Origin of the sequence: Pseudomonas poae, from assembly GCF_001439785.1 — a bacterium.
Lineage (GTDB): Bacteria > Pseudomonadota > Gammaproteobacteria > Pseudomonadales > Pseudomonadaceae > Aquipseudomonas > Aquipseudomonas poae.
Window position 1 is genome coordinate 1 of sequence record NZ_JYLI01000010.1, and the last position, 225749, is coordinate 225749.

At 61.3% G+C, this 225749-nt stretch carries 216 protein-coding genes, 8 tRNA genes and 3 pseudogenes; 93 read left to right on the forward strand and 134 right to left on the reverse strand.

Annotated elements, in window-relative coordinates; all coding sequences use genetic code 11:
- The 3 genes from TU75_RS27875 to TU75_RS13335 form a co-directional block, all read left to right on the forward strand.
- Nucleotides 1–256 (forward strand): hypothetical protein (locus TU75_RS27875; RefSeq protein WP_211267970.1); only part of this gene is annotated, 256 nt, incomplete at its 5' end.
- A complete protein-coding gene (gene rhtA / locus TU75_RS13330; protein ID WP_060549198.1) occupies nt 256–1143 on the forward strand; it encodes a threonine/homoserine exporter RhtA in 888 nt (295 codons plus the stop codon). The genes TU75_RS27875 and rhtA, both read left to right, overlap by 1 nt.
- Before the next feature lie 164 nt (nt 1144–1307).
- Nucleotides 1308–1589: a hypothetical protein gene (locus TU75_RS13335; RefSeq protein WP_003231845.1), complete on the forward strand. Its 282-nt coding sequence runs from the start codon at nt 1308–1310 to the stop codon at nt 1587–1589.
- A gap of 97 nt (nt 1590–1686) precedes the next feature.
- Here the strand turns inward: TU75_RS13335 and TU75_RS13340 are convergent, their stop codons facing one another.
- The 3 genes from TU75_RS13340 to TU75_RS13350 form a co-directional block, all read right to left on the reverse strand.
- On the reverse strand, nt 1687–3495 hold the full coding sequence (locus tag TU75_RS13340) for an aminopeptidase P family protein (protein WP_060549199.1): 1809 nt from the start codon (nt 3493–3495) through the stop codon (nt 1687–1689).
- A 48-nt stretch (nt 3496–3543) separates the two neighbouring features.
- A complete protein-coding gene (locus TU75_RS13345; protein WP_060549200.1) occupies nt 3544–4704 on the reverse strand; it encodes a cysteine desulfurase family protein in 1161 nt (386 codons plus the stop codon).
- 232 nt (nt 4705–4936) lie between these two features.
- Entirely contained in the window at nt 4937–5206 is a 270-nt protein-coding gene (locus tag TU75_RS13350; protein WP_060549201.1) for a hypothetical protein, read from the reverse strand.
- Nucleotides 5207–5486: 280 nt separating this feature from the next.
- On the opposite strand from TU75_RS13350, the gene TU75_RS13355 reads away from it, so the two are divergent.
- Nucleotides 5487–6587 carry a sigma-54 interaction domain-containing protein gene (locus TU75_RS13355; protein ID WP_003231852.1) on the forward strand — a complete coding sequence of 367 codons (1101 nt, stop codon included), beginning with the start codon at nt 5487–5489 and terminating at the stop codon, nt 6585–6587.
- On the opposite strand, the pseudogene TU75_RS13360 reads toward TU75_RS13355, so the two are convergent.
- Nucleotides 6576–6941, reverse strand: a pseudogene (locus TU75_RS13360) (antibiotic biosynthesis monooxygenase). The gene TU75_RS13355 and the pseudogene TU75_RS13360 overlap by 12 nt on opposite strands.
- 102 nt (nt 6942–7043) lie before the next feature.
- Between TU75_RS13360 and soxR the strand changes: the two are divergent.
- The 9 genes from soxR (at nt 7044) to TU75_RS13405 (ending at nt 13865) form a co-directional block, all read left to right on the forward strand.
- Complete coding sequence (gene soxR, locus TU75_RS13365) at nt 7044–7493, forward strand: redox-sensitive transcriptional activator SoxR (RefSeq protein WP_060549202.1); 450 nt, start codon at nt 7044–7046, stop codon at nt 7491–7493.
- Nucleotides 7494–7711: 218 nt separating this feature from the next.
- Nucleotides 7712–8905, forward strand: coding sequence for a PepSY-associated TM helix domain-containing protein (locus tag TU75_RS13370; RefSeq protein WP_003231859.1), 1194 nt, complete (start codon nt 7712–7714; stop codon nt 8903–8905).
- Nucleotides 8902–9438, forward strand: a complete 537-nt coding sequence (locus tag TU75_RS13375; protein ID WP_015371713.1) for a hypothetical protein — start codon at nt 8902–8904, stop codon at nt 9436–9438. Before TU75_RS13370 ends, TU75_RS13375 begins: the two co-directional genes overlap by 4 nt.
- Nucleotides 9435–9764 carry a hypothetical protein gene (locus TU75_RS13380; protein ID WP_003231864.1) on the forward strand — a complete coding sequence of 110 codons (330 nt, stop codon included), beginning with the start codon at nt 9435–9437 and terminating at the stop codon, nt 9762–9764. Before TU75_RS13375 ends, TU75_RS13380 begins: the two co-directional genes overlap by 4 nt.
- Nucleotides 9761–10321 carry a DUF6162 family protein gene (locus TU75_RS13385; protein WP_060549203.1) on the forward strand — a complete coding sequence of 187 codons (561 nt, stop codon included), beginning with the start codon at nt 9761–9763 and terminating at the stop codon, nt 10319–10321. Before TU75_RS13380 ends, TU75_RS13385 begins: the two co-directional genes overlap by 4 nt.
- A 19-nt stretch (nt 10322–10340) precedes the next feature.
- Nucleotides 10341–11261: a metal ABC transporter substrate-binding protein gene (locus TU75_RS13390; RefSeq protein WP_060549204.1), complete on the forward strand. Its 921-nt coding sequence runs from the start codon at nt 10341–10343 to the stop codon at nt 11259–11261.
- Nucleotides 11258–12004, forward strand: a complete 747-nt coding sequence (locus TU75_RS13395; protein WP_003231870.1) for a metal ABC transporter ATP-binding protein — start codon at nt 11258–11260, stop codon at nt 12002–12004. Before TU75_RS13390 ends, TU75_RS13395 begins: the two co-directional genes overlap by 4 nt.
- Complete coding sequence (locus tag TU75_RS13400) at nt 12001–12900, forward strand: metal ABC transporter permease (RefSeq protein WP_003231872.1); 900 nt, start codon at nt 12001–12003, stop codon at nt 12898–12900. The genes TU75_RS13395 and TU75_RS13400 overlap by 4 nt, the downstream gene beginning before the upstream one ends.
- Nucleotides 12900–13865 carry a metal ABC transporter solute-binding protein, Zn/Mn family gene (locus TU75_RS13405; protein ID WP_060549205.1) on the forward strand — a complete coding sequence of 322 codons (966 nt, stop codon included), beginning with the start codon at nt 12900–12902 and terminating at the stop codon, nt 13863–13865. The genes TU75_RS13400 and TU75_RS13405 overlap by 1 nt, the downstream gene beginning before the upstream one ends.
- Before the next feature lie 42 nt (nt 13866–13907).
- On the opposite strand, the gene TU75_RS13410 is transcribed toward TU75_RS13405, so the two are convergent.
- The gene (locus TU75_RS13410) at nt 13908–14621 is read right to left on the reverse strand and encodes a UTRA domain-containing protein (protein WP_003231876.1); all 714 of its coding nucleotides are present in this window, start codon (nt 14619–14621) and stop codon (nt 13908–13910) included.
- A gap of 346 nt (nt 14622–14967) precedes the next feature.
- Here TU75_RS13410 and TU75_RS13415 point away from each other — a divergent pair, with 346 nt between their 5' ends.
- From TU75_RS13415 to TU75_RS13450, 8 genes are all read left to right on the forward strand, one after another.
- A complete protein-coding gene (locus TU75_RS13415) occupies nt 14968–16044 on the forward strand; it encodes an ABC transporter substrate-binding protein (RefSeq protein ID WP_003231877.1) in 1077 nt (358 codons plus the stop codon).
- 115 nt (nt 16045–16159) lie between these two features.
- Nucleotides 16160–16966: an alkaline phosphatase family protein gene (locus tag TU75_RS13420; protein WP_015371708.1), complete on the forward strand. Its 807-nt coding sequence runs from the start codon at nt 16160–16162 to the stop codon at nt 16964–16966.
- Between the two features lie 5 nt (nt 16967–16971).
- Nucleotides 16972–17808 carry an ABC transporter permease gene (locus tag TU75_RS13425; RefSeq protein WP_003231881.1) on the forward strand — a complete coding sequence of 279 codons (837 nt, stop codon included), beginning with the start codon at nt 16972–16974 and terminating at the stop codon, nt 17806–17808.
- Complete coding sequence (locus tag TU75_RS13430; RefSeq protein ID WP_003231883.1) at nt 17795–18595, forward strand: ABC transporter permease; 801 nt, start codon at nt 17795–17797, stop codon at nt 18593–18595. Before TU75_RS13425 ends, TU75_RS13430 begins: the two co-directional genes overlap by 14 nt.
- The gene (locus TU75_RS13435) at nt 18592–19581 is read left to right on the forward strand and encodes an ABC transporter ATP-binding protein (RefSeq protein WP_015371707.1); all 990 of its coding nucleotides are present in this window, start codon (nt 18592–18594) and stop codon (nt 19579–19581) included. The genes TU75_RS13430 and TU75_RS13435 overlap by 4 nt, the downstream gene beginning before the upstream one ends.
- Before the next feature lie 34 nt (nt 19582–19615).
- Nucleotides 19616–20269: an HAD family hydrolase gene (locus TU75_RS13440; protein ID WP_060549206.1), complete on the forward strand. Its 654-nt coding sequence runs from the start codon at nt 19616–19618 to the stop codon at nt 20267–20269.
- 293 nt (nt 20270–20562) lie between these two features.
- Entirely contained in the window at nt 20563–22644 is a 2082-nt protein-coding gene (locus tag TU75_RS13445) for a carboxy terminal-processing peptidase (RefSeq protein WP_169895965.1), read from the forward strand.
- Between the two features lie 118 nt (nt 22645–22762).
- A complete protein-coding gene (locus tag TU75_RS13450) occupies nt 22763–24556 on the forward strand; it encodes a bifunctional diguanylate cyclase/phosphodiesterase (RefSeq protein WP_060549295.1) in 1794 nt (597 codons plus the stop codon).
- Here the strand turns inward: TU75_RS13450 and TU75_RS13455 are convergent.
- From TU75_RS13455 to bamJ, 4 genes are all read right to left on the reverse strand, one after another.
- Nucleotides 24529–24900 (reverse strand): hypothetical protein, encoded by a 372-nt coding sequence (locus tag TU75_RS13455; RefSeq protein ID WP_003231891.1) that lies wholly within the window; start codon nt 24898–24900, stop codon nt 24529–24531. The genes TU75_RS13450 and TU75_RS13455 overlap by 28 nt on opposite strands.
- Nucleotides 24897–25238: a helix-turn-helix domain-containing protein gene (locus tag TU75_RS13460; RefSeq protein WP_060549207.1), complete on the reverse strand. Its 342-nt coding sequence runs from the start codon at nt 25236–25238 to the stop codon at nt 24897–24899. Before TU75_RS13460 ends, TU75_RS13455 begins: the two co-directional genes overlap by 4 nt.
- A gap of 106 nt (nt 25239–25344) precedes the next feature.
- On the reverse strand, nt 25345–25803 hold the full coding sequence (locus TU75_RS13465) for a YkvA family protein (protein WP_003231895.1): 459 nt from the start codon (nt 25801–25803) through the stop codon (nt 25345–25347).
- A 310-nt stretch (nt 25804–26113) separates the two neighbouring features.
- Nucleotides 26114–26854, reverse strand: coding sequence for a BamJ family beta-barrel-assembly machinery protein (gene bamJ / locus TU75_RS13470; RefSeq protein ID WP_003231896.1), 741 nt, complete (start codon nt 26852–26854; stop codon nt 26114–26116).
- Between the two features lie 257 nt (nt 26855–27111).
- Between bamJ and TU75_RS13475 the strand changes: the two genes are divergently transcribed.
- Together TU75_RS13475 and TU75_RS13480 are read left to right on the forward strand one after the other, a co-directional pair.
- Nucleotides 27112–28920 (forward strand): di-heme-cytochrome C peroxidase, encoded by a 1809-nt coding sequence (locus tag TU75_RS13475; protein WP_060549208.1) that lies wholly within the window; start codon nt 27112–27114, stop codon nt 28918–28920.
- Entirely contained in the window at nt 28917–30086 is a 1170-nt protein-coding gene (locus tag TU75_RS13480; protein ID WP_003231900.1) for a catalase family protein, read from the forward strand. Before TU75_RS13475 ends, TU75_RS13480 begins: the two co-directional genes overlap by 4 nt.
- On the opposite strand, the gene TU75_RS13485 is transcribed toward TU75_RS13480, so the two are convergent.
- From TU75_RS13485 to TU75_RS13515, 7 genes are all read right to left on the reverse strand, one after another.
- Complete coding sequence (locus tag TU75_RS13485) at nt 30078–31010, reverse strand: LysR substrate-binding domain-containing protein (RefSeq protein WP_060549209.1); 933 nt, start codon at nt 31008–31010, stop codon at nt 30078–30080. The genes TU75_RS13480 and TU75_RS13485 overlap by 9 nt on opposite strands.
- A 96-nt stretch (nt 31011–31106) precedes the next feature.
- Entirely contained in the window at nt 31107–33119 is a 2013-nt protein-coding gene (locus TU75_RS13490) for a CocE/NonD family hydrolase (protein WP_060549210.1), read from the reverse strand.
- 27 nt (nt 33120–33146) lie between these two features.
- Nucleotides 33147–34730, reverse strand: a complete 1584-nt coding sequence (locus tag TU75_RS13495) for a BCCT family transporter (RefSeq protein ID WP_060549211.1) — start codon at nt 34728–34730, stop codon at nt 33147–33149.
- Between the two features lie 222 nt (nt 34731–34952).
- A complete protein-coding gene (locus tag TU75_RS13500; RefSeq protein ID WP_060549212.1) occupies nt 34953–36425 on the reverse strand; it encodes an amidase in 1473 nt (490 codons plus the stop codon).
- Nucleotides 36426–36469: 44 nt separating this feature from the next.
- Entirely contained in the window at nt 36470–37687 is a 1218-nt protein-coding gene (locus tag TU75_RS13505) for an MFS transporter (protein WP_015371699.1), read from the reverse strand.
- A 10-nt stretch (nt 37688–37697) separates the two neighbouring features.
- Complete coding sequence (locus TU75_RS13510; protein WP_060549213.1) at nt 37698–38627, reverse strand: SphA family protein; 930 nt, start codon at nt 38625–38627, stop codon at nt 37698–37700.
- A 78-nt stretch (nt 38628–38705) separates the two neighbouring features.
- Complete coding sequence (locus TU75_RS13515; RefSeq protein WP_060549214.1) at nt 38706–39689, reverse strand: helix-turn-helix domain-containing protein; 984 nt, start codon at nt 39687–39689, stop codon at nt 38706–38708.
- Between the two features lie 197 nt (nt 39690–39886).
- On the opposite strand from TU75_RS13515, the gene TU75_RS13520 reads away from it, so the two are divergent.
- Entirely contained in the window at nt 39887–40498 is a 612-nt protein-coding gene (locus TU75_RS13520; RefSeq protein ID WP_003231917.1) for a TetR/AcrR family transcriptional regulator, read from the forward strand.
- 37 nt (nt 40499–40535) lie between these two features.
- Here TU75_RS13520 and TU75_RS13525 read toward each other — a convergent pair whose 3' ends face one another.
- The 3 genes from TU75_RS13525 to TU75_RS13535 all read right to left on the reverse strand — a co-directional run bounded on the left by TU75_RS13525 (nt 40536) and on the right by TU75_RS13535 (nt 44397).
- A complete protein-coding gene (locus TU75_RS13525) occupies nt 40536–41639 on the reverse strand; it encodes a polyamine ABC transporter substrate-binding protein (protein ID WP_060549215.1) in 1104 nt (367 codons plus the stop codon).
- Nucleotides 41640–41678: 39 nt separating this feature from the next.
- A complete protein-coding gene (locus tag TU75_RS13530; RefSeq protein ID WP_003231921.1) occupies nt 41679–43016 on the reverse strand; it encodes an alginate export family protein in 1338 nt (445 codons plus the stop codon).
- Nucleotides 43017–43134: 118 nt separating this feature from the next.
- Entirely contained in the window at nt 43135–44397 is a 1263-nt protein-coding gene (locus tag TU75_RS13535) for a serine hydrolase domain-containing protein (RefSeq protein WP_060549216.1), read from the reverse strand.
- A 257-nt stretch (nt 44398–44654) separates the two neighbouring features.
- Between TU75_RS13535 and TU75_RS13540 the strand changes: the two genes are divergently transcribed.
- Nucleotides 44655–45695, forward strand: coding sequence for an aromatic ring-hydroxylating dioxygenase subunit alpha (locus tag TU75_RS13540; protein WP_060549217.1), 1041 nt, complete (start codon nt 44655–44657; stop codon nt 45693–45695).
- A complete protein-coding gene (locus TU75_RS13545; protein WP_060549218.1) occupies nt 45692–46642 on the forward strand; it encodes a PDR/VanB family oxidoreductase in 951 nt (316 codons plus the stop codon). Before TU75_RS13540 ends, TU75_RS13545 begins: the two co-directional genes overlap by 4 nt.
- A gap of 6 nt (nt 46643–46648) precedes the next feature.
- On the opposite strand, the gene TU75_RS13550 is transcribed toward TU75_RS13545, so the two are convergent.
- The 3 genes from TU75_RS13550 to TU75_RS13560 all read right to left on the reverse strand — a co-directional run bounded on the left by TU75_RS13550 (nt 46649) and on the right by TU75_RS13560 (nt 50347).
- Nucleotides 46649–47362: a GntR family transcriptional regulator gene (locus TU75_RS13550; RefSeq protein WP_015371693.1), complete on the reverse strand. Its 714-nt coding sequence runs from the start codon at nt 47360–47362 to the stop codon at nt 46649–46651.
- Between the two features lie 63 nt (nt 47363–47425).
- The gene (locus TU75_RS13555) at nt 47426–49288 is read right to left on the reverse strand and encodes a feruloyl-CoA synthase (protein WP_060549219.1); all 1863 of its coding nucleotides are present in this window, start codon (nt 49286–49288) and stop codon (nt 47426–47428) included.
- A 228-nt stretch (nt 49289–49516) separates the two neighbouring features.
- Nucleotides 49517–50347 carry a p-hydroxycinnamoyl CoA hydratase/lyase gene (locus tag TU75_RS13560; protein WP_003231934.1) on the reverse strand — a complete coding sequence of 277 codons (831 nt, stop codon included), beginning with the start codon at nt 50345–50347 and terminating at the stop codon, nt 49517–49519.
- 188 nt (nt 50348–50535) lie between these two features.
- Between TU75_RS13560 and TU75_RS13565 the strand changes: the two genes are divergently transcribed.
- Complete coding sequence (locus TU75_RS13565) at nt 50536–50994, forward strand: MarR family winged helix-turn-helix transcriptional regulator (RefSeq protein WP_003231936.1); 459 nt, start codon at nt 50536–50538, stop codon at nt 50992–50994.
- Between the two features lie 6 nt (nt 50995–51000).
- Here the strand turns inward: TU75_RS13565 and TU75_RS13570 are convergent, their stop codons facing one another.
- The 3 genes from TU75_RS13570 to TU75_RS13580 form a co-directional block, all read right to left on the reverse strand.
- Nucleotides 51001–51948 carry a SphA family protein gene (locus tag TU75_RS13570; RefSeq protein WP_060549220.1) on the reverse strand — a complete coding sequence of 316 codons (948 nt, stop codon included), beginning with the start codon at nt 51946–51948 and terminating at the stop codon, nt 51001–51003.
- 71 nt (nt 51949–52019) lie between these two features.
- On the reverse strand, nt 52020–52787 hold the full coding sequence (locus tag TU75_RS13575) for a coniferyl-alcohol dehydrogenase (protein WP_060549221.1): 768 nt from the start codon (nt 52785–52787) through the stop codon (nt 52020–52022).
- 55 nt (nt 52788–52842) lie between these two features.
- A complete protein-coding gene (locus TU75_RS13580; protein ID WP_060549222.1) occupies nt 52843–54318 on the reverse strand; it encodes a benzaldehyde dehydrogenase in 1476 nt (491 codons plus the stop codon).
- Between the two features lie 479 nt (nt 54319–54797).
- Between TU75_RS13580 and TU75_RS13585 the strand changes: the two genes are divergently transcribed.
- Both TU75_RS13585 and TU75_RS13590 read left to right on the forward strand, forming a co-directional pair.
- A complete protein-coding gene (locus TU75_RS13585; RefSeq protein ID WP_060549223.1) occupies nt 54798–56543 on the forward strand; it encodes a sigma-54-dependent Fis family transcriptional regulator in 1746 nt (581 codons plus the stop codon).
- Nucleotides 56544–56640: 97 nt separating this feature from the next.
- Entirely contained in the window at nt 56641–57504 is an 864-nt protein-coding gene (locus TU75_RS13590; protein WP_060549224.1) for an EthD domain-containing protein, read from the forward strand.
- A gap of 10 nt (nt 57505–57514) precedes the next feature.
- Here the strand turns inward: TU75_RS13590 and gspD are convergent, their stop codons facing one another.
- The 12 genes from gspD to TU75_RS13650 form a co-directional block, all read right to left on the reverse strand.
- Nucleotides 57515–59758 carry a type II secretion system secretin GspD gene (gene gspD / locus TU75_RS13595; RefSeq protein ID WP_060549225.1) on the reverse strand — a complete coding sequence of 748 codons (2244 nt, stop codon included), beginning with the start codon at nt 59756–59758 and terminating at the stop codon, nt 57515–57517.
- Nucleotides 59755–60279, reverse strand: coding sequence for a general secretion pathway protein GspN (locus tag TU75_RS13600; protein ID WP_015371686.1), 525 nt, complete (start codon nt 60277–60279; stop codon nt 59755–59757). The genes gspD and TU75_RS13600 overlap by 4 nt, the downstream gene beginning before the upstream one ends.
- Entirely contained in the window at nt 60276–60887 is a 612-nt protein-coding gene (gene gspM, locus TU75_RS13605) for a type II secretion system protein GspM (RefSeq protein WP_003231953.1), read from the reverse strand. Before gspM ends, TU75_RS13600 begins: the two co-directional genes overlap by 4 nt.
- Entirely contained in the window at nt 60862–61905 is a 1044-nt protein-coding gene (locus TU75_RS13610; RefSeq protein ID WP_060549226.1) for a PilN domain-containing protein, read from the reverse strand. The genes gspM and TU75_RS13610 overlap by 26 nt, the downstream gene beginning before the upstream one ends.
- Nucleotides 61902–62627, reverse strand: coding sequence for a general secretion pathway protein GspK (locus TU75_RS13615; protein WP_060549227.1), 726 nt, complete (start codon nt 62625–62627; stop codon nt 61902–61904). Before TU75_RS13615 ends, TU75_RS13610 begins: the two co-directional genes overlap by 4 nt.
- The gene (locus TU75_RS13620) at nt 62624–63253 is read right to left on the reverse strand and encodes a prepilin-type N-terminal cleavage/methylation domain-containing protein (RefSeq protein ID WP_015371682.1); all 630 of its coding nucleotides are present in this window, start codon (nt 63251–63253) and stop codon (nt 62624–62626) included. Before TU75_RS13620 ends, TU75_RS13615 begins: the two co-directional genes overlap by 4 nt.
- Nucleotides 63250–63612: a prepilin-type N-terminal cleavage/methylation domain-containing protein gene (locus TU75_RS13625; protein ID WP_003231961.1), complete on the reverse strand. Its 363-nt coding sequence runs from the start codon at nt 63610–63612 to the stop codon at nt 63250–63252. The genes TU75_RS13620 and TU75_RS13625 overlap by 4 nt, the downstream gene beginning before the upstream one ends.
- Complete coding sequence (locus tag TU75_RS13630) at nt 63609–64040, reverse strand: prepilin-type N-terminal cleavage/methylation domain-containing protein (RefSeq protein WP_015371680.1); 432 nt, start codon at nt 64038–64040, stop codon at nt 63609–63611. The genes TU75_RS13625 and TU75_RS13630 overlap by 4 nt, the downstream gene beginning before the upstream one ends.
- Nucleotides 64041–64050: 10 nt before the next feature.
- Nucleotides 64051–64476, reverse strand: a complete 426-nt coding sequence (gene gspG, locus TU75_RS13635) for a type II secretion system major pseudopilin GspG (protein ID WP_060549228.1) — start codon at nt 64474–64476, stop codon at nt 64051–64053.
- Nucleotides 64477–64495: 19 nt separating this feature from the next.
- Nucleotides 64496–65698, reverse strand: coding sequence for a type II secretion system inner membrane protein GspF (gspF, locus tag TU75_RS13640; protein WP_003231967.1), 1203 nt, complete (start codon nt 65696–65698; stop codon nt 64496–64498).
- Nucleotides 65695–67425: a type II secretion system ATPase GspE gene (gspE, locus tag TU75_RS13645; protein ID WP_060549229.1), complete on the reverse strand. Its 1731-nt coding sequence runs from the start codon at nt 67423–67425 to the stop codon at nt 65695–65697. Before gspE ends, gspF begins: the two co-directional genes overlap by 4 nt.
- Before the next feature lie 63 nt (nt 67426–67488).
- Nucleotides 67489–67710, reverse strand: coding sequence for a hypothetical protein (locus tag TU75_RS13650; RefSeq protein ID WP_003231971.1), 222 nt, complete (start codon nt 67708–67710; stop codon nt 67489–67491).
- A gap of 521 nt (nt 67711–68231) precedes the next feature.
- Here TU75_RS13650 and TU75_RS13655 point away from each other — a divergent pair.
- A complete protein-coding gene (locus tag TU75_RS13655) occupies nt 68232–70988 on the forward strand; it encodes a beta-glucosidase (protein WP_060549230.1) in 2757 nt (918 codons plus the stop codon).
- Between the two features lie 27 nt (nt 70989–71015).
- Here TU75_RS13655 and TU75_RS13660 read toward each other — a convergent pair whose 3' ends face one another.
- A complete protein-coding gene (locus TU75_RS13660) occupies nt 71016–71636 on the reverse strand; it encodes a TetR/AcrR family transcriptional regulator (protein ID WP_015371677.1) in 621 nt (206 codons plus the stop codon).
- 224 nt (nt 71637–71860) lie between these two features.
- On the opposite strand from TU75_RS13660, the pseudogene TU75_RS26575 reads away from it, so the two are divergent.
- Together TU75_RS26575 and TU75_RS13665 are read left to right on the forward strand one after the other, a co-directional pair.
- A pseudogene (locus TU75_RS26575) lies at nt 71861–72063 on the forward strand (ectoine synthase).
- Nucleotides 72064–72111: 48 nt separating this feature from the next.
- Nucleotides 72112–73317 carry an MFS transporter gene (locus TU75_RS13665; protein ID WP_060549231.1) on the forward strand — a complete coding sequence of 402 codons (1206 nt, stop codon included), beginning with the start codon at nt 72112–72114 and terminating at the stop codon, nt 73315–73317.
- 538 nt (nt 73318–73855) lie between these two features.
- Here TU75_RS13665 and TU75_RS13670 read toward each other — a convergent pair.
- The 4 genes from TU75_RS13670 to TU75_RS13685 form a co-directional block, all read right to left on the reverse strand.
- Nucleotides 73856–73932, reverse strand: a tRNA-Asp gene (locus TU75_RS13670).
- 19 nt (nt 73933–73951) lie between these two features.
- A tRNA-Val gene (locus tag TU75_RS13675) sits at nt 73952–74027 on the reverse strand.
- 176 nt (nt 74028–74203) lie between these two features.
- Nucleotides 74204–74280: transfer RNA gene (locus TU75_RS13680), tRNA-Asp, on the reverse strand.
- 19 nt (nt 74281–74299) lie between these two features.
- Nucleotides 74300–74375: transfer RNA gene (locus TU75_RS13685), tRNA-Val, on the reverse strand.
- A 159-nt stretch (nt 74376–74534) separates the two neighbouring features.
- On the opposite strand from TU75_RS13685, the gene rdgC reads away from it, so the two are divergent.
- The 3 genes from rdgC to sugE all read left to right on the forward strand — a co-directional run bounded on the left by rdgC (nt 74535) and on the right by sugE (nt 76937).
- On the forward strand, nt 74535–75455 hold the full coding sequence (gene rdgC / locus TU75_RS13690; RefSeq protein WP_060549232.1) for a recombination-associated protein RdgC: 921 nt from the start codon (nt 74535–74537) through the stop codon (nt 75453–75455).
- A gap of 94 nt (nt 75456–75549) precedes the next feature.
- The gene (locus tag TU75_RS13695; RefSeq protein WP_015371674.1) at nt 75550–76515 is read left to right on the forward strand and encodes a bile acid:sodium symporter family protein; all 966 of its coding nucleotides are present in this window, start codon (nt 75550–75552) and stop codon (nt 76513–76515) included.
- Nucleotides 76516–76622: 107 nt separating this feature from the next.
- Nucleotides 76623–76937, forward strand: coding sequence for a quaternary ammonium compound efflux SMR transporter SugE (gene sugE / locus TU75_RS13700; protein ID WP_015371673.1), 315 nt, complete (start codon nt 76623–76625; stop codon nt 76935–76937).
- A 102-nt stretch (nt 76938–77039) separates the two neighbouring features.
- On the opposite strand, the gene TU75_RS13705 is transcribed toward sugE, so the two are convergent.
- The 3 genes from TU75_RS13705 to TU75_RS13715 form a co-directional block, all read right to left on the reverse strand.
- A complete protein-coding gene (locus tag TU75_RS13705) occupies nt 77040–78914 on the reverse strand; it encodes an MFS transporter (RefSeq protein ID WP_015371672.1) in 1875 nt (624 codons plus the stop codon).
- A 58-nt stretch (nt 78915–78972) separates the two neighbouring features.
- On the reverse strand, nt 78973–80121 hold the full coding sequence (locus tag TU75_RS13710) for a TDT family transporter (protein ID WP_060549233.1): 1149 nt from the start codon (nt 80119–80121) through the stop codon (nt 78973–78975).
- Between the two features lie 77 nt (nt 80122–80198).
- Nucleotides 80199–81398: an MFS transporter gene (locus tag TU75_RS13715; RefSeq protein ID WP_060549234.1), complete on the reverse strand. Its 1200-nt coding sequence runs from the start codon at nt 81396–81398 to the stop codon at nt 80199–80201.
- 91 nt (nt 81399–81489) lie between these two features.
- Here TU75_RS13715 and TU75_RS13720 point away from each other — a divergent pair, with 91 nt between their 5' ends.
- Complete coding sequence (locus TU75_RS13720; protein ID WP_082630404.1) at nt 81490–82029, forward strand: TetR/AcrR family transcriptional regulator; 540 nt, start codon at nt 81490–81492, stop codon at nt 82027–82029.
- A 59-nt stretch (nt 82030–82088) separates the two neighbouring features.
- Here TU75_RS13720 and TU75_RS13725 read toward each other — a convergent pair whose 3' ends face one another.
- From TU75_RS13725 to TU75_RS13735, 3 genes are all read right to left on the reverse strand, one after another.
- On the reverse strand, nt 82089–82868 hold the full coding sequence (locus TU75_RS13725; RefSeq protein ID WP_003237123.1) for an ABC transporter permease: 780 nt from the start codon (nt 82866–82868) through the stop codon (nt 82089–82091).
- Nucleotides 82865–83797 carry an ABC transporter ATP-binding protein gene (locus TU75_RS13730; protein WP_003237125.1) on the reverse strand — a complete coding sequence of 311 codons (933 nt, stop codon included), beginning with the start codon at nt 83795–83797 and terminating at the stop codon, nt 82865–82867. The genes TU75_RS13725 and TU75_RS13730 overlap by 4 nt, the downstream gene beginning before the upstream one ends.
- A gap of 135 nt (nt 83798–83932) precedes the next feature.
- A complete protein-coding gene (locus TU75_RS13735) occupies nt 83933–84550 on the reverse strand; it encodes a glutathione S-transferase family protein (RefSeq protein WP_015371668.1) in 618 nt (205 codons plus the stop codon).
- Nucleotides 84551–84827: 277 nt separating this feature from the next.
- On the opposite strand from TU75_RS13735, the gene TU75_RS13740 reads away from it, so the two are divergent.
- Together TU75_RS13740 and TU75_RS13745 are read left to right on the forward strand one after the other, a co-directional pair.
- Nucleotides 84828–87275 (forward strand): acyl-CoA dehydrogenase, encoded by a 2448-nt coding sequence (locus tag TU75_RS13740; protein ID WP_060549236.1) that lies wholly within the window; start codon nt 84828–84830, stop codon nt 87273–87275.
- 75 nt (nt 87276–87350) lie between these two features.
- Nucleotides 87351–87758 carry a PA2817 family protein gene (locus tag TU75_RS13745; RefSeq protein WP_060549237.1) on the forward strand — a complete coding sequence of 136 codons (408 nt, stop codon included), beginning with the start codon at nt 87351–87353 and terminating at the stop codon, nt 87756–87758.
- Between the two features lie 222 nt (nt 87759–87980).
- Here TU75_RS13745 and TU75_RS13750 read toward each other — a convergent pair whose 3' ends face one another.
- The 3 genes from TU75_RS13750 to TU75_RS13760 are packed head-to-tail and all read right to left on the reverse strand — an operon-like array spanning nt 87981 to nt 90862.
- A complete protein-coding gene (locus tag TU75_RS13750; protein WP_060549238.1) occupies nt 87981–88727 on the reverse strand; it encodes a sulfite exporter TauE/SafE family protein in 747 nt (248 codons plus the stop codon).
- A gap of 33 nt (nt 88728–88760) precedes the next feature.
- Nucleotides 88761–89690: a LeuA family protein gene (locus tag TU75_RS13755; protein ID WP_060549239.1), complete on the reverse strand. Its 930-nt coding sequence runs from the start codon at nt 89688–89690 to the stop codon at nt 88761–88763.
- A 26-nt stretch (nt 89691–89716) separates the two neighbouring features.
- A complete protein-coding gene (locus TU75_RS13760; RefSeq protein ID WP_060549240.1) occupies nt 89717–90862 on the reverse strand; it encodes a mandelate racemase/muconate lactonizing enzyme family protein in 1146 nt (381 codons plus the stop codon).
- 1095 nt (nt 90863–91957) lie between these two features.
- Here TU75_RS13760 and TU75_RS13765 point away from each other — a divergent pair.
- Nucleotides 91958–93697: a dipeptidase gene (locus tag TU75_RS13765; RefSeq protein WP_060549241.1), complete on the forward strand. Its 1740-nt coding sequence runs from the start codon at nt 91958–91960 to the stop codon at nt 93695–93697.
- Nucleotides 93698–93760: 63 nt separating this feature from the next.
- Here TU75_RS13765 and gltS read toward each other — a convergent pair whose 3' ends face one another.
- The 5 genes from gltS to TU75_RS13790 form a co-directional block, all read right to left on the reverse strand.
- A complete protein-coding gene (gltS, locus tag TU75_RS13770) occupies nt 93761–94972 on the reverse strand; it encodes a sodium/glutamate symporter (RefSeq protein WP_003237150.1) in 1212 nt (403 codons plus the stop codon).
- Nucleotides 94973–95199: 227 nt separating this feature from the next.
- Nucleotides 95200–95275 (reverse strand) — tRNA-Gly (locus tag TU75_RS13775).
- Between the two features lie 3 nt (nt 95276–95278).
- Nucleotides 95279–95354, reverse strand: a tRNA-Glu gene (locus TU75_RS13780).
- A gap of 105 nt (nt 95355–95459) precedes the next feature.
- Nucleotides 95460–95535 (reverse strand) — tRNA-Gly (locus tag TU75_RS13785).
- Nucleotides 95536–95538: 3 nt separating this feature from the next.
- Nucleotides 95539–95614 (reverse strand) — tRNA-Glu (locus tag TU75_RS13790).
- A gap of 359 nt (nt 95615–95973) precedes the next feature.
- Between TU75_RS13790 and TU75_RS13795 the strand changes: the two genes are divergently transcribed.
- Entirely contained in the window at nt 95974–96744 is a 771-nt protein-coding gene (locus tag TU75_RS13795; RefSeq protein WP_003237152.1) for a hypothetical protein, read from the forward strand.
- A 291-nt stretch (nt 96745–97035) separates the two neighbouring features.
- On the forward strand, nt 97036–97848 hold the full coding sequence (locus TU75_RS13805) for an alpha/beta fold hydrolase (protein ID WP_060549243.1): 813 nt from the start codon (nt 97036–97038) through the stop codon (nt 97846–97848).
- 36 nt (nt 97849–97884) lie between these two features.
- Here TU75_RS13805 and TU75_RS28565 read toward each other — a convergent pair whose 3' ends face one another.
- The 4 genes and pseudogenes from TU75_RS28565 to TU75_RS13820 form a co-directional block, all read right to left on the reverse strand.
- Nucleotides 97885–98766: a methyl-accepting chemotaxis protein gene (locus TU75_RS28565; protein WP_414860463.1), complete on the reverse strand. Its 882-nt coding sequence runs from the start codon at nt 98764–98766 to the stop codon at nt 97885–97887.
- Nucleotides 98743–99852: pseudogene (locus tag TU75_RS28570) on the reverse strand (HAMP domain-containing protein); the annotation flags it as partial. The gene TU75_RS28565 and the pseudogene TU75_RS28570, both read right to left, overlap by 24 nt.
- A 114-nt stretch (nt 99853–99966) precedes the next feature.
- Nucleotides 99967–101379 carry an aminotransferase-like domain-containing protein gene (locus TU75_RS13815; protein ID WP_060549245.1) on the reverse strand — a complete coding sequence of 471 codons (1413 nt, stop codon included), beginning with the start codon at nt 101377–101379 and terminating at the stop codon, nt 99967–99969.
- Nucleotides 101380–101580: 201 nt separating this feature from the next.
- Nucleotides 101581–102342 (reverse strand): SDR family oxidoreductase, encoded by a 762-nt coding sequence (locus tag TU75_RS13820; protein ID WP_003237158.1) that lies wholly within the window; start codon nt 102340–102342, stop codon nt 101581–101583.
- 228 nt (nt 102343–102570) lie between these two features.
- On the opposite strand from TU75_RS13820, the gene TU75_RS13825 reads away from it, so the two are divergent.
- Nucleotides 102571–103578 carry an NADP-dependent oxidoreductase gene (locus TU75_RS13825; RefSeq protein ID WP_015371655.1) on the forward strand — a complete coding sequence of 336 codons (1008 nt, stop codon included), beginning with the start codon at nt 102571–102573 and terminating at the stop codon, nt 103576–103578.
- Between the two features lie 138 nt (nt 103579–103716).
- On the opposite strand, the gene pyrF is transcribed toward TU75_RS13825, so the two are convergent.
- Nucleotides 103717–104415 (reverse strand): orotidine-5'-phosphate decarboxylase, encoded by a 699-nt coding sequence (gene pyrF / locus TU75_RS13830; protein ID WP_003237161.1) that lies wholly within the window; start codon nt 104413–104415, stop codon nt 103717–103719.
- Nucleotides 104416–104663: 248 nt separating this feature from the next.
- On the opposite strand from pyrF, the gene TU75_RS13835 reads away from it, so the two are divergent.
- Nucleotides 104664–105425, forward strand: a complete 762-nt coding sequence (locus tag TU75_RS13835; protein ID WP_060549296.1) for a response regulator — start codon at nt 104664–104666, stop codon at nt 105423–105425.
- Nucleotides 105425–106462: a sensor histidine kinase gene (locus TU75_RS13840; protein WP_060549246.1), complete on the forward strand. Its 1038-nt coding sequence runs from the start codon at nt 105425–105427 to the stop codon at nt 106460–106462. Before TU75_RS13835 ends, TU75_RS13840 begins: the two co-directional genes overlap by 1 nt.
- A gap of 271 nt (nt 106463–106733) precedes the next feature.
- Here the strand turns inward: TU75_RS13840 and TU75_RS13845 are convergent, their stop codons facing one another.
- The 8 genes from TU75_RS13845 to TU75_RS13880 all read right to left on the reverse strand — a co-directional run bounded on the left by TU75_RS13845 (nt 106734) and on the right by TU75_RS13880 (nt 112837).
- The gene (locus TU75_RS13845) at nt 106734–107786 is read right to left on the reverse strand and encodes an AI-2E family transporter (protein ID WP_003233193.1); all 1053 of its coding nucleotides are present in this window, start codon (nt 107784–107786) and stop codon (nt 106734–106736) included.
- A 72-nt stretch (nt 107787–107858) separates the two neighbouring features.
- The gene (locus TU75_RS13850) at nt 107859–108677 is read right to left on the reverse strand and encodes a DUF4892 domain-containing protein (RefSeq protein ID WP_060549247.1); all 819 of its coding nucleotides are present in this window, start codon (nt 108675–108677) and stop codon (nt 107859–107861) included.
- Nucleotides 108678–108779: 102 nt separating this feature from the next.
- The gene (locus tag TU75_RS13855; protein ID WP_060549248.1) at nt 108780–109634 is read right to left on the reverse strand and encodes an alpha/beta hydrolase; all 855 of its coding nucleotides are present in this window, start codon (nt 109632–109634) and stop codon (nt 108780–108782) included.
- Complete coding sequence (locus TU75_RS13860; protein ID WP_015371652.1) at nt 109631–110434, reverse strand: alpha/beta fold hydrolase; 804 nt, start codon at nt 110432–110434, stop codon at nt 109631–109633. The genes TU75_RS13855 and TU75_RS13860 overlap by 4 nt, the downstream gene beginning before the upstream one ends.
- A 97-nt stretch (nt 110435–110531) precedes the next feature.
- Nucleotides 110532–110975, reverse strand: coding sequence for a hotdog fold thioesterase (locus tag TU75_RS13865; protein WP_003233201.1), 444 nt, complete (start codon nt 110973–110975; stop codon nt 110532–110534).
- 32 nt (nt 110976–111007) lie between these two features.
- Nucleotides 111008–111457, reverse strand: a complete 450-nt coding sequence (gene sixA, locus TU75_RS13870; protein WP_060549249.1) for a phosphohistidine phosphatase SixA — start codon at nt 111455–111457, stop codon at nt 111008–111010.
- A complete protein-coding gene (locus tag TU75_RS13875) occupies nt 111454–111801 on the reverse strand; it encodes a DUF4389 domain-containing protein (protein ID WP_060549250.1) in 348 nt (115 codons plus the stop codon). The genes sixA and TU75_RS13875 overlap by 4 nt, the downstream gene beginning before the upstream one ends.
- 10 nt (nt 111802–111811) lie before the next feature.
- Nucleotides 111812–112837, reverse strand: a complete 1026-nt coding sequence (locus TU75_RS13880; RefSeq protein ID WP_060549251.1) for an NAD(P)H-dependent glycerol-3-phosphate dehydrogenase — start codon at nt 112835–112837, stop codon at nt 111812–111814.
- 195 nt (nt 112838–113032) lie between these two features.
- Between TU75_RS13880 and TU75_RS13885 the strand changes: the two genes are divergently transcribed.
- The 5 genes from TU75_RS13885 (at nt 113033) to fabB (ending at nt 119979) form a co-directional block, all read left to right on the forward strand.
- The gene (locus TU75_RS13885) at nt 113033–115153 is read left to right on the forward strand and encodes a TonB-dependent receptor plug domain-containing protein (RefSeq protein WP_331716365.1); all 2121 of its coding nucleotides are present in this window, start codon (nt 113033–113035) and stop codon (nt 115151–115153) included.
- 1 nt (nt 115154) lies between these two features.
- Nucleotides 115155–116084 (forward strand): ABC transporter substrate-binding protein, encoded by a 930-nt coding sequence (locus TU75_RS13890; RefSeq protein WP_060549253.1) that lies wholly within the window; start codon nt 115155–115157, stop codon nt 116082–116084.
- Nucleotides 116081–117982, forward strand: a complete 1902-nt coding sequence (locus TU75_RS13895; RefSeq protein ID WP_060549254.1) for an ATP-binding protein — start codon at nt 116081–116083, stop codon at nt 117980–117982. Before TU75_RS13890 ends, TU75_RS13895 begins: the two co-directional genes overlap by 4 nt.
- A 249-nt stretch (nt 117983–118231) precedes the next feature.
- Nucleotides 118232–118747: a 3-hydroxyacyl-[acyl-carrier-protein] dehydratase FabA gene (fabA, locus tag TU75_RS13900; protein ID WP_003210552.1), complete on the forward strand. Its 516-nt coding sequence runs from the start codon at nt 118232–118234 to the stop codon at nt 118745–118747.
- An 11-nt stretch (nt 118748–118758) separates the two neighbouring features.
- Complete coding sequence (gene fabB, locus TU75_RS13905; protein ID WP_057008326.1) at nt 118759–119979, forward strand: beta-ketoacyl-ACP synthase I; 1221 nt, start codon at nt 118759–118761, stop codon at nt 119977–119979.
- A gap of 123 nt (nt 119980–120102) precedes the next feature.
- Here fabB and TU75_RS13910 read toward each other — a convergent pair whose 3' ends face one another.
- The 5 genes from TU75_RS13910 to TU75_RS13930 all read right to left on the reverse strand — a co-directional run bounded on the left by TU75_RS13910 (nt 120103) and on the right by TU75_RS13930 (nt 124977).
- Nucleotides 120103–121110 carry an amidohydrolase family protein gene (locus TU75_RS13910; RefSeq protein ID WP_060549255.1) on the reverse strand — a complete coding sequence of 336 codons (1008 nt, stop codon included), beginning with the start codon at nt 121108–121110 and terminating at the stop codon, nt 120103–120105.
- Between the two features lie 151 nt (nt 121111–121261).
- Nucleotides 121262–121990, reverse strand: coding sequence for a dienelactone hydrolase family protein (locus TU75_RS13915; protein ID WP_003233221.1), 729 nt, complete (start codon nt 121988–121990; stop codon nt 121262–121264).
- A gap of 67 nt (nt 121991–122057) precedes the next feature.
- A complete protein-coding gene (gene htpG / locus TU75_RS13920) occupies nt 122058–123962 on the reverse strand; it encodes a molecular chaperone HtpG (protein WP_060549297.1) in 1905 nt (634 codons plus the stop codon).
- A gap of 89 nt (nt 123963–124051) precedes the next feature.
- Nucleotides 124052–124504 (reverse strand): PaaI family thioesterase, encoded by a 453-nt coding sequence (locus TU75_RS13925; RefSeq protein WP_060549256.1) that lies wholly within the window; start codon nt 124502–124504, stop codon nt 124052–124054.
- Nucleotides 124501–124977 carry a PaaI family thioesterase gene (locus tag TU75_RS13930; RefSeq protein ID WP_015371646.1) on the reverse strand — a complete coding sequence of 159 codons (477 nt, stop codon included), beginning with the start codon at nt 124975–124977 and terminating at the stop codon, nt 124501–124503. The genes TU75_RS13925 and TU75_RS13930 overlap by 4 nt, the downstream gene beginning before the upstream one ends.
- A 158-nt stretch (nt 124978–125135) precedes the next feature.
- Here TU75_RS13930 and TU75_RS13935 point away from each other — a divergent pair, with 158 nt between their 5' ends.
- Nucleotides 125136–125378, forward strand: a complete 243-nt coding sequence (locus tag TU75_RS13935) for a hypothetical protein (protein ID WP_003233227.1) — start codon at nt 125136–125138, stop codon at nt 125376–125378.
- Nucleotides 125379–125470: 92 nt separating this feature from the next.
- Here the strand turns inward: TU75_RS13935 and TU75_RS13940 are convergent, their stop codons facing one another.
- The 11 genes from TU75_RS13940 to sdhC form a co-directional block, all read right to left on the reverse strand.
- The gene (locus TU75_RS13940; protein WP_060549257.1) at nt 125471–126208 is read right to left on the reverse strand and encodes a DUF599 domain-containing protein; all 738 of its coding nucleotides are present in this window, start codon (nt 126206–126208) and stop codon (nt 125471–125473) included.
- 169 nt (nt 126209–126377) lie between these two features.
- The gene (gene brnQ, locus TU75_RS13945; RefSeq protein WP_060549258.1) at nt 126378–127691 is read right to left on the reverse strand and encodes a branched-chain amino acid transport system II carrier protein; all 1314 of its coding nucleotides are present in this window, start codon (nt 127689–127691) and stop codon (nt 126378–126380) included.
- Nucleotides 127692–128121: 430 nt separating this feature from the next.
- Complete coding sequence (gene sucD, locus TU75_RS13950) at nt 128122–129003, reverse strand: succinate--CoA ligase subunit alpha (protein WP_003233233.1); 882 nt, start codon at nt 129001–129003, stop codon at nt 128122–128124.
- Complete coding sequence (gene sucC / locus TU75_RS13955) at nt 129003–130169, reverse strand: ADP-forming succinate--CoA ligase subunit beta (RefSeq protein WP_003233235.1); 1167 nt, start codon at nt 130167–130169, stop codon at nt 129003–129005. The genes sucD and sucC overlap by 1 nt, the downstream gene beginning before the upstream one ends.
- A 204-nt stretch (nt 130170–130373) precedes the next feature.
- Entirely contained in the window at nt 130374–131810 is a 1437-nt protein-coding gene (gene lpdA / locus TU75_RS13960; protein ID WP_003233237.1) for a dihydrolipoyl dehydrogenase, read from the reverse strand.
- A gap of 100 nt (nt 131811–131910) precedes the next feature.
- Entirely contained in the window at nt 131911–133134 is a 1224-nt protein-coding gene (odhB, locus tag TU75_RS13965; RefSeq protein ID WP_003233239.1) for a 2-oxoglutarate dehydrogenase complex dihydrolipoyllysine-residue succinyltransferase, read from the reverse strand.
- Nucleotides 133135–133178: 44 nt separating this feature from the next.
- Nucleotides 133179–136010: a 2-oxoglutarate dehydrogenase E1 component gene (locus TU75_RS13970; protein WP_003233241.1), complete on the reverse strand. Its 2832-nt coding sequence runs from the start codon at nt 136008–136010 to the stop codon at nt 133179–133181.
- A gap of 261 nt (nt 136011–136271) precedes the next feature.
- Nucleotides 136272–136976, reverse strand: coding sequence for a succinate dehydrogenase iron-sulfur subunit (locus tag TU75_RS13975; RefSeq protein WP_003172807.1), 705 nt, complete (start codon nt 136974–136976; stop codon nt 136272–136274).
- 11 nt (nt 136977–136987) lie between these two features.
- Complete coding sequence (sdhA, locus tag TU75_RS13980; RefSeq protein WP_003233243.1) at nt 136988–138760, reverse strand: succinate dehydrogenase flavoprotein subunit; 1773 nt, start codon at nt 138758–138760, stop codon at nt 136988–136990.
- A 3-nt stretch (nt 138761–138763) separates the two neighbouring features.
- Nucleotides 138764–139132 (reverse strand): succinate dehydrogenase, hydrophobic membrane anchor protein, encoded by a 369-nt coding sequence (gene sdhD / locus TU75_RS13985; protein WP_003233245.1) that lies wholly within the window; start codon nt 139130–139132, stop codon nt 138764–138766.
- Nucleotides 139126–139500 (reverse strand): succinate dehydrogenase, cytochrome b556 subunit, encoded by a 375-nt coding sequence (gene sdhC, locus TU75_RS13990; protein ID WP_003233247.1) that lies wholly within the window; start codon nt 139498–139500, stop codon nt 139126–139128. Before sdhC ends, sdhD begins: the two co-directional genes overlap by 7 nt.
- 364 nt (nt 139501–139864) lie before the next feature.
- On the opposite strand from sdhC, the gene gltA reads away from it, so the two are divergent.
- Nucleotides 139865–141154: a citrate synthase gene (gene gltA, locus TU75_RS13995; protein ID WP_003233249.1), complete on the forward strand. Its 1290-nt coding sequence runs from the start codon at nt 139865–139867 to the stop codon at nt 141152–141154.
- 242 nt (nt 141155–141396) lie between these two features.
- On the opposite strand, the gene TU75_RS14000 is transcribed toward gltA, so the two are convergent.
- From TU75_RS14000 to TU75_RS14010, 3 genes are all read right to left on the reverse strand, one after another.
- Nucleotides 141397–143055 carry a cation acetate symporter gene (locus tag TU75_RS14000; RefSeq protein ID WP_003233251.1) on the reverse strand — a complete coding sequence of 553 codons (1659 nt, stop codon included), beginning with the start codon at nt 143053–143055 and terminating at the stop codon, nt 141397–141399.
- Nucleotides 143052–143363, reverse strand: coding sequence for a DUF485 domain-containing protein (locus TU75_RS14005; RefSeq protein ID WP_003233253.1), 312 nt, complete (start codon nt 143361–143363; stop codon nt 143052–143054). The genes TU75_RS14000 and TU75_RS14005 overlap by 4 nt, the downstream gene beginning before the upstream one ends.
- A gap of 259 nt (nt 143364–143622) precedes the next feature.
- Nucleotides 143623–144474: a glycine betaine ABC transporter substrate-binding protein gene (locus TU75_RS14010; protein ID WP_003233255.1), complete on the reverse strand. Its 852-nt coding sequence runs from the start codon at nt 144472–144474 to the stop codon at nt 143623–143625.
- Between the two features lie 332 nt (nt 144475–144806).
- On the opposite strand from TU75_RS14010, the gene TU75_RS14015 reads away from it, so the two are divergent.
- Nucleotides 144807–146360 (forward strand): glycoside hydrolase family 17 protein, encoded by a 1554-nt coding sequence (locus TU75_RS14015; RefSeq protein WP_060549259.1) that lies wholly within the window; start codon nt 144807–144809, stop codon nt 146358–146360.
- 106 nt (nt 146361–146466) lie between these two features.
- Here the strand turns inward: TU75_RS14015 and TU75_RS14020 are convergent, their stop codons facing one another.
- Nucleotides 146467–146835 (reverse strand): hypothetical protein, encoded by a 369-nt coding sequence (locus tag TU75_RS14020; protein WP_003233259.1) that lies wholly within the window; start codon nt 146833–146835, stop codon nt 146467–146469.
- Nucleotides 146836–147072: 237 nt separating this feature from the next.
- Here TU75_RS14020 and TU75_RS14025 point away from each other — a divergent pair, with 237 nt between their 5' ends.
- From TU75_RS14025 to TU75_RS14040, 4 genes are all read left to right on the forward strand, one after another.
- Entirely contained in the window at nt 147073–148371 is a 1299-nt protein-coding gene (locus TU75_RS14025; protein WP_003233261.1) for a hypothetical protein, read from the forward strand.
- A complete protein-coding gene (locus TU75_RS14030) occupies nt 148364–149152 on the forward strand; it encodes an MlaA family lipoprotein (protein ID WP_003233263.1) in 789 nt (262 codons plus the stop codon). Before TU75_RS14025 ends, TU75_RS14030 begins: the two co-directional genes overlap by 8 nt.
- Nucleotides 149153–149337: 185 nt before the next feature.
- Entirely contained in the window at nt 149338–149943 is a 606-nt protein-coding gene (locus tag TU75_RS14035; RefSeq protein ID WP_003233265.1) for a TetR/AcrR family transcriptional regulator, read from the forward strand.
- A 205-nt stretch (nt 149944–150148) separates the two neighbouring features.
- Nucleotides 150149–150607 carry an REP-associated tyrosine transposase gene (locus TU75_RS14040; RefSeq protein WP_060549260.1) on the forward strand — a complete coding sequence of 153 codons (459 nt, stop codon included), beginning with the start codon at nt 150149–150151 and terminating at the stop codon, nt 150605–150607.
- Nucleotides 150608–150712: 105 nt separating this feature from the next.
- On the opposite strand, the gene TU75_RS14045 is transcribed toward TU75_RS14040, so the two are convergent.
- Nucleotides 150713–151153: a GlcG/HbpS family heme-binding protein gene (locus TU75_RS14045; RefSeq protein ID WP_060549261.1), complete on the reverse strand. Its 441-nt coding sequence runs from the start codon at nt 151151–151153 to the stop codon at nt 150713–150715.
- A gap of 240 nt (nt 151154–151393) precedes the next feature.
- On the opposite strand from TU75_RS14045, the gene gcl reads away from it, so the two are divergent.
- From gcl to TU75_RS14070, 5 genes are all read left to right on the forward strand, one after another.
- A complete protein-coding gene (gene gcl / locus TU75_RS14050; RefSeq protein WP_060549262.1) occupies nt 151394–153169 on the forward strand; it encodes a glyoxylate carboligase in 1776 nt (591 codons plus the stop codon).
- Nucleotides 153170–153179: 10 nt separating this feature from the next.
- Nucleotides 153180–153962 carry a hydroxypyruvate isomerase gene (gene hyi, locus TU75_RS14055; RefSeq protein WP_060549263.1) on the forward strand — a complete coding sequence of 261 codons (783 nt, stop codon included), beginning with the start codon at nt 153180–153182 and terminating at the stop codon, nt 153960–153962.
- An 18-nt stretch (nt 153963–153980) separates the two neighbouring features.
- The gene (locus tag TU75_RS14060) at nt 153981–154871 is read left to right on the forward strand and encodes a 2-hydroxy-3-oxopropionate reductase (protein ID WP_060549264.1); all 891 of its coding nucleotides are present in this window, start codon (nt 153981–153983) and stop codon (nt 154869–154871) included.
- 136 nt (nt 154872–155007) lie between these two features.
- Entirely contained in the window at nt 155008–155832 is an 825-nt protein-coding gene (locus TU75_RS14065) for an ion transporter (RefSeq protein WP_003233276.1), read from the forward strand.
- Nucleotides 155833–155926: 94 nt separating this feature from the next.
- Nucleotides 155927–156931, forward strand: coding sequence for a sulfate ABC transporter substrate-binding protein (locus TU75_RS14070; protein WP_015371633.1), 1005 nt, complete (start codon nt 155927–155929; stop codon nt 156929–156931).
- A 65-nt stretch (nt 156932–156996) separates the two neighbouring features.
- On the opposite strand, the gene TU75_RS14075 is transcribed toward TU75_RS14070, so the two are convergent.
- Nucleotides 156997–157611, reverse strand: coding sequence for a DUF5666 domain-containing protein (locus TU75_RS14075; protein WP_060549265.1), 615 nt, complete (start codon nt 157609–157611; stop codon nt 156997–156999).
- Between the two features lie 140 nt (nt 157612–157751).
- Between TU75_RS14075 and TU75_RS14080 the strand changes: the two genes are divergently transcribed.
- A complete protein-coding gene (locus TU75_RS14080) occupies nt 157752–158948 on the forward strand; it encodes an MFS transporter (protein WP_041931443.1) in 1197 nt (398 codons plus the stop codon).
- On the opposite strand, the gene TU75_RS14085 is transcribed toward TU75_RS14080, so the two are convergent.
- From TU75_RS14085 to ccmA, 13 genes are all read right to left on the reverse strand, one after another.
- The gene (locus tag TU75_RS14085) at nt 158945–159349 is read right to left on the reverse strand and encodes a type II toxin-antitoxin system HicB family antitoxin (RefSeq protein WP_003233282.1); all 405 of its coding nucleotides are present in this window, start codon (nt 159347–159349) and stop codon (nt 158945–158947) included. The two genes, TU75_RS14080 and TU75_RS14085, sit on opposite strands and share 4 nt — an antisense overlap.
- An 11-nt stretch (nt 159350–159360) precedes the next feature.
- Nucleotides 159361–159549 (reverse strand): type II toxin-antitoxin system HicA family toxin, encoded by a 189-nt coding sequence (locus tag TU75_RS14090; protein WP_060549266.1) that lies wholly within the window; start codon nt 159547–159549, stop codon nt 159361–159363.
- Nucleotides 159550–159664: 115 nt separating this feature from the next.
- The gene (gene phnN / locus TU75_RS14095) at nt 159665–160225 is read right to left on the reverse strand and encodes a phosphonate metabolism protein/1,5-bisphosphokinase (PRPP-forming) PhnN (protein ID WP_060549267.1); all 561 of its coding nucleotides are present in this window, start codon (nt 160223–160225) and stop codon (nt 159665–159667) included.
- A 170-nt stretch (nt 160226–160395) separates the two neighbouring features.
- Entirely contained in the window at nt 160396–160791 is a 396-nt protein-coding gene (locus TU75_RS14100; protein WP_015371629.1) for a lipoprotein, read from the reverse strand.
- Nucleotides 160792–160806: 15 nt separating this feature from the next.
- Nucleotides 160807–161991 (reverse strand): c-type cytochrome biogenesis protein CcmI, encoded by a 1185-nt coding sequence (ccmI, locus tag TU75_RS14105; protein WP_060549268.1) that lies wholly within the window; start codon nt 161989–161991, stop codon nt 160807–160809.
- On the reverse strand, nt 161984–162457 hold the full coding sequence (locus tag TU75_RS14110) for a cytochrome c-type biogenesis protein (protein ID WP_060549269.1): 474 nt from the start codon (nt 162455–162457) through the stop codon (nt 161984–161986). The genes ccmI and TU75_RS14110 overlap by 8 nt, the downstream gene beginning before the upstream one ends.
- Nucleotides 162454–162990, reverse strand: coding sequence for a DsbE family thiol:disulfide interchange protein (locus TU75_RS14115; protein WP_060549270.1), 537 nt, complete (start codon nt 162988–162990; stop codon nt 162454–162456). Before TU75_RS14115 ends, TU75_RS14110 begins: the two co-directional genes overlap by 4 nt.
- Nucleotides 162987–164975, reverse strand: coding sequence for a heme lyase CcmF/NrfE family subunit (locus TU75_RS14120; protein ID WP_060549271.1), 1989 nt, complete (start codon nt 164973–164975; stop codon nt 162987–162989). The genes TU75_RS14115 and TU75_RS14120 overlap by 4 nt, the downstream gene beginning before the upstream one ends.
- Nucleotides 164972–165433 carry a cytochrome c maturation protein CcmE gene (gene ccmE, locus TU75_RS14125; RefSeq protein WP_015371625.1) on the reverse strand — a complete coding sequence of 154 codons (462 nt, stop codon included), beginning with the start codon at nt 165431–165433 and terminating at the stop codon, nt 164972–164974. The genes TU75_RS14120 and ccmE overlap by 4 nt, the downstream gene beginning before the upstream one ends.
- Nucleotides 165430–165606: a heme exporter protein CcmD gene (gene ccmD / locus TU75_RS14130; RefSeq protein ID WP_003233298.1), complete on the reverse strand. Its 177-nt coding sequence runs from the start codon at nt 165604–165606 to the stop codon at nt 165430–165432. The genes ccmE and ccmD overlap by 4 nt, the downstream gene beginning before the upstream one ends.
- Complete coding sequence (locus TU75_RS14135; RefSeq protein ID WP_060549272.1) at nt 165603–166358, reverse strand: heme ABC transporter permease; 756 nt, start codon at nt 166356–166358, stop codon at nt 165603–165605. Before TU75_RS14135 ends, ccmD begins: the two co-directional genes overlap by 4 nt.
- A 70-nt stretch (nt 166359–166428) precedes the next feature.
- A complete protein-coding gene (ccmB, locus tag TU75_RS14140) occupies nt 166429–167097 on the reverse strand; it encodes a heme exporter protein CcmB (protein WP_032870359.1) in 669 nt (222 codons plus the stop codon).
- Nucleotides 167094–167729, reverse strand: coding sequence for a cytochrome c biogenesis heme-transporting ATPase CcmA (gene ccmA / locus TU75_RS14145; protein WP_003233303.1), 636 nt, complete (start codon nt 167727–167729; stop codon nt 167094–167096). Before ccmA ends, ccmB begins: the two co-directional genes overlap by 4 nt.
- A 199-nt stretch (nt 167730–167928) precedes the next feature.
- Between ccmA and fliK the strand changes: the two genes are divergently transcribed.
- The gene (gene fliK, locus TU75_RS14150; RefSeq protein ID WP_060549298.1) at nt 167929–169506 is read left to right on the forward strand and encodes a flagellar hook-length control protein FliK; all 1578 of its coding nucleotides are present in this window, start codon (nt 167929–167931) and stop codon (nt 169504–169506) included.
- The gene (locus TU75_RS14155) at nt 169503–169832 is read left to right on the forward strand and encodes an EscU/YscU/HrcU family type III secretion system export apparatus switch protein (RefSeq protein ID WP_003233306.1); all 330 of its coding nucleotides are present in this window, start codon (nt 169503–169505) and stop codon (nt 169830–169832) included. Before fliK ends, TU75_RS14155 begins: the two co-directional genes overlap by 4 nt.
- Before the next feature lie 275 nt (nt 169833–170107).
- On the opposite strand, the gene TU75_RS14160 is transcribed toward TU75_RS14155, so the two are convergent.
- Nucleotides 170108–171334: a molybdopterin molybdotransferase MoeA gene (locus TU75_RS14160; protein ID WP_082630406.1), complete on the reverse strand. Its 1227-nt coding sequence runs from the start codon at nt 171332–171334 to the stop codon at nt 170108–170110.
- A complete protein-coding gene (gene moaB / locus TU75_RS14165) occupies nt 171318–171857 on the reverse strand; it encodes a molybdenum cofactor biosynthesis protein B (RefSeq protein ID WP_060549274.1) in 540 nt (179 codons plus the stop codon). Before moaB ends, TU75_RS14160 begins: the two co-directional genes overlap by 17 nt.
- Before the next feature lie 76 nt (nt 171858–171933).
- Here moaB and mobA point away from each other — a divergent pair, with 76 nt between their 5' ends.
- Nucleotides 171934–172536: a molybdenum cofactor guanylyltransferase MobA gene (mobA, locus tag TU75_RS14170; RefSeq protein ID WP_060549275.1), complete on the forward strand. Its 603-nt coding sequence runs from the start codon at nt 171934–171936 to the stop codon at nt 172534–172536.
- 81 nt (nt 172537–172617) lie between these two features.
- Nucleotides 172618–172839: a YgdI/YgdR family lipoprotein gene (locus TU75_RS14175; RefSeq protein WP_015371619.1), complete on the forward strand. Its 222-nt coding sequence runs from the start codon at nt 172618–172620 to the stop codon at nt 172837–172839.
- A gap of 53 nt (nt 172840–172892) precedes the next feature.
- Here TU75_RS14175 and TU75_RS14180 read toward each other — a convergent pair whose 3' ends face one another.
- The 3 genes from TU75_RS14180 to TU75_RS14190 form a co-directional block, all read right to left on the reverse strand.
- A complete protein-coding gene (locus tag TU75_RS14180) occupies nt 172893–173783 on the reverse strand; it encodes a pseudouridine synthase (RefSeq protein WP_060549276.1) in 891 nt (296 codons plus the stop codon).
- 67 nt (nt 173784–173850) lie between these two features.
- On the reverse strand, nt 173851–174186 hold the full coding sequence (locus TU75_RS14185; RefSeq protein WP_032870336.1) for a hypothetical protein: 336 nt from the start codon (nt 174184–174186) through the stop codon (nt 173851–173853).
- A 74-nt stretch (nt 174187–174260) separates the two neighbouring features.
- Entirely contained in the window at nt 174261–174497 is a 237-nt protein-coding gene (locus TU75_RS14190) for a glutaredoxin family protein (protein WP_003233319.1), read from the reverse strand.
- Between the two features lie 220 nt (nt 174498–174717).
- Between TU75_RS14190 and TU75_RS14195 the strand changes: the two genes are divergently transcribed.
- The 8 genes from TU75_RS14195 to TU75_RS14230 all read left to right on the forward strand — a co-directional run bounded on the left by TU75_RS14195 (nt 174718) and on the right by TU75_RS14230 (nt 183527).
- Nucleotides 174718–175032, forward strand: a complete 315-nt coding sequence (locus TU75_RS14195) for an ElaB/YgaM/YqjD family protein (protein WP_003233321.1) — start codon at nt 174718–174720, stop codon at nt 175030–175032.
- A gap of 3 nt (nt 175033–175035) precedes the next feature.
- Complete coding sequence (locus tag TU75_RS14200) at nt 175036–175425, forward strand: phage holin family protein (protein ID WP_057008373.1); 390 nt, start codon at nt 175036–175038, stop codon at nt 175423–175425.
- Complete coding sequence (locus tag TU75_RS14205) at nt 175422–175763, forward strand: hypothetical protein (RefSeq protein ID WP_003233325.1); 342 nt, start codon at nt 175422–175424, stop codon at nt 175761–175763. The genes TU75_RS14200 and TU75_RS14205 overlap by 4 nt, the downstream gene beginning before the upstream one ends.
- 102 nt (nt 175764–175865) lie before the next feature.
- Nucleotides 175866–177029 carry an EAL domain-containing protein gene (locus TU75_RS14210; RefSeq protein ID WP_060549277.1) on the forward strand — a complete coding sequence of 388 codons (1164 nt, stop codon included), beginning with the start codon at nt 175866–175868 and terminating at the stop codon, nt 177027–177029.
- A 71-nt stretch (nt 177030–177100) separates the two neighbouring features.
- On the forward strand, nt 177101–178432 hold the full coding sequence (locus tag TU75_RS14215; protein ID WP_003233327.1) for a deoxyguanosinetriphosphate triphosphohydrolase: 1332 nt from the start codon (nt 177101–177103) through the stop codon (nt 178430–178432).
- Nucleotides 178433–178601: 169 nt separating this feature from the next.
- Nucleotides 178602–178997 (forward strand): response regulator, encoded by a 396-nt coding sequence (locus tag TU75_RS14220; protein ID WP_060549278.1) that lies wholly within the window; start codon nt 178602–178604, stop codon nt 178995–178997.
- 256 nt (nt 178998–179253) lie between these two features.
- Nucleotides 179254–179880: a response regulator transcription factor gene (locus tag TU75_RS14225; RefSeq protein WP_003233331.1), complete on the forward strand. Its 627-nt coding sequence runs from the start codon at nt 179254–179256 to the stop codon at nt 179878–179880.
- Nucleotides 179881–179888: 8 nt separating this feature from the next.
- Entirely contained in the window at nt 179889–183527 is a 3639-nt protein-coding gene (locus TU75_RS14230) for a transporter substrate-binding domain-containing protein (protein WP_060549279.1), read from the forward strand.
- Here the strand turns inward: TU75_RS14230 and TU75_RS14235 are convergent, their stop codons facing one another.
- Together TU75_RS14235 and TU75_RS14240 are read right to left on the reverse strand one after the other, a co-directional pair.
- The gene (locus tag TU75_RS14235; RefSeq protein WP_003233334.1) at nt 183528–184010 is read right to left on the reverse strand and encodes a GAF domain-containing protein; all 483 of its coding nucleotides are present in this window, start codon (nt 184008–184010) and stop codon (nt 183528–183530) included.
- Nucleotides 184007–184897: an ATP-binding protein gene (locus TU75_RS14240; protein WP_003233336.1), complete on the reverse strand. Its 891-nt coding sequence runs from the start codon at nt 184895–184897 to the stop codon at nt 184007–184009. Before TU75_RS14240 ends, TU75_RS14235 begins: the two co-directional genes overlap by 4 nt.
- A gap of 170 nt (nt 184898–185067) precedes the next feature.
- On the opposite strand from TU75_RS14240, the gene TU75_RS14245 reads away from it, so the two are divergent.
- Nucleotides 185068–187377, forward strand: a complete 2310-nt coding sequence (locus tag TU75_RS14245; RefSeq protein WP_060549280.1) for a hybrid sensor histidine kinase/response regulator — start codon at nt 185068–185070, stop codon at nt 187375–187377.
- 30 nt (nt 187378–187407) lie between these two features.
- Here TU75_RS14245 and TU75_RS14250 read toward each other — a convergent pair whose 3' ends face one another.
- On the reverse strand, nt 187408–187893 hold the full coding sequence (locus tag TU75_RS14250; RefSeq protein WP_015371615.1) for a glutathione peroxidase: 486 nt from the start codon (nt 187891–187893) through the stop codon (nt 187408–187410).
- A gap of 121 nt (nt 187894–188014) precedes the next feature.
- The gene (gene msrB / locus TU75_RS14255; RefSeq protein ID WP_003233342.1) at nt 188015–188407 is read right to left on the reverse strand and encodes a peptide-methionine (R)-S-oxide reductase MsrB; all 393 of its coding nucleotides are present in this window, start codon (nt 188405–188407) and stop codon (nt 188015–188017) included.
- Between the two features lie 202 nt (nt 188408–188609).
- Between msrB and TU75_RS14260 the strand changes: the two genes are divergently transcribed.
- Together TU75_RS14260 and htpX are read left to right on the forward strand one after the other, a co-directional pair.
- Nucleotides 188610–189821, forward strand: coding sequence for a pyridoxal phosphate-dependent aminotransferase (locus TU75_RS14260; RefSeq protein ID WP_003233343.1), 1212 nt, complete (start codon nt 188610–188612; stop codon nt 189819–189821).
- Between the two features lie 304 nt (nt 189822–190125).
- Nucleotides 190126–191013 (forward strand): protease HtpX, encoded by an 888-nt coding sequence (gene htpX, locus TU75_RS14265; protein ID WP_043050458.1) that lies wholly within the window; start codon nt 190126–190128, stop codon nt 191011–191013.
- A 185-nt stretch (nt 191014–191198) separates the two neighbouring features.
- Here htpX and TU75_RS14270 read toward each other — a convergent pair whose 3' ends face one another.
- Nucleotides 191199–191855: a thiopurine S-methyltransferase gene (locus TU75_RS14270; RefSeq protein WP_060549281.1), complete on the reverse strand. Its 657-nt coding sequence runs from the start codon at nt 191853–191855 to the stop codon at nt 191199–191201.
- Nucleotides 191856–191958: 103 nt separating this feature from the next.
- Here TU75_RS14270 and TU75_RS14275 point away from each other — a divergent pair, with 103 nt between their 5' ends.
- Entirely contained in the window at nt 191959–192726 is a 768-nt protein-coding gene (locus TU75_RS14275) for a DODA-type extradiol aromatic ring-opening family dioxygenase (protein WP_060549282.1), read from the forward strand.
- Nucleotides 192727–192893: 167 nt separating this feature from the next.
- On the opposite strand, the gene TU75_RS14280 is transcribed toward TU75_RS14275, so the two are convergent.
- Nucleotides 192894–194567, reverse strand: coding sequence for a DEAD/DEAH box helicase (locus TU75_RS14280; RefSeq protein ID WP_003233351.1), 1674 nt, complete (start codon nt 194565–194567; stop codon nt 192894–192896).
- Between the two features lie 422 nt (nt 194568–194989).
- On the opposite strand from TU75_RS14280, the gene TU75_RS14285 reads away from it, so the two are divergent.
- Nucleotides 194990–195781 (forward strand): crotonase/enoyl-CoA hydratase family protein, encoded by a 792-nt coding sequence (locus TU75_RS14285; protein ID WP_060549283.1) that lies wholly within the window; start codon nt 194990–194992, stop codon nt 195779–195781.
- Between the two features lie 106 nt (nt 195782–195887).
- Here TU75_RS14285 and TU75_RS14290 read toward each other — a convergent pair whose 3' ends face one another.
- Nucleotides 195888–196643 carry a spermidine synthase gene (locus tag TU75_RS14290; protein WP_060549284.1) on the reverse strand — a complete coding sequence of 252 codons (756 nt, stop codon included), beginning with the start codon at nt 196641–196643 and terminating at the stop codon, nt 195888–195890.
- Between the two features lie 124 nt (nt 196644–196767).
- Here TU75_RS14290 and TU75_RS14295 point away from each other — a divergent pair, with 124 nt between their 5' ends.
- Nucleotides 196768–198114 (forward strand): class II 3-deoxy-7-phosphoheptulonate synthase, encoded by a 1347-nt coding sequence (locus TU75_RS14295; RefSeq protein WP_057008388.1) that lies wholly within the window; start codon nt 196768–196770, stop codon nt 198112–198114.
- 205 nt (nt 198115–198319) lie between these two features.
- Here the strand turns inward: TU75_RS14295 and TU75_RS14300 are convergent, their stop codons facing one another.
- Entirely contained in the window at nt 198320–198526 is a 207-nt protein-coding gene (locus TU75_RS14300) for a DUF1127 domain-containing protein (protein ID WP_003233358.1), read from the reverse strand.
- 70 nt (nt 198527–198596) lie between these two features.
- Between TU75_RS14300 and TU75_RS14305 the strand changes: the two genes are divergently transcribed.
- The gene (locus TU75_RS14305; RefSeq protein ID WP_032870343.1) at nt 198597–199478 is read left to right on the forward strand and encodes a LysR family transcriptional regulator; all 882 of its coding nucleotides are present in this window, start codon (nt 198597–198599) and stop codon (nt 199476–199478) included.
- Here the strand turns inward: TU75_RS14305 and TU75_RS14310 are convergent.
- The 3 genes from TU75_RS14310 to earP form a co-directional block, all read right to left on the reverse strand.
- Nucleotides 199468–200217 (reverse strand): sulfite exporter TauE/SafE family protein, encoded by a 750-nt coding sequence (locus tag TU75_RS14310; RefSeq protein ID WP_003233365.1) that lies wholly within the window; start codon nt 200215–200217, stop codon nt 199468–199470. The two genes, TU75_RS14305 and TU75_RS14310, sit on opposite strands and share 11 nt — an antisense overlap.
- Nucleotides 200218–200383: 166 nt before the next feature.
- The gene (locus tag TU75_RS14315; RefSeq protein ID WP_003233368.1) at nt 200384–200956 is read right to left on the reverse strand and encodes an elongation factor P; all 573 of its coding nucleotides are present in this window, start codon (nt 200954–200956) and stop codon (nt 200384–200386) included.
- A gap of 49 nt (nt 200957–201005) precedes the next feature.
- Complete coding sequence (gene earP, locus TU75_RS14320; protein WP_060549285.1) at nt 201006–202139, reverse strand: elongation factor P maturation arginine rhamnosyltransferase EarP; 1134 nt, start codon at nt 202137–202139, stop codon at nt 201006–201008.
- A 132-nt stretch (nt 202140–202271) separates the two neighbouring features.
- Here earP and TU75_RS14325 point away from each other — a divergent pair, with 132 nt between their 5' ends.
- Both TU75_RS14325 and TU75_RS14330 read left to right on the forward strand, forming a co-directional pair.
- Nucleotides 202272–202637, forward strand: a complete 366-nt coding sequence (locus tag TU75_RS14325; protein ID WP_060549286.1) for a hypothetical protein — start codon at nt 202272–202274, stop codon at nt 202635–202637.
- Between the two features lie 5 nt (nt 202638–202642).
- Entirely contained in the window at nt 202643–203125 is a 483-nt protein-coding gene (locus tag TU75_RS14330; RefSeq protein WP_003233374.1) for a GreA/GreB family elongation factor, read from the forward strand.
- 5 nt (nt 203126–203130) lie between these two features.
- Here the strand turns inward: TU75_RS14330 and cysB are convergent, their stop codons facing one another.
- From cysB to TU75_RS14355, 5 genes are all read right to left on the reverse strand, one after another.
- Nucleotides 203131–204105 carry an HTH-type transcriptional regulator CysB gene (gene cysB / locus TU75_RS14335; RefSeq protein WP_003233376.1) on the reverse strand — a complete coding sequence of 325 codons (975 nt, stop codon included), beginning with the start codon at nt 204103–204105 and terminating at the stop codon, nt 203131–203133.
- Nucleotides 204106–204209: 104 nt separating this feature from the next.
- Nucleotides 204210–204710 carry a universal stress protein gene (locus tag TU75_RS14340; protein WP_003233378.1) on the reverse strand — a complete coding sequence of 167 codons (501 nt, stop codon included), beginning with the start codon at nt 204708–204710 and terminating at the stop codon, nt 204210–204212.
- A gap of 68 nt (nt 204711–204778) precedes the next feature.
- Complete coding sequence (locus TU75_RS14345; protein ID WP_003233380.1) at nt 204779–205684, reverse strand: 5'-nucleotidase; 906 nt, start codon at nt 205682–205684, stop codon at nt 204779–204781.
- A gap of 16 nt (nt 205685–205700) precedes the next feature.
- Nucleotides 205701–206654 carry a putative 2-dehydropantoate 2-reductase gene (locus TU75_RS14350; RefSeq protein ID WP_060549287.1) on the reverse strand — a complete coding sequence of 318 codons (954 nt, stop codon included), beginning with the start codon at nt 206652–206654 and terminating at the stop codon, nt 205701–205703.
- Complete coding sequence (locus TU75_RS14355; RefSeq protein ID WP_003233385.1) at nt 206651–206986, reverse strand: YbbN family protein; 336 nt, start codon at nt 206984–206986, stop codon at nt 206651–206653. The genes TU75_RS14350 and TU75_RS14355 overlap by 4 nt, the downstream gene beginning before the upstream one ends.
- Nucleotides 206987–207175: 189 nt before the next feature.
- On the opposite strand from TU75_RS14355, the gene TU75_RS14360 reads away from it, so the two are divergent.
- A complete protein-coding gene (locus TU75_RS14360) occupies nt 207176–208252 on the forward strand; it encodes a 3-deoxy-7-phosphoheptulonate synthase (protein ID WP_015371605.1) in 1077 nt (358 codons plus the stop codon).
- A gap of 58 nt (nt 208253–208310) precedes the next feature.
- On the opposite strand, the gene TU75_RS14365 is transcribed toward TU75_RS14360, so the two are convergent.
- Nucleotides 208311–208592, reverse strand: coding sequence for a GNAT family N-acetyltransferase (locus tag TU75_RS14365; RefSeq protein ID WP_003233387.1), 282 nt, complete (start codon nt 208590–208592; stop codon nt 208311–208313).
- Between the two features lie 607 nt (nt 208593–209199).
- Here TU75_RS14365 and oprI point away from each other — a divergent pair.
- Complete coding sequence (gene oprI, locus TU75_RS14370) at nt 209200–209451, forward strand: outer membrane lipoprotei OprI (RefSeq protein WP_003172710.1); 252 nt, start codon at nt 209200–209202, stop codon at nt 209449–209451.
- Between the two features lie 194 nt (nt 209452–209645).
- On the opposite strand, the gene TU75_RS14375 is transcribed toward oprI, so the two are convergent.
- The 3 genes from TU75_RS14375 to TU75_RS14385 all read right to left on the reverse strand — a co-directional run bounded on the left by TU75_RS14375 (nt 209646) and on the right by TU75_RS14385 (nt 211684).
- Nucleotides 209646–210614 carry a L,D-transpeptidase family protein gene (locus TU75_RS14375; protein WP_003233391.1) on the reverse strand — a complete coding sequence of 323 codons (969 nt, stop codon included), beginning with the start codon at nt 210612–210614 and terminating at the stop codon, nt 209646–209648.
- Between the two features lie 112 nt (nt 210615–210726).
- The gene (locus tag TU75_RS14380; protein ID WP_003233393.1) at nt 210727–211020 is read right to left on the reverse strand and encodes a hypothetical protein; all 294 of its coding nucleotides are present in this window, start codon (nt 211018–211020) and stop codon (nt 210727–210729) included.
- Nucleotides 211021–211078: 58 nt separating this feature from the next.
- A complete protein-coding gene (locus tag TU75_RS14385; RefSeq protein WP_003233395.1) occupies nt 211079–211684 on the reverse strand; it encodes an arylesterase in 606 nt (201 codons plus the stop codon).
- Nucleotides 211685–211694: 10 nt separating this feature from the next.
- On the opposite strand from TU75_RS14385, the gene TU75_RS14390 reads away from it, so the two are divergent.
- Complete coding sequence (locus TU75_RS14390; RefSeq protein WP_060549288.1) at nt 211695–212378, forward strand: ABC transporter ATP-binding protein; 684 nt, start codon at nt 211695–211697, stop codon at nt 212376–212378.
- A complete protein-coding gene (locus TU75_RS14395; protein WP_060549289.1) occupies nt 212378–214888 on the forward strand; it encodes an ABC transporter permease in 2511 nt (836 codons plus the stop codon). Before TU75_RS14390 ends, TU75_RS14395 begins: the two co-directional genes overlap by 1 nt.
- 45 nt (nt 214889–214933) lie before the next feature.
- Here TU75_RS14395 and greB read toward each other — a convergent pair whose 3' ends face one another.
- Together greB and TU75_RS14405 are read right to left on the reverse strand one after the other, a co-directional pair.
- Nucleotides 214934–215407 carry a transcription elongation factor GreB gene (gene greB, locus TU75_RS14400; RefSeq protein ID WP_003233400.1) on the reverse strand — a complete coding sequence of 158 codons (474 nt, stop codon included), beginning with the start codon at nt 215405–215407 and terminating at the stop codon, nt 214934–214936.
- Nucleotides 215408–215534: 127 nt separating this feature from the next.
- Nucleotides 215535–216527: a hypothetical protein gene (locus tag TU75_RS14405; RefSeq protein WP_003233402.1), complete on the reverse strand. Its 993-nt coding sequence runs from the start codon at nt 216525–216527 to the stop codon at nt 215535–215537.
- 246 nt (nt 216528–216773) lie between these two features.
- Between TU75_RS14405 and TU75_RS14410 the strand changes: the two genes are divergently transcribed.
- The 3 genes from TU75_RS14410 to TU75_RS14420 are packed head-to-tail and all read left to right on the forward strand — an operon-like array spanning nt 216774 to nt 220168.
- On the forward strand, nt 216774–217700 hold the full coding sequence (locus TU75_RS14410) for an ABC transporter ATP-binding protein (protein ID WP_060549290.1): 927 nt from the start codon (nt 216774–216776) through the stop codon (nt 217698–217700).
- Entirely contained in the window at nt 217697–218422 is a 726-nt protein-coding gene (locus tag TU75_RS14415; RefSeq protein WP_060549291.1) for an ABC transporter permease, read from the forward strand. The genes TU75_RS14410 and TU75_RS14415 overlap by 4 nt, the downstream gene beginning before the upstream one ends.
- 15 nt (nt 218423–218437) lie before the next feature.
- Entirely contained in the window at nt 218438–220168 is a 1731-nt protein-coding gene (locus TU75_RS14420) for a GldG family protein (RefSeq protein ID WP_060549292.1), read from the forward strand.
- Between the two features lie 4 nt (nt 220169–220172).
- Here the strand turns inward: TU75_RS14420 and TU75_RS26585 are convergent, their stop codons facing one another.
- The 3 genes from TU75_RS26585 to TU75_RS14430 form a co-directional block, all read right to left on the reverse strand.
- Complete coding sequence (locus TU75_RS26585; protein ID WP_081602876.1) at nt 220173–220481, reverse strand: hypothetical protein; 309 nt, start codon at nt 220479–220481, stop codon at nt 220173–220175.
- Nucleotides 220482–220740: 259 nt separating this feature from the next.
- Nucleotides 220741–221175: a DoxX family protein gene (locus tag TU75_RS14425; RefSeq protein ID WP_003233408.1), complete on the reverse strand. Its 435-nt coding sequence runs from the start codon at nt 221173–221175 to the stop codon at nt 220741–220743.
- Nucleotides 221176–221275: 100 nt separating this feature from the next.
- On the reverse strand, nt 221276–222697 hold the full coding sequence (locus TU75_RS14430) for an MltF family protein (protein WP_060549293.1): 1422 nt from the start codon (nt 222695–222697) through the stop codon (nt 221276–221278).
- Nucleotides 222698–222932: 235 nt separating this feature from the next.
- On the opposite strand from TU75_RS14430, the gene TU75_RS14435 reads away from it, so the two are divergent.
- The 3 genes from TU75_RS14435 to TU75_RS14445 form a co-directional block, all read left to right on the forward strand.
- Complete coding sequence (locus TU75_RS14435; protein ID WP_060549294.1) at nt 222933–223739, forward strand: TatD family hydrolase; 807 nt, start codon at nt 222933–222935, stop codon at nt 223737–223739.
- Between the two features lie 97 nt (nt 223740–223836).
- On the forward strand, nt 223837–225306 hold the full coding sequence (locus TU75_RS14440; protein ID WP_003233415.1) for a methyl-accepting chemotaxis protein: 1470 nt from the start codon (nt 223837–223839) through the stop codon (nt 225304–225306).
- 198 nt (nt 225307–225504) lie between these two features.
- A partial coding sequence (locus TU75_RS14445; RefSeq protein ID WP_156422782.1) for a hypothetical protein occupies nt 225505–225749 on the forward strand: 245 nt, incomplete at its 3' end.

Genomic DNA, 225749 nt, shown 5'->3' on the forward strand with positions numbered 1-225749 from the left:
TGAAGCAACCCGCTGTCGAATTCCGCGTAACTACTTGTTTACCAAGGAGTTTTCCGTTTCGACTGCGCCGGAAGTGGGGCGAATTATAGACGTCCAGAATCTGCCGTCAACCCTTAATTTTGTATTCCCTGCCAATTCATCTCAAATTCTGCAGACCAGCCCTACGGCCCCAGCAATGAGCAATATATTGCTCATTACGCCACCTTTAAGCATCATAGCGGCCTCTGCCTTTATAACTTCGGACAAACATCCTTAATGAGCACCCCACCCCGCAGCCTGGCATCGGCCCTCTTTCCGGTAGTCCTGCTTTTAATAGCCATGGCCTCTATCCAAACCGGTGCATCGCTCGCCAAGAGCATGTTCCCGATCGTTGGCGCACAAGGCACCACCACTTTGCGCCTGATTTTCGCCAGTATCATCATGTTGCTTATATTACGACCGTGGCGCGCCACGTTTACCGCAAGATCCCTGCGCACCGTGTTCATCTACGGGATAGCACTGGGCGGCATGAACTTCCTCTTCTATATGTCGCTGCGCACCGTACCACTGGGTATTGCGGTCGCCCTTGAGTTCACCGGTCCTCTCGCTGTCGCAATCTACGCCTCGCGCAGGGCAATAGACTTTCTGTGGATCGCACTGGCGATCATCGGCCTGCTCCTGCTTATACCGACCGGCGAAACCCGCAGTGGCATTGACCTGACAGGTGCTGCCTACGCGCTGAGCGCAGGCGCGTGCTGGGCGCTCTACATACTGTTCGGGCAAAAGGCTGGTAACGACAATGGCGTACAGACCGCCGCCCTGGGCGTCATGATAGCCGCGGTGTTCATAGCGCCGATCGGCATCGTGCACGCCGGCACCGCATTGTTGACGCCAGCCCTGATCCCGGTCGCCATTGGCGTCGCTATTCTCTCAACGGCCCTGCCCTACACCCTGGAGATGGTCGCGCTCACCCGGCTTCCTGCCCGCACATTCGGCACGCTGATGAGCATCGAACCTGCATTCGGCGCGCTTTCGGGTATGTTTTTTCTGCACGAGCATCTTTCCCTTGCGCAATGGATGGCAATCACCTGCATCATCCTGGCCTCCGTAGGCGCCACCCTGACAATGCGCAACCAATCCAAACCGCTGGTGCCCGTAGACTGATCATCTTTCAAAACCAGGTATGGTATTTGCCGCTTTTTTAGGCCATGTTTAGGCCGTAAACAGATGTCACTCATGGAGAATTCGACAAGGACAGCGCGAACGCAATCGAGAGCGAACACGGCCTGCTTCAAGCATTTTCGCCAGGCGGCTATTTAAGGATAGGAATGAAGCGAATTTTGATACTGTTAATGATCGTGGCCGTTTCAGGCTGTGCCGCGACCACCAAGACAGAAGTTAAGCGGGGCAAAAAAGGACTGCATATCAACTGTTCCGGCCTGTCCTCATCCTGGGACCAGTGCTACACCAGTGCAGTCAATGCATGCGGCGCCAAGGGCTATCGGATTATCGCAAAGTCCGGTGAAAACTCCGAAGAGCCGGGGGATTATCCGTTCGGCCTCAACCCTGCCGGTTACACCAGCCGCAGCATGATCGTTATCTGCAAGTAATTGCCCGAGCAGTCCGCCCATGACTGCTCTTGCATATCCCGCCTGCTCGACCATCGCAGCAGCAGCGCCCTGCCCCGGACGCCCCCACTGCAACTCATCAGATAGCTACAGTACGCACCTGTAACCACTCCAACGCGGCGCCATTGAGCAATGGACTCAAGCGTTCACGCACCTCGGCATGGTAAGCATTGAGCCACACTCGCTCATTGACCGTCAGCAACGACGGCTCCAGGCAACGCGTATCAATAGGACACAGGGTCAGGGTTTCAAACCTCAGGAATTCACCAAACTCGGTTTTACCCGCCTCGCGGTTCAACACCAGGTTCTCGATACGCACCCCCCAACGACCCGGACGATACGTGCCTGGCTCAATCGACGTAATCATCCCCGCCTGCATCGCGGTCTGTGGCGCGGCAGCCGCCTGATAGGCAATCACCTGCGGGCCTTCGTGCACATTGAGGAAATAGCCCACACCGTGACCGGTGCCATGGCCATAATCCACGCCTTCAGCCCAGATCGGCGCACGTGCTATTGCATCCAGCAGCGGCGACAGAATGCCCTTGGGGAAATGCGCCTGTGACAAGGCAATCACGCCCTTGAGCACCCGCGTGCAGTCGCGCTTCTGCTCTTCGCTCGGGGTACCGATGGGCACCATCCGCGTGATATCCGTGGTGCCCCCCAGGTATTGGCCACCTGAGTCAATCAGCAGCAGGCCATCACCCTCGATCAACGCGTGTTCTTCTTCAGTCGCGTGATAGTGCGGCATCGCGCCATTGGCGTTGAACGCAGCAATGGTGTTGAAACTCAGCGACACATAACCCGGTCGACGTGTTCGAGCAGCTGTCAGGTGTTCATCAATCGTCAGCTCGGTAATACGCTCGCGCCCCAGAGCGCTGTCCAGCCAGGCGAAAAATTCGCACAAGGCCGCACCATCCTGCTCCATCGCCTGACGGATATGTTCCGCATCGGCCAGACTCTTGCGGGACTTGGCAAGCGTGGTCGGGTTGAGGCCTTCGACCAGTTTGACGCCAGCATCGAGATTTTCCAGCAAACCCGCCGTTACCCGCGCCGGATCAATCTGCAAGCTGGCGCCCGACGGCACCGCACGCAGCGCATCGGCCACTTCGCTGTAATCGCGCAAGGTCACGCCATCCTGCTCGAGCACGGCACGCAGCTCGGCGTCGACTTTGCTCAGGGCCACAAACAGGGTGGCATGCTGCTGGCTGATCAAGGCAAAGGACACAAACACCGGGTTGAACGACACATCAGCGCCGCGCAGGTTGAACAACCAGGCAATGTCATCCAGGGTCGCGATGAAATGCCAGGCGGCTCCCTTTTCTGCCAGGCTGGCGCGCAGGGCCGCGAGCTTCTCGCCACGGCTGACGGTCGCCTGCGGCGGCAAATGCTGATAAATCGGCTGGTTCGGCAGCGTCGGTCGGTCCTGCCAGACACTACCGAGCACATCGATATCGGTGCGTAAACGCGCGCCCCGCTCGGCCAGCTTGCCGCCCAGGGTTCGCGCCGAGGCCACGGCCATTACCGCACCATCCACCGCCACCACAGCGCCTTCGGGAGTCTGTTCGGCCAGCCATTCGAGCGGGCCGGGTTGACCCGGTTGCAGCTTGACCAACTCGATGCCGCTGCCCTTCAGCTCCTTGGTCGCTTGTTCCCAGTAGCGGCTGTCTGCCCACACACCGGCAAAATCGGCGGTAACAACCAACGTCCCAACCGAGCCATGGAACCCCGATAACCACTGACGGCCCTGCCAGTAACCCGGCAGGTATTCGGACAAATGCGGGTCGGCCGACGGCACCAGCAAGGCATGAATGCCCTCGCGGCTCATCAATTCACGGGTGAGTGCCAGGCGACGGGGAACCGTGCCGTGGGTCAAAGGCTGCGTACTCATTGTGTCTCCTGCTAATCACTCATCATTATTATGTGTGCGAATCAAAACTCAGACGGCCCAGAACGCCGGTGCACTGGCGACTGCGGCCTTGATCAGTTGCACGGCCTCGTCGATATCCTGCTCGGTGGTAAACCGACCGAGGCTCAAGCGAATGGTACGACCGGCAGCACGCGCATCATGTCCCAGCGCCAAAAGGACGTGCGATGGCGCGTTGCTTGCCGAGTTGCACGCCGACGTCGCTGAAAACGCAATGCCTGCACTCAGTGCGGCGGCATTGAATTCGCCTTCACTGAACGTGAGGCTCAACGTGTGGGGAACACGCTGCGTGGGGCTGCCGTTGAGGCGCATGCCGGCAATCGACTGCAATTGATCCAGCAAGCGCTGACGCAAGGCTGCAATCTGCGCCTTCTCCTCGGCAAAGGACTGCGCCGCCAGGGCGAATGCCGTGCCCATGCCGGCAATCTGGTGCGTGGCCAAGGTGCCGGAACGCAGTCCGCCCTCGTGACCACCGCCGTGAATCTGCGCTAGCACCTTCTGCTGCGCACGAGGCCCGACATACAACGCACCAATCCCCTTGGGACCGTAAAGCTTGTGAGCGGAAAACGACATCAGATCCACTGGCCATTGCGCCAGGTCGATCACCACCTTGCCCGCCCCCTGCGCCGCGTCCACATGAAACAACGCGCCATGGGCTAGCACGCGCGCGCCGATGGCCGGGATATCGGTGAGGGTGCCGAGTTCGTTGTTCACCAACATCAGCGAGACCAGAAAAGTGTCATCACGCAATGCTTCGCTGACCGCATCGGCACTGATCAGGCCATCGGCGTCCGGCACCAGGTAGGTCACCGCCACACCGGCTTCCTGCAACTGCCGTGCGGTGTCCAGCGTGGCCTTGTGCTCAATCTGGCTGGTAATGACATGCCCGCCCGCCACACCGCGTGCCTGGGCCACGCCCTTGATCGCGAGGTTGCTGGACTCGGTAGCGCCGGAAGTCCAGACGATCTGCTCAGGCAGGGCCCCCACCAACTCGGCTACCTGCCCACGTGCCTGTTCAACCGTGTGCCGGGCCGCCTGCCCAAACGCATGGGAGCTGGACGCGGGGTTACCGAAATTGGCATTGATGCCCAGGCACTCGACCATCACCTGGATCACTCGCTCATCCACCGGAGTGGTGGCGGCGTAGTCGAAATACAACGGACGTTTATTCATGACGTTAAAAACTCGCAGAGCGTATTACCGAGAGCAACATCCCGGGGCATTGACCAGAACAGAGGTCGTCAGGTTTAACCGATCAAATGCCATTGAAAAAGGGCCACTGTATGTAAATGTGCGTAGGAACGCTCCTGAAATTCAGCTTAACAGGCTGAAGTGATCCCATGGCAAACAAAAAGCCCGAGGTTCCTCCTGGAAAACCTCGGGCTTTTTGCCGCCTGCTGCAAGCTCAACTGGGACGGCCCAGCAACTTGATGCTGCGCTCTGCATTCATCTCGCCCTGGCGATCAAAACCAATCGGCTTGGACGACTGCCGGGTCAATGCGGCGCGCTGCTGTTGGTACTCATCAAACGATAAGCCGCGACGGCTCAGCGCTTCCAATTCCAATTGGCGGGTTTCTTCAGCGGTATACGGACGCAATTGCGGCGCCGGATGCGTCGCACATCCGGCCAATACAGAGGTAACGAGCAGTAGCAAAACAGCGAGTGAACGGTTCATGGCGATGGCCCTGGGAAGTCGGTTGCGAGTCAATGAACACAGGCTACTCCTGGCCTCGCAAGGTGAAAAATCACCGCCCGTGATAGTCGCTATCAACCGTTTCACCCGACTCGACAGCAAGACCTTAATATTCAATTATGATCTATAAATAGAGAAATACGTTCATTTACGGAATAAACCTAACCTCCTATAAAGGGTAAGGAAACCCGCCCCTGGAAGACGCAACGATGCCCTGCCCACCAACGCCTGAGATCCTCGCCAAACAAAGAGTGAGCAAACCATGCAGCTTTTGACCCTACCGCCCTCACCCGCCCTGGCCACCTCGATACGCGCCACGGCCCAAGTGTTTGAAGACCCCAAATCCCAGGCGCTGCTCGACCACATTCAGCAAGTGGCGCCCAGCGAAGCCAGCGTGCTGATCATCGGCGAGACCGGCACCGGTAAAGAGCTGGTGGCGCGTCATATCCACAACCTCAGCGCGCGGCGAAACCGGCCATTTGTGGCGGTCAACTGCGGCGCGTTTTCCGAATCACTGGTGGAAGCCGAACTGTTCGGCCATGAAAAAGGCGCGTTCACCGGCGCCCTTGGCGCCAAGGCCGGCTGGTTCGAGGAGGCGGATGGCGGCACGCTGTTTCTGGATGAGATCGGCGATTTGCCAATGGCCATCCAGGTCAAGTTATTACGCGTATTGCAAGAGCGCGAAGTGGTGCGGCTGGGGTCGCGCAAGAGCATCCCTATCGATGTGCGCGTGCTCGCGGCCACCAATGTACAACTGGAAAAAGCCATCAACGCCGGACATTTTCGCGAGGACCTTTATTACCGACTGGACGTGGTCAGCCTGGAACTCAGCCCGTTGCGCGAGCGCCCCGGCGACATCATGCCGCTGGTGCGACACTTTATCGAAGCCTACAGCCGGCGCCTGGGCTACGGCTCGATCAGCATCAGCCGCGAGGCCGAGCAGAAACTTCAAGGCTATAGCTGGCCGGGCAATATCCGCGAGCTGGAAAACGTCATCCACCACACGCTGCTGATCTGCCGTAACCGCGTGATTGAACGCGACGACCTGCGTCTGTCGAACCTGCGCATCGAACGCCAGGACGACAGCCCGCACATCGACAACAGTGCCGAAGCCCTGCTCGCCCGTGCGTTTCAAAAACTGTTCGAAGAACAGGCCGGCGCCCTGCATGAAAAAGTCGAAGACGCGCTGCTGCGCGCCGCCTACCGCTTCAGCCATTACAACCAGGTGCATACGGCCAATCTGCTGGGCCTGAGCCGTAATGTAACGCGCACACGCCTGATCAAGATCGGCGAGCTGGCGGTAAACAAACGGCGGCCCGGCGCAAACATGCAAGGCGAGCGTGTACTGCACCTATCCGTTTAGGCGGCAGTGCAAGGCATCGTCATGGCTACGCTCAAAACTGCGCAGCACCTGGAATGAACCAAAGGTCACAGCCCGAGCCTGGTGCGCACGGATCAGCGCCCAGAAGCTCTCTTCGCCCTGCTCAAAACGCTGGAACGCCGCTTCCCCCTCCTCGCGGGTCCGCCATTGCAGGCAGTTGAGCACGCGCCGACCATCGTCACTGACCTGCACGCTGGCACTCAAAAAACCACCATGGGCCTCGGCCAGGCGCTCGCTTTGAGTACACAGAGCGGCCACCAGCGGCCCCTGCTACCGGGGCTCGATCTGAAACTCGATCAGTTGAGTGAAGCTGCGATTTTTCTCTAATACCTGCATGAACACTCCCCTCTCTCTGTAGGCAGAATCTTGCGATTCAATGCCATGCAGGTTAAAACCTCGAGTTAAGTCAAGGTCAAGCCTCATCCAGGGAGTTTTTTCATGCTCAACAAGGCACTCACCGTCGGCCAACTTGCCGCCCGCAGCGGCGTAGCGGTCACGGCTCTGCATTTCTACGAGACCAAGGGGCTGATCCAGAGCAATCGCAATGCTGGCAACCAGCGGCGTTACCCGCGGGATGTGCTGCGGCGCGTGGTGGTGATCAAGATCGCCCAGCGCCTGGGCATTCCACTGGCGGCCATCGGCGAGGCATTGCAGGCGCTGCCGGACGGCCGCACGCCGGATGCCCGGGATTGGGAGCGCCTGTCGGCGCAATGGCGGGAAGACCTGGATGAACGCATCAATAAGCTGACGCTGCTGCGCGACAAGCTCAACGGCTGCATCGGCTGCGGATGCCTGTCGCTGGAGGCGTGTCCGCTGCGCAACCAGAACGATGAACTCGGTGAGCGCGGGCCGGGGGCGCAGTTGCTGGAACCCACCCCAACCCCCTGATACGGCGCTCGTTCGATCTACGAGAACTCATTTGGGAGCAGGCTTGCCGCTCCCACAAGAGCACGATACGACCACCTGAAACATTTTCTTTCATTTGCGCCTTGGGGATTTCTCATCCTCATCCGTCTTAACTTAGATACAGCCTGTCGCGTCAGCAAAAGCTACGACCGGCCTTTCCCGGGCCTGCAGCGCCCTCTCCCATCAAGACCCACATTGACATGTCGAAGAAGTCACGCTCAAAACTCTGGTTTCTCGTACACAGCTGGCTGGCGTTGCCCATCTGGTTCTTCGTGCTGATCGTCTGCGTCACCGGCACCCTGGCAGTGGTCAGCCAGGAAATCGTGTGGCTGGCCAACCCGGATATCCGCGCGAGCAAACCGTCGGATGATGCCGAACCGCTGAGCTTCGACCAGGTGATCGCCGCCATCAGGCGCGACGAGCCCAAGGCAATCGTGCGATCGATCATCCGTCCCGATGAATCACACTTTGCCCTGACCGTCGGCCTCAGCTACCCCGATGGCCGCACGGTTGAGGCCTACGCCAACCCTTATACCGGCGCCATCCAGGGCATCAGTCCGTCGTTCAACTTCCAGCAATTCACCCGCGCCCTTCACGGCTGGTGGCTGGTGCCGTTCACCAATGGCTACAGTTGGGGCTGGTACCTGGTGTCGCTGCTCGGTCTGCCGCTGCTGGCATCGCTGGTCACCGGGTTGGTTGTGTACAAGCGCTTCTGGAAAGGCTTCCTGCGTCCGACCCTGCGCATCCGCCACGGCGCGCGCATTTTCTGGGGCGACTTTCACCGTCTGAGCGGGATCTGGTCGATCTGGTTCATCGCCGTGATTTCCATCACCGGTACCTGGTTCCTGATCCAGGCGATTCTGGGCGACAACCAGATTTCCATCTCCAGCGAGCCCATCGTGCCGGTGATAGCCCGCGACAAGGTGCCGTTGTCGGCCCCTGGCGTGCCGGCGCCCATGATTGCGCTGGACGAGGCAATCGAAATCGCCACCCAGCGCATTCCCGGGCTGGACGCCACCTTCGCCTTCCTGCCGCTCAATGCCTACAGCCATCTGCAGATCGGCGGCCGGGGCTGGTACCCGTTGATGTTCCAGACCGCGCAACTGAACCCCTATAACGGTGAAATCGCCGTGTCGCACCTGTTGTCCGACCGCAGCACGCTGGAGTTCGTCACCGAATCCATGCGTCCACTGCACACCGGTGATTTTGGCGGGCTGTGGATCAAGCTGATCTGGGCCTTCTTCGGCCTGGTGCTGAGCATGATGGTATTGAGCGGCCTGTTGATCTGGACCAAGCGCACGGCGCTGGCCACGCTCAATGCCCTCAAGCGCGAAGCCAAAGTTCAGCGGGCGCCGATTGCGAAACTGGCCGAGACCTCGGAGGCCCACTCATGAGCAAGGTTGCCGCTGTACCGGCGTCGCCACTGCGCGCCTTCTGGCGCAAATGGCGCTTTCATATCAATGTCCTGCTGCTGTTGATCCCCCTGGGTTTCATGCCCAAATACTTTGCCGACGCCGCGCTGTTTCGCGGTGACACCGGCCTGGGCGAGCGGGTGGCCGGCCAGGTGCAGGTCGGGCCCTGGAGCCTGACCCTCGCTGAATTTCGCAACGAAGGTCCAAGCCCCGACCCGGCCGGCCCGATGAAGTTTTTCAACGCCGCCCTGTGCGACAGCTGCACCGAACAGGTCAAGGCCACCTACCTGCGTATCGGCAAACCCCGCAGCCTGCGTGCCGCCGGGGTGATCTTCTTCGGTACGCCGTATCGCATGGGCGCCGCCCTGCCCGTGCCGGAACGCACGCCGGCCGACGCCGAACTGTGGGTCACCATGGAAGGCTGGGACGGCACGATGCACCAGGGTTCCATACCGCTGAGCCAGGCCTCGCCTGCCACCATTGCCTGGCTGAACAAGCAAGGAGTCAAACCATGAACATGATGCGCCTGACCCGAGTCGCCGCAGCCCTGCTGCTGTGCGCCGGCCTCAGTACCCCAGCGCTGGCCCACAACCCGATGTGCGAATGCAAGGAAATCCCCGGCGAGCAGATCCAGTGCAAGGGCGGCTTTTCCGACGGCAGTGGCGCACCCGGCGTGACCCTCGACGTGATCGGCTACGACGAGACCATCCTGGTGCCAGGCAAGCTTGGCGAGGATTCGACCCTGACCTTCAAGAAGCCTTCGGCCGAGTTCTACGTGCTGTTCGATGCGGGCCCTGGCCATGTGGTGGAAATTGACCAAGCGGATATCCAGCCGCAATGAGTACCCCACAGGTTGTACGCCCTGCCGGGGCCGGCCACGAAACCCTCTACGTGTTGCTGCTGTGCCTGATCATCCTCGCGGTAGCGGGCAGCGTGGTGGCGTTGCACGGTGAATCCCGAGAAGTGGCCGCCGTGCCCAGCCATCAGTTGGACGCCCGCCGCGATCTGAGCGCCGCCGAGCAAGGCATCTACGCCGACCTGCGGGTGACGCTGGACGAAATCCATCTGCTACGGCAGGAACAAAACGCGCTGCCAACGCCTGAGCAACTGGCCGCAGAAGGGTTCGCGCCATTTGCCCAGGACGCCAGCTCGGTCAGCCGTGGCGACCACCGCTGGCAATTGCTGGCGCCGGCGACCTACCTGGGCCTGAGCCAGGCACCGGCCACCAGCGGTTCACTGCTGATGCGCGTGCAGGGCAGCGAGCCGGATATCTGGCTCAACCGCAGCGCCCATGTCGCCGCCCCCTCCGACCTTACTGACCAGGCACTGATCGCCGCCGGCTGGCGGCAGGTAGTCGCGCAATTCGATGCCGGCGTCACCCGCCAGCACCGTCACTGAACGAGAAGACCGATTGCTTATGTCTATTTCATCTCCCCTGTTGCGCCTGTTACTGGTTGGCCTGCTCAGCCTGCTACTGGCTCCCCTCGCCAACGCCGAGGCGGCCAAACGCCTGCGCATCGGTATCACCCTGCACCCTTATTACAGCTACGTGGCCAACATTGTCGGCGACAAGGCCGACGTGGTGCCGTTGATCCCGGCCGGCTTCAACCCCCACGCCTACGAACCGCGCGCCGAAGACATCAAACGCATCGGCACCCTCGACGTGATCGTGCTCAACGGCGTCGGCCATGACGACTTCGCCGACCGCATGATCGCCACCAGCGAGCGCCCGGACATCCCCGTGATCGAAGCCAACGCCAACGTGCCACTGCTGGCCGCCACCGGCAATGCCGCGCGCGGTGCGGGCAAAGTGGTCAACCCGCACACGTTCCTGTCGATCAGCGCGTCGATAGCCCAGGTCAACAACATTGCCCGCGAGCTGGGCAAGCTCGACCCGGACAACGCCAGTGCCTACACCCGCAACGCCCGCGCCTACGGCAAGCGCCTGCGCCAGATGCGCGCCGACGCTCTGGCCAAGCTCACCCGCGCGCCCAACCCGGACTTGCGCGTGGCCACTGTGCACGCAGCCTACGACTACCTGCTGCGCGAGTTCGGCCTGGAAGTCACCGCCGTGGTCGAACCGGCCCATGGGATCGAACCGAGCCCCAGCCAGTTGAAGAAGACCATCGATGAGCTGCGTGCACTGGACGTGAAAGTGATCTTCTCGGAGATGGATTTCCCGTCTACCTATGTCGACACCATCCAGCGTGAGTCAGGCGTAACGCTGTACCCGCTGTCGCACATTTCCTACGGTGACTACAGCGCCGAAAAGTATGAAGTGGAAATGACCGGCAACCTCAACACGGTCGTGCGCGCAATTCAGGAGTCGGGGGCATGACGGCGGCTGAACACCTCAACCTCGCCAGCGTCGGCCCGACCATCGACTTCGACAAGGTGTCTCTCACCCTGGGCCGCACGCTGATTCTGGACAGCGTGGGTTTCCAGGTACAGCCAGGCAGCATCCATGCCCTGGTGGGCCCCAACGGCGGCGGCAAAAGCTCGTTGATCAAGACCCTGCTGGGGCAGACGCCGCACCAGGGCCGCTTGAGCCTGACATGGCCGCACAGCCCCGGCACCATCGGCTATGTGCCCCAGGCGCTGGAATTCGACCGTGGCCTGCCGATGACGGTGGACGATTTCATGGCCGCCATGTGCCAGCGCCGTCCGGCATTTCTCGGCCTGTCGCGGCATTACGCGGCAGCGATTGGCGAGGCGCTGGCACGTGTCGGCATGCAGGACAAACGCAAGCGCCGCATGGGCGCGCTGTCCGGTGGTGAACGCCAACGCGTCCTGCTGGCCCAGGGCCTGATCCCGGCCCCGCATTTGCTGGTGCTGGACGAACCGATGTCGGCCCTCGATGAGGCGGGTATCCAGGTGTTCGAGCGATTGCTGCACGACTGGCGCGCGTCCGGCATCACCGTGCTGTGGATCGAGCACGACCTGGAAGCCGTTGGCCGCCTGGCAGACCGCGTCACCGGCCTGAACCGCCGCGTGCTGTTCGACGCCACCCCTAAAGAAGCACTCACCCCGGATCGCCTGCTGACCCTGTTCTCCACCCACCCTCGGAGCCCGGCGCAATGAGTTATGAAGCGTTTCGCCTGATGGTCCAGGGCTGGGCCTCGTCTGGTTATTTGCCAGAAGCACTGGCCTACGGTTTTGTGGTCAACGCCCTGCTCGCCGGCCTGCTGATCGGTCCGGTGCTGGGCGGCCTGGGCACGCTGGTGGTGGTCAAGCGCTTTGCGTTTTTCTCCGAGGCGGTCGGTCACGCCGCGCTGACCGGCGTGGCCGTGGGCATCCTGCTCGGCGAGCCCTACACCGGCCCCTATGGCAGCCTGTTCGGCTACTGCCTGTTGTTCGGCATCCTGCTCAACTACCTGCGCAACCGCACCGGTCTGGCGCCGGACACCTTGATCGGCGTGTTCCTGTCGGTGTCCCTGGCGCTGGGGGCGAGCCTGCTGCTGATCCTGGCCGGCAAAATCAACGTGCACATCCTCGAGAACGTGCTGTTCGGCTCGGTGCTGACCGTCAACGGCAATGATCTGCTGGTGCTGGCGATTGTCGGTGCGCTGGTGATGGCCCTCGCGTTGCCGCTGTACAACCGCATCATGCTGGCCAGCTTCAACCCGCAGCTGGCGGCGGTGCGCGGGGTGGCGGTGAAGACCCTGGACTACCTGTTCGTGATTCTGGTGACGCTGATCACCGTGGCGGCGGTCAAGGTGATCGGTGCCATTCTGGTGGGTGCTCTGCTGGTGATTCCGGCGGCGGCGGCGCGCCTGTTGAGCCAATCGCTCAAGGGTTTTTTCTGGATCTCGGTGCTGATCGCCACCGTCAGTACCCTGTGCGGCATTCTGCTGCCAATCATCTTCGACCTGCCTGTTCCGTCCGGCGCCGCGATCATACTGGTAGCCGGCATCGCTTTCGCCGTGGCCGCCATCGCGCGCGGCACCGTGCCCAGCCTCAAAGGGAATCTTGGATAATGCGCCCTGTATGTCGCCCATTGGCCCTGGCCATCGCTTGCTTGCTCAGTACACCGGCGCTGGCTGTGGTGGATGGTTTCCACACAAAGGATTTCGTCGCCAATCACGGGCTCGGCCATGCCGCGCTGATCAAGGCCAAATCCGTCAAGCCGATCAAGGTGCTGGCTTCGCTGCCCATCACCTACGGCCTGGCCGAGATGCTGCTCAACGGCACCGATGTGCTATTGGAACGCGCCGCGCCGGCCAACCTGCCCGGCTCGCGGCAGGTGTCCTACTTCACCGGGCGCGGCGCCCAGGCGCTGGGCACCCTTGCCCAGGACGCCGACGCGGCCATCGGGCTGCGCTCACTGTGGCCGGACGACCCGCTTTATCCAGTGGCGCGCCGCAGCAACATCCGCATCGTTGAGGTCGATGCAGCGCGCCCGGTGGATGGAGGCTTGCCGGGCATCGCCCTGCAGCCAGGCGCCGCCGATGGGCTGAACAGCCAGCCGTGGCAGTCCAGCAACAACATGGGACGCATGGCCGATGTGATGGCCGCCGACCTCAGTCGCCTGGCGCCCGGCGCCAAGGTGAAGATCGACGCCAATCTGGCCGCACTCAAACACCGCCTGCTCAACCTCAGCGCCGACAGCGAGGCACGGCTGGCCAAGGCGGACAACCTGAGCGTGGTGAGCCTGAGCGATCACTTCGCTTATCTGGTCAGCAGCCTGAACCTGGAAGCATTGCGCAAAGACGCCCGCCCTGACGCCCAGTGGACGCCCGAGGATTTGCAAAAGCTCAGTGCTGAGCTGAAGGAAAACGATGTGGCGGTGGTGCTGCATCATCGCCAGCCGAGTGAGGCGGTGAAGGCAGCCATCACCGAAGGCGGAGCGAAGCTGCTGGTGCTTAACGTCGACGGTGCCGACCCGGTGGCAGAGCTGGAAACCAACGTGGATCAGGTGATCAAGGCCCTCGCCACTGACTGACACTCAGCCTGTGGGAGCATCCCCCCTCCCACACGTTGTTTCTCACACCACATCAACCCCGACATGAATCGCATCATGTCGCCAGAACTCCAGGTCGCAGTCGATCAACCGCTGGTGCTGGTCATAATTGACCCGCGCAATCCGCAAGCCCGGGCTACCCGCCGACACGCGCAATGCAGCGGCGGCCTCGACCGGCAGTGAGGTCGGCACAATCTCGAAGCGCACGCGACCGTAATGCAGGTCGTAAATGCGCGCATACAACTCGGTCATCGATTGATTCAGGTCGCACTCAAGAATCCCCGGAAAGTACTGCGGGTTCAGGTAGTGCTCCACGTACAGCACCAGCCGGCCATCGATCCGCCGACTGCGGCAAATCTGGATCACGCTGGACAACGCCGGCAATTGCAACCACGCGCACACCGCCGCCGATGCCGGTTGCAGCCGTGCGCAAATCACTTCGGTGGAGGCTACCCGCCCCTGCTCGGCCACCATCGCGTGAAAGTGGCTGCGCTGTATGAGGTTGTAGGCCAATCGTGGCGGCGAGACAAACCAGCCACGGCGCTCCTCGCGGTAAATCTGCCCTTGCGCCTCCAGTTGCAACAAGGCTTCGCGCACCGTGATGCGCGTGGTGCCGAACAGCTCGCTGAGCTTGCGCTCGGCCGGCAGTTTGCTCGCCGGCGCCAGCAGCCCGTGGTTGATCTGCTCCTGCAGCGCCAGGCCAATGGAGGTTACCGCCTTGATTGCCTCATCCCGCATCAACGTTACCTATCTGGACTAGACCAGCACCATTGGAGGGCACAAAACCCTGCATAACCGCTCCTGTTTCTTGCCGTGTCAGCCTAGGCAGTACAGATGACCGACAGATGACAGCCGCTGCCCGACTCACGCAAAAACCTTGCAATACATCGGCCAAGTCCCTGGCCTGCGGGCACTTGAGCATGGTCTACGCTAAGTCAGCGCCAGACGACATTGGCGTTTCAAAAACGACATCGACACGAAACTGTCATCCACCGCGTCTAGATTGGCTCAGGTATTGCTCTGACCTAGACCAACAACACAGCCCGCTAAAACGCCGCGTTGAAAACGCCCAAAGGAGCTTCGGATGAAACAGCTTTTCCTGGCATCACTGTTAGGCTCGACCATTGCCCTGTGCACTACCGCCATGGCCGCTGATACCGATTTGAAAACCCTTGAAGCGGCCGCCAGGAGTGAAGGCGCCGTCAACAGCCTCGGCATGCCCGACGATTGGGCCAACTGGGGAGGCATCTGGGCGGACATGACCCGGCTCTACGGCCTAAAACACATCGACACCGACATGAGCTCGGCCCAGGAAATTGCCAAGTTCAAAGCCGAAAAAGACAACGCCAGCGGGGATATCGGCGACGTGGGCGCAGCCTTCGGTCCGCTCGCGGTCAAGCAGGGCGTGACGCAGCCGTACAAGCCGTCCAACTGGGCTTCGATACCGGATTGGGCGAAGGACAAGGACGGTCACTGGGCTTTGGCCTACACCGGCACCATCGCGTTTGTCGTCAACAAAAAACTGCTGCACGGCTCCGAAGTGCCGACCCGTTGGTCAGACCTGCAAACCGGCAAGTACAAGGTGTCGGTGGGTGACGTGAGCACGGCGGCCCAGGCCTCCAACGCCGTACTGGCCGCTGCCATCGCCAACAAGGGCGATGAAAAGAACATCGCACCCGGCCTGCAGTTCTTCACCAAGATTGCCCAGCAAGGTCGCCTGTCACTGTCCAACCCGACCATCGCCACCATGGAAAAGGGCGAAGTCGAAGTGGGCATCGTCTGGGACTTCAACGGTCTGAGCTACAAAGCCAAGATGGCCAACCCGGATGACTACGTGGTGCTGATCCCGTCGGACGGCTCGGTGAAGTCCGGCTACACCACCATCATCAACAAATACGCCAAGCACCCCAACGCCGCCAAGCTGACCCGCGAATACGTGTTCAGCGATGCCGGCCAACTGGCCCTGGCCAAGGGTAATGCGCGTCCGATCCGTGCCGAAACAGACCTGAAACTGCCGGCCGACATCGCCAAGAACCTGGTCCCTGCCGAGCAGTACACCAAGGCCAACCCGCAGCCGATCAAGGACGCGGATGCCTGGGAAGCAACCTCCAAGAAGCTGCCGCAACTGTGGAACGAGCAGGTCATCGTAGAGATGAAGTAATCGCAGTTTCTGCCAGAAATACAGCCAGTGTGGGAGCTGGCTTGCCTGCTCCCACAGTTGATCCAGCTTCAATTCAGTATCGAGTCAACCCCTCTGTTGCGGAGCGCCAGCCCCCATGAAGCACACTGTCATCCTTGTCGTGCTCGACGGCCTGAACTTCGAGGTTGCGAGACACGCCATGGGACACTTGCAGGCCTATGTCGGCGCAGGACGCGCAGCCCTCTACACAGTGGAATGTGAACTGCCCGCCCTGTCCCGCCCGCTGTATGAATGCATCCTCACCGGTGTGCCGCCGATCCAGAGCGGCATCGTGCACAACCAGGTCGCGCGCCTGTCCAACCAGCGCAGCATTTTCCACTATGCCACCGACGCCGGCCTGACCACGGCTGCGGCGGCTTATCACTGGATCAGCGAACTGTATAACCGCACGCCCTTCCTCGCCGCCCGCGACCGCCACACCGATGACGAGACGCTGGCGATCCAGCACGGGCATTTCTACTGGAATGACCACTACCCCGATTCCCACCTGTTCGCCGACGCCGAGAGCCTGCGGCTCAAGCACACACCGGACTTTCTGCTGATACACCCGATGAACATCGACGACGCCGGCCACAAGCACGGCCTCGACACCGCGCAATACCGCAACAGCGCGCGCTCGGCCGACATCATCCTGGCCGATTATCTGCAAGGCTGGCTCGACGCGGGCTACCAGGTGCTGGTCACCGCCGATCACGGCATGAACAATGACCGTTCCCACAACGGCCTGCTGCCGGAAGAGCGCGAAGTGCCGCTGTTTGTCCTCGGCAATGCCTTCAGCCTCAACCCTGACGCTGCGCCAAAGCAGACCGAACTGTGCGGCACGGTCTGCGAACTGCTCGGCGTGCCCCACGACAAACCGGTGTGCCGGGAGTTGCTCACGTGAACTCAATGACCCGCGGCAAATGGCTGGCCCTGCTCTGCCTGGTGCCCTTCGCGTTGTTCTTCATGGTGTTTGAGATCGCCCCACTGGTGTGGGTGCTGATCAACAGCGTGCAAACCGAAGACGCCGGCTGGAGCCTGGAAAATTTCACACGGATCTTCAGCTCGAAGTTTTACTTGCAAGCGATCCAGCTCAGCCTGGAAATCAGCTTCTACTCCAGCGTGTTCGGCATCCTCATCGCCACCCTGGGCAGCTACTCGTTGCGCCGGGTGGACTCGCCGCTGCGCAACTTCGTCACCGCCTTCACCAATATGACCAGCAACTTCGCCGGCGTGCCCCTGGCCTTCGCGTTCATCATCCTGCTCGGTTTCAACGGCAGCATCACCATCATGCTCAAGCAGGCCGGGATCATTCAGGATTTCAACCTCTACTCCAAGACCGGCCTGATCATCCTCTATACCTACTTCCAGATTCCCCTGGGCGTGCTGCTGCTGTACCCGGCCTTCGATGCATTGCGCGAAGACTGGCGTGAATCGGCGGCGCTGCTGGGGGCCAATGGCTGGCAGTTCTGGCGGCATATCGGCCTGCCGGTGCTCACGCCCGCGCTGCTCGGCACCTTCGTGATCCTGCTGGCCAACGCCCTCGGTGCATACGCCACGGTCTACGCGCTGACCACTGGCAACTTCAACGTGCTGCCCATCCGCATTGCAGGCCTGGTGTCCGGTGATGTTTCACTCGACCCGAACATGGCCAGTGCCCTGGCCGTGGTGCTGGTGGCACTGATGACCGTGGTCACGGCGGTCCATCAACTGCTGCTCAAGAGGAGCTACCATGTCTCGCGCTGAAGCCGGCCCGGCCTCCCTCTACCACCGCGCAGTGGTGTATCTGCTGTTTGCGATCCTGGTGCTGCCGCTGCTCGGCACCTTTGTCTACTCCATTGCCAGCAGTTGGTCGGCAACCATCCTGCCAGCCGGCTTTACCCTGAAATGGTACGTGCAACTGTGGAGTGACCCGCGCTTTCTGATGGCCTTCGGGCAGTCGCTGCTGGTGTGCGTGGGCGCGCTGGTGCTGTCGGTGGTGCTGATTCTGCCGCTGCTGTTTGTGGTGCACTACCACTTCCCACGGCTCGATGCGCTGATGAACATTCTGATCCTGCTGCCCTTCGCGGTGCCGCCGGTGGTGTCGTCGGTGGGGCTGTTGCAACTCTACGGCTCCGGGCCGCTGGCGATGGTGGGCACGCCGTGGATCCTGATCGGCTGCTACTTCACCGTGGCGCTGCCGTTCATGTACCGCGCGATCACCAACAACCTGCAGGCCATCAACCTGCGCGACCTGATGGACGCCTCGCAACTGCTCGGCGCCAGTACCTGGCAGGCGGCGATCCTGGTGGTGCTGCCCAACCTGCGCAAGGGCCTGATGGTGGCGCTGCTGCTGTCGTTCTCGTTCCTGTTTGGCGAGTTCGTGTTCGCCAATATCCTCGTCGGCACTCAATACGAGACCCTGCAGGTGTACCTGAACAACATGCGCAACAGCAGCGGCCACTTCACCAGCGCCATCGTCATTTCCTACTTTTTCTTTGTGCTGGTGCTCACCTGGGCCGCCAATATCTTGAACAAGGACAAAAGCCAATGAGCTTCGTCAGCGTCCAACATCTGCAAAAAGGCTATTCCGGTACGCCGGTGTTCAGCGACATCAGCTGCGACATCGCCAAGGGTGAATTCGTCACCCTGCTGGGTCCTTCCGGCTGCGGCAAATCCACCCTGCTGCGCTGCATCGCCGGCCTGACCTCGGTGGACAGTGGGAAAATCCTGCTGGATGGCCAGGACATCGTCCCGCTGAGCCCGCAGAAACGTCACATCGGCATGGTGTTCCAGAGCTACGCGCTGTTCCCCAACATGACCGTGGAACAGAACGTCGCGTTCGGCCTGCGCATGCAGAAGGTCAACGCCGACGACAGCCACCGGCGCGTGCAGGACGTGCTGCAACTGGTGGAGCTGCGCGATTTTGCCGGGCGCTACCCGCATCAGTTGTCCGGCGGCCAGTGCCAGCGCGTTGCTCTGGCCCGCTCACTGGTCACCCGTCCGCGCCTGTTGCTGCTGGACGAGCCGCTGTCGGCACTGGATGCGCGGATTCGCAAGCACCTGCGCGAACAGATCCGCCAGATCCAGCGCGAACTGGGGCTGACCACAATTTTCGTGACCCACGACCAGGAGGAAGCGCTGACCATGTCCGACCGCATCTTCTTGATGAACCAGGGCAGGATTGTGCAGAGCGGCGACGCCGAGACTCTCTACACCGCGCCGGTCGATGCCTTTGCCGCCGGCTTCATCGGCAACTACAACCTGCTCGACGCAGGCAAAGCCAGTCAGCTGTTGCAGCGGCCGATCCACGGGCGCATCGCGATCCGCCCGGAGGCCATCGAACTGAGCCGCAGCGGCGAACTCGACGCACTGGTGCGCAGCCACAGCCTGCTGGGCAACGTCATCCGTTACCGCATCGAAGCACGCGGCGTGGAGCTGGTGGTGGACGTGCTCAACCGCTCGGCCCACGACCTGTACCCGGACGGTCAGCGCCTGGCACTTTCCATCGACCCCGCCGCGCTGTGTGAAGTAGCCTGACCGGCACTGACTGACGAAAGAGAGAGCATTACGGATGGCATTGGTAATTTTTGATCTGGATGACACCCTGATCCACGGCGACTGCGCCACCCTGTGGAGCGAGCAGATGGGCCGCCTGGGCTGGGTCGACCCCGAGTCATTCATGCGTCGGAACACCGAGCTGATGGACGCCTACAGCCGTGGCGAGTTGCGCATGGAAGACTTCATGGACTTCAGCCTGGAGCCGATGATCGGGCGCACTTCGGCTGAAATCGAACACCTGGTCGAACCCTGGGTCGAGGACGTGATCGAGCCGCTGATCTACAGCGACGCGACCAAAACCATCGCCCGCCACCGTGCGAACGGCGACCGGATTCTGGTGATATCCGCGTCGGGCACGCATTTGGTTACGCCGATTGCGGCGCGTATCGGCATTGATGAAGTGCTGGGGATTGAGCTGGACGTGAGCCATGGCGTGTACAGCGGCCAGACCCTGGGGGTGCTGACCTATCGCGAAGGCAAGATCACACGATTGATGCAATGGCTCGAACAGACAGGTGAAACGCTGGAAGGTGCGTACTTCTATTCGGACTCGCGCAATGACCTGCCGCTGCTGCTGAAGGTCGATCACCCGCAGGTGGTGAACCCTGATCCGGTATTGCGTGCCCACGCCGAACAGGCCGGCTGGCCGATCCATCACTGGGTCTGACATTAAGCAAATGTGGGAGGAGCAAGCCCCCTCCCACACTCCCAGCATTTCAATCCGGGATCGGGTCGGGCGCCATTGGATCTGGCCTACACAGGGTGTAGGACCGGGTTGTTCCAAGCCCCCACATCACCGTCAACGCCTTGCAATGCTCTCACAGTGCCTCCATAGTGAGTCCGGACTGAGCCCGTAGCAGTAGCGCCGGGCTTTTTGCATTATGCGACCGGACCATATGGAACCGGCTCCCTCAAAGACGGCCTAATATGCGTTATCAATTGCCCCCGCGTCGAATCAGCATGAAGCATCTGTTCCCCAGCACCGCCCTCGCTCTTTTCATTGGTCTCGGCCTCGCGTCGATGTCGACCAATACGTTCGCAGCCAACAGCTGGGACAACCTTCAGCCTGATCGCGATGAGGTGATTGCCAGCCTTAACGTCGTCGAGTTGCTCAAGCGTCATCACTACAGCAAGCCGCCGCTGGACGACGCGCGCTCGGTGATCATCTACGACAGCTACCTCAAGCTGCTGGATCCGTCGCGCAGCTATTTCCTGGCCAGCGATATCGCTGAGTTCGACAAGTGGAAGACGCAGTTCGACGACTTCCTCAAGAGCGGCGACCTGCAGCCCGGCTTCACCATCTACAAGCGCTACCTGGACCGCGTCAAAGCGCGTCTGGACTTCGCCCTCGGTGAGCTGAACAAGGGCGTCGACAAGCTCGACTTCACCCAGAAGGAAACCCTTCTGGTGGACCGCAAGGACGCCCCTTGGCTGACCAGCACCGCTGCTCTGGACGACCTGTGGCGCAAACGCGTCAAGGACGAAGTGCTGCGCCTGAAGATCGCTGGCAAAGAACCCAAGGCCATTCAGGAGCTGCTGACCAAGCGCTACAAGAATCAGCTGGCACGTCTGGACCAGACCCGTGCCGAAGATATCTTCCAGGCTTACATCAACACCTTCGCGATGTCCTACGACCCGCACACCAATTATCTGTCGCCGGATAACGCGGAAAATTTCGATATCAACATGAGTCTATCGCTGGAAGGCATCGGTGCCGTCCTGCAAAGCGACAATGACCAGGTCAAGATCGTGCGTCTGGTGCCGGCAGGTCCGGCGGACAAGACCAAGCAGGTCGCCCCGGCGGACAAGATCATCGGCGTGGCCCAGGCTGACAAAGAGATGGTCGACGTGGTCGGCTGGCGTCTGGACGAAGTGGTCAAGCTGATCCGTGGCCCCAAGGGCAGCGTAGTGCGCCTGGAAGTGATTCCGCACACCAACGCACCGAACGACCAGACCAGCAAGATCGTGTCCATCACCCGTGAAGCGGTGAAGCTCGAAGACCAGGCCGTGCAGAAGAAAGTCCTCAACCTCAAGCAGGATGGCAAGGACTACAAGCTGGGCGTGATTGAAATCCCGGCCTTTTATCTCGACTTCAAGGCGTTCCGTGCCGGTGACCCGGACTACAAGTCCACCACCCGTGACGTGAAGAAAATCCTCACCGAACTGCAGAAAGAAAAAGTCGACGGCGTGGTCATTGACCTGCGCAACAACGGCGGCGGTTCCCTGCAGGAAGCCACCGAGCTGACCAGCCTGTTCATCGACAAGGGCCCAACCGTGCTCGTGCGCAATGCCGACGGCCGTGTCGACGTACTGGAAGACGAGAACCCGGGCGCCTTCTACAAAGGCCCGATGGCCTTGCTGGTCAACCGCCTCTCGGCCTCGGCCTCGGAGATTTTCGCCGGCGCCATGCAGGACTACCACCGTGCGTTGATCGTCGGCGGCCAGACCTTCGGCAAAGGCACCGTGCAGACCATCCAGCCGCTCAACCATGGCGAACTGAAGCTGACTCTGGCCAAGTTCTACCGGGTTTCCGGGCAGAGCACCCAGCATCAGGGCGTACTGCCGGACATTGATTTCCCGTCGATCATCGACACCAAGGAAATCGGCGAGAGCGCCCTGCCCGAGGCCATGCCGTGGGACACCATCCGTCCTGCGATCAAGCCCGCCTCGGACCCGTTCAAACCGTTCCTGGCGCAATTGAAGGCTGACCACGACACCCGCTCTGCCAAGGATGCCGAGTTCGTGTTCATCCGCGACAAGCTGGCCCTGGCCAAGAAGCTGATGGAAGAGAAAACCGTCAGCCTCAACGAAGTGGACCGTCGCAAGCAGCACGCCGATATCGAGAGCCAGCAACTGGCCCTGGAGAACGTGCGCCGCAAGGCCAAGGGCGAAGATCCGCTCAAGGAACTGAAGAAAGAAGACGAAGACGCGTTGCCGACCGAGGCGGAAAAAACCAAGCCGGAAGACGACGCTTACCTGGCCGAAACGGGCCGGATCCTGCTGGACTACCTGAAGATCACCAAACAGGTGGCCAAGCAGTAAAGGATGGCGATTTAAGATGATCGCTCCTCGGAGTGTCATCATATAGACATCATTCTGTCGTGAAATGAAGGACTGCATGCTCACCGCATGCGGTCCTTTTTTTTCGACCGAGATCGCCATGACCATGACCGAACAGCTGAATGCACTGGGCGCTATCCTGGCTCAAGGCAGTTTGCACAGCTTGTTCCAACCGATTGTCTGCCTCTCCGAACGGCGCATCCTCGGCTATGAAGCCTTGAGCCGTGGCCCGTCCAACAGCACGCTGCACTCCCCTGTTGCCCTGTTCGCCGTGGCCGGCCAAGCCGGACGCCTCAGCGAGCTGGAAATGGCCTGCCGATCAAGTGCATGCCGGCGCTTCAGCGAGCAGAAATTGCCGGGCAAGCTGTTCCTGAATATCTCACCGCACTCGCTGATGGAAACATCCCACCAGCCGGGGCGCACCCTGCAACTGTTGCGCGAGTTCGGTATCCCGCCAAGCCAGGTGGTGATCGAACTCACCGAACAGACGCCCACCGACGATTTCGAGCTGTTGCAGAAGGCGCTGCACCATTATCGCGACATGGGCTTTGCCATTGCGCTCGATGACCTCGGCGCCGGCTATTCCAGCCTGCGCCTGTGGTCTGAACTGCGCCCGGATTACGTGAAGATCGACCGGCACTTTATCGACGGCATTCACCAGGATGCGCTCAAGCGCGAGTTTGTCGGCTCGATATTGCAGATCGCCAGAGCGTCGCGTGCCCAGGTGATTGCCGAGGGCATCGAACTGCCGGAAGAATTGGCGGTGCTGACGGAAATGGGCGTCGACCTGGTGCAGGGCTACCTGCTGTGCCGGCCGCAGGAACATCCGCCGCAGGAAGCGCGCCTGATGCTGCCCAAGCCGGACACCGCCAACGTCGCCCTCAGTGAAGAGGCCGGCGACCTCAGCGCGCTGCTCAACGAGCAACCGGCCGTGCATCAGGACACCGCGACCGCACAGGTGCTGGAGGCCTTTCGCCGCCAGGCCAACCTCAACTCCCTGGCCGTGCTCAATGGGCTGGGTCACCCGGTTGGCATCGTGCACCGGCATTTGTTGTCGGATGCACTGCTCAAGCCATTTGCTACCGACCTGTTCGCACGCAAGCCGATCAGCCGGCTAATGAGCACGGACTTTCTGGCGGTGGAACTGAGCCAGTCGCTGCAGCAGGTCAGCCGCCTGCTCACCAGCCGCGCGCGGCAACGCATCGAAGAAGACTTCATCATCACCCTGAACGGCGACTACCTGGGCCTGGGTCGGGTGATCGATGTGCTCAAGCTGATCACCGAGCTGAAAATCCAGCAGGCACGGCACGCCAACCCGCTGACCCTGCTGCCGGGCAATGTACCGATCCAGCAATGCCTGACGCGGTTGCTGCATCAGCAGCGTGAATCAGTGATCTGCTACGTGGATATCGACAGCTTCAAGCCGTTCAACGATATCTACGGCTATGGGCGCGGGGATGAAGTGCTGCTGTGCCTGGCGCAGTGTCTCAACGACCGGGTCGACCCCAGCCGCGACTTTGTCGGGCATATCGGCGGCGATGATTTTTTGCTGGTGCTGGGCCCGCAGGACTGGCGCAAACGGCTCAATCAACTGCTGGATGACTTCCACACCCAGTGCCGGCGCTTTTACCGCGCCGAACATCTCGATGCCGGCTGCTTCGTGGCCCTCAACCGCCAGGGCGTGCGTCAGGAATTCGGGCTGTTGTCGCTGTCCATCGGCGTGGTGCACCTACATCCGCAGGCCTGTGCGCAACTGGATGCTAGCCGGTTGGCGGAACTGGCGTCCCAGGCCAAGCACCACGCCAAGGACGTGGCCGGCTACAGCATTCACGTGATCAACAGCCTGGACGCGCTGGCGCAGACGCCTCAGGCCTCGGCGGATTGCGGGTATTGATATTCGAATACCCGCACCACTTCCGACGCATGCCAGGAAGCAGCCGCCACGCCATCGGAGGGCCCGCTGAAACGCCCCAGGCGCTCGGCACACTCGAAAAACCCGGTGCGCGGCAGACGGCTGGCGCCCTGGCTGATCACGAGGGAACTGCGCAATGGCTGATCGGCCTTGGCGTCCAGGGCCGCCAAATGCTCAAGAGCGGCGGCCAGGGTCTGCATGGCCGGCGAGGGAAATTGCAGGCGCTCCAGCAGCGCACGGTAGGTGAGCAGGTGACGCTGGCGGCGCGCCTGATCAAGTTCGTTGAGTAACCCGTCCCAGTGCTGACGGCTGATACGCAGACTCACGACTCATCCCTCCAGCCGGCGACGCCCAATTCCCAGGCGAGGCTGCGGCGGATCGCGGCATCGGGCTGGCGCTCGCCGCTTTCGATCAAACCCAGGTAAGACGGGCTGATGCCCACGGTGCGCGCCAGGCTTTCAATGGCCAGGCCCTTGGCTGCGCGCAGCGCGCGCAGGTCGGCAAGTGGGCGCAGGTCCTGGGCGGCAGCGGCTTGAGGATTGGACGAAAGAGGTGCCGGGATGGGCTGCTGCAAACCGGCGGCTTTTAACAGCGCCTGGTACTGATCCCAAGGCAAGACCGCATATTCGGGCTCGCCATCGCGTGAAATAATCTGAATATCCATGACTGCCCCGTAGGATAACAACACTTACCAGGTAAGCACTTTCCTTAAGTACCTTCCCGGGAAGTGTAATCCTAACAGCCGTAAAGGTCGCCGGGGGATCACCGCTTCAGGCGTTTTTTTGCGGCTGTTCCCGGGCCAGCAGCTCAGCCGTCGCTGGAAGCCGCTCAACCACTGCGAGCTTTTCCGGACGCTGGGCGTCACGCCAGGCGCGAAAGGCGCTCAGTTCGCCGTCCAGGGTCTTCATGACCCAGGCCAGCACGGCAATGTCATCGAACATGCCGAACATCGGGATAAAGTCCGGGATCGCATCAATCGGGCTGAGAAAGTACATCAGCCCCGCCACCACCGAGATCAACGCCTTGGGGCTGATTGCGCGGTACTCGCCGCGCCAGTACGCCAGGCACAGGCCCTGCAGCAGTTTCAGGTCATCCTTGAGCTTGCCCAGGCGATTGCCCTGGCTTGAGCCTTTGGCGGCGACGGCAAACAACAGGGTGGGCAGACGACCACGGCCGAGCAGCCGCGCCGCGATGGGCAGGAAACGGGTGAAGTTGAACGGTGGTCTCATGTGTCACTCCAGTTCCGTGCGAATGAAAGGTTATCCACACAAATTGTGGATAACCTTGTGAACAGAGCCTTTTTTCGCGGCTCAAAGCCACGCCCCGCAAGGCTTGCAGTCAAATCGGGCGTTTTTTGCGCACATAAAAAACCCCAAGATTTCATTGACTTGGTGGTGATGTGCCGTTACCCACGCTTGGGTCTTACGTGTGACTGTGCGCCACGGCCCGGGTTCGATCGGATTTACCGCCGCGCCATTTTCCAAACGGCAGAAACAACAACGCCCCGTCGAAACGGGGCGTTGTGTGTTCAGACGCCGATTACTTCTTGGCGGCAGGTGCAGCAGGTGCGGCAGGCGCTTCAGCCTTGGCCGGGTCCTTGATGCCCAGCAGTTCCAGGTCGAATACCAGCACCGAGTTGGCCGGAATGGCCGGGCTCGGGCTCTGGGCGCCGTAGGCCAGGTCGGACGGGATGTACAGCTCGACCTTCTCGCCAACATGCATCAGTTGCAGGCCTTCGACCCAACCCGGGATCACGCCGCTGACCGGCAGGTCAATCGGGCTGCCGCGATCCACGGAGCTGTCAAAGGTGGTGCCGTTGGTGAGCTTGCCGGTGTAGTGCACAGTCACCACGTCGGTCGGCTTGGGCTGAGGGCCGTCGGCCTTCTTCACGACCTTGTACTGCAGGCCGGAAGCGGTGGTGACCACGCCGTCTTTCTTGGCGTTTTCTTCGAGGAATTTTTTGCCGGCGGTTGCCGACTCTTCGCTCATCTTGGTCATGCGTTCTTCAGCACGCTTTTGCAGGGCGGCAAACGCTTCAACCAGTTCGTCATCCTTCAGCTTCTGCTCTTTCTTGCCGACGGCATCTTCGATGCCCTGGGCTACGGCTTTGGAATCCAGGTCATCCATGCCTTCCTGGGCAAGACTCTTGCCCATGTTCAGGCCGATGCCGTAGGAAGCTTTCTGCGCCGGGGTTTTCAGCTCTACGCTGGTCTGCGAATCACAACCCGCAAGTACCAGGCTTACCAGGGCCACCGCCGCCGCCAACCGATGCTGTTTCATGCTATTTCCTTGTTCATGCGCCAATAGGGCATTTGAATAAAGTCGCGAGCTTATCAGCCGGCCACGACCAATGGCTACCGGCATGTGAGCGGGAAACGTCCGATAAGTTCACGTGTTTAAAAGCATTTTCATTCATGATGCAGACCCGCGAAGGATCGCGGACCACCCTGAAGCGCACTCATGGCCACTTGCCGCACCTTTGGCGTAGTGGCATAACAGCGCTACCGTTCGACAAGACCGAGACAAGGATAGCCCTCTTGCGCATTTTCTACCGTGCATTACTCCTGCTTCTTATCGCCCTGGGCCTGCTCCTGGCCGTGGTGCTCTACTACATCGTCAACCCCAGGCTGCCCGATTACGTGCCCGTGGAACAGGTGCGCTACCAGGACCAATGGAGCGCCGCCGACCGCCAGACCTACTACTTCACGCCCCAGGGCACCCAGGTCAAGGGCCTGCATTACGACTGGTTCACCGCCCTCGAACTGCCGTTCTCCGAACAGCGCTTTGCCGCCCCCGAGTACCTGGCACGCTTCGGCTTTCTGGTGGACCCCAAACAAGTGCCCACCGCGCAAAACCCCGGCAACCTGCCGGTCGGTTTCGCCCGCCATAAAAACGCCGACAGCAATGTTGAATACCTGGACATCACCTGCGCCGCCTGCCACACCGGCGAGCTGCATTTCAAAGGCCAGGCCCTGCGCATCGACGGCGGCTCGGCCCAGCACGTGTTGCCCTCCAGCGTGCCCACCCTGCGCGGCGGCAGTTTCGGCCAGGCCCTGGTGGCGAGCCTCGCGGCCACCTATTACAACCCATGGAAATTCGAACGCTTCGCCCGCCAAGTGCTGGGAGATCGCTACGAAGCCGAGCACGGCCCACTGCGCGAAGCCTTCAAAGCGTCCCTCAACCGCTTTATCAAGGTGGCCTGGAACGACACCCATCGCGGCCTCTACCCCACCCAGGAAGGCCCCGGCCGTACCGATGCATTCGGCCGCATCGCCAATGCCAGCTTTGGCGATGCGATTTCCCCGGACAACTATCGCATCGCCAATGCGCCTGTGGACTACCCGCAGCTGTGGGACATCTGGACCTTCGACTGGGTGCAATGGAACGGCTCGGCCCAACAACCCATGGCGCGCAATATCGGCGAAGCCCTGGGCGTCGGCGCCACCCTGGATTTTTTCGACAGCGCCGGCCAACCCCTGCAGGGCCAGGCCCGTTACCCGTCCAGCGTGCGCGTGCGGGACCTGCACCTGATCGAACAAACCCTGCAACGCCTCAAGCCACCCACCTGGCCGGAAGACCTGTTCGGCGCCATCGACAGACCGCTCGCCGCTCAGGGCCGCGCGCTCTTTGCCGAAAACTGCGCCGCCTGCCACGTGCCCACCGTCACCCAGGAACCGGGCCGGGCGGTGCAGCACCTGCAGATGCGCACGGTCGACTACATGGGCACCGACCCCACCGCCGCCACTAACATCGCCGATCAGCGCTACGACCTCAGCGCGCTGAAATGGGACGCCACGGAACTGGCCGCACTCAATGTGCAATTGCACCCCAAGTCGAGTGAACCGCTGGACCTGAAGAGCCTGTCGGTGGCCAAGGGCCTGGCTTACGTTACCGCCTACGTCGAAGACCACGCCTACCGCGCCGCCGGCGTCACCCCGGCCGAGCGCCCGACGCTGGATGGCTTCGATCAACCCATCGGCGTGCTCGAACTGCGCGTCTACAAGGCGCGGCCCCTGGACGGCGTGTGGGCCACCCCGCCGTTCCTGCACAACGGCTCAGTGCCCACGCTCTACCAACTGCTCTCGCCCCAGGACGAGCGCAGCACCACCTTCTATAAAGGCACCTTCAACTACGACCCGCGCCACCTGGGTTTTGAAACCGGTGCCTTCAAGAACGCTTTTCTGTTCGATACCCACATCACCGGCAACCACAACAGCGGCCACGAATTTCGTGACGGCAAGCGTGGCGAAGGCGTTATCGGCCGTGGCCTGCTGCCGCAGGAACGCTGGGCGCTGCTGGAATACCTGAAAGTGCTGGGCGGCCCGCTGGAGCAACAACTGCCATGATTATCCGATCGCAATACAACCAACGTTCGCTGCTCGCCCGCCTCTGGCTGCGCCTGGGCGCCTGGCTCGGCAAAACCCTGCTGTGGCTGGTGGGGCTGGGGCTGCTGGGCTGGCTGGCAGCGACCGGCTGGTACGCCTGGCAGCACAGCGGCCCGGTGTCACCAAACGAACAGATTCCGCCCGGCGAGGCGGCGATGACCCAGGGCATCATCCAGACCGCCGTGCGCATCGTCGACCAGCATCGCGAAGGCACACGCTACCTGCGCGACGCCCATGCCAAGGCCCATGGCTGCGTCAAGGCCGAAGTCAGCGTGCCGGCCGACCTCGACCCGGCCCTGCGCCAGGGCGTGTTCGCCGAGCCGGGCAAAACCTGGCAGGCACTGATGCGGCTGTCCAACGGTAACGCCTACCCGCAGTTCGACAGCATCCGCGACGCGCGCGGCATGGCCATCAAGCTGCTGGACGTGCCGGGCAAGCAACTGATGGCCGATCAGCAGACGCGCACGGAACAGGACTTCGTGATGTTCAGCCATCCGAATTTCTTTGTCAGCGACGTGGCCGAATACGCGCAGAATATCGGCGCCCAGGCAGACGGCAAAAAAGTCCAGGCGTTTTTCCCCAGCCTCGATCCGCGCAGTTGGCAGGTGCGACACCTGTTCATCGCCCTGGCAACCCTGGCCCCCGCGCCGGCGAGCCCCACGCAGACCACCTACTTCTCCGTTTCACCGTATAAATTCGGCGCGGCCAACGCCAAATTTCGTGTGGCGCCCGACCCGCAAAGTTGCCCGCAATACACCCTGCCCAAACAGAACGAGGACCTGCCGAACTTCCTGCGCAGCGCCCTCAATCAGCAGCTGTCCACCGACCGCGTGGCGGCCTGTTTCGTGTTGCAGATCCAGCGGCAGAACCCGCAGAAGTTCATGCCGATCGAGGACACCAGCATCGAGTGGAAGGAAAGCGACGCGCCCTACGAGACCGTGGCCAGGGTGCGGATTCCCGCGCAGGATTTCGACACCCCGGCGTTGAATCTGGCGTGCGACAACCAGTCGTTCAACCCCTGGTTCGGCGTGGAAGCCCACCGCCCCATCGGCGGCATCAACCGGCTGCGCAAAGCCGTGTATGAGGCCGTCAGCGATTACCGACATAGCCGCAACACTTCACCTTGACATCGGCGCCTGCCGCGCCGTGCGCAGCCACTGCTGAAAACTGCGCACCGCCGGCGGCGGGTTGCGATGCAGGGGCTGCATCAGGTGCAAGCGCCCCTGGCTGGGCAACGCATGGGGCAAGGCCATCTGCAGGCGGCCGGCGGCAAATTCGCCGTCCAGCAGGCTCTTCCAGCCGAGCGCCACGCCGTGCCCCATCACTGCCGACTGCATCACCAACTGATAGCTGTTGGTACGCAGCCCATGGCGCGGGGCGCAGTAGTCGGCGCCGAGGCCGGCAAACCAGTCGGTCCAGGTCAGCCAGTCATGGTGATGGTCTTCCACGATCAGCAAGGTGTGGGCGTGCAGCAAATGGTGCAGGTCGCGAATCGGACCGTGGCGCGCAAGGTAAGCGCCGCTGCACACGGCGATCACCTCTTCGCTGTCGAACACCGGCGAGAGCTCCAGGCCATGGGGCGCCGGCAGCTCGTCGAGGTGGTAGAACAGGCCCAGGTCGTACTCGCTCACATCCAGATGCTGCGGGCTTTCGCTGCACAGAATGCGGATCTCCAGATCAGGGTATTCGCGCTGAAAGTCCGGCAATAAACCCGCCAGCCAGATGGAGCTGATGGTGGGCGTGCTGGCCAGGGTCAGTTGGCGATCGGCGCCGCGACGGCGCAACTCGGCGGACTCGCGATCGAGTTCACGCAACAGGCGCTGCACGGTGCGAAAGTAGCGCACCCCGGCGGGGGTCAGACTCAGGCCCTGGGCCAACCGATAAAACAGGGGGCGGGCCAGGTCTTCTTCGAGGCGCTTGACCTGGCGGCTCACCGCGCTCTGGGTCAGGTTCAGTTCATGGGCGGCCTGGGTAAAGCTCAGATGACGCGCAGCCGCTTCGAAGGTCTGCAGGCAATTGAGCGGAGGAAGATCGACGTTTCGGCGCGGCATGGGCAGGTCCGTAAGCAGATGAGGCGGCAACTACGAGGCCAGGGTTCGCCCCGGCCCGCAGTCATCACGCAGGCATGCATCATGCCAGTTGCTCACTTACAGCGTGACCCTGGCCACGCGTTTGCTCCATTGCCGACGGTGTTCCAGCCGGCCATTTTCCCAGGCCGTCTGCTCGGCGTCGACGTAGAACCACTCGGCGTCGGCATGCACGCTCAACCGGCTTTCCACGTGCACCTCCCAATCGTCACGGCCGACGCGGTAATGCCATTCAATATCGGCACGCGTCGACAGCGGGTCCCAGGGCAAAGTGCGATAGCGCTCGGTGCAGCGCTGGTCCACCGCCAGACCATGGTCGGTAAACCGCACCGCGCCCAGGTCATCTTCGATCTTCACGCACACTTCGCCAGTGCCCACGTCTTCGATCAGGGTGCGTTTCGGCGCCGCGGCGCGCAGCACCTCCAGGGCCGCCGGCCGCGCCGATTGAGGCGCCTCGAACGGGCACGCCACCGCGTCGCCGCTGAACACCGGCAGTTGCAGGCGTTGCACAGCGGGCAGCAGGGTCAGGGTGGTCAGTTCGCGGCTCGGCCACAACAGCGGGAAACTGGCAGTGCTCAAGGCCAGGCGCAAACGGTAACCGGCCGGCAGGCGCATGCCGATGTGGTCCAGGCTCAGTTGCACGTCCATCGGTTCGCCCGGGACTACCGGGGTCACACGGGAAAAGTCTTCGCGAAGCGTGAGATTGAGCACGCCATAACTGATCTGTGTGACTTGCCCGTCCGGTGCCACAGCGTTAAGCCGTGCGACCAATTGCCCGCAGTCCGTGTCGCTGGCCAGGCGCAAGGTGAGTCGGGCATCGCCCAGCAACGCCAGAGGCTCGAGCAGCGGCGGCGAGTCGAAGCACAGCGACTGGGCGTCATCGCGGCGCTGGTCGGTCGGCCCGTCGGGGCCGAACCAGATGGCGCAATACTCGCCCTGGTGCAGGCCGGTGGTCAGCGGTGAACAGACGCTGCGCGGGGCTGCCAGTGCCTGCGCGCCAGCACTCAAGCCCTGTTCATCAAGGCAGAAATCCGTCCATTGCACTTGCGGGTCCGGCCAGCCTGCCGTCTGCACCCAGATGCCCGGCCGCTCGGCGTAACTGCCCTTCGGCGGCAGAATGTCCTGCAGGAAAAAGGCGCAGGCCGGGTCATCCATCACCCCGTTATCGATGCCCTTGAGCCAGTAATCCCACCAGCGTCTGGCCTCTTGCAGAAAACCCACGGCCGGGTTGGGCACGGCAAAATGCGGGTATTTATGGATCCACGGGCCGAGCATCGCCTTCTTCGGCCCCGGCAGGTGTTCCATCAGCCGCGACACGGTGTTGCGGTAGGCATCGCCCCATCCGCCCACCGCGTACACCGCCGCCTGGATCTGCGTGTAATCCTCACACACCGAGCCATGGCGCCAGTAGTCATCACGGGTCTGGTGTTGCAACCAGGTTTCGGCGAGCAATGGCATGGCGTCCAGACGTTGGTGCCACAGGGTTTTCCAGGCGTCGCCCACCAGCAAGGGGTCCGGCACCGCCGCGCTGAAGTTGAGCATGGTAGCGGCCCAGCCGAAGTTTTCCAGCAGCAGGTTGCCGCCCTTGTAATGGATGTCGTCGGCAAAGCGGTCATCGGTGGAGCACAGCGTGATGATCGCTTTCAGCGCCTGGGGCTGGCGCGCCGCGACCTGCAAGCCGTTGAAGCCGCCCCAGGAGATGCCCATCATGCCCACGTTGCCATCGCACCAGGGCTGCTGGCACAGCCAGTCGATCACCTCAAGGGCGTCTTCCTGCTCCTGCAACAGGTACTCGTCGGCCATCAACCCCTGGGACTCGCCGTTGCCGCGCATGTCAACGCGCACGCAGACATAGCCCTGCCCGGCCATCCATGGATGGGTCAACGCGTCGCGCACCGCCGTGCCGTCGCGCTTGCGATACGGCAGGTATTCGAGGATCGCCGGGAAGGCCTGCGCGTGGCCGGCGTCTTGCGGCATCCAGATGCGCGCGGCCAGTTGGGTGCCGTCTTTGAGCGGGATCAGGCAGTGCTCGATCTCGCGCACGGGGTAAGTAAATTCAGTGACGATTTCCATCAGTAACTCCAGCAACGGTTCAATCGATCAGCGCCCGAAATCCACCACAGGGCTGGCGCCGAGCAATGGCGTCTCGGGGCTTGGCTGCAGGCGTTTCACATCCAGCAATGCTGGATTTTTCAGCCAGAAGATCAGCGAGGTGCTGGCCAGCAGCACCAGAATCATGCCGGGCAGGCCGCCGAGGTTGGAGAGCATCTTCACCCCATCGATGCCGACAAACGCGACCATCACCCATGACACCGTGCCGATGATCAGGCCCCAGACGATCTTCAGCAGAGGGTTGCCGTCCAGGTCCGAGTCGGCAGTCACGCCCTTGCTGCACAGGTTGGCGATCACGTCGGTGCTGGAGTCTGCTGCCGTGACAAAGGAGATGAACGCCACAAACAGCAGGAACGCGATCATCAGGCCGCTGGCCGGCAACTGTTGGAACATCTGGTAGAGCACGTGCTCCACGCCCTGCTCGTTGAGCACGCGGTTGAGGCTGCCGTCGCCCAGCGCATCGAAGTAGAGGCTGGTGCCGGAGAAAATACAGATCCACAGTGCCGTGAACAGCGCCGGATAGAGCATGTTGATCTGGATGAACTCGCGCACCGTGTAGCCACGCCCGATCTTGCCCAGAAACAGCGCGCTCACCGGTGCCCAGGCAAACCAGACCGACCAGTAGAACACCGTCCAGCTCTGCGGCCAGCTGTCACCGCTGGCCGCGCCGGTGAACAGGCTGCGGCTGAAGAAGGTGTCGAGGTAGACGCCGAGTGACTCGACGCCAAGGCTGAACAGGTACAGGGTTGGCCCGCACAACAGCACGAACAGTCCCAGGGCGAGCATGATCCAGGTGTTGAACGACGACAGCATCACAATGCCGCGCTGCAAGCCGCTGGCCGCCGAGGCGACAAAGGTGATCACAATGAGCGCGATGATGATGGCCAGGCGCAACGGCGTGGTGTCGCCGCCGATGTACTGGCTCAGGCCGCCCGCCAGGGTCAGCGCGCCGGTGCCCAGGGACGAAGCCATGCCAGCCACCAGGGCGAACATCGCCAGGGTGTCGATCAGCCCGGCGTAACGCGTGACCCGTGTTGGGCCCAGCAGCGGCTCGAGCATGGCGCCGATGGAGAAACGACTGCGGCGGTTATGGAACACCAGCGCGAACACCAGCGAGGGCACCAGGTAAATGGCGTAGGGGGTGATTGTCCAGTGCAGGAACATCGTCGACATGGCAAAGCTTTTGGCCGCCGCACTGCCCACTTCGATCGCCAGGCTGGTGGGTGGGGCGTACAGGTGATAGAGCGGCTCGGCGGTGGTCCAGAACAGCACGCCCACCGCCAGCGTGGTGCACAGCGCCACCATGAACCAGCGCCATTTGCTCAACAACGGCCGCGCGTCTTCACCGCCGATACGCACCTTGCCCAGCGCGGAGCAATACACCACCGCCGTGAGCACCACCATGGCAAACGAGCCGGCGCTGAACAGCCATGAGAAGTTATTCAGGATCACGCCATTGAGCTGTTTGCTCACCGCCAGGAATGCTTGGAGGTCGATGTAGCTGGCGATCACCGCCGCCAGCAGGATCAGAAAGGTTGGCCAGAACACCAACGCACGCAGTGGATATTTCATCTGGAGCCATTCCCCTTGCCGACTGTTTTTATGTAGGAGAGCGGACACCGCAGCATCCTGCTGCCGGTGACTCGCCTGGAAGTCTTCGCGTGGGTCATAGCTAAACGTTTAAGCGGCGCGGGGCGCAATCAACCAATGGGCATGGGGGTATTCCGCCACGGCATGACGCACCCGCAGCGGTCAGGGCGAGCATGCCGTGCACGCTGGCAAGGCACAGTAAGGTCAAGTCGCAGGCGCAAAAGCCCCATCCACACAGGCATTTACCGGCGCCACCCTCTGGCGCCACGGCTGCGCTTGCTCCAGTTGCGCGGCCAGCGCCAGCAAGGTCGCGTCCTCGCCAAAACGCGCGGCAAAATGCGCGCCCATGGGCAGGCCGTTCGCGCTCCAGTACAGCGGCACCGACATCGCCGGTTGGCCGCTGGCATTGAACAAGGCGGTAAAGGGCGAGTAGCTGTGGAAGCGCTCGATCAGCTCGTCGAGGCGCAGGCTGTCGTCCTGCAGGTCCAGCTCGCCGATGGGCGCGGGCTCGCGGGTCAGGGTCGGGCTGAGGATCACGTCATGGTCGCGCATGAACAACGCCATTTGCCGGCCGAAGGCATGGATCCACTCCACGGCGGCGGCGTACTGCGCGCCGCTGACCGCGCCCTTGTCACGCAGAATGATGCGGGTGCGCGCCTCCAGCTCTCCAGGCTGCACCGGCGTGCCGCGCAACTGGCCGAGCAGGTCCAGGTAGTTGCGGGTGCTGGCACCGATGATGGTGAACACCTGGTCGAGAAACGCCGGCAACACCACCGGCAGCTGCGCAGGCGTTACCCGATGGCCCAGGGACTCGCACAATCGCGCGGCCTGGCGCACCGCCTCCAGGCTTTGGCTGGACGTCGGCCACGGCCCCACCTGCTCGACCAGCGCAATGCGCAACGGGCGTGGCGCCTGTTGCAGCGCCTGCGCATAAGACTGCGCCGCCATCGGCGCGGCGTAGGGTGCGCCCAACTCCATGCCGGCGGTGGCATCGAGCAACCCCGCACTGTCGCGCACCGACAGGGTGATGCAGTGGTGGGTGGACATGCCCGCCCACCCTTCCCCCACCATCGGCCCCGAGGGCAGCAAGCCACGGCTGGGCTTGAGCCCGAACACGCCGCAGCAGGAGGCCGGCACGCGCAGGGAACCACCGCCGTCGTTGCCATGGGCAAACGGCACCACCCGCGCCGCCACCAACGCCGCCGCACCGCCACTCGAGCCGCCGGCGCTGTGCCCCGTGTTCCAGGGGTTGCGGGTGGCGCCAAAGCGGTTCGACTCGGTGGAATACGAGGTGCCGAACTCCGGCGCCGTGGTGGTGCCGACGAACACGCAGCCGGCGCGACGCAGGCGCGTCACCACCTCGGCATCCATGTCCGCGCGGGCGTCGCCCAGGGCGAAAGAACCATTGGTCATGGCCGCGCCCGTCACCGGGGCGAACAGATCCTTGATCAAGGTGGGCACGCCGGCAAATACCCCTTGCGCGGCATCGGCGCCCAGTGCGGCCTCCCGCGCCTGCTCGTACAGGCGTTCGGCAACGGCGTTGAGCTGTGGCTCGACCTGCTCCAGACGCGCGATCACGGCCTCCACCAACTCCAACGGCTGCACCTCGCCACGCCGCACCCAAGCGGCCAGGCCGGTGGCGTCTTGCTCGTCGATCAACTGCTGAATATCACGCATACCCGCTACTCCCGATCCATTTCAGTGAAAAACCCGCATGCGGCTCAAGGCGCCGAACGTCGGTGCGCTACAGCCGCCATGCCCCACAGCAACGCCGCAACCACGCTGGCAACTGCCAACACTTGCAGGGCGTGGCGCAAATCGCCCGCCCAGGCCACCAGTGCCGCGACCACCAGCGGGCTGACAAACTGTCCCAGGTACATGCATGCGGTCAGCCCGCCCAGGCCGCGCCCACGGGTGCGCGGCGTAAGGGCCTGCATCACCGGCGCCATCACGTTCGGCACCAGCAGACCAGCGCCCAGGCCGTGAATCAGCATGGCCAGCGCCACCTCGCGGTAACTTTGCGCATGGTTGAGCAACCACAGCCCGGCCGCGAACAGCAGCAACAACACCGCGTTGGTCCCCGCCCCCTTCAGGGTGCGCAGCATCAGCGGCCAGGCCAGGGACCCGCCCAGGGTGGCGAGCAGGCTCAGGCCGGCGCAAAGTCCAATCAGCGTGCTGGACGTGACACCCATTTCCACCAGCACAACCGGCACCTGCACCGGCGCAATAAAGGTCAGCACCATGCCGCCGAAAATCAGCAGGTAACCCAGCACCACCGGCACCAGCGCCACCCGCTCAGGGCCTGGCGCCTGTGCCCCCGGCCGCTCACGGGTCGGTTCCCACAGCACGGTCAGCATCGCCGGCACCAACAGCAACGGCAGCAGGTACAACAGGAACGGCAAGCGCCAGGAATATTCGCCCAGCGCACCGCCCAGCACGAAGAACAGCGCGCCCACCAGGCCGATGGTGACCATCTGCCGATTGATGTAGCGCAGCCTTTCGCCGCCGTGCCAGTAATCGGCGATCAGTGCCGAACAGCAGGTCATCACCGCCGCTTCCGCCGCGCCGAACAGCAGGCGCACGATGACGATGGCGTGCAGGTCGCCGAGCAAGGCCGGCATCACACCCAACAACGCATAGAGCACGGTGGCGACCACCAGCAACGCCTTGCGCCCGACGCGGTCGGCCAGCCAGCCGGCCAGCGGCGCGCATAACGCAATGGCCAGCGCAGGCCCGGTCACGGCCAGGGGCACCAGCAAATCGGCATGGGCGGTGACCGGGCCGAACTCGGCGCCGAGCTTGGGCAGCACGGGCGCGATCATCACGGCGCCCATGATGGTCAGGCTGCTGCCGAGGATCAGCACGCGCCCTTCGCGGCGGCCATTGGCCTGGCGCGCGTCGCCGGATGAAACGGTTGAAACAGGACTGACAGTGCTCATGATCCGGCCCTCAAAAACTGTGGGAAACACGCAGGGCTACGGTGTAGCCCTCGGCGCGGTTGCGTGCATCGAACTCCTTGTAGAGGTGCAGCCACACGGGCGGCAGTCCTGGCGCGATGTAGCTGAGCGCCGGACCGAGGGCCATCACCCGCGCGCGGTTGCCGCGAGTCAGGTCAGGCGCATCGTCGTCGCTGAGCTGGCGGTAGTAATAGCCACCGATGCCCGCCGTCCAGGGGCCGAAGTGCTGACCCACGGCGAATTCATGGCGGTACTCCACGCCGTTGCGGTAATGGGTATCGGGGTTGCGCGTGTTGATGTCCAACTGCACGCTCGACGACAGCTCAAAGCCTGTGTCGCTGATATAAGTGGCGTTGACGGCCGGAGACACTGTCCAGTGATTGAGCCCCGGCGAGACCAGGCGTTTGCGCTCGTAGTCACCGGTCGGCGCCTGAATCTGCAACTGGGTGTTGATGAACAGGTTGGGTGACAGGCTCCACTGCAGGATCAGCGGAATGATCTGCGCATCGGCCAGCCGGAACGGGTCGGCCGACAGCTGCAACGGACCGTTGGGGGTGGGCACCTGCAGCGAGGCATCCATCCTGAAGAAGGGTACAACCGCGCCGAAACCGTATTGCGCGCCCAGCAGCTGGTAGTCCGTCATGCGCAGGTAAGCCAGGCCGATGGACAGCACGTCGAGCGATAAATGATTGTCCACCGCCCTGCCCTGACTGTTCCTTTGCACGTTGGCGCTATAGAACCCCGTGCGCAGGCCGAGGGTGCCGTTCGCCGTGGCGGGCGGCATCATGCCGGCGCCAAAGTCGTAGACCCCGACCGCCGTGGTCGGCGCGCCGTTTTCCGTGGCCTGTGCGCCGGCGCACAGCGCCAGCAGCCCCAGGCTGAAACCTGTGACGCGGCGCATGCTGCTTTTGTTGTTGTTCATCGAATGCCCCTCCCGACCCTTGGTGTGGGGGCATCCTATGCAGCGCACGGCGCAGCGGGTTAGCCGTTTTCAGCACAGTTAGCGGCGGTGCAGGGTCTGCGAGGGCGACTCGCCGAACAGGGTGCGGTAATCGCTGGCAAACCGGCTCAAGTGCCAGAATCCCCAACGCGCCGCCACCTGCTGAACGCCATGGACGGCGGCGTGCGCGCACAGCTCGCGACGCACCGCATTGAGGCGCAGCGCGCGCAGATAAGCCACCGGGTTGATGCCCAGGGTTTCCTGAAAACAGTACTGAAGCTTGCGGCGACTGGCGCCGATGTGATTGCACAGGTCGAGGATCGACAGCGGCTCATCCAGATGCCCCAAGGCATATTCCCTGGCGCGGTCCACCATACGCTTGCGCGCGGTCGGGCTGAGCGCTGCGGCCTGATCCGGCGCGATCAACTCGAGCAACTGCACCATCACCGCGTCGCGAATACCGTGGCGAACCGCTTCGTGGCGCAGCAGGCTGCCCGGCCCCTGATCGGCGGTGGCCAGGCCATCGAACAGCCTGGCCAGCTGCACCTGCATCGACGTCGCGGCCAAACGGTAACAGGTGGGAAGATCGGTAATTCGAAAACCCACGCCCTGGCGTTGCAACACACGTTCCAGGGCCTGAGCGTCGACGGCGACACTCAGCAGGTCGAGCTGCGCGGGAACGCGCAAATCCGGCAGGTGCTCGCCATGGGCCACCAACAAGTGCTGCTCCTGAAGCGGATGCCCGGCACAAAACAGCGGCCCACTCGGGCTGAGCGGCACGCTGAACGTGATCGCACCTTTCCACGCGCGGCCGCTCTTGAGCATCGACTGATTGGCGCGGTCGCGCACCAGTTGCATCCAGCCGGCACTCAATGCGGTCAGCTCGCCATCGAAGCGACCCGGGGTCAACTGGTCATAACGCACCTGCCAGCCGTGCATGTTGCGCGCGTGCTGGTCGATGTCGTGGGTGCGATAGCGCTGCAGCACGCCAGGGTCGTTCGGTGCAGGGCACGTCGGGGGTCCCCATGGATTATTGTTGTTCATCGACTGTTTCCTGTTGAGCCTGCCAGCCTGGTCAAGCACGCAATTTCCATTCCCCCTGGCGCGCCTGTGGGCAAGCTGTGCCGAAATCGGCTAGTGCATCCGCAAAAAATGAGCGCTTTAAAGTTTTTACTCCGTAAAGTATTTTCACCACACTGCCGGGGCCGACTGCCCTGCTCTTTTCCCGACAAGGATCTTGCGTGAGCGGACTGCGTGAACGGCAACGGCTGGAACGCCGCCAAGCCATCAGTACAGCGGCGATCGAACTGTTCGAACGCCAGGGTTACCAGAACACCACCATCGAACAGATCGCCAACCAGGCGGGCGTTTCGGCGCCCACGGTGTTCAAGTACTTCGGCAACAAGCAGGAAATCATCCTGGAAATCCTGCACGAAGCCGACCGCCGCGCCCTGCACGACACGCGTCGCCTGATGCCGGCGATGGACGACCCGGTGGACGCACTCTGCTATCTGGAGAAACTGCTCACCGACTATGCGCTCGAGGTCATGCACCCCAACCTGTGGCGTGAGCTGCTGCCGTTGATTCTGTTCGGCGGCGAAAGCGACTTGCCCGCCGGCTACCGCGCCATGAACGAGGCGTTGCGCGCGCAAATCAGCGGCCTGCTGCGCGAGTTGCAACAGGCCGGCAAGCTGCGCGCCGACCTGGACGTGGACCTCGCCGCATTCCTGCTCAACGACTACGCGCACCTGCAGCTGTTGCGCCTGGTCAGCCAGACCCCGCCGGACATCGAATCCCACTCCAGTCAGGTGCGCCGCATCACGGCCCTGCTGTTCCAGGGCATGCGCACCTGAGCCCGTCGCCACCTCGGGCTTCAGGCCGCAGCAGTGCTCAGCGGTTGCTCTTGACGGTGGTCCATACGCGGGTGCGGATGCGCTCAATGGCCGCCGGCATCGGCTGCAAGGGGAACAGGGTTTTGCGCGCGGCGTCGGGAATGTACATGTTCGGGTTGTTGCGGATCTCCGGTTTGACCATCTCGGTCGAGTCCTTGTTGGGGTTGGGGTAGCCGATGCGGTTGCTGATCAGCGCAATCACGTCGGGGCGCAGGATGTAATTGATGAACGCGTGGGCCTCGGCCGTATGCGGCGCATTTTTCGGCACCACCATCACGTCCGACCACATGGGTGCGCCCTCTTTGGGCAGCGCCATCGCCACCTTGACCCCCTTGCCTGCCGCGTCCGCCAGTTGCTTGGCCAAGGCCACGCCGCCGGACCAGCCGACCGCCACGCAGATCTCGTCATTGGCCAGGTCCATGCCGTAGCGCGAGGAGTTGAAGTAGGTGACATAGGGGCGGATCTTGAGCATCAACTGCTGCGCCTGGGTGTAGTCCTCACGCTTCTGGCTGTTGGGATCCAGACCCAGATAGTGCAAGGCGATGGGCAGGATCTCATTGCCTGCGTCGAGGAAGCCGACGCCGCAGCCGGTCATTTTTTTCAGGTTCTCTTCCTTGAAGATTATGTCCCAGGTGTTCATCTGCACATCCGCGCCGAAGATTTTCTGAATCTTGTCGACGTTGTAACCAATCAGCGTGGTGCCCCACAGGTAAGGCGCGGCGTAGCGGTTGCCGGGATCACCCACAGCTTCCAGAGAGGTCATGAATTGCGGGTCGAGGTGTTTCCAGTTGGGCAACTGGCTGCGGTCCAGCGGCTCGATGGCGCCGGCGGTGATCAGATTACTGATGAAGGAACTGCCGGGAAATACCACGTCGTAGCCGGAGTTGCCGGTCAGCAATTTGGCTTGCAGCGTCTCGACACTGTCGAACACATCGTAGATCGGGTGAATGCCGGTCTCTTGTTCGAAGTTCTTGAGGATTTCAGGCGGCAGGTACTCGATCCAGTTATAGATGCGCACCGTGCGCTCCTCGGCCACGCACCAGCCGCTGCACAACCAGGCGATGGCGACGCCCAGCAAGGTATTACGCAAAGACTTGTTCATGCACACACACTCCTGCGCGGCCGCAATGGCTCGCGGCGCTCAATAACGGTAGGTGAAGTAGAGTTCCAGGGCACTGAATTTCTGGTCATTGCCGAACACTTGCCTGGCCGCCGCCAGGGGCTTGACCCAGTTGTAGGACAGCGAGCTGTAGAACGACGGCGTGGGCGTCCAGTCGAGAAACACCACGCTTTCATCGGCAAAGCGCCGGTCGTTGACCGCCGCGCCCATGTAGTTTTTCTCGTCGAGCCAGAACTGATAGTGGATAGCGCCCAGGGTGAAGGTCTGGCTCAAGTGCGTCTTGAGCGAGAACTGCTGGACGTTTTCGTTGCTGTTGAACAACAGGTAGTTGCCGACCACATCGCCCACCAGCCAGGTGCTCCAGTCGATGAAGCCCTTGCTCAACGGGTCCCAGGCCTTCTGCCGGTTGTCGCTCAGGTTGTCGTCACCGGAAAAGCTCGCGTAGCGATAGCCGAGGATCGGCGTCAGCGGCAGGTCGCCAAAGGCATAGTCGGCCTGGGCATACCAGGCGTTGGCCGCGTAGTCGACGCCCTCGCCGCTGCCGCGTTCCACCGCGTATTCGGCGTTCAGGGTCAGCGGCGCGATGCCCGGCACCCTGGCATTCAGCGCGCGCAGGTTGTACACCTGCATGCCGTCGCGGCGGCGTGGCAAGGTGCTGCCGCGGGGGCCGAGGGCGTTGACCTTGAGCGCCATCGCGCCGAGGGTCACCTGGTCGTCGAGGTTGTAGTCGAGGTTGACCCCGGTCATGCGAAAGTCACCCAGGTCGTCGTCCGTGCGCAGGCTGAACACCTGGCTCTTCAGCGCGCCATGGTCCCAGGCGAGGATCGCCGAGTCCTTGAACGCGGTGCGCGGGCTGAGCCAATAGGCGCCGTCCTTAAACTGATCGAGGTTGCCATCCATCACGATGAAACCGGTGCCGACCTTGTAGTTCTGACGCCCGGCGGTGAACGTCCACTCGCCGACTCGCACCCCGGCGAACAGCTCTTCGGTGGCCACTCGTCCATCGGAGCTGCGGGTAAAGCCGCCGGCATCGCCATCGCCAAAGGTCGTGGCGGCTACCACCGACGCGCCGCCGAGCAGGCTGACGTCGGGGTTCAGCGCGTAGTTGAACGTGATACCAGGCTTGACATAGAACTCCTGCCAGCCAATCGAACGGCCGCCATTGCGACCGTTGCGCTGGTCGACCCGGCCGCTGCCGAAGTTGACGTTGCGCGTGGTGATGCTGGCGCCGCCGGCGGTGAGATTGACCTCGCCCTTGAGGTCGCCGTCCTCGAAGGTGTAGCCCGCCAAAGCGACCTGAGCGCTCAGCGGCAGACTCACCGCCACCAGCACACGGGTAAAACGCGTCGTGAAAGACATCGTGAAGCTCCTGCGTAGTTATTGTTGTACAGGGCAGTTGCAGGCGGCGCAGTACGCCGCCAACACCTGGGCGAGCCAGGTGGAATCCGGACGCGGATCGTTATTGTTGAAAATGGCGTCAGCGCGTCAGGTGCGCCGCGATGGCGCGCAGCATGCGCACGCTGTCGGCATCGAACGGGCCGACGGCCTCGGGCAGCGATGACTGCTTGACGATCACCACGCGGGACGGTTTGTCGATGAACAGGTATTGGCCATGGATGCCGCCCGCCATCAGCGCCTGGCTGTGGTCATTGAACACGTACCACTGGCTGCGGTAGGACGCGCCGGGGGCCCACTCGGAGAAGTCCGGGTTGGCCGCGTAGATCGCAGGGTCCGCGCCCCTGGCGATGCGCGCGATGGCCTCGCTTGGCAGCAGTTGCTCGGCGCCGTGGCGGCCGTCATTGGCCAGCAGTCGGCCGAAGCGCGCCATGTCGCGCAGGGTCGCGCTGAAACCGGCGCCGGCCACGCTGCGGCCCCAAGGGTCGGCCATGAAGTAACCGTCGCGCTCGCACCCCAGCTGACTCCAGACCCTCTGCAACAGCTGCGCGCAGGGCACGCCGGAGGCGCGCTCCATAACCCAGGCCAGCGCCTCGGTGGCGGCGGTCACGTAATGGAAGAATCCGCCGTGCTCACCGCGTTTGCGCAGCGACGGCAGATATTGGTAGAGGGATTCGAAGTCGCAATATTGGCTCGGCGCCGGGTTGAAGCCGCAGGCGTAGCCATATTGCGAACTCTCGGACGTCGGGTCGTCGTACACCTCGCGGTAGTCGATGCCCACTGCCATGTCGAACAGCTGGCGCACCGTCGCATCGCCAAAGGCGCTGCCCGCAAGCTCCGGCACGTAGCTGGCGACCAGACGCGTCGGGTCAAGCATCGTCTCGCTGACCAATTGTTCGCCGAGCACGCCGATCAGCGACTTGGTCACCGAAAACATGATGTGGCGATCGTCCGGCCGCTGGCCGTTGAAATAACGCTCGAACAGCACCTGATCGCCCTGCAGCACCAGCAGGCCGTCGGTGTGACTGGCCTTGAGGTGGTCGAGCACGCTGATGCTCAGGCCGCAGACGCTGTCAAAGTGCAACTCATCCAGCGCCTGGGGCGCGTCCACCAGCGGCGCGCACGGGCCACGCCCGGCCTGCACATCAATGGAGGGACGCAACTGCGCCAGGTGACGAAAGCCCCAGCGGTTGAACGGCGGGCGCATCCAGTTATCCCAGGTCACGCGCTGCTCCGGCGCGGCGGGAAACCCCTGCATCAGGCGCGGTGCGGTTGGCTCCAGCGGTGAAGATTCATTGGCCTCGACATACAGCCTGACGAGTAAGGGGACGGCGTTCTGGCTCATCTCTGTGATCCTGGAAATGACTCTGCGTGAGAGCAGATGCAGGAAAATAATTACGCTTATTAATTATTTTAGTCAATAAAATATTTAACAGATATTTCAGTAAACCCCACCGATTATGGATCCAATAATTCATAAAAAAGCGGCCGATAATCGCCCATATTTTCCATGAAACCTGAAAATACTGAATTGACCGCATAACCCCGCTCGCCTCTAATGGATCCATTAAATAAGAACAACGATCAGCCTGGAGAACCGTCATGTATCCGAAAAACACGTGGTACGTCGCCTGCACCCCCGATGAATTGGCGCACAAACCCCTGGGTCGACAGATTTGCGGGGAAAAGCTGGTGTTTTATCGAGACCACACGGATCAGGTCAGAGCCCTTGAAGACTTCTGCCCTCATCGCGGGGCGCCGCTGTCCCTGGGCTATGTCGAAAACGGAAACCTGGTATGCGGCTATCACGGCCTGGTGATGGGTGGCGATGGCAAGACCGTGGAGATGCCCGGCCAGCGGGTACGCGGGTTTCCGTGCAACAAGGCTTTCGCCGCTGTCGAGCGTCACGGCTTTATCTGGGTGTGGCCCGGCGATCAGGCGCAGGCCGACCCCGCGCTGATTCCGCACCTGGAATGGGCCGACAGCGAGCACTGGGCTTACGGCGGCGGGCTGTTCGACATCCAGTGCGATTACCGCCTGATGATCGACAACCTGATGGACCTGACCCACGAAACCTACGTGCACGCCTCCAGCATCGGCCAAAAAGAAATCGACGAAGCACCGCCCGTGACCACGGTGGAAGGCGATGAGGTGGTGACCGCCCGGCACATGCAGAACATCATGGCGCCGCCCTTCTGGCGCATGGCGCTGCGCGGCAACCAACTGGCCGACGATGTGCCGGTGGACCGCTGGCAGATCTGCCGCTTCAGCCCGCCCAGTCACGTGATGATCGAAGTCGGCGTGGCCCACGCCGGCAAAGGCGGCTACCACGCCGCGCCGGAACACAAGGCGGCGAGCATCGTGGTGGATTTCATCACCCCGCAGACCGACACCTCGATCTGGTATTTCTGGGGCATGGCGCGCAATTTCCAGCCGCAGGACGAGGCGCTGACCGCCAGTATTCGTGAAGGTCAGGGCAAGATTTTCAGCGAAGACCTGGAGATGCTCGAACGCCAGCAACAGAACCTGCTGGCACACCCCACGCGCAAGCTGCTCAAGCTGAATATCGATGCCGGGGGTGTGCAGTCGCGCAAGATTCTCGAACGCCTGATCGCCAGGGAACGCGCCGGAGAGCCAACATGATCGAGGTCGTGGTGACGTGCCGCAACGACGAGGCGCTGGATATTTGCAGCTATGAGCTGACCAGCGTCGACGGCACGCCGCTGCCGGCGTTCAGCGCCGGATCACACATCGACGTGCACGTGCCGGATGGGCTGCTGCGTCAGTATTCGCTGTGCAATCACCCCAAAGAGCGCCATCGCTATCTGATCGGCGTGCTCAAGGACCCGGCCACGCGTGGCGGCTCGCGCAGCCTGCACGAACAGGTGCAGGTGGGCACGCGCCTGAGCATCAGCGAGCCGCGCAACCTGTTCCCCCTCGCCCCGCAGGCGCGACGCAGCCTGCTGTTTGCCGGCGGCATCGGCATCACCCCGATCCTGTGCATGGCCGAGCACCTGGCCGAGGCCGGCGCCGACTTCGAACTGCATTACTGCGCCCGCGCCAGTGAGCGCGCAGCGTTTGTGCAGCGGCTCGAGGCATCGGCGTTTGCCGAGCGCGTGTTCCTGCATTTTGACACGCAACCGCACACCGCCCTCAACGCCGCCGAGGTCCTGGCTGCTCCGGCGGCCGACGTGCACCTGTACGTGTGCGGCCCCGGCGGTTTCATGCAGCATGTGCTCGACAGCGCACGCGCCCAGGGCTGGCAGGAGGATTGCCTGCACCGCGAGTACTTCTCGGCGCCGACGGTGGACGCAAGTGTTGATGGGGCGTTCTCGGTGCAGGTCGCCAGCAGCGGTGAGGTGTTCGATATCCCCGCCGACAAGAGCGTGGTGCAGGTCCTGCAAAGCCACGGCATCGAGATTGCCGTGTCGTGCGAACAAGGCATTTGCGGCACCTGCCTGACCCGTGTGCTCGACGGCATTCCCGAACACCGCGACCTGTTTCTCACCGAGCAGGAACAGGCGCTCAACGATCAGTTCACGCCGTGCTGTTCGCGTGCGAAAAGCGCGCGGCTGGTGCTGGATATCTGACCCGCCTCAAGACGCCGGCACAATGACCTTGATCCGCTCGCGGGCGGTGGCGGCGCTGAAAATTTCGGCATAGCGCAAGGTCGCGTTGGCATGCTCGCGCATGATCGCCTCGGCCCGCGCGCCCTGGCGATTGACCAGCGCATCGAACACCGAGTGATGCTGCAGGTGGGCATAGTTGAAACGCCGGTATTCGCGCGCCATGTCCTCGCGGTCGATGGCCAGCGCGGTGACGGAAGCGAACGGCAGGTGATCGTTGCGTGCCAGCGCGTCGGTGATTGCCGGGTTGTGGCTGCCGGCGACGATGACCTGATGAAAACGCATGTTCAGGTCGTGGTAGACCTCCAGGTCGTCCTCGGTGACATAGCCCTTTTCGAACAGTTGATCGCCCTCCACCAGGCAACGCTCCAGCGCGCGCCGCGCCTCGTCGGACAGCCCATGCTCGGCGGCCTGACGCGCCGCCAGCCCTTCGAGCACGCCACGCACTTCGACCGCGCCGGCGATATCGCTGGGGCTGACCGAGCGCACCTGATACCCGCGCCCGCCAAACGGCACCAGCAGGCCTTCCTGTTCGAGGGTACGGAAGGCCATGCGCACCGGCATGCGCGACACACCGAAGCGCTGCGCGGTGGGCACTTCCAGCAGCCGCTCGCCCGCCGCCAGCTCTCCGCTGGCAATCATCTTGCGCAGTGCAACCAGCACCAATTGACCGGGCTTGCTCATCCAGGCAGCTTCCAGAAAAACAGGGGGCTGCCATAGTACCGCAGCGCAGTGCCGCAGCGCGCGTCAGGCGCGCAGCACTGTGGGGTCTTCGCCGCGATACAGCGCCTCGACCCGCGCCGCGCGCCATTGCAGCACCGCACGCTGGTTGATCGAGCCCTTGTCGGTGATCTCCCCACGGTCGATGGACGCCGGCTCGTCGAGCAAGGCGATCCACTCCACGCGGCTGGCATTGCCGGTCGCGTCACGATTGAGTCGCTGCAGCCAGTCGCCGAACCACTGGCGCACCGGCGCGCTGGCAAGCACCTGGGCGTCGCTGGCGTCGGCGTGCAGGCCAGCCAGCCGCCGGCACTCATAGAGTCTGGGGAAGACCAGCGCGCCGAGGCACTCGCGGTCCGGCGCGGTGATCACCAGGTCCTGCACATAGGGCGAGCCTTCGAGCACCGCGCGGTTGCGCAACGGCCCGACGCTGACGAACACCCCGGAGGACAGCTTGAAGTCCTCGGCGATGCGCCCGTCGAACATCAACCCCAACTGCGGCTGCTGCGCATCGGCGAGCTTGATCGCGTCCCCCGAACAGTAGAAGCCTCGCTCGTCGAACACCTCGGCGGTCTGCTCCGGCGCGCGCCAGTAGCCCGGCATGATATGAGGCCCGCGAAAGCGCCCTTCCAGCTTGCCGTCCACCGGCACCAGGCACACTTCGCAGCCCGGCGCGGGCAAACCGATGTAGCCGGCCATGGACAGCGGCCCGGTGGTGAAGGTGCAGGACGGCGCGGCTTCGGTCATGCCCAGCCCGGCCATCATGCGGATGCGCTCGCCGCAGTGTTGTTCGGCCACGCGGTCGAGGCGGTCCCAGATACTTTGCGAAAGGCCGGCGGCGGCAAAGAAGAACAGTTTCATGCGCGCAAAAAACCGCTCGCGCAGTTCGCCGTCCTGCTCCAGGGCATTGACCAGTTCTTCCCAGCCCTTGGGCACGGTGAGGTAGGCCGTGGGCGACACTTCCTTGAGGTTGCGCAGGGTCTGGGCGAAACCCTGGGCCGTGGGTTTGCCGTCATCGAGGTAAAAGGTGCCACCGTTGTAGAGCACGATGCCCACGTTGTGGCTGCCGCCAAAGGTGTGGTTCCACGGCAGCCAGTCCACCAGCACCGGCGGCTCCTCGCCGAACACCGGAAAGGTCTGCAGCAGCATTTGCTGGTTGGCGCAGAGCATGCGCTGGGTGGTGACCACCGCCTTGGGCAGCTTGGTGGAGCCGGAGGTGAACAGGAACTTGGCGATGCTGTCCGGTCCCGTGGCCTCGAACGCCGCCTCGGCCGCCTGGCCGCCAGGGGTTTGCAGCAGGCTGGCGAACGGTATGCAGGCACGCCCCGGCACCTCGCCGCGCACCGTGATCAGCGGTGTTGTAGCCGGCAATACCGCCTCGATCGCGCGCTGGTAAGCGGCGCCATCGCTGACGAACACCAACCCCGGTTGCAGCAGGTCGCACACGTGCCGCAGCTTGGCGAAATCCTGGGACAACAACGCATACGCCGGCGACACCGGGCTGTAGGGAATACCGGCGTACATCGCGCCGAGCGCCATCTGCAGGTGCTCGATGTCGTTGCCCGAGAGCAACGCCAGCGGCCTGTGCGCCGACAGCCCGTAACCGAGCAGGCTTTGGGCAATCGCGCGCACGCTGTCGAGCATGTCCTTGTAGCTGACGTGGCGCCAGTCACCGTCGGCCTGGCGCGCTGCGATAAAGGTCTGCGCGGGCCGCACCTGCGCCCAGTGCACCAGCCGGTCCAGCAGGCGCGGCGGCAACGGCGCCAGGGGTTCCAGGGAGCGCATGTGCAGCACGCCCTCTTCTTCAGTGATTGCCACCGGCGCTTGGCCGATGGACACGTTACGGTAGCGCGGGGCGGGCTGGGGTTGCGATCTGAATTCGGAACTCACGGGGGTGTCCTCTGCCGTTTTTGAAGGTACGGGGCCACCGCGACGCGGCGGCGCCGGCTCAGATCGGGTAATGTCCAGCGGCGTCAAACAGACGGGAACCAGGCGCGTTGGGCACCAGCGCGGCACACGCGCAGAACAGGGTTACGTCCAGCATGGTGATTCCTCTTGTTGTCTTTATCGGGAACACGTTCAAGCGGGGTTGCAAGGAGCGGCCGATGGCCGTTGCGCTCAGCGTTTGTAGGTCTGCAGGCCAGGCTTGATGCTCTTGTCGTCGAGGAACTGTTTCATGCCCTGCTCGCGGCCGCCTTCGGTGTCGAGCAAACGCGACTGATCGAGCTTGGCGTAGAGGTAATCCTCGTTCTGCTCCCAGGTCAGTTCGCGGCAACGCTTGAAACCATGCTTGGCCGCACGCAGTACCACCGGGTTTTTCTCCAGCAGGTTGCGCGCCAGCTCGAGGGTGACTTCCCGCAGTTGCGCCAAGGGCACGCTCTCGTTGACCAGGCCCATTTCGGCGGCTTTTTGCCCGCCGAAGGTCTTGCCGGTCATGATGTAGTACAGCGATTGACGATGGCCCACGGTGTCGGCCATGGCTTTGCTCACCAGGTTGCCCGGCGGGATGCCCCAGTTGATTTCCGAGAGACCGAAGGTGGCTTCATCGGCGCAGATCGCCAGATCACAGGCCACCAGCGGGCTGAAGCCACCGCCGAAGCACCAGCCGTTGACCATGGCGATGGTGGGTTTGGCGTACATGCGCAGCAATTTCCACTGCCATTGCGACGCTTCGCGGCGGATTTTTTCCTGGAGGATTTCCGGGCCGGCATCCACTTCGCGAAAATATTCCTTGAGGTCCATGCCTGCGGTCCAGGCCTCACCGGCACCGGTCAGCACCAACACGCCGGCGTCCGGGTCCTGCTCCAGGGTTTCCAGCACGTCGATCATTTCGCGGTTGAGGGTGGGGCTCATCGCGTTGCGTTTTTCCGGACGGTTGAGGATGACCCAGGCGATGCCTTGCTCGATCTCAACCTTGACAGTGCTCCAACGACCTTCGTAATTGCTCATGGCGATACGCTCTTGTTCTGGGGAGTGAAGATGCTTCGAAACTAAACCGCAAATATAGTTATGTCAATTAACTATTAACCCGACTTTCCCTTGTTTTACTGACTTTGTACAACGCTGGCATAGCCACGGAGCGTCAACCCCGGCAAACTGCATAGCCTTCATAACCACCCTTTGAGGATTGCATCGTAATGGCCAAGCCTTCCCCTATCACCGACATGCCGCCGCCGCTGGATTCGGCGCTGGATGACCTGATCGGCTACGCCATGCGCCGCGCCCAGCTCAAGCTGTTCCAGAACCTGATCGGCCGGTTGGCCGAACACGACCTGCGTCCCGCGCAGTTCTCGGCCCTGGCGATCATCGAACAGAACCCCGGCCTGATGCAGACCGACCTGGCCCGCGCCCTGGCCATCGAGCCGCCGCAGGTGGTGCCGTTGCTCAACAAACTGGAAAGCCGCGCCCTCGCCGTGCGCCTGCGCTGCAAGCCGGACAAGCGCTCCTATGGCATCTTCCTCAGCAAGAGCGGCGAAACCCTGCTCAAGACACTCAAGGACATCGCCGCCCAGAGCGACCTGGACGCCACCGCCGCGCTGGACAGCGAGGAACGCGCCACCCTGCTGCGCCTGCTGAAGAAGGTTTACCAGGACTGAGTGCCCCTAGAACTTGTGCAGCCAGTTGAGCACCAGCTTGTTGCCCTGGGTGCGGTTCTCGGCCTGCTGCTCGAAGTAGGCGTTCACCGACAGCACGTTCTCCTTGTTGAACCCATAGGCCAGCCCCGGGCCGATGGCCCAGACCTTTTCCCGCCGCCCGCTGACGGCATGGCCGTCCACCTCGGTATCAGTGATCTGCTTCAACCAGTAACCGTTGAGGCCCACGCTCAGTTGCTCGCTCACGGCATATTGCAGGGTCAGGTTGGCATGCAGCGCCTGGCCGGCCTGGGTGTTGGAGACGTCACCGAAGCCCGCCTGCGGCTCGTCGTTCCTGCCGTTCCACAGGTACATGAAACGCCCGCTGGCCGACCACTTGGGGCTGAACCAGTAGGTCGCCGCGTAATACGGGTTGAATGACCAAAAGTTGCTGCCCGGGTTGATCGAGCGCGTGCGGTCATAGGCGCCCACCGGTATCGACACATCGGCCTCCACGCGCTGGGTCAGCAAGGGGCTGCCATCGGCCCGGCTAAGGGTCGGCAGTTGCAGAAACGCCCCCACCGTCAGGTCGCCAAAACCCGCCCGCGAACTCAGCGCCGCGTTGTTCAGACCATCGTCGACATCGGCGTGAGCCAGGGAGGTGTTGATCAGGGTGAATCCAGGCATCGCGCCGTTGGCCAGGGGCTGGCCGACGTAGATGATCTGCGTGGTCGGCGCCAGCACTTCCACGTCCTGTCGCGGCAGGGCCAGCTTGTTGCCGTTGGCGTCATTGAAGCGACTGGCGCGGGCGTACGTCAGGTATTCCTCCAGGTACCAGCCCGGGCCCGCCGGGGCCGGTGAGCCGTCGTAGAAACTGGTGCTGCCCAGGTTGAGCCCGGGCAAGTCATAGGCATGGGCCGTGGACGACACGGCGATGAACGTCACGGCCGCAGCCGTCCGCAAGATAGGCTTGAGCATCTTGTATGTCCTGTATTTTTGTTGTTGTTCAAGACCCCCGGTGCAGGGCTCCACACCGGGGTTGCGTGTGCTTACACGTAGGTGGCCGCCAGCCCGCCGTCCACCGGCAGATTGACCCCGTTGACCCAGCGCGAAGCATACGAGCAGAGGAAGGCAATCACCGCCGCCACCTCATCGGCCAGGGCCGGACGGGTCATGCGCTGGCTGTCGCGGGCCACGCGTTCCGGCCCGAGCATGCTGACGAAATCGCCAAGGATCGGCGTAAACACCGGCCCCGGCGCCACGCAGTTGATGCGCACCCCATGATCGCGAAACCAGCCTTGGGCCTGCTGGTAACTCCAGACAATCAGCGCTTCCTTGAAATACTGATAACAGGTGGCCTGTTCCACCGGATTGGCCGCCAGCCACTGCTGCCCGGCGGCGAAGCTGTCGGTTGCGGCCAGCGACTTGTGCTGCTCCAGGCGCTGCGGCCATTGCGCGCCGAGGATCGAGGCGACATTGACCACGCTGGCGCCCGCCGGCATGCGCGGCAGCAGCGTCTGGGTGAGGTGACGCACACCCAGATAGTTGACCTGCGCCACCGTGTGCGCCGGCGCCGTGCCGGGTACGCCGGCAATGTTGCACAGTGCGTCGACCCGCGCCGGCAAGCGCGCCACCAGCGCGTCGATACTCTGCGCATCGCCGAGGTCGGCTTGCAGGAAGCCATCCAGGGTCAGGTGCGGTTCAGCGCGATCGACACCGATCACCGTCGCGCCCTGGAACCGCGCCAGCCGCGCCACTTCGGCGCCAATGCCGGAGGCGACGCCCGTGACAATCAAGGTTTTGTTATGCAGGTTCATCATCAGCCCTCTTGTTTTTGTATAGGCGTGCGTGTTTCAACCCCTGAGCCAGGACTCAGAAGGGATAGGTCGGTGGCGTGTTTTTTACCGTGACCCACTGCCACTGGGTGTACTCGTCCCAGTCGGCCGGCCCGCCCACGTTGCCGCCATTGCCGGAGGCGCCGCGCCCGCCGAACGGGTTGATGCATTCGTCGGCCACGGTCTGGTCATTGATGTGCAGCAGGCCGCAGTCAAGCCGCTCGCCGATGGCCATGGCGCGGCCGACCGACGGCGAGATGATGGCGGCGCTGAGGCCGTACTCGCTGCGGTTGGCCAATTCGATGGCCTCCTCGTCCGTGGCAAAACTGACCACCGTGGCCACCGGCCCGAACACTTCCTCCTCGAACACGCGCATGCCAGGGCGCACGCCGCTGAGCACGGTGGGCTGGTAGAACAAGCGGTCGTATTCACCGCCTGCCTCCAGCCGCGCGCCGGCCTGCAGGCTGTCACTGACGATGGCATGCACGCGCTGCAATTGCCGTTCATTGATCAACGGACCCAGTGCGGCCTCGCCTCGGGCGGCATTGCCCACGGTCAGCGCGCGGGCCTTGTCCACCAGTTTGCGCGTGAGGCTGGCGGCGATGGACTCGTGGGCCAGAATCAAGCCGGTCGCCATGCAGATCTGCCCCTGGTGCAGCCACGCACCCCAGGCCGCATTGCTTGCGGCCAGGTCCAGGTCGGCGTCTTCAAGAATGATCAACGCGTTCTTGCCGCCCAGTTCCAGCGCGACTTTTTTCAGGTGCCGCCCGGCCACTTCGGCAACCTTGCGCCCCGCCGCCGTGGAGCCGGTGAAGGCGATCATGCGCACATTGGGGTCGCGGCACAGCGCTTCGCCCGCCGGCGCCGCACCTGGCAGCACGTGCAGCAAGCCTTTGGGCAGGCCCGCTTCTTCGAACAGCCGCGCGATGAGAAAACCGCCACTGACCGGGGTTTGCGGGTCGGGCTTGAGCACCACCGCATTGCCGGCGGCCAGGGCCGGCGCCACCGAGCGCATCGACAGCACCAAGGGGAAATTGAACGGTGAGATCACCCCCACCACGCCATGGGGCTGGCGCCGCGCATAGGACAACCGCCCGGCCTCACTGGGCAGTACCACCCCGTGGGGTTGGGACAACAGGCCCGCCGCCTGATGCAACAGCACTATCGCCTCGCGCACCTCGTGCTCGCCCTTGTACAGCGCACCGCCGGTTTCGCGGGCAACGTACAGCGCCAGTTCGGCGAACGACCGCTGCGCCACCTCGGCGGCCTTGCGAAACACCTCGGCGCGTTGCCGTGGGCCAAGCGCGGCCCAAGCTGGCTGAGCCAGGGCCGCGCTGCGAGAGGCGACGGCAACGTCGGCCGGGCTGGCCATGGCGCATTGCATCAGCGGTTCGCCGGTGGCCGGCTCAATCACCGGGAGCGCAGCCCCCGAGGCTTGGATCCAGTCGCCGTCGAACAGGCACTCGGACTCGATGGCCCGTTGCAACAGGTGGGTGGTTTCAAACACTGACATGGTGACTCCCGGTTCTTGTAATTGTCATCGTCTGCACAAGGGCAGACGCCGCCTCTAGCCTTGAGCAAGGGCTGTGCCGTTTAAAGGCCACGGCGCTGACATAACGCCTCGAAGGCTCTGCGTCGGGGCTTGCCGTTCACGGCTCAGGCACATGCGCAGGACCCTCTGCAAAAACCGCCTCGCTGCCACTTGTTCAATTGATAAGGTTATGTTTAATAACTATCTCAGCGGTTACTCATATCGATCACACGCTTTGCAGGGGCATAACAACAACGCCGTCCAGTTAAGCGCAGATTCCCTGTGGCGAGCAGGCTTGTCCTGCGTTGGGCTGCGCAGCAGCCCCAAACCAGGCGCTGAGCCGGATCAGGTACACCGCGTTTTGCTGGATTGGGGGCGCTTCGCACCCCAACGCGGAGCAAGCCCGCTCGCCACAATAAGCCAACACATTTTCCTTAACTGAACGGCATTAGGGCATAACAATGACTCATCCCTTCAGCGCACACCCCGACCTTCACGCGGCAACCACGCCTTTCCATCCGCGTGGCGACAGTCGCCAGCTCAGTGACAGCAGCTCGCCCACCCCGGCGGAGCTTGCCGACTGCCTGTTTTTTTCGCCCGAAGACGGGCGCATCTGGCTCAACGACCAGCGCATGGTGCTGCTGCACGGTTCGTCATTCGGCGCGCTGCGGGCAGAGATCATCGAGCGCCTGGGGCTGGAGCAGGCACGCGGCCTGTTCACCCGCACCGGCTTCGCCTCGGGCGCACGGGATGCGCGCCTGATCCGCGAGCGCTGGCCCCACGCCGATGCCGCCGCCGTGTTTCGCGCCGGCACCCACCTGCACACGCTGGAAGGCATGACCAAGGTCGAGCCCCTGCATTTCAAGTTCGACGCCGACTCCGGGTTCTACGAAGGCGAATTTCTCTGGCACCACTCATGCGAGGCCGATGAGCATGTGAATGCCTACGGCATCGGCCAAGACCCGGTGTGCTGGACCGAAACCGGCTACGCCATGGGGTTCGTCAGCGGGCTCTTCGGGCAGATGGTGATTTTTCGTGAGGTCGAATGCCGCGGCATGGGTCACGGCAGTTGCCGCGTAGTGGGCAAGACCGCTGCGCAATGGGGTGACGCCGAGCAGGACCTGCGCTACCTGAATGCGTCGCCGACGCCCGGCACTCCGCCGCTCGCACCCACGCCCGCCAGCCCCCCGGGCAGCACCGCCAGGGACACGCTGATTGGCGCCAGCGCCACCTTCAACGCCGCCACCCAAGCCCTGGCACGGGTCGCATCAACCCCGGCGACGGTGCTGATCAGCGGCGAATCCGGCGTGGGCAAAGAGATGTTCGCCCGCCAGTTGCACCAGCTCAGCCCACGCCGTGACGGCGCGTTCGTGGCGCTCAATTGCGCGGCCATCCCGGACAACCTGATCGAATCCGAACTGTTTGGTGTCGAGCGCGGCGCCTACACCGGCGCCACCCATTCACGCCCCGGACGGTTCGAACGCGCCCAAGGCGGCACGCTGTTCCTGGATGAGATCACCAGCCTCAGCCTGGCCGGGCAAAGCAAGCTGCTGCGCGCACTGCAGGAGCGGGAAATCGAACGGGTCGGCGGCGTGCGCGCTGTGCAGGTGGATGTGCGGGTGGTGGCGGCCACCAATATCGATCTGCGCAAAGCCGTCGCCGACGGCACGTTTCGCGAAGACCTGTTTTACCGGCTCAACGTCTACCCCATCGCGCTGCCGCCCCTGCGCGAACGCCGCGACGACATTCCGTTGCTGATCAACGCATTCCTCACGCGCTTCTGCCAGGACTATGGGCGCACGCCCGCCGGCCTGACCATGCGCGCGCTCAAGGTGCTGCTGCGCTACGACTTCGCCGGCAATGTGCGCGAGCTGCAAAACCTGATCGAACGCGGCCTGATCGCCAGCGACGAAGGCCAGGCCATCGACCTGGTGCACCTGTTTCGCAATGAACCCATGCCGGCGGACCCGTACAGTCTGGATGAACAAGGCAGCCTGTCGAATGCCGCAGCCGTGGTGCACCCTGCCCTGCTCGACACCCTTGGCCAACTGGACCAGGGCTTTTCCATCGACGGCCTTGAAGCGCGCCTGATCAATGAAGCGCTGCAACGCAACGCCGGCAATCTGGCCGCCGCCGCCAGGCTGGTGGGGCTGAGTCGCGCGCAATTTGCCTACCGGCTGAAGAAACACCAGCGGCAACCGGGCTGAGGCACGGGACCCGGCGATTGGCTTGGAGAAATCTTGAACGACCGAGTCACCGCCTGGATCACACCCTTCTTGAAGAACGTATTGAAGGAAGCCCGTGATGATCCAGCTGAACAGCTACACCACCGTGAAACGTCGCGAACGCGTGCCCCACGACATCTTCGCCACCTACTGGCGCGATGTGCACGGGCCGCTGTGCTCGCGCTTGCCGGGGCTCGGTTTGTACATCCAGCATCACTTCGACCGAAACCAGGATGCACACCTGTGGCCGCTGGCCGACGGTATCAGCGAGATCGAACACTACGAGCTGGACGGCGGGGTCGAGATTGGCTTCGCCAACGCTGATGACCAGAAGCTGTTCCAGGAGGCCGCCTCACTGCTGTTTTCCGACGAGCAAAACATGTTCGAGGAAACCCTCGCCTACGATCTGCCGCACGGCTCGCAAAAACGCGTCAATCGCTTGCACGACAGCACCTTCAACGGCGCGGACAGCGTCGACCGCCTGCATGTGCATGTCAGCCCGCGCGGCAGCCTCGCCGAACTGCACGACTACCTCACCCAGGAGCTGGCCGCCGTGCTCGGCAACGCCGATGAAGTGATGAAACTTACGCTGCACCTGACGTCGCGCTTCGACAATGACGGCATGCACCCGCCGGCGCCGAATGTCGCGCACCATGCCAGCCCCGCGCGGGAAGAACTGGCAATCATGGAAATTGCCTTCGCGAGCCCGCTGACGCGACGCGCATTCTTTGCCAGCGATACCTTCCAGCGCACCCTGGCGGGTCAGGCCCACCACATCGCCCAGCTCAAGGCCTTCGCGGTGTCCGGCCTCTACACCTACGTCAACGACAAAACGCTGACCACCGCCGGGCTGCGCGGCAGCAGGGCGGCGCAGTTGATCGAGTACCTGGGAGCCAACAACCAGCTCAACCCCGAGGTCGAGCAGTTGTTCCTGCGCGGTTGAACCCGCGCGGTCATTTGGCCGGACGCAGCAGTTGCATCTGCTGGCGGTAATCATCGGTCACCTGCCGTGCCTGGCTGCTGCTGGTGATTACCCGCGGCGTGATCAGCACGATCAACTCGGTGCGGTCCTTGGACTTGCTGGTGTTACCGAACAACCAGCGCAACCCGGGGATGCGGCCCAGATACGGCACGGCGCTGACGCTTTCGGCGTTGTCCTGTTTGATCAGGCCACCGAGCAACACGGTTTGTCCGCTTTGCACGGCCACCTGGGTGGACACCGAGCGCGTGGAAATACGCGGGTTGTTTTGCGAATCGTTGTTGGACGACTGGTCCTGGGCATCGCTGACTTGCTGCTGAATGTCCATGTACACAAGGCCCCCCGGATTGATGCGCGGCACCACGTCGAGGATCACCCCGGTCTGGACGTATTCGACACTGCTCAAGGTGGTGTCGGAGGTGCCGGTGTTGACCGTGGTCTGGCTGATGGGAATGTTGTCGCCCACCTGGATCTGCGCCGGCTGGTTGTTCATCACCACCAGCGACGGCGCCGACAGCACCTGGGTGCGGCCGTTGGTTTCCAGGGCGTGCAGCGCCACTTGCAGGTTGGTGCTGACGAACGAATAGAACAACGAATCCGCGCCCAGGCCAGCGCCGCCGCCACCCAATGCGCCCTGGCTGCCAGCGGCATTGGCCACGGTGGTGCTATTGGAATTACCCGCCAGGCGGCCCAGGTACCACTGCACGCCCAGGTCCAGTTCGCCGGTGAGCTTGACCTCCAGAATGCGCGTTTCGATCTGCACCTGCAGTGGCGGATTGTCGAGGCGCTTGATCGCCGATTCGATCTCTTTCCACTGCACCGGCCGCGTGCGCACCAGCAACTGGTTACTGCTTTTTTGCGCGGTGATGCGCGTGCCGGCGTCGAGGCTTTTGGCCGGTGCGCCTTGTTCTTCGCCAGAGCCCTGCTCGGCGCTCTCGCTGCCCTGATCGGCTTGCGCGTCGGGCTCCTGCTCCTCCTGCTCGGCAGAGGCGATCTGGTTATTGCCCATGCCGTTGCCGTTGCCATTGAGCCCACCGGGCATGCTGCCGGAGGTGCTGTTGGTGCCGGGCGATGACAAGGTTGCGGTGCGCAGACCGGGGGCCACCTTGGCCGGGGCGTCGTCCTTGATCGCGCCACTGCCGTAGATCTGCCGCAGGTATTTGGCCAGGTCAGTGGCCTTCATGTTGCGCACGTCGTAGACGTACATCTGCGGCTCGTTGCCGCCACCTTCGTCGATGGTGTGTATCCAGTCGCCGACTTCGCTGAGGTACTGCGGCTGGGACGAGATCGCGACCACCGAGTTGGTCCGCTCGATGGGCAAAAAGCGCACCATGCCCGCCAGGGGCATGCCGCTGTCGGGGCCGAACATCTTTTGCAGCTCGGGCATCAGCTCGGCCACGGACGCGCGTTGCAGGCCGAACACGCCCACCGACATGCCCTTGAGCCAGTCCACATCGAAGGTGTCGATGGTGTCCTGATAGTTGGCCAATTCCTCGGGCGTGCCGGCCAGACTCAGCACGTTGCGCGCCGGGTCCACCAGCAGGAATGCATTTTCCCGGGCGAACGGCTTGAGCAGTTTCTGCATCTCGGTGGCCGAGATATAGCGCAACGGAAACAGGCGCGCCGACAGGCCGCTGGACGGTTGCGACACACGCATCTGCGGCACCAGCTTGCCCGATACCGCCTGGTTGGCTGGCAGGATCACGTAGCGGTTGCCCTGCTTGATCATGGCGTTGTCGGTCCACGACAACAGGGTTTCGAGAATCGACAGCGCCTGCTGCTTGTTCACCGGCTTGGAGGTGGAAAAGCTGACGTTGCCCTTCACGCCCTGGGCGATGCTGTAGCTCTCGTGCAGCAGGTCGCCCATCACGCTGTTGATGACCGCCTCTATGGGCTGGTCGGCGAAGTTGAACACGATGTCACCGCCGGCCTCCTCCTTGCCGGCGCGGGACGCGGCCGGCTGACGCACGAACTGCTGATTACCGCGAATCAACTGGCGTTGCGGCGGCGTGTTCGCCTGGGGCTGGCTGCTGGTCGACGCCTGTTCACTGGCCGAGTCCACGGCCGGACGCTGCGAGCCGGTGCCCTGTAGCGCCTCATGCAGCAGGGACTCGTCAGGCGCAGGGTGCTTGGGGAATGACCCGCAGCCGCCAAGGGCAACGGCGGTGGCCAGGCAAAACACGGTGGTGCGCAAGGCGCCGGGGTAGGTATCGATCAAGGGGATGACTCGTGAGGAAGGGTAATCGGAGGTGTGCTGGACGGCGGTGGCAAACGCAGCGCCCGCAGGCTCAAGGTTTGCGTGCGGCCGTCAAGCACGAAACGGGCGGTACGGGCGTCGAGGTGCTCCAGCACCCAGCCATTGGGCAGGGTCTGGCCCTGGCGGACTTTCAGCGCAGGGCCGTCGGCACGCTTGAGCAGCGCCACGCGCAGGTCGCCGTCAAGCACGATGCCGGTCAGCGTCAGGCTCGACAGGCTGGACGTCTGGGCCTGGCCGACGGCGCGGTCGGGGCTGCGGTCGGGGCTGAACAAAGGCGCCTGCCAGGTGCCGGCCAGGCTGTCCAGAGTCGCGCTCGGCGCCACCAGCACAGTGGCCGAGGCGTTGGCCCGAGCATCCGGCGCGGGCGGTGGCAACCACTCTGGCGCATCGCCGAGGTTGCTGAGAATGCCGACCATCAGCACACCCAGCAGCGCGGCCACGCCGAGCAAACCCCACTCCAGGGGACGCAATGGATTGATCATCGGCGCACCTGCGCGGCAGCGGCCGGTTGCAGGTAGCCGCGCACCAGCAGGTGCACCACCAGTTTGCCGGCGGCGCCGCTGGCGGGCGCATTCGGGCTCCGGCGAATGCTCATTTCATCGACGAACAGAAACGGACGCTGATATTCCAGCTCATGCAGGATTGCCGTCAGCGGTTCAATCGCGCAATTAAGGGTCAGGCTGACCTTGACCTGGCGATACGGTTCGGCCTCGTCCTGCTCCGGGGTGATGGGCATGCGCTGGGTCAGGCTGCAGCCGCCGCCGACGCTGGCGCGGCTGTTGATCAGGTCGGCGAGGCGCTGCATCAGGTCCGCGGCCACCGCGCTGGGGTCGTCTCCCGGCAGCAGGCTGGTGCTGCTCGCCGGGTCCTGGCGCGCCTGCTCCAGCTGTTCGCGCAGGCTGTCGCGCTGGCGCAACACGCCGGCGTAACGCTGCTGCTGTTCGCGCAGTTGTTCGGCCTGCTCGCCCATGGCGCGCAGCGGCCCGGCGAACCAGCTGTCGATCAACAGCCAGTACGCCGCGCCGAGCACCAGCGCGAGGGCGATCAAGGCCGCGCCACGGCGTTCACGGGGTGTCAGTGGACGGCGCATCGGCAGCCTCCTGGTGCAGGTGGGCGCGCAAGGAAAACTGATCCTTGCCGGTTTGCGCATCGGGCTGAATCACCCCTTCGAACTGAGCATTTTCCAGGCTGCGGCAGGCCTTGATGCGGGTGATCAAGGCACTGGCCTTGGCGCTTTGCCCGGAGAACGAAACGTCGGCGCCGTCGTTGACTTCCAACTGGTCGATCCAGGTGTCGGACGGCAGGCACGCGGTGAGTTCATTGAGCAGCGCCGCCAGGGGCGGTTGCGCCATTTTGCGGCGGATCAGGTACTGCGCGGCACCACGGGTATTGAGCAATTGCTGACGCAGCGCCTGCACCTGCGCCACCTCGGCTTTTTGCTCGCGCACACTGTGGTGCATGGCATCGAGCACGCGCTGGCGGTCGTTGAGCCACAACAGCATGGCCGCGATCAGCAGGGCACCGCACAGCCACGGCAGGCTGCGCTGCAACCCCTTGCCGGCGGGGCGCTGGCGTGGACGCAGCGGCGCCGGCAGCAGATCGACACCCATCAACTGCACCGCGCCATCGTCCACATCCACGGCGTGGGGACGCAGACCGAGGGCGGCGCACTCTTCAAGAATCCGGTCCAGACGCTCGCGCAGGATCGCCACCAGCGTCACCTGCACATGGGTCGCCGTGCGGCGCTCCTGGCGCGCGACGAAGTACACGCTCGCCGCGTCGAACGGCGTAAAGCGGTCAAGTTCATAGCCGACCACCGTCGACAGGTTACGCGCGGCGGCCAGCGGCAACTGCAGGCTCTGGCGCAGCACCGCGTCGCTGCCCAGCAGCAGCACCTGGCGCGTATCACCCGCGAGTGTTTGCACCGGCGCGGTCAGCGGCCAGCGGTAAACCTGCTCGGCGGCATCTTGCACCAGCAGCCATGCCGGCACGCAGCCGCGCAGCTCCTTGAGCCACAGCCGCCAACCCTGTTGCAGGACGCTGCCGCGCCAGCGCCGCGTGACCGGTTCGGTCAGCACCTGCAGGCGGGGGGCCAGGTGTTCATTCATTCTTGCCAACGTAGGACTCGATAAGGTTGTGCGCTGCCTTGCGCGGGACTCAATAAAACCGTGACTTGCAACTGCGCGTGGTAACCGCCGGGACGTTGTGCGCGGCTGTCGATCACCAGCACATCACCGGCGTTGGCGCCCACCGCGCTTTGACGCGGCAGGTTCAGTGCCCGGCGCATCAACGCGCTGGCGAACGCCGGGTCGGGCCGGTCCAGCCCGCTCCACAGGCTGATCTCCGGCACCATTTCGCTATACAGCGCGCCGCTCATGCCCGGCAACTGGCGCAGCTCCTCGACCACGCGAAACGGCGCATGGCCCTGGTTGCGTCGCACCTCCAGAGCCCTGGCGAGCTGGTCGGCCTGGGCCTGGGTGGCGCCGCAGGCCAGGGCCAGGCGCGCAAAATCACCCACGTCGGCGCTGTTGAGGTAGAGCTTGCCGAGGTCGCTGCGAACGCTGACGCGCAACTGCGCATCATCGAACGTCAGTGGCACCTCACGGCCGTCGGCCACCCACTGCTTGCGCTGCGTCGGGTCAGCCAGGGCCTGCAGGGTCAATGCCACGCCCGCCTCCGCGGCCAGCAGCGCCTGGGTGTGCTGGCGATGCCAGGCGGCCTGGCGGGTCTGCAGTTGCACCCAGCCGGCCAGCCCGCCCAGCAGCAGACTGAGCAAGGCCAGCACCCACAGCACCAGTAACAGCGCGACACCGCGTTGCTGCCTGATCATTCCGGCGCTCCGCCCGACAGGTTCAGGCGCAGCGCAACCACCTGGGTGACCCACGGCACCGGCCCGTTCACCCGGGCGTCGATGCGCACCGCATACGGCAGGCGTTTGCTCCACGGCCACTCGCTGATCCAGCCGGTGGCCTGGCCCTTGGGCGACACGCCGCGATAGCTGAACTGCAAGTCCTCAACGCCTTTGAGCAGCACCTGCGGTTCGCCGCGCGAAGCCGGTACGCTGACCTGCGCCGCCGACTCGAACCGCGCGAACGCCACCTGCAATTCGCGCGCGGCCTCGGGGCCGCTCAGTTGCAGGGTAAAACGCTGGATGCCGCCGCCCAGCACACCGGGCAAGGTCGCGACAAACTGCATGCGTTGCGCCGTGCCGCTGAAAAAGCCGTCGGCCTGGCTGTCGTCCTCGGTCACGTCCAGCGGCAGCGCCTCGCTGATGGCGGTGCGCAAAAACTGCTGGGCGGCGCGCATTTCATCCAGGCTGACCGTGTAGCGCTGGGCCTTGAGCACCGCGCGATTGGCGCCGAGCAAGGCGCCGCCCACCAGGGTCAGCAACACGCCGAGCAGGCTGAGCACGATCATGATTTCAAGCAGGGTGAAGCCCTGCTGCCGGCGCGTCACAAACCGGCCCCGGCGGCGCGCAGTTTCAAGGTGCTGAAGTGCGCCTGATGCGTGCCTTCGCTGACACTCAGGTCGAGGCGAAACAGATGGGGCTGGCCCGTGCGGGTCGGTTGCTGGGCGATGTTCAGTTGCCAATGGATGCCATCGAACTCGCCCTGGCGCACCTCGCTGGCCAACGGCCCCATGGTTTCCTCGTCCAGCACGCTCTGCGCCGCGAGGGTCAGGCGATCACTGTGATTGACCTGCAACAACGAGCGCGCGCTCTGGCCGAAAGCGACCAGCAACACTGTGCTGCAGATGGCCATGAGCGTCAGCGCGGCGAGCATTTCCAGCAGGGTAAAACCGCGCTGTCGCTTCATGGCAAGGCCCTGGACTGCACGCTGCCGGTCAGCCAGCCAATGTCGATGCGCCAGCGCCGCGTACCGTTGGCCAACAGCAGGTTGCCACCGGTGGAACTGCCGTCTGGGTAGAACTCCACGGTGGAACCTGCCTGTTCGGCGGTGTGCAGGGTGACCTGCAGAGCGGCCGGCCAGTATTTTGTCGGCCGTCCTGGCGCGGCAAAGCTCAGCCTGCGCAGGTCGAACACGGTGTGTTGCGCGGTGCCGCTGACGATTGCCCGCGCCCGCGTGCTGCGCAGCGCTTCGACCATCTGCCCCACCACCTGACGTTCTTTCGCCGCGCGCAGGCCTTGTTGCAGGCCAAACCCCACCAGGCCGGCCGCGATGCTGATCAGCACGATCACCACCAGCATTTCGAGCAAGGTAAAGCCGCGTTGGAGGTTGGGCATGGGCGCAGGTTTATTCCCAGTTGCCCAGGTCGGCGCTGTAGCCTTCGCCGCCGGGCTGGCCGTCCTGACCGTAGAAAATCAGGTCGAACGCGCCGTGCTCGCCGGGGAAGCAATAGCCAAAGGCATGGCCGAACGGGTCCTTGAGGTCCGACTGCTTGGCGTACGGGCCGGCCCAACCGGCGGTGTTGCCCGGTTTTTCGACCAGTTGCTGCAGGGATTTGGGCGGCGAGCCGACGTCCAGCCCGTAGCTTTCGATCTTCATGCCCAGGCTGGCCAACTGCGCCTTGCCGGCGCCGTACTTGCCCTTGTCGACGTTACCGCCGACCTGGCGCACCACGATGGTGGCGACGATGCCCAGCAGCACGATCACTGCGAGCATTTCCAGCAGGGTAAAACCGCCCTGGCGGCGGGCAGGCTTGAATCGGGTGTGACGCATGGGTTGCTTCCTCAAGGGTTCATATATTGCTGGTCAGGCTCATCAACGGCAGCATGATCGCCAGCATGATCACCGCCACCAGCACCGCCATGACCACGGTCAGGGACGGCACCAGGGCGGCCAGCAGGCGGTCGATGCCGCGTTTGGCCTCCACGTCGAACACGTCGGCGACCTTGAGCAGCATGCTGTCGAGTTCGCCGGCCTGTTCGCCGACTTCAATCATTTGCAGAGCCAGGTCCGGCAGCAGCGGTTGCGCGCCAAAGGCGCTGGCCAGGGTGCCGCCGCCCTTGACCGAGTCGGCGGCGTCGGCGACCTGCGCCTGCAGCGCGCGGTTGGTGCAGACCTGCCGCGCGATTACCAGCGCTTGCAGCAGCGCCACGCCATTGCTGAGCAAGGTGCCCAGGGTGCGCGTCAAGCGGGCCGCCTCGACGCGTTGCAGCAGCGGGCCGATCACGCGGATGCCGAGCAGGCGCCGGTCATAACGTTCACGCCGCTGCGGGTCGCGCAGGCGCGCGGCCAGCGTCCAGCAGATCACGATCAGGCCGGCCAGCACGGCCAGCCCGTAAGCGCCAAGAAACTGCCCGAGGCCCAGGATCACTTCGGTGATCAACGGGATCGGCACGCCCAGGTCCTTGAAGATCGGCACGAACTGCGGCACCACGTACGCCAGCAGAAGGGCCAGCGAACCGAGCACGCCGACCACCAGAAACGCGGGGTAGATCAGCGCGTTGATGACCTCCCCTCTTAACAGCTGGCTGCGTTCCAGGTAATCACTGAGCTGGCGCAGGGTGTTCTCCAGGGCGCCACCGGCCTCGCCGGCGCGCACCATGCTCAGGTACAGCGGCGAGAACTGGCTGCCCTCCTCCTCCAGCGCCTTGGATAACGGCTGGCCGGCCTTGACGTGTTCGCGAATGCGCTCGATCAGCGCGCGGGTCTGCGGCTGTCCGGGCTGTTTGAGCAGAATGCCCAGGGAGCGTTCCAGGGGTTGGCCGGCACCCAGCAAGGTTGCCAGTTGCTGGGTGAAGCTGACCAGCGCCGCGCCGTTCAATTGGCCACGGCCGAAGGCCTTGCGCAGGCCCTGGGCGCCGGCCACATCGATGTGCAGCAACAGCAGGCCGCGCTTGTGCAGCGCGGCGACGGCGGCGTCCTGGTCCCGGGCTTCGAGGGTGCCGTTTTGCGGCTGGCCCTGGCTGTCGAGGGCGCGGTATTTGAACAGGCTCACGCGCCGTCTCCACGGGTGACCCGCAGCACTTCTTCCAGCGAGGTGACACCCGCCACGGCCTGGCGCAGGCCCTCTTCGTGCAAGGTGCGCAGGCCACCACGGCGGGCGGCCTGTTCGAGGGTGGCGGCGTCGGCCTGGCGCATCAGCAGGCTACGCAGTTCGTCGTTCATCACCAGCAATTCGGTGATTGCGCTGCGCCCGTGATAGCCACCGCCCGGCGCGTCGGCGCGGGGTCGGTAAAGCAGAATCGGACGCTGCTCGGTGAAGCGATCGAGGCCGTGTTCGGCGATCAGTTCCGGCGGCGCTTCGAAGGCTTCACGGGTGGCCGGGTCGAGACGGCGCACCAGGCGCTGGGCGAGGATGCCGTTGACCGTCGAGGCGATCAGGTAGCTTTCGACGCCCATGTCCAACAGGCGCGTGATACTCGCCGCGGCGCTGTTGGTGTGCAGGGTCGAGAGCACCAGGTGGCCGGTCAGCGAAGACTGGATGGCGATGCGGCAGGTTTCGAGGTCGCGGATTTCACCGATCATGATCACGTCCGGGTCCTGCCGCACGATGGAGCGCAGCGCGCCGGCAAAGTCCAGGCCGATGGCCGGCTTGACCTGGATCTGGTTGATGCCTTCGAGCTGGTATTCCACCGGGTCTTCAACGGTGATGATCTTGCGCTCGGCGGTATTGAGCCGCGACAGCGCGGTGTACAGCGTGGTGGTCTTGCCCGAGCCGGTGGGGCCGGTGACCAGCAGGATGCCGTGGGGCCGTTCCAGCACTTCAAGGAAGGTTTCCAGGCGCTGGCCGTCGAAGCCCAGGCTCTGGAAATCGAACTGCACGGTCTGCCGATCGAGCAGGCGCATCACCACCGATTCGCCAAAACTGGTGGGTACGGTGGACACCCGCAAGTCGAGCTCCTTGCCCTGGATGCGCAGCATGATGCGGCCATCCTGGGGCAGGCGCCGCTCGGCGATGTCCAGGCGCGCCATGATCTTTACCCGCGAAATCACCGCCGCCGATGAGCTCGATGGCGGCGCTTCGGCTTCGTGCAGCACGCCATCGATGCGGTAGCGCACCTTGAGCTGGTTTTCAAAGGGTTCGATATGGATGTCGGAGGCGCGATGTTCCACCGCGCGCTGCAGGATCAGATTGACCAGGCGAATCACCGGCGCTTCGGAGGCCATGTCCTTGAGGTGTTCGATGTCTTCCAGCGTGCCGCCCTGCTCGTCGAGGTTTTCGATCAGGGTGCCCATGGCCGAGCGGCCCTGGCCGTAGTACCGCTCGATCAGGGTTTCGACCTCATTGCGTGGGCCCACCGCCAGCCACACCGGTACGCCGCAGGCATAAGCCATGGCCTGGAACGGATAGACCTGGGCGGGGTTGGCGGCCAGCACGCGCAAACCGCCCTGGCTCCAGCCCACGGGCACCACCTGGTAATGGCGCATGAAGCGCTCGGTCAGTACCGGCAAGGGATCGAGCAACGGCGGTGCGGCATCGGCCAGTACCAACGGTGCGCCGAGCAGGTCGGCCCAGGCGCGGGCCAGCTCCAGTTCCGAGACCAGCCCCAGGCGAGTGAGCAGGCCCAGCAATTCGGTGTCGTCGGATTCCTGTGACAGGCGCCGGGCGCGCTCCAGGTCAACGGTTTTCAACCCGGCCTGTCGCATCAGCCACGCGCATACCTGATCGGTATCCGGGATGTGCATCTGGCAGGCATTGAGGGGTGTTGACGGGCTGGGCATGGGCGACTGTCTGAGAGGAGTAGTTTGCAGGAGCCAGGGGGGCGCTCCTGCAAAGGGTTGTGCTTAGTTGGACGTTTTCGACGTGCCCGAGCTGTTCTGCGGACGACCGCCCTTGGTGGTTTCTGCCTTCTGTTTTTTGGCTGCCTTGGCGTCGTGGGCCTGGGTCAGCACGGTGGAATCGGTGGCGCCGGACGTGGCGTCGGCATCGGTGGATTCAGCGGCCATGGCTGCGCCACTCAGTGCAACGCCCAGCACAACACCGGCACTCAACAGGGAAATCTTCATCAACTTTCTCCAGATCAACAACAGATCGACAACAGCGATTAGCTCGAGTGGCGTCTTGAACTCGCTCAAGACCCTACACCAAAGCCGTGTATATGACAGCCTGTTTAGGGCATGGCCTTTTAGAACTATCCGGCAGAGCCACTAGTTCGCCACCCCGGCTGACATTTTCTTAAACCAATCGACCAGTAGGTTTAATATTGGTTCCCAAACGTAATGAAATATTTCTTATTTCGCGCAAAAAATAGCTTTTGTTTGACTTATTACCGCAAGAATTGCCTTAATTATCGGGTTTTTGCGATTCAAAATGCCATCGCATGATATCGCATAGACATTACTTACAAGAATAACTCACACATTTTTAACACTCTTAAAACAGTGAAATTCGCCAAGTAATTGCAATTAGCCATCGGCTAAAAATTGCGTTCATGGCCAACTATTGCCTGTAAAAAAGTGACGAGCGTGTGCGCTGGAACACACTTGTTGCAGCGCCATGTTCAATAAAACAGTAACTGGAGAGCCCCATGAGTAAACGCAAGATGATCGGTGCGCAGTCGGCTTTTGCCCTGCTGGCATTGGCGGTATCCCAGGTGCACGCGGCGACCAACCCGGCACTGGATGAAGGTCGCGTGAACCGCGCGGAAAAGGCAGCGGATAAAACCCTGGCCAAGATGACCATGGAAGAAAAACTCGCCTACATCGGCGGCACCGGTGGCTGGGACGTCAAGCCGCTGAGCCAGTACGGTATCCCACAGATTCACGGCGCTGATGGCGGCGTGGGCGTGCGCTACACCAGCGAGGGTAATGCCCAGGGCGTGGTGTACCCCTCCGGCCCGAACCTGGCGGCCAGCTGGAACCCGCGCCGCGCCATCGACGTGGGTCGTGCCCTGGGCTACGACACCGCCAGCGGTGGTTACCAGTTCGTCACCGGCCCCGGCATGAACCTGTACCGCATGCCCTACAGCGGCCGTGCTTTCGAATACCTGTCCGGTGAAGACCCGTTCCTCGGCGCCAGCCTGGGCCCGGCACTGATCAACGGCATCCAGTCACGTGGGGTGTGGGCCAACGCCAAGCACTACGCGGCCAACGACCAGGAAAGCAACCGCTTCCACCTCAACGAAACCATCAGCGAGCGCGTGCTGCGCGAGATGACCCTGCCGCCCTTCGAGTCCGCTTCGAAGAACAGCAAGGTGGCGATGATGATGTGTGCATTCCAGAAGGTGAACGGCGAATTCGCCTGTGAAAACTCGCACCTGATCCACGACATCCTGAAAACCGAATGGGGCTATCCAGGCTTCGTCCAGAGCGACTACAACGCCGTGGTCAACGGCCTGCCCGCCGCGCAGGCCGGCACCGACCTGGACATGATGGGCTACCAGATGAACAGCACGGTGCTCAAACCGTTTCTGGACAGTGGCGAGCTAAGCAGCGCAACCATCGATGACAAGGTGCGCCGCATCCTCAAGCAGATTTACCTGTACAAGTTCGACAGCAAGGCGCCGTTGACCAGCCACAACATGAACAGCGCCACCAGCAACCGCGTGGCGCTGAACGCCGCGCGCGAAGGTATCGTGCTGCTGAAAAACCAGAACAACCTGCTGCCGCTGGATGCGAAAAAGGTCAAGACCATTGCCGTGGTGGGCAACCTGGCCAAGTACGCACCGCCGACCGGTTTCGGCAGCGCGAACGTGATGGCCGCCAACTACGTCAGCGAGCTGAGCGGCCTGCAGCAACTGGCGCCGGGCGCCAAGGTCGAGTTCATCGACGGCCTGTCCCTGGACCCGACCACCTCGAACTGGACTCACCAGGACGGCAACGGCAACAGCGTCAAAGGCGTGAAGACCGAATTCTTCAGCAACACCAACTGGTCCGGCGACCCGGCGGCCAGCCGTACCGACCAGCACGTTGACCTGGACTGGTCGACCGACAGCCTGCCGGTGAACGGCGACACGGCGGCCACGTCGATCCGCTACAGCGGCCAGATCACCCCGACCGTCAGCGGCGAACAGGTGTTCAAGGTCCGCGCCGACGGTGCGGTGCGCCTCTACGTCAACGGCAAGAAAGTGCTCGACAACGGCGACGGCAAGCCGCTGCCGAACAACAGCATCCCGCCGACCATTCCCGTGTTCGCCAAAGTCAACCTGGAAGCCGGCAAGCCGGTGGACATCAAGCTTGAATACTCGCGCCGTAACGGCTACCTCTCGACCATGGGCGGCCTGGTAGGCGTGCAGATGAGCTGGGCGTCGCTGGTTGCTCCGCAGGATCTGGCCAAGTACGACGCCGTGCTGGTAGCGGCCGGCAACAGCAGCGAATACGAAGGCGAAGGCTTCGACCACAGCTTCGACTTGCCGGAGTTCCAGGGCCAACTGATCCAGAGCATCGCCAAGGTCAACCCGAACACCGTGGTGACGCTGCACGGCGGCACCGGGCTGAAAATGAGCGACTGGATCGATCAGGTGCCGGCCGCGTTGCACGCGTTCTACCCTGGGCAGAACGGCGGTCAGGCCCTGGCGGAAATCCTGCTGGGCAAGGTCAATCCGTCGGCCAAGCTGCCGATCAGTATTGAACGCAACATCGAAGACAACCCGATCTACGCGACCTTCCCCAAGTTCGACAACCAGGAAACCCTGGCCGAGATGAGCTACAAGGATGACCTGTTCGTCGGCTATCGCGGTTACGAGAAAAAAGGCATCAAGCCGCTCTACCCGTTCGGTTATGGCCTGTCCTACACCACCTTCGGTTACAGCAACATCAGCGTGACCCCCGGGGTCGCGGTGGCCGGCGCACCGATCAAGGTGTCGTTCGACCTGTCCAACACCGGCAAGGTCGCCGGTGCCGAGGTGGCCGAGCTGTATGTGGGGCAGAACAACCCCAAGGTTGAACGTGCGCCCAAAGAGCTCAAGGGCTACAAGAAAGTGTTCCTCAAGCCGGGCGAAAGCAAGCGCGTGACCATCGAGCTGAACGATCGCTCGCTTGCCTACTTTGACGAGGCCAGCAAGCAGTGGGTGGTGGATGCCGACAGCTTCAACCTGTCGGTGGGTGGGTCGTCCCAGGACATCCGCCTGAACGCCAAACTGGTCAACTCGTTCCGCCAGGAACTGTCGACCACCAGCAGCAACCCATTGCCACGTTCGGCGCTCAATTCGACGCTGCGTGAAGCGCCAAAGGTGAAGACCGGCGGCGTGCTCAAGCAGAACGAAAATGCCGACAGCGACACCAGCGAAGGTGATGGCTACGACATGTCCGATGACAGCAGCCAGGGCAGCGCAGCCGGCAATTGATCGGTTGATTCAGGGATAGATCACGGTTCAGGGACGAACCCTGATGGCTGCATCGACCCGCGCGATGTAAGTATCAAACCGCGCCACCAGGTCCACCTGCTCGGGAAAGCGCAGCCACTGGATCTGCAGGCCGTCCATCATGGCCAGGATTTCTTCGGTCAGCCCGGCAAGGTCCACATCCCCGCGCACCTCCCCCATCGCCACCAGATCAGCAAACTGCCCATGCAGGCGTTGTTGAATGCCCGCATAGCGCTCCTGGAACCAGGTCCAGGCGGGTTGCGTGTCGAGCAGATTTTCCGCATTCAAAATCGTGAACGCCCGCACCACGCCTGGCGCACTGGCGTTGGAGCGATTGATCGCGCGCAGGCTGCCAAGCAACCCGGACAGCGATTTCTCCGCCCGCACCTCGTCGGCAATCCGTTGATTCACCTCGTCGCGGCGCTGCAGCACGCCCATCAACAGGGAAATCTTGCTGGGAAAGTGATGCAGCAGGCCGGCCACCGAGATGCCGGCAATCGCCGCCACCCGGGCCACGGAAGCGCCGCTGTAGCCGTCCAGGGAAAACACCTGCAAGGCTGCGTCGAGCAGCTCTTCGCGGCGTTTTTCACCTTTGGGCGCGCGGCGGGTCTTGGGTGCAGGCTTGATCATGGGGACGTCCTTGTGGGCAGGCGTGCACCGTATCCAAATTGCGGGCGGGTCGCAAATAAAGCGCGAGGTGCCGAAACGCGTGCGCAATTAACGGGGTGCGATTCAAGTCTCAGCATTCGATCCTGGCCAGGTTGCCTTTGCAATACGCATGAAATTATTGCCGTAGATCGCTTGGATATCCGCATCCGAATAATTACCGAAACCATCTGGAGGCGTGCTATTGCATTGCTGGAGAAGGTGAAGTCGAAGACATGCAAGGCAACGTATTTCCGATCCGCCTGGGGATGTCTATGTGCTTGATCAGCATGGTCGGCATTTCTTGCGCGCAGGCAAGGGACAGGACCTAATTCTGGTTAGCGTCTTCAATCCGCCACTGCGTGGTGATGAGAGACATAATCTCAATGACCGCTCGGGATCGGCTTACTGATGTTTCTTCTGACCGCTATGCTGCTTCGCTTACTCAAAGGAGTTCCCTATGCGTAAGGATTACCTCGCCTTTTTCATCTCCCTCTTTCTATCAAGGCTGGCGGATCAGATCCTGTTATTTATTGTGCCGCTGGTGGTATTCCAGACCACCAACAGCGCTTCGTGGGCAGGGCTGGCGTTTTTCGTCGAATCGCTACCGCGATTTCTCGTGTTCCCCTTGTGCGGCGCCCTGTGCGACAAGTACTCGCCTATCAAGATCCTGCATATCAGTCAGGTCTACCGGGCATCGCTCTGTGTGCTGGCGATGGCGCTCTACGGAATCTTTGGTGGTATCGGCTGGGTGGTGGTCCTGTCGGCACTGTGCGGAGTGCTAACCACGCAAGGCATCATGGCTCGTGAAGTGCTTATGCCGCCTATCTTCCAGCACTACAGCTACACCAAAACCTTGTCCTATTCCCAGATCGCCGATCAGACAGGACTGGTACTCGGACCTCTGGTGGCGGCATTGATGCTCGAAGTTTGGGCTTGGCACTGGGTAGTGCTTTGGATCGCCGGATTATTTCTGCTGGCAGACATAAGCATGCTGGCGTGGCAACGTCTTAGCCGCATTACGCTAGAGGTGTTCGAGCAGCCTCAAGACATCTGGCTGCAGCCCTTGAGGATCGCTTTTGGGCATATTCGTAGCCTGGCGGAATTAAAAAAGATCATCACTCTGGCGGTAGGCGTCAACCTGATCGTCGGCGTCACCTTGGCGACCTCGGCGGCCATGGTCATCGGCCAATACAGCGCCGGCAAGGATAGCTATGCAGCACTGCAAGCGGGAGGTGCAGTGACAACAATCTTGATCCTTTTTTTCCTCGCTCGGATTGTGGTGCCTCTGCGGGTCCTCGGGGGGGTTGGATATTCAACGATCGCAACTGGGGCATTCATCAGCGCCCTGAGTCCGAATCTATTCGGCTATGTGTTGGGTTTCCTGTTAATCGTCGGCTTTGACAAAATGTTCAACGTCTACATGCGCACTATCCGGCAGCGGGTAATACCGCCTCAGGACTTCGGCAAGACGGTAGGCGTGATCACGCTGCTGAACAACATATCCCAGCCCTTGGCAGGTTTACTGGTGGCTTTGTTAGCTTCGCCTTTGGGCACCCAGAACGTAATCCTGATTCTGGCCGTGTTGACCACCATTCTTGGCGCATTTGCTATGTGGTGGTTCAACGGTTCGCGGCCCAGTCCCGAGCTTGACTCTCGAGTCTGACCAAGAAGCCGGAAAATGAAAGTATGGCTGAATTAACTTCCTTGGAATCGGGCTGAAAGTAAGGGCGAACGTAGCGCCTCGTACTCACATGAGCGCGGCGCTATAAGCGGGACACATCAACCTTCTGACCGTACCGGCCATCCTGCAGCCAGCATTTGAGTGCCGAAACCTCGTTAGCGCATTCCAACGCAGATGCGCATTGGAATGCTTCAGTGCTCTGCTGAGCATGGAAGCGGATAGGTTGCTTGGCGCCTGGACGGTAGATTTTCCCGAGTGGCTTGCCCACGAACGATTCAAAATATTTTTTCTGAAAACCGTTGGAAGTCGAAATCAGCATCAAGATGGGGAATACAACCCAGCGGTAGACGAACCAATATAAAAATTGATGCGCAACAAATCGCAAAAGGCAGTGCCAACGGTGGACTTGAAATCCGTGACTGGAGAGGAGTTTCAATGGAACTCAGAAACGAAAAAAGCGGCGCAAGGCCGCTATTTCCGTGGCTTCCAGGCGCTCAATTGGCCTTGGCGGAAGCAAATATGGCGCAGCGGACGGGACTCGAACCCGCGACCCCCGGCGTGACAGGCCGGTATTCTAACCGACTGAACTACCGCTGCGCGTAACACATGAAGCGAATGGTGGGTGATGACGGGATCGAACCGCCGACCCTCTGCTTGTAAGGCAGATGCTCTCCCAGCTGAGCTAATCACCCTTCGTTTCGGTGTGGGCGCATCATACACCAAAAAATCGTAATGTCTTGATTTAAATGCACTTTATTTAAAAAAAGGACAACTCACGACTGTTTGCCATATTTCGGACAATAAAAAGCCCGCAATTAAGCGGGCTTTCCGTGGTGACCTGGCGTTCAGCGTTCCAGATAACCGAATATGGCGCAGCGGACGGGACTCGAACCCGCGACCCCCGGCGTGACAGGCCGGTATTCTAACCGACTGAACTACCGCTGCGCGTAACACGTGAAGCGAATGGTGGGTGATGACGGGATCGAACCGCCGACCCTCTGCTTGTAAGGCAGATGCTCTCCCAGCTGAGCTAATCACCCTTCGTTTCGGTGTGGCGCGCATTCTACGGAGCGACCCTGGGTCTGGCAAGTACTTTCTTAAATCTTTTTTTTCAGCCCTTCCAATGGCTTACGCAGGGTTGGCCTGCGCCCGTATCAAGAGAATAATGCCCCCCTTTGTATAGAGGAGAGACTCACCCCATGTGGTTCAAGAACCTGCTTATCTATCGCCTGACCCAAGATCTGCCTGTTGATGCCGAGGCGTTGGAAGCGGCCATGGCCACCAAACTGGCGCGCCCGTGTGCGAGCCAGGAGCTGACCACTTACGGTTTCGTCGCCCCTTTCGGTAAAGGTGAGGACGCGCCGCTGGTTCACGTCAGCGGCGACTTCCTGCTGATTGCCGCGCGCAAGGAAGAACGTATCCTGCCGGGCAGCGTGGTGCGTGATGCGGTCAAGGAGAAAGTCGAAGAGATCGAGGCCGAGCAGATGCGCAAGGTCTATAAAAAGGAACGCGATCAGATCAAGGATGAAATCATCCAGGCGTTCCTGCCGCGTGCGTTTATTCGTCGCTCGTCGACGTTCGCCGCCATCGCGCCGAAACAAGGCTTGATCCTGGTCAACTCGGCCAGCCCGAAACGCGCCGAAGACCTGCTGTCGACCCTGCGCGAAGTGATCGGCACCCTGCCAGTACGCCCGCTCACCGTGAAAACCGCACCGACCGCAATCATGACCGACTGGGTCACCACCCAGAAGCCGGCCGACGATTTCTTCGTCCTCGACGAATGCGAACTGCGCGACACCCACGAAGACGGTGGCATCGTGCGTTGCAAGCGCCAGGACCTGACCGGGGAAGAAATCCAGCTGCACCTGACCACCGGCAAGGTCGTGACCCAGTTGTCGCTGGCCTGGCAGGACAAGCTGTCGTTCATGCTCGACGACAAGATGACCGTCAAGCGCCTGAAGTTCGAAGACCTGCTGCAGGACCAGGCTGAACAGGACGGCGGCGACGAAGCCCTGGGCCAACTGGACGCCAGCTTTACCCTGATGATGCTGACCTTTGGCGATTTCCTGCCAGCGTTGGTGGAAGCACTGGGCGGCGAAGAAAACCCACAGGGCATCTAACGCCATGTGAAGATCAAAATGTGGGAGCGGGCTTGCTCGCTCCCACACTTGATGTGTGTTTACACTTCAAGAATCCAATAAAAAGGACATCCCCATGCGCGCACTCGCCGCACTGAGCCGCTTCGTTGGTAATACCTTCGCTTACTGGGTGTTGATCTTCGCGGTGCTCGCCTTCCTCGAACCCGGCTGGTTCCTTGGCCTGAAAAGCGCCATCGTCCCGCTGCTGGGCCTGGTGATGTTCGGCATGGGGCTGACCCTCAAACTTGAAGACTTCGCCGAGGTCGCCCGCCACCCGTGGCGTGTGGCCCTGGGCGTGGTCGCGCACTTCGTGATCATGCCGGGGGTTGCCTGGTTGCTGTGCCGGGCCTTCAACCTGCCGCCGGAAATTGCAGTGGGCGTTATCCTGGTCGGCTGCTGTCCGAGCGGCACTTCGTCCAACGTGATGACCTGGCTGGCCCGAGGCGACCTGGCCCTGTCGGTGGCGATTGCCGCCGTCACCACCCTCCTCGCCCCGCTGCTCACGCCAGCATTGATCTGGCTGCTGGCCTCGGCCTGGCTGCCGGTGTCGTTCATGGAGCTGTTCTGGTCGATCCTGCAGGTGGTGTTGCTGCCGATCGTACTCGGCGTGGTGGCGCAACGCGTGCTTGGCGCGCGGGTGCGCCATGCGGTGGACGTGCTGCCGCTGGTGTCGGTGATCAGCATCGTGATCATCGTCGCCGCGGTGGTGGCTGCCAGCCAGGCGAAAATCGCCGAGTCGGGCCTGCTGATCATGGCCGTGGTGATGCTGCACAACAGCTTCGGCTACCTGCTGGGCTACTTCACCGGACGGGTGTTCAAGCTGCCGCTGGCTCAGCGCAAATCGCTCGCGCTGGAAGTGGGCATGCAGAATTCCGGGCTGGGCGCGGCATTGGCCAGCGCGCACTTCTCGCCCCTGGCGGCGGTGCCGAGCGCGTTGTTCAGCGTCTGGCACAATATTTCCGGGGCGCTGCTGTCGACGTACTTCCGGCGCATGAGCGAGAAAGAAGACCGTCGCCTGCTGGAGGACGCGCCGCAAACTTGATCGTTCGATCAATCTTCGGCACTCTACCGAGCTTCGCGGGGACGACCTCGCGACGCTGTCAAAGCGCCAAACCCGGGGACGACCCCGCCTGAGAAAGCGAGGTCATCATGTCCTGGATCATTCTGTTTTTTGCCGGTCTGTTTGAAGTCGGCTGGGCCGTCGGTTTGAAGTACACAGACGGTTTCAGCAAGCCGCTGCCCACCGCGCTGACGATTGCCGCCATGGCGATCAGCCTCGGCCTGCTGGGCCTGGCCATGAAGGAACTGCCGCTGGGCACCGCCTATGCCATCTGGACCGGCGTGGGCGCAGTGGGCACGGTGATTGCCGGGATTGTTCTGTTTGGGGAATCCATGGCGCTGTTCCGATTGGCGAGTGTGGCGTTGATTATCTGCGGGCTCATTGGCCTCAAGATCAGCACATAATTCCGTACCGCTATCGCAGGCAAGCCAGCTGCGACACTTGGAATGCATTTCAAATGTGGGAGCTGGCTTGCCTGCGATGAGGCCCTCACTGCCGACACAACACTACCTGATACTTGCGCGCAACCCACCCACCACCGCCTGCAAATGCGCAGGCGTCGCCGACTCCACCGATACCGGCTCGCCCGCCACCAGCACCACCCTCGACCAGATGCGATGAAAGAATCCCTTGTGCGGATCGCGGCTGAAAAAGCTGCCCCACAATCCCTGTAGTGCCATCGGAATCACCGGCACTGGCGTCTCCTCGAGAATGCGCGTCAGCCCACCGCGAAACTCATTCATCTCGCCGTCAGCTGTCAACTTGCCCTCGGGGAAGATGCACACCAGTTCGCCCTCTTGCAGATACCGGGCAATACGCGTGAACGCCTTCTCGTAGATGTGAATATCTTCATGCCGCCCGGCAATCGGAATCGCCCCGGCGGTACGAAAGATGAAGTTCAGCACCGGCAGACGGTAGATCTTGTAATACATCACGAAGCGGATTGGCCGACGCACCGCGCCGCCGATCAACAGCGCGTCGACAAACGACACGTGGTTGCACACCAGCAAGGCGGCGCCCTCGTCGGGGATCTGCTCCAGGTTGCGGTGCTCCACGCGGTACATGGAATGGCTGAGCAGCCAGATCATGAAGCGCATGGTGAACTCGGGGACGATCCTGAAGATGTAGGTGTTGACCGCGATATTGAGCAGCGACACCACCAGGAACAATTCCGGGATCGACAGCTTGGCCACGCTCAGCAGCAGGATCGACACGATGGCCGATACCACCATGAACAATGCGTTGAGAATGTTGTTGGCGGCGATCACCCGCGCACGTTCGTTTTCGGCGGTGCGCGACTGGATCAACGCGTACAGCGGCACGATATAGAAACCGCCAAACACGCCCAGGCCGAGAATATCCAACAACACCCACCAAGCCTGGCCGTAACCGAGCACGGCCAGCCAGTCGTTGGGCTGGACGTTCTGCACGAAGCCGCCGGAATGCCACCACAGCAGCAGGCCGAACACCGTCAAACCGAACGAGCCGAACGGCACCAGGCCGATCTCCACCTTACGCCCGGAGAGTTTTTCGCAGAGCATTGAGCCCAGCGCAATACCCACCGAGAACACCGTGAGGATCAGCGTCACCACGGTTTCGTCGCCGTACAGCCACTCCTTGGCGTAGGCCGGGATCTGCGTGAGGTAAATCGCCCCGACAAACCAGAACCATGAGTTACCGACGATCGAACGCGACACCGCAGGCGTCTGCCCCAGGCCCATGCGCAAGGTAGCCCACGACTGGGTGAAAATATTCCAGTCCAGGCGCAAGTGCGGGGTGGACGCCGCTGCCCGCGGAATGCTGCGGCTGGCCAGGTAGCCCAGCACCGCCACGCCGACAATTGCGGTGGCCACCCAGGGCGCGTAATGGACGGATGACATCATGATCCCCGCGCCAATGGTGCCGGCCAGGATCGCGAGGAACGTGCCCATCTCCACCAGACCGTTGCCACCCACCAGCTCATCGTCATGCAAGGCCTGGGGCATGATCGAATACTTCACCGGGCCGAACAGCGCCGAGTGCGTGCCCATGGCAAACAGCGCCAGCAACATCAGCTCCAGGTGATGGGTCAGCAAGCCGGTGGCGCCCACGGCCATGATCACGATTTCGCCGATCTTGATCGCGCGGATCAACGCATCCTTGTTGAATTTCTCGCCAAACTGCCCGGCCAGCGCCGAGAACAGGAAGAACGGCAGGATAAACAGCAAGGCGCAGAGGTTGACCCAGATCGAGCGATCACCGTCGAGGGTCAGCTTGTAGAGAATCGCCAGGATCAGCGATTGCTTGAAAATGTTGTCGTTGAACGCGCCCAGCAACTGGGTGATGAAAAACGGCAGGAAACGCCGGGTGCGCAGCAAGGTGAATTGTGAGGGGTGGCTCATCGTCCGTGTTCCTGCGTGGCCTGTTATTGATTCAGGCCACGACTTTACCCAACTCCGCCTACTTATTCGCTAACCCAGCAATGCAAGGTGAAACAAAAAGCTCACCTTTATAGGCACCCTGCACCGTGCGCCTGGCCACAATCAGCCACATCAGCGCCAACGCCGCCACCAGCACGCTACCGAACACGCTGAAAAAACCCAAGTGCAGCAGATTCGCCAGCTTCAACGTCGCCAGCGCATACACCCCCAATGGAAAGGTAAAACCCCACCAACCGAGGTTGAACGGAATACCGACGCGCAGGTAACGCAGGGTGATCAACACGGCGATCAGCATCCACCATAAACCGAAGCCCCACAGCGTGATGCCCGCCACCAGGCCCAGGCCGTTGGCCATCTCGCCGACCCCAGGCAAGCCGTTGGCGGCAAAAATGGCCGGCGCATCGCCGCCGAGCAGCAACATGCCCAGGGCGCCCGTGCCGATGGGACCAAGCGCCAGCCAGCTCGAGGCGGCCATGTTGGCGGGAGGCAGTTTATGCAGGGCCATGCGCAGCATCAAAATGGTCAGGATGCTGAACGCCACCGGCAGGGAAAACGCCCACAACACATAGCTGGTCACCAGCATGATCAGTTGCCCGTGAGCATCGGCCAGGTGCGGCGCCAACAGCCCACCGCTCGCCGCCGCGACTTCGGCGGCGACCACCGGCAGCAGCCAGACGGCCGTCATCTGGTCGATGCTGTGCTCCTGGCGGGTGAACATCATGAACGGGATCAACACGCCACAGGCCAGGGCCATCGCCACATCGATCCACCAGATGACTTCGGCCACCGCGATCACATCGCCGCCCCAGCGCGGCAGGCCGAACAGCAGTAAACCGTTGAGAATCGTGGCCAGTCCCATGGGAATGGTGCCGAAGAACATCGACACCGTGGAGTGCCCGAAAATGCGCCGCGCCTCGTGGAAAAACATCACCCAGCGCGCGGCATACAACACGCTGAACAGGATGAACAGGCCGATGGTGAACAGCCATAACCCTTCACCCAGCGTGCGCAGCACGGGCAGGTTGACCGGCAATTGGGCCAGGGCCAGCGCGAGCACGCCGGTGCCCATGGTGGCGGCGAACCAGTTGGGGGTGAACTGGCGGATCACTTCCCGGGGACGGGTCAGGTGGCTGAACGGCTTGTAACTGATGGTATTTGGGCAGGTCATGCGGGCAATCCTCTTCCTCATATGAGGTTGAGGCCATCATAGAACCTGATCGAATATCTATATAACGGGTAATATCTCTAACTGTTATCTGTTTTACCAATATGAACCGACTGCCGGCCCTGCCACATCAGCGCAGCCAGGGCACCAGACGCCAGCAGGATCAGCACCGCGCCATAACCGTCGGTGGTCGCGATCAAGCCAAAACTTCGAATCAGGTTGCCCGCCAATAACGACGGCAAACAGAATGCCAAGTAACTCAGCACATAAAATGCCGACATCAAGCCCGCCCGCTCATGGGGCAAGGCCAGCGGTACCACACTGCGCAAGGCGCCCAGAAAGCCTGCGCCAAAGCCGCTGCCGGCGATCAGGGTGGCGATGAAAAACAGCGGCAGGCTGGCGCTATGCACCGCCGTAAGAATCAGGGCCACGCCGATGGCCAGCAACCCGGCGCCCAGGCGCAGCACCTTGTCCGCGGGTCGATTGCGCAGGGTGAGGATCATCAGCGCGCCACTCAAGGTCAGCACCGCCACCAGGCCGCCACCGATCAGGTTGGACGTCGAGCCGGTGGCCGCCCGCACCAGCGACGGCGCCAGGGAGAGATAGAACCCGCCCATCGCCCACACCGCCACATCCACCGGCAACGACAGCCACAACGCCCGGCGTGCCTGAGGCGGCACATGCAGGGTCGGACGCAACGAGGCCAATGCACCCGGGATACGGCTGACGCTTTCCGGCAGACGCCACACATACACGGCCTGCAATACCATCAGCAGCAACAATGTGCAGTAGATCAACTGGGTCGGCAGCGGCGCGAACTCCACCAGCAAACTGCTGCCCATCGCCCCACACGCCATGCCCAGCAGCGGCGCCACACTGTTGACCAACGGGCCCTGCTGGCGGTCGCTGTCGAGCAGCGCCGCGCCCAATACCGCCGTGGCCATGCCGGTGGCAAACCCTTGCAGGGTGCGCGCAGCAATCAGCCAGGCCACACTGCCTTCATTGATAAACAGCAACATCGCCAGCATATTCAGGACCAGTGCGGCAAAAATCACCGGCTTGCGCCCGAGGTGGTCCGACAACGAACCCACTGTCAGCAACGCTGCCAGCAGGCTCATGGCGTACACCCCGAAGATCAGCGTGAGCATGCCCGCCGAAAAATGCAGACCTTCCTGATAGAGGTGATACAGCGGCGTCGGCGCGCTGGAAGCGGCCAGGAACGTCAGCAAGGTGATCGCGAGGAACACCAGGCTGGGACGATGAGAAGTGGGACTGGACATGGGCACGCTCCGCTAAAGCTAATATTTTGCTTTTGCGAAGTGTGCTACCGGCTGGCTCTTAAAGCAAATTCTTTGTGTTAAGGTCGCAACCATGGCGATAAAAGAAGGCCTCCGCCCGGGGGGCCGTAGTGCCCGGGTACAAGAATCCGTACATTCGGCGGCGCGTGAACTGCTGGAAACCCATGAGCGTTCCAGTGTTACGGTGCCAATGATCGCCGCACGTGCGGGTGTCACGCCCTCGACCATCTACCGGCGTTGGGGTGACCTTGGCGTGTTGCTCGCGGATGTGGCCCTGGCCCGCATGCGCCCGGACAGTGAGCCGGCCAACACCGGCAGCCTGCGCGGCGATTTGCAGGCCTGGGCCGAGCAGTATCTGGATGAGATGAGCTCCGAGCCAGGGCGCAACATGATGCGCGACCTGCAATGCAGCGTGACCCCGGGCTACTGCGTAAGCATCCTCAGCGCGCAGCTTCAAGCGATTGTTGATCGCTATCCCGACAGCAACCCACCGAGCGTGGCCCACTTGATCAATCTGATCGCGGCGCCGACGGTGTTTCGGATTCTGTTTTCAACTGTGCCGCTGACCGTGCAGGAACTGCACGCACTGATCGAACTGGCCCTGCAAGAGTAAAGGCAATACCCAAATCCAAACGTGGGAGAGAGCGAGCCCCCTCCCACACTTTTTCCGGCTTAGGTGCGCATCCCGCGCCCGCTCACCAGCAACCGTGCACAGCCGAAGTACAAGACAACAGTGGCCACGATCATGAAAGTGATCGCCACGCTGATCTTGATATCCGACACGCCCAGGATACCGTAGCGAAAGGCGTTGACCATATGCAGCACCGGGTTGGCCAGCGACACGGTCTGCCAGAACGGCGGCAGCAGGGTAATGGAGTAGAACACGCCACCCAGGTAGGTCAGCGGCGTCAGCACGAAGGTCGGGATGATCGAAATATCATCGAAATTGCGTGCAAACACCGCGTTGATAAACCCCAACAGCGAAAAGATCGTCGCCGTCAGTACCACCACCAGAATGGTGACGCCCAGGTGGTGCACCTGCAGATGGGTGAAGAACAGCGACAGCAGGGTCACGATCACCCCGACCATCAAACCACGCAGCACGCCGCCTGCGGTGTAGCCGATCAGGATGGTGTGCGGCGACACCGGTGACACCATCAACTCTTCGATGGAGCGCTGGAATTTGCTGCCGAAGAAGCTGGAAACCACGTTGCCGTAGGAGTTGGTGATCACCGACATCATGATCAGGCCCGGCACGATGTATTCCATGTAGGTAAAACCACCCATGTCACCGATCTGCCGACCGATCAGGTTACCGAAGATCACGAAATACAGGACCATGGTGATGGCCGGCGGCAGCAGCGTCTGCGGCCAGATCCGGGTGAAGCGCTTCACTTCGCGGTAGACGATGGTTTGCAGCGCGACGAGGTTGGGTTGCAGTTCTGAATTCATACCGCCACCTTCGCCAGATTTTTCTCCACCAGGGACACAAACAACTCCTCAAGGCGATTGGTTTTGTTACGCAGGCTCAATACTTCGATGTTCTGGGTCGCCAACTGGGTGAACAGCGCGGTGATACCCATGGCCTTGTCCACCTGGACTTCCAGGGTGCGACTGTCCACCAGGCGACTCGGGTAGCCCAGCAGCTGCGGCGGCGCCGACAGCGTGTTCTTCAGATCGAGCAGGAACGTTTCCACGTGCAGTTGGCCCAGCAGATTACGCATGCTGGTGTTCTCGACGATGGTGCCGTGGTCGATGATGCCGATGTTGCGGCACAGCTGCTCGGCCTCTTCAAGATAGTGGGTGGTGAGAATGATGGTGATGCCCTTCTCGTTCAGCTCGGTGAGGAAGGTCCACATGGAGCGGCGCAGTTCGATATCCACGCCGGCAGTGGGCTCGTCGAGGATCAGCAGGCGCGGCTCATGTACCAGCGCGCGGGCAATCATCAGACGGCGCTTCATGCCGCCGGACAGCGAGCGCGAAGGCACGTCACGCTTGTCCCACAGTCCCAGTTGGGTCAGGTACTGCTCGGCGCGCTCCTTGGCGACCTTCGAAGGAATGCCGTAGTAGCCGGCCTGGGTCACGACGATGTCGAAGGTCTTTTCGAACTGGTTGAAGTTGAATTCCTGAGGCACCACGCCGATGGAACGCTTGAGCGCCGCCGGAGACTTGTCGAGGTCGTGGCCGAAGATGTTCACCGTGCCGCTGGTCTTGTTGACCAGGGTGGAAAGAATACCGATGGTGGTGGATTTGCCGGCACCGTTGGGGCCGAGCAAGGCGAAGAAATCACCTTCGGCAACGTCCAGATCGATACCACTCAAGGCCTGGAAACCGTTGCCGTAGGTTTTGGTTAGCTGCCGGATGGACAGAGCGGAACTCATATCGGAATACGCACCAAAAGAAGGGAATGGAAAGGGTAGATGAAGGCGCAGCGCAGGTAGTTCAACCTGGGTGCATGGCGGGCATGGTGAGTGCCCGGGTCGCACAAGTACAGTCAACCGCATTAATAGTGGGTATTAAGTCAACGCGGTCATCACTGCCTTGCGGAAGGCCGGACGCTGTTGCAGGCGCTGGTACCAAGCCTCCAGGTGCGGCATTGCCGGGCGCTCGATGGGCATTTCGAACCAGGCGTAGATGAAGCAGCCCAACGGGATATCGCCCATGCCGAACGCGTTGCCGGACAGATAAGGTTGCCGGGCGAGCGCCTGCTCAACGGTGTTCAGTGCATCGACACAGGCCTGGCGTCCGGCATCGATGCTGTCCCAGTCCTGTTTTTCCGGCGGGGTTCGCACGATGCCCCAGAACACCGCTTTGAACGGATCAGCGAGGGTCGAGGTGGTCCAGTCCATCCACTTTTCCGCGTTGGCGCGGGCTTGCAGGTCAGCCGGGTAAAAGTCTGACGCGTGTTTGGCGCAGAGGTAGCGCACGATGGTGTTCGATTCCCACAGCACAAAGTCGCCATCTTCGATCATCGGCACCCGACCGTTGGGGTTCAATGCACGGTATTGCGGCGTATCGACGACCCCGAATGCCCCGCCTGCATCAATCGCCTCATAGTCCAGGCCGAGCTCTTCGGCGCACCACAGCGCTTTTCTGACGTTCGACGAATTTTTACGACCCCAGATTTTCAGCATGACCGCTCCCTGGATGGGTGAATGCACAACGTGTTGTGATGGAAACCGCAGCATACGATGCCTGAGTGGCAAAACGGTACTGGATGACTGGCAGGTCAGATAAATCCGCACGAGTTCCGGTACATTTTCATACGAACTCCCCCCTCATGGGACGGTCACTACCCAGTGAGCGACTGGAACTGTCTTGAACACGTGGTAACACCTTGATCACCGCGCTTGCTCGCATGCCGACTAAGCTCCCTGGTGGTTTCGCCCCTGGTTTCACGGAGGACTGAATATGCTGTTGTTGTGGATACTGGTGCTGGTGGTCGGCATTGCCTACCTGGCACACCGCCGCGTCGCCCCCCTGCCCGCCCTCGGCGTGGTTGCCGTTTACCTGCTGGCGATGGGCGCCTGGAGCCACGCACCGGGTTGGCTGCTGCTGATCTTCTGGGTGTTGGTCGCTCTGGTGGCCGTGCCCCTGCTGCTGCCCGACCTGCGCCGCCAATACTTCACGAAGCCGCTGTTCAGCTGGTTTCAGAAAGTCTTGCCGCCAATGTCCGAAACCGAGCGTGACGCCATCGATGCGGGCACGGTGTGGTGGGACGGCGAACTGTTCAGCGGTCGCCCCGACTGGGACAAGTTGCTGGCCTACCCCAAGGTAAAACTCACCGAAGAAGAACAGGCGTTTATCGACGGTCCCACCGAAGCGCTCTGCGCCATGGTCAGCGACTGGGAAATCGGCCAGGCCATGGACCTGCCGCCCGAAGCCTGGGAGCACATCAAGACCCACGGTTTCTTCGCGCTGATCATTCCCAAGGAATACGGCGGCAAGGGCTTCTCCGCCTACGCCCACTCCCAGGTGGCGATGAAACTCGCCACCCGCAGCGGTGACCTGGCGTCCACCGTGATGGTGCCCAACTCACTGGGCCCGGCCGAACTGCTGCTGCACTATGGCACTGACGAACAACGCAACCATTACCTGCCGCGCCTGGCGCGTGGCGATGACATCCCGTGCTTCGCCCTCACCGGCCCGCTGGCCGGCTCCGACGCGGGCGCCATGCCCGACACCGGCGTGATCTGCAAAGGCGAATGGGAAGGCAAGGAAACCCTCGGCCTGCGCCTGAACTGGGAGAAACGCTACATCACCCTCGGCCCGGTCGCGACCCTGCTGGGCCTGGCCTTCAAGGCCCATGACCCGGATCACCTGCTGGGTGAGGAAGAAGACCTCGGCATCAGCCTCGCGCTGATTCCCACCGATACTCCCGGTGTGGAGATCGGTCGTCGCCATCTGCCACTGGGGGCTGCGTTCATGAACGGGCCCAACTCGGGCAAGGACGTGTTCATCCCACTGCAATACCTCATCGGTGGCCAGGAGATGCTCGGCAAGGGCTGGATGATGCTGATGAACTGCCTGTCCGTGGGCCGCTCGATCTCCTTGCCCGCCGTCGGCACCGGGGCCGCCAAGTTCACCAGTCTGGTCACCGGCCAGTACGCCCAGGTGCGCGAGCAGTTCAATGTGCCGCTGTCGGCGTTCGAAGGCATCCAGGAATCCCTGGCACGCATCGGCGGTAACGCCTGGCTGATGGACAGCGCGAGGATGCTCACCGCCAACGCCGTCGACCTGGGGGAAAAACCCTCGGTGCTGTCGGCGATCCTCAAGTACCACCTGACCGAACGTGGTCGCGAGTGCATCACCCATGCCATGGATGTGCACGGCGGCAAGGGCATCATCATGGGCCCCAACAACTACCTGGGCCGCAGTTGGCAAGGCGCGCCGATTTTCATCACGGTGGAAGGCGCCAACATCCTCTCGCGCAACCTGATGATCTTCGGCCAGGGCGCGATTCGCTGCCATCCGTTCGTGCTCAAGGAAATGGCGCTGGCAGGACGTGAAGACCGTGACCAGGCACTCAAGGAGTTCGACGGCCTGCTGATGCAGCATATCGGTTTCGCCGTCAGCAACGCCGCCAGCACCCTGGTGCTGAACCTGGGCCTTGGCCACTTCGAGAAAGCCCCCGGCAACCGTCTGAGCCAGGGTTATTTCCGCGCCTTGAACCGTCAGGCGGCCGCCTTCGCATTGCTTGCCGACTTGAGCATGATGCTGCTCGGCGGCGAGCTCAAACGCCGCGAACGCCTGTCGGCGCGCCTGGGCGACGTGCTGAGCCATATGTACCTGGCCTCGGCAGCGCTCAAGCGTTACCACGACCTGGATTCGCCGGATCACCTGGAACCCTTGTTCGCCTGGGCCATGGAAGAGAGCCTCGGCGAGTCGGAGCGTGCGCTGGATGAATTGCTGAGCAACTTCCCGAACAAGGTGCTGGGCTGCCTGTTGCGGGTCATCGTGTTTCCATTCGGACGGCGCCATACCGGGCCGTCCGATGCACTGGATGCCGAAGTGGCCGCAGTGATTGGCCGCGCCAAGGGCGACCCGACTCTCGAAGAGTTGCTGGCCGGCTGCTACCGCCCGCAATCGGCGCAGGATCCGGTCGGCGCGCTGCAACATGCCTATGACCTGCTTGGCGCCAGCCATCCACTGCAAAAGAAACTGCACAGCGCGTTGAAAAGCGGCCAGGTCAAACCGACTGCCGGCGAACACGCCATCGACGCCGCCCTGCAAGCGGGCGTGCTGCAACCGGCCGAGGCGCAGACCCTGCGTGACGCCGAAGCTGCGCGACGCAAGGTGATCGACGTGGATGATTTCAGCAAGGAAGAGCTGACCCAGGCTGAAGGCAAAGTCCGCTGATACCTGCGGTCATATAATTACGGGCGCTTGAGCTATATACTCTCGCGCCCGTTTTTGCTTTAGAGGACTTATCTCGTGTCCAACGTCGTTGCTGATCATCTCGTCTTGCTCGACCACCTGCGCAGCATCCTGGTTGCCGTCGGCGAAGCCGAACAAGTGCCGGAGGAAAGCCACACCCTGTTCCTGGAGCGCTTCGACGAACTGCGCGCCCTGCTGCCTATCGACCCGATCGAAAGTCAGTACCTGGGCCAGGACCTGATGAGCCAGGTCATCCTGCGCTACCCGCAAATCGCCCACCTGGTGCCACGCGACCTGCTCTGGTTCTTCGGCGGCGACTGCCTGCACTTCATGCCCGACGAAGAACTGGATTTGTACCAGGCGCTGGAAGAACGTCGTCATGAAGCCGAGCTCAATGACGAACCGTTCGACTGGAACCAGGAACAGCAGCTGCTGGCCATGCCGGATGATCAGAGCAAGCACTGATTGTTGTAAGTCTGATAATCCCGATGTGAGAGGGGCATGAGCTAAAAATGCCATCCCCTGCTCGCCTCGACTCCACTGCAAACAAGTTGAGGGTAGACAACATCACCGACGGATCGCGGGGATCGGTAGTCACGCGAAAATGCATCAGCATCGGCAAACAGGTGAGTCCAGTTACGTGTTCGGGATACACCGTCCGATCTGAATGAGCTATGTGATTTCTGCTCACCAGAACATCATCCTCAACGCTAAAGCAACCACGACTATATTGAAAACTGACTCCATCCACTGGTCACCCTTCTTCAAGGCAAACTTCGCGCCAGCATTTGCACCCAATAGCGTGCCAATCACCAGGCAACATCCGTACTGCCAGTTAATGATGCCGCTGACGCCGAAAATTATTAGTGAACCGACGGAAAGCACTAGCCCGCCGACTTTACGCGTGCCCGCCGATTCGCTGATGGTTTTTCTAAAAAAAATAATGAATAAATACGTCGAAAGTTTGGCTTGTCCACCGAATAACCCGCCGATCATTCCTACTGGGATAAAAAGGATATAGCCAAACAGACGCCTGATCGCAGAGGGAGGTGTTTCGCCGCTACGAGGCTTTTTTATAAGGGACAGGGCAACGAGCAATAATGTCAGCCCGCCAATCACTTTATGCAGCAGCACGGGATCTATTTGGAGAAGAAGACTCGCTCCTCCCAGAGCCCCAACTAGCCCCAGTGCCGCAGCTGGAAAGGCCAGGGCATAATCGATCTTTCCCTGACTATGGAAATGCCGCAGCCCTGCAGCCATGGTGCCTATCGAAGCCAAGCGCGCTGTGGCGATCGACGACTGAGGCGCAATCCCTAGCCAGATCATCACCGGGACGGTTAAAAACACACTTCCGCCGGTGTTGGTCCCGACAAATCCCGTTATTATTCCGAGAAAAACCAGACCGACGCTTGTCAACCACTCATGACCTATCATGTTGAGGTACTCGCATTAGATTCAAGGCGCGGTTTACTCGCTCAAGTAAGCAGGGTCTATCCAGTGATAGCAATTTCTATTACGGGAACTGGCGGTCACATGAAGTTTTGCAGTATGTACGAAGCTGTACTCGCCGATAATCGGGCGCCGTCGGTCAAAGGCGTCGCCAAGCGCTTTCGACACGATGCTACTGAGCTTTAGGACTTTCGAGGCTCTTCCGCTGCAAGATATTGAGTTGAAGTGCAGATTAGTAATAAGAAGGCATGTTTCGGTGATGCCGCACCGTTCACCGATGCCATTGACCGTGCAGGAAATAAAAGTAGCGCCTGCCTCTATGGAGGCCAAGGTATTGGCCATCGCCAGACCTCTGTCGTCATGGAAGTGCACTTCGAGGTCAATATCAGATAATAATTGCCTGATTAGCTTAATCGTCGTTTGAACCTTGAATGGCTCGCAAACTCCTAATGAGTCCGCATAGCAAATTCGGTCCGCGCCGGCAGCTTTAGCAATTTTAAACGTCTCAACCAAATCATCAAACGGCGTCCTGGAAGCATCTTCACTGGTATAGCGAACTTTCAGACCCAGTGACTTTGCGTACATTATACTTTTCTTAATTAAATCTTGTATCTGCGCCTTGGATTTTCTGATTCGATATTTCTGTGACGTTTCATTGATGCCAGCAAATATGCCTATCCAGTTTGCCCCTGTCGCCGCGACTGCATCAATATCTTCTTGATGAGCGCGGGAATGCGCAAGAATATTTTTGGCGATTTTTGATTGTACAAGGGCTGTGACTCTGTCGAACTCCTGTTTCGACGCGTACGGGTGGCCCGCTTCGATAAAGTCAATACCTGCGTTCGCTAGTGCGTAGGCTATGGTCAAAGTAGATTTGGTTGTTAGTTTAACCCCAGGAGCTTGATTTCCTTCGCGCAGCGTAGAATCGACGAGCGTTATAAAAGTCATAAAATACAATCCATTGCTTTAAGGGGTTATATGGCTTTTGAGCGTTCAATCGACTTATAGAGCGAAGTATATGAAAGTAGTTTTTCTTCATTAACCTCTACGCCTAATCCTGGCTTATCGATGGAAAGCTTAACTTGCCCATCGCAAAATGAGTAGCCACTCTCGTCAATTATATCGTCTGCAAATCTCTCAGTGGGGCACCCGTATCCTGTAGTTGCTACATTTTTCAGGGTAGAAACAAAATGATGAAGGGCTGCAGTGCCAATACCAAATGGGTGCATACTACCAGTGCTGACTTGCAAATCGGCGATCTCGGCAGCGGCACATAAGCGACGAGAAGCTAATATGCCGCCCGACTTGAATGGTTTCAGGCAGATTACGTGTGCAGCGTTGAGATGAATTATCTCCTTTAAATCTCGGGCACTGAAAATGCTTTCATCGGCAATGATAGGGGTACAGACATTTCGTTTAACCTCGGCCAAACCGGCAATATCATGGCCTGGTGTAGGTTGCTCTACGGCAAAAACACCGTGCTGTTCTATACGCTTTATAAACTGAATAGCGGTGGGAATGTCATAGGCACAATTGGGATCCACCTCCAATTCAAAATTGTCTCCTAAAGCCTGCCTGACAGATTTAAAACAGGCGTAATCGTCTTTCAGTACACCGGACCCCTTGAGTGTCAGTCGCTCATAGCCAAGTCCTTGCAACTCAAGTGCACGTTCAGTGACCACCCTGACGCAAGCAAACGGTAAGCTGCGACTTACCTTATAGCTAAGTGCATATGCTCCTCCTAGCAAGTTACAAACTGGAACGTCATATACTTTTCCTGCAAGATCAAGAAGCGCATGATCTATCGCGCACTTAGCAAACAAATGGCCCTTAATTACCACATCGAGTTCGCTCATTATTATTTCAAACAGACATGGATCCTTACCAATTATTGCAGGGCACAAGTAGTTTTCCAATACTGCCATCATCGTTTCGGGAGTATCACCTTGGGCAGGATACCCTCTTGATATGATTCCCGACTCTCCCCATCCAATGAGTCCTGTGTCTGTCGTAAGCTTCAATACTATATGCCGGCCCTTGGCGGTTATATTAGTTGCGGTTTGATAAGGGCTTTTATATGGCACCTCTGTCAAGAACACTTCAGCTTTTGCAATGTGCATGGATTAACTTCCTGTTGGCGATCAACGATGCTGGAAACTAAGTGAAATGTACTTGGTTGATCTCAGCAATATCAAGCATCGCGAAACAGATTTCCCCAGTCCTAAACATGAATAAAATTTCATGCTTTCGCGTATTGATTTTTCCCACGCAACGACTGTTTATTTTCCCCTATTGAATTCAAAGCAATTTTATTTATGACACTTTTTCGCACCAGGCATTTTTTTATTTTGTCCCTCCTCTCTTTATAATCACCAACGCTTCCACACTTGCTTAACTATAATATTTTAATCTAAAAGGGACCCAAGATAGGTGGTCACTGATCAAAAAGTCAGCCCCACTACATTTCACCTTTACCGGATCGATGTTCGACAACGGCAAAAATTTAGACGGAGTTAGATGGCCGTTATCTAGATGCAATGAGCAAGAGAGCAAAAGTCTGAGCAGCCGGATTTTTTACTCTTGCGAATGCATGTAGCGGAGCCTAAAGTATGGCGAAAATCGTAAGCCACATTTTTAGAACAGCGATAACAGCCCGCTTTCCGGTCTGCAGCCTCGCTAACCAGACGCAATCGAGGACACGAAATACCGCTGCTAGCTGCCCTGCTTGCGCAGATGGTGTTGACTGGAATACCGGAACACTGGAACTGCCCTCTCCAAAAAGCCAAGAAGTACTGCCGAACGCAGACGTCAAAATTTTCACATGCGCTCTGCCAAATAAGGATTTATCCCTTACGCACACGTGATTCACAGCAAGACCATGTAGATATAAGAGCAACTGGCCTGGATTGGCACTAGCATCTGGCTCGGTGACCACCTGGATAATTCGCGCAACCTGGAGGGTGGTGATGCGTGGCCAAGCATGTAGGAGAATTACATGAGCAGTTGTGGGGTGACCCTATGCCAAGGCACTAAAAGTGACGGCTCAATATGCAGCCGCATCCGGTCTAGCCTGTCAGTCGTCTGCAACTTTGGAATCTACCCCGAACCTTACATTTGAGCCTGCCTCTCCCGCCTGGGTGATGGTAGTGTGTGAAAATATTTCTGACCTGTTAATCAGGTATTTATTTTCACTACCTGCAAAGGATTGCCTAGCAATGCATTTCCCACTGAAAAATATCCTGATGGCCAGCCTGTTCGCTGCCAGCCTGTCGAGCCTCTCCAGCCCAGCCTTCGCCAATCTGACAGAGCAGCAAAGCACGGCGATTATCAAAAGCTTCAACGACACTACGGTCTCTGATTTTCGCGGTTTCCTCGACATGCTGGTCAAAGGCGACCTGACGAAAGCCGCTGAAGTCGGCCCAGCCATCGAAGCATTTCAGGCTAACAAACCCCTCACCGCCGACCAACAAAACGAAATCCATCGACTACTCGGCATCTACACCCGCGTGAAATACGGCAAGGCCGCTCTCGAAACCCTGCGCGAGTTGGTCGAGATTCCAACCTTCAACGTCGACGGCGTGCCGCAGTATAAAAACCCGGAATTTCTCAGGATCGCCGACAAGATCCAGGCGCTGGCCAAGTCGTTCAACCTCACTTTCCGTAACGTTGACAACCGGGTGTACGAGATCTCCCTGGAAGGCCGCGGCGACGAAGTAGTGGGTATCCACGCCCACGCCGACGTTGTCCCGGTGACGCCGGAGAACTGGGTGCTCAAGGACGGCACCAGGCTTGACCCGTTCAAGGTCACGCTGATCGGTGACCGCATGTACGGCCGTGGTACCGAGGATGACAAAAACGGCATCGTGGTGGCGATGTATGCGATGAAGGTGATCAAGGAAGAAAACCTGCCGCTGGCGCGCACCTTCAAATTGCTGGTGGACACCACCGAAGAAACCGCCGGCGATGCCATCCCCTACTACTTCGCACGCAACCCGGTGCCGCAATACAACCTGGCACTGGATGGTGGCTACCCGGTGGTGATTGCCGAGAAGGGCTCGGGCACCGTCATGGCCACGTTCCCCGTGCGCAAGGGCGAAGGCAACGGCGCAGAAATCATTTCGATGACCGGCGGCAAGGCCACCAATCAGATTCCCTCAGCGTCGGTGGCCATGCTGGTCAGTGATACACCTGCAGAATTGGCCGCCGCTCTGCAGCAGGCCGGCGCTGAATACGCCAAGCGCAACGGCGATGATTTCCAGGTGAGCGCCAAGGTCGACGGCAAGGAGGTCAAGCTTACCGTCACGGGTGTGTCTGCCCATTCCTCGGCGCCACAGTCCGGGGTCAATCCGGTGGCGCGCATGCTGGAACTGATCCACAGCGTCGACGGCAAGATCGCGCTCAAGCACAACCACATCACTGACGCTGCGCGCTACGCCGCCGACAACTGGGGCCTGGATTACCTGGGCGGCAAGCTGGGTATAGGCTTTTCCGATCAGTTCATGGGGCCGCTGACCACCTCGCTGACCTTCGTCAGCCAGGACGACAAGGCTTTCAAGCTGGCGGTGAATCTGCGCGCTCCGAAAGGCAAATCACCGGAGGCGATCAAGGCGCAGATCGAGCAGAAACTGAACGCGTGGAACACTCATGCCAAGGTCGACGTGACCTTCACCTGCTCGCTCGACACGCCGATGTACCGCAACCCGGAAGATGAATGGGTGAAGGCCTTGCTGGCGGTTTCCACCGAAAACCTCGGCATGCCGCACACATTCGGCACCTCGGCCGGCGCCACCTCCGTGCACGACCTGCCCAATGGCGTGCAATTTGGTCTGGCGCGCCCGGAAACCAAGTACACCGGGCACACCGACGGCGAATTCAAGACCGTCGACCAATTCCTGCTGGACTTGCAGATCGTCACTGAAATGATGGGCCGCATAGGCCAGTTGCCGAAGCTCTGACCCAATAAAAAACGCCGATCACTCATGATCGGCGTTTTTGTCAGCGCAGTAGTGCGAGGCCCCTCACCCGCCCGTGCCCAGGAACGGCAGCGCCAGGTAAAGTTTGATCACCAACGCGTTGGTGATATCGATGAAAAACGCGCCCACCATCGGCACTACCAGAAAGGCGATCTGCGAGGGCCCGAAGCGTTGCGTCACGGCCTGCATATTGGCGATCGCAGTGGGCGTGGCGCCCAGGCCGAACCCGCAGTGCCCCGCTGCCAACACCGCCGCGTCGTAATTGCTGCCCATCACGCGGAAGGTCACGAATATCGCGAACAGCGCCATCAACAGCGCCTGGGCCGCCAGCAGAATCACAATCGGCAAGGCCAGGGCCGCCAGATCCCACAGCTTGAGCGACATCAAGGCAATCGCCAGGAACAACGACAGGCTGACATTGCCCAGCAGCGACACCTCGCGCTCGAACACCTGGTGCCAACCCAGCGCCGACAGACCGTTACGCAACACAACACCCACGAACAGCACACAGACGAAGGTCGGTAACTCGAACGCCGTACCCTGGATCAACCCATTGAGGAACATACCAACCTGCAGGCTTATCGCCAGCAGCGCCAGGGTTTCGATAAACGAGGACGAGGTAATCATGCGTTCCCGATGGGGTTGCTCAAACCCCTTGGGCAGGCGCGGCAACGCCTGCTCGACCCCAGGCACCTGCACCCGCTTGATCAGCAGCCTCGCCACCGGCCCGCCGATCAAACCGCCCAGTACCAGGCCAAAAGTCGCCGACGCAATCGCAAGCTCAGAGGCCGAGGCAACGCCGTACTTGGCGCTGAAGACTCCGCCCCAGGCGGCACCGGTGCCGTGCCCACCGGACAGGGTAATGGAACCGGCCAGCAAGCCCATCAGCGGATCGAGCCCGAGCATCCTGGCCAACGCGATGCCCATGGCATTTTGCAGCACCAGCAGGCCTGTCACCACCAACAGGAAAATGCCGAGTAGGCGTCCACCTGCCTTCAGGCTGGCGAAATCGGCATTCAGGCCAATGGTGGCGAAAAACGCCAGCATCAAAGGCGTTTGCAGCGATGCATCGAAGCGAACTTCAACACCCGCCATTAGACGCAACACCACCAATAGCGCGGCCACCAACAAACCACCGGCCACCGGCTCGGGAATGCTGTAAGTGCGTAGAAAGCCCATACGGGCCACCAGCCAGCGTCCCAGCAACAGCACCAGGGAAGCGGCGACCAGGGTTGAATAAAAGTCGAGTTGAAGCATGGGCAGTCCGCTGAAGGATGATGGGCTGGCCAGAGTAGAGACAGAGGCACCTGTGCACAGCTACCCAAAGAGAAATGCAGAACCTTCCCGCACACTTCACAAAAAAACCTACGCGCAGGGTAAATTTTTCGCGTTTTAGCTCATCAGAACGGCAGGCGGAATGTATCCGATCAAAAAACGCACAAACAAAAACGCCGATCATCTCTGATCGGCGTTTTTGTTGAATATGGAGCGGGAAACGAGACTCGAACTCGCGACCCCGACCTTGGCAAGGTCGTGCTCTACCAACTGAGCTATTCCCGCAAATGGCGTCCCCTAGGGGACTCGAACCCCTGTTACCGCCGTGAAAGGGCGGTGTCCTAGGCCACTAGACGAAGGGGACACGCTACTGAAACACATGGTGTGTATTTCAGTGCCCAGAGGCCGCGTCCGAAGACGTGGTCCTGGTTTCACTCAGTGCCGCCCGAGAGCAGCACTGCTTAAAAACTGGAGCGGGAAACGAGACTCGAACTCGCGACCCCGACCTTGGCAAGGTCGTGCTCTACCAACTGAGCTATTCCCGCATATGGCGTCCCCTAGGGGACTCGAACCCCTGTTACCGCCGTGAAAGGGCGGTGTCCTAGGCCACTAGACGAAGGGGACACACGTACAACATTCACTCCCTACCGCGTTTCGCTGTGTGCTTTACGCTGTAAGTGGCGCGCATTCTATGGATGGATTGAAAGGTCGTCAACCCCCAAGGATAAATTTATTTAAATCAATGACTTCCCCCGTGTTTACGCGCCCATACGGGCGTTGCGCCGCCCTGTAACCCGGCGCCTATATTCCAGCGCCCGACAAGGCGCTATAGTTCGCTCCAACAGATGATGGCAATGTGCGCTCATTCATCCAACGCTATACCTATATAGAAGAAGGTACCTGGGCAACTGGTCGAACAGCCCTATCCGCCAGATGGCCCAGTCACTACACTCCACAGCAAACCCTATTAAGAGGTCACGCCGGTGACACCACTCATGATCACCCTGCTGGTAGTAGTCGGGATCGTAATATTGATCGCCATTGGCTACATGAACCACGTGGTGGAAAACAACAAGCTGGAAAAGAAACGCACCGAGATCGAACTCAACGACCGGCTGCGTCGCTGCGGCGAAATCACCGAGACCTTCCCCGGCCAGTTGATGACCCCGGCGCTCAAGCTGTTGCTCACCCGCCTGGAACTCAACGTCAACCAGCGCCTGCTCAACCTCAACAAATCCAGCGCGGCGCTCAAGGCGCGGATTGGCGAACTCGATGCACTGATCGCCCAGGGCGAATCGATCCCCGTCGCCAACCCGCCCGCCCCGATTCAGACCGAAGCCAAGGCCAAGGACGTGCGCTTCCTGCTCGAAGCCCTGCACGGCCAGGTCACCCGCGCCGCTCAGGACGGCTTCCTGCCGGCCAACGAAGCCAAGCACTGGATCCGCGAAATTCGTCACATCCTGGTGCTGCTGCATATCGAGTTCTTCAACAACCTCGGCCAGCACGCCTTGCAGCAAGGCCAACCAGGCCAGGCACGCCTGGCCTTCGAGCGTGGCGTGCAGTACCTGCGCAAACAACCGGAACCGGTGTTCTACAACACCCAACTGAAAATGCTCGAATCCCAGCTGGCCCGCGCCAACTCCACCGTCCTGACCAACAGCCAGCCCGCCGAAGACGAAATCAACGAACTGACCGAAGGCCTGAAAACCGACGACGCTGATGCAGCGTGGAAGAAGAAGGCAATCTACGACTGATCGACCACCGTCGATCCGCTCAAGCCCGAGTGGTGAGGCGAAGGCCCAGGGTTACTTTTGTGCCGTTACAAAAGTGACCCGCTGTAAAAGCGGACCCCCAAGCCGCCATTACTGAAGCAACGGATATGTACACAATAGACCGCCATCGGGAGCAGCCCCCTCCCACATTGGACCGCGCCCCACAAAAGCTCCCCCTCATAACCCCCCTGCAGTGCCATCACTTTGCACCTATCCCCCCGCCCCCGACTAGCGTAAAAAAGTCCCCTAACTCCCGCCAGCCCGAGGCCCCACATGCCTGTCGCCATAATTGATGGACAACCCCTCCACTACCTCGACCAGGGCGCCGGCCCAGTCGTCCTGCTGGGCTCAAGCTACCTCTGGGACCACACCATGTGGGCACCGCAGATCGAAGCCCTGTCGCAGCAATATCGCGTCATCGTCCCCGAGCTGTGGGGCCACGGCGAATCGGGCACGCTGCCCCCTCAAACCCAGTCCCTCGATGACCTGGCACGCCAGACCCTGGCCCTGCTGGACCAGTTGGAGATCCCCCAGGTCAACCTGGTCGGCTTGTCGGTCGGCGGCATGTGGGGCGCACGCCTGGCATTGCGCGCACCGGAGCGCATCAACAGCGTGGTGCTCATGGACACCTACCTCGGTGCCGAACCGGAAGCCACGCGCCAGTACTATTTCTCACTGTTCCAGATGATCGAAGACGCCGGCGCCATTCCCCAGCCGTTGCTGGATGTGGTCGCGCCGATCTTCTTTCGCGCCGATATCGACCGCGACTGCGCGCTCTATCAGGATTTTCGCAGCGCCCTGCAGGCCTTCTCCAAAGAACGCCTGATACACAGCATCGTGCCCCTGGGCCGCTTGATCTTCAGCCGTGAAGACATCCTGCAACAGCTGCCGCGCCTGGATGCCGATACCACCCTGGTGATGTGCGGCGAGCAGGACAAGCCGCGCCCGCCGGCCGAGTCTGCCGAGATGGCCGAGTTGATCGGCTGCGCCCTGACACTGATCCCCGACGCCGGGCATATTTCCAGCCGGGAGAACGCGGATTTCGTCAATGAAGCGCTGCTGACGTTCCTTGCCAACCACGCTTGACTGCCCTCGCCCTTTGATCGCCGTCCTACGCGGCGATCAAAGGCGGAAGTGCCCTACCATGCCTTTGAGTTCAGTCCCCAACTGCGCCAGCTGGATGCTCGACGCAGCGTTGCCCTGCATGCTCAATGCCGAATGATCGGCACTCGCGCGGATGCTGGTGACGCTGCGGTTGATCTCTTCAGCCACCGAGCTTTGCTCCTCGGCGGCAGCGGCAATCTGCTGGTTCATCTGCTGGATCAAGGACACGGCCGTCGCGATGCTGCCCAGGGCACTTTCGGTTTCCAGCGCATCACTGACCGCCAGCTTCACCAGTTCACCACTCTGCTGGATCTGCTGCACCGACGACTGCGCCGCATTGCGCAAGGTGCTGACCAGCCGCTCGATTTCTTCCGTCGATTGCTGGGTCCGTTTGGCCAACGCTCGCACCTCGTCGGCCACCACCGCGAAGCCACGGCCCTGCTCACCGGCGCGGGCGGCTTCAATGGCGGCGTTCAGGGCCAGCAGGTTGGTCTGCTCGGCCACGCTCTTGATCACGCCTAGAACCGTGCCGATGTGCTGGATCTCGGCACTGAGGCTTTCGATACTGGCGCTGGCACTGGTGCTCGAGGTGGCAAGCAATTCGATGCGTTGCAGACTCAGGCGTACCACCTGTTGGCCGCTGTCGACCTTCTCATCCGCAGTCTGCGCGGCGTGCGCAGCCTCTTCGGCATTGCGCGCCACGTCGTGCACGGTGGCGTTCATCTGGTTCATCGCGGTGGCGACCTGCTCGGTCTCCTCCTTCTGACTGCTGACTTCAAGGTTGGTCTGCTCGGTAACGCTGGACAACGACTGCGCCGCACCGGCCAACTGCTCGATGCCGGCCTGCAGCCCGCTGACCATCTGGCTCAGGCCATTACCCATCTGCTGCATCGCCTGCATCAACTGGCCGATTTCATCTCGGCGGCTTACGTCCATGCGCCCGGTCAGGTCGCCGTCCGCAATCTGCCTGGCCACCGCAATCACGCTGCGCAGCGGCGCGACGATCAAACGGGTAATCAGCCACGCTGCCATCAGCCCCACCAGCAATGCCAGCGCGGACGAACCAATGATCAGCAGCGTGCTGTTGACCAACTGCGCCTGCATCGACTGGTCTTCGGCGTCATACGCCTGATTGACGCGGCTGACCACCTGATCGGCGCGCTCACGCAATTGTTGGTAGACCACTTTTTCCTGGGCCAGCAGGTCGGTGTATTCACCGAGCTTTTCGCTGAACGCGGCGATATGCCCGGAGACTTCATTGAGTACGGTCTGATAGCCGGCGTCCTTGACCGACGTTTTCAACTGCTCGACCTGTGCCAGCGCCTGGTCGGCCTGTTCGATCTTGCCCTGCTCGGCGTCCTCGGCATCCGCCCTGCGGCTCTGGTCCAGACGTAACCGGGCTTCGTTCATCGCCTGCAGCATCAAGCGCGATACCTGGCTGATCTGCCCCGCCTGCTCGATCAGCTCCGCGCCTTCCCGGCCCTGACTCTCCTTGAGACCTTCGGCGCCGTCGTCCGCCAGGCCGGACTGCAACACATCGAGGTTATTGGCCACGCTGGACACCGACCAACTGGCCATTTCCAGCGCCAGGTCCTTGGCCTGGGTCAGTTCCACAAACCCGTCGAATGCCTTGCGATAGGCATCGAGGGCTTGCTCGACATCGGTCATCACCGGCCCATTGGCGGCTGACTGCGCCTTGAGACTGGCCGCCAGCGCGGCCAGGGCGTCGACACGTTCATGCAGCGCATCCACCGCCTTGGGGTCGGCGTGCAGCGCATAGTCCTGCTCGATCAGGCGCACCTTGAGCAAGCCGTCATTGAGCGACGACATGCGCTTGAGCCCATCGAAACGCTGACCAACCGTGTGCAGGGACCACACGCCAATCGCAGCCACCAGCGCCGTCAGCAGCAATACCAGCGCAAAACCCAAGCCCAGCTTCTTCGCCATACCGAGGTTGGCGAAACGTCGTTGCACGCCCGAAATCATTGCACTTGCCCCTCCAGCAATGGCGGATGCCACACGCCCGGTTTTATCAGCAGCGAGATTGGCAACCACAAGGCCCTGAACACAAGTCGTTGACGCCACAATAATGGCAAAAAGCTACGTACTGGTCGTTTTCAGAATGGTCGAGGTCGATCTGGCCGGTCCCATCGCGCGAAATAACGCCAGCGCCCGCTCATCACCGGCATAGGCGACATTGATGCGCAGCCAATCGCAGGGTTCACCCGCCGGGTTGAACAGCGCGCCTGGCGTCAACAATACCCCCAGTCGCCGAGCACAGGCCTGCACATGCGATGGGGCGCCAAGCCCCGGCCGCGCCCACAGGAACATGCCGCCGGCGGGCACGGTAAACACCTGCCATTCTTCGTCTTCCAGCACTTGCACCGTGGCGGCCATTTGCGCGTTCAGGCGCTTGCGCAGGCGTTGCGCCCACTTGCGGTAAGTGCCGTTGGCCAGCAGCGTCGCCACGACGGCTTCGGCAAAACGCGAGGTGCCGATGCCCGTCAGCGTCTTGAGGTGGGCCAGTTGCGCAATGAGCGAAGCGCCCGCGCTCAAATAGCCCACGCGCAAGGCGCTGCTCAGGGTCTTGGAAAAGCTCGATACATAGATGACACGTTCCGCATGGGCCAGTGCCGCCAGCCGTATGCAACTGGCAGGTTGCAGGTCGCCGTAGACATCCTCCTCAATGATCAGAAAGTCGTTGCAGCACGCAAGCGCCAGCAAGCGTTCGGCCACGTCGCGGCTCAAGCTGGACCCGGTGGGGTTGTGGTAGAGGCTGCTGGTGAACAGGCACTTGGGCCGATGACGTTGCAGCAGCGCTTCCAGCGCCGCAATATCCGGGCCGCAACCGGTGCCGGGTACCTCCAGCCGCGTGACGCCGTGAAACGCCAATTGGCGGTAAAGGTTGCCATAGCCCGGCGTCTCGACCACCACCGTATCCCCGGCCTTGAGCAGCGTGCGAATGAGCAGGTCCTGGGCATGACTGGCACCGTGGGTGGTGAGAATGCACTCCAGATTGCTGCTCACCTGAATCTGGTTCAGACGCTTGAGCAATTGCTCGCGCAATGCCGGCAACCCCAGGGGCGTGCTGTAGTTGAACAGGCCGGCGGTGTCGGTACGGCTGACTTCGCGGATCGCATAACTGAGGTCATCGCTTTCGCGCCAGTCGTCTGGCAACCAGCCGCACCCCAGTTTCAGCTCACCCAGGGGGCTGTCGGTGAAGGCGCCCCACTCGCGTTCCGCACCTTCATGCCAGGGCGGCTCGTGAAACACGGGCGCAGGTGCCACCACAAACCCGGAGCCCTTGCTGGAGGCCAGTAGCCCCTGGGCGACCAGCCGCTCCAGAGCCTCGACCACGTTTGACTGGCTGAGCAGGTTGTCGAGGGCCAATTGCCGGATGGAGGGCAGGCGCGTGCCGGGGCTTACTCCGTTACTGCGGATCCACTCGGCCACCGCGCTGACGATTTGCTGCACCACCGGTACAAGGGCTTGTCGATCGATCCCTAAATCCATGAGCCACTCACTTGAACTGTCAGTTATTCAACCCGAGCAGTTAAGCACAGAAGCCCCTTCAGGCCTTTTTTGAATTCTTATTAAAGTATTGATTTTATTGAATTATTTACCTGATGACACACATTCGAAGAAGCGTTCGTCCGTTCTGGAAACGCCCCACAACCACCCCCGGCCTTTTCGAATGGCGGGCGGCATCGCGTCCTAGATCGCCGTCGCACCACCATCCACCGCCAGGGCCTGGCCCGTGGTGAAGGCCGCGCCATCACTGCACAAGTACAACACAGCGCTGGCAATTTCCTCGACCTTACCGATACGCCCCACCGGGTGCATGGCTGCGGCAAACTCGGCTTTACGCGGATCGGCTTCCCAGGCACGGCGGAACATGTCGGTGTCGATCACCGCCGGGCACACTGCGTTGACGCGGATTTTCTTTTTCGCGTACTCAATTGCCGCCGACTTCGTCAGGCCGATCACTGCGTGCTTGGAGGCCGCATAAATGCTCATCTTCGGCGCCGCGCCCAGCCCGGCCACCGACGCGGTATTGACGATCGCCCCGCCGCCCTGGGCCAGCAGCAACGGCAACTGGTGCTTCATGCACAGCCACACGCCCTTGACGTTGACCCCCATGATCGCGTCGAACTCATCCAGGCTACCGTCCGCCAGCTTGCCCTTCTCGATTTCGATGCCGGCATTATTGAAGGCGTAATCCAGGCGGCCATAAGCGGCGATGGTGTGCGCCATCAACTGCTGCACATCCTCTTCGAGGGTGACGTTGCAGCGCACGAACACTGCTTCACCGCCGGCCTGCCGGATCAGCGCGACGGTACCCTCGCCGCCCGCCACATCCAGATCAGCGACCACCACCTGCAAGCCTTCGGCGGCAAACGCCAACGCGGTGGCGCGGCCGATACCGGCGGCGGCACCCGTCACCAGGGCGACCTGGCCGGAAAATGTCATGCTCATGGGGAAGGTCCTGTGGGAGAAATAACCGTGGGGCGAGTCTAGCCAAGGCCTGGCCTGGCGCGTCAGCACTATCAAAAGCCCGGTTGTGGCTGCATGAATCGCAGTGATAAGGGCACCGGCGGCACTATCATTCCTGTCTATCGGCGAGCATTCGCACGTCTGGCGAACACTTGCATTCACGCCACCGCAGGTCTATCACTCGGGGTTCATTTCTCAAGAGTCCCTGCCATGACTGACCAGACCAACCGCCAGTTCCTGCTCGCCAAACGCCCGGTCGGCGCGGCCACGCGTGACACCTTCACCTATCAGGAAGTCCCGGTGGGCGTGCCTGGCGACGGGCAAGTGCTGGTGCACAACGAATACCTGTCCCTGGACCCGGCGATGCGTGGCTGGATGAACGAGGGCAAGTCCTACATCCCGCCGGTCGGCATTGGTGAAGTGATGCGCGCGTTGGGCGTAGGCAAGGTGATTGCGTCGAACAACCCGACGTTTAAGGTCGGCGATTATGTGAACGGCGCGCTGGGCGTGCAGGACTACTTCGTCGGCGAGCCGCGAGGCTTCTATAAAGTCGACCCGACACTGGCGCCTTTACCGCGTTACCTGTCGGCCCTGGGCATGACCGGCATGACCGCCTACTTCGCGCTGCTGGACACCGGCGCGCCCAAGGCCGGCGAAACCGTGGTGATCTCCGGCGCCGCCGGCGCGGTGGGCAGCATTGCCGGGCAGATCGCCAAGCTCAAGGGCTGCCGCGTGATCGGCATTGCCGGGGGCGCCGACAAGTGCAAGTTTCTGGTGGACGAACTCGGTTTCGACGCAGCCATCGACTACAAGAGCGAGGACGTGCCCGCCGCCCTCAAGCGCGAATGCCCCAAAGGCGTGGACGTGTATTTCGATAATGTCGGCGGCGATATTCTCGATGCCGTTCTCAGCCGCCTGGCGCTGAAGGCGCGGGTGGTGATTTGCGGGGCCATCAGCCAGTACAACAACAAAGAAGCGGTGAAAGGCCCGGCCAACTACCTGTCATTGCTGGTCAATCGCGCACGCATGGAAGGCTTCGTGGTGATGGACCATGCCGCCAACTTCGCCGCTGCCGGGCAGGAAATGGCCGGCTGGATGGCCCAGGGCAAGCTCAAGAGCAAAGAAGATATTGTCGACGGGCTGGAAACATTCCCCGAGACCTTGATGAAGCTGTTCAATGGCGAGAACTTCGGCAAGCTGGTGCTCAAAGTCAGCTGACGCAGTCTCTCAGGACACCCACATACACATGTGGGAGGGGGCTTGCTCCCGATAGCGGTGGATCAATCGATGCCTATGTCGACTGTCACACTGCAATCGGGAGTAAGCCCCCTCCCACTTTTGTGTTTGCCTTGGGTATCAGGCGATTTCAGCGACGACCGCCGCCAGCGCCTTGGCCGGGTCGGCGGCCTGGCTGATCGGACGCCCGATGACCAGGTAGTCCGAGCCCGCGTCCAACGCCTGGCGCGGGGTAAGGATACGCCGCTGGTCGTCTTGCGCGCTGCCCGCCGGACGAATCCCCGGCGTCACCAGTTGCAGCGACGGGTGCGCCGTTTTCAGCGCCTGGGCTTCCAGGGCCGAGCAGACCAAACCGTCGAGTCCGGCCTTCTGCGCCAGGGCCGCGAGGCGCAACACTTGCTCCTGGGGCTCGATATCCAGGCCGATGCCAGCCAGGTCTTCACGTTCCATGCTGGTGAGGACGGTCACGCCGATCAACAGCGGTTTGGCGCCGTTGCGTTGTTCCAGCACTTCACGGCAGGCGCTCATCATGCGCAGGCCACCGGAGCAGTGCACATTGACCATCCACACGCCCATCTCGGCCGCCGCCTTGACCGCCATGGCGGTGGTGTTGGGAATGTCATGGAATTTAAGGTCGAGGAACACCTCGAAACCCTTGTCGCGCAGGGTGCCGACGATGTCTGCCGCGCAACTGGTGAACAGCTCCTTGCCGACCTTGACCCGGCAAAGCGCAGGGTCCAACTGGTCGGCCAGCTGCAGTGCGGCTTCACGGGTAGGGTAATCCAGGGCGACGATGATAGGCGTCTGGCAGACGGACATTGGCATGGGCTCTCAGGCAAGTCGAAATCGGCGCGGATTGTAGCGCAAGCGGCGCCATTGCGGGATCCGGTGATCGGTAAATACCGACGGTCCGGGTTTTATGGCATTTGTGTCGGCATCGATACATTCACGACATGCCCTCAACACGCCCCGGCGCTAGCCTCGCGTCCACGACCGACCGTCCAGCACTTCCAGCCATGGGGCTGGGCGCCTATGCTGAGCGTATCCACCAGGCAGATAACCGCATTATGCAGACCCCCTCCACCGTAAACGACGAGCCCAAAGACACGGTAATTGCCGACGACAAGCGCTGGAACACCCGTGCCCTGATTGTCGATGACGATGTGCCGATCCGTGAACTGCTGATCGATTACCTGGCGCGCTTCAATATTCTCGCCACCGGCGTCAACGACGGCGCCGCGATGCGCGTGGCCATGCAGGCCGGCACCTTCGATGTGGTGGTGCTCGACCTGATGCTGCCGGGCGAGGACGGCCTGTCGCTGTGTCGCTGGCTGCGCGCCGAGTCGGACATTCCTATCCTGATGCTGACCGCACGCTGCGAGCCCACAGACCGCATCATCGGCCTCGAGCTGGGCGCCGACGATTACATGTCCAAGCCGTTCGAACCCCGTGAACTGGTGGCGCGTATTCAGACCATCCTGCGCCGGGTGCGCGATGACCGCACCGAGCAGCGCGCGAATATCCGCTTCGACAACTGGCGCCTCAACAGCGTCCTGCGCCAGTTGGTGGCCGACGACGGGCTGGTGGTGCCGCTTTCCAACGCCGAGTTCCGCCTGCTGTGGGTGTTTATCGAGCGCCCTCGCCGCGTGCTCAGTCGCGAGCAATTGCTGGACGCTGCGCGCGGTCGCTCCATCGAGGCGTTCGACCGCAGCATCGACCTGCTGGTGTCGCGTCTGCGCCAGAAACTGGGCGACGACCCGAAAGCGCCGCAGTTGATCAAGACCGTGCGTGGCGAAGGCTACCTGTTCGACGCACGGGATATCGGCTGATGCGCAACGCTTTCAACACGCTGTTCGGGCGGCTGTTCGGCGTGTTGCTGGTGGCCATTGTGCTGGCCCACGGGCTGACGATCTTCTGGTTTCACCACTACGGCCCGCCCCCGCCTCCCTCCGGCGACCTGTATGTGCAGAGCGCCGATGGCAGTTTCACGCCCGTGCACCAGAAGCACCAGCGCCCATGGTTTGGCGGCCCGGTCGTGCCGCTGACGTTCCAGGTCATCACGCTGATCGTTGCCGCGTGGTACGGCGCCAAACTGCTGAGTCGACCGATCCAGCGCCTGAGCGAAGCGGCCGAGCGTCTGAGCCTGGACCTCGACAGCCCGCCGCTCAACGAGTCCGGCCCCCGCGAGGCGCGACAAGCGGCCTCGACCTTCAACCTCATGCAACGGCGCATTCGCGAGCAGGTCAGCCAGCGCGCGCGCATGCTCGGCGCCGTGTCCCATGACCTGCGCACGCCGCTGTCGCGCCTCAAGTTACGCCTGGAACAGATCGACGACACCCGCCTGCAAGGCCAGATGCGCCAGGACCTGGACGACATGATTGGCATGCTCGACGCCACCCTGAGCTACCTGCACGAACAGCGCACCAGCGAAACCCGGCACTGGCTCGATGTGCAGGCGCTGGTGGAGTCTTTGAGCGAAAACGCCCAGGACCAGGGGTGCGACGTGCAATATGCGGGTTCATGCACACCGCTGCAGGTGCAGCCGATGGCCCTGCGTTCGGGCCTCAATAACCTGATCGATAACGCGCTGCGCTATGCCGGCAGCGCACGCGTTGAACTGACGGATAACCCCGACGCCCTGGTGATTCGTGTCATCGACCACGGCCCGGGGATCGCGGCGGATCAGCGCGAAGCCGTGTTCGAGCCGTTCTTTCGCCTGGAAGGCTCACGCAACCGCAATTCCGGCGGCGTCGGCCTGGGCATGACGATCGCCAGGGAAGCCGTCGAACGACTTGGCGGCCGCCTGAGCCTGGAAGAAACCCCGGGGGGTGGGCTGACGGCGGTGATGTGGTTGCCTCGGGCTTGAATCCTGGCAGGAAAACGGGAGCCTCTGTGCCGGGCCGCTCTATTGTGGCGAGCGGGCTTGCCCCGCGTTGAGGTGCGCAGCGCCCCCAAATCAAGGAAAACGCGGCATACCCGATACGGCTCAGCGCCTGGTTTTGGGGCTGCTGCGCAGCCCAACGCAGGACAAGCCTGCTCGCCACAGGGAATCTGCGCTTAACTGAAGGGCATTGAGGCTTGCCCGCTCGCTACAACAAGCCCGCTCACCACGCCCACCCACATTGTAATTTGCAGACCTATGTTTCCCGCCGCCCCTGGGCCTGGCTCGCGCTCCAGTCCATCAACAGGCTGTACGCCACCGCCAGCAAGGTCGGGCCGATGAACAGGCCGATAAAGCCGAAGGCGATCAGGCCGCCGAACACGCCAAGCAACACGATCACCAACGGCAGGTTGCCGCCGCGGCTGATCAGGTAGGGCTTGAGCACGTTGTCCACGCCGCTGATGATGAACGTGCCCCAGACGCCAAGGAAGATCGCGTGACTGTAGTCGCCTTTCCACGCCAGCCAGGCCGTGGCCGGGATCCACACCAGCGGCGGGCCCATGGGAATCAGGCTGAGCAGGAAGGTGACGATGCCCAGCACCAGCGCACCGGGCACGCCGGCGATGAGGAAGCCGATCAATGCCAGCAAGGCCTGGGCGGCGGCGGTGCCGATCACGCCATTGACCACCCGTTGCACGGTGCCGGCCACCAGTTCGATGTAGTACCCGGCCCGGTCGCCGATCAGGCGTTCCAGCAGGCGGTGGGCGAACATCGCCAGGCGCGGCCCGTCGCGGTAGAAAAAGAACACGAAGACCAGGCTCAAGGTCAGTTCGAGGATGCCACCGCCAATCTGCGCGCTGCGCGCCAGCAGCCAGTTACCCACCTGGCCAAGGTACGGCTTGATGCTGATCATCAGCGCGGCGCCCTGCTCGTCAATGCTGTCCCACATGCCCACCAGCCGCTCGCCCACCAGCGGGATCGAACCCAGCCAGGTGGGCGCTTCGGGCAGGCCATCGACCTGAATGTCCTTGATCAATACCGTGGCATCGCGCACATGGTCGGCCAGGTTGAAGCCCAGCCACACCAGTGGCACCGCCACCAACAGCATCCAGCCCAGGGTCAGGATGCCAGCAGCCAGCGACTCGCGCCCGCCCAGTGCACGGGTCAGCAGGCGCATCAGCGGCCAGCTGGCAAAGGCCAGCACCGCGCCCCAGAACAGCGCCGACCAGAACGGCGCCATCACCCAGAAGCTGGCACCAAACAGCACCAGCAGCAGGATTTGCACCAGCAGGCGATCATTATTGGGCATGGAAAATCTCGAAAGGAAGGTCTCAGGAACGTAGCTTAGGCGAACGGCACGGGTCCGTTCGCCCGGGGATGCTCAGCGTATCAGATGCAGGTGCAAGCCTTTAGCGTCACCGGTGCCGGTTTCCAGGCGGGCTGCGCGCACGCCGTTATCAACCAGCGCCTGGCGCCAGGCCTCGGCCGAAGGGCCGCTCACGCTGACGCGCAGGTTGGTGTCGAGGTTCAGTCCCCGGGAAATCAGGGTCAGCCAAGTGGCATCCGGCTCGGCGGCCAAGGCGGGAAAGTCCAGTTCGCCGGTGCTTTTAAGCTCACGCAGCAACGTCGCGGAAGTGGGCAGCAGTGTGCCCAGTGGCGTGCCGGCATCGAGTTGCTCAACGTGAAGATAGGCGCGGCGATTGCCTCGTGTGATGCCGTACAGCGCCACCAGGGAATTGTCCTGCGGGGCCGCCAGGCGCAACAGCAGGTATTCCTGCTGACCGTCGGCGCCCACCAGTTTGGAGTTGCCGAACACCTCATTGGCCCACAGGCTGCTCTCGCCGCAATCACGGGCCTGGCACCAGAACAGCAATTGCGCGCCGTTGGCCTGCAACGCTTCGCGCGTGGCGGTAAACGCGGCGCTCGATGTGTGTTCGGCGGGTAGTTCATAGGTGATGGCGGTGGCTTGCCCACGGACGGTGGCCTGGCTTTCGGAACGCAGCTGGCCGCTGATCCTGCGGATCGCCCCCATGGGGTAGATGCGTTCTTTCTCTTGCGCCGGGCGGTAATCGACGATCTGCGCGTCGACCTGACGGGCGACGGCGGGCAGATCCTGACTGCCCGGCACATCGGCGGCGAATACCAGCGGGCTGAATATACTCAGCCCCAGAACACGGAAACATCTTTTACCCAGGCTCATTGGATCGGTGAGCCTGGGCCAGTGCAAGCAGGCGTTATGTTTGGATTGTTCATGGTGGACTCCCTTTCAATCCGCCCAGCCTCGGCAGTTGACCGCACCAAGTCAAGGCGCGGAGAAGAACCGATTGAAACAGTCTGCAACAAGAACTGCGCCGGACTCATCATTCAGGTGTAAATGATGGCCGCCCGGCAGCGCGGTCGCCGCAAAAGGCAGTTGGGAAAGCAATTCGGGATGTTTCGCCAGCATGCCGTCTGCCGCCACGATCAACTGCGCAGGACAACCGACGCGATGCACGAACGCCATTGCCTGCTCGTCAGTCAGACGCATCGGCGAAGCCAGGGTCAGGCGGCTGTCGGTGCGCCAGGTGTAACCGCCGGGCACCGGCATCAGGCCGCGCTGGGCCAGCAGTTCGGCGGCTTCGCGGCTGACGGCCACCAAGCCTTTCATGCGCGCCTCAACCGCACGGTCGAGGGTGGTGTAGACCGGTTTGCGCTTGTCCTTCAGGCTCAGTTGCGCCTGCAACGCCATGCCGAGGCGCTCGGCGGCATGCTCGCCGTTGGCGGTCGGCGGGATCACGCCGTCGATCAAGCCCAAATGCGTAACCCTGTCTGGCAAGGCACCGGCCAGGGCGGTGGACACGACGGCGCCGAGGGAGTGACCAAGTAATGCAAAACGTTTCCAGCCCAGCTGTTCGGCCACTTGCAGCACATCGAACACGTAATCCCACAGGGCGTAACCGGCGCCCGTCGGGCGATGCGCCGAGTGACCATGGCCGGCCATATCCACCGCGACGATGCGCAACCCGGTCAGTTTCGGCGCCACGCGCGCAAAGCTGTTGGCGTTGTCCAGCCAGCCATGCAGGGCGATCACCGGCAAGCCGTCCTCGGGGCCGAACAGGTGGGCGGCCAATTCGATATGCGGCAGGCTCAGGCGCACTTCTTCGACGGGCGTGCTCATGCGCAACTGCGCTCACGGCTTTCCCAACGGGCGAACAGGGTCTTGATCAAGGCAGCGGTGTCCTGTGGGTGTTCGAGGGGGAACATGTGGCCACCGGGCACGGTGAGCGTTTCGCCCATGGGCAGTCGGTCGACGCCGCTGGCATGGTGACGCATCACCACCCGGCTCTGGCGACCGCGCACCATGGCCAGCGGCACCCGTAACTGGCGCACCTGTCCCGGACTGGTATGGGGCACGCCGCGGTAGATGCTGATTTCGGTGGCCGGGTCGAAGCGCAGCCGCAGGCGATCGCCCACCGGACAGAGGCCATGTTGCAGGTACGCCTCGAAACAGTCCGGGTCGAACCCGCGAAACAGCGCCTTGGTGGCAAAGTAACTGCGCGCAGCGGCCAGGTCGGTGAATTCTTCGCGGCGGCCGAGGGTGCGCCCGGCTGGCGTGAGACGGTCGATGAAACCAAAGCGCTTGGCGGCGCGGATCACCCAGCGATCGGCGCGAGTGAGTACCGGCGAGTCAAGCATCACTACGCCGCGATACAGCTGCGGGCAGCGCATGGCCGCATGCAGGTGCAGCACGCCACCCAGGGAATGGCCTACGCCCCACACCGGCGTGGGCTGTTGCTCAAGATGATGGATCAGCTCATCCACCAGGTTCTGCCAGTTGTCATCCACCGGAAACCTGGGATCGTGACCGTGCTGCGGCAAATGAGCCACTTCGTATTCCGGGGCCAGGCCGGCAAACAACTTGCCATAGGTGGCCGAAGGGAAACCATTGGCGTGGGCAAAAAACACGTGCTGCGACATACCGGACCCTCTGCACAGACAGTGGAGCGATTGTCACCACGCACGGCCTGCACGGCAATGACCGTAACTGCCAGGAATGATGGCACTCACGCCACGCCTATCGCGCCGGCGGGTTCTCGCCCAAGGGCACGACGGCCATGGTCAGGCGCGATACGCAACTGGCCTTGCCCTCGTCGCTGGTCAGGCGAATGTCCCATACCTGGGTGGTACGGCCGATATGAATCGCGGTGGCGACCGCCGTCACCCGCCCGCTGCGCACACCGCGCAGATGGTTGGCGTTGACCTCGAGGCCCACGCAATAGAACTTGCTGGCATCGATGCACAGGTAGGCGGCCATGGAGCCGACGCTTTCGGCCAGCACCACCGACGCCCCACCGTGCAGCAGGCCGTAGGGCTGATGGGTGCGGTGGTCGACCGCCATGCTCGCCGTCAGGGAATGCTCATCGAAGCTTTCGAAACGGATGTCCAGCACTTCACCGATGGTGTTTTTCTGCAGGGTATTGAGGTGCTCGATGTTCGGTTGGGTGCGCCACAGGCTCATGGGAGTGTCCTTTCTATTGTTATCAGGAGGGCCTACGGGTTTTTCACGCTGACCAGGCTCATCAGCCCCGCCAGCGGAAAATCGCCTTCCAGTTCCGCGAGGCTCGCGGTGTGCATCGGCTGCGACTGGCGCAGATGGCCGTGTTGCAAAAAGCTGATCAGGCTGCCCACCAGAGGCTGATGGCTGACCAGCAGCACGTTGTCATCGGTATCGAGGTTTTGCAGCACCTGGGGCGGATTACCGTCCGGCGTCAACCACGGTACCGTGCGGATCTCAGCCTGAAAACCGAGGGCCTCGCGTACCAGCTGCGCGGTTTGCTGCGCCCGTACGTAAGGGCTGGCAATGATGGCGCTGATGGGCTGGCCGATCAGCTGCGCAGCACTGCGCAACACTTCACCACGGCCGTGCTCGGTGAGGTGACGCTCGGCGTCGCTGCGCGCGTGGGGTTCGGCCTCGCCGTGGCGCAGAATCCACAGCTTCACAGCCTGGGCTCCTCATCGCGCACCGGGTGCGGCGCCGGTGGCACGCTGTGGGCGGCTTCGCCTTCGGGCGCACGCGGGGTCGGCCAATCGGCGAAGGGCCAGGGCTTCTGCTCGGTATGGAAACTGCCGAAGCGGCCGATCTGCGCCAGGAACTGGCTGAGGCTGTCGCCGAAGTTCATCAGGCCCAGGTTCGGCGCGCCGTAGATCAAACGGTATACCAACTGCACCACCACCAGCGCGCCGAGCAGGAACTGCGCGACCTGCCACACCAGGGCGAACACCAGCATCCAGAGGATGCGCAGCACAATGGATTCATACTTGGGGGCTGCTTTGGGATCGTTCATGACGCGTTCCTCAGTTGAAACCGCTGGTGGAAATAAAGTCGACATCGGTTTTCGGCTCGGCGCGCATCAGCAGCTCGATCACCTGCTCCAGGGTACGCCCCTCGAACAGGATCGCATGCAGGCCGGCCACCAGCGGCATATAGACGCCCACTTCCTGAGCCTTGGCCTTGAGCACCTTGAGGGTGTTGACCCCTTCCGCCACTTCGCCCAGGCGCGTCACCGCTTCGTCCAGGCTCAAGCCCTGACCCAGCGCAAAGCCGACCTGATAGTTACGGCTTTTGGGCGAGGAGCAGGTAACGATCAGGTCGCCGACGCCCGCCAGGCCCAGAAAGGTCATCGGATTGGCGCCCTGGTTGACCGCAAAACGGGTCATTTCCGCCAGGGCGCGGGTGATCAGCATGCTCTTGGTGTTTTCGCCCATGCCCAGGGCCACGGCCATGCCGGCGATGATGGCGTAGACGTTCTTCAGCGCGCCACCCAGTTCGACGCCAAACCTGTCGGCGCTGGCATAAACGCGAAACGTGCGGCCATGCAGCACGGCCTGGACGCGCTCACACAGTTGCTCGTCTTCGCTGGCGACCACGGTGGCGGTCAGCGCATGCTCGGCCACTTCCCGTGCCAGGTTCGGCCCGGACAGTACGCCAATACGTGCCTGCGGGGCGATCTCCTGGAGAATTTCGCTCATCAGCTTGAAGGTTTGCGCCTCGATGCCCTTGGTCAGGCTGACCAGCAGCTTGCCGGCCAGACGTTCGGCGTGAGGGGCCAGCACCGAGCGCAACGCGCTGGAGGGCAGCGCAACAAAGCACAGGTCGCAGGCATTCAGGGTGGCCAGCAGGTCGGTGACAGGCTCGACCGCCTCATGAATTTTGATGCCTTTAAGGTAACGGGGATTTTCCCGGTGCACGCGAATGGCCTCGGCCTGCTCGGGGTCACGCATCCACTGGCGCACCGCGTGGCCATTCTCAGCCAGCAGGTTAGCCACGGCGGTACCAAAACTTCCGCCTCCCAGTACCGCAATAGGGCGCTGTTCAGTCATATGCAATCCGTTTATCCATACCAGTGGCAATCGCCGCATTATACGGAGCGCCTCAATTGCAGCCAGCCCCCGCGTCAATTCGTACGCTCGTCGGAAAATGCCACAATTGGATGAACCTATTGCAACTCCAACGACTGGCATAAACCGTCACCTCAGTTACCATGGGCGGCTATCCGCAATGATCAAGGCCGTGCCGTGTATTTGGGCCCTCCTCCCCGCTCATCCCTGTTGTTGATGCTGTTGTGCAGCGCTGCCGCCTGCGCCGATGACCTGTTCCTCGACAGCCAGCCGCTGCCGCAGGTGCTCACCGCCACGCGCCTCAAACAATCGGCCGCCGCCGTGCCTGGCAGCATGACGGTTATCGACAGCGAATTGATCAAGGCCAGCGGCGCGCGGGATATTGCCGAATTGCTGCGGCTGGTGCCGGGGATGATGGTCGGCTACACCACCGGCAATCAGGCCGCCGTGAACTATCACGGCACCAGCGCCAGCGATGCGCGCCGCATGCAGGTGCTGATCGACGGCCGTTCGGTGTACCGCGCGGGCCTGGCCACCGTCGACTGGAGCGATATCCCGGTGGCCATGGAAGATATCGAGCGCATCGAAGTGTTTCGCGGTCCCAACACCGTCAGCTATGGCGCCAATGCGCTGATGGCGGTGGTCAACATCCTCACGCGCTCACCGGCCAACAGCCAGGGCACGCGGGTAAAGGTGCAGCGCGGCGAACGCGGCATCAATGATGTCTACGCCAGCCAGGGCCTGGGCTGGGAAACCGGCGATTTGCGCCTGTCGATGTCCGGCCAGCAGGACGATGGCTTCGACAGCGACGCCGTGGGTGCCGACCGTCGCGACAGTCGCCGCCTGAGCCGCTTCAGCCTGGCCGTGAGCCAGACGCTGAATGCGCAACAAAGCCTCGACTGGCAGTTGAATGCCAAGGAAGGCACCAACCAGCGTCCCTACACCTACGCGCCAGTGTTCGCCGGGATTACCGAAGGTGGCAATAACTCCGACGTCAACGCCAGGGACTACGCAGGCTCACTGCGCTGGAACATCGATTTCAATCCCGACCACAGCCTCTATATCCAGGGCTCGGCCCAGCAATGGGACCGCCGCCAGGTCTGGAAGGCTTGCGACGCGAAAGTCTCGTTCAGCCCGGAGCTGACCCGCCTGTGGCAACTGAACCCCAACTACGCCGAACTGCTCGCGCGACACATGGACACCTACAGCCAGGGCAGCGCCCCGCCGGGCAGCGCCGCCGAACAGACGCTGGGCAACCAGGTGCTCGACCAATGGCGCAACGGTGCCAGCCAGAACGTGTGCGGCGACATCGACCAGAGCACCCGCGAAAGCCGCTACGATCTGGAGATTCAGGACACCCTCAGCCTGTCCGACAGCCTGCGCCTGGTCAGCGGTATGAACTATCGCTACGACCGCGCCGACTCGGACACCTACTTCAACGGCACCCTCGACGACGTCACCTGGCGCCTGTTCGGCCAGCTCGAATGGCGTGCCAGCGAACACTGGCTGCTGCAGGGCGGCGCCATGTATGAAGACACGCGCCTGAGCGGTCACTCGCTGACGCCCCGAGTGGCGCTGAACTACCTGATCAACCCGCGCCACGGCCTGCGCGCGGTGTACTCCGAAGCCATCCGCTCGCCGGACATGTTCGAGAACAACGTCAACTGGAGCTACCGCGTCAACAATCTCAGCTCGCCGGCCTATGGGCAGAACGCCGGGCAATACTTTGTGGTGACACGGGGCCCGGGCAACCTCGATAAAGAGCTGATGAAATCGCGGGAACTGGGCTATAACGGCTTCTTTGCCGACCTCGGGCTGAACCTGGACGTGAAGCTGTTCTATGACGAAATCACTGACATGATCAGCTCGCCGCTACGCAACAACCAATACATCGCCAGCAACGGCAACAGCTCGCGATTTGTCGGCGCCGAGTCGCAACTGGACTGGCGCCTGAGTGACGCCGACCGTCTGCGGTTCACCTACGCCTACGTCGACGCCACCGCGAGCAACCCGCTGGACAAGGCTCAGACCGCCCGCAACAGCGGCTCGGCCGGCTGGTTGCGTGAATGGGGTGACGGCTGGTCCAGCGCGCTGTTCTACTACGGCGACGACGCGCTCAACCAATATCGCTTCGAACGGGTCGACCTGCGGGTGGCCAAGCGCATTGCCGTGGGCAACGCCAACGTGGAGCTGGCGGGCATGCTGCAACAACGCCTCGACAACCAGCCGACCACCTGGGCCGACAATATTTATGATCATCGTCATGTCCTCTACTTCAGCGCGGCGCTGGAGTTCTGACATGGCCAATCAGTCACGGACGACCTTCCTCTCTTTCGCCAGGCTGTGGCAGCGCGCCCTGCTGCTGATCGGCCTGCTGCTGACCGCGCCGGCGTGGAGCGCCAACATTCTGCTGACCGCAGCCGAAGACAGCGCGGGCGTGCAGGACTTCGCCCAGGCACTGGCCCGGCAGCGCCCCGCAGACCACGTCACCTTCACCCCGCTCAAGGACCTGCCGGCGCCGCGCCAATTGCCAGCCGACACGCGCCTGATCCTGCTTGACCTGCCCGGCCTCGACTGGCGCCTGCAAGACATCGAAGGGCCGCCGACCCTGGTGCTGCGCATCAGCCGCCTGCAAGCACACCAGCGTCTGGGCACCCGCTTGCCGGCGCACATCAGCCTGCTGTGGAGCGACCCGCCGCTGGACCGCCAGTTACGCCTGATCACCGGCATCCTGCCGCAGGCCCGGCGCATCGGCGTGCTCTATGGCAACGACAGTGAATTCCTGCTGCGCGAGCTGAGCCAATACGCCGCGCCCCTGGGCCTGGAAATCGTGCCGCAACTGTGGAACAACATTAACGACAGTCGCCCGCTGCAAAGCCTGTTCAGGACCAGCGACGTGCTGCTCGGCCTCGACGATCCGCAACTGTACAACCCCAAGACCGCAAAGAACCTGCTGTTGAGCAGCTACGCCCAGCAACTGCCGCTGGTGGGCCCAAACGCCGGCTTCGTCAAGGCCGGCAGTCTGGCCAGCACCTACAGCGACCAGACCGACTGGCTGGGCGTGCTCGACCGTTTGCTTGACCGCCCGCCGGCCAGCTGGCCGCGCACGTTGTACCCACAACACTTCAAAGTCGTGGGCAACCCGCAGGTCGCGCGCTCACTGGGTATCGAACACGTCGATGAAAGCAACGTCGCCGCGCGGCTCGCCGAAGGAGAAAAACGCCCATGACCTTGCGTCGTCGTTGGGATATCAACACCCGCACCCAGCTCATCACCCTGGGCCCGGCGCTGTTGCTTACGTTGCTGTTGATCAGCTTCTTTACCTTCGTGCGTATCCAGGACTTGCGCCAGGAGCTGGACCATACCGGCCAGCTGATTGCCAACCAACTGGCGCCCGCCACCGAGTACGGCGTCATTTCCGGCAACAACGATGTGCTCGACAGCCTGCTGCGCGCCACGCTGGCCACGCCCCATGTGCGCTTTCTGGAGATTCAGGACGCCGCCGAAAACATTCTGGTGTACGTCGAGCAACCGTCGGAAAAGCACGATCGCTCGTTGTCGGTAAAGGTGTTTCAGGCACCGATCCGCCTGCAGCATATCCAATTGGGCAGCGATTTTTTCCAGGACAACCTCAACGAATCCAAGGCGCCGCGCGCGGATTATCTGGGGCGCGTGATCGTCGGCATGTCCAACGATGCCTTCAGCCAGCGCCAGCAGGAGATTCTGTTCAAGGCCGGCATCCTCGCGCTGTTCGCCCTGCTGTTTACCTTCCTGCTGGCGCGGCGCCTGGCGGCCAGCCTGTCGCAGCCAATCAGCGCAATGGGCCATGCGGTGAAGGCCATCCAGCAAGGCGAGTACAAGACTGCGCTGCCGATCGTGGATGACTCGGAACTGGGCGACCTGTCACGTCACATCAACAACCTGGCCGCCGGCCTGCAACAGGCCAGCCGCGAACAGCAACAGGCCATGGCGCAACTGATCCAGACCCGCGAGGAAGCCGAGCGGGCCAACAATGCCAAATCGGACTTTTTGGCGATGATGAGCCACGAGCTGCGCACGCCGATGAATGGGGTGTTGGGCATGCTGCAGTTGCTGGAAACCACCGAGATGACCGAAGAGCAGACCGAATACGCGGCGCTGGCCTCCGAGTCCACCGAGCATCTGCTGAAGGTCATCAATGACATCCTCGATTTCTCGCGCATCGAGCGCGCGGCCCTGGAGCTGGAGCATATCGCGTTCAACCTCGCCGACCTGGTCAACAGCAGCGCCCACGCCTTCCGGCACAGCGCCCAGCAGCGCGGGCTGACGCTCAACCTGCCGATGCCGCCGGGCCTCGATACGCTGCGGGTCAAGGGCGACCCCACGCGTATCCGCCAAATCCTGGTGAACCTGATCGGCAATGCACTCAAGTTCACCGAGCATGGCAGCGTGAGTGTCGAGCCCCACTGGCAACCCCTCGACCATGAGCTGGTGTGGTTCACTTGCAGCGTGCGCGACAGCGGCATCGGTATCGGTGCCGAACACCTGGAGTCGATGTTCGACGCGTTCCAGCAGGCTGACAGCTCGATTTCCAGACGCTATGGCGGCACCGGATTGGGACTGCCCATCGCGCGCACCCTGGCCGAACGCATGGGCGGTACCCTGCGCGCGCAAAGCGAAGAAGGCCGTGGCTCGGTGTTTACCCTGGAAATACCCCTGGCCATCGATCAGCAGAGCCTGCCGACGATTGCCCAGGATGCCCAAAGCAAGCACGGCGCGGGCGATGGCCGCCATGTGTTGCTGGTGGAGGACAACCCGGTCAATCGCACGGTAGTGGAAGCCATGTTGCGCAGCCTCGGCTTTGAAGTCAGCCTGGCCACCGACGGCGCCGAGGCGATCCGTAGCGCAGAAAGCCTGATGTTCACCGCGATCCTGATGGATTGCCGGCTGCCAGTGATCGATGGCTACGAGGCAACCCGGCAGATTCGCCAACTGCCCGGCTGCGCCGATCTGCCGATCATTGCGCTCACCGCCAACGCCTTGCAGGGCGACCGTGAAGCGTGCCTCGCAGCCGGAATGAACGATTACCTGGCCAAGCCGTTCAAACGTACGGATTTGCAGCAGATCCTGCAGCGCTGGGTGCAATAGCGCGGCGCCATCAGGCATCTGCGACTGGCGTGAAACACTAAATTGCGGCAGTCTTAGGCACCCAAACGGGCAGATAAACAGGCCCGGTTTAAAATTTCAGTGAACAAGTGTACATTGAGTGCCTTGACGCTGTGACTTTCACTACAACGCAATAGTCTACGTGTAGGCTGCCGGCATGAGGCATGAACGCTTCATTCGGTTCGGGAAGATTTGCCCTGCCCCGCCGCATGGGATTATTGAGGAGCTCGCATGACCAAACAAAACGCCTTTACTCGGGAAGACCTGCTGCGCTGCAGTCGCGGTGAGCTGTTCGGCCCAGGTAACGCGCAACTGCCCGCCCCGAACATGCTGATGGTGGATCGCATCACTCATATCAGCGAAGAGGGTGGCAAGTACGGCAAAGGTGAATTGGTCGCCGAGCTGGATATCACTCCGGACCTGTGGTTCTTCGCCTGCCATTTCGAAGGCGATCCGGTGATGCCAGGCTGCCTGGGCCTCGACGCCATGTGGCAACTGGTCGGCTTTTACCTGGGCTGGCAGGGTCTGCCAGGCCGCGGTCGCGCCCTGGGCTCCGGCGAAGTGAAGTTCTTCGGCCAGGTCCTGCCGACCGCCAAGAAGGTCACCTACAACATTCAAATCAAGCGCGTCCTCAAGGGCAAGCTGAACCTGGCCATTGCCGATGGTTCGGTGACTGTCGACGGTCGCGAGATTTATACTGCCGAAGGCCTTCGGGTCGGCGTATTCACTTCCACTGACAACTTTTAAGGGTTATCCGCATGCGCCGCGTCGTTATCACTGGTCTGGGCATCGTTTCTTGCCTGGGCAATGACAAAGAGACCGTCACCGCTAACCTGCGTGCAAGTCGCCCTGGCATCCGCTTCAACCCGGAATATGCCGAAATGGGTCTGCGTAGCCAGGTTTCCGGCTCCATCGACCTGCCCCTCGAAGAACTGATCGATCGCAAGATCTATCGCTTCGTCGGCCACGCTGCCGCCTACGCCTACCTGGCCATGAAAGACGCGATCGCCGATTCAGGCCTGAGCGAAGATCAGGTATCGAACGTACGCACCGGTTTGATCGCCGGTTCCGGCGGCGCATCCACCCTCAACCAGATGGAAGCGCTGGACATCCTGCGCGAGAAAGGCGTGAAGCGCGTCGGCCCGTACCGTGTAACGCGGACCATGGGCAGCACCGTGTCGGCCTGCCTGGCCACGCCGTTTGCCATCAAGGGCGTCAACTACTCGATCTCCTCGGCCTGCGCCACCAGCGCCCACTGCATCGGGACTGCCGTTGAGCAGATCCAGCTGGGCAAGCAGGACATCGTGTTCGCCGGCGGCGGTGAAGAAGAGCATTGGAGCCAGTCGTTCCTGTTCGACGCCATGGGCGCCCTCTCCACCCAGTACAACGAAACCCCGGAAAAGGCCTCCCGCGCCTACGACGCCAAGCGTGACGGTTTCGTCATCGCCGGCGGTGGCGGCATGGTGGTGGTCGAGGAGCTGGAACACGCTCTGGCCCGTGGCGCGAAGATCTACGCGGAAATCGTCGGCTACGGCGCCACTTCCGACGGCTACGACATGGTTGCGCCAAGCGGCGAAGGCGCCATCCGTTGCATGCAGATGGCCATGTCCACCGTTGACACCCCGATCGACTACCTGAACACCCATGGCACCTCCACTCCAGTCGGCGACGCCAAGGAAATGGAAGGCGTGCGTGCGGTATTCGGCGACAAGGCGCCGGCCATCAGCTCCACCAAGAGCCTGTCGGGTCACTCCCTGGGCGCCGCTGGCGTGCACGAAGCGATCTACTGCCTGCTGATGATGGAAGGCAACTTCATGGCCGGTTCGGCCAACATCGACGAGATTGATCCGGTTGTGGCAGATATGCCAATCCTGACCAAGACCGTTGAGAACGCCACCATCAATACCGTGATGAGCAACAGCTTCGGCTTTGGCGGCACCAACGCGACGCTGGTACTCAAGCGCTGGCAGGGCAAGTAAGGCCTGCAGCTTGACCCCACGAAAAAGCCCCGACTGGTTCGGGGCTTTTTTGTGGGTGATCACCAGATATCAAAAATCAACATGTGGGAGGGAGCAAGCCCCCTCCCACATTGGATACTGCGCTCAACGAGAGGTCTTGGGCAGCACGGCCAGGAAATTGTCCCGCGCAACCTTGTGGGCCACGTCCTCGGGCAGCGCATCGAGGAAGGGGTCAAAGCGGCGCATTTCCTTACCCAGCTTGTTGAAGCGACCTACCACGTCAGAGCCGAGCATGAAGCGCTCCGGGAAGCGCTCCACCAGCTTTACCCACTCAGGCCTGGGTTTGCCCGCCTCGTCCAGTAGATAAGGCGTGAGCATGCTCCAGGAGAGGTCGATGTACAGATTGGGGTAGGCCTCCAGCAGGCGCGTCAAGGTGGGCAGCAAAAAGTCCATCTGCACTTGATGACGGTGGATCTCCAGGCTCGTACCGGCATGCGCCCAGATAAACCGCGTGTGCGGGTGATTGCGCAGCGGCTCTTCGACCTCTGCCAGATACAACGGGTTGCGCTCGCGCTTGGAGGTGATGTTGGAATGCAGCATCACCGGCAAATCGTTTTCGGCCGCCAGGTGGTAAATACGCGTCATGGCCTCGTTGTTGGCGCGCGGGGTGTCCCCCGCCGTCAGGGCTGTCAGGTCGTCATGGCGGGTGAACACTTCACCGATGCCCTGCCACAGGCCGGGATTGAGGTCGAGCGTGCGCTGGATATGCGCAGCGGAATTCTTGTCATTGGGGTTGAAGCCGGACAGAAAAGGATGAAAGCGCAGGCGCTGTTCAGGTGTGAGCTTATTGACCGCCGCCGCGACAATCACGTCGGTGGCGCTGTACCAGTAGGCATCGGCATCGTCACCGGCGTAATAGCGCGGACGCTTGGGCTCGTCTTCGTGCCATTTTTTCGCCACGGGAATGCCGGAAATCATCACATGCTCGATGCGATTGTCCGCCATGGCCTTGAGCAGCTTGTCCATGCCGGCGGTTTCCTGAAAGAAATCCACGTAATGCAGGTGGGCATCGCTGTAGGCATAGTCGCGGGCCTGTGCGACGAGGCTGGCGAAGGTGAGCAACAAGGCGAGGCTCAGGCGAGTCCAGGGCACGGGGCGATCTCCATCGAGGTGAATCAGGGGAATGGGGTTGCCTGCCAGATAGCTATCGGGAGCAAGCCCCCTCCCACATTCAGATCGGTGAACACGATCACGATGTGAGAGGAAGCTTGCTCCCGATGAGGCCCGAACAGACGCCGAAGCATCAGCCCTTGAACACTTCATCCAGCAAGTTATGCATGGACTGGAACGCGCGTGCAGAGGTCTTCGCGTCATACATCATCTTGCCCGGCACGTTCGCATGGGGGTCGGTGAAGGAGTGCACCGCGCCGCCGTAGCTCAGCAGTTGCCAATCCACACCGGCCGCGTTCATTTCATCTTCGAACGCCGGCAATTGCTCCTTGGGCACCAACGGGTCGGAGGCGCCGTGCAGCACCAGCACCGAGCCCTTGATGTTCTTCGCGTCCGCCGGGTTGGGCGTATCGAGGGTGCCATGGAACGACACGGCGGCTTTCACAGGTGCGCCGGTGCGCGCCAGCTCCAGTGAGCAGCAACCGCCGAAGCAGAAACCAAAGGTCGCGAGTTTCGAGGTATCCACTGCCGCTTCGGTCTGGCCTTGCAGTTGCTCGAACGCCACCTGCATGCGCGTGTTGAGCAACGGGCGGTCGTTCTTCAACGGCATCATCGCCGCGCCGGCTTCATCGCCGTTCGACGGGCGCACGGTTTGTCCGTAGAGGTCGGCAATCAGCACCACGTAGCCCTTGGCGGCGACGCTCTTGGCAATTTCTTCGGCCCCTGCACTCACGCCCATCCAGTTCGGCGCCATCAGCAGGCCCGGCAGCGGCCCCTTGTGGCTGGCGTCGAACGCCAGGCGGCTTTCATAAGACTGGCCATCGATCTGATAGACCACGGAACGCACGGTGACTTGGCTCATGATTTACTCCAGTTGAGGTGCACTAAAATGAAAAAACCCGCCGAAGCGGGTTTTTCCTGCAGCGGTGTTAAACCGACAGTTCAACCAACAGCTTGTTCAGTCGGCGCACATAGGCGGCCGGGTCTTTCAGGCTGTCGCCAGCGGCCAGGGCTGCCTGGTCGAAGAGGATGTGCGACAGGTCGCCAAAACGCTCTTCGCTCTGCTCGCCATCGAGTTTCTCGATCAGCGGGTGCGCCGGGTTGAATTCGAAGATCGGCTTGGAATCCGGAACCTTCTGCCCGCTGGCTTCGAGGATCTGACGCATCTGCATGCCCAGGTCCTGCTCGCCGATGGCCAGGATCGCCGGAGAGTCGGTCAGGCGGTGGGAAACCCGCACTTCGCTGACAGCCTCGCCCAGGGACGCCTTGATCCGCTCAACCAGGCCCTCTTTGGACTTGGCGACCTCTTCGGCTTCCTTCTTCTCTTCTTCAGAGTCAAGGTTACCCAGGTCCAGATCACCACGGGCCACATCGACGAACGATTTGCCGTCGAACTCGGTGAGGTAGCTCATCAGCCACTCATCAATACGGTCGGTCAGCAGCAGCACTTCGATGCCTTTCTTGCGGAAGACTTCCAGGTGCGGACTGTTCTTGACCTGCGCGTAGGTTTCACCGGTGAGGTAGTAGATCTTGTCCTGACCTTCCTTGGCGCGCGCCAGGTAGTCGGCCAGCGACACCACCTGCTCGCCGTCTTCGCCCTGGGTGGAGGCAAAGCGCAGCAGGCCGGCAATTTTTTCCTTGTTGGCGAAATCTTCAGCCGGGCCTTCTTTCATGACCTGACCGAAGTTTTTCCAGAAGCCCTTGTATTGCTCAGGCTCGTTCTTCGCCAGCTTCTCCAGCATGTCGAGTACGCGCTTGGTCAGCGCCGACTTCATGGAGTCGATGATCGGATCTTTCTGCAGGATTTCCCGCGACACGTTCAGCGACAGGTCATTGGAATCGACCACGCCCTTGATGAAGCGCAGGTACAGCGGCAGGAAGGACTCCGCCTGGTCCATCACGAACACGCGCTGCACGTAGAGCTTCAGGCCTTTGGGGGCTTCGCGCTGGTACAGGTCGAACGGGGCGCGGGCCGGCACGTACAGCAGCGAGCTGTACTCGAGCTTGCCCTCAACCTTGTTGTGGCTCCAGCTCAGCGGGTTTTCGTAGTCGTGACCGATGTGCTTGTAGAACTCCTGGTATTCCTCGTCCTTGATCTCGGTACGCGGACGGGTCCACAAGGCGCTGGCGCGGTTGACGGTTTCCCACTCCTCGGCAGGCTTCTCTTCGCCTTCAGCCGCGGTCTGCTCCTTGGGCAACTCAATCGGCAATGCGATGTGGTCGGAGTATTTCTTGATGATGTTGCGCAGGCGCCAGCCATCGGCGAATTCGTCTTCACCGGATTTGAGGTGCAGCACGATACGGGTACCACGGTCGGCCTTGTCGATCGTGGCGATTTCAAACTCGCCCTCGCCTTTGGACGCCCAGTGCACGCCTTCGCTGGCCGCGAGACCGGCACGGCGGCTGAACACTTCAACCTTGTCGGCGACGATGAAGGCCGAGTAGAAGCCCACACCGAACTGACCGATCAGGTGCGAATCTTTTTTCTGATCGCCCGACAGGTTCTTCATGAAATCTGCGGTGCCGGATTTGGCGATGGTCCCCAGGTGGGTGATCGCATCATCACGGCTCATGCCGATACCGTTGTCTTCGAGCGTGACGGTTTTCGCGTCCTTGTCGTAGCTCACACGGATTTTCAGCTCAGCGCCACCTTCCAGCAATTCAGGCTTGGACAGGGCTTCGAAGCGTAATTTGTCGACCGCGTCAGAGGCGTTCGAGATCAATTCGCGAAGGAAAATTTCCTTGTTGGAATACAGCGAATGGATCATGAGGTGCAGCAGTTGCTTCACCTCGGTCTGGAAGCCCAGGGTTTCCTTTTGAGTTTCCACACTCATGGTCATCAAACTCCAATTGGATGGCAATGGCCGCGCCCGAAAGGGTTGGCGGCGGGTTGTCATCAAAGTTGGGGGCTAACGGAAGGATTTCAAGGGCCGCAAGGTGCCTCGATCTTGAAATGCGCACGAGCGGTGGCAATCGGCTCTGCCGCCGCGCTTTGCCAGGCGGTGACCGAAACGTTGGCCACCCGCCGGCCCTGACGCCATACCTGGCAGGTGGCGTAGGTGTCGCGAAACTGCCCGGCACGCAGGTAATCCAGGGAAAAATCGATGATTTTTGGCAGGCTCGGCGCGCCGGTGGACACCAGCAAGTGCAGCGCTGCCGACAGCTCCATGAAGCCGGCAATCACTCCGCCATGCAGCGCCGGCAATATGGGGTTACCAATGTTGTCCTTGTTGGCCGGCAAGCGGAACAGCAATTCATCCCCCTGGCGCGTGCATTGGATGCCGATCAGGTTGGCGTAAGGGATGAGTTCGAGCAGCGCTGTGTAATCGCCGCGCGCGCGGGCTTGTTCAAGGCGAGTGTTGAGGCGGTGCGTCATGCCTGATCTCCGTCGAGCGTGGCACTCAGGCCCTGTGCGCCTTTGAGCAGCTTGCCCATGCGCATGAACGTTCCCACCACATGGGCGATGGGTTGCTGCGGATCATCCTGGTAGGCAAAGCCCCGCGTGAAGATAACGTCGGCGGTGACCCGGTAACACTGGGCAAACCCATAGACCGGCTGGTGCGGTGCGGCCGGGTGCATATAGTCGATGCGCAGGTCCAGGGTCGGGCACACCTCGAACTCGGGCAATACACAGAGGGTGGCCATGCCGCAGGCGGTGTCCATCAGCGAGGTAAGCGCGCCACCATGGATGACGCCGGTCTCGGGGTCGCCCACGATACCTGCCGCATAGGGCAGCAGCAGCGTCATGCCCCTATCGCTGGCTTCATGCACGGTAATGCCCAGCACCTGGCAATGGCGCAAAGCGCAAACAAAGCGTGTTGCACGTTCCAGCAACGAGTTTTCGGTCATTGGGTCTAGACTCTTTTTGGCAGTGATCCGCGGAACAGGCAGTGCGGGTTTAAGTTCCTTGGCAGCCTTTGTTTATATATCTGCGCAATAAAAGGAACTAATGCTGAACCCTCAGGCTCGAAAGGCCAGAAGATATCTTCAATAAGGAGAAACACCCCATGCGCAAGACTTTAGCTGTTTCCATGATGTTGGCTGCTGCCCTTGGCCTCGCTGCCTGCGACAAGAAATCCGAAGACAAAGCCCAAGACGCCGCTTCGCACTCTGAGCAAGCTCAGAAAGACATGGCGAAGGCTCAGGATAAAGTGAACGATGCTGCAAAAGAAAACGCCGAAGCTGCCAAAGCTCAGGCCGAATCGAACGCAGCCGCTGCAAAAGAAGCCACGCCTTCGACCGGTTCCTGATACCGCGGTCTGATGTAGCCTGGTTGTAAAAGAGAGCCCGCTTAATAGCGGGCTTTTCTTTGTCTGGCGTTTTTAATTCGACATGCCTCTAACTAAACCGCGTCCTTGACCGCCTCCGGCGAAGGCGTGTCTGTCTGCGTATACACCATCACTTGCAGCACATCGGAGTGAAACTCACGGCGATACAACACCACCACGACTCCGGCACTCATCAACATGAACAGCCAGGGGCTGACAAACCACGCCAGCATGGTCATGCCAAAGTAATAGGCCCGCAGGCCGAAGTTGAACTGGTTGGCAGCCATGGAGATGACGCGCGCCGCCCTTAGCGCAAACGCCTTGCGCTCTTGCTCGGACACTTGGCGCTCACCGATCATCGGCGCTGATCCCACCAGCACCGCCGCGAAGTTGTACTGGCGCATGCACCAACTGAACGTAAAAAACGCGTAGACGAACACCAGCGCCAGACACAGCAATTTGATTTCCGACATGCCCTGGGACGCCTGCTGCACCATGGGAATGTCCGCCAGCAGCGATACGGCGCGCTCCGAGGCGCCCAATACCGTAAGAATGCCGGCAAGGATGATCAGCGTGCTGGAGGCGAAAAACGAGGCGTTGCGCTCCAGATTACCGATCACGCTGGCGTCGGCGATGCGGTTGTCGCGCAGCAGCATGCGGCGCATCCAGTCTTCGCGATACAGGTGCAGCACGCTGGCCAGACAGGCGGTGTCGCCGGCTTTCCAGAGGGCATAACGGGTGTAACCGCCCCAGCACAGCACGAACCACAGGGCGGCGAGCATGTGGACTTGGTTGGTTTCGATGAACGACATAGGGCTCCTGATAAACAAGAAAATATGGACACACAGTCAACATGTGAGAGCGAGCAAGCCCGCTCCCCTACTGACCGCGTTGCAACTCTAGAACCTTGTCGACAAGCAGGCATAAAAAATGCCCCGTATCGATTGATACGAGGCATTTCTGTGCAGCCGTGCCACCGTGTCAGGCAATCGCTTCGCTGCGCTTGCCAAGCATGCGATCCACCACCATCGCCACGACCAGCGTCATCACAGAGGGCACCAGCCAGGCCAGGCCCTGCTCGCTTAATGGCAAATGCGTCAGCTGTGCGGGCATCCAATTGGCGAGGCCGGCGCCCTTGAGCGCGTCGATGCCGCCAAAAATGAACGACACCAGCATCACCGGGCCGACGATACGGCCCTGCTCCTGCCAGAAGTCTTTGCAGAAGCTCAGCGCCACCAGCACGATGCACGGCGGGTAGATGGCGGTGAGGACCGGGATGGAGAACGCAATCAGCTTGGTCAGGCCCAGGTTGGACACGAACAGCGAGAACAACGCCAGGATCACCACCAGTGTCTTGTAGGACAGCGGCAGGATTTTGCTGAAGTACTCGGCGCAGGCGCAGGTCAGGCCCACGGCCGTCACCAGGCATGCCAGGGAGATCAGCACGGCCAGAAAGCCACTGCCCAGGGAGCCGAAGGTGCTTTGCACGTAAGCATGCAGCACGGCCGCGCCGTTGCTGGCGCCCGCCGCCACGGCATGACTGCCAGAGCCCAGGCGGAACAGGCTGATATACACCAGCGCCAGGCCCACGCCCGCGATCAGCCCGGCGATAATCGCGTAGCGGGTGATCAGCTTGGGCGATTCGACGCCGCGGGAGCGGATTGCGTTGACGATGACGATGCCGAACACCAGCGCACCCAGGGTATCCATGGTCAGGTAGCCATTGATAAAGCCTTGGGAGAACGGCGCGGCGACGTATTCCGGCGTGGCGACGCCCACTTCACCGGCAGGCAGGGCAAACGCAGCGATACCGAGGATCGCCAGTGCGATGATCTTCAACGGCGCAAGGAAACGGCCGACGGTATCCAGCAGGCGCCCTGGGTACAGGGACACGAAGAACACCACCAAAAAATACACCGAGCTATAGAGGAACAGCGCCAGCGGGCTTTCGCCGGTCAGCGGCGCCAGGCCGACTTCAAACGAAACGGTCGCGGTACGCGGGGTGGCGAACAGCGGGCCTACCGCCAGATAAGCCGCTGCCGCGAGCAGGCCGCCGGCGACTTTGCCGATCGGGCTGCTCAATGCATCCATGCCGCCGCCGACCTTGGCCAGGGCGATCACGGTGACCACCGGCAAACCGACTGCGGTGATGAGGAAGCCCAGCGCCGCCAACCAGACATGAGGCCCGGACTGCAAACCAACGATAGGCGGGAAGATGATGTTGCCGGCGCCCACAAACAGCGCGAACGTCATGAAGCCCAGCGCCAGGATGTCCTGGCTTTTCAACACTTTCATTCGAGGAAATACCACACTACTGAATCGGAATTTAGAGAGGGCTTCCCTGTGGATGAGGGAAATGCTGCCGGCCCTGGTGGGGGCCGACCGGTCCAGCGCTCGGCTTCCTTTTGGGATGCGGGCGCGTAAAGAGGCGGCTAGGGTACAGAAATAGGCTGACAAACGCACTGTTGCGGGGCGCACTGTCCGATAAGCGACATTTTAATGTCGCGTTTTTACACTTTTTGCAGAGTAATGCGACAACCTGTGGGAGCTGGCTTGCCTGCGACGCAGGCACCTCGGTGCATCAGCCAAACCGAGTCGATGCTTTCGCAGGCAAGCCAGCTCCCACACTGGAATGAGCTCAGCTCAAGAAACAGGAATACCCGGAATGCACAAAGGCCACCCGAAGGTGGCCTTTGTGGAGTGAAGCGTCAGTTAAGCGCGAGGCTTACTTGACGGCCCAACCGGTCAGCTCGGCCAGGGCCTTGCCGATGTCTGCCAGCGAACGCACGGTTTTAACGCCTGCGTCCTGCAGTGCAGCGAATTTCTCGTCTGCAGTGCCTTTGCCGCCGGAGATGATTGCGCCCGCATGGCCCATGCGCTTGCCCGCAGGGGCAGTCACACCAGCGATGTAGGAAACAACCGGCTTGGTCACGTGGGCCTTGATGTAGGCCGCTGCTTCTTCTTCAGCCGAACCGCCGATCTCACCGATCATCACGATCGCTTCGGTCTTCGGGTCTTCCTGGAACAGCTTCAGGATGTCGATGAAGTTCGAACCCGGGATCGGGTCACCGCCGATGCCGACGCAAGTCGACTGACCGAAACCGGCGTCAGTGGTCTGCTTCACAGCTTCGTAGGTCAGGGTGCCGGAACGGGAAACGATACCGACCTTGCCTGGCAAGTGAATGTGACCTGGCATGATGCCGATCTTGCATTCGCCTGGGGTGATCACGCCTGGGCAGTTAGGGCCGATCAGGACCACGCCCAGCTCGTCGCACTTAACCTTGGCGTCCAGCATGTCCAGGGTAGGAATGCCTTCGGTGATGCAGACGATCAGCTTGATGCCGCCGAATGCCGCTTCCAGGATGGAGTCCTTGCAGAAAGGTGCTGGAACGTAGATCACGCTGGCGGTGGCGCCAGTTTTTTCTACAGCATCTTTCACGGTGTTGAACACTGGCAGACCCAGGTGCTCGGTGCCGCCTTTGCCTGGCGTTACGCCGCCAACCATCTTGGTGCCGTATTCGATGGCTTGCTGGGTGTGGAAGCTACCTTGCGAACCGGTAATACCCTGGCAGATAACTTTGGTGTCTTTATTGATCAGGACGCTCATTACTTGCCCTCCGCAGCTTTGACAACTTGTTGAGCAGCGTCGGTCAGGCTGGTAGCCGCGATGATGTTCAAACCGCTTTCTGCCAGTACTTTGGCGCCCAGTTCAGCGTTGTTACCTTCAAGGCGAACAACAACCGGGATTTTAACGCCGACTTCTTTCACTGCACCGATGATGCCTTCGGCAATCATGTCGCAACGAACGATGCCGCCGAAGATGTTGACCAGTACTGCTGCGACATTGGAGTCGGACAGGATGATCTTGAACGCTTCGGTAACGCGTTCCTTGGTGGCACCGCCGCCTACGTCGAGGAAGTTGGCTGGCTTGCCGCCATGCAGGTTGACGATGTCCATGGTACCCATGGCCAGACCGGCACCGTTGACCATGCAGCCAATGTTACCTTCCAGGGCTACGTAGTTCAGTTCGAACTTGGCAGCGTGCGCTTCGCGCGGATCGTCCTGGGACGGATCGTGGAAAGTCTTCAGCTTGGGCTGACGGTACATGGCGTTGGCGTCGATGTTGATCTTGGCGTCGAGGCAGTGCAGATCGCCGTCAGCCTTGATCACCAGCGGGTTCACTTCCAGCAGGGCCAGATCGTGATCCTGGAACAGCTTGGCCAGACCTACGAAGATCTTGGCGAACTGGGCAACTTGCTTGCCTTCCAGGCCCAGCTGGAAAGCCAGCTCGCGACCCTGGAATGGCTGAGCGCCAACCAGTGGATCGATGGTGGCTTTCAGAATTTTTTCTGGGGTTTCGTGAGCGATTTTCTCGATGTCCACGCCACCTTCGGTGGAAGCCATGAACACGATGCGACGGCTCGAACGGTCAACGACAGCGCCCAGGTACAGCTCTTTAGCGATATCAGTGCACGATTCAACCAGGATCTTGGTGACTGGCTGGCCATTGGCATCAGTCTGGTAAGTCACCAGACGCTTGCCCAGCCACTGCTGTGCGAAGGCCTTGGCGTCTTCTTTGCTGCGAACCAGCTTGACGCCGCCCGCTTTACCGCGACCACCAGCGTGGACCTGGGCTTTGACCACCCACTCGGTGCCGCCGATCTTGTCGCAAGCTTCTGCTGCTGCTTCCGGGGTGTCTACTGCGTAGCCCTTGGATACTGGCAGGCCGTATTCAGCGAACAGCTGCTTACCCTGATACTCGTGAAGATTCATGCTTTTTACCGTCTTCGTTAGGTACTGCGCATTCGGCGCTGCGCTCATTATGAGTGCCGCGCCACCTGTGACTGCTGCTTGCGCAACCTGCGGGGCTTATGGCCCGTAAAGCTGCACAAGGCTGCGTCCAGCGGATATTCCGCGGTGAGTCCTGCGCGCAAGACTCACGACGGGCAACTCCGCCGTGGTTTCTTATTATCTCGCTTAGCGCTTCTTGCGGTTGGCGATGTGGATGGCGCCGCCATTCACAGCCAACGCTGCTTCGTGCAACGCTTCGGACAGGGTCGGATGGGAGAAGACCATCATGCCCAGGTCTTCGGCACTGGTGCCGAATTCCATACCGATAGCGCCTTGCTGAACCAGTTCTGCAGCGCTCGGGCCAATCACGTGGACGCCCAATACGCGGTCAGTCTTGGCATCAGCGATGATTTTGACAAAACCACCGGTGTCGTTGGCTGCCATGGCACGGCCGGAAGCGGCAAACGGGAAGGTGCCGACGTTAACTTCTACGCCTTCAGCTTTCAACTGCTGTTCGTTCTTGCCGACCCATGCAATTTCCGGGTGGGTGTAGATAACCGATGGCACGAGGTCGTAGTTCATCTGGGTTTTGTGACCCTTGATGCGCTCGACAACCATGATGCCTTCTTCGGAAGCCTTGTGCGCCAGCATCATGCCGCGCACCACGTCGCCGATGGCGTAAACGCCAGGCACGGTAGTCGCGCAGTGATCGTCAACGTGGATGAAACCACGCTCGTCGATGTTCACGCCGCTGTCGGAAGCCAGCAGGTCGGTGGTCACCGGACGACGGCCCACGGCCACGATCAGCTTGTCGAAGGTGATGGTCTGCTCGCCGTCTTTATCGGTGTAGGTCACCACGACTTCTTCGCCGTTGACCTTGGAACCGGTCACGCGGGCACCCAGCTTGATGTCCAGACCCTGTTTGGTCAGGGTCTTGTAGGCTTCCTTGGACACGGCGGTGTCGGCAGCCAGCAGGAACGTGTCCAGGGCTTCCAGCACGGTGACTTCGGAACCCAGACGGGACCAGACCGAACCCAGCTCCAGGCCGATCACGCCAGCGCCGATTACGCCCAGGCGTTTTGGAATGGCCTGGAACTCCAGCGCGCCGGTCGAATCAACGATCACGTTCTGGTCAACCGGTGCCGGTGGAATGTCGATAGGACGCGAGCCTGGGGCCAGGATCACGTTCTCGGCTTCGATGACTTCGACCGAGCCGTCCGGCTTGGTGATTTCAACCTGCTTGCCGGCCAGCAATTTGCCGTGACCTTGCAGGGAGGTGACGCCGTTAGCCTTGAACAGCGTGGCAACGCCGGAGGTCAGGCCTTTGACGATGTTGGCCTTGCGGCCGATCATCGCCGGCACGTCCATGGTGACGCCGGCATGGTTGATGCCGTGGATCGCGAAACCGTCCTGGGCTTCATGGAATTTCCAGGAGCTGTCCAGCAGCGCCTTGGAAGGAATGCAACCAACGTTCAGGCAAGTACCGCCCAGCGCCAGTTTGCCTTCCTTGTCGGTGTATTTTTCGATGCAAGCAGTCGAGAGGCCCAGTTGTGCGGCCTTGATGGCGGCAACATAGCCGCCAGGACCTGCACCAATCACTACAACGTCAAATTTCTGCGACATGAAAATAGATCCTCTATTTAGCGACAAGCTTCAAGCAACAAGTTGCAAGCCAAGCTGATTTTTCCTGCAGCTTGCAGCTCGCAACTTGAAGCTGCTTTTATCAGATATCCAGCAGCAGACGCGCCGGGTCTTCCAGCAGGTTCTTGATGGTCACCAGGAAAGTCACGGCTTCTTTACCATCGATCAGGCGGTGATCGTACGACAGCGCCAGGTACATCATCGGGCGGATCACGACCTGGCCGTTGATGGCCATCGGACGCTGGATGATGTTGTGCATGCCCAGGATCGCGGCTTGCGGTGGGTTGACGATCGGCGTCGACATCATGGAACCGAAGGTACCACCGTTGGTGATGGTGAAGGTACCACCGGTCATCTCGTCGATGGTCAGCTTGCCGTCACGGGCTTTCTTGCCGAAGCCGGCGATGCCGCCTTCGATTTCAGCCAGGCTCATCAGCTCGGCGTTACGCAGTACCGGCACTACCAGGCCACGGTCGCTGGACACGGCGACGCCGACGTCTGCATAGCCGTGGTAGACGATATCGGTGCCATCGATGGAAGCGTTGACTGCCGGGTAGCGCTTGAGCGCTTCGGTAGCCGCTTTCACGAAGAACGACATGAAGCCCAGGCGCACGCCGTTGTGGCTCTTCTCGAACAGGTCCTTGTACTTCGAACGCAGGGCCATGACTTCGGTCATGTCGACTTCGTTGAAGGTGGTCAGCATCGCCATGTTCGACTGTGCTTCAACCAGGCGCTTGGCCACGGTGGCACGCACACGGGTCATCGGCACGCGCTTCTCGGTACGGTCGCCGGCGGCGAACACTGGCGCAGCAGCAGCCGGGGCGGCAGCCTTGGCCGGTGCGGCAGCAGGTGCGTTCTTCTTGGCTTCAACGGCGGCAACCACGTCTTCCTTGGTCACACGGCCATCTTTGCCGGTGCCCTTGACGGACGCCAGGTTGATGCCGTTTTCTTCGGCCAATTGACGCGCAGCCGGGGCGGCGATTGGATCTTCGCCACCTGCAGCCGGTGCGGCGGCAGGTGCAGCAGCAGCCGGTGCAGCAGCGGCAGCAGGCGCCGGAGCGGCAGCGCCGCCCTCTTCGATCGAGCCCAGCACCTGGTTCGACAGAACGGTAGCGCCTTCTTCGGCAACGATCGCGCCCAGTACGCCGTCGGCTTCGGCCAACACTTCCAGGACGACTTTGTCAGTCTCGATGTCGACGATCAGGTCGTCACGCTTGACGGCCTCGCCCGGTTTCTTGTGCCAGGTGGCAACGGTGCCATCGGCAACCGATTCCGGGAATGACGGGGCTTTGATTTCGATAGCCATTATCTGTAGGTCCTTAAAATTCGGTTTCAGTCAGCGCGAAGGCGTTAAACAGTGAAAGCATCTTGCAGCAGTTTTTCCTGCTGCTCGGCGTGCATCGACGCATAACCACACGCAGGTGCAGCAGAAGCATCACGACCGGCATATTCCAGGTTCAGCGCCCGGTTGTGGTTGCCGATACTGCGACGCAAATGATGCTGGCTGCTGTACCAGGCGCCCTGGTTCATCGGTTCTTCCTGACACCACACCACGTTCGTGAGCTGGGTGTAAGGCGCGATGATCTCCATGAGGTCATCTTCCGGGAACGGGTAAAGCTGCTCGATACGCACGATGGCGATGTCTTCGCGGCCTTCGGCGCGGCGTTTTTCCAGCAGGTCGTAGTAGACCTTGCCGCTGCACAGGATCAGGCGCGTGACCTTGGCCGGATCGAGTGTGTCGATTTCTGGAATAACGGTCTGGAACGAACCTTCGGCCAGGTCTTCCAGGGTCGAAATGGCCAGCTTGTGACGCAACAGTGATTTCGGCGTCAGCACGATCAACGGCTTGCGCAGCGGACGGATCACCTGGCGACGCAGCAAGTGGTAGATCTGCGCCGGGGTTGTCGGCACGCATACCTGAATGTTGTGCTCGGCGCACAGTTGCAGGTAACGCTCCAGACGCGCCGAAGAGTGCTCCGGACCCTGGCCTTCATAACCGTGCGGCAGCAGCATGGTCAGACCGCACAGGCGGCCCCACTTGTGCTCGCCGCTGGTGATGAACTGGTCGATCACCACCTGGGCACCGTTGGCGAAGTCGCCGAACTGGGCTTCCCAGATCACCAGCGCCTGCGGCGTGGTGGTCGAGTAACCGTATTCGAACGCCAGCACGGCTTCTTCCGACAGGAACGAGTCGTACAGGTCGAAACGCGGCTGGCCTTCATACAGATTCTGCAGCGGAACGTAGGTGCCCGCGTCTTTCTGGTTGTGCAGCACGGCATGACGGTGCGAGAACGTACCACGGCCGATGTCCTGGCCGGTCATGCGGATCGGGTGACCTTCGAACGCCAGGGTCGCGTACGCCATGGTTTCGGCGTAACCCCAGTTGATCGGCAGGCCGCCGACCTGCATCTTCTGACGGTCTTCGTAGATCTTCGACACTTGGCGCTGTACGACGAAGCCATCCGGAATTTCCAGCAGCTTGGCGGACAGTTCCTGCAGGGTCTTGAGGTCGAACGAGGTGTCGTGACGCGCGGTCCAGGTGTGACCCAGGTACGGACGCCAGTCGACGAACAGCTCTTTGTTCGGTTCCTTGACCAGGCTTTTTACCACGTGCAGGCCGTTGTCCAGCGCGTTGCGGTATTCGTCGATCTTCGCCTGCACACGGGCTTCGTCAACGATGCCGGCCTTGGTCAGGCTTTCGGCATACAGTTCACGGGTGGTGCGCTGCTTGGTGATCTGCTGATACATCAACGGCTGGGTGCCGCTAGGCTCATCCGCTTCGTTGTGACCGCGACGGCGGTAGCACACTAGGTCGATCACCACGTCACGCTTGAACTGCATGCGGTAGTCGACGGCCAGTTGGGTGACGAACAGCACGGCTTCCGGATCATCGCCATTCACATGGAGAATCGGCGCCTGGATCATCTTGGCAACGTCGGTGGCGTACTCGGTAGAGCGCGCGTCCAGCGGGTTGCTGATGGTGAAACCGACCTGGTTGTTGATGACGATGTGGACCGTGCCGCCCGTCTTGAAGCCACGGGTCTGCGACATCTGGAAGGTTTCCAGCACCACGCCCTGACCGGCGAATGCCGCGTCACCGTGGATGGAAATCGGCAGCACTTTCTCACCGGTGGCGTCGTTGCGACGGTCCTGGCGAGCACGCACCGAACCCTCGACCACTGGAGAAACGATTTCCAGGTGGGAGGGGTTGAACGCCATGGCCAGGTGAACTTCGCCGCCCGAGGTCATGACGTTGGACGAGAAGCCCTGGTGGTATTTGACGTCACCGGAACCCAGCTCGACCTTTTTCTTGCCTTCGAACTCGTCGAACAGCTCGCGCGGGTTCTTGCCGAAGGTGTTGACCAGCACGTTCAGGCGACCACGGTGGGCCATGCCGATCACGACTTCCTTGGTGCCGTAGGAACCGGAACGCTGGATCAGCTCGTCGAGCATCGGAATCAGACTTTCGCCGCCTTCCAGGCCGAAACGCTTGGTGCCCGGGTATTTGGTGCCCAGGTATTTTTCCAGGCCCTCAGCGGCGGTTACGCGCTCGAGCAGGTGGCTGCGTACATCGGCGGACAACACCGGACGGCCACGCACGCCTTCCAGGCGATGCTGGAACCAGTGACGTTGCTCGGAATCGGTGATGTGCGTGAATTCAGCGCCGATGGTGCGGCAATATGTCTGCTGCAACGCTTCGTGAATTTCGCGTAGGCTCGCTTCCTCTTTGCCGATGAACAGGTCGCCGGCACGGAAGGTCGTATCAAGATCGGCATTGGTCAAGCCGTAATGATTGATCGACAGGTCAGCGGGTGCAGGACGCTTCCAGAGTCCCAGCGGGTCAAGCTGGGCCGCCTGGTGGCCACGCATCCGGTAAGCCTGGATCAGTCGCAGTACTTCAACTTGCTTCTTCTCGTGCTCACTGCTCACGCTGCCGGCGGAAACCGGTTGGGCGCGGCGCTGGTTCTTGGCCAGCAACACGAACTGATCGCGAATTGTTGCGTGCGATACATCGGTGGCAGCGTTGCCGTCTGAAGACAACGTCTGAAATTTGGTGCGCCATTCTTCTGGCACAGCGTTAGGGTCGTGCAGGTAGAGCTCATAAAGCTCTTCCACATAGGCAGCGTTACCACCTGAAAGATAGCCGCTGTTCCACATGCGCTGCATCACGCTTTCTTGCATGCTTGGTCACCCTCGATTTGGGGACACCACCGGCGAAAACACCGAGTTTGCTTGCAAAAGGCCAAGTGCAGCGACCAAAACAAGCCACTTAGGATCACGCTGATAGTTCGGGTACCAACCCGAATGCCCCTGCTTGTCTCATTTCTTCAAAATAAGAGCTGCGGCTTTGTAAGTCGCTGCTCAAGTTAAAACTACGGCGCCGGTTGAAGCCTGCGCCGCAGCATTTACGGGCACAACGGTCCTGCCTTGTTACAACGCCGGTTACACGCCGCTTTGCAGCAGCATGTTGCGAATGTGACCAATGGCCTTAGTCGGGTTCAGGCCTTTGGGACATACGTTGACGCAGTTCATGATCCCGCGGCAGCGGAATACGCTGAACGGGTCATCCAGCGAAGCCAGACGCTCGGATGTCTTGGTGTCACGGCTGTCTGCCAGGAAGCGATACGCTTGCAGCAGAGCGGCTGGACCCAGGAACTTGTCCGGGTTCCACCAGAAGGACGGGCACGAGGTCGAGCAGCAGGCGCACAGAATGCACTCGTACAGACCGTCGAGCTTTTCACGCTCTTCAGGGGACTGCAGACGCTCGATGGCCGGAGCCGGCGTATCGTTCTGCAGGAACGGCTTAACTTTCTCGTATTGCTTGTAGAAGATGCTCATATCGACAACCAGGTCACGGATAACCGGCAAACCTGGCAGTGGACGAACGATCAGCTTGTTGCCTTTAACCACGGCCGACAGCGGCGTGATGCACGCCAGACCGTTTTTGCCGTTGATGTTCATGCCGTCGGAACCGCACACACCTTCGCGGCAAGAGCGACGATAGGAGAAACCCTCGTCCTGCTCTTTGATCAGTGCCAGCACGTCCAGCACCATCAGGTCCTTACCACCGGTATCGACCTGGAATTCCTGCATGAACGGCGCAGCGTCCTGATCAGGGTTGTAGCGGTAAACACTGACTTTCAACATGGCAGCCACCCTTAGTAAGTCCGAATTTTCGGTTCAAACGTCGGAACAGTCTTCGGCGAGAAGTTCACGGCACGCTTGGTTACGCGCTTGTCACCCGGGAAGTACAGGGTGTGGCACAACCAGTTTTCGTCGTCGCGGTCTTCAAAGTCTTCACGGGCATGAGCACCACGGGATTCTTTACGAACCTCGGCGGCGATCGCCGTCGCTTCAGCCACTTCCAACAGGTTTTGCAGCTCAAGGGCCTCGATACGAGCGGTATTGAATGCCTGGCTCTTATCGTTGATCTTGACGTTGCCGATGCGCTGGCGCAGATCCGCCAGCTGGGCGATACCCTTCTGCATGTATTCGCCGGTACGGAACACACCGAAGTAGTTCTGCATGCAGCTTTGCAGCTCGCGGCGCAGGGTAGCCACGTCTTCGCCATCTGTGCGCTCGTTCAGCGCGTTCAGGCGGGCCAGGGCCGCTTCGATGTTGGCGTCGGTGGCGTCATCGTATTCGATGCCGTCGGTCAACGCTTTTTCCAGGTGCAGGCCGGCCGCGCGGCCGAATACCACCAGGTCGAGCAGCGAGTTGCCGCCCAGACGGTTGGCACCGTGTACCGATACACAGGCCACTTCGCCTACGGCGAACAGACCGTGGATGATTTCGTCCACGCCTTCGGCATTCTGGGTGATCGCCTGGCCATGAATGTTGGTCGGCACGCCGCCCATCATGTAGTGGCAGGTTGGAACAACCGGCACCGGCGCAACCACAGGGTCAACATGGGCGAAGGTCTTGGACAGCTCGCAGATACCTGGCAGACGGCTGTGCAGCACTTCTTCGCCCAGGTGATCGAGCTTGAGCAGTACGTGGTCGCCGTTAGGGCCACAGCCGTTGCCGGCAATGATCTCTTTAACCATGGAACGGGCCACGACGTCACGACCGGCAAGGTCCTTGGCGTTCGGCGCATAACGCTCCATGAAACGCTCGCCGTTCTTGTTGATCAGGTAACCACCTTCACCACGGCAGCCTTCGGTAACCAGTACACCGGCGCCGGCGATGCCGGTTGGGTGGAACTGCCACATTTCGATGTCCTGCACCGGCACGCCGGCACGCAGGGCCATGCCAACGCCGTCACCGGTGTTGATCAGGGCGTTGGTGGTGGAGGCGTAGATACGGCCTGCACCGCCAGTCGCCAATACAGTGGCCTTGGCGCGGATGTAGGAGGTTTCACCGGTTTCAATGCAGATGGCGATCACACCGACGAATGCGCCGTCGGCGTTCTTCACCAGGTCCACCGCGTAGTACTCGTTCAGGAACGTGGTACCGGCTTTCAGATTGCCCTGATAGAGGGTGTGCAGCAGCGCGTGACCGGTACGGTCGGATGCTGCGCAGGTACGGGCAGCCTGCCCGCCCTTACCGTAATCCTTCGACTGGCCGCCGAATGGACGCTGGTAGATACGGCCTTGCTCGGTACGGGAGAACGGCAGACCCATGTGGTCCAGCTCGAACACTGCAGCCGGGCCTTCCTGACACATGTATTCGATAGCGTCCTGGTCACCGATGTAGTCGGAACCCTTGACGGTATCGTACATGTGCCAGCGCCAGTCATCGTTCGGATCGGCGGAAGCGATGGCGCAGGTGATGCCACCCTGGGCGGATACGGTGTGCGAACGGGTCGGGAACACCTTGGTGATCACGGCAGTCTTGTGACCACCCTGGGCCAGCTGCAGCGCAGCGCGCATGCCGGCACCGCCGCCACCAATAATGATGGCGTCGAAGGAAATAGTTGGAATGTTAGCCATGAATCAGATACCCCAAAGAATCTGCACACCCCAGACGAAGTAAGCGAACATCGCGATGCCGCAGACTGCCTGAAAGAGAAAACGGACTGCGGTCGCGGACTTGCCCAGCGCCATCGGCGTCAGGTAGTCGGTCGCGATGGTCCACATGCCGACCCAGGCGTGAGCGCCCAGGGCCACAAGGGCCAGCAGACTGAAGATTCGCATCGCATTGTGGGCGAACAGGCCGTGCCATTGCTCGTAGCCGATGCCCGGGTTTGCGACGAGGTATCCGATCAGGAAAATGAAATAAGCCGCGAGAACGACCGCAGACACACGCTGTGCCATCCAGTCATAGAGGCCTGAACGGGACAGATTCGTTACGCTGGTTACCATATCCAAACTCCTGCCAGAACGATCAGCACCACGGAAATGGCGATGATGATTTTCGAGCCCCGGCGGCCGCCTTCCAGCGTCTCACCGATGCCTGCATCCATGATCAAGTGGCGCACGCCGGCTACCAGGTGATACAGCAGAGCGGACAGAAGGCCCCATGCTACGAACTTGGCCAGCGGGCTGGTCAAGTATGCCTTCACCTCGGCGTAACCTTCCGCGGATTCCAGGGATTTGCTCAATGCGTAAAGCATGATGCCCAGGCCGAGGAACAGGATGATGCCGGAAACACGGTGCAGGAACGACGTAACGCCGGTGATGGGGAGTTTGATGGTCCTTAGGTCTAGGTTTACAGGTCGTTGGCTATTCACGGCTTTTTTTCACACTGAAGAGCCCCTAACAATCAGGGCAAAGTTGTTGGGGAGTGCGACTGGTCAGGTAAGCACCACCCAGGGAGTGCGACCCCCAATGAAAGCAAGCCCAAAAGCCCTTGGCGGTCGGTGGCCGAGTATAGACAGTTAGGCTACTAATGACAACGCGCACTCCTCACCCTAATAGTGGATTGCGCTGGCGCTATAAAAGGCGTAAACGGCAGTCAATTTCGACGAAAAAGTACGGTTAAAGCCTTCTGGAGCAAGACTTTAGGCAAATTGACATCTGAATTTATCTCACTATAGTGGTGCGGGCCCTGCGTGGGGGGCTGTCTGATGATTTGAAGCATAAATAGGAGGCCACATGGCTGACAAAAAAGCGCAGTTGATCATCGAGGGCGCAGCCCCCGTCGAGCTGCCCATTTTAACCGGCACCGTTGGTCCCGATGTAATCGACGTACGGGGCCTGACGGCCACGGGCCGTTTCACTTTCGACCCAGGCTTCATGTCGACCGCCTCATGCGAGTCGAAGATCACCTATATCGATGGCGATAATGGCATTCTGCTGCACCGCGGCTATCCGATCGAGCAACTCGCCGAACAGTCGGACTACCTGGAAACCTGCTACCTGCTGCTAAATGGCGAACTGCCAACAGCCGAGCAAAAGGCCCAGTTCGTCAGCACTGTGAAGAACCACACCATGGTTCACGAGCAGTTGAAGACCTTCTTCAACGGCTTCCGTCGCGACGCCCACCCAATGGCCGTCATGTGCGGCGTGGTCGGCGCCCTGTCGGCCTTCTATCACGACTCCCTGGACATCAATAACCCGCAGCATCGCGAAATCTCCGCGATCCGCCTGGTTGCCAAGATGCCGACCCTGGCCGCGATGGTCTACAAGTACTCCATGGGCCAGCCCATGATGTACCCGCGCAACGACCTGACGTACGCAGAAAACTTCCTGCACATGATGTTCAACACGCCGTGCGAGATCAAACCGATCAGCCCGGTGCTCGCCAAGGCCATGGACCGGATCTTCATCCTCCATGCCGACCACGAGCAGAACGCCTCGACCTCCACCGTGCGCCTGGCAGGCTCCTCGGGTGCCAACCCGTTCGCCTGTATTGCCGCCGGCATTGCCGCACTCTGGGGCCCTGCCCACGGCGGTGCGAACGAAGCCGTGTTGACCATGCTCGATGAAATCGGCGATGTTTCGAACATCGACACATTCATCGCCAAGGCCAAGGACAAGAACGATCCGTTCAAGTTGATGGGCTTCGGTCACCGGGTCTACAAGAACCGCGACCCACGCGCCACCGTGATGAAGCAGACCTGCGACGAAGTGTTGAAGGAGCTGGGCATCAAGAACGATCCGCAACTCGAACTGGCCATGCGCCTGGAAGAGATCGCCCTGACCGACCCGTACTTCATCGAACGCTCGCTATACCCGAACGTCGACTTCTACTCGGGGATCATCCTCAAGGCCATCGGCATTCCAACCAGCATGTTCACCGTGATCTTCGCCCTGGCGCGGACCGTGGGCTGGATCTCCCACTGGAAGGAAATGCTCTCCAGCCCGTACAAGATTGGCCGCCCGCGCCAGCTGTACACCGGCTACGAGTCGCGTGACATTACCAAGCTGGAAGATCGCAAGTAAGCACTTAGCTTAGTTGTACTGAGAACGGCCTCCCTTAGTGGAGGCCGTTTTTGTTTGTGCCGACTGGTCTACCGCTATCGCAGGCAAGCCAGCTCCCACATTTAACTGCATTCCAAAGGGTGTATCCGGTCGGATGTGGGAGCTGGCTTGCCTGCGATAGCAATGGCCCAGACAGCACCGAACCCCAGGCAAAAAAATACCCCGGCCTTTCGACCGGGGCATTTCCTTATCCCGCTACACCCTTAGTGGTTAACCGCCCCACTCGCCCCCAGGCCAGTCTGCGAACGCACAAACTGCGGGAAGTACAACGCACGCTCTTTCTCCGCCGCCGCCGACTTGTCGGTAATGGAGAAGAACCAGATACCCACGAACGCGATGATCATCGAGAACAGCGCCGGGTATTCGTACGGGAAAATCGCTTTTTCATGATGCAGGATCGAGACCCAGATGGTCGGGCCCAGGATCATCAGGCCCACGGCACTGATCAGACCGAGCCAGCCGCCGATCATGGCGCCACGGGTGGTGAGGTTTTTCCAGTACATGGAAAGCAGCAGCACCGGGAAGTTACAGCTGGCGGCAATCGAGAACGCCAGGCCCACCATGAACGCAATGTTCTGACTTTCGAACAGGATGCCCAGGCCGATTGCCAACGCGCCAAGGGCCACGGTGGTGATCTTCGAGACGCGAATCTCATCCTTGTCGTTGGTCTTGCCTTTCTTGATCACGCTGGCATACAGGTCATGGGACACCGCCGAGGCACCGGCCAGGGTCAGGCCGGCAACCACCGCAAGGATGGTGGCGAACGCCACGGCCGAGATGAAGCCCAGGAAAATACTGCCACCCACCGCGTCGGCCAGATGCACCGCTGCCATGTTGTTACCGCCCAGCAAGGCGCCGGCCGCGTCCTTGAACGCAGGGTTGGTGCTGACCAGCAGGATCGCGCCAAACCCGATGATGAAGGTCAGGATGTAGAAGTAGCCGATGAAACCGGTGGCATACAGGACGCTCTTGCGCGCTTCCTTGGCGTCGCTCACGGTGAAGAAGCGCATCAGGATGTGCGGCAGGCCGGCGGTACCGAACATCAGCGCCAGACCCAACGAGAATGCCGAAATCGGATCCTTCACCAGACCACCAGGGCTCATGATCGCTTCACCTTTGGGGTGAACCTTGATCGCCTCGGAGAACAGCATGTTGAAGTCGAAGTTGACGTGCTTCATCACCATCAGTGCCATGAACGAAGCACCGGACAGCAACAGCACCGCCTTGATGATCTGCACCCAGGTGGTCGCCAGCATGCCGCCGAACAGCACGTACATGCACATCAGGATGCCGACCAGGATCACCGCGACGTGATAGTCCAGGCCGAACAGCAGTTGGATCAACTTGCCAGCGCCAACCATCTGCGCGATCAGGTAGAACGCCACCACCACCAGTGAGCCACAGGCCGACAGGCTGCGGATCTGGGTTTGCCCCAGACGATAGGACGCCACATCGGCGAAGGTGTACTTGCCCAGGTTGCGCAGGCGCTCGGCGATCAGGAACAGAATGATCGGCCAGCCCACCAGAAAGCCGATCGAATAGATCAAGCCGTCGTAGCCGGAGGTGTAAACCAGTGCGGATATGCCCAGGAAAGACGCCGCAGACATGTAGTCACCGGCAATCGCCAGGCCGTTCTGGAAACCGGTGATCTTGCCGCCCGCCGCATAATAGTCGGCGGCAGACTTGTTACGCTTGGAAGCCCAGTAGGTGATGCACAAGGTGGCCCCCACAAACGCAACGAACATCACGATCGCTGAGATGTTCAGCGGTTGCTTTTGCACGGCACCGGTCAATGCGTCAGCCGCCCAGACAGCCGGAGCAAACAGCGAAGCGCCGAATATAGCCAATAGACGCCGGATCATTGCGCAGCCTCCTTGAGAATCGCATTGTTCAGGTCGTCAAATTCGCCATTGGCCCGGCGCACGTAGATGCCAGTCAGGACAAAGGCCGACACAATCAGGCCGACGCCCAGGGGAATGCCCCAGGTAATCGACGCACCGGGGCTGATCTTGGCCCCCAGCACTTGTGGTCCGTAGGCGATCAACAGGATGAAAGCGGAGTACAGCCCGAGCATGATCGCCGAGAGAATCCAGGCGAACCTTTCCCTTTTTCTCACCAGCTCCTTGAAGCGCGGGCTGTTTTGAATCGAGAGGTAAATGCTGTCGTTCATTATTTTTATCCTCGCAGCACAGCTTTTTTATTATTGGAACATAGGCACTGTATGCGGCTCTGGAACAGGTTCCAGACGACCTTAGTAGTAGAGGGAGTGTAGCGAGGGATTGAGAGGGTGCAGAAACATTTGCGGGGAACCAAAATAATGTGGGAGGGGGCTTGCTCCCGATGGCGGTGGGTCAGTCAAAATACCTGTGACTGGCATGCCGCCATCGGGAGCAAGCCCCCTCCCACAAGGGGTTGCATCAAGGCTGGGGTTACTTAGCGGTCCATTCGGCTACGCGCTCAGGGTGCTTGGCCACCCAGTCCTTGGCTGCTGCATCAGGCTTGGCGCCTTCTTGAATGGCCAGCATGACTTCGCCGATTTCATCCTTGGAGGCCCACTGGAATTTTTTCAGGAAGGCCGCGACTTCCGGCGCTTTCTTCTCCAGGCCCTTGCTGCCGATGCTGTTGACGGTTTCAGCAGCACCATAAATCCCTTTTGGATCGTCCAGGAAACGCAGTTTCCACTTGGCGAACATCCAGTGTGGCACCCAACCGGTGACCGCAATGGATTCCTGCTTGTCTTCGGCGCGGGTCAGTTCGGCGATCATCGCGGCGCCGGAGCTGGCCTGCAGCTTGTAATCGAGGCCGTACTGCTTGATCGCTTCGTCGGTTTTGAGCATCACGCCTGAACCGGCGTCGATGCCGACGATCTTGTTCTTGAAGGTGGTATCGGTCTTGAGGTCTTCGATGGACTTGGCCTTGACGTACTCCGGCACGATCAGGCCGATCTTCGCATCCTTGAAGTTGGGGCCGTAGTCGACCACCTTGTCCTTGTTCTTGGTCCAGTATTCACCGTGGGTCACCGGCAGCCAGGCGGAGAGCATGGCGTCGAGTTTGCCGGTGGCAACGCCCTGCCACATGATCCCGGTAGCGACCGCTTGCAGTTTTACGTCGTAGCCGAGCTTCTGCTTGATCACCTCTGCCGCCACGTGAGTGGTGGCAACGCTGTCGGACCACCCATCCACGTAGCCGATGCTCAGGGTCTTGCTGTCGGCGCTGGCCAGTGTGGAGCCCATCGCAACTACCAGAGTGGCAGCTGCGCCCAAGAGTCGTCGCATCTTCATAGTCTTCCCCGAAAGTGCTGCGCCCGGCGGATGCCGAGCGACGTCAACCTGTTGTTATAGGGTGCACCGCGCCCCCATCACGCGCGTCGATCACGGTGGTACGTCATCAGTGGAGTGCTGACGCTTGGATCATCAACCTGAGCGGGCATTCGACCTGCTCTGTCAGCGACCTCGGTTAAGCAAGAAACGACATCACATAGCCAGTAGGACGATTTGTAGGATTTGTCGCCAAAATCCCGCCCGAACCTTGCATGTCAAAAGTATGCAGCCCCACTGGGACGGGACAAATCCGGGTAAGATGCGCGCCTTTGCTCCCCCCAGAAAAGCCGACCATGCCCGCGATCGCCCGCTTCCCTGCCCTGCCCTATGTCCTAGCCTTGCTCCTCAGCGTGTTGGCCCTCGTCGGCTATTGGTACGGCCTGGGCCGTTCCGTGGTGCTGCCGGACGTCGCCAGCGCCAGCCACAAGCTGCAATGCGCGTCCTATACGCCGTTCGACAAGGACCAATCGCCCTATGACCAGCCGTTCACCCTGCGCCCCGAGCGCATGGACGCCGACCTGGCCCTGCTGGCCACGCGATTTGAGTGCATCCGCACTTATTCGATGTACGGCCTTGAGGCCATGCCGGCGCTGGCCCGCAAGCACGGCTTGAAGTTGATGATTGGGGCCTGGGTCAGCAGTGATCCGATCGCCACCAAAAAGGAAGTCGAGCTGCTGATCGTCGCTGCCAACGCCAACCCCGATGTGGTGACGTCAGTGATCGTCGGCAACGAAGCGCTGCTGCGCAAGGAAGTCACCGCCGCGCAACTGGTGAAGCTCATCCAGACCGTCAAAAGCCAGATCAAACAGCCGGTAACCTACGCCGATGTGTGGGAGTTCTGGCTGCAGCACCCGGAAATCGCTCCGGCTGTGGACTTCCTGACCATTCACCTGCTGCCGTACTGGGAAGATGACCCGTCCGGCATCGACCAGGCCCTCAAGCATGTGGGCGATGTGCGCCAGACCTTCGGCCACAGGTTCCCTGACAAGGACATTCTGATCGGTGAAACCGGCTGGCCCAGCCAGGGCCGCCAGCGCGAGACGGCTGTGCCGAGTCGGGTCAACCAGGCGAAGTTCATGCGCGGCTTCGTTGCCATGGCCGAAGCCAATGGCTGGCACTACAACCTGATCGAAGCCTTTGACCAGCCGTGGAAACGCATCAATGAAGGCGCAGTGGGCGGCTATTGGGGGCTGTTCGATGCCGATCGTCAGGAAAAGGGCATCCTCGCCGGACCGGTGAGCAATGTGCCCTACTGGCAGGTGTGGCTGGGCGCCGGCGCAGTCATTCTACTGGCTGTGTTGGTGCTGGGCGGCCGCGTACGCAGCACGCGCAACGCCCTGGCGCTGCCGCTGTTGGGCGCCGTCGCCGCGGCTTCCATCGGCACCTGGGCCGAGTTGACCCGCGTAACGGCTCGCTCCACGGATGAATGGGCCTGGGCCGCTGTGCTGGTGATGTTGAACCTGCTGATACTGGCTCACGCGGCGCTCGCCCTGAGTACCCGTGAGGGTTGGCGTGAGCGGGCATTCGCCTGGATGGAGCGGCGGGCGGGCTGGCTGGTGGGGATGGCCGGGTTCGCAGGCGCGGTGATGATGCTCGCCATGGTGTTCGACCCGCGTTATCGCAGCTTTCCCAGCGCGGCGCTGGTGTTGCCGGCATTGGTGTACCTGCTGCGCCCGGTCAGCGAGCCGCGTCGGGAGCTGGTGCTGCTGACCGTGATCATCGGTGCGGGCATTGCGCCGCAGCTGTATCAGGAAGGATTGCACAATCAACAGGCATGGGGTTGGGCGGTGGTCAGCCTGTTCATGGCTTTGGCATTATGGCGGTGCCTGAGGGTGCGCAAGGTCTGAAACCGCTATCGCAGGCAAGCCAGCTCCCACATTTTAACCGCGTTCACAGTGAGCAATATGTGAACCCAATCAACTGTGGGAGCGGGCTTGCCCGCGATGAGGCCTTTCAGGCGGCGCGCGGCGTTCTGACCAACCGCAACCCCGCAATCACCAACGCAAACACCGCAAAATTGGCGTTGTACAACACCAGCGCCGGCACCCCAAACAGCAAGGCCAACAGCGCCAACCCGAGTCCCGCGCGCCCTGGCACAAAGAACGCCAGCACAGCCGGTACCAACGTCAGCCAGCCCAGCATCTGGAAGTGAATCATCAACCCCAGGTTCGAACGCACCTGGCATTCCCAGCGGCTGGCCTCGTCGGCGCAAAGGCCAACCCACTGCGCATCTTCCACAAAACCATAGCGCGCGCCATAACTGGCAGCCAGCCATAACGACAGGGCAATCAGCAGCAAAATCAAGGAGAAGCGGCGAGACATGGGGCACTCCGATAGGCAAAAACGGCGCTCAGCTTAATGCCCCGCCGGCCGATGGCAAGGGACATACACACAATTAGTGTTCACCAATGCGTGGCAAAGTGTATCTTCTGCCTGCTATAGCCCAATTCTGATGTAATTTTCCGACATTTTAGTGCCGAGTGATGGCACTTCGGCGATTACGTGGTGGTCATAGCCTGCGAACTTCATTCAGCACCTTTTCCTCTTAGGGATCCAGTCATGCTCCGTTCCTTGCGCTGCGCTGCCTTGCTGGGCAGCCTATTTTTGAGTGCGTCAGCACTGGCGGTCGATATCGACCAGGCCAGCTATGGCTACCCTTTGACCAACCCGTTCGAAGCGACCATCGCAACCACCCCGCCTGACCTTCGGCCGACCCTGCCGACCGACGACGAAATCAACCAGTCCGACCACACCCTGAACATGCGCCCCGAGCGCGAGTTCAGCCTGCCGGACAACTTCTGGGCGGTGAAAAAACTCACCTATCGCATCGCCAAACAGGACCACGCCGCGCCGCTGATCTTCCTCATCGCCGGCACCGGCGCGCGGTTCGACAGCAGCATCAACGAATACCTGAAAAAACTGTATTACCAGGCCGGCTACCACGTGGTGCAACTCTCGTCGCCCACCAGCTTCGACTTCATCAGCGCCGCTTCGCGCTTCGCCACCCCGGGCATCACCCAGGAAGACGCCGAAGACATGTACCGCGTGATGCAGGCCGTGCGTGCGCAGAATGCCTCGCTGCCGGTGACCGACTTTTACCTCACCGGTTACAGCCTGGGTGCGCTGGATGCAGCCTTCGTCAGCAAGCTCGACGAGACCCGCCGCAGCTTCAATTTCAAGAAAGTGCTGCTGCTCAACCCGCCAGTGAACCTCTACACCTCGATCACCAACCTCGACAAGCTGGTGCAGACCGAGGTCAAGGGCATCAACAACACCACCACCTTCTATGAGCTGGTGCTGAACAAGCTGACCCGTTACTTTCAGCAAAAGGGCTACATCGACCTCAACGACGCCCTGCTCTACGACTTCCAGCAATCCAAACAGCACCTGACCAACGAACAGATGGCCATGCTGATCGGCACCTCGTTCCGCTTCTCGGCTGCCGACATTGCCTTTACCTCGGACCTGATCAACCGTCGCGGCCTGATCATTCCACCCAAATATCCGATCACCGAAGGCACCAGCCTCACGCCGTTCCTCAAGCGTGCGCTGCAGTGCGACTTCGACTGCTACCTCACCGAGCAAGTCATTCCGATGTGGCGTGCGCGCTCCGATGGCGGCAGCCTGCTGCAACTGGTCGACCAGGTGAGCCTGTATGCGTTGAAGGACTACCTGCACGCCAGCCCTAAAATCGCGGTGATGCACAACGCCGATGACGTGATCCTCGGCCCTGGCGACCTGGGCTTCCTGCGTAAAACCTTCGGCGATCGCTTGACCGTCTATCCACTGGGCGGCCACTGCGGCAACCTCAATTACCGCGTCAACGCCGACGCCATGCTGGAGTTCTTCCGTGGCTAAATATCTTCTGCTGCTTGCCGCTCTGATGTGCGCAGGCGTGGCCAATGCCGACAACAGCAAGGCCCATGAGCCGATCAAGGTCGACGCCGATGGCTTCAAGGAACCGCTGACCAAGCTCAAGTTCAACCCGGGCCTGGACCAGCGCGAGTTCGAGCGTTCGTCCCTCACCGCGCTCAACGTGTACGACCCGCTGGAATCGTGGAACCGCCGCGTGTATCACTTCAACTACCGCTTCGACCAATGGGTGTTCCTGCCGGTGGTCGACGGCTATCGCTACGTCACGCCCAGTTTCCTGCGCACCGGCGTGAGCAACTTCTTCAACAACCTGGGCGACGTGCCCAACCTGCTCAACAGCCTGCTGCAGCTCAAGGGCCACCGCTCGCTGGAAACCACCGGGCGCCTGCTGGTCAACACCACCATCGGCATCGCCGGCCTGTGGGACCCCGCCACCGCCATGGGCCTGCCGCGCCAGAGCGAAGACTTCGGCCAGACACTGGGCTTCTACGGCGTCCCGGGCGGCGCCTACGTGGTGCTGCCGATCTTCGGCCCCTCCAACCTGCGCGACACCGCGGGCCTGCTGGTGGACTACACTGCCGAGAACCAGATTAACTTCCTGAACGTGGCCGAAGTCAGCTCCAACCACCCGGAGATCTGGGCGTTGCGTGCAGTGGACCGGCGCTATCAGACCAGCTTCCGTTACGGTCAGATGAACTCGCCATTCGAGTATGAGAAGGTGCGGTATATCTATACCGAATCGCGCAAGTTGCAGATTGCCGAGTAAACCGCGTCGATATAAAAAGGCCATTCAACCGAATGGCCTTTTTTATTGCATTTAACCAGACAAAACCCAATTAACTATTTCGGCACAGACTGCGGCGCCATGCTTTACGGGCACATTGTTGAGGCTCGCGGATGGCCGGTGCTACCATGCGCAACCGCCTGTCCTGGCAAGGAAACCTCTGGTTTATGAGCACCATTCGCGAGCGCAATAAAGAAAAAATCCTGCGGGCGGCGAGCGAGGAGTTTGCCGACAAGGGCTTCGCCGCGACCAAAACCAGCGACATCGCCGCCAAGGCTGGGCTGCCCAAGCCCAACGTCTACTATTACTTCAAGTCCAAGGACAATCTCTACCGCGAGGTGCTCGAAAGCATCATCGAGCCGATATTGGCCGCCTCCACGCCGTTCAATCCCCAAGGCGACCCCAAGGACGTACTGAGCAACTACATCCGCTCGAAAATCCGCATCTCCCGCGACCTGCCCTACGCTTCCAAAGTATTCGCCAGCGAAATAATGCACGGCGCGCCGCACTTGAGCGGCGAACAGGTCGAACAACTCAATGCCCAGGCCAGACACAATATCGACTGCATCCAGAGCTGGGTGGATCGCGGGTTGATCGCGGCGATTGATCCTCATCACTTGATGTTCAGCATTTGGGCGGCCACCCAGACCTATGCCGATTTCGACTGGCAGATTTCAGCGGTGACCGGCAAGGCCAAGCTGGATGAGGCGGACTATGAAGCGGCGGCGCAGACGATTATTCGGTTGGTATTGAAAGGGTGTGAGCCGGACTGATGGATCGGGGTGAAGCCATCGCGGGCAATCCCGCTCCCACCTTGCTCTGCGTCGTACACAACATGTATTAACAACCCAAATCCCCTGTGGGAGCGGGCTCGCCCGCGATAGCGTCCTTCCAGACACATCCTGCCAAAAGCCTGTCGATCATCATTGGCAGCCGAGATCTAGCCTCTCAGAACTCCATCTGAACGAAGGCAAAGGAATGTCCGATCTCCCCGCTTCAAAGCGTCTGCGCATAGGTCGTTGTGACGAACTCAATCGTATCTACCTGCTGACCAGCGATACCCTGGGCCGTGAGCCCATCTTCAGTGACTTCAAACTCGGTCGTCTGGTCGTACAGCAATTGCGGATTGCCCAGAATCAAGGTCTGGCTACTTCACTGGCCTGGGTCGTGATGCCAGACCATTTCCACTGGCTGATCTCACTGGAGAAAGGATCGTTGGCCGATCTGATGCGCCAAGTCAAATCCAGAAGCACTCGCGTTGTGAATGCAGTTGCCCAGCGCCAAGGACGCCTTTGGCAACCAGGCTTCCATGATCATGCATTGCGTAGGGAAGAAAGCCTTCAAGGGGTGGCCCGATATATTGTGGCCAACCCCTTGAGGGCTGGCCTGGTGAAGAAATTTGGCGACTATCCACTGTGGGATGCCATTTGGCTTTGACTTGGGACCGAGTCGCTGCCATCGCAGGCAAGCCAGCTCCCACAGGATTACACCGTCCAATGTGGGAGCTGGCTTGCCTGCGATGGGGCCCTAAAGATAATCCAATCAATCTGGCACCCCCGCATCCGCCAGCAACCCCAGCCCCTCAATCGCCGTAATCGCGCACCGCTCATCAATATCCGACGTATCTCCACTGATCCCGATCGCCCCCAGCACCGCGCCCGCCTCGTCCCGAATCAACACCCCGCCCGGTGCCGGCACCACGCTGCCGTGTCCCAGGCTGTTCAACGCGGCGATAAAAGCGGGGCGCTGTTGTGCGTCCAGCGCCAGCAGGCGTGAGCCCTTGCCCATTGCAATAGCCCCCCAAGCCTTGCCGATGGCGATCTGTGGGCGCAGCAGGCTGGCGCCGTCTTCGCGTTGAAGGGTGATCAGATGGCCACCGCTGTCGAGCACCGCGATGCTCAGGGGCGCGGCGGAGATTGCGCGGCCAGCAGTGATGGCGTGGCAGGTCAATTGAGTGGCGAGTTTCAAGGTTAACGCGCTCATGGTGCCGTCCTTCTTCTTTTTATTAGGATGCGCTGGAGGGTGTGCAGCCAGACAAAAAGAATACATTCAACAATTATTTTGTATACAAAATAAATAACAAATAGCGGCGATTCATCGAAAACTCCGTTTCGAATGAGGCAAAAGCTCCTTAGCGAAAAGACATTGACCTGCGCGGCCCGCCGTGAATAAACTCCGGCCAAGAAAAAATTGTATACAATTAAAACAATACGAGGCGCCAAAATGAGCAGAATGAGAGCAATCGAAGCCGCCGTGCTGGTGATGCGTCGCGAGGGCGTTAACACCGCCTTCGGCATCCCGGGCGCCGCGATCAACCCGCTGTATTCGGCCTTGCAGAAGATCGGCGGCATTGATCACATCCTCGCTCGCCACGTTGAGGGCGCCTCGCACATGGCTGAGGGCTACACCCGCGCACGGGCCGGCAATATCGGTGTGTGCATCGGCACCTCGGGGCCTGCGGGCACCGACATGGTCACGGGCCTCTACAGCGCGTCGGCCGACTCGATTCCAATCCTGTGCATCACCGGCCAGGCACCTCGTGCCCGCCTGCACAAGGAAGACTTCCAGGCCGTGGACATCACCAGCATCGTCAAGCCGGTGACCAAATGGGCGACCACCGTGCTGGAGCCGGGCCAGGTGCCCTACGCGTTCCAGAAAGCCTTTTATGAAATGCGCTCCGGCCGCCCTGGCCCGGTGCTGATCGACCTGCCGTTCGATGTACAGATGGCCGAGATCGAATTCGACATCGACGCCTACCAACCGCTGCTCCCGGCCAAACCGCTGGCCACCCGTATTCAGATAGAAAAGGCCCTGGCCCTGCTCGATGCGGCCGAACGCCCGTTGCTGGTGAGCGGCGGCGGCGTGATCAATGCCGACGCCAGCGACTTGCTGGTGGCATTCGCCGAGCTGACCGGCATTCCGGTGATCCCGACCCTGATGGGCTGGGGCACCATTCCCGATGATCATCCGCAGATGGTGGGCATGGTCGGCCTGCAAACCTCGCACCGTTACGGCAACGCGACCCTGCTCGAATCAGACCTGGTGCTGGGCATCGGCAACCGCTGGGCCAACCGCCATACCGGCTCGGTGGAGGTGTACACCGAGGGGCGCATGTTCATCCATGTCGACATCGAGCCGATGCAGATCGGCCGCGTATTCACCCCGGACCTGGGCATTGTGTCCGACGCCGGCGCCGCACTGACGATGTTCATCGAGGTGGCCCGCGAATGGAAAGCCGCCGGCAAACTCAAGGACCGCAGCGCCTGGCTGCATGACTGCCAGCAGCGCAAGGCCACCCTGCAGCGCAAGACCCACTTCGATAATGTGCCGGTCAAGCCGCAGCGGGTATACGAAGAGATGAACCAGGTATTCGGCAAAGACACCTGCTACGTCAGCACCATCGGCCTGTCGCAGATTGCCGGCGCACAATTCCTGCACGTCTATAAACCCCGCCACTGGATCAACTGCGGCCAGGCCGGGCCCCTGGGCTGGACCATTGCGGCGGCCCTCGGCGTGGTCAAGGCCGATCCGAGCCGCACGGTGGTGGCGCTGTCGGGCGACTATGACTTTCAGTTCATGATCGAAGAGCTGGCGGTGGGCGCGCAGTTCAAGCTGCCGTACATCCATGTCGTGGTGAACAATGCCTACCTGGGCTTGATACGCCAGGCCCAGCGCGGCTTCGACATGGACTACTGCGTGCAGCTGTCCTTCGACAACCTCAACGCGCCGCAGTTGAACGGCTATGGCGTCGATCATGTGGCCGTCGCCGAGGGCCTGGGTTGCAAGGCCCTGCGGGTGTTCGAGCCGGGCCAGATCCAGCCCGCGTTGCGCAAGGCCCAGGCAATGATCGAGGCATTCCAGGTGCCGGTGATCGTTGAGATCATTCTGGAACGGGTGACCAATATTTCCATGGGCACCGAGATCAACGCTGTCAATGAGTTCGAGGACCTGGCCCTGGTCGGCCACGATGCGCCGACAGCCATTGCCCTGCTCGATTAAGGAGAACCCTATGCCACGCTTTGCCGCCAACCTGTCCATGCTGTTTACCGAACAGAATTTTCTCGCCCGCTTCAAGGCGGCCGCCGACGCCGGTTTCGCCGGCGTCGAATACCTGTTCCCGTACGAATTCAGCGCCACCGAAATCAAGGCGCAGCTCAAGGCCAACGGCCTGACCCAGGTGCTGTTCAACTTGCCGGCCGGTGACTGGGCCAAGGGCGAGCGCGGCCTGGCGTGCCACCCGGAGCGGGTCGAGGAGTTCCGCGCCGGTGTCACGCTCGCCATCGCCTACGCCCAGGTGCTGGGCAATACCCAGGTGAACTGCCTGGCGGGCATTCGCCCCGAAGGGGTCGACGATAAAACCGTGGAGCAGACCTTTGTCGCCAACCTCAAATACGCCGCCGAACACCTGAAGGCGGCCGGCCTCCGGCTGGTGATGGAGATGATCAACACCCGCGATATTCCGGGGTTTTACCTGAACAACACCGCGCAGGCCCTGGCGATCCGCGAGCAGGTGGCCAGTGACAATCTGTTCCTGCAATACGACATCTACCACATGCAGATCATGGAGGGCGACCTGGCCCGGACCATGGCCACTCACCTGGATGTGATCAACCACATCCAACTGGCCGACAACCCAGGGCGTAACGAGCCAGGCACCGGCGAGATCAACTACCGCTTCCTGTTCGAACATTTGGACCGCATCGGGTACCCGGGTTGGGTCGGCTGTGAATACAAGCCGCTGACCACCACCGAAGCAGGGCTTGGCTGGCTGAAAAGCCATAACGCCATCTAATAAAAAGAGGCTTTCATCATGGCTAACATCGGATTTATCGGCACCGGCATCATGGGCATGCCCATGGCTGCGAACCTGCAGAAAGCAGGTCACCAACTGTTCCTCTCCGAACATCACGGCAAGGCGCCGGCCGAATTGATCAGCACCGGCGCCGTGGCCCTGGCCACCCCGCAACGGGTTGCCCGGGAAGCCGAATTCATCATCGTCATGGTGCCCGACACCCCGCAGGTCGAGGATGTGCTGTTCGGTGCCGAGGGCGTGGCCGCCGGGCTGTCGCCGGACAACGTGGTGATCGACATGAGTTCGATCTCTCCCACCGCCACCAAGGCCTTTGCGGCAAAGATCAACGAGAGCGGCGCCCACTACCTCGATGCACCGGTGTCCGGCGGTGAAGTCGGCGCCAGGGCCGGCAGCCTGAGCATCATGGTCGGTGGCCAGCCGCGGGTCTTCGAGCGCGCCCTGCCGCTGCTGCAGAGCATGGGCAAGAACATCACGCTGGTTGGCGGCAATGGCGATGGCCAGACAGCCAAGGTGGCCAACCAGATCATCGTGGCACTGAACATCCAGGCGGTGGCCGAAGCGCTGCTGTTCGCGGCAAAGAACGGCGCCGATCCGGCCAGGGTGCGTGACGCGCTGATGGGTGGCTTTGCCGCCTCCCGAATCCTCGAAGTGCACGGCGAGCGCATGATCAACGGCACCTTCGATCCCGGCTTTCGTATCAACCTGCACCAAAAGGATTTGAACCTGGCGCTGGCCGGGGCAAAAGAGCTGGGGATCAACCTGCCCAATACCGCCTCCACCCAGCAGGTGTTCAGCACCTGCACGGCACTCGGGGGCGGCAACTGGGACCATTCGGCACTGATCAAGGGCCTGGAGCACATGGCGAACTTCTCGATTCGCGAACAGTAAATGCGATCCCTGTGGGCGGGGGCTTGCGCCCGATGGGTTCACCACGGTCTCTCTGACTCACCCAAAACCCGCCCCCACATGGACAGCCCCTTCGAATCCCCCTAGGCTTGCCCGATCTTCGATTCGGGCGTTCTTTATGCACAGTAATAACGATTGGCGTCAGCGGCTCTACGTCATGGTTTTCCAGAGCGACACCGTCGCCGGGCGGCGCTTTGACGGCATCTTGCTGCTGATCATCCTTGCCAGCCTGGTGATCGTGATGCTCGACAGCATCGACCAGGTCCACCAGAACTACGCCGATGTGCTGGCCTATATCGAGTGGGGCTTCACGCTGATCTTCGCCGTCGAGTACTGCCTGCGCCTGTATTGCTCGCCCAAGCCATTGCGTTATGCCTTCAGCTTTTACGGGCTGGTGGACCTGCTGGCCATCGTGCCCGGCATCCTCGCGCTGTATTACAGCGACGCCCAGTACCTGTTGATCATCCGCATCATCCGCATGCTGCGGATTTTCCGTGTGCTCAAGCTCAGCCCCTACCTCAAGCAGGCCAACTACCTGATGGCGGCGCTGCGCGGCAGCAAGCAGAAGATCGTGGTATTCCTGGTCAGCGTGTGCACCCTGGTGACCGTGTTCGGCACCTTGATGTATGTGATCGAAGGCCCGGAGCACGGCTTTACCAGCATTCCCAAGGGCATCTATTGGGCGATCGTGACGCTGACCACCGTGGGCTTTGGCGACATCGTGCCCAAAACCCCGTTGGGCCAGGTGATTTCGTCACTGGTGATGATCACCGGCTACTCGATCATCGCAGTGCCCACCGGGATCTTCACCGCTGAACTGGCCAGCGCCATGCGCGGTGAACAGCTGCAAACCGACTGCCCGGTGTGCAACAAAAACAGCCATGAGCCCAATGCGGCGTTCTGTTCGCGCTGTGGCAGTAATCTTTTCAGGAAAGTGGAATAAGCAAAGTTCTTTTTAATCTTTAAGGCGCCAGGCGGGTGCCGCTATAGTCGCTGGCACAGTGCCTCCCCTCTTCTCGCACAACAAGGAATGAGCAGTGAAAAAACTCGTTAGCGCCTCTCTCCTGGCCGCCGGCCTTGCCCTCGCAGGCGCCGTGCAGGCCGCACCGGTCACACTGCTCAACGTCTCCTACGACGTGATGCGCGATTTCTACAAGGACTACAACACAGCCTTCCAGAAGCACTGGGACAGCGAGCACCCGAACGACAAGCTGACCCTGCAGATGTCCTTCGGCGGTTCCAGCAAACAGGCGCGCTCGGTCATCGATGGCCTTCCGGCCGACGTGATTACCATGAACATGGCGACCGACATCAATGCGCTGGCCGATAACGGCAAACTGGTGCCGGACAACTGGGTCACCCGCCTGCCGAACAACAGCGCGCCGTTCACTTCGGCCACCGTGTTCATCGTGCGCAAGGGCAACCCGAAAGCCCTGAAAGACTGGCCGGACCTGTTGAAAGACGGCGTGCAAGTGATCGTGCCCAACCCCAAAACCTCCGGTAATGGCCGCTACACCTACCTGTCAGCCTGGGGTTATGTGCTCAAGAACGGTGGCGACGAAGACAAGGCCAAGGCCTTTGTCGGCAAGCTGTTCAAGCAGGCGCCGGTGCTGGACACCGGTGGCCGCGCCGCGACCACCACGTTCATGACCAACCAGATCGGCGACGTGCTGGTGACCTTCGAGAACGAAGCGGAAATGATCGCCCGTGAATTCGGTCGCGATCAGTTCGAGGTGATCTACCCAAGCGTTTCCGCCGAAGCCGAACCGCCGGTGTCGGTGGTCGACAAGGTCGTCGACAAGAAAGGTACTCGCGCAGCCGCCGAAGACTACCTCAAGTACCTGTGGTCGCCCGAAGGCCAGGAAATCGCCGCCAACAACTACCTGCGGCCACGTGACCCGGCGGTGCTGGCCAAGTACACCGACCGCTTCCCGAAAGTCGACTTCCTGTCGGTGGAGAAGACCTTTGGCGACTGGCGCACCGTGCAGAAGACCCACTTCAATGATGGTGGCGTGTTCGACCAGATCTACTCCGGTCAATAATCAAACGCGGTCAGAACCTGTGGGAGCGGGCTTGCCTGCTCCCACATTGGTTTTGCATTCGCCAACTACATCGGCGGTGTAACGCCATCCTTTCCGGCAGAGATGGCCTGGGCAGTGACTTTTCCGCCCGCCCCCTGGGACGCGAACAACACCACCTTCACGCCCGGCTTGAGCAATGTGCGATCCCCAGGCTCCAGGTTGACGATCGGCACATCCTCCGGCACCACGATCTTCTGCTCGCCGCCCTTGTATTTAACGGTCAACGTACGCCCTTTGCTGACCACCAGATCGCCGACGGTACCGTTGGTCATGCTGCTGCCTTCTTTTAAATCGAATGCTCGATGCCCTTCGCCCGTGCCGGCCATGGCCGGGGGGAATACGTGGACTTCAAGAGCGGTCAGCGTGCCGTCAGCATTGGGCATGGCGGCCGAGCCGATGTAGCTGCCCGGCTTGATCTGGTCAATTTTGGTCAGGGTAACGGCGCGCACCTGGGTCGAGGGAGTGAGGTGCACGACCACGTCTTCGCCGCTGTTGACCTTGACGTGCATGGCATCCCCGTCCATCGCGGTGATGGCGCCGCGTACGCCAACGCGCGGTGCCTCGGCCGCGTGCGCCAGGCCAACCGCCATGGCAGCGGCAAGGGTTGAGGCCACAATCATCTTGTTCAACGTGATCTTCATCGCAGTGGATTTCCTGTTTCGGCAATTGTGACTGAATGTATCATTGCCCGGCATAAGTGATATCACGCCAAACAGCCTACTCGTCCCAGAGCGTTGCCTCTACTCTCGCTCGCCATCCTCCCTTGCTTTATGAGAACACCATGAACGCTAAGTCCCACGCTGCACCCACCATGACCCGCGCGATGGTGATGCTGTTTGCGTTTTGCTGCGGTGCCATCGTCGCCAACATCTACTACGCGCAGCCGATCATCGAAATGATCGCACCGGACATCGGCCTGACGCCCGCCATGGCGAGCCTTATCGTCTCCCTCACGCAAATCGGTTATGCCCTGGGCCTGTTCTTTCTGGTGCCGCTGGGTGACCTGCTGGAAAACCGCAAGCTGATGATCACCACCACCGTGGTGGCCATTGCCAGCCTGCTGGGCGCCGCGTTTACCGAGCAGCCGAACCTGTTCCTGCTGGTGTCGCTGCTGATCGGCTTCAGTTCGGTGTCGGTGCAGATCCTGATCCCGCTCGCCGCGCACCTGGCACCCGCCGAATCCCGTGGCCGGGTGGTGGGCAGCATCATGGGCGGCCTGCTACTGGGCATCTTGCTCGCACGGCCGGTGTCCAGCCTGGTGACGGACCACTTCGGCTGGCGCGCGATGTTCATGGCGGCCGCCGCGTTGATGGCGTTTATCAGCGTGGTGCTGATGCTGACCATTCCCAAGCGTCAACCCGATCACAGTGCCAGCTACGGGCAGTTGCTGCGCTCGCTGGGCACCCTGCTGCGTGAGCAACCGCTATTGCGCCAGCGCGCGTTTTACCAGGGCTGCCTGTTCGCCACCTTCAGCCTGTTCTGGACCGCCGCGCCGCTGGAGCTGGTGCGCAGCCACGGTCTGAGCCAAACACAAATCGCACTCTTCGCCCTGGTGGGCGCCATCGGCGCCATCGCTGCGCCCATCGCCGGCCGTCTGGCCGACGCAGGCCACACGCACCGCGCCTCGCTGCTGGCGATGCTGTTTGCCGCGTTGAGCTTCCTGCCGGCCCTGGTGCACCCGTTGTACAGCGTCATCGGCCTGGCCGTGACCGGCGTGGTGCTGGACTTCTGCGTGCAGATGAACATGGTGCTCGGCCAACGTGCCATTTACGCCCTCGACGCCAACAGCCGCAGCCGCCTGAACGCGTTGTACATGACCAGCATCTTCATCGGCGGCGCCTTCGGCTCGGCGATTGCCAGCAGTGTGTATGAACACGGCGGCTGGCTGGGCGTGCTGCTGGTGGGCAGCGCATTCCCGCTGCTGGCGTTGTTGCGCTTTCTGAGTGCATCACGGCACGCGGCGGTCGCATCCGCTTAGGAACGCACCAACTTCTCCAGTGCCGCGTCCGCCAGAAATGACGAGCGGCTTTTGACCTTGTGCTCGCGCACATAGCGGTCGATGCGCTGGATGACATAACCGGGCAAGGTCACATTGACCTTCTCGGTACGGCCCAGATAGGGCGAGATGTCCAGCTCAAGCATCCCCCAGCCCATGCCGGCGTACGCCTCGTCGGCGTGATGATTGGCCACCGACGTTGGCATCGGAATCACCCCGCCCTCTGCGGCAATCTCCTGCAGCAGGATGTGCGCGACTTCCACCGCCGCGTTGTACGCCTCTTCAAAACTGTCTCCGGCGGTGACAGCGCCGGGAATATCGGGGATCTGGATGCCAGTGGCGGTGAAGTCATCACCCCATTCGATACAGATTGGGTATTGCATGCATGCTCTCCTTAAAAATGAAACAGTCCGGCGCGTTTCTTGATGCTTCTCACGGTGCCCAGCGGCAAATCCTTTTTTGGATGGGGCACCGGGATCGTGTACGGGTTATAGCGGTGGGTAAAAACATGATGGCTGCCCGTGACGCGATCCAGCACCCAACCGGCCTCCTGCAGTTCCTTGATGAATAACCTGCTTTGCACCTCAGCCTCCTTGGCTTGGCCCGATTAAAAATAACCCTAGAGTTATCTTCACTCAAGCACAAATTTCAGTTGGGTGACTGCCGGTTATGTGACGGGATATTGGGATTGCGAATGACTATGCAGAATACAGCGCCACTGAAAGGAGCTGCTCGACGGTATCTTCCAGGGCGCCGGAATTGTCCAGCATCAACACCCCTGCGCCGTTGCGGGCAATCAACTGCGCCGTGAACTGCGCATTGCGCGCCAGACGCTCTTCGATATCGGCCAGGGATTCACGCCCACGCGCGATCAGGCGCTGGCGCAGCACGGCCTGATCCACCGTCAACAGCAGCACCTGCGCCTGCGGGTAACGCTCGCGGGTTTGCGCCAGATGCGCACGTGAGCCGTTGACCAGCACATCTTCCCCGTCCGCCAGCCAGTCGTCGATCTCGCGCGGGATGCCATAGGACAACCCATTGGCGTGCCAACTGAGGGCAAACGCACCTTGAGCCTGCAGCGCGGCAAACTGTTGCGCACTCACCCCCTGTGCCGCTTCGCCCACCGCTTCCGCCGAACGCGTGATAACGCGGCGCACGATACGACAACCGCGCTCGACCAAACGTGAGCGCGCGGCGTCCAACAGGCTGTCTTTGCCCGAACCCGATGGCCCGATGAGATAGATCAACCTGCCAGCCATCACTACACCCTGTTTGCTTGTTTTCCAGACATGGGGGCTACCTTACCGGAGCGCGGACCGCCATACACCCATTGGTATGCGGAGTCGGGCATAGCCCGCGGCCTGATAGCTAAATAAGTCTCCCACAGTGTTTTGCAAGATAGAAAAGGCGACCCGAAGGTCGCCTTTTGTCATTGCGCGTACTGCTTGCTCAACCCCGGCGGCACGCCCTGCACGTCGGTGTCTTCCCATGGCCCATTCGGGCTGATGGAACGGCTCCAGCCGTTGCTCCAGCGGTAGTAGGTGCGCTGGCGATAGAAGGTGTCGGGCTGCTCTTCGAGCACGTACACCTGCATCTTGCCGTCCCAGTGGCTGGCGGCGCCTGGTGGCGGGGCGAAGGTGGGCGATTTGCTGGGCACGGGCTTGGGCTGCGGGGTGACCGGGCCGGAAGGCTGCGTGCTCGGCTGCGTCGACGGGCCTGACGGCGGGATGGTCGGGCCGGTCGGGGCTGGAGGTGGGCGGTGGACCGCACAAGCGCTCAGCCCAAGTACCAGGCTGAGCAAGGTGATACGTGCAAATGCGGTCATAGGCGTTTCCTCGATTTACTTGTCCGGACTGTCGATGGTCAGCGGCTGCAATGCCGTGATGCTGCTGGCCAGGGGTTGGCTGCGGCCGATCCACTCGCCGGCGGTTGGAATGCCTGCCCGGGATATGCGCGCAACCAGTTGGACTTCAGGGAAGTTGGACAGTTTCAACGACGGCATCATCGCGTCTGCATCGCCCAGTTCGACTGTGATGGGCAGTTCGGCGACAGTCACGCGCTTGACCGCCAGCGGCGCGGGCGGGCCCTTTACCGCGCGGGCGAAGATGAACACGCTGTCGGTGGGCAGGACGTTGGCCTTGACCGCGGCGGACAGGTCCACGCGCACCGTCATCACGGTTTTTTGCGCCACCGCGCCGCCGCTTTCCTCGAGTTTCTGCGTCGCGCGGTCGATACCACCCTGCAGCGCGGCGCGGGAGTTGTCTTCAGCCGGCAGCAGCGCCAACAGGCGGTTCCAGTAATCGATGGCTGCCTGATAGCGCTGGCCCTCGAACGCGGCGATGCCGAGCAGGCCGAGGCTGGTGACTTCCTTGGGGTCAAGCTTCAATGCTTCGTCCGTGAGTGCCTGAATCCTGGGCGACCAGTGTTTGTTGTCGGCAAAATACTGCGCCTGCGCCCACTGCCCGAGCAGTTCCGGCCGGCGCCCGGCCAGGGCCACGGTGCGTTCGAATACCTGCGCAGCATCGGCGGAGCGGCCCTGGGCCATATAGGCCCGGCCGAGAAAGTACAAGCCTTCGGCCGAGTCGGGCTGGGCCGCAGCAGCGCGCTCCAGACGGCGGGTCATGTCTTCCATGGACACCGGCGGCCGCGAGAATTCACGGGTCAGTTCAACCTTGTCGCTGGCGCCGTAATGCAAGTACAGCGCAACACCCAGCACCGGGACCAGGAACGCCGCCAACAATGGCAGCGGTTTGCCCAGGCGCGACTCGCGGGGCGGTTGCACCCCTTCGGTATCGGCCAATAGTTCGCGCGCCGCTTCCGCACGGCCCGTCTCGAGTTGCGCAGCGTTGAGTACGCCTTCCTGCTGCTGCACCTGCAGCTCGGCGACGCGCTCCTGATACAGCGCCACGTTAAGTGCGGTGCGATCCTCTTCACGCTGGACGCGCCTTGCACGCAACACGGGGATCAACAGAAAACTCAGGGCGGTCAGCAGCAGCAAGCCGGCGGCGAGCCAGAAATCAATCATCGGTCTTGGCTTCCAGCAAGTGGTCGAGGCGTTTGCGCTCTTCAGGGGACAGCGCGTCGGATCCATCGGTGGGCGCAGCGCGCCGACGGCGCACGATCACCGCCATGACGACCAACCCGGTCAGCAACAGCCCGGCAGGCCCGAACCAGAGCAGCGCGGTTTTAGCATTGAGGGCCGGTTTGTAGCGCACGAAATCACCGTAGCGGTCGACCATGAAGTCGATGATCTGCTGGTCGTCCTTGCCCTCCCCCAGCAGGCGGAAGATCTCCTTGCGCAGGTCGGCGGCGATGGGCGCGTTGGAGTCGGCGATGTCCTGGTTCTGGCACTTGGGGCAGCGCAGTTCCTGGGTCAATTCGCGAAACCGCGCGCGCTCGGCGTCGCTGGCGAACACGTAGGTGTCGATGGCGGCGTGGGCCACACTGGCCAATCCCAGGGCCAGTACGGCAGCGGCAAGCAGACGCTTCATGGCCTGGCCTCATCGATCAGCGCCTGGTACCTGGCGGCCAGTTGCTCGCGCCAGACCGCTTCGTCAATCACGCCGACATACTTGTCGCGGATCACGCCTTTGGCATCGATGAAGAAGGTTTCCGGAGCGCCGTACACGCCAAGGTTCAGCCCGAGGTTGCCGTCGTCATCGCGAATATTCAGCTGATAAGGGTTGTGAAACTCGGCCAGCCATTTCAGCGCGGCGGCGTTGTCGTCCTTGTAGTCGATGCCGTAGATCACCACGCCCTGCTCGGCCAGCTTGTTCAGCACCGGGTGCTCGACGCGGCAGGAGATGCACCAGGTGCCCCACACGTTGACCAGCGCCGGCTTGCCCAGCAGGTCGGCGCGGGTCAGGGTTTTATCGCCCTGGACGCTTGGCAATGAGAACTCGGGAAACGGCTTGCCGATCATGGCCGACGGCAGCTCGGCGGGGTTCAGATACAACCCGCGATAGAGAAACACCACCACCAGCAGAAACAGCGCCAATGGCACCAGCATCAACCCACGCCTCATACCGCAGCTCCTTGCAGGCCGAGGGCTTCGCGCACCCGGCTTTTCACTTTGACGCGATAGCGCCGGTCCAGCGCAGCCAGCAAACCACCTGCGCCGGTGAGCAGCCCGCCGAACCAGATCCAGCGCACGAACGGTTTGACGTGCACGCGCACCGCCCAGGCGCCCTCGCCCAGCGGTTCGCCCAGGGCGACATACAGGTCACGGGTAAACCCGGCGTCGATGCCCGCTTCGGTCATCATTGAACTCTGCACCGTGTACAAACGTTTTTCCGGGTGCAACACGGCTACTTCCTCGCCGTTGCGGATGACGCGCACGGTGCCTCTGTCGGAGGTGAAGTTCGGCCCTTCGAAGTGCCTGGCGCCTTCGAAAACAAAGTGGTAACCGGCCAGGTCCATGGACTCGCCTGGCGCCAGGCGCAGGTCGCGCTCGGCGCTGTTCTGGCTGGACAACACCACGCCCAGCGCACACACCGCAATGCCCAGGTGCGCAATCTGCATGCCCCAGTAGCTGCGGGTCAGGCCGGGCAGGCCTTTGATCAAGCCTTTGTGGCGCGTCTTGTCGACGATGTCGCGCATACCGGCGAGCAATACCCAGCCGGCCAGCAGGAAGGTGGCGAGCACCGCCCAGTTGAAGTCGCCATAGGCAATGCCTGCGATCACCGCCAGGACCACGCTGCCCAGCAGCACCGGCATCAGCATGCCGGCGAGCCATTTCAGCGGGGTGTCTTTCCAGCGCACCAGCATGCCAACCGCCATCACCGCCATCAACAGGCCCATCAACGGAACGAACATCGCGTTGAAATACGGCGGGCCCACTGACAGCTTGGCGCCGCTCAGGGCATCCAGCACCAGCGGATACAGCGTGCCGAGCAGGATCATCGAGGCGGCCACCACCAGCACCAGGTTATTGCCCAGCAGCAGGGTTTCCCGCGACCACAGGTTGAAGCCCACCTGGCTCTTGACCACCGGTGCGCGCAAGGCGAACAGGGTCAGCGAGCCGCCGACCACGAACAGCAGGAAGATCAGGATGAACACGCCCCGTGCAGGGTCGGACGCGAACGCGTGCACCGACGTCAGCACGCCCGAACGCACAAGAAACGTGCCGAGCAGGCTGAGGGAAAACGCGGCAATCGCCAGCAACACCGTCCAGCTTTTGAACACGCCGCGTTTTTCCGTGACCGCCAGCGAGTGAATCAGCGCAGTGCCCACCAGCCAGGGCATGAACGAGGCGTTTTCCACTGGGTCCCAGAACCACCAGCCCCCCCAGCCGAGCTCGTAGTAGGCCCACCACGAACCCAGAGTGATGCCAATGCCAAGGAAGGCCCAGGCGACGATGGTCCACGGCCGCGACCAGCGTGCCCAGGCCGCGTCGAGTCGCCCGCCGAGCAATGCAGCGATGGCAAAAGCGAAGGCCACGGAAAAACCGACATAGCCCATATAGAGCATCGGCGGGTGCACGATCAGGCCGATGTCCTGCAGCAATGGGTTGAGGTCGCGCCCGTCCACCGGAATCTGCGGCAGGATGCGGGTGAACGGGTTGGAGGTTATGATCAGGAACAGCAGAAAACCGATGCTGATCATGCCCATCACCGCCAGCACGCGGGCCAGCATCACCTGCGGCAATTGGCGCGAGAACACTGACACGGCGAACGTCCAGCCGCCGAGGATCAAGGCCCACAGCAACAGCGAACCTTCGTGGGCACCCCACACGGCGCTGAACTTGTAGTACCAGGGCAAGGCGCTGTTGGAGTTATTGGCGACATAGGCGACGGAAAAATCGTCGGTCATGAAGGCGTAGGTCAGGCAACCGAACGCGAACAGCAGGAAGGCAAACTGGCCCCAGGCGGCCGGCTGGGCCAGGCTCATCCATAGCCGGTCGCCGCGCCAGGCGCCGAGCAACGGCAGCACGGCCTGCACGACGGCGAAGCACAGGGCGAGGATCATCGCCAACTGGCCAAGCTCCGGAATAAACAGTGCGGACGTCATGGCTTGGCCTCCCTGGCCGGGGTTGGCGCGGATTGGCCGCTGTCTTTAAGGGCTTTGGTCACCTCGGGCGGCATGTATTTCTCGTCGTGCTTGGCGAGCACTTCATCGGCCACCACCACGCCGTTGGCGTTGAGCTTGCCCAAGGCGACGATGCCCTGGCCTTCGCGGAACAGGTCCGGGAGGATGCCGCGATAGCTGATGGTCACGGCCTTGTTGAAATCGGTGACCACGAAGGTCACGTCCAGCGAGTCGCCGGAGCGTTTCAGCGAGCCCTTTTCCACCATGCCGCCGGCGCGGATCCGTGTGTCGACCGGCGCTTCGCCGCTGGCGATCTGGGTCGGCGTGTAAAAGAGGTTGATGTTCTGCTGCAGCGCACTCAAGGCCAGGCCCACGGCAATGCCGACGCCGGCCATGATGGCGAGGATGATCAACAGGCGCTTTCTACGCAGCGGATTCACTTTTCGGTCTCCCGGCGCACACGACGCGCCTCTTGTTGCAGGTAACGCTTGCGGGCCAGGATCGGCGCGGCGACGTTGAGGGCCAGCACCGCCAGGCAGATGCCGTAGGCCGTCCACACATAAAGGCCGTGGTGGCCCATCGCGAGGAAATCACTGAACGACGCAAAACTCACGGACGTACTCCCAGGCAGCGCTGTACTTCAGCCTTGACCCAACTGGCGCGGGCATCACGCTTGAGCACCTCGAGGCGCATGCGCAGCAGCAGCACGGCGCCGAAGAAGCAGTAGAAGCCCAGCACCATCAGCAGCAGTGGCGCCCACATTTCCACCGGCATGGCCGGTTTTTCGGTGAGGGTGAACGTAGCGCCCTGATGCAGGGTGTTCCACCACTCGACCGAGTATTTGATGATCGGGATGTTGATCACGCCGACGATCGCCAGCACCGCGCAGGCCTTGGCCGCGCTGTCACGGTTGCTGATCGCGTTGCCCAGGGCAATCAGGCCGAAATACAGGAACAGCAGAATCAGCATCGAAGTCAGGCGCGCATCCCACACCCACCACGAACCCCAGGTGGGTTTGCCCCAGATCGCGCCCGTCACCAGCGCCACGGCGGTCATCCACGCACCGATGGGCGCGGCGCATTGCAGGGCCACGTCGGCCAGTTTCATCTTCCACACCAGGCCGACGATGCCGCACACCGCCAGCATCACGTAGCAGGATTGCGCCAGCATGGCGGCGGGCACGTGGATGTAGATGATGCGAAAACTGTTGCCTTGCTGATAGTCCGGCGGCGCGAACGCCAGGCCCCAGACCAGACCGATGCCGATCAGCAGCAGTGCGGCGATGCTCAACCCCGGCAGCAGCTTGCCGCTGATGCCGTAAAACCATTTGGGCGAGCCGAGCTTGTGAAACCAGGTCCAGTTCATTGCTGTTTCTCACGGTTGCGTCTCGCCGTGGCAGGACGCTTAGGGTCTTTACTGGCCGAGCCAGACCTCATTATTCGCCGACACTGATTTTCAGGCCGGCGGCTATGGCAAAGGGTGTCAGGGTTACCGCCAGGGCGGTCAGGCTGCCCAGCCACAACAGGTAACCGCTTGCAGGCAGGCCCATGAGCGCGGCCTGCAACGCGCCGCTGCCGAGGATCAACACCGGGATGTACAACGGCAGGATCAACAGGGCCAGCAGCAGGCCGCCGCGCTTCAAACCAACGGTCAACGCGGCGCCCACCGCCCCCAGCAGGCTGAGCACCGGCGTACCGAGCAACAACGACAGTAACAATACCGGCAGACACTCAACGGGCAAGCCCAGCATCATCGCCAGCAGCGGCGCGAGCAACACCAGTGCCAGGCCGGAAAACACCCAGTGTGCCAGCACTTTGGCCAATACCAGAAGCGGCAACGGGTGCGGCGAAAGGACCCACTGTTCCAGGGAGCCGTCTTCGAAATCACTGCGAAACAGCCCGTCCAGCGAGAGCAGCACAGATAACAGCGCGGCCACCCACACCAGGCCTGGGGACAAGCGTTGCAACAGCCCAGTTTCGGGACCGACGGCCAACGGGAACAGCGCGATGACGATGGCAAAGAATACCAGGGGGTTGGCCAACTCGGCCGGGCGGCGGCACAACAGCCGCGCTTCGCGGGCGACCAACAGGGCGAACACACTCATGCCGGCCACCGGTTCAGGTTCAGTTCGCGGTAACCGGCGGGCGTGCGCGCGAGGGTGTGGTGAGTGGTGAGCACCACGCTGCCGCCCTCTTCGCAGTGCCTGGCCAGGTGCGTTTCGAGTTGGGCGACGCCTTGCGAGTCCAGGGCGGTAAACGGCTCGTCGAGGATCCACAACAGCGGGCCGGGCAGATACAGGCGCGCCAGGGCCACACGGCGTTGCTGGCCGGCGGACAGGGTGTGGCAGGGCACGTCCTCAAAGCCCTTGAGGCCGACAGCGGCCAGGGCCCGCCAGATCGCGTCGCGACTGGCCGGGCGATGCAGCGCACAGAGCCAACTGAGGTTTTCTTCAGCGCTGAGCACGTCCTTGATTCCGGCGGCATGGCCGATCCAGATCAGGTTGCGTGCAAGCTCGCTGCGTTGCTCGTCCAGGGGCTTGCCATTGAGCCGCACAACGCCTGCGGTCGGCTGCATCAAGCCGGCCAACAGGCGCAGCAGACTGGTCTTGCCGCTGCCGTTGGGGCCGCTGACCTGCACCATGTCGCCCGCCGCGATCCGCAATTCGAGGTGTTCGAACAGCAAGCGCAGGTCGCGTTCACAGGCAAGCGCTATGGCTTCAAGAAGAGGGCTGGTCAAAAGATCGCGGGCCTTTACGGTTCAAGTCGGCGGTGCGGCGGCCGTTATAGAGAGCAGCACAATAACGGCTTTGGCGACTGATTTAGAGAGCTGGATCAAATGGTTGTGAGGTTTTTAGCGCTCTCTTTGCGCACGGGCGGCATTATACATGCGATGCCCTACGCTAAAGAGGGCAATTTCCCCAGAGATGGCGCGCACGATGACCGGTGAAATCAACCTTCCCACGCTTGCTCCCGCCCCGGCGGCAGGGCCCAGTGCTGCGCCCGCGGTAGGTCAGTTGCTGAAACTGCTGGAGCCACAGGTCGGGCTGATCGACGCGGGAAAAACGGCGAATGCCGAAGTCATCGCGCTCAAACAAGGCGGTGAGGCGTTTCAGTTGCTGCTCAAGCTGACGCTCGACGGCGGCCGCCAGACGCTGGTGCAGGTCAGCAGCCCGCAACCGTTGCCGTTGGGCAGTAACGTCGCGGTCAGCCAGACGCAGGCGGGCAACCTGACCTTGAGTTTGCAGCAGGCCATGAGCGCCAACGTCGCCGCCCTGACCAGCCTGGACACCGACCAGTTGCCAGTGGGCACGCTGTTGCAGGCCAAGGTGCTGACCACCCAGGTGCTGCCCCAGGGCACCACGCAACCGGCGGTCTATCGCTCGCTGGTCACGGTGCTCAATAATGCGCTGGCCGGCGCCACCCTGACGGTGGAGAGCCCGCAGCCTTTGCGGGTGGGCAGCTTGCTCAGCGCTGTGGTGCAGAATGCGCAAACCCTCAATTTTGTACCGCTGAGCGGGCTCAAGGATCAACTGGCCGTCACCCAGCAGCTCGCGACCCAGCAAAGTCGCCAGGGCTCGCTGGATGCGGTGTTCACTGCCCTGCAGAACCTGCCCCGGGGCGACAGCACCTCAGCCGACCTGCGCGCGGCGGCCGATCGCCTATTGGCGGCGTTGCCGGACCTGGCCCAGGTGAGCAATCCCAAGGTGCTGGCGCAGGTGATCCAGAACAGTGGCGCGTTTCTTGAAGCCAAATTACTGGTCGGGCAAAACCCGCAGATTCCGCCACTGGATATGAAAGGCGCGTTGCTGCGCCTGGTCGCCGATCTGCTGCCTGCCCTGCCTGCCTCCACCAACCTGCACGCCATTCTTGCCGCCAACACGCTGGCCCAGGCCATGCCGAACTTCGTGCGTAGCCCGCTGGGCACGCTGGGTCAGGTCGGTGCGCGTCAAGCGCCCGCAGGCTTCCCGCTGCCCGAGCGGCTGATGGCGAAACTGGAAGGCGAAGGCGACCTGGAAAACCTGCTGCGCCTGGCGGCCGGAGCGATTTCCCGGCTACAGAGCCACCAACTGTCGAGCCTGGAGCAAACCGGTCTCACCGCCGATGGTCGTCTGCAAACCACCTGGCAAATGGAAATCCCCATGCGCAACCTGCAGGACATCGTGCCGTTGCAGGTGAAGTTCCAGCGCGAGGAACCTTCGCCGGACAAGGATGAGCCCGAACGCAAAACCAATAAGGACCCCAAGCAGATGCTCTGGCGCGTCGAGTTGGCGTTTGACATGGAGCCGCTGGGGCCGTTGCAGGTCCAGGCGCAGTTGAGCCAGGGCAAACTGTCCAGCCAGTTGTGGGCAACACGCCCGTTTACGGCCAGCCTGATCGAAAGCCATCTGGGCACGTTGCGCGAACGCCTGGTGACGTCCGGCATCAATGTCGGCGACCTCGATTGCCATTTGGGTACACCGCCACGGGGCCCCAAAACCGGACTGGAACAACGTTGGGTGGATGAAACCGCATGAATGACGCTCACTCACCCCGCCAGGCGATTGCCCTCAAGTACGACGGCCAGCAGGCGCCGACCCTCACGGCCAAGGGCGACGACGCCCTGGCTGAAGCCATTCTCAAGCTGGCCCGGGAAAACGAGGTGCCCATTTATGAGAATGCCGAGTTGGTGAAGCTGCTGGCGCGCATGGAACTGGGCGACAGCATTCCCGAAGAGTTGTACCGCACCATCGCGGAGATCATCGCGTTTGCGTGGACGCTGAAAGGTAAGTTCCCGGTGGGCTATGACCCGGATGCCGGGCCGGTGGAGCGCGACATTACCGAGCGTGGCGACGATTACTGAACCCACCCAGGATTCAATGGCCTCTGTGGCGAACGGGTTCATTGTGGCGAGCGGGCTTGCCCCGCGTTGGGGTGCGAAGCGCCCCCATTAAAGAGTACGCGTTGTACCTGACCCTGCTCAGCGCATGGTTTTGGGGCTGCTGCGCAGCCCAACGCGGGGCAAGCCCGCTCGCCACAGAGATTTGGTCGCCTGAAATTTTCAGGCTTTAAAATCAACAGGTTATTTTTTGTTTGATACAAGAGAGGGCTTACCCTCGCCCGCAGTGGGATCGGTGGTCAGTTCAAGACTTCGCTCAAGGGGATGAAGCTGACCCGGTCACCCATCGCCAGTGTGGTGCCCTCCAGCACTTCCACAAACCCCTCGGCCCACGCCGCACTGCGCAGCACGCCGGAGCTCTGGTTGCGGTAGATGATCGCCCGGCCCTGTTCGATGCGCCCGCGCAGGTATTCGCGGCGATTGCCCGGCTTTGGCCAGACGAATCCCGCCGGTACGTCAAAACGCAGCGGCTCGACGTCGGGCACGCCCTGGCGGCGCAACAGGTAAGGCCGAGCGAGCAACGCAAAGGTCACCAGGGTAGACGCCGGATTGCCGGGCAGGCCGATCACCGGCACGCCACGAAAATGTCCGAACGTCAGCGGCTTGCCGGGTTTGATCGCGAGCTTCCACAGGGCCAGTTCGCCCTCTTCACGCAGCGCGATGCCGAGGAAGTCCGCTTCGCCCACGGAGACCCCGCCGGTGGAGAGGATGAGGTCGACGCTGCCAAGGCCCGCCAGGCGTTCGCGGGTCTGTTCCAGATCGTCCGGCAGGATGCCGGTGTCGATCACTTCGCAGCCCATGCGCGTCAGCCAACTGCACAATACGCGGCGGTTGCTGTTGTAGATCTGGCCAGGGCCGAGGGGCAGCCCGGGTTCGATCAACTCATCGCCGGTCGACAGCACGGCCACGCGCACGCGGCGCACCACGTCCAGGCGATCACGCCCAAGCGAGGCAGCCAGCCCAAGTTCTATCGGGCTCAGGCGCGTGCCGGCGGCCAGCACCTGCTCACCGACAGTGGTTTCCTGGCCCTGGGGCCGGATGTTCTGCTGCACTTGCAACGGCTCGCTGAAGCTCACGCGTTCATCGAGGTGAACAACCGCGTTCTCCTGCATTTCGACGCAGTCGGCGCCCTCGGGCACCGGCGCCCCCGTGAAGATCCGTGCACAGGTGCCTGCCGCCAGCGGCGCCGGCGCCTGACCGGCGAAGATGCGCTGGCTCACCGCCAATGGCTCGCCGTTCCAGTCACTCAGGCGCAGCGCATAGCCGTCCATGGCGCTGTTGGGCCAGGGTGGCAGGTCGAGGGTGGACACCAAGTCCTGCGCCAGCACGCGGCCATCGCAGTCAGCCAGCGCCAGCACTTCGCGCTCGGTGATGCGCGCTGCGTCAGCCATCTCCAGCAAGCGTTGCAGGGCGTCTTCCACCGGCATCAGCGCACCAGTCTTGCCAGGCTTACCCACGTGATTCACAGGGTTCGGCCTGCTTCAAATGGGGCACGAAGTTGCAGGGGCGATGGCGGTTATCCAGTTGCTCGGCGAGGATGCCATCCCAGCCGGTGCGCACGGCATTGGTGGAGCCCGGCAGGCAGCACACCAGAGTGCCATTGGCCAGACCGGCCAGGGCGCGGGACTGCACGGTGGAGGTGCCGATATCGACCACGGAAATCTGGCGGAACAGTTCGCCAAAGCCATCGACCTGCTTGTCGAGCAGGCAGCTTACGGCTTCGGGCGTGCTGTCGCGGCCAGTGAAGCCAGTGCCGCCGGTGATCAACACGACTTGCACGACGTCTTCGGCGATCCAGTGGGCCACCTGAGCGCGAATTTTATAGAGGTCGTCCTTGAGCAATACGCGTTCGGCCAGACGATGGCCGGCAGCGGTTAAACGGTCGACGAAGACCTGGCCCGAAGTGTCGGTGTCCAGGGTGCGAGTGTCACTGACGGTCAGTACGGCAATATTGAGGGGTACGAAAGGCGCATCAGCCTTGGCTTTCATGGCTCGGTCCGGTTGTCGAGGGAACAGCCCGGTGTTATATCACAGGCCCCTGTTTAGCTGCCGCTGCGGAGCCGCCATGTCTGTTGATTCTTCCCCCCTGCCCTGCTCAGTCCTGCTGCTGTCCGGAGGCCGCGGCCAGCGCATGGGCGGTCAGGACAAGGGCTTGCTGGACTGGCGCGGCCTGCCCCTGATCGCCCACCTGCAGCGCCTGGTGCGCCCGTTCACTGATGATCTGATCATCTCGTGCAACCGCAACCAGGAACGGTACGCGCCGTATGCCGATCAATTGGTGAGCGATGACAGCGCCGATTTTCCCGGGCCCTTGACCGGAATCCGCGTAGGACTGGCCGCCGCACGTCACGGGCATTTGCTGATACTGCCGTGCGACGTTCCGCAGATCGATGCGCATTTACTTGCCGACCTGCGTCAGATTGCGCAACGCAATCCCAACCTTCCGGTCATGGTTCGTCACGGCGAGTTCTGGGAACCCTTGATCAGCATCATTCCAACAACCCTCAAGGACGAGGTGGAGCGGGCCTGGGAAAGCGGTGAGCGCAGCCCGCGCAGAGTCTTCCTGCAATGCGGTGCGATCGGCCTGCAATGCCCGGCCGATGACCCGCGCCTGGCCAACCTGAATACGCCGGACCTGTTGCTCCCGAGCCCCGGCGTGTCAGAATGAACCTCGCACAAGGAACTTGCAGGCGTAGTACACGTCTCAAGGTCAGCCATTAAGAAGCAGTATTCTCTCGGAGACAAACTCATGACTCAACGGACCATCGCCGCTCTCATGCTTGCACTGGGCCTTGCCACCCTCGCCGGTTGCGCCTCGCCGACAGTGATCACCCTGAATGACGGTCGCGAAATCCAGGCCGTCGATACCCCGTCGTTCGACAAGTCTTCGGGCTTCTACGAGTTCGAACAACTGGACGGCAAGCGCACCCGCCTGAATAAAGATCAGGTTCGCACCGTTAAAGAGCTGTAAGCCACGGCTTGCACACAAGGCCCGCCTCGCGCGGGCCTTTTCGTATGCGCGGGTTACCAGTCGAGGGTGATATCGCTGCGAAAGCTGCGAAGTTGCCCGGTGACCGGGTCGATAAACCGTACGCCCTGGGCCAGCAGCTTGAGAGGGTTGGCGTAGTCGTCCTCGGCATCCTTGACCACGTCCGGATAGAACGGATCATTGCAGATACTCGCGCCGAGCGCGGTCATGTGTACGCGCAGCTGGTGCTTCTTGCCGGTGACGGGAAACAGGCCGTAACGCCATAACCCGGCATTCTTTTCGCGCACTTGCACCGACGTTTCGGTATTGCTGACGCCAGGCCCTTCCTGCATGCGAAAGAACGGTTCGCCCTCCACGAGACGACTTTTGTGCACCAGAGGAAAGACGAGATTCGGTAAGGCAGGGGCGATGGCTTCGTAGAATTTGTCGATGCGCCGCGTGGGAAACAGTTGCTGATAGGCCGAGCGGCTCTGAGGGTTGGCAGAAAACAGCACCAGCCCGGCGGTGTGTCGGTCAATCCGATGCAAGGGCACCAGCGACGGGTTGTCCAGGCGATGAATCAGACGGCGTAACAGGGTCTGTTCGACGTACTCACCGGCGGGCGTCACCGGCAAAAAATGCGGTTTGTCGGCGACCACCAGATGCTCGTCGGCGTAGAGGATGGTTTCCTGCACCGGAATCACTTTCTCGTTGGGTACTTCACGAAAGTAATGGATGCACAGCCCTTCCCTGTATGGCAGTTGCGTGTCGATCGGCTTGCCATTGCTGTCCAGCACCCGGCCACGGGCAATGCGGTCAAGCCATTGCTCACGGCTGATCGCCGGGAAATGCGCGCACAGGCATTCAAGCACCGTCGGCCAACGGCCGGGGGGCAAATACAAGGTACTGGCTTGGTGCCGGGAAGCAGAAAAACCTGAAGTGGACATGCGTAAGGCCTTGACTGAAACAGCTGGCATTATCCCGCATGGAGCGGGATTGAGCCTAGGGCAGATCTCAGGCCTTGGCCAATTGCGCACGCAGAACCGGTGAAGCACTGGCCGCTTCGGTGAATTCCTTGAGCCAGCGCAACACGTCCACCGCTTCCCAGCGGCCAGGATCGTAGAGCGCGTATAACAAGCCCTGGTAACCCACCACATCCAGCTGCTTGTGATAACCGGCGCGCTGAAACAGTGCCTCGATTTCCGCAAAGCAGGTGTTGAAATGCACTTTGTTAAACGGCGTCTTGCCTTCCGTGACCAAGCCATCCAGGCGCAGCTCGTTCACCGCATCGCGCACGATGTCGGCGGACATGCGATTGACGCTGCTTTTCAATTGTTCAACATTCACCACGGGCGTTCCCTCAATTCAATCGCTGTACAAACATACAGTAAAGTAATATTCGGAAATCCGCCATGGGCTGCATGTCAGCCAAGGAAGGCAACCACTTGGGCGGTGTCGAACGGCCAATCCAGTTCGGCGCCCGTGTCCACCCGGCGAAGTACCGGAATCCTTAGGCCGTAAAGGTCGGTAAGGTCCTGGGGAGCGGTGATATCCACTCGTTCCACCCACAACCCATGTTCGACCAACGGTATGATTTGGGCCTCGGCTATCTCACACAGGTGGCAACCCAGGGTGCCGAACAGCTGGCATTCAGGCAGCATGGTGCAGGGGACCTGATCGAAAAACAGGCGATCATTTTAAGCGCTTCATTCATTCAGCACAGCCTTGCAAAGTTCACGGCCCGCCCGCCCACATTCAGCGCAACCGCGAAGCCTGCGCACCAAGGTACGACAAAAGCTTCAGCAGACAATTACACTGAACCTTCGGCAACGCCCGCGACTCGAAACCACACGTACCGATCAGCCAATCACGGAGATAACCATGGCCAGAAAAACAGCACAGACCGCCCAAGAGATCCTCATGGCGGATTTTCAAACCCTGGTGAGCGATACCGAAAAGTTGCTGGACGACACCGCAATCCTCGCCGGCGACCAGGCTGATGAGCTGCGCAGCAAGATTCACGAGAGCCTGCTCAAGGCGCGCGAAACCCTGCAAGCCACCGAGGACTCCCTTCGCGAGCGCGGGCAGGCGGCCGTTACCGCGACTGAGGATTACGTGCAGGCCAACCCTTGGCAGTCTGTCGGTATTGCTGCCGGCGTTGGCTTTTTGATCGGTCTGCTGGCTACAAGGCGCTAAATCATGGCTATCGGCGAAAGCGGCTCGTCCACGGGCCAAGGTTCGACTTCACGACGTCTGGGCGCAGCCGTACTGGGCTTGCTGCACAGTCACGTCGAGTTGTTCGGCATCGAATTGCAGGAACAGAAAGCCCGTACCGTCAGCCTGTTGCTGTTCGCCGGTCTGGCGCTGGTGTTTGCGCTGCTGTTACTGGTGGGGCTGTCGACGCTGGTGATGATCCTGGTGTGGGACACGGGTTATCGCCTGACCGGCATCATCTGCCTGTGTGTGTTCTACAGCCTGGCTGCAGCCTTCTGCGGGGTGCGTTTGAAAGCGGCGGTATTCGATGAATCCACGCCGTTCCACGCCACCCTCGAAGAGCTGGCCAATGATCGGGAGCGCCTGTTGCCATGAGCCGCAATGAAGTTGTAAACACCGACTCCCGCCGCGACATGCGCAAGGCATTGATTCGCCTGCGCATGGAAATGCACCGGCAGGAGATTCGCCACGAATCCCAGCAATTGATGGCGCCCCTGCACAAGATGCGCGACATGCGCCACAACTGGCAGGACAGCCTGGGCGTGAAACACGCGCCACTGTGGGGTATGGCAGCCGTCACCCTCATGGGGTTCTTCACCGGCAAGGGCGCCAAAAGCGGCAGCATCAGCAGCGTGACGCGCCTGGTGCGACTGGGCGCCGGCCTGATCCCGCTGATCAAACTGGCGATGGCGGGTGCTTCACGCAAACGCTGAGCGCTGCTGGCTGCATTCTTGCAAGCATCTTCAGAGATAGAAACGGCCCGGCCTCGATATCGAGAGCCGGGCCTTTTTTTGCCCACGTGCTAAGGAGGCCCCGTGATCGACGGGCAACCGCTCGCCTGTTTCCAACCGTTTATCGATACCGCCACCGGACGCATTGCCGGCGTCGAAGCCTTGGGCCGCCTGCGCCAGGCTGACGGGAGCCTGCAATCGGTGGGCCCGCTGTTTGCCGACCCACGCACGCCGGGGGCGGCCTTGCGTCGCCTGGACCGGCGGATCCGCGACAACGCCCTGAGCCGCCTGCATGAAGCGCCGCAGGACTGGTTCCTGAGCCTGAATATCTCGCCACGCTGGATCAATCGCCTGCGCCCAGGCCAGGCGCTGCCGAGTCTGAAACAGCTGCAGAGCCACGCTGTCGACCCACGACGCATCGTGTTCGAGATCACCGAGCTGGGCGGCGATATCCAGCGCCTGGCCGATGTAGTGGTGCGTTACCGCGAGGCCGGTGCGCGTATCGCCATTGATGACTTTGGCGCCGGCTATTCCCAGCTCGACCGGGTGCTGGCGTTGCAACCGGACATCCTCAAGCTGGACATGCGGCTGTTCCAGGCGGCGGCCGAAGGCGGGCCAAGCAGCGATGTGGTGCGGGCACTGGCGCAGATGGCGGAAAAAACCGGCTGCTGGATCATCGCCGAAGGCGTGGAAACCGAAGCCCAGTTGAGCTTCGCTCTGGAATGCGGCTCGCGCTATGTGCAAGGCTACCTGTTCGCCCAGGCGCAGCTGGACTGGTTCGCCACCGACACCTTCGTGCCGCGCTTTGCCCACCTGCGCAACGCGTACGTGCGGCAGAAGCTGGCAGAACGCGGGCGCATCATGCACCTGCGCGAGCAATTGACGCAACTGATGAGCATCCTGCAGAGCTGGGCCCAGGGCCAGGCGCCGCTGGACCAATTACCGCCCATGGCGGCCTTCCCCTGGCTGTTGCGGTTCTACCAGTGCGACCGCCACGGCACCCAACTGACACCCAATATCGAATGGCGCGAGTCTGCCTGGCAGGGCGACAGCCGCTACCTGGGCCACAACTGGTCATGGCGTCCGTACTTCTACCACTTGCTTGCCGAAGGCTGGGAAGAGCGGCGCCTGATCCTTTCGTCGACCTACCGCGACGCCACCACCAACCAATACTGCCTCACGGCCGGACAATTCTTCGACAACGGTCAGCGTTTGCTGTTAATCGACATCGATGCGGCCGGCCTGTAGATTTTTGCTTGCCCCGCCAGGGCGGAAACGTGAAGCTGGGCGGGTCATTCACCGCACGGAGAGTAACCGCCTTGGATTGGCCCACCCTGCTGACCCGCGAACGTCTTGGAAAACCCCTGCACAGCCCGGAAGAACTAGGCCGCAGCCCGTTTCACAAAGACCATGACCGCATCATTTTCTCCGGCGCATTTCGCCGCCTGGGCCGCAAGACCCAGGTGCACCCCGTGTCGAGTAACGACCACATCCACACGCGCCTGACCCACTCCCTGGAAGTCAGTTGCGTGGGCCGCTCCCTGGGCATGCGCGTGGGCGAAACCCTGCGCAGCGCCCTGCCCGACTGGTGCGACCCGAGCGACCTGGGCATGGTGGTGCAATCGGCCTGCCTGGCTCACGACATCGGCAACCCGCCATTTGGCCATTCCGGCGAAGATGCCATCCGCCACTGGTTCCAGCAGGCCGCAGGCCGCGGCTGGCTGGACGATATGAGCGGCGCCGAGCGCAACGATTTCCTCAATTTCGAAGGCAATGCCCAGGGCTTTCGCGTACTCACCCAGTTGGAATATCACCAGTTCGACGGTGGCACTCGCCTGACCTACGCCACCTTGGGCACCTACCTGAAATACCCCTGGACCGCACGTCACGCCGACGCCCTGGGCTATAAAAAGCACAAGTTCGGTTGTTACCAGAGCGAGTTGCCGATTCTGGAACAGATCGCCCACAAGCTCGGTCTGCCGCAACTTGAGGAACAACGCTGGGCTCGCCACCCGCTGGTTTACCTGATGGAGGCCGCCGACGACATCTGCTACGCCTTGATCGACCTCGAAGACGGCCTGGAAATGGAGCTGCTGGAATACGCCGAGGTCGAGTCATTGCTGCTCGACCTGGTGGGCGACGACCTGCCGCAGACCTACCGGCAGCTGGGTGCCGAGGATTCGCGGCGGCGCAAGCTGGCAATCCTGCGTGGCAAGGCCATCGAACATCTCACCAACGCTGCGGCGCGCGCCTTCGTTGAGCAGCAGGACGCCTTGTTGGCCGGTACCCTGCCGGGCGATCTGGTGGAGCACATGCACGGCCCGGCCAAGCGCTGCGTACTGGATGCCAAGGACATGGCGCGCAAGAAAATATTCCAGGACAAGCGCAAGACCCTGCATGAAATCGGCGCCTACACCACGCTGGAAATCCTGCTGAACGCTTTTTGCGGTGCCGCACTGGAGCAGCATGGCGGACGCACGCCGTCGTTCAAGAACCGGCGCATCCTTGACCTGCTGGGCAACAGCGCGCCGGACCCGGCCTGGTCGCTGCACGCTTCTTTCCTGCGAATGATCGACTTTATCGCCGGCATGACCGACAGCTACGCCACGCAAATGGCACGGGAGATGACTGGGCGTTCGAGTCCGAAGTGACCCTGGGATCAAGCCGCCTGTTGTGTGAGCAGAAATTGCCTACAGAGCTAACAGAGCGGCCTGATCGAATTCGCGCAGTTATCCAAAGAATAATTGCGCAAGCTTCTGGCCGACTCAGCGAGTCATTCCCAAGCCCCCTATCGACGATTGACTTCCCCGTGTGCCTTCCATGCCCGCTCGCACCGTTCGCATCCTGTTGGTGGAGGATCATCCCTTTCAACTCCTGGCCACCCAATGTCTGCTCAAAAGCTTCGGCTTCGAGCACCTGACCCTCGCAGAAAACGCTGAACAAGCCATCCATTCGATGTGCGCGGCCAACGCCCCTTTCGATCTCATGCTCTGCGACCAATGCCTGCCTGACCTGCCGGGGCTGGAGCTGGTGGAAATTGCCAGCCGCCAGCATTTCATCACCTCAGCCATTCTTCTGAGCGGGCTACCGGCAGTGGAGCTATCGAGCCTTACCGTACAGGCTTTGCAACGCGGCCTGCCCATCCTGGGTTACTTGCCCAAGCCATTAAATAAAGACGAACTTTCCGTTCTGATGGCGCCGCTACTTCAACGCTGAATGTAGGACTTTAAACATCAAGCTGCGCGAACCCATGAGTTGAAAAACTAACGACCTCATCTCGCACTGCCAGTGAAGTTTTCTAATCATAATTTGCTTACACCAGACACTACAACGCCTTACCGCTGCGTAGGTTGCCACCTCTTTTCATGTAGGAATTTTCCTGTTTTATACCTGTCACCCCCAAGGCTCATGCTCCCCCCTCATCTTCTGAGCTAATGTGCCCGCTTTATTTGCACTCGCATGGAATGAGATTATGAACACCGTTTTTATCATTGATGATCATCCCGTTATCAGGCTGGCGATTCGAATGTTGCTGGAGCATGAAGGTTATAAAGTCGTCGGTGAAACGGATAATGGCTGCGACGCCATACAGATGGTGCGCGAATGCATGCCCGACCTGATCATTCTGGATATCAGTATCCCGAAACTGGATGGCCTGGAGGTGCTCTGCCGTTTCAACGCCATGAACACGTCGATGAAGACCCTGATCCTCACGGCCCAGTGCCCGACCCTGTTCGCCACACGCTGCATGCGCTCAGGTGCCGACGGCTATGTGTGCAAAGAGGGTGACCTGAGTGAACTGCTGAGCGCCATCCGTGCCGTGCTGTCCGGTTACAACTACTTTCCCAGCCAGGCATTGAACGCCGGCAACGTGGACGGCAACGACACCGAGGAACTTGAATTATTTAAAATGGTAAATGACCGGGAACTGATGGTCTTGCAACTTTTTGCACAGGGTCGCACTAACAAGGAAATAGCTAAAGGTATGTTTTTAAGTAATAAAACCGTAAGCACTTATAAAAAACGACTCATGCAAAAATTGAAAGCGAAGTCCTTGGTAGAACTTATCGAGATGGCAAAACGAAACGCGCTAGTGTGAGAAAGCGGATGCCCAGCCGTATAAAGGATTATTTGGTTATATTAATTGCCGGCGTATGCTTCAGCACGACCGCGCCCGCCGATCATCAAACCGGCCCGGAACACTTCACCTTACTGAGCCGTGCGGGTGCCGTTCAACTGGAGTCTCGACTGGACAAGACTCAGCGTCAGTGGTTGCAGAACAAACGCGAACTGGTGCTGGGGACTGCTGCGCCCGATTACCCGCCCTTCGACCTCACCTCCAGCGGTTACGACTACGAGGGGTGGACCGCCGATTACGCAGGGTTGCTGGCCAATGCCCTGAACCTGCCTATCTCCGTGTTGCGCTATCCCACACGCGAGGCCGCAATCCGCGCCCTCGAATCGGGCGACATAGACCTGCTGGGCTCCTCCAACGGTTTTGAGGCTGCCAACCCGAACCTTATTCTGTCGCAGCCGTACGCGGTGGACCAACCCGTGCTGGTGACCCGCGAGGAAGAAACACGCAGCCTGAACGATAACCTGGCCGGGCTGCGCTTGAGCCTGGTGTATCACTACCTGCCGCTGGAAGAAGTGGAAAAGCTGTACCCGCAAGCGCACATCAGCACCTATCCCTCTTATCAGAACGCGTTGAACGCGGTGGCGTTCGACCAGGCCGACGTGTTCCTGGGCGATACCATCTCCACCCACTACATGATCAACAAGGGCTACCTGAAAAACGTGCGCATGGCCAATTTCGGCAAACATGAAGCCTACGGTTTCAGCTTTGCGTTACGCCAGGACCAGCGCGTTCTGCTGTCCCTTGTCGATTCGGTACTGGCCGCAGTGCCCATCAACGAACGGGACAGTATTGCCAAACGCTGGAGCGCCGGCAGCGACATCCTGCTCACCGACAAGAAACTGCACCTCACCCCGCGCGAAGAACGTTGGCTGCAGGACCATCCGGTAGTCAGCGTGCTGGTCAATGAAACCTTCGCACCGCTGACGTTTTTCGACGCTGACGGCAACTTCCGCGGCATCACGGCCGACTTGCTCGAATTGATTCGGCTGCGCACCGGCCTGCGCTTCGAGATTCGGCGATCACGTGAAGTCAGCTCGATGATCGAGGAGGTCAGCGCGGGGAAAGCCGATATCATCGGGGCCATTATTCCCAGCGATGAACGCGAGGACCAACTCAACTTCAGCCGCCCCTATCTGGAAAACTCCTACGTACTGTTGACGCGAAAGGAGCCGCAAGCCCCCTTGAACCTGGAGCAGATGGCGGGCAAGCGCCTGGCGATCACCCAAGGCAATCCACTGATAAACATGCTCGCCCAGGACTTCCCGCAGATTCAACTGGTGGAGGCCGGCAATACCTTCAAGGCCTCTGAAATGCTGGTCCAGGGACAGGTGGATGGCGCAGTGAATTCTCTGGTGATTGCCAATTACCTGCTTTCTTCCCAGGCGTTTCAGGACAAGTTGCAGATCAGCACCAGCATCGGCACCCTTTCAGCCACTTTTGCCCTGGCCACATCGCGCAAGGCCACCGAGCTGAGTTCGATCCTCGACAAGGCGTTGCTCAGCATTGCCCCGGACGAGCTGGGCGTCATCAACAGTCGCTGGCGGGGATACTCCGCGGCCTCCGACAGCTACTGGCGCAACTACCACCGCCTGATCACGCAGATCATCATCGGCGCCGGGCTGCTGCTGCTGATTTCCCTGACCTGGAACGCCTACATGCGCCGCCAGATCACCCAGCGAAAACTGGCTGAGCGAGCGCTTAACGACCAGTTCGAGTTCATGCGTGCACTGGTCAACGAAACCCCACATCCGATCTATGTGCGAGACCGCAAGGGCTTGCTGCAAACCTGTAACGACAGTTACCTGCAAGTGTTCGGCGTCAAGCGAGAAGACGTGATCGGCAAAAGCGTGATCCAGATGAACATGGCCATCGAGGCCGAGGCCGCGCAATACCACGCTGATTACCAGCGCGTCGTAGCGCAGGGCAACCCGCTGATTCTGGATCGCACCCTGCATATCCAGGGTAAAAAAATGACCATCTACCATTGGATTCTTCCCTATCGCGACTCGGTCGGGGAGGTCCAGGGCATCATCGGTGGCTGGATCGATATCAGTGATCGCCGCCAACTGTTCGACGAACTGCGCGCCGCCAAGGAGCGCGCCGACGAAGCCAATCGGGCAAAAAGCACCTTCCTCGCGACCATGAGTCATGAAATCCGCACGCCGATGAACGCAGTGATAGGCATGCTCGAGCTGACACTCAAGCGCGCCGACCAGGGCCACCTCGATCGCCCGGCCATCGAGGTGGCCTACAACTCGGCCAAGGACTTGCTGGAGTTGATTGGCGATATCCTCGACATTGCGCGCATCGAGTCCGGCCGTTTGAGCCTGGCACCGGAGCGGGTGAACCTGCGGGAAGTGATTGAATCGGTGGTGCGCGTATTCGACGGCCTTGCGCGGCAGAAAACCCTCAGCCTGCTGCTTGAGTTCAAGCCGGAGCTGGACGCCACCGAAGTGCTGATCGACCCGCTGCGCTTCAAACAGGTACTGTCGAACCTGGTCAGCAACGCCATCAAGTTCACCGAACACGGGCAGGTAAAGATCAAGGTGGACGTGCAACCCACCGACCAGCCGCAACAGGTCGAGATGAAACTGGTGGTCGAGGACACCGGCATCGGCATCAGCCGGGACGACCAGATGCGCCTGTTCGAACCCTTCGCCCAGGCCGACAATTCCGGACACCTGGCCAGGAGCGGCGCAGGACTGGGGCTGGTGATATGTCGCAGCCTGTGCGCCATGATGGGCGGTCAACTGAGTCTGAGCAGTGTGCCGATGGTCGGCACCCAAGTGCATGTCCATTTGAAAATGCCCAGCCTGCAGCCGGTCGAGCGGATGGACGAGCCAAAACCGGCCGACCCTGCCCCTGCGCCGGTACTCAACGTGCTGGTGGTGGATGACCACCCCGCCAACCGCCTGCTGATGTGCCAGCAACTGGGTTACCTGGGTCATCAGTTCACCGCCGCTCCACACGGTGCGGCCGGGTTCCAGGCGTGGCGCCAGGAACATTTCGACCTGGTCATCGCGGACTGCAACATGCCCATCATGAACGGCTACGAGTTGAGCCGCTCGATCCGCGAGTATGAACAGCGCGAGCAACTGCCGCCCTGCGTGGTGCTGGGCTTTACCGCCAACGCCCAGCCGGAGGAGAAACTGCACTGCAAGGAGGCTGGCATGGACGACTGCCTGTTCAAGCCGATCAGCCTAACGGTGCTGGAGCGACAACTGGCGCAGGTGGAGCGCCAATCGCGTGGCACCCCCCTGGACCTTGCCAGCCTCGACCACTTGACGGGAGGAGACGCCCAATTAAGTCGTCGCCTGCTGGAAGAGTTATTGAGCAGCAGCCGTGATGACCGTCAGGAGTTGATGGCCCTCACGACGCGGCGCGCGCAGCTTCAAGAGTTCATCGAGCAGGCGCATAAAATCAAGGGCGCCGCACGCATCGTCCAGGCCGGCACCCTGGCCGCTCAGTGCGAGGCCGTGGAACAGGCCTGTGCCCGGGAAGATGATTGGCCTGCAATCGAAGCCGCGATCAAGGTCCTGGAAAAAGGCATGCTCGAGCTGGAAAGAACGCTGCACATACAACTCAACAGCCTGAAGGCGCAAGACTGATCAGCAATCCGTCAAACGCAGAAAAATGGCCGCCAGTTGTTCGATACCCGCCTGGTCCTGCTCGGTAAAACGGGCCAGCGACGGGCTGTCGAGATCGAGTACGCCAATCAGTTGGTCATTCTTGATCAGCGGCACCACCAGCTCGCTGTTCGAAGCGCTGTCACAGGCGATATGCCCGGCAAATGCGTGAACATCTTCAACCCGCTGGGTTTGCCGCGAGGCCGCCGCCGCGCCGCATACACCGCGACCAAACGGAATGCGCACACAGGCAATCTGGCCCTGGAACGGGCCAAGCACCAGCTCATCGTCACGATTGAGGTAGAAACCGGCCCAGTTAAGGTCGTCCAACTGGTTGAACAGAAACGCGGAAAACTGTGCACTGTTGGCGATGAAATCACGTTCATCCGCCAGCAGCGACTCCAACTGCGCGCATAACATGGCGTAGCCGTCCAGGCCGGTGCCCGCGTGTTGTAAATCGATCATGGTTGACGCTCCAGCAATTTGAGACCCACCCAATAGCGGGCGAATTGATACGCACAGCGGCCGTTACGGTTGCCGCGCCCGGTGGCCCAGCGTACGGCGAGGATGTCGAGGGCTTCATCGCGCTGCCACTGCAGCCCGGCCTTGCTTGCCAACTCGCCGATCCAGTGTTCGACCACATCGAGGAAATGTTCCTGGCTAAATGGATAGAACGACAGCCACAAGCCAAATCGGTCGGACAGGGCAATCTTGTCTTCCACCGCTTCGCTGGGGTGCAGTTCGCCGTCCACGTGTTTCCAGTTGTCATTGTCGCTCTGGTGCTCCGGAACCAGGTGACGGCGGTTGGAGGTGGCATACAACAGCACATTATCCGGCGCCTGCTCCAGGGAGCCGTCCAGCACACTCTTGAGGATGCGGTAGTCGCCCTCACCGGCCTCGAACGAAAGGTCGTCGCAGAACAGGATGAAACGCTGCGGCAGCTTGAGCAACTGCTCGACCACACGTGGCAGATCAGCCAGGTGGTCACGCTCGATCTCGATCAGGCGCAAGCCGGCCTTGGCATGCTGAGCCAGCAAGGCGCGCACCATGGACGATTTGCCGGTGCCACGCGAGCCCCACAGCAACGCATGGTTGGCGGGCAGGCCGTCAAGGAACTGCTGGGTGTTGCGTGCCAGTTGCTCGCGCTGTTTGTCTACGCCGATCAGGTCGGACAGGCGCATGTCGAGGCTGACTTCCAGCGGCAGCAGGAAGCCACTGCGGCCTTCGCGCTGCCAGCGAGCGGCCAGGCACTGGTGCCAGTCGATGGCTTGGCGTGGCGCGGGTAACAACGGTTCCAGCCGCGCGAGTACCGCGTCGGCACGCTCAAGAAAAGCGTTCAATCGAGAGTCCACGTCTGTTCCTCTGGCAAGTTCCTGAAAAAGATGGCGTATTGGCAGCTGTGCTGCTGGCCGCAGCAGGCTGCACCTGTAAAAATAACCGATTCGTGCCGGGCGAGCCTTGGCCTCTGGATGTTCAGCTATGCTTGCCGGGCGAAAGGAAACGTGAAGTGATTCAACACTCGATGGATATCAGGTTCGCCCACCGCTTGTCTTATAAACAAGCCAGATTGACTGTGCTGGTAGGTTTCATCCTGGGAACCTTGCTCAGCCTTGGGCAAATTGGCATTGATTATGCCAGCGAAGACGCCTCCATCAACCGTGAAATTCGCTCGCTGATCGAAATCAGCCATAACCCTGCGTCACGGATCGCCTACAACATCGACGCTGAACTGGCCAAGGAACTGACCCTCGGCCTGCTGCATTCCCCCGCCATTATTCGCGCGCAAGTGGTCGACAACAACGGCGTCATACTGGCCGACGTCAATCGTCCGCGCAGCGAAGGCACCTATAGGCCCATCAGTGATTTCCTGTTTGGCGCCAATCGCCAATTCGAAGACCATCTGTTCCTCAGCCACATGCCCGACGAGTCACTCGGCGTGCTGTACCTGGACGTTGACACTTATGCCTTCGGCAGCCGCTTCCTGCGCCGCGCCGAGATCACCCTGCTCAACGGGTTCGTGCGCAGCCTGTTGCTGAGCGGAATTCTGCTGGGCCTGTTTTATGTGATGCTGACGCAGCCGCTGGTGCGCATCATCCGCGAATTGAGCACCCGCAAGCAGGCGCGCCTGGACTGCCCGCCGGGGCATGAACAGGATGAGATCGGTGTGCTGGTCAACATGGCCAACCAGCAATTCGACAATATGCAGACCGAAATCCAGCAGCGCCGCCACGCCGAAGACCGACTCACCGAGTACCTGGGGCAGTTGGAAGATATCGTTTCGGCGCGCACTCTGGAGCTCAAGGCCAGCAACCAGCGCCTGAGCCAATCGAACGATGAGCTGGAGGCAGCGAAGATGAACGCCCTGGGCATGGCCCAGGCGCGGGCGGCGTTCCTGGCCAACATGAGCCACGAGATCCGTACACCACTCAATGGCTTGCTCGGCATGATCGCGCTGTCCCTGGACAGCCCGCTGAACGCCGAACAGCGTCAGCAACTGTCGATCGCCCACGACTCCGGCAAGGTGCTGGTGGACTTGCTCAACGATATTCTCGACCTCTCCAAGTTCGACGCGGGCCAGCTGGAGCTGGAGCGCATCCCGTTCGACCTGGGCTCCATGGTGGAGGACACCGCCAACCTGCTGTCGCAAAACGCGGCGCCGAGCGTCGAGCTGACCTGCCTGATCGACCCACATTTTCCGGCCCAGGTGCTCGGTGACCCGACGCGGGTACGGCAGATCGTCAGCAACCTGCTCTCCAACGCGTTGAAGTTCACGCGTTTCGGCCGTGTGGACGTTCGGCTCAGCGCCCAGGACGGTCAGGTAAAAATCGAGGTCTGCGACACTGGCATCGGCATCGCCCAGGACGCGCAGGTGAAAATCTTCCAGCCGTTCACCCAGGCAGGCGCCGGCATCACTCGCCAGTTTGGCGGCACCGGGCTGGGCCTGGCGCTCACCCATAACCTGTGCGAAGCCATGCACGGACGTTTGAGCATCAGTTCCGAAGTGGGCTTTGGCAGCCAGTTCTGCGCCGAACTGCCGCTGCCCAGCCACCTGCCCGCCAGCCGACAAGCACCACTCAAAGGTGAAGTGCTGGTGATTACCCATGCTGGCAGCGGTCTGACGGAGCTGCTCACGTCGCTGTTGCCGCACTGGGGACTGAGCACGCGCTGTGTGACGATGGATGACGACATGACCGGGCAAGCGCCCGACCTGCTGATCACCGACTGCCCGGAATGCCTGTTCCGCATCCGCCCGGGCATTTGCGCGCCGATACTTGTGGTCACCGCCTACGGTAATTTCATGCCCAGCGAAGAGGTCGCCACGTTCGCGCCCTTGCAGCAACAGGCGCGTCCGTTGAGCCGCAATGCGTTGTACCAGATCCTGCAGCGCAACCTGCGCAGCGACACGCAATTGGCGCTCGATACCGTGCAGCGGGAAACCGCGCCGACGGCACACAGGGCGCGCATCCTGCTGGTGGAGGACAACCCGGTCAACCAATTGGTGGCCAAAGGCATGCTCGCCAAGCTGGGTTGTGAGGTGATCGTGGCGGCCCATGGCGGCGAAGCGCTCAGGTTTCTCGAGGAACAGCGTTTTGACATGGTGTTAATGGACTGCAACATGCCGGTGATGGACGGCTACGAAGCCAGCCGCCAGATCCGCCGCAGTGGCCGCTGGCCGGATCTGCCGATTGTCGCCTTGACGGCCAATGCGCTGTCCGAAGAGCGCGAGCGCTGCCGAGCGGCGGGGATGGACGATTACCTGGCCAAACCGTTCCGCCGCGAGGAACTCAATGCCCTGCTGGACCTGTGGGTACCTGAAGCGCCAGCGCGTTGAGCTGCGCAAAACAACACGGTAGTCGCATGCTCATTTGAGCAGAGCTTCGATCTCCCGGGTCAGGTCCTGCGGCTTGGTGGTCGGGCCAAACCGCTTGACCTGCCGGCCGTCGCGGCCGATCAGGAACTTGGTGAAGTTCCACTTGATGCCCTTGGAACCCAACAGGCCGGGCGCCTGTTTTTTCAACTGCACAAACAAGGGGTGAGCATCGCTGCCGTTGACATCGACTTTCTTGAACAACGGGAAGCTGACGCCGAAGTTCAGCTCGCAGAACTCTGAAATCGCGCCCTCATCGCCCGGTTCCTGTTTGCCAAATTGATTGCAGGGGAACCCCAGCACCACCAGGCCCTGGTCCTTGTACTCCTGCCAGAGTTGCTCCAGGCCCTTGTACTGCGGGGTGAAGCCGCATTTGCTGGCGGTGTTGACCACCAGAATGGCCTTGCCGGCGAAATCGGCCAGGGTCTTCTGCTCACCCTTGATGGTGGTGCAGGGGATGCTCAGCAGCGTATCGGCCATGGCAGCGTCTCGATCAGTGAAAGGGCTTGAAGATAGTCGGCCCTTCAATCCTGTGCAATTTACATAGATGGCGCTGATGGCGCGCAATCAGAGCGTGGGAGGGGCTCGCCCCCATTGGATCTCAGCGCGGGACGAGGTCCAGGCACACCGAGTTGATGCAGTAACGCAGGCCGGTCGGCGGCGGGCCATCAGGGAACACATGACCCAGGTGCGCATCGCATTTGGCACAGGTCACTTCGGTGCGGATCATCCCGTGGCTGACGTCGCGGATCTCGATCATCGCGCTGTCGGCAATCGGCGCGTAAAAGCTGGGCCAGCCGCAACCGGAATCGAATTTGGTGGTGGAGTCGAACAGCGGCTCATTGCAGCAGATGCAGTGATAGACGCCGTCGGTCCTGGTGTCGTTGTACTTGCCGCTGAACGGGCGCTCCGTGCCTTTGAGACGGCATACGTTGTACTGCTCCGGATCAAGCATCGCTTTCCATTCATCAACGGTTTTCTGCAACTTATCCATGGGTACACCTCGGTCACTGAAAAACCCTGATCTGTGTCTTTTCCACGGATCAGGCGGCACGTATGATTGCGCCTCTTCAAAACGCCAGTCTGGCACCCGCGCCACCGCCATTCAAACGTATTTACAGGTGCGGACCGCGCAGGATTCACAGTACGGTAGTGTCTTCACCGTCTGGATCGTTCATTTTCAGGATCACATCGCCATGCAGGTCAGCAAATCGAACAAGCTCGCCAACGTCTGCTATGACATTCGCGGCCCGGTGCTCAAGCACGCCAAGCGCCTGGAAGAGGAAGGCCATCGCATCCTCAAGCTGAACATCGGCAACCCGGCGCCCTTTGGTTTCGAAGCGCCGGAGGAAATCCTCCAGGATGTGATCCGCAACCTGCCCACAGCCCAGGGCTACAGTGACTCCAAAGGCCTGTTCAGCGCGCGCAAGGCGGTGATGCAGTACTACCAGCAGAAGCAGGTCGACGGTGTCGGTATCGAGGACATTTACCTGGGCAACGGGGTGTCCGAGCTGATCGTGATGTCCATGCAGGCCCTGCTCAACAACGGTGACGAAGTGCTGGTGCCTGCGCCGGACTATCCGCTGTGGACCGCCGCCGTGACCCTCGCCGGTGGCCATCCGGTGCATTACCTGTGCGATGAGGGCGCCGACTGGTTCCCGGACCTGGCCGACATCAAGGCCAAGATCACGCCCAATACCAAAGCGCTGGTGATCATCAACCCGAACAACCCCACCGGCGCGGTGTACTCGAGGGAAGTCCTGCTGGGCATGCTCGAACTGGCGCGCCAGCACAACCTGGTGGTGTTCTCCGACGAGATCTACGACAAGATCCTCTATGACGACGCCGTGCACATCTGCACCGGCTCCCTGGCCCCGGACCTGTTGTGCCTGACGTTCAACGGCCTGTCCAAGTCTTATCGGGTGGCGGGGTTCCGCTCCGGCTGGATCGCGATTTCCGGGCCCAAGCACAATGCTCAAAGCTACATCGAAGGCATCGACATGCTGGCCAACATGCGCCTGTGTGCCAATGTGCCGAGCCAGCACGCGATCCAGACCGCCCTCGGCGGCTACCAGAGCATCAACGACCTGGTATTGCCCCAGGGACGCCTGCTGGAGCAGCGCAACCGTACCTGGGAGCTGCTCAACGACATTCCCGGCGTGAGCTGCGTCAAACCCATGGGCGCGCTATATGCCTTCCCGCGCATTGACCCGAAGGTGTGCCCGATCCTCAATGACGAAAAGTTCGTGCTCGACCTGCTGCTGTCGGAAAAGCTGCTGGTGGTACAGGGCACTGCGTTCAACTGGCCGTGGCCGGATCACTTCCGCGTGGTGACCCTGCCGCGTGTGGATGACCTGGAAATGGCCATTGGTCGTATCGGCAATTTCCTCAAGTCTTATCGCCAGTAATGAAAATGACACGGTACTGCCAGCTTTTGGCCGTACCGTGATTATCTGGCAACACTTCTCTGCCCTGCCCTGCTGCGTACTCGACGCCTGGCCTGCCTGTAGCCGTCAGGCCCCGTAATTGCGAGGCGGCAAGGCCATGGGAGAGAGGTCAGGACAGGTTTCTCAGGTGGGAAAATCCCTTCAAGGGTTTACATAAAGTCTGTAGGACACAGTTTGAAATAGTCGCCCGGTTGAATCACCCCAGGCTGCACCTTATATACCCCGCAGTAAGCGACATATTAAGCATGAGGAGAACTCTACAACCATGATGCGCATTCTGCTGTTCTTGGCCACTAACCTGGCGGTCGTGCTGATTGCCAGCATCACCCTGAGCCTGTTTGGCTTCAACGGGTTCATGGCGGCCAACGGGGTTGACCTGAACCTCAATCAGCTGCTGGTTTTCTGTGCGGTCTTTGGTTTTGCCGGCTCGCTGTTTTCGCTGTTCATCTCCAAATGGATGGCGAAAATGAGCACCAGCACCCAGGTCATCACCCAGCCTCGTACCCGGCATGAGCAATGGTTGCTGCAGACCGTCGAGCAATTGTCCCGCGAGGCCGGCATCAAGATGCCCGAAGTCGGGATTTTCCCGGCCTATGAAGCGAACGCCTTCGCCACCGGCTGGAACAAGAACGACGCGCTCGTTGCGGTCAGCCAGGGGATGCTGGAACGCTTTTCCTACGATGAAGTGAAAGCGGTCCTGGCCCACGAGATCGGCCATGTGGCCAATGGCGACATGGTCACCCTGGCACTGGTGCAGGGCGTGGTGAACACCTTCGTGATGTTCTTCGCGCGGATCATCGGCAACTTTGTCGACAAGGTGATCTTCAAGAACGAAGAGGGTCGCGGCATTGCCTACTTCGTGGCAACTATCTTTGCGGAACTGGTGCTGGGCTTCCTGGCCAGCGCGATCACCATGTGGTTTTCGCGCAAACGCGAATTCCGCGCAGACGAAGCCGGTGCGCGTCTGGCGGGTACAGGGGCGATGATTGCAGCCTTGCAGCACCTGCGCTCCGAACAAGGCCTGCCTGTGCACATGCCCGATAGCCTGACCGCCTTTGGCATCAACGGCGGCATCAAACAAGGCATGGCGCGCTTGTTCATGAGCCATCCACCGCTGGAAGAACGAATCGACGCACTGCGCCGTCGCGGCTGACAGCCTAGTGACATTGAAAGGGGCGACTTGATCGCTCCTTTTTTGTGGGTGCTTGAAACGTCATCGCGGGCAAGCCCGGCTCCCACAGAGATATCAAAAAGACAGTAAACGACTCGGTCAATGTGGGAGCGGCGGTGCGACGATTCGACTTGCCCGCGATAGCGTTGCCATGAACGGCGCAGACCTCAGCGCCGCTCCAGCCGATAGGCGCGCTCTTCAAGTCGCGTGACGCCGTCCTGCACAAACTTCCAGCTCTCGCCCAGGATGTCCTGCTCTTGCAGCACTTCCATGCTCCAGCGCTCACGCAACAACATGCGCACTTCGTCGTCATTCACCGCAAACGGCGGGCCGGCCTTTTGCACTTGGTCGTAGTCGAGGGCGACCAGCAGTCCTCTTGTGCCAACCCCCAGCAACGCAGTGAGATGCTCGGCATACCGCGCGCGCATCAACGGCGGCAACGCGATCAGCGCCGCACGGTCATACAGACCACTGCAATCGCCCACCGCCTGCGCATCCAGGGCGAAGAAATCACCGCACCACACCTCGATCAGCCCCGACTGATAAACCTTGAAGACGCCCTTCTCAACCACCTGTGGCGTGATGCCCTGCTCACTGAAGAACGCCTCTGCCGCCAGCTGCGACAGCTCCACGCCCATCACGCGATACCCCTGCGCGGCCAGCCAGATCAAATCCAGGCTTTTGCCGCACAACGGCACCAGTATTTTTGCAGCCTCGGCCACGCCCAGTGCAGGCCAGTGGCGTTGCAGGTAAGGGTTGACCTCAGGCAGGTGAAAGCCGATCTGATTGCGCGCCCAACGCGCTTGCCAAAATTCAGGCTGCATACATCCCCCGGGAAATTCGATCAAAAGGCGCTAAAACTTATATTGGATTTAGATCAATGATCTGACTAAAGATGGCAGCATCTTAACCCTCAGGACCCTACGCATGTTGCCCAGCCTGTTTATCTCCCACGGTTCGCCCATGCTCGCCCTGCAACCGGGCGCCAGCGGCCCTGCCCTGCAGCGACTGGCAGCAGCACTGCCCAAGCCCAAGGCGATCGTGGTGGTCTCGGCGCATTGGGAAAGCGCCGAGCTGCTGGTCAGCGGCAGCCCCGCACCGCAAACCTGGCACGACTTCGGCGGCTTCCCCCGCGAATTGTTCGCGGTGCAGTACCCCGCGCCAGGTGATCCGCAGTTGGCGAACGCCATTGTCCAGTTGCTTCGAGCAGACGGCCTAGAGGCACAGATCGACGAGCGCCGCCCATTCGACCACGGCACCTGGGTGCCCCTGTCATTGATGTACCCGACGGCGGATATCCCGGTGGTGCAAATCTCACTGCCCAGCCGCATAGGCCCCGCCCTGCAAACCCGGGTCGGACGTGCGCTGGCTGATCTGCGCGAGCAAGGTGTGCTGTTGATCGGTTCCGGCAGCATCACCCATAACCTGGGTGAACTGGATTGGCGCGCTGGGCCGAACAGCATCGAGCCCTGGGCCAGGGAGTTTCGTGACTGGATGGTGAACACCCTCGCCTCCGATGATGAGGCAACCCTGCACGACTATCGACGCCTGGCGCCAAATGCGCAGCGCAGCCATCCCAGTGATGAACATTTGCTGCCGCTGTATTTCGCGCGCGGCGCGGGTGGCCGTTTCAGCATCGAGCATCAGGGCTTCACCTTGGGCGCGCTTGGAATGGACATCTACCGCTTCGGCTGACACGGAGCTTGCTCCCACTCAGCAATTCAGGTGGTGACGGTTGCACCGCTATCGGAAGCGAACCCTCGCCCACGCTCGATTGGGGACTTATCCGAAAAAGATCAGGCAAAAAAATCCCCGAACCAGTCGGGGATTTTTTATGTGCGATCAATCAGCCCGAGGGCGGATCAATCTTCGCGGTAGCGACGCAGCTTCAGCTGCTTACCGGCAACGCGCGTGTCTTTCAACTTGGTCAGCAGTTTTTCCAGACCGTCTTCCGGCAGCTCCACCAGGGAGAAGCTGTCACGCACCTGGATGCGACCGATGGCTTCACGTGCCAGGCCACCCTCGTTGAGGATAGCGCCCAGCAGGTTCTTGGCAGCGATACCGTCACGCGCGCCCAGCGCGGTGCGGCAACGAGCACGGCCTTCGGCCAATGGAACCGGAGCGCGACGCTCACGATCACCACGGTCCGGACGGTCGCCAGTACGCTCTGGACGATCACCGCGCGGGGCGTTGTTCGGCACCAGTGGGCGTTCTTTCTCGATGGCTGCCAAGGTCAGGGCCTGACCATTGGTAGCCTTGCGCAGCAGGGCAGCAGCGAGGGCGCGTGGGGTGCAACCGATATCGGCGGTCAAGCGATCGAGCAGATCGCCATGGGTCGATTCAGCGTCAGCCACCAGCGGCGCCAGGCTGTTGGTCAGTTTCTTGATGCGCGCATCGAGAACAGCCTGGGCATCCGGCAGGCGGACTTCGGCAACTTTCTGACCGGTTACACGCTCGATCACTTGCAGCATGCGGCGCTCACGCGGCGTCACCAGCAGCAGTGCACGACCTTCGCGACCGGCACGGCCGGTACGGCCGATACGGTGAACGTAGGACTCTGGATCGTAAGGCATGTCAACGTTGAACACGTGGGTGATACGTGGAACGTCGAGACCACGGGCGGCAACGTCGGTCGCCACAACGATGTCCAGACGGCCATCCTTGAGGGAGTCGATCACGCGCTCACGCTGGTTCTGGGCAATGTCACCGTTCAGCGCAGCGGCTTTGTAGCCTTTGGCTTCCAGGGCACTGGCCAGGTCCAGGGTTGCTTGCTTGGTGCGCACGAACATGATCAGCGCGTCGAAGTCTTCGACTTCCAGCAGGCTCAATACAGCCGAGGTTTTCTGGTCAGCGTGAACCAACAGGTGAGCCTGCTCGATCGCGGTAACGGTCTGGGTCTTGGTCTGGATTTTCACGTGTTGCGGATCGCGCAGGTGGCGTTCGGCAATGGCACGGATAGACTGCGGCAGGGTAGCCGAGAACAGTACGGTCTGACGGGTTGGTGGCAGTGCCTTGAAGATGACTTCCAGGTCATCCATGAAGCCCAGCTTCAACATTTCGTCAGCTTCGTCCAGCACCAGATGATTCACGGTGGACAGGACTTTCTCGTCGCGACGCAGGTGGTCGCACAGACGGCCTGGGGTGGCGACAACGATCTGTGCGCCGTTACGAATGGCTTTCAGCTGTGGGCCCATGGGCGCGCCGCCGTAAACGGCCACAACGGTAACGCCTGGCATTTGCTTGGCGTAGGTTTCGAAAGCGGTTGCTACTTGCAGCGCCAACTCACGGGTTGGCGCCAGGATCAGGGCTTGCGGTTCGCGCTTGGCAGGATCGATGCAGTGCAGGATAGGCAGGGCGAACGCGGCGGTTTTACCGGTACCGGTTTGCGCCTGGCCAATCATGTCCTGGCCGGCCATGATGATCGGGATCGATTGCTGCTGAATAGCCGAAGGTTCTTCGTAGCCGGTCGCGATGACGGCAGCAAGAATGTTCGGGTTAAGATTAAAAGCGGCGAAGCCGCCGGTTTCCTGGGTCATGGGTCTGCCTCTAAGTGCATCCGCAAAGACCCATGCTCCAAAGCTGCGCATGCCGTGTTGAGACTCAAGAGTCGCCCTGGCTGCTTTGTCGGCGGGGATTTGCGAAAACGAATGAATGAAAAAGATTCGTCAAGGAAGAGTCCGCTGGGCGGACGTGCAGCCGAAGCTGGCTTCGGGGAATTGCGCTACCTGAACGCGGCCCGGTTAAAGGCCGGCGCGCACTATACCGGAAATACCTGAAAAAGGGAGCTTTTTTTCATGCAACGCATTGATATACCGCGCTGCGTCACAGGTTTTGCACAGACCTGCGGCAAGGTCTGTTTTGCAAACGCCCGGCCCTGCTGGGCATAACACTTAAACGATTCACCCATTGGATCGGACCTTCGGTCCGAAACCTTAACTTCGCGCCCGAGGGCACACCGATGAATCAAGCCAGCAGTAGCCGCGTCAGCCGTGAACTCCGGGGCCATGTCCTGCTGTTGGGCCTGGACCGGGTGGCCAAGCGCAACGCCTTCGACCTCGATTTGCTCAATGACCTGAGCCTGGCGTATGGCGAATTTGATCGAAACGAAGACGCGCGAGTGGCTGTGGTATTCGCCCATGGCGACCATTTTACCGCCGGGCTGGACCTGGCCAATGTCAGCGGCGTGATGGCCGGCGGCTGGCAACCGCCGCCGGGAGGCTGCGATCCCTGGGGCGTGTTTGCCGGGCCACGTGTCACCAAGCCGGTGATCATCGCGGCCCAGGGGTATTGCCTGACCATCGGCATCGAGCTGATGCTGGCGGCGGACATCAACCTCTGCGCCAGCAATACCCGCTTTGCGCAAATGGAAGTGCAGCGCGGGATCCTTCCCTTCGGTGGCGCGACGTTGCGCTTTCACCAGCTCGCCGGCTGGGGCAACGCCATGCGCTGGCTACTCACCGGCGACGAGTTCGACGCCCATGAAGCCCTGCGCCTGGGGCTGGTGCAGGAGGTCATGGCCAGCGAAGACCTGTTGCCGCGCGCCATCGAACTGGCCAGCCGCATTGCCCGCCAGGCGCCGCTCGGTGTTCAGGCCACATTGACCTCGGCGCGCCTGGCGCGCATGGAAGGCGAAACCGTGGCGGCCGCCGCGCTGCCTGCTGTAGTGGACCAATTGCTTAACAGTGAGGATGCCAAGGAAGGCGTGCGGGCGATGATCGAGAAGCGGCCGGGGGTTTTCAAGGGGATTTGATGGCGACAGTGAGGGCCTCATCAGCGGCAAGCCCCCTCCCACACTGGAATATGTTCACAGATCAAAGGTGGGAGGGGCTTGCCCCCGATGAGGCCCTGACAGCCACCTAAGTCGCCGGCCGAATGACCTTGATCAACGGCTGCAACGAATACCCCAATCGTGGCGCCAGCGCTTCGGCTCGAGCCGAGAGCGCGGCCATGTCCAGTTCCTGATCCAGCTCCGAAGGCACCAGCAAAATCACATTGCCCTCCTTCACCGGCAACTCCCAGTAATGCCGGTGATACAGCCCGCGCAACAGCGCCGCGCCCAAGGGTTTGCCATCGTCGGTGGCCCATTGGTTGATCACCAGCCAACCGCCCGGGTTGAGTTTTTTCTGGCAGTTTTCCAGAAATGTCCAAGCCAGGTGTCCGACGCCGGGGCCGACATCCGTATAGAGGTCGACGAAGATCAGGTCAGCCGGCTCAGCGCTGTCGAGCAACTGCAAGGCATCGCCGATACGGATGTACAAGCGCGGATCATCATCCAGCCCCAGGTATTCGATAGCCAGACGCGGCACATCCGGCCGCAGCTCAATGGCTTCGACGTCTTCCAGCGGCAGGAACTTGAGACACGCCTGGGTCAGGGTGCCGGCGCCCAGACCGAGGAACAGCGCGCTGTCCGGCTGTTCATGGCACAACGCGCCAACCAGCATCGCGCGGGTGTAGTCGTACTCCAGCCAGCTTGGGTCGGCGGTGAACACGCAGCTTTGCTCAATGGCATCGCCAAATTCGAGAAAGCGGTAATCGGCCACTTCCAGCACACGGATCATGCCGAAGTCATCATGGACCTCGGCCAGCAGGCGCTCGACACGCTCCTCGGTCATCACTACTCCTAAAGGCTTTACTGCACAGCAAAGGCGCGATTGTCGGCCAACCGGCGGCAACAGGTCACGCACTAATTGCTGATAACATTGGCGCCCGACCGTCAACCAACCAATCGAGTTCACGATGAGCCAACCCTGGAGCCCCGACAGCTGGCGCGCCCTGCCTATCCAGCAGCAACCCCGGTACCCTGACGCCGCACATTTGCTGCAAGTGGAGCAGAACCTGGCCAGCTACCCCCCGCTGGTGTTTGCCGGGGAAGCCCGCGAGTTGCGCCGTCAGTTTGCCGAAGTCACCGAGGGCCGCGCGTTCCTGCTGCAAGGCGGCGACTGCGCCGAAAGCTTTGCCGAGTTCTCCGCCGCCAAAATCCGCGACACGTTCAAGGTGCTGTTGCAGATGGCGATCGTGATGACCTTCGCCGCCGGCTGCCCGGTTGTGAAAGTCGGGCGCATGGCCGGCCAGTTCGCCAAGCCGCGCTCGTCCAACGATGAAACCATCGACGGTATCACCCTGCCCGCCTACCGCGGCGATATCGTCAACGGCATCGGCTTCGACGAAAAAAGCCGCGTGCCCGACCCGGACCGCCTGCTGCAGTCCTATCACCAGTCCACCGCCACGCTCAACTTGCTGCGCGCGTTTGCCCAGGGCGGTTTCGCCGACCTGCACCAGGTGCACAAGTGGAACCTGGATTTCATCGCCAACTCTGCCCTGGCTGAAAAATACAGCCAACTGGCCGACCGCATCGACGAAACCCTGGCCTTCATGCGCGCCTGTGGCATGGACAGCTCGCCGCAACTGCGCGAGACCAGTTTCTTCACCGCCCACGAGGCGCTGCTGCTCAACTACGAGCAAGCCTTTGTGCGTCGCGACAGCCTGACCAACGACTACTACGACTGCTCGGCCCACATGCTGTGGATCGGCGACCGCACCCGTCAGCTCGATGGCGCCCACGTCGAGTTCCTGCGCGGGGTGAACAATCCGATTGGCGTCAAGGTCGGCCCAAGCATGAACCCCGACGACCTGATCCGCCTGATCGACATTCTCAACCCGGATAACGATCCCGGCCGTCTCAACCTGATCGCGCGCATGGGCGCAGGCAAGGTCGGCGATCACCTGCCCCACCTGATCCGCGCCGTGCAGCGTGAAGGCAAGCAGGTGCTGTGGAGTTCCGACCCCATGCATGGCAACACCATCAAGGCCAGCAGCGGCTACAAGACCCGCGACTTCGCGCAGATCCTGGGCGAAGTAAAGGAGTTCTTCCAGGTGCACCAGGCCGAAGGCAGCTATGCCGGCGGGATTCATATCGAGATGACCGGGCAGAACGTCACCGAATGCATCGGCGGCGCGCGACCGATTACCGAAGACGGTTTATCGGACCGCTATCACACCCACTGCGATCCACGGATGAATGCCGATCAGTCGCTTGAACTGGCGTTCCTGATTGCCGAGACCTTGAAGCAGGTCAAGCGTTAAGGCCGTGGCTGGAAATGCATGCTGACGGACTGTCTGTGGCGAGCAGGCTTGTCCTGCGTTGGGCTGCGCAGCAGCCCCAAAACCAGGCGCTGAGCCGTACCAGGTACACCGCGCTTTGCTGGATTGGGGGCGCTGCGCACCCCAACGCGGTGCAAGCCCGCTCGCCATAATCAAGCACAATCATGCCCTCTAGCCACAACCCGAGTTACTTTCGCAACGGATCATCCCAAAAGTGCCGTTGGCTTTCCTGCTCCACGTCGGCGCGGCTGAGCCCAATGTCCTTGAGCGCATCGTCGTTCAGGGTCGCCAATAACCGGCGCTCACGATACACAGCGTGCCAACGCGCAATGCCGTGAAACAGCCCGGCCAAAGGCCGCTTGGCGACCAACACAAACCCTTTCTGCCCTTTCATCTTCTCGCCCTCCCTTGGGGATGACGAAAGTGTGTGCCTGGCCTTATGATCAATCCAACGAATGTTTCTTATGAAATACATCTCGGAGATTGATCAATTGTCCGGCTACCCGAGCATCGACACTGACGTGCTGCGCACCTTCGTCGCCATCGCCGACCAAGGCGGCTTTACCCGCGCCGCCGAACGGGTGAATCGCACCCAATCGGCGGTGAGCATGCAGATGAAACGTCTGGAAGAGGACGTGCTGCAACGCAAGCTGTTCGAGCGTGACGGACGCCAGGTGCGCCTGACGCCCGAGGGCCAGGTGCTGCTGGGCTACGCGCGGCGCATCCTGAAACTGCACAGTGAAGTGTTCAATACGCTGCGCGAGCCGCATATGGTCGGGCTGGTGCGCATCGGCACGCCGGATGACTACGTGATGCGCTTTCTCCCGGGGATTCTCACGCGGTTTTCCAAGGCTTATCCGCTGATCCAGATCGAGATGCACTGCGAAGCATCCACGGTGTTGATGCAACGCCGTGACCTGGCCTTGACGGTGATCAGCCGCCAGCCCGGTGACGACGTCGGTGAACTGCTGCGCACCGAGCGAATGGTGTGGGCCGCCGCCACATGTTTTTGCGTGGACGAGCACGACACCTTGCCCCTGGCGGTGTCCGGCGTCGAGTGCTTCGGCACTCACTGGAGCCAGGCCGCACTGGACAGCGTCGGGCTTGATTACCGGCTGGCCTATCACAGTTCCAATGTGGCGGCGATCCAGGCCGTGGTCAGCGCGGGCCTGGCGGTGATGGTCAGCATGGAAAGCCTGATGACCGACGACCTGCGCATACTCGGCAGCGAGGACGGTTTTCCGCCACTGCCGTCGATGAACCTGAGGCTGCTGCGTAACCCATCGATGGCCTCGCCCATTACCGAATGCCTGGCGGATTACATCCTCGAAGGCTTCAGACTTTAAAGGTCAGCATCACCGCGCACACCACCAGAAAGCCGCAGAACAACCCGCGCAGCACGCGCTCGGGCAGCGCATGGGCGACTTTCACACCCCAGCTGATGCTCAGCAGGCCGCCGACGGCCAGGGGCACGCCGATTGCCCAGTCCACCTCGTGGTGCCAGGCGTAGGTCACCAGGGTCACGCCGGTGCTGGGCAATGCCAAAGCCAGCGACAGACCTTGCGCGACCACCTGGGTGGTGCCGAACACACTGGTCAGGACCGGCGTGGCAACCACCGCGCCACCGACGCCAAACAACCCCCCCATGGCGCCGGACGCTGCGCCCAGTACGCCCAACCAGGGCCAGGCATAGCGCATCTGCGCCGTCGGCGGCGCGTTACGCGTGAACATGCGCACTCCGTTGTAGGCCGCCAGCACCACCAGAAACACGATAAAACCGATACGCATCGCAGCGGCATCCAGACCCACCGCCCAGATCGACCCGAGCCAGGCAAAACTGAACCCCATCACCCCGAGCGGCAGCGCGTGGCGCAATTCGATGCGGTTGCGCTGGTGGTAGCGCCACAGGGCAAGCATCACATTAGGCACCACCATCACCAGCGCGGTGCCTTGAGCAATCTGTTGATCGAGCCCGAACAAAACACCGAGCACCGGGATGGCTATCAGCCCGCCACCAATGCCAAACACACCGCCCACCGTGCCCAGGGCCGCGCCCAGTAGCAGATACATCAGCAAATCCCACACCGCATGTCACTCCACAGATCCCAAGCCGTGCATGCTACGCAGTGCACTCTTGCGTGGCAAAGCAGGTTCGCTTGAGATAAACCACGGCGCAGGGCTCTATCGCCTGCCAGACGCCCACAAAAAAGCCCGACGCAAGGTCGGGCTTGTTACAGCGGCGGGGCCGGAATTACTTCTTGGCGCGGCCTTTGTACGAACCACCTTCACGGGTGTCGATCTCGATCAGGTCGTCGATTTCGATGAAGTCAGCTACTTGCAGCTCGGTACCGTTGGCCAGCTTGGCGGGCTTCATCACCTTGCCGGAAGTGTCGCCGCGAGCGGAACCTTCGGTGTAAGCGACTTTACGCACGATGGTGGTCGGCAGCTCTACGGAAACCAGGCGCTCTTCGAAGAAGATGGCTTCGCAGACGTCGTCCATGCCTTCTTCCACGAACGGCAGAACGGCTTCGATGTCTTCAGCGTTCAGCTCGTACATGGTGTAGTCGGTGGTGTCCATGAACGTGTAGGTGTCGCCGCTGATGAACGACAGGGTCGCTTCCTTGCGGTCGAGGATCACGTCGTCCAGTTTGTCATCGGCGCTGTAGACGATCTCGGTCTTGTAACCGGTCAGCAGGTTCTTCAGCTTGGTCTTCATGATGGCGCTGTTACGACCAGACTTGGTGAACTCAGCTTTCTGAACCAGCCAAGGGTCGTTTTCGAGACGGATCACTGTACCGGGTTTCAGTTCTTTACCAGTTTTCATTGCATATATCCGAAATTTGGATGGGATTTACAAAATTCAAGGTGGCGTATCATATCCAACTTTCATAAAACTGTACCAGCGCCGTCGCAAGATCGGCCTGCAAGCCTTGTTCCAGACACCAGGATTCGGCGTGTCGGCTGACTTCAGGCCAGTGTTCCAGCAGTTTTTTCCATGCCTGGGCCATATCACCCTCGGTGTTCCAGACTTGCCACAATGTAATCAATGCAGCCCTGGCGGCCGGTGACAACGCGGCGGTGTACAGCGCCAGGAAGGCATCGAGCTTGTCGAGGTGAATGTCCTCATCCTGACGGTAGATGTGCCACAACAACGGGCGCCCGGCCCATTGCGCACGCACGAACGAGTCCTCGCCGCGCACCGCATTGAAGTCGCAGCACCACAGCAGCCGGTCGTAGTGCGCCTGGGGCACGAACGGCAACACTTGCACGGTCAGCGCGCCGCGTTGATGCACAGCCCCCACTGCCAGGCCCTCCACGCCGAGCCAGCGCTGTACATCGCCAAGGATGCGCCCTTGCGGCACCAACAGATGGGTGGCACGCCCGTCCGTCGACAACACGTCGAGCCAACCGGCCAGACCGGCGTTTTCATAGGCGAACAGCGAGATCAATCGTGCATCAGCGGCGGTAAATACGCCCATATCCTGCAGGAAGCTTTCCCGGGCAGCGGCATCCCGCTGAAACGCCTGACGCTGGACCAGCAACCCGGCCTCACGCAAAAGGCCACCGGTGCCCGGACGAAAGCCGGGGAAAAAGAAGTACTTCTGCACGCCTTTGAACTTCACTGAAGGCAGCCGATGACACCCCACCACCCAGTCTTCGGCGCTCAGGTAATCCAGATTCATCCACAACGGCGTGCGTGCGCAGGCGGCCATGGCCTCCATATAGTCCGGCGGCAATTGACAGGCGAACGCGGCAATCACCACATCCGCTGCCGACGTTTCCGGCCAGTCGGCCGGCCAATGGCGCACGTCCACGCCCGCTTGCCATTGCTGGCTCAGTTGCACGTCAACCTCGGGGCACATGCGCTCGAAGGCGCGCAAGTCATCGACCCACAGGCGCACATCACACCCATGTTCGGCCACCAACTGTCGGGCCAGGCGCCAGGTCACGCCGATGTCGCCGTAGTTGTCGACAACACTGCAAAAAATATCCCAGCGGGCTTTCATTCCGGGCTCCAGGGCTCAAAGGCTCGATTGTCCGCATAAATGCCCGGATGCAGAAGGCTTGATCGCGATTATTCTGCACAGTGGCTGTGCGACAATCGCCGCTACGCCGTCAATGCCCGCCGGGAGGCCACCATGACTGATCGTCCGTTGTCGCTGCTCAAGCTCTGTATCGCCATTGCCCTGGGCGTGTGGCTGGGGTTCATCGCCATTGTGCTGACTACCTGGCTGGCGTCCCGCTACCTGTTTCCGCAGAGCCTCGCGCCTGTGGCCCAGGCGGTCCAACAGTTGGGCAAACCGGCCGCTGCGCCGGAGCCGCCCAACCGCATGTTCGAGCAGTACCAGCAGAACCTGCAGAGACAGGAACAACAACAGACCCTGGAGCAGGCGCGCAGCAACCCGCGCAACCTGTCCAACCCCAAATGCCAGTTCTGGCTGCAACAGGACCAGAATGCGCCCACTGAAAAGACCCGCGCCAATGTGCTGCAACTCTGCGACTGATCACCATGAATAAACACGCCGTGCTCCAGCTGATTCTGGACAAACTCGCCGTCGACCTGGATATCGCCCAGCGCGCCGCGCAGACCGCCTACGAAACCGCGACCCACGAAGAAAATATCGCCGAGAACAAGTACGACACCCTGGGTCTGGAGGCGTCCTACCTGGCGGCCGGACAAGCCCGGCGGGTCGAGGAAATCAAACAATCGCTGGCGCTGTGCCAGAACCTGCCATTGCGGCCCTACGATGATCAGCGGGGGGTGGAGGTCGGCGCGCTGCTGGGCCTGGAAGACGAGAACGGGCGCCAGCAATGGCTGTTTCTCGCACCGGATGCGGCGGGCTTGAAAGTGGATGTGGTCGGGCAACCGGTGACCGTCATCACCCCGCGCTCACCCCTGGGCAAAAGCCTGCTGGGCAAGTTCGAAGGGGATGAGGTGGAGATTCTGGTAGCAGGCGCCCGGCAACACTTCACGGTTACCGAGGCCAGATAACCGCTTTAATGGACCGGCAGTTCAACGCCGTCGAACAGCGCTTCCAGCTCCTGTTTGTTGTGGCACTGAATGGCCTTGGCCATGACTTCACGGGTGAGATGCGGCGCAAACTTCTCGATAAAGTCGCACATGAAACCGCGCAGGAAGGTGCCACGGCGAAAGCCGATTTTGGTCACGCTGGACTCGAACAACTCGCTGGCATCGAGCACCACCAGGTCTTTGTCGAGCTGGGTGTCGACCGCCATTTTTGCCACGATCCCCACGCCCAGGCCAAGGCGCACGTATGTCTTGATCACGTCGGCATCGGCGGCGGTGAAGACCACCTTTGGCGTGAGGCCGCGATGGCTGAAGGCCTCGTCGAGCTTGGAGCGGCCGGTGAAACCGAACACGTAGGTCACGATCGGGTATTCGGCCAGAGCTTCGAGGGTCAACTTCGGCAGCTTGGCCAATGGATGGCCCTGGGGCACCACGACGCAACGGTTCCAGCGGTAGCACGGCATCATCACCAAGTCGCCGAACAGTTCCAGCGCTTCGGTGGCAATCGCGAAATCAACGGTGCCGTCAGCGGCCATCTCGGCGATCTGCATCGGCGAGCCCTGGTGCATGTGCAGCGAGACGTCCGGGTACTGCTTGATAAAGTCGCGGATCACCGGCGGCAAGGCATAGCGTGCCTGGGTATGGGTCGTGGCGATGGACAGCGTGCCCTTCTTCTCGTTGGAGAACTCCTGAGCGATCTGCTTGATGCTTTCGACTTTGCGCAGGATCTCGCCGGCGGTGGTGATGATGCGCTCGCCGGCGGGAGTGACGCGGGTCAGGTGCTTGCCGCTGCGTGCGAACACCTCCACGCCCAGCTCGTCTTCGAGCAGGCGGATCTGCTTGCTGATACCCGGTTGCGAGGTGTAAAGGCTTTGAGCGGTAGCGGAAACGTTGAGGTCGTGGTGCGCCACTTCCCAGATGTAGCGCAGTTGTTGGAGCTTCATATGTGTCCCTCAAAGCAGATAGACGCCACGGGTATCAGCGACGTTATATAACTATATTAAAGGTCAGACAGATAAATCTAGAACTTTTTATTAACTTGCAGCGATCACATTTCTTCGCGGCTTCGGCGCCGCAGCGACGGCACCATGTAAACGGGAACCGTCGACAGCTGCAATACCCGGGTCGCGGTGCGTCCCAGAGGCGTCGCCGCTGTTGTTGCATGGCTGTGACTGCCCAGGATGAGCAGGTCGACGGACAGTTTGCGCAGTTGGTCGAGTATCACGTCGCAGGGATCACCCTGGATCACCTTGACCGAGCGGATGACCTTCAAGTCCTGCTCCCCGTCCCCCAACTCCTCGCGAAAACTGTCCAGCACACGCTGCTCAATGGTAGCCATCACCTTGGTCAGCCCCTGGTTCTGCCACTCACTCAGGGCTTGCTCGTCCAGGTAGCTTTGCAACACCGACTCGGCGAACAACCCGATGGGCTCGACCACATGGATCACATACAGGTCAGCCTTGAACGTCTGCGCCAACGTCAGCGCATGTTGCATCACGTAAGGCGCGTAAAGGCCGAGGTCCGTGGCGTACAGCATTGAACGAATCATAGAACCTCCTGGGCTGCCAGGATGGCGAAGATTGACTCAGCTTAGCAGCGGCGCGGAGTTCGGCCGGGTCACACCTTGATCTCGTTGCTGATGCCGTGTGGCACGTGCCCGGTGGCCACCACCTCCCTTGCCCTCTCACAATGACCGGCCTGGTCATCGAAAAACACATCGGCGGCGAACGCTTCGAGGAACGCTGCTTTTTCCAAACCACCCAGAAACAACGACTCGTCCAGGCGAATATCCCATTCACGCAGGGTGCGAATCACCCGCTCGTGGGAAGGCGCCGAACGCGCGGTGACCAGCGCGGTGCGGATCGGACAGGCTTCGTCAGGAAACTCGCGCTGCAATAAATTGAGTGCCGCTAGAAACCCCTTGAACGGGCCGCCAGGCAACGGCTGGCGCGCCGACTCGCGCTCATTGGCCTGGAACGCCGCCAACCCGCCGGTCTGGTAGACCCGCTCGGACTCATCGGAAAACAGCACCGCGTCGCCGTCGAAGGCGATGCGCAGCTCCTCGCTCATGGCCCGACGCGGGCCGCCCGACAGGATCGTCGCCGCGGCGAACCCGGCATCGAGGGCACTGCGCACATCTTCAGCGTGGGTGGATAGAAACAGATGGCAACCAAAGGCGGCCAGATAAGGATAGGGACTACGCCCGCCTGCGAAAGCGGCGCGGGAAATGTCCAGACCGTAATGCTGGATCGAATTGAATACCCGCAGGCCAGTGTCGGCACTGTTGCGCGACACCAGCACCACCTCAACCCGGGCCCGGCCCAGGCTGGCATTGAGGCTGAGCAACTTGTTCACCAGCGGAAAAGCATCGCCGGGTTCGAGGATTTCCTCCTCGTGCTCGATCTGGTACTTGCGGTAAGGCTCAACCCCCTCCGCGAGGTACACCTTGTGGCTCTCGCTCAGGTCGAACAGCGCGCGCGATGAAATCGCCAGCACCAGTTTGTCGCCCAATCCCTTCGTCATAGGCTCTTCTCCCGAATCAGCGGTTATGCCGATCAATAAAACTCAAGGCCTGGTACAACGCCTGCATGCGCGGCAGCTCGCAGCCAGCAGCCCTGGCGGCCGCCAGTGGTCGGGCATAGATCGCCGCCAGCTCCAGTGGGCGCTTGTGCAGGTGGTCGTGGTACATGCTGGGCAAGTAATCGTCCATGGTTTCGGTCATGGCGAACATCTGCCCGGCATAACTGGCCGGGATATCGTGACCACAGGCATGGGCGCCCCTGATCACTTCGACCATCAGGGCCTGAATCAGCTCGCGGCTGGACTCATCCGCCATCAGCGCCGTGGTGCCGGTGCCCAGCAACACCGAAAGACCGTTGAACGGCACGTTCCACACCAGTTTGTGCCAGCGCGCCAGGTGCACACTGGCCATGGCCTGGGACTCGATACCCGCCTGGTGGAACAGCGCGGCGCCCTCCTCCACGATTACTTGCTGAAGGGCCTCGTCATTGGCCGCCGTGCCACTGTGATAACCCAGGTTGACCCGGCCCAGTGCCTGATGCTCGATTACGCCAGGGGCGGAGCGGTACGCACCGATGTAACACAGGCCGCCGAGCAGATGCAGTGAGGCCGGCAAGTGTTCGCGCAGGCTGTCTTCCACATCGAGGCCATTTTGCAGCAGCACCACCTTCGCGCCTGGCGCCGCCACCTGCGCCAGGGTGGGCGCCAGCTCGACATTGCCCGTGGATTTGGTGCCCACCAACAGCCAGTCGCAGGGCGGCATGTCGGCGGGATTGGCGTAGGCCTGCACCGGGTGCAGTTTCAATGCTCCATGGAGGCTGCTGTTGACGTGCAGTCCACGGTCTCTGACGGCGGCGTATTCGCTGCGCAGCAAAAAGTGCACCTCGAACCCGGCGCGGGCCAGCATCAGGCCGTAAAAACCGCCGATGGCGCCGGTGCCGATAATGCCTATACGTGGCGACTGTGCTGTCATGGCAAATCCTCCGGAGTGCGAGTGAGCGCTGTTGTGACGGCTTCGCTGATGTCGGCGGGCGCAAGACGGGCATGAATCTGCCCAAGGAACTGACCGTCGCACACCACGAACAGCGCAGGCAAATGAAAGATCTGGTAGCGCTCGACCGCGCCACCGTTGTGCCCGGCGTCGACCCAGCATAACCGTGCCACAGGCAGAGGCCAGCCCGGCAACTGCTGGCGCGCCCAGCGGCAACTGGAGCAGCCGGCGCCGGTGAATATCAGCAGCGACGCGCCCGGCAGCGTCAGCAATTGACGATCAATATCGAAATCGGACAGCTGCAACTCTTCCACACAATCTCCAGTTGGGGGGCGTCGACCAGGCCATACACTATCAGGACGGCCCGCGCGGCGCACAATTGCCCATTGTCGCGCAGCCCGGTTACGCGCTAAGGTTCCTCCCCCCTTGCATCCAAATCATGCTGTGCTCCGCCGCACGGGGATGGCTGGCGGCCGGCACCCGTGACCCTGACGAGTAACACGATGGCTGATTTACCGATCAACGACCTGAACGTCGAATCCAACGAGACCCTGATCACGCCCGATCAGCTCAAGCGCGAAATCCCCCTGAGCGACGCTGCCTTGCAGACCGTCACCAAGGGCCGCGAAGTCATCCGTGACATTCTCGACGGCACCGACCACCGCCTCTTCGTGGTGATCGGCCCCTGCTCGATCCACGACCTCAAGGCTGCCCACGAATACGCCGAGCGCCTCAAGGTGCTGGCGGCAGAGGTGTCCGACACCCTGTACCTGGTAATGCGCGTGTATTTCGAGAAGCCGCGTACCACCGTCGGCTGGAAAGGCTTGATCAACGATCCATACCTGGACGACTCGTTCAAGATCCAGGACGGCTTGCACATCGGTCGCCAGTTGCTGCTGGACCTGGCCGAAATGGGCCTGCCTACCGCGACCGAAGCGCTGGACCCGATCTCGCCGCAGTACCTGCAGGACCTGATCAGCTGGTCGGCCATTGGCGCGCGGACCACCGAATCCCAGACTCACCGGGAAATGGCGTCCGGCCTGTCTTCGGCCGTGGGCTTCAAAAACGGCACCGATGGCGGCCTGACTGTGGCGATCAACGCACTGCAGTCGGTGTCCAGCCCGCACCGTTTCCTGGGCATCAACCAGGAAGGTGGCGTGTCCATCGTCACCACCAAGGGCAATGCCTACGGTCACGTGGTGCTGCGCGGCGGCAACGGCAAGCCCAACTATGATTCGGTCAGCGTTGCGCTGTGCGAGCAGGCGCTGAACAAGGCCAAGATCAAGCCGAACATCATGGTTGACTGCAGCCACGCCAACTCCAACAAGGACCCGGCCCTGCAACCGCTGGTGATGGAGAACGTCGCCAACCAGATCCTCGAGGGCAACCAGTCGATCATCGGACTGATGGTCGAAAGCCATCTGAACTGGGGTTGCCAGGCGATTCCAAAAGACCTGGCCGACCTGCAATACGGCGTGTCGATTACCGACGCCTGCATCGACTGGTCTGCCACCGAGACCACTCTGCGTAGCATGCATGCCAAGCTCAAGGACGTATTGCCCCAGCGCAAACGCACCTGAACCTGAACTGCGCACACAAAAACGCCGGGCTTTTCCCGGCGTTTTTTATGCGGCTCGCTCAGAGTTTGGCGGCGTGGCGCTGGTGGCGTTCCATGTAGCGCTCCACATAGGAGCACGATGGGATCACGGTGTAGCCGGACTCTTCGGCGAACTTCAGGGCCTCTTCAGTCAACGCTGCCGCGATGCCACGACCACGAAGCGCATTCGGCACGAAGGTGCGATAGATATCCAGGGTCTGCTTCCCGAGATCCATGTAGGTCAGGTAGGCACGATGACCGTCCACATTGGTCTCGAACTGATGACCAGCCTGGTCATGGTGGATGGACAACGCCTCGCTCATCACTACTCCTCGCGGGTCTTTGATTCTGACCCCTACCTTACCGATGTTTTTCCGGCGAAGAAACATCTACGCCATCCCCTGCCGATTTCGACAACGAGAAAACCTCTGGCGCTCACACCTGCACCTGGGAATAGTAGGCACCCAACCTGCATCGCTCAAGGCGCGCTCGTCATCCCCTGCCCTGGGCGGATATAGAATGGGCTTCGATACCTGCGACCGAAAGCCCGAACAACGCCGACAGTTGAACCTTAAGACGAACTGCTGCTCTTAAAGTCACCTCTACATGAGAGAAAGATGCTGCCGACGGTAAAGGCAGGCTGCACGAAAGTGCCAGGCTCGATATATAAAATTTCATCTATGTACCTGGCTCGAAGCATGCGGGCCGGCCCTTCCAGGCTGGATCCAATGTTAAGCGGACTGTAAAACAGCGAACATTTGTTATACGAACCGCCCCCTGACCCGCCAGAACAGATTCCGCGCAAGAATTTTTTCTGCTTCTTGCGCAACGTCAGTTTACTTACTACAAGTAATGGGTAGTATGTACGCCGGCTATTAGCTCACTCTGAGACAGTAGCCATTTAATAGAAAGTCCTTGAAGGGGAACACGATGAACAACGTTCTGAAATTCTCTGCTCTGGCTCTGGCCGCAGTTCTGGCTACCGGTTGCAGCAGCGTCTCCAAAGAAACCGAAGCTCGTCTGACTGCAACTGAAGACGCAGCAGCTCGCTCCCAGGCTCGTGCAGACGAAGCCTACCGTAAAGCTGATGAAGCGCTGGCTGCTGCTCAAAAAGCACAACAGACTGCTGACGAAGCTAACGAGCGCGCTCTGCGCATGCTTGAAAAAGCAAGCCGCAAGTAATAACCCTTCGGGGTTGTTATCAAGCCGATCCATGTTTGGGTCGGCTTTTTTATTGCCCGGATTTTCTGTGTAAGGCTCTGGACGTACACCGGCCCCCATGTGGGAGTGGGCTTGCTCCCGATGGTGGGTATCAGGCACTGCATTGGGTGGCTGATCCAGCGCGATAGAGAGCAAGCCCAATCTCACATGGTTTTTTACTGCTGAAGGTCGATGGGCGCACTCGACGCCACCGGTGCCCCGCCTGGCACACCGATCTCGGTCGGCAGGCCGTCCTCTGCGGCAACCACGTCACGCACCTGATCCCAGTTCACCCGCAACGTATTGGCCAAGTCTTCGCGCTTGAGCAGGGCATTGATCACGGCCGTATGCTTGTCGACCACCGACGGCGTGCCGTCATCGTTGAGCGGCGTATGCGCCTCGAGATAGACCTTGCCGCCGCTGCTGCCGAACTTGTAGGCATCGTTGATGATGCGCACTGACGTGCCCACCGGCACCATGTCTGCCATTTCCAGCACATTGTTGTTGAACATGCGGAAGCAGCCATGGCTGGTGCGCGTGCCAATGCCGAACTTCATGTTGGAGCCGTGGATCAGGTAACCGGGAGTGCCGAGGGTGAACTTGAACGGCCCGAGGGGGTTGTCCGGCCCCGCTGGCACTACGTTGGGCAACGGATCACCATTGGCGGCGTGCTCGGCCTTGATCGACGCGGGCGGCGTCCAGGTCGGATTTGGCGTCTTGGCGATGATACTGGTGTGGGCAATCGGCGAGCCCCAGCCTTCACGTCCAATCCCCAACGGGAAGGTGTAGACCACGTTCTGGCCCTTGGGGAAGTAGTAGAGACGGTACTCCGCCAGGTTGATCACAATACCTTCGCGAGGTCCCGGCGGCAGGATAAAGCGGGTCGGCAGCACGATTTCGGTGCCCGCTCCCGGCAACCACGCATCCACCCCTGGGTTGGCGGCGACCATCTCCGAGTAACCCAGGTCGTAGGTGGTACCGAGATCGGCGAAGGTATCTTCATACTTGGCCTTGATCACCTGGACCTGGCCGACAATGTCTTCGCCTGGCGGCGGCAAGGGCAACTGCAACGCCGCTGCGGAACCGGCCGCGCAGAGGGCAGCAAGAGACAGGCAGCAGGTGACGACGGAGAGGCGCGACAACATCCGGTAAATCCTTCGCAGAACGACGGGGAGGTTTCAGAAGCAGCTTCAAGCCATAAGTTGCAAAGCTTCAGCCGCTAGCTTACAGCTTATAGCTCGCAGCTTGCAGCTGCTTCTATAACTCAAAACGCAGCTCGGGCCAGATCGGCGGCGTGCCGCGCTTCTGCGATTCGAGGATCGCCCGGCACAGGGGGCACAGGCGCTGGTCCTGAAAAACCGTCCGATCCACCGATGACCAGCGCGGTTGCGCAGGCAACAAGGTGCCGCACAGCGTGCGATCGATCGAGCCGCCCAACTCCAATTGACGCGCCACCAGATGCACCCGCACTTCCTGGCAGGCAAACAGGTCCAGCTGCTCGTCCGGCTCGATCAGTTGGTAGTTAAACAGGGACCAGGCAGGACGCGACATCGGGGGCTCCAGATCAGGGGGGCGCCACCTTAGCCGAAAGCCTGCCGGTAGAAAAGCGTCAAAGCAGCGGTTTGAGCGTCGGCCAGACATTTTCCAGTAACTTGCCCTGGGCGGCGACCGCCGGGTGCAGTTGGTCGGCCTGCATCAGCTCGGGATGACCACCCACCCCTTCAAGGAAAAACGGCACCAGCGGGATGTCTTTTTCCTTGGCCAGCGTGCCATAGACTTCGGCAAACGCCGTGGTGTATCGCGGGCCGTAATTGGGCGGCAACTGCATGCCCAGCAGCAGCACCTTGGCACCGCCGGCCCTGGACTGCTCGATCATCGACGCAAGATTTTGTTTCAATTGCGCTGGCGGCTGTCCGCGCAGGCCATCGTTGCCACCAAGCTCGATCACCACCACGTCCGGCTTATGCTCTGCAAGCGCCGCCGGCAGCCGCGCCAGGCCTCCGGCACTGGTGTCTCCGCTGATGGAAGCGTTGACCACTTTATCGTCGAAACCCTCCTGCTTGAGCCGCTGCTCGAGCAGGGCCACCCACCCTTTGCGGGTATCCAGTCCGAAACCGGCACTGATACTATCGCCAACGATCAGGACTGTACCCGCCGCTGCGTTCTGGGCCATGCACATCAAGGCCAGGCCAGCACTCAAAAACCACATTCGCATCGGATTCTCCATGGGCGCAAGCATTCTCACCGCGCGGAACCTCAGCAAAGTGGTTCCCAGCGCGGAAGGTGATCTGACTATCCTGCACGAACTGAGCCTGGAACTGAACAAGGGCGATAGCCTGGCTATCGTCGGCAGCTCCGGTTCCGGTAAATCCACCCTGCTGGGTCTGCTGGCCGGCCTCGACCTGCCCAGCAGTGGCGAAGTCACCCTCGCCGGGCAAGCCCTGAGCACACTCGACGAAGACCAGCGCGCGCGCATCCGCGCCGAGCACGTGGGCTTCGTATTCCAGTCATTCCAATTGCTCGACAGCCTCAATGCTCTGGAAAACGTGATGCTGCCGCTGGAGCTGGACGGCCGCAAGGACGCCCGCGAGCGCGCCAGGCATTTGCTTGAACGCGTCGGCCTGGGCCAGCGACTCACCCACTCGCCGCGCCAGCTGTCGGGCGGCGAGCAGCAACGCGTTGCGATTGCACGGGCATTCGCCGCCGAGCCGGACATACTGTTTGCCGACGAACCCACCGGCAACCTCGACAGCCACACCGGCGAGCGCATCAGCGACCTGCTGTTCGAACTCAATAAAGAGAACGGCACGACCCTGGTGCTGGTCACCCATGACGAACGCCTGGCCCACCGTTGCCGGCGCCTGATCCGCCTTGAAGCCGGCCTGATGGTCGCGCCACTGGAGCCTTGATGGCACGTTTGCCGCTGTTGCGTCTGTTCAGCCTTGCCATGCGTCAACTCCTGCGTGATGCCCGCGCCGGTGAATTGCGCGTGTTGTTCTTCGCCCTGTTGGTGGCCGTGGCTGCGAGTACAGCCATCGGCTACTTCGGCGCACGCCTCAATAGCGCGATGCTGCTGCGTGCCACCGAGTTTCTCGGCGCCGACCTGGTGCTTGAGGGCAGCTCACCCGCACGCGAGGAGCAAATCCGTTCCGGCACCGAACTGGGCCTGGATCACGCGCGCATCGTGGAGTTCTCCAGCGTCATCGCCACCGACAACGGTATCCAGCTCTCCAGCATCAAGGCGGTCAACGAGCAGTATCCGTTGCGCGGCCAACTCAAAAGCGCTGCCGTGCCCTTCGGTGATGAAACCTCCGGGGGCGAGCCGAAGCCTGGTGAAGCCTGGGTGGAGGCGCGGCTGCTGACCGCGCTGGACCTGAAAGTAGGCGACAGCATCGACGTGGGCATGAAAACCCTGCGCCTGAGCCGCATCCTGACCTACGAGCCAGACCGCGCCGGCAATTTCTACAGCCTCACGCCGCGAGTAATGATCAACCTGGCCGATCTGGACGCCACGGGCGTGGTACAGCCCGGTAGCCGCGTGAGCTATCGCGAGCTGTGGCGCGCACCGCAAGGCAGCACCGCGCTGCAAACCTATCGCGACCTGATCAAGCCCGGCCTTGCGGCCAATCAGCGTCTGCAGGATTCGCGCGACGGTAACCAGCAGATCGGCGGCGCGCTGGGTAAGGCCGAGCGCTACCTGAACATGGCCAGCCTGGTCGCCGTGCTGCTGGCGGGCGTGGCGGTAGCGCTGTCGGCCAACCGCTTTGCCAGTCGCCGTTTCGATGCCAGCGCGCTGCTACGCTGTCTCGGGCTGTCACGTCGCGAAGCGATGCTGCTGTTCAGCCTGCAACTGAGCGTGCTGGGCCTGTTGGCCAGCCTGACCGGCGCCTTGCTGGGCTGGTTGGCGCAGTTTGGCCTGTTCTACTTCCTGCACGACCTGCTGCCGGCCGATGTGCCGCCCGGCGGGCTGCTGCCGGCCGTGGCCGGTATCGGCACCGGGCTGGTCGCCCTCGCCGGCTTCGCCCTGCCTCCCCTGGCGGCGCTGGGCCGCGTGCCACCGCTGCGGGTATTGCGGCGCGACCTGCTGCCGATTCCTTCCAGCACCTGGATGGTGTACGGCGCCGCCCTGTTTGCCCTTGGCCTGATCATGTGGCGGCTGAGCCTGGACCTTGTCCTCACCTTCGCCCTGCTCGGCGGCGGTGTCGTCGCTGCGCTGATCCTCGGCGGTCTGCTCCTGCTGTTATTGCAAAGCCTGCGTCGCCTTCTGGCCCGCGCCTCCCTGCCCTGGCGCCTGGGCCTGGGCCAATTGTTGCGCCACCCGCTGGCGGCGGCGGGCCAGTCGCTGGCGTTCGGGTTGATCCTGCTGTCCATGGGCTTGATCGCCCTGTTGCGCGGCGAGCTGCTCGACACCTGGCAAAACCAGTTGCCCAAGGACGCGCCCAATTATTTCGCGTTGAACATTCTGCCCGCCGACAAGGAAGCCTTCAGCGCCCGCCTTATGGAGGTGCAGGCGCAATCGGCGCCCTTGTATCCGGTGGTGCCCGGCCGCTTGATCAGCATCAATGGCGAGGCGGTGCAGGATATTGTCAGCAAGGACTCCAGTGGCGACCGCGCCGTGCAGCGTGACCTCAGCCTGACCTGGGCCGCCGACCTCCCGCCGGGCAATACCCTGACGGCGGGCGCCTGGTGGTCGTCGCAACCCACGGATGACGTGCCGGGGGTATCGGTGGAAGCCAAGGTCGCTGAAAGCCTGAAGCTCAAGCTCGGTGACCATCTGGTATTTACCATCGCAGGGGAAAACCGCGAGGCACGGGTTACCAGTCTGCGCACCATCAACTGGGATAATTTCCAGCCCAACTTCTTCATGATTTTCCAGCCTGGCACTCTGAAGGACCTGCCTGCAACCTACCTGACCAGCTTCTACCTGGCGCCCGGCCATGACCAGCAGGTTGTCGATCTGTCCCGCGCCTTCCCGGCCGTCTCCATCCTACAGGTCGAAGCCCTGCTGGAGCAGCTGCGCAGCATCCTCGCCCAGGTGACCCTGGCCGTCGAATACGTATTGCTGTTTGTGTTGGCGGCGGGAATGGCGGTGCTGTTTTCCGGCTTGCAGGCCACCCTCGATGAGCGGATTCGCCAAGGGGCGTTGTTGCGTGCGCTGGGGGCGGAACGCAAGTTGCTAGTGAAGGCGCGGCGCATCGAGTTCGGTTTGCTGGGGGCGGTCAGTGGAGTGCTGGCGGCGCTGGGCACCGAACTGGTTACCTGGGTGCTGTATCGCTACGCCTTTGACCTGGCCTGGCAACCGCACCCATGGTTGTTGCTGCTGCCGGTGATCGGCGCGGTTCTGATCGGCGGCGCCGGCGTATTCGGCACACGCCGGGCGCTGAATGCCAGCCCATTGACGGTATTACGCGAAGGTTGAAAACTCGATGGCCCGCCGTCCTTACAGACGGCGGGCCATCAATGCCTACTTCATGTATTCGATCGCGGTAATCCACCAGCAGACTTCGCCGCCCGGGGTTTGCACGATGGCCTCGTCATCGACTTGCTTGCGCAACAATGCACGGGCCATGGGTGAGTCGATGGAGATATAGTCCATCCGCTCATAAATCTCGTCATAGCCCACAATACGAAAACGCTTGGTCTCGCCCTGCTCGTTCTCGATCTCGACCCACGCGCCGAAAAATACCCGCCCTTCCTGTTCAGGCATGTACTCGACCACGCGCATGTCTTCCAGGCGTTTGCGTAAATAGCGCACCCGTCGGTCAATCTCACGCAGCAGTTTCTTGTTGTACTGGTAATCCGCGTTCTCGCTGCGATCCCCCAAGGAAGCAGCCCAGGTCACCTTGCGTGTGGTGTCCGGGCGCTTTTCCCGCCAGAGGTAATCCAGCTCTTTCTTCAGCGCTTCGTGGCCTTCTTTGGTAATCAGCTTGGTACTCAAACCCTTGCATCCCCAGGCAATGTCCAATGGTGCCGATATGCCACAGCTTCATGCCCTGGCATCGACCGGCAAGGGCAGATGATAAATGAACCGTGGAAAGCACGTGAGAGAACATCCTGGCTCCGGGCTAGCTGTCCAGGGACCGGTCCAACTCAAGGAGCACATCCTGCAGGTGCTGTCGCATGTCCGACACCTGTGCTGTCGCCTGCGAGAGTCGTCCGGCCTTCTGGTCAACCTGCAGATTTCGCTGGTGCAGTTGTGTTTCGCGCTGCTCCAGATCACGGTTTTTTTCATCATGCGCGGCCTGCGCCTGTTGCAATCGAGCTTCCCACTGCTCAAGCATCTGCTCTCGCTCGACAACGGCGAGCTGCTTCTGCGCCAGCTCCTGAGCGACCTTGGCCAGATTGGTCAGCGTATTGTCCACCTCAACCAGCGTGGCGTGTTCCGACTGCACAGGAGGTTGGCGCGACGCCGACTCATCAGGCTCAAATTGAGCAACCGGTGTGGGCTCAACCTGGGTCGAGACTTGCGCCAGTGCGGGGGTAGCCTGCAAAGGCAGGTTAACGGCAGGCTCGCTCAACGGCTCTGCTGCCTGCCTGGACGGTTTTGCAATTCTGGGAGGCGAGACCATTTGCGACGAGAAGCGAATGGACGGCACGATCAATGAAGCATTTTCTATCGCCGGCAACACTGGCGCAGAAATACCCAGGGTAATGACCTTCATCACCAGAGCCTTCTTGATGATCATCGAGTGATGATCCTCGGGCCTGGCGGGAGGCAGCTTGCAACCTTTCATATCAATGAAATGATACGGGACCGTGCTCTCAACAGACGCGGCCTTGGTTGCAGAGGCCGCTGCCGTCATCAGAATTTGTTTGAACACCTGCATGGCCACTTGTAGGTCGTCAGTGGACTCGACGCCACTCAGGAAGTGACGGTCGGCTTTTTTACGCAACGCTGCAATATAGACTCTGGAATTTCCGGGCTCCACCTCTTCGTCGAGACTGTAGACCAGGAAGTTGGATTGAATCTGCGCCACGGCAAACCCACACAGGAGTGCGCCGTTGACCGGCCCTCCCTGCTCGCCATGTTCAAGAACAAGGGTACGTAACAGCATCATGATAATCAGGCCTCACTGAAAAAGAGCAAACCTTATATAAGTAAACACCAGACAGATATCCGGTCATTGACGAGCCAACAGTCAATTTATTGTTTCAGTTAGCCAGGCAGCCGGACGTAGGACTTATCTTATTGATTCACCCCCACGTTCCCAAGCATCAGGTTTAACCGTACCCTTTTTCAGGCGCTGAACGATGCCAGAACGGCATCACCTATATCAGATTCTGTAAAACTATTCGGTAAGAACATGCTCGAGATAGACGGTATTACAAAGTACTTGGGCAAAAGAAAACTGATTCATAACCTTTCGTTTTGCGCTCAACGCCAGGAATGCATTGGTCTGTTCGGGGAAAGTGGTGCGGGAAAGACGACACTGTTGAACTTGATCGCCGGCTTGTCGACTCCGTCGGGCGGGCGAATCAGCGTTGCAGGTTTCAATGCTCAAACTCATCCGTATCAAGTCCGGGAAGCTGTCGGCTATCAACTTCAGGGTGACCTCAATCATCACCGTATGTCGGTCAAAAGCGTCCTCAACTTCATTGCTGCCGTTCGCGGTTTCAGCGGCGCGGAAAAGCGCGAGCGGATAAATAAAGCCGCCACGCGACTGGAATTATTTCCTGTGATGGACGCCCCACTGGCCGTACTGCCCATGCCATGGAAGCGCAAAGTTGCCATCGCCCAGGCCGTCCTGCATACACCTCACCTGTTGCTGCTGGATGAGCCGACTGAGGGCATGTCACCCGAGCAATTGCTCCAATTCAAAATGCTCATCAAATCCTTGAGCGACGAGATGACCATCATGATTGCCTCTCGCCGCTACGACGAACTGTCCACACTCTGCACGCGCGCACTGGTTATGGCAGACGGCCAACTGGTGGCTGACACACCGCTGCCCGAGTTGCAGCGCAACTCCCGGCACTACCATGCGGTAACCCTGGCTGCGCAAACACCGCTGGACTTACTGGCGCTCGCCGTTTTACCCGGTGTTGCAGGCATCGAAGAAGACCAGCATGCGCCCGGTACGGTAACTGTGCTCGCCCTGCCGGGACAAACCATCTATCCCCATATCAACGCCCTCATTGCCAGCCGCGGCTGGCATATCACCTCGCTGAGCCTGGAGCAGGGTCGCCTGAATGATGTCGTTCACCACCTGAGTCAGGAGGTGCGTCCTTGAAACAGATTCCGGTTATTTTCATGCATCAGCTCACCCGGTATGGGTGCTCGCCCAGCACTTACCTGAGTGCTGCGGTTTTTCTGGTGCTGTGCGCGACACTGGGGTTGCACGTGGGCCAGTGGCTTGAGCGGGACAGCAGCGACTTGCAGGTCTTTTTCCAGCTGCATCCCTGGCTGTACCTGATACTGACTCCAGCGCTATCGATCCAGCTATGGTCGGACGAACACGATGCAGGCTTTCACACGCTGCTAAAAACCCTGCCCATTACTCCATTCGAGTGTGTGTTCGGCAAATTCCTGGCCGCCTGGTTCGTGTGCGGCATTGTCCTGATGCTGATGTTTCCCATCGTGCTCATCGCCAATCACCTGGGCGCGGCGGACAACAGCGTTATCCGCTCACAATTTCTGTCGAGCTGGTTGCTGGCAGGGAGTTATTTATCCGCAGCCTGTTTCATATGTACGCTGGTCCGCCAACAGGTGGTTATTTTCCTGTTAACCCTAGGATTACTACTTTCCGTCAGCGGCATTTATTCGGTAATTGAGGCGCTTGAACATCAAATGCCGATCTGGGTCATTGACAGTTTAATCTCGCTTGATCCGCTCTCACGCTTCGACACTATTGATAATGGAAAACTGACACTGAGTGACAGTTTATTCTTTATTAGCATGATCCTTGCCTTTGTATCGGCATCTACGGTCACGCTCACTTATAAAAGCCGTTGAGAAGCGAAGTAACGTATGCGATCCGCTCTTCGTACAGGTATGACACTTATCGTCATATCATTGCTGTTTCTGGCCTTTAACCTGGTGTGGGTCAAATACATCCCCGATATCCGCTGGGACGCCTCTCAACAAAAAATCCACACCTTATCGCTACCCGCTAGGCAGTTGCTCGCCACACTGGAAAGCCCGATCGACCTGTATTATTTCAACTCAAGAAATGACCCGAGAAGAAGCCAGGTATTGAACCGTTATGGCGAACGTGTGAAAGACCTGCTCAAGCAGTACGAAAAGGCGGCGAAAGGCATGCTCAATCTGCACATCATTGACCCGCCTCCTTATTCGGAAGACGCTTACAAAGCCGCGTTGTACGGCCTTGACGGCCAACAGGGTTTTCTCGGACTCATCGCCGCCCGCGAGGGCATCGGCACTCAGCGTATCAATACATTCAGCCCTGAGCACGAGGCATTGCTTGAATATGAGATCGGCCACTTGATCCACACATTGTCGCGCTCCGAACCGCCGACCGTTGGCGTGCTGTCAGGGTTGAAACTTCAAACCATTGCCGGACAGTTGCTTGAGCAGATGCACAAGCATTTCAAGCTGATGGAGTTGTCGCCAACTACCGACCAGATTCCGTCCTCCATTGAGACACTGATGGTGGCGCACCCCCGTTTGCTGCCCGAGGGCGCGCTCTATGCGATTGAACAATTTGTTCTGCGGGGCGGCAAGCTGATGATTTTTCTCGATCCGTTAAGCGAGGCTGCATCGGCCCCAGCACCGGCGGACTCCGCGCTAGATGAAATGCTTACTGCCTGGGGCATTCAGATGCCCAGCGACCAGTTACTGATCGATAACGTCTATGCCTCGTCCACCTTAACAAACACGGTACAACAGGCCGCCCGCTTGAACGTGCTCCGCCAGGGCATGAACCCCCGTGACACAAGCAGCTGGAATCTAAGCTCAGTAACCGTGTCGAGCAGCGGCGCACTGTCCCTTATCCGCAAAAGCCATGCGACGTTGACACCGCTGCTGCAGAGTTCAGAGCGCTCAATATTGCTGGATACCCGGCGCTTTGATTCCGCGCTTGCGCTGGAACCACTCGATGAAGCGAATGCGCCCATGCAGTCCCAAGTGATCGCTGCCCGCATCGAAGGGCCCGCCTACTCGGTATTTCCCAGCGGCATCAAGGGTCAGCCCGCCGGCCTGCAAGATGCAGCGCGGATCCAGATCGCGGTGGTCGCGGACACCGATCTGCTCACAGACACCGTCGTCAGTGCAACGCCCAACAGTAACGTGCAGTTTGTCTTGAATACGCTGGACAGCCTGGCTGCACCCACTGCACTTGCGAACATTCGTTCGCGCGCAAGGAAGAGCCCGACGCCCCCTCTGCTGACGCAAATGCGCGAGGCCGCCGCACAAATCTATTTACAGAAAGCCGGCGAACTTGAACGAAGGTTTGCGCGCACGGATCAGGCGTGGCGACAACAAAATCCGCGTACTGCCGGCGTGATTACCCAAGCGGTGGATACCACTGTCCAACTGCAGGCACTCAATAAAGAACGCCTGCGCCTACCCTTTGAAATGCACACATTGAAGGTCGAGGCCTACGCGCAGGTCGTGCGATTGGAGCGAGAGCTGGTATTACTTATGGTCCTGGCGGTGCCGCTACCGCTATGCCTGATTGCCTGGGCACTTTCGCTGCACCAGCGTCGACGCCGTTCAGCCCACGCAGCGGCCGCTTACTGATCAGTCAGCGACGCGCAATCAATCCTTGCCTGGCAATACGTGTCAACTGGCGAATCACTTCAGGAGCGTCATCCGCACTAGGTGCTTGAATAACCGCCAGGTCAAAGCTGTTGTTCGCAAACCGCGAGAGGGGATCGCCATCTTCCACAAACTGGATGAGAAACGCCGAAGGCCGTCCCGTACGGCGCGGCCAGCCGTCCAGGTAACGAAGGAGCGTTGGCTGATGCTTGCCGCCGAGGAGAATTTTCGGATTGCGCTGGGTCAGGTCCGCAGTAATCGGAGCCAGGCGTATAAGGGGGCGTGGTGCATTCATCGTGTCGTGTCTCTGCCTCAAAAGTCTGCGGGCAGGTGAGAGGCAACACCGAACCAGCGCTTTAGCGGTATTTCGAACCCTGGCTGCTGCTGAGTGCAAGGTTCTGTCGGACTGCATTCAGTCCAGTGGCGCCCCGCAATTAGCTGTTTAAATCGGCGCATGAGCAGCATCCTAGAGAAGCCGATGGGGCAGTGTCAAGAATCCCGAGCAACCAAAAGGCCCGCACATGGCGGGCCTTTTGAAAGGGCTAAAGCAGGCCTCAGCGGGTGATGGCGCGGTCAGCGGACAGCTTGCCCGCCCCTTCCAACAACACCGCGAGCGCGCCGCCAAGCAAGGCCAGGGCAAACTCATAACCGTTGTTGGCCATAAACAGGCCGTTATGGATGTGCACCGAGAAAATCGCCACCAGCGTCAGAACGCTCAGGCCCAATGCTGCAGGGCGTGCCAGTAGACCGATGATCAACGCCAGGCCGCCAAAGAACTCGGTGCCACCCGACAGGAGGGCCATCAGCGTGCCAGGTGCCAGGCCGACGCTCTCCATGAACTGCGCCGTACCCGCCAGGCCACCGCCGCCAAACCAACCGAAGAGTTTCTGCGAGCCATGCGCCGCAAAAACGATGCCGACAAAGACGCGCAGAATCGTCAGGCCGTAGCCGGCGCGGGTAGACAGAACGCGTGTGATCAGTGGGCTCATGGGAGGAATCCTTTTATGGGTAGGGGGTTGGCCGCTATATTAATCAGTTTAAATAATGTTAAAAGTCGAAAAAACCCACTCTAAGCATCTATAAAATCGATTATTTGCGTGAGGCGACTTTCGCCGCGCGCGGCTCCAGTGACTCCCGTTCTCGATCAAACGCCAGGTAATATTTGTTGACGCTATTCACATAGCTGACGCCGCCCATCCCCACCTGCTCCATGGCAATGCGTTCTACCTGAAAAAAACACTGATTAGGATTCAGCCCACGGCGTTTCGCCTCGGTGCGCATGCCCTGCACACGCTCCGGCCCCATGTTGTAGGCCGCCAGCACAAAGGCCATGCGCTCACGCTCGTTGAGCTTGGGGCTGGAGAAGAACTTGCGGCGGATCATCGCCAGGTAACGCGCGCCCGCCTGCACATTGCTATCCAGGCTCTCGATATTATTCACGCCCACCCGCTGCGCCGCCGATGGCGTGATCTGCATAAGGCCGGTAGGGCCGCCGCTGCTGCGCGCGCCGGGGTCCAGCGCTGATTCCTTGAACGCCAGCGCGGCAAGGTTCAACCAATCCATGCCTTGTTCCTGCGCATGCTTTTGCAGGATCGGACGCAGTTTCTCCAGGCGCTGGCGGTCGGCACGCGCCAATGGATTACGCACCTGGTAGAGACGACGATAGATGCGCTGGAACGCCACGTCCTGATCGGCCGGGGTTCGGTAGGTCTTGAGAAAGCGGTCAATACTGGCGCGCAGCATGGAGGCATCCTGACGGACGAACCAGTACTCGTCGCCGGGTTCACTGATGACCACCTGTTTATCGAAACGCAACCGGGGCAGGATTTTCGACCAGCGTTCGGCAATCGGTTTTTCCACGATGGTCAGGTGGAAGATCCCGGCCTGAACCATTTCCAGTACATCTTCCACGGCCAGGCTCGGATCGACCCATTCCACCTTGATCGGCGCCTGCTTGTGCAGAGCCAGTTTCTGGTTGACCTGGCTGATCGCGTCCGCCGCCGCGCTGCCGGTGGTGAGCGTCAAGGTGCGGCCGGACAACTGCTCAAGCCGGGTAAAGCGTCGTTCACCCTTGACCCCGACCAGCCACAACGGCACATCGCTGGCAATCGGGTCGCTGGTACTGATCTTGTGCGCGGCCTTCACGTCCAGCAGTTCGCCGGGCGCTACCAGATCGCCTTCACCACGGGCCAGCGCGCCGAGCAGTTGGTCCTTGGCCTTGGGAATGATCTTGAGGTTGATTTCCTGGCCATCACGGGCGTGGCCATTGAGGTATTGCTCGAAGGCGCGCAGGCGATGATATTCAACGCCAATGGCCTGCCCCTGCACCTCGCCGGAGCTGTTACGACTCTGGTTGACCAGCACGCGCAGGGTGCGACTGGAACGAATTTGCGCGAGGTCTCGCACCTTGCCGGGCTTGATCACTTCCACCGGCCCATCCAGACGCGCGACGGCCGCCAATGGCATCAGCAACGTCAAGCACATCACAAGCATTGCCGAGGGTCGGATCATCCGCTCTCCGGAAAGAATACTGGCCAGCTCCGGTATGAAAGCGCGGTGCTGGAGGTCAGAAACAGAGCGCTTTATGCGCAGGCTTTGCACGCAATGGCGACAGGATGAGAGGCGGCGCGCCCATCACAATGTCGCGAGTGACGTTCAAAGACAGCTATAACCTGTTGTAGTTCTTAGATTTTCTTATAAATCTACAGCTCTGATATGCTTTCCGGCCAAAGGCGGAGATAGCACCATGCAACTCATTGATATCGGCGTCAACCTGACCAACCCAAGTTTCGACGGGAAGCACCAGGCCGTTCTTGAGCGCGCCTATGCTTCCGGCGTGCAGCAACTGGTGCTGACAGGCACCAGCGTCGAGGGCAGCGAACAGGCGCTGGAGCTGTGCGAGACACTCGACGAAAGCGGGCAACACCTGTTCAGCACCGCAGGCCTTCATCCCCACTCCGCCAACGACTGGAACAGCGACAGCGCCCAGCGTTTGCGCGGGTTGCTCGGCCAACCGCGCGTGCGTGCCGTGGGTGAATGCGGGCTGGACTTCAACCGGGACTTCTCCCCTCGCCCGCAGCAGGAAAAAGTCTTCGAGGAACACCTGGCACTGGCTGTGGAGCTGAAACTGCCAGTGTTTTTGCACGAGCGTGACGCCAACACACGCCTGCTGGAGATCCTTAAGGATTACCGCGACCACCTCACCGCTGCCGTGGTGCATTGCTTTACCGGCGAACAGGCGGCGCTGTTCAGCTACCTCGACCTCGACTTGCACATTGGCATCACCGGCTGGATCTGCGACGAACGCCGTGGGACGCACCTGCATCCGCTGGTCAGGGAAATCCCCCGTGGCCGTCTGATGCTGGAAAGCGACGCGCCCTACCTGCTGCCGCGCACGCTGCGGCCCAAGCCGAAAAACGGGCGCAATGAACCGGCTTATCTGCCGGAGGTGCTGCGCGAAGTCGCCCTGCACCGTAACGAAAGCGCTGAAGACCTGGCCCGACACAGCACCGCCTGCGCCCGCGCCTTTTTCGGATTAGCCGTCGTGGCGTGATACGGCGCATTGACCCATATCAACAAAGGCGTTGCTGAGTAGCGGCACAATAATGGCACCTTGCCAATGCTGTTTCCGCTATCAGAGAAAACCTTCCATGGGTGCCTGGCTTAGCAACATCTCGCTGAAATACAAATTCTGGGCGGTCAACGCGGTCGCCTTCATCACCACCCTGCTGCTGGTGCTGTACGCCGTGCAGTTGGAGCAACAGGCGCGCAGCCAGGCGTCCCAGGCTTCGGCGCAGGCGCAAGGTCGCTTGCTCAGCGCCTGGCCTGCCGATAAGCCGCTGCCTTCCGGCGAGTCATGGCTGACGTTTACCGACGATCAAATCCCACAGGATCTGTCAGCCTTGAAAGGCGCCAGCGGCTGGGTCGAACTGAAACATGAGCCGCTGTTCGGCGAAAACCCGCTGACCGGCGCTGAAGTGATCAACCGCGTCGATGGCCAACACATAGCCATTCTGGCCCATGCACCCAGCCTGAGCCAGGTGCTGAGCGAACGCTTCACCCGCTACGCCGCGGCGGTGGCGATTCTGATGCTGGCGATGCTGGGCGCCTCGCAACTGTTGATCCGCTTCCTGCTCAGCCAGCTCAACACCCTCAAGGACATCATGTTGCACGTGGAGAAAACCGGCGACCTGTCGGCGCGCGTGCCGCTGGCATGCAAGGACGAAGTCGGGCAGATGGCCAGTGCCTTTAACGCCATGCAGGCTGGCTATCAACGGGTGGTGAATACCGTCGCGAACACCGCCCGGCAACTGGACGAAGGCGCTGCACGACTGGCCAGCAGCATGAATGAAGTGCAGCACGGCATGCTCGGTCAGCAGAGCGAAACCGACCAGGCCGCCACCGCGATCAATGAAATGACGGCCACCGTTCACCATATTGCCCAGCACGCCGGCGCCACACGCGACCTGTCGCAGGCCGCCGACACCCTCGCCGGCAGCGGCCAGGCCGTGGTCACCCGTGTGCAGCATTCGATTGCCGGGCTGTCCACCGGCGTGCAGCAAACCGCCGAAATGATCCAGAAACTTGCCGAAGACAGTCACAAGATCAACAGCGTGGTCGGGGTCATTCACAGCATCGCCGAACAAACCAACCTGCTGGCGCTGAATGCCGCCATCGAAGCCGCCCGCGCCGGAGAAATGGGCCGTGGCTTTGCCGTGGTCGCCGACGAAGTACGCAACTTGGCCAAACGCGTGCAAAGCTCCACCGACGAAATCACCGGCATGGTGTCAGCCCTGCAAGCCGGCACCCGTGACGCGGTGGACTTCATGCAGGAAAGCTCGTTCAAGGCCGACGACTGCGTACAGCAAGCCCAGGAAGCTGGCGCCGCACTGGCCGACATCACCCGCGCCGTGGCGCAGATGCGCGAGAGCAACACGCAGATCGCCGTCGCCGCCGAGCAGCAAAGCCACGTCGCCGAAGAAATGAACCGCGCGGTGGTGAGCATTCGCGATGTGACCGAAAACACCGTGCGGCAGACGGTGGGTTCGGCCACGACCAGCAGTGAGCTGGCGACGCTCGCAGGTGAGCTGAGCAAGGCGATTGGGCAATTGAAGCTGTAAGGCTATTCAACCCGTAATCCGGTTCCTACAACCGGACCTCAGTTACCTTGAAGCTTTGGCGAAATTTCCTAGCTATCCCCACGAATAACGCCGACTTCTTTTATCTCCCAACCTCTGCAAAGTCCTTCGCCTGATCACACAGTGCGAGGGACTGCAGATGGATTTGCTGGCTAAAGCCCCCGGTTACGGGGCTGTTTCATGATTCCGGTCATTGCCAAGCTGGTGCTGACGCCAATGGACGCCACGGCACCAGACGTCGAAAGCGTTTTTCGTGACTTTCGCGATTGCCTGAACACCTTCGACACCTGGGCCGAGCGTTTTTGGAGCGGCTCGGCGCTGGAGCTTGAACAAGTCTTCAACGTCGGCGAAGACGTCACGCTGAGTGCGCCGGTGTCTTCGCGCACGCCAAGCGCTGTTGTCGCGACCTGCCCGGCCCAGGGTTC

Coding starts and splice junctions, on each gene's coding strand:
- rhtA (WP_060549198.1), top strand. CDS start 256: ATGAGCACCCCACCCCGCAGCCTGGCATCGGCCCTCTTTCCGGTAGTC.
- TU75_RS13335 (WP_003231845.1), top strand. CDS start 1,308: ATGAAGCGAATTTTGATACTGTTAATGATCGTGGCCGTTTCAGGCTGT.
- TU75_RS13340 (WP_060549199.1), bottom strand. CDS start 3,495: ATGAGTACGCAGCCTTTGACCCACGGCACGGTTCCCCGTCGCCTGGCA.
- TU75_RS13345 (WP_060549200.1), bottom strand. CDS start 4,704: ATGAATAAACGTCCGTTGTATTTCGACTACGCCGCCACCACTCCGGTG.
- TU75_RS13350 (WP_060549201.1), bottom strand. CDS start 5,206: ATGAACCGTTCACTCGCTGTTTTGCTACTGCTCGTTACCTCTGTATTG.
- TU75_RS13355 (WP_003231852.1), top strand. CDS start 5,487: ATGCAGCTTTTGACCCTACCGCCCTCACCCGCCCTGGCCACCTCGATA.
- soxR (WP_060549202.1), top strand. CDS start 7,044: ATGCTCAACAAGGCACTCACCGTCGGCCAACTTGCCGCCCGCAGCGGC.
- TU75_RS13370 (WP_003231859.1), top strand. CDS start 7,712: ATGTCGAAGAAGTCACGCTCAAAACTCTGGTTTCTCGTACACAGCTGG.
- TU75_RS13375 (WP_015371713.1), top strand. CDS start 8,902: ATGAGCAAGGTTGCCGCTGTACCGGCGTCGCCACTGCGCGCCTTCTGG.
- TU75_RS13380 (WP_003231864.1), top strand. CDS start 9,435: ATGAACATGATGCGCCTGACCCGAGTCGCCGCAGCCCTGCTGCTGTGC.
- TU75_RS13385 (WP_060549203.1), top strand. CDS start 9,761: ATGAGTACCCCACAGGTTGTACGCCCTGCCGGGGCCGGCCACGAAACC.
- TU75_RS13390 (WP_060549204.1), top strand. CDS start 10,341: ATGTCTATTTCATCTCCCCTGTTGCGCCTGTTACTGGTTGGCCTGCTC.
- TU75_RS13395 (WP_003231870.1), top strand. CDS start 11,258: ATGACGGCGGCTGAACACCTCAACCTCGCCAGCGTCGGCCCGACCATC.
- TU75_RS13400 (WP_003231872.1), top strand. CDS start 12,001: ATGAGTTATGAAGCGTTTCGCCTGATGGTCCAGGGCTGGGCCTCGTCT.
- TU75_RS13405 (WP_060549205.1), top strand. CDS start 12,900: ATGCGCCCTGTATGTCGCCCATTGGCCCTGGCCATCGCTTGCTTGCTC.
- TU75_RS13410 (WP_003231876.1), bottom strand. CDS start 14,621: ATGCGGGATGAGGCAATCAAGGCGGTAACCTCCATTGGCCTGGCGCTG.
- TU75_RS13415 (WP_003231877.1), top strand. CDS start 14,968: ATGAAACAGCTTTTCCTGGCATCACTGTTAGGCTCGACCATTGCCCTG.
- TU75_RS13420 (WP_015371708.1), top strand. CDS start 16,160: ATGAAGCACACTGTCATCCTTGTCGTGCTCGACGGCCTGAACTTCGAG.
- TU75_RS13425 (WP_003231881.1), top strand. CDS start 16,972: ATGACCCGCGGCAAATGGCTGGCCCTGCTCTGCCTGGTGCCCTTCGCG.
- TU75_RS13430 (WP_003231883.1), top strand. CDS start 17,795: ATGTCTCGCGCTGAAGCCGGCCCGGCCTCCCTCTACCACCGCGCAGTG.
- TU75_RS13435 (WP_015371707.1), top strand. CDS start 18,592: ATGAGCTTCGTCAGCGTCCAACATCTGCAAAAAGGCTATTCCGGTACG.
- TU75_RS13440 (WP_060549206.1), top strand. CDS start 19,616: ATGGCATTGGTAATTTTTGATCTGGATGACACCCTGATCCACGGCGAC.
- TU75_RS13445 (WP_169895965.1), top strand. CDS start 20,563: ATGAAGCATCTGTTCCCCAGCACCGCCCTCGCTCTTTTCATTGGTCTC.
- TU75_RS13450 (WP_060549295.1), top strand. CDS start 22,763: ATGACCATGACCGAACAGCTGAATGCACTGGGCGCTATCCTGGCTCAA.
- TU75_RS13460 (WP_060549207.1), bottom strand. CDS start 25,238: ATGGATATTCAGATTATTTCACGCGATGGCGAGCCCGAATATGCGGTC.
- TU75_RS13465 (WP_003231895.1), bottom strand. CDS start 25,803: ATGAGACCACCGTTCAACTTCACCCGTTTCCTGCCCATCGCGGCGCGG.
- bamJ (WP_003231896.1), bottom strand. CDS start 26,854: ATGAAACAGCATCGGTTGGCGGCGGCGGTGGCCCTGGTAAGCCTGGTA.
- TU75_RS13480 (WP_003231900.1), top strand. CDS start 28,917: ATGATTATCCGATCGCAATACAACCAACGTTCGCTGCTCGCCCGCCTC.
- TU75_RS13485 (WP_060549209.1), bottom strand. CDS start 31,010: ATGCCGCGCCGAAACGTCGATCTTCCTCCGCTCAATTGCCTGCAGACC.
- TU75_RS13490 (WP_060549210.1), bottom strand. CDS start 33,119: ATGGAAATCGTCACTGAATTTACTTACCCCGTGCGCGAGATCGAGCAC.
- TU75_RS13495 (WP_060549211.1), bottom strand. CDS start 34,730: ATGAAATATCCACTGCGTGCGTTGGTGTTCTGGCCAACCTTTCTGATC.
- TU75_RS13500 (WP_060549212.1), bottom strand. CDS start 36,425: ATGCGTGATATTCAGCAGTTGATCGACGAGCAAGACGCCACCGGCCTG.
- TU75_RS13505 (WP_015371699.1), bottom strand. CDS start 37,687: ATGAGCACTGTCAGTCCTGTTTCAACCGTTTCATCCGGCGACGCGCGC.
- TU75_RS13510 (WP_060549213.1), bottom strand. CDS start 38,627: ATGAACAACAACAAAAGCAGCATGCGCCGCGTCACAGGTTTCAGCCTG.
- TU75_RS13515 (WP_060549214.1), bottom strand. CDS start 39,689: ATGAACAACAATAATCCATGGGGACCCCCGACGTGCCCTGCACCGAAC.
- TU75_RS13525 (WP_060549215.1), bottom strand. CDS start 41,639: ATGAACAAGTCTTTGCGTAATACCTTGCTGGGCGTCGCCATCGCCTGG.
- TU75_RS13530 (WP_003231921.1), bottom strand. CDS start 43,016: ATGTCTTTCACGACGCGTTTTACCCGTGTGCTGGTGGCGGTGAGTCTG.
- TU75_RS13535 (WP_060549216.1), bottom strand. CDS start 44,397: ATGAGCCAGAACGCCGTCCCCTTACTCGTCAGGCTGTATGTCGAGGCC.
- TU75_RS13540 (WP_060549217.1), top strand. CDS start 44,655: ATGTATCCGAAAAACACGTGGTACGTCGCCTGCACCCCCGATGAATTG.
- TU75_RS13545 (WP_060549218.1), top strand. CDS start 45,692: ATGATCGAGGTCGTGGTGACGTGCCGCAACGACGAGGCGCTGGATATT.
- TU75_RS13550 (WP_015371693.1), bottom strand. CDS start 47,362: ATGAGCAAGCCCGGTCAATTGGTGCTGGTTGCACTGCGCAAGATGATT.
- TU75_RS13560 (WP_003231934.1), bottom strand. CDS start 50,347: ATGAGCAATTACGAAGGTCGTTGGAGCACTGTCAAGGTTGAGATCGAG.
- TU75_RS13565 (WP_003231936.1), top strand. CDS start 50,536: ATGGCCAAGCCTTCCCCTATCACCGACATGCCGCCGCCGCTGGATTCG.
- TU75_RS13570 (WP_060549220.1), bottom strand. CDS start 51,948: ATGCTCAAGCCTATCTTGCGGACGGCTGCGGCCGTGACGTTCATCGCC.
- TU75_RS13575 (WP_060549221.1), bottom strand. CDS start 52,787: ATGAACCTGCATAACAAAACCTTGATTGTCACGGGCGTCGCCTCCGGC.
- TU75_RS13580 (WP_060549222.1), bottom strand. CDS start 54,318: ATGTCAGTGTTTGAAACCACCCACCTGTTGCAACGGGCCATCGAGTCC.
- TU75_RS13585 (WP_060549223.1), top strand. CDS start 54,798: ATGACTCATCCCTTCAGCGCACACCCCGACCTTCACGCGGCAACCACG.
- TU75_RS13590 (WP_060549224.1), top strand. CDS start 56,641: ATGATCCAGCTGAACAGCTACACCACCGTGAAACGTCGCGAACGCGTG.
- TU75_RS13600 (WP_015371686.1), bottom strand. CDS start 60,279: ATGATCAATCCATTGCGTCCCCTGGAGTGGGGTTTGCTCGGCGTGGCC.
- gspM (WP_003231953.1), bottom strand. CDS start 60,887: ATGCGCCGTCCACTGACACCCCGTGAACGCCGTGGCGCGGCCTTGATC.
- TU75_RS13610 (WP_060549226.1), bottom strand. CDS start 61,905: ATGAATGAACACCTGGCCCCCCGCCTGCAGGTGCTGACCGAACCGGTC.
- TU75_RS13615 (WP_060549227.1), bottom strand. CDS start 62,627: ATGATCAGGCAGCAACGCGGTGTCGCGCTGTTACTGGTGCTGTGGGTG.
- TU75_RS13625 (WP_003231961.1), bottom strand. CDS start 63,612: ATGAAGCGACAGCGCGGTTTTACCCTGCTGGAAATGCTCGCCGCGCTG.
- TU75_RS13630 (WP_015371680.1), bottom strand. CDS start 64,040: ATGCCCAACCTCCAACGCGGCTTTACCTTGCTCGAAATGCTGGTGGTG.
- gspG (WP_060549228.1), bottom strand. CDS start 64,476: ATGCGTCACACCCGATTCAAGCCTGCCCGCCGCCAGGGCGGTTTTACC.
- gspE (WP_060549229.1), bottom strand. CDS start 67,425: ATGCCCAGCCCGTCAACACCCCTCAATGCCTGCCAGATGCACATCCCG.
- TU75_RS13650 (WP_003231971.1), bottom strand. CDS start 67,710: ATGAAGATTTCCCTGTTGAGTGCCGGTGTTGTGCTGGGCGTTGCACTG.
- TU75_RS13655 (WP_060549230.1), top strand. CDS start 68,232: ATGAGTAAACGCAAGATGATCGGTGCGCAGTCGGCTTTTGCCCTGCTG.
- TU75_RS13660 (WP_015371677.1), bottom strand. CDS start 71,636: ATGATCAAGCCTGCACCCAAGACCCGCCGCGCGCCCAAAGGTGAAAAA.
- TU75_RS13665 (WP_060549231.1), top strand. CDS start 72,112: ATGCGTAAGGATTACCTCGCCTTTTTCATCTCCCTCTTTCTATCAAGG.
- rdgC (WP_060549232.1), top strand. CDS start 74,535: ATGTGGTTCAAGAACCTGCTTATCTATCGCCTGACCCAAGATCTGCCT.
- TU75_RS13695 (WP_015371674.1), top strand. CDS start 75,550: ATGCGCGCACTCGCCGCACTGAGCCGCTTCGTTGGTAATACCTTCGCT.
- sugE (WP_015371673.1), top strand. CDS start 76,623: ATGTCCTGGATCATTCTGTTTTTTGCCGGTCTGTTTGAAGTCGGCTGG.
- TU75_RS13705 (WP_015371672.1), bottom strand. CDS start 78,914: ATGAGCCACCCCTCACAATTCACCTTGCTGCGCACCCGGCGTTTCCTG.
- TU75_RS13710 (WP_060549233.1), bottom strand. CDS start 80,121: ATGACCTGCCCAAATACCATCAGTTACAAGCCGTTCAGCCACCTGACC.
- TU75_RS13715 (WP_060549234.1), bottom strand. CDS start 81,398: ATGTCCAGTCCCACTTCTCATCGTCCCAGCCTGGTGTTCCTCGCGATC.
- TU75_RS13720 (WP_082630404.1), top strand. CDS start 81,490: ATGGCGATAAAAGAAGGCCTCCGCCCGGGGGGCCGTAGTGCCCGGGTA.
- TU75_RS13725 (WP_003237123.1), bottom strand. CDS start 82,868: ATGAATTCAGAACTGCAACCCAACCTCGTCGCGCTGCAAACCATCGTC.
- TU75_RS13730 (WP_003237125.1), bottom strand. CDS start 83,797: ATGAGTTCCGCTCTGTCCATCCGGCAGCTAACCAAAACCTACGGCAAC.
- TU75_RS13735 (WP_015371668.1), bottom strand. CDS start 84,550: ATGCTGAAAATCTGGGGTCGTAAAAATTCGTCGAACGTCAGAAAAGCG.
- TU75_RS13740 (WP_060549236.1), top strand. CDS start 84,828: ATGCTGTTGTTGTGGATACTGGTGCTGGTGGTCGGCATTGCCTACCTG.
- TU75_RS13750 (WP_060549238.1), bottom strand. CDS start 88,727: ATGATAGGTCATGAGTGGTTGACAAGCGTCGGTCTGGTTTTTCTCGGA.
- TU75_RS13755 (WP_060549239.1), bottom strand. CDS start 89,690: ATGACTTTTATAACGCTCGTCGATTCTACGCTGCGCGAAGGAAATCAA.
- TU75_RS13760 (WP_060549240.1), bottom strand. CDS start 90,862: ATGCACATTGCAAAAGCTGAAGTGTTCTTGACAGAGGTGCCATATAAA.
- TU75_RS13765 (WP_060549241.1), top strand. CDS start 91,958: ATGCATTTCCCACTGAAAAATATCCTGATGGCCAGCCTGTTCGCTGCC.
- gltS (WP_003237150.1), bottom strand. CDS start 94,972: ATGCTTCAACTCGACTTTTATTCAACCCTGGTCGCCGCTTCCCTGGTG.
- TU75_RS13805 (WP_060549243.1), top strand. CDS start 97,036: ATGCCTGTCGCCATAATTGATGGACAACCCCTCCACTACCTCGACCAG.
- TU75_RS28565 (WP_414860463.1), bottom strand. CDS start 98,766: ATGCAGGCGATGCAGCAGATGGGTAATGGCCTGAGCCAGATGGTCAGC.
- TU75_RS13815 (WP_060549245.1), bottom strand. CDS start 101,379: ATGGATTTAGGGATCGATCGACAAGCCCTTGTACCGGTGGTGCAGCAA.
- TU75_RS13820 (WP_003237158.1), bottom strand. CDS start 102,342: ATGAGCATGACATTTTCCGGCCAGGTCGCCCTGGTGACGGGTGCCGCC.
- TU75_RS13825 (WP_015371655.1), top strand. CDS start 102,571: ATGACTGACCAGACCAACCGCCAGTTCCTGCTCGCCAAACGCCCGGTC.
- pyrF (WP_003237161.1), bottom strand. CDS start 104,415: ATGTCCGTCTGCCAGACGCCTATCATCGTCGCCCTGGATTACCCTACC.
- TU75_RS13835 (WP_060549296.1), top strand. CDS start 104,664: ATGCAGACCCCCTCCACCGTAAACGACGAGCCCAAAGACACGGTAATT.
- TU75_RS13840 (WP_060549246.1), top strand. CDS start 105,425: ATGCGCAACGCTTTCAACACGCTGTTCGGGCGGCTGTTCGGCGTGTTG.
- TU75_RS13845 (WP_003233193.1), bottom strand. CDS start 107,786: ATGCCCAATAATGATCGCCTGCTGGTGCAAATCCTGCTGCTGGTGCTG.
- TU75_RS13850 (WP_060549247.1), bottom strand. CDS start 108,677: ATGAGCCTGGGTAAAAGATGTTTCCGTGTTCTGGGGCTGAGTATATTC.
- TU75_RS13855 (WP_060549248.1), bottom strand. CDS start 109,634: ATGAGCACGCCCGTCGAAGAAGTGCGCCTGAGCCTGCCGCATATCGAA.
- TU75_RS13860 (WP_015371652.1), bottom strand. CDS start 110,434: ATGTCGCAGCACGTGTTTTTTGCCCACGCCAATGGTTTCCCTTCGGCC.
- TU75_RS13865 (WP_003233201.1), bottom strand. CDS start 110,975: ATGAGCCTGTGGCGCACCCAACCGAACATCGAGCACCTCAATACCCTG.
- TU75_RS13875 (WP_060549250.1), bottom strand. CDS start 111,801: ATGAACGATCCCAAAGCAGCCCCCAAGTATGAATCCATTGTGCTGCGC.
- TU75_RS13880 (WP_060549251.1), bottom strand. CDS start 112,837: ATGACTGAACAGCGCCCTATTGCGGTACTGGGAGGCGGAAGTTTTGGT.
- TU75_RS13890 (WP_060549253.1), top strand. CDS start 115,155: ATGGCCAATCAGTCACGGACGACCTTCCTCTCTTTCGCCAGGCTGTGG.
- TU75_RS13895 (WP_060549254.1), top strand. CDS start 116,081: ATGACCTTGCGTCGTCGTTGGGATATCAACACCCGCACCCAGCTCATC.
- fabA (WP_003210552.1), top strand. CDS start 118,232: ATGACCAAACAAAACGCCTTTACTCGGGAAGACCTGCTGCGCTGCAGT.
- fabB (WP_057008326.1), top strand. CDS start 118,759: ATGCGCCGCGTCGTTATCACTGGTCTGGGCATCGTTTCTTGCCTGGGC.
- TU75_RS13915 (WP_003233221.1), bottom strand. CDS start 121,990: ATGAGCCAAGTCACCGTGCGTTCCGTGGTCTATCAGATCGATGGCCAG.
- htpG (WP_060549297.1), bottom strand. CDS start 123,962: ATGAGTGTGGAAACTCAAAAGGAAACCCTGGGCTTCCAGACCGAGGTG.
- TU75_RS13925 (WP_060549256.1), bottom strand. CDS start 124,504: ATGACGCACCGCCTCAACACTCGCCTTGAACAAGCCCGCGCGCGCGGC.
- TU75_RS13930 (WP_015371646.1), bottom strand. CDS start 124,977: ATGACCGAAAACTCGTTGCTGGAACGTGCAACACGCTTTGTTTGCGCT.
- TU75_RS13935 (WP_003233227.1), top strand. CDS start 125,136: ATGCGCAAGACTTTAGCTGTTTCCATGATGTTGGCTGCTGCCCTTGGC.
- TU75_RS13940 (WP_060549257.1), bottom strand. CDS start 126,208: ATGTCGTTCATCGAAACCAACCAAGTCCACATGCTCGCCGCCCTGTGG.
- brnQ (WP_060549258.1), bottom strand. CDS start 127,691: ATGAAAGTGTTGAAAAGCCAGGACATCCTGGCGCTGGGCTTCATGACG.
- sucD (WP_003233233.1), bottom strand. CDS start 129,003: ATGAGCGTCCTGATCAATAAAGACACCAAAGTTATCTGCCAGGGTATT.
- sucC (WP_003233235.1), bottom strand. CDS start 130,169: ATGAATCTTCACGAGTATCAGGGTAAGCAGCTGTTCGCTGAATACGGC.
- lpdA (WP_003233237.1), bottom strand. CDS start 131,810: ATGTCGCAGAAATTTGACGTTGTAGTGATTGGTGCAGGTCCTGGCGGC.
- odhB (WP_003233239.1), bottom strand. CDS start 133,134: ATGGCTATCGAAATCAAAGCCCCGTCATTCCCGGAATCGGTTGCCGAT.
- TU75_RS13970 (WP_003233241.1), bottom strand. CDS start 136,010: ATGCAAGAAAGCGTGATGCAGCGCATGTGGAACAGCGGCTATCTTTCA.
- TU75_RS13975 (WP_003172807.1), bottom strand. CDS start 136,976: ATGTTGAAAGTCAGTGTTTACCGCTACAACCCTGATCAGGACGCTGCG.
- sdhA (WP_003233243.1), bottom strand. CDS start 138,760: ATGGCTAACATTCCAACTATTTCCTTCGACGCCATCATTATTGGTGGC.
- sdhD (WP_003233245.1), bottom strand. CDS start 139,132: ATGGTAACCAGCGTAACGAATCTGTCCCGTTCAGGCCTCTATGACTGG.
- gltA (WP_003233249.1), top strand. CDS start 139,865: ATGGCTGACAAAAAAGCGCAGTTGATCATCGAGGGCGCAGCCCCCGTC.
- TU75_RS14000 (WP_003233251.1), bottom strand. CDS start 143,055: ATGATCCGGCGTCTATTGGCTATATTCGGCGCTTCGCTGTTTGCTCCG.
- TU75_RS14005 (WP_003233253.1), bottom strand. CDS start 143,363: ATGAACGACAGCATTTACCTCTCGATTCAAAACAGCCCGCGCTTCAAG.
- TU75_RS14010 (WP_003233255.1), bottom strand. CDS start 144,474: ATGAAGATGCGACGACTCTTGGGCGCAGCTGCCACTCTGGTAGTTGCG.
- TU75_RS14015 (WP_060549259.1), top strand. CDS start 144,807: ATGCCCGCGATCGCCCGCTTCCCTGCCCTGCCCTATGTCCTAGCCTTG.
- TU75_RS14020 (WP_003233259.1), bottom strand. CDS start 146,835: ATGTCTCGCCGCTTCTCCTTGATTTTGCTGCTGATTGCCCTGTCGTTA.
- TU75_RS14025 (WP_003233261.1), top strand. CDS start 147,073: ATGCTCCGTTCCTTGCGCTGCGCTGCCTTGCTGGGCAGCCTATTTTTG.
- TU75_RS14035 (WP_003233265.1), top strand. CDS start 149,338: ATGAGCACCATTCGCGAGCGCAATAAAGAAAAAATCCTGCGGGCGGCG.
- TU75_RS14040 (WP_060549260.1), top strand. CDS start 150,149: ATGTCCGATCTCCCCGCTTCAAAGCGTCTGCGCATAGGTCGTTGTGAC.
- TU75_RS14045 (WP_060549261.1), bottom strand. CDS start 151,153: ATGAGCGCGTTAACCTTGAAACTCGCCACTCAATTGACCTGCCACGCC.
- gcl (WP_060549262.1), top strand. CDS start 151,394: ATGAGCAGAATGAGAGCAATCGAAGCCGCCGTGCTGGTGATGCGTCGC.
- hyi (WP_060549263.1), top strand. CDS start 153,180: ATGCCACGCTTTGCCGCCAACCTGTCCATGCTGTTTACCGAACAGAAT.
- TU75_RS14060 (WP_060549264.1), top strand. CDS start 153,981: ATGGCTAACATCGGATTTATCGGCACCGGCATCATGGGCATGCCCATG.
- TU75_RS14065 (WP_003233276.1), top strand. CDS start 155,008: ATGCACAGTAATAACGATTGGCGTCAGCGGCTCTACGTCATGGTTTTC.
- TU75_RS14075 (WP_060549265.1), bottom strand. CDS start 157,611: ATGAAGATCACGTTGAACAAGATGATTGTGGCCTCAACCCTTGCCGCT.
- TU75_RS14080 (WP_041931443.1), top strand. CDS start 157,752: ATGAACGCTAAGTCCCACGCTGCACCCACCATGACCCGCGCGATGGTG.
- TU75_RS14085 (WP_003233282.1), bottom strand. CDS start 159,349: ATGCAATACCCAATCTGTATCGAATGGGGTGATGACTTCACCGCCACT.
- phnN (WP_060549267.1), bottom strand. CDS start 160,225: ATGGCTGGCAGGTTGATCTATCTCATCGGGCCATCGGGTTCGGGCAAA.
- TU75_RS14100 (WP_015371629.1), bottom strand. CDS start 160,791: ATGACCGCATTTGCACGTATCACCTTGCTCAGCCTGGTACTTGGGCTG.
- ccmI (WP_060549268.1), bottom strand. CDS start 161,991: ATGATTGATTTCTGGCTCGCCGCCGGCTTGCTGCTGCTGACCGCCCTG.
- TU75_RS14110 (WP_060549269.1), bottom strand. CDS start 162,457: ATGAAGCGTCTGCTTGCCGCTGCCGTACTGGCCCTGGGATTGGCCAGT.
- TU75_RS14115 (WP_060549270.1), bottom strand. CDS start 162,990: ATGAGGCGTGGGTTGATGCTGGTGCCATTGGCGCTGTTTCTGCTGGTG.
- TU75_RS14120 (WP_060549271.1), bottom strand. CDS start 164,975: ATGACGTCCGCACTGTTTATTCCGGAGCTTGGCCAGTTGGCGATGATC.
- TU75_RS14135 (WP_060549272.1), bottom strand. CDS start 166,358: ATGAACTGGACCTGGTTTCACAAGCTCGGCTCGCCCAAATGGTTTTAC.
- ccmB (WP_032870359.1), bottom strand. CDS start 167,097: ATGAGTGTGTTCGCCCTGTTGGTCGCCCGCGAAGCGCGGCTGTTGTGC.
- fliK (WP_060549298.1), top strand. CDS start 167,929: ATGACCGGTGAAATCAACCTTCCCACGCTTGCTCCCGCCCCGGCGGCA.
- TU75_RS14155 (WP_003233306.1), top strand. CDS start 169,503: ATGAATGACGCTCACTCACCCCGCCAGGCGATTGCCCTCAAGTACGAC.
- moaB (WP_060549274.1), bottom strand. CDS start 171,857: ATGAAAGCCAAGGCTGATGCGCCTTTCGTACCCCTCAATATTGCCGTA.
- mobA (WP_060549275.1), top strand. CDS start 171,934: ATGTCTGTTGATTCTTCCCCCCTGCCCTGCTCAGTCCTGCTGCTGTCC.
- TU75_RS14175 (WP_015371619.1), top strand. CDS start 172,618: ATGACTCAACGGACCATCGCCGCTCTCATGCTTGCACTGGGCCTTGCC.
- TU75_RS14180 (WP_060549276.1), bottom strand. CDS start 173,783: ATGTCCACTTCAGGTTTTTCTGCTTCCCGGCACCAAGCCAGTACCTTG.
- TU75_RS14190 (WP_003233319.1), bottom strand. CDS start 174,497: ATGCTGCCTGAATGCCAGCTGTTCGGCACCCTGGGTTGCCACCTGTGT.
- TU75_RS14195 (WP_003233321.1), top strand. CDS start 174,718: ATGGCCAGAAAAACAGCACAGACCGCCCAAGAGATCCTCATGGCGGAT.
- TU75_RS14200 (WP_057008373.1), top strand. CDS start 175,036: ATGGCTATCGGCGAAAGCGGCTCGTCCACGGGCCAAGGTTCGACTTCA.
- TU75_RS14205 (WP_003233325.1), top strand. CDS start 175,422: ATGAGCCGCAATGAAGTTGTAAACACCGACTCCCGCCGCGACATGCGC.
- TU75_RS14220 (WP_060549278.1), top strand. CDS start 178,602: ATGCCCGCTCGCACCGTTCGCATCCTGTTGGTGGAGGATCATCCCTTT.
- TU75_RS14225 (WP_003233331.1), top strand. CDS start 179,254: ATGAACACCGTTTTTATCATTGATGATCATCCCGTTATCAGGCTGGCG.
- TU75_RS14230 (WP_060549279.1), top strand. CDS start 179,889: ATGCCCAGCCGTATAAAGGATTATTTGGTTATATTAATTGCCGGCGTA.
- TU75_RS14235 (WP_003233334.1), bottom strand. CDS start 184,010: ATGATCGATTTACAACACGCGGGCACCGGCCTGGACGGCTACGCCATG.
- TU75_RS14245 (WP_060549280.1), top strand. CDS start 185,068: ATGGATATCAGGTTCGCCCACCGCTTGTCTTATAAACAAGCCAGATTG.
- TU75_RS14250 (WP_015371615.1), bottom strand. CDS start 187,893: ATGGCCGATACGCTGCTGAGCATCCCCTGCACCACCATCAAGGGTGAG.
- msrB (WP_003233342.1), bottom strand. CDS start 188,407: ATGGATAAGTTGCAGAAAACCGTTGATGAATGGAAAGCGATGCTTGAT.
- TU75_RS14260 (WP_003233343.1), top strand. CDS start 188,610: ATGCAGGTCAGCAAATCGAACAAGCTCGCCAACGTCTGCTATGACATT.
- htpX (WP_043050458.1), top strand. CDS start 190,126: ATGATGCGCATTCTGCTGTTCTTGGCCACTAACCTGGCGGTCGTGCTG.
- TU75_RS14270 (WP_060549281.1), bottom strand. CDS start 191,855: ATGCAGCCTGAATTTTGGCAAGCGCGTTGGGCGCGCAATCAGATCGGC.
- TU75_RS14275 (WP_060549282.1), top strand. CDS start 191,959: ATGTTGCCCAGCCTGTTTATCTCCCACGGTTCGCCCATGCTCGCCCTG.
- TU75_RS14280 (WP_003233351.1), bottom strand. CDS start 194,567: ATGACCCAGGAAACCGGCGGCTTCGCCGCTTTTAATCTTAACCCGAAC.
- TU75_RS14285 (WP_060549283.1), top strand. CDS start 194,990: ATGAATCAAGCCAGCAGTAGCCGCGTCAGCCGTGAACTCCGGGGCCAT.
- TU75_RS14290 (WP_060549284.1), bottom strand. CDS start 196,643: ATGACCGAGGAGCGTGTCGAGCGCCTGCTGGCCGAGGTCCATGATGAC.
- TU75_RS14295 (WP_057008388.1), top strand. CDS start 196,768: ATGAGCCAACCCTGGAGCCCCGACAGCTGGCGCGCCCTGCCTATCCAG.
- TU75_RS14300 (WP_003233358.1), bottom strand. CDS start 198,526: ATGAAAGGGCAGAAAGGGTTTGTGTTGGTCGCCAAGCGGCCTTTGGCC.
- TU75_RS14305 (WP_032870343.1), top strand. CDS start 198,597: ATGAAATACATCTCGGAGATTGATCAATTGTCCGGCTACCCGAGCATC.
- TU75_RS14315 (WP_003233368.1), bottom strand. CDS start 200,956: ATGAAAACTGGTAAAGAACTGAAACCCGGTACAGTGATCCGTCTCGAA.
- earP (WP_060549285.1), bottom strand. CDS start 202,139: ATGAAAGCCCGCTGGGATATTTTTTGCAGTGTTGTCGACAACTACGGC.
- TU75_RS14325 (WP_060549286.1), top strand. CDS start 202,272: ATGACTGATCGTCCGTTGTCGCTGCTCAAGCTCTGTATCGCCATTGCC.
- TU75_RS14330 (WP_003233374.1), top strand. CDS start 202,643: ATGAATAAACACGCCGTGCTCCAGCTGATTCTGGACAAACTCGCCGTC.
- cysB (WP_003233376.1), bottom strand. CDS start 204,105: ATGAAGCTCCAACAACTGCGCTACATCTGGGAAGTGGCGCACCACGAC.
- TU75_RS14340 (WP_003233378.1), bottom strand. CDS start 204,710: ATGATTCGTTCAATGCTGTACGCCACGGACCTCGGCCTTTACGCGCCT.
- TU75_RS14345 (WP_003233380.1), bottom strand. CDS start 205,684: ATGACGAAGGGATTGGGCGACAAACTGGTGCTGGCGATTTCATCGCGC.
- TU75_RS14350 (WP_060549287.1), bottom strand. CDS start 206,654: ATGACAGCACAGTCGCCACGTATAGGCATTATCGGCACCGGCGCCATC.
- TU75_RS14360 (WP_015371605.1), top strand. CDS start 207,176: ATGGCTGATTTACCGATCAACGACCTGAACGTCGAATCCAACGAGACC.
- TU75_RS14365 (WP_003233387.1), bottom strand. CDS start 208,592: ATGAGCGAGGCGTTGTCCATCCACCATGACCAGGCTGGTCATCAGTTC.
- oprI (WP_003172710.1), top strand. CDS start 209,200: ATGAACAACGTTCTGAAATTCTCTGCTCTGGCTCTGGCCGCAGTTCTG.
- TU75_RS14375 (WP_003233391.1), bottom strand. CDS start 210,614: ATGTTGTCGCGCCTCTCCGTCGTCACCTGCTGCCTGTCTCTTGCTGCC.
- TU75_RS14380 (WP_003233393.1), bottom strand. CDS start 211,020: ATGTCGCGTCCTGCCTGGTCCCTGTTTAACTACCAACTGATCGAGCCG.
- TU75_RS14385 (WP_003233395.1), bottom strand. CDS start 211,684: ATGCGAATGTGGTTTTTGAGTGCTGGCCTGGCCTTGATGTGCATGGCC.
- TU75_RS14390 (WP_060549288.1), top strand. CDS start 211,695: ATGGGCGCAAGCATTCTCACCGCGCGGAACCTCAGCAAAGTGGTTCCC.
- TU75_RS14395 (WP_060549289.1), top strand. CDS start 212,378: ATGGCACGTTTGCCGCTGTTGCGTCTGTTCAGCCTTGCCATGCGTCAA.
- TU75_RS14405 (WP_003233402.1), bottom strand. CDS start 216,527: ATGATGCTGTTACGTACCCTTGTTCTTGAACATGGCGAGCAGGGAGGG.
- TU75_RS14410 (WP_060549290.1), top strand. CDS start 216,774: ATGCTCGAGATAGACGGTATTACAAAGTACTTGGGCAAAAGAAAACTG.
- TU75_RS14420 (WP_060549292.1), top strand. CDS start 218,438: ATGCGATCCGCTCTTCGTACAGGTATGACACTTATCGTCATATCATTG.
- TU75_RS26585 (WP_081602876.1), bottom strand. CDS start 220,481: ATGAATGCACCACGCCCCCTTATACGCCTGGCTCCGATTACTGCGGAC.
- TU75_RS14425 (WP_003233408.1), bottom strand. CDS start 221,175: ATGAGCCCACTGATCACACGCGTTCTGTCTACCCGCGCCGGCTACGGC.
- TU75_RS14430 (WP_060549293.1), bottom strand. CDS start 222,697: ATGATCCGACCCTCGGCAATGCTTGTGATGTGCTTGACGTTGCTGATG.
- TU75_RS14435 (WP_060549294.1), top strand. CDS start 222,933: ATGCAACTCATTGATATCGGCGTCAACCTGACCAACCCAAGTTTCGAC.
- TU75_RS14440 (WP_003233415.1), top strand. CDS start 223,837: ATGGGTGCCTGGCTTAGCAACATCTCGCTGAAATACAAATTCTGGGCG.